This window comes from Paraburkholderia sp. RL17-337-BIB-A (assembly GCF_046025895.1).
GTDB classification, from domain to species: Bacteria; Pseudomonadota; Gammaproteobacteria; order Burkholderiales; family Burkholderiaceae; genus Paraburkholderia; species Paraburkholderia fungorum_C.
On the sequence record NZ_JARESY010000004.1, the window covers coordinates 518,490 to 749,175 of the forward strand.

At 60.2% G+C, this 230,686-nt stretch carries 181 protein-coding genes, 2 tRNA genes, 3 rRNA genes, 14 pseudogenes and 1 riboswitch (2 of these 201 only partly in view); of the genes and pseudogenes, 119 read left to right on the forward strand and 81 right to left on the reverse strand.

The features are described from left to right. The 13 genes from P0D84_RS47425 to P0D84_RS47485 form a co-directional block, all read left to right on the forward strand. Positions 1-1,271, forward strand: the 3' portion of a protein-coding gene (locus tag P0D84_RS47425; protein ID WP_408351117.1) for an NADP-dependent malic enzyme. The gene continues 1,027 nt to the left of window position 1, outside the view; the window shows 1,271 of its 2,298 coding nt (coding positions 1,028-2,298); its start codon lies off the left edge, out of view; it ends in the stop codon at positions 1,269-1,271. A 706-nt stretch (positions 1,272-1,977) separates the two neighbouring features. Further along, a complete protein-coding gene (locus P0D84_RS47430) occupies positions 1,978-3,309 on the forward strand; it encodes an extracellular solute-binding protein (RefSeq protein ID WP_408351120.1) in 1,332 nt (443 codons plus the stop codon). Positions 3,310-3,316: 7 nt separating this feature from the next. Beyond that, positions 3,317-4,234, forward strand: a complete 918-nt coding sequence (locus P0D84_RS47435; protein ID WP_408351123.1) for a carbohydrate ABC transporter permease — start codon at positions 3,317-3,319, stop codon at positions 4,232-4,234. A 3-nt stretch (positions 4,235-4,237) separates the two neighbouring features. After that, positions 4,238-5,125, forward strand: a complete 888-nt coding sequence (locus tag P0D84_RS47440) for a carbohydrate ABC transporter permease (RefSeq protein ID WP_169486585.1) — start codon at positions 4,238-4,240, stop codon at positions 5,123-5,125. Between the two features lie 12 nt (positions 5,126-5,137). Continuing rightward, positions 5,138-6,241 carry an ABC transporter ATP-binding protein gene (locus P0D84_RS47445; RefSeq protein WP_408351127.1) on the forward strand — a complete coding sequence of 368 codons (1,104 nt, stop codon included), beginning with the start codon at positions 5,138-5,140 and terminating at the stop codon, positions 6,239-6,241. Beyond that, complete coding sequence (locus tag P0D84_RS47450) at positions 6,238-7,113, forward strand: FAD binding domain-containing protein (protein WP_408351130.1); 876 nt, start codon at positions 6,238-6,240, stop codon at positions 7,111-7,113. The genes P0D84_RS47445 and P0D84_RS47450 overlap by 4 nt, the downstream gene beginning before the upstream one ends. Before the next feature lie 3 nt (positions 7,114-7,116). Further along, the gene (locus P0D84_RS47455) at positions 7,117-7,605 is read left to right on the forward strand and encodes a (2Fe-2S)-binding protein (RefSeq protein WP_408351133.1); all 489 of its coding nucleotides are present in this window, start codon (positions 7,117-7,119) and stop codon (positions 7,603-7,605) included. Continuing rightward, positions 7,598-9,952, forward strand: a complete 2,355-nt coding sequence (locus tag P0D84_RS47460; protein ID WP_408351136.1) for a xanthine dehydrogenase family protein molybdopterin-binding subunit — start codon at positions 7,598-7,600, stop codon at positions 9,950-9,952. Before P0D84_RS47455 ends, P0D84_RS47460 begins: the two co-directional genes overlap by 8 nt. 15 nt (positions 9,953-9,967) lie before the next feature. Continuing rightward, positions 9,968-10,849, forward strand: a complete 882-nt coding sequence (locus tag P0D84_RS47465) for an NAD(P)-dependent oxidoreductase (RefSeq protein ID WP_408351139.1) — start codon at positions 9,968-9,970, stop codon at positions 10,847-10,849. Between the two features lie 9 nt (positions 10,850-10,858). Next, complete coding sequence (locus P0D84_RS47470) at positions 10,859-11,524, forward strand: SRPBCC family protein (RefSeq protein WP_408351142.1); 666 nt, start codon at positions 10,859-10,861, stop codon at positions 11,522-11,524. Between the two features lie 209 nt (positions 11,525-11,733). Beyond that, positions 11,734-12,849 carry a porin gene (locus P0D84_RS47475; protein WP_408351145.1) on the forward strand — a complete coding sequence of 372 codons (1,116 nt, stop codon included), beginning with the start codon at positions 11,734-11,736 and terminating at the stop codon, positions 12,847-12,849. A gap of 91 nt (positions 12,850-12,940) precedes the next feature. Then, on the forward strand, positions 12,941-13,252 hold the full coding sequence (locus tag P0D84_RS47480; protein ID WP_408351148.1) for an NIPSNAP family protein: 312 nt from the start codon (positions 12,941-12,943) through the stop codon (positions 13,250-13,252). A gap of 81 nt (positions 13,253-13,333) precedes the next feature. Beyond that, positions 13,334-14,491, forward strand: a complete 1,158-nt coding sequence (locus tag P0D84_RS47485) for a M20 aminoacylase family protein (RefSeq protein WP_408351151.1) — start codon at positions 13,334-13,336, stop codon at positions 14,489-14,491. A 67-nt stretch (positions 14,492-14,558) separates the two neighbouring features. Here the strand turns inward: P0D84_RS47485 and P0D84_RS47490 are convergent, their stop codons facing one another. Further along, a complete protein-coding gene (locus tag P0D84_RS47490) occupies positions 14,559-15,359 on the reverse strand; it encodes a DeoR/GlpR family DNA-binding transcription regulator (protein ID WP_408351154.1) in 801 nt (266 codons plus the stop codon). Positions 15,360-15,700: 341 nt separating this feature from the next. On the opposite strand from P0D84_RS47490, the gene P0D84_RS47495 reads away from it, so the two are divergent. The 6 genes from P0D84_RS47495 to P0D84_RS47520 all read left to right on the forward strand — a co-directional run bounded on the left by P0D84_RS47495 (position 15,701) and on the right by P0D84_RS47520 (position 21,920). Then, positions 15,701-16,696 (forward strand): 2-keto-3-deoxygluconate permease, encoded by a 996-nt coding sequence (locus tag P0D84_RS47495; protein ID WP_408351157.1) that lies wholly within the window; start codon positions 15,701-15,703, stop codon positions 16,694-16,696. Then, complete coding sequence (locus P0D84_RS47500) at positions 16,693-18,036, forward strand: four-carbon acid sugar kinase family protein (RefSeq protein ID WP_408351160.1); 1,344 nt, start codon at positions 16,693-16,695, stop codon at positions 18,034-18,036. Before P0D84_RS47495 ends, P0D84_RS47500 begins: the two co-directional genes overlap by 4 nt. Continuing rightward, entirely contained in the window at positions 18,033-19,034 is a 1,002-nt protein-coding gene (gene pdxA / locus P0D84_RS47505) for a 4-hydroxythreonine-4-phosphate dehydrogenase PdxA (RefSeq protein WP_408351163.1), read from the forward strand. Before P0D84_RS47500 ends, pdxA begins: the two co-directional genes overlap by 4 nt. 85 nt (positions 19,035-19,119) lie before the next feature. Next, complete coding sequence (locus P0D84_RS47510) at positions 19,120-19,722, forward strand: TetR/AcrR family transcriptional regulator (RefSeq protein WP_408351166.1); 603 nt, start codon at positions 19,120-19,122, stop codon at positions 19,720-19,722. A 98-nt stretch (positions 19,723-19,820) separates the two neighbouring features. Next, positions 19,821-20,975, forward strand: a complete 1,155-nt coding sequence (gene yqhD / locus P0D84_RS47515) for an alcohol dehydrogenase (protein ID WP_408351169.1) — start codon at positions 19,821-19,823, stop codon at positions 20,973-20,975. 42 nt (positions 20,976-21,017) lie between these two features. Further along, positions 21,018-21,920, forward strand: coding sequence for an NAD(P)-dependent oxidoreductase (locus tag P0D84_RS47520; RefSeq protein ID WP_408351172.1), 903 nt, complete (start codon positions 21,018-21,020; stop codon positions 21,918-21,920). 116 nt (positions 21,921-22,036) lie between these two features. Here the strand turns inward: P0D84_RS47520 and P0D84_RS47525 are convergent, their stop codons facing one another. Together P0D84_RS47525 and P0D84_RS47530 are read right to left on the reverse strand one after the other, a co-directional pair. Continuing rightward, the gene (locus tag P0D84_RS47525) at positions 22,037-23,332 is read right to left on the reverse strand and encodes an MFS transporter (protein ID WP_408351175.1); all 1,296 of its coding nucleotides are present in this window, start codon (positions 23,330-23,332) and stop codon (positions 22,037-22,039) included. Between the two features lie 227 nt (positions 23,333-23,559). Continuing rightward, on the reverse strand, positions 23,560-24,381 hold the full coding sequence (locus tag P0D84_RS47530) for an N-acyl homoserine lactonase family protein (RefSeq protein WP_408351178.1): 822 nt from the start codon (positions 24,379-24,381) through the stop codon (positions 23,560-23,562). 219 nt (positions 24,382-24,600) lie between these two features. Here P0D84_RS47530 and P0D84_RS47535 point away from each other — a divergent pair, with 219 nt between their 5' ends. From P0D84_RS47535 to bamA, 4 genes and pseudogenes are all read left to right on the forward strand, one after another. Continuing rightward, positions 24,601-25,476 carry a LysR substrate-binding domain-containing protein gene (locus tag P0D84_RS47535; RefSeq protein WP_408351181.1) on the forward strand — a complete coding sequence of 292 codons (876 nt, stop codon included), beginning with the start codon at positions 24,601-24,603 and terminating at the stop codon, positions 25,474-25,476. Positions 25,477-25,681: 205 nt separating this feature from the next. After that, positions 25,682-26,143, forward strand: coding sequence for a hypothetical protein (locus tag P0D84_RS47540; protein ID WP_408351184.1), 462 nt, complete (start codon positions 25,682-25,684; stop codon positions 26,141-26,143). A 330-nt stretch (positions 26,144-26,473) separates the two neighbouring features. Next, positions 26,474-26,872, forward strand: a complete 399-nt coding sequence (locus P0D84_RS47545; protein ID WP_179742196.1) for a hypothetical protein — start codon at positions 26,474-26,476, stop codon at positions 26,870-26,872. A 170-nt stretch (positions 26,873-27,042) separates the two neighbouring features. Then, positions 27,043-29,280 (forward strand): annotated as a pseudogene (bamA, locus tag P0D84_RS47550) (outer membrane protein assembly factor BamA); the annotation flags it as partial. A 35-nt stretch (positions 29,281-29,315) separates the two neighbouring features. On the opposite strand, the gene P0D84_RS47555 reads toward bamA, so the two are convergent. After that, positions 29,316-30,305, reverse strand: coding sequence for a LysR family transcriptional regulator (locus P0D84_RS47555; protein ID WP_408351188.1), 990 nt, complete (start codon positions 30,303-30,305; stop codon positions 29,316-29,318). 158 nt (positions 30,306-30,463) lie between these two features. On the opposite strand from P0D84_RS47555, the gene P0D84_RS47560 reads away from it, so the two are divergent. From P0D84_RS47560 to P0D84_RS47575, 4 genes are all read left to right on the forward strand, one after another. Continuing rightward, entirely contained in the window at positions 30,464-31,672 is a 1,209-nt protein-coding gene (locus tag P0D84_RS47560; protein WP_408351191.1) for a fumarylacetoacetate hydrolase family protein, read from the forward strand. 75 nt (positions 31,673-31,747) lie between these two features. Further along, positions 31,748-33,085 carry an MFS transporter gene (locus P0D84_RS47565; RefSeq protein ID WP_408351194.1) on the forward strand — a complete coding sequence of 446 codons (1,338 nt, stop codon included), beginning with the start codon at positions 31,748-31,750 and terminating at the stop codon, positions 33,083-33,085. 42 nt (positions 33,086-33,127) lie between these two features. Further along, positions 33,128-33,259, forward strand: coding sequence for a hypothetical protein (locus P0D84_RS47570; RefSeq protein ID WP_408351197.1), 132 nt, complete (start codon positions 33,128-33,130; stop codon positions 33,257-33,259). Then, positions 33,256-34,821, forward strand: coding sequence for a UxaA family hydrolase (locus P0D84_RS47575; protein ID WP_408351200.1), 1,566 nt, complete (start codon positions 33,256-33,258; stop codon positions 34,819-34,821). Before P0D84_RS47570 ends, P0D84_RS47575 begins: the two co-directional genes overlap by 4 nt. Before the next feature lie 393 nt (positions 34,822-35,214). On the opposite strand, the gene P0D84_RS47580 is transcribed toward P0D84_RS47575, so the two are convergent. The 3 genes from P0D84_RS47580 to P0D84_RS47590 form a co-directional block, all read right to left on the reverse strand. Further along, positions 35,215-36,561 (reverse strand): MFS transporter, encoded by a 1,347-nt coding sequence (locus tag P0D84_RS47580; protein WP_408351203.1) that lies wholly within the window; start codon positions 36,559-36,561, stop codon positions 35,215-35,217. An 80-nt stretch (positions 36,562-36,641) separates the two neighbouring features. Next, a complete protein-coding gene (locus P0D84_RS47585) occupies positions 36,642-37,721 on the reverse strand; it encodes a Gfo/Idh/MocA family protein (RefSeq protein WP_408351206.1) in 1,080 nt (359 codons plus the stop codon). A 284-nt stretch (positions 37,722-38,005) separates the two neighbouring features. After that, positions 38,006-39,061 (reverse strand): aldo/keto reductase, encoded by a 1,056-nt coding sequence (locus P0D84_RS47590; RefSeq protein ID WP_408351209.1) that lies wholly within the window; start codon positions 39,059-39,061, stop codon positions 38,006-38,008. A 203-nt stretch (positions 39,062-39,264) separates the two neighbouring features. On the opposite strand from P0D84_RS47590, the gene P0D84_RS47595 reads away from it, so the two are divergent. The 3 genes from P0D84_RS47595 (at position 39,265) to P0D84_RS47605 (ending at position 42,158) form a co-directional block, all read left to right on the forward strand. After that, on the forward strand, positions 39,265-40,179 hold the full coding sequence (locus tag P0D84_RS47595; RefSeq protein ID WP_408351212.1) for a LysR family transcriptional regulator: 915 nt from the start codon (positions 39,265-39,267) through the stop codon (positions 40,177-40,179). Between the two features lie 172 nt (positions 40,180-40,351). Beyond that, positions 40,352-41,206, forward strand: a complete 855-nt coding sequence (locus tag P0D84_RS47600; RefSeq protein ID WP_408351215.1) for an SDR family NAD(P)-dependent oxidoreductase — start codon at positions 40,352-40,354, stop codon at positions 41,204-41,206. Positions 41,207-41,222: 16 nt separating this feature from the next. Continuing rightward, complete coding sequence (locus P0D84_RS47605) at positions 41,223-42,158, forward strand: SMP-30/gluconolactonase/LRE family protein (RefSeq protein ID WP_408351218.1); 936 nt, start codon at positions 41,223-41,225, stop codon at positions 42,156-42,158. Between the two features lie 81 nt (positions 42,159-42,239). Here the strand turns inward: P0D84_RS47605 and P0D84_RS47610 are convergent, their stop codons facing one another. Continuing rightward, positions 42,240-42,437 carry a tautomerase family protein gene (locus tag P0D84_RS47610; RefSeq protein ID WP_184068834.1) on the reverse strand — a complete coding sequence of 66 codons (198 nt, stop codon included), beginning with the start codon at positions 42,435-42,437 and terminating at the stop codon, positions 42,240-42,242. A gap of 182 nt (positions 42,438-42,619) precedes the next feature. Beyond that, positions 42,620-43,042 (reverse strand): hypothetical protein, encoded by a 423-nt coding sequence (locus P0D84_RS47615; protein WP_408351955.1) that lies wholly within the window; start codon positions 43,040-43,042, stop codon positions 42,620-42,622. A gap of 819 nt (positions 43,043-43,861) precedes the next feature. Between P0D84_RS47615 and P0D84_RS47620 the strand changes: the two genes are divergently transcribed. Then, positions 43,862-45,412, forward strand: coding sequence for a methyl-accepting chemotaxis protein (locus P0D84_RS47620; RefSeq protein ID WP_408351223.1), 1,551 nt, complete (start codon positions 43,862-43,864; stop codon positions 45,410-45,412). A gap of 78 nt (positions 45,413-45,490) precedes the next feature. Here the strand turns inward: P0D84_RS47620 and P0D84_RS47625 are convergent, their stop codons facing one another. The 6 genes from P0D84_RS47625 to P0D84_RS47650 all read right to left on the reverse strand — a co-directional run bounded on the left by P0D84_RS47625 (position 45,491) and on the right by P0D84_RS47650 (position 52,528). After that, positions 45,491-46,888: an amidase gene (locus P0D84_RS47625; RefSeq protein ID WP_408351226.1), complete on the reverse strand. Its 1,398-nt coding sequence runs from the start codon at positions 46,886-46,888 to the stop codon at positions 45,491-45,493. A gap of 77 nt (positions 46,889-46,965) precedes the next feature. Further along, positions 46,966-48,534 (reverse strand): ABC transporter substrate-binding protein, encoded by a 1,569-nt coding sequence (locus P0D84_RS47630; protein WP_408351229.1) that lies wholly within the window; start codon positions 48,532-48,534, stop codon positions 46,966-46,968. 89 nt (positions 48,535-48,623) lie between these two features. Then, positions 48,624-49,526 carry an ABC transporter permease gene (locus P0D84_RS47635; RefSeq protein WP_408351232.1) on the reverse strand — a complete coding sequence of 301 codons (903 nt, stop codon included), beginning with the start codon at positions 49,524-49,526 and terminating at the stop codon, positions 48,624-48,626. Beyond that, positions 49,523-50,476 (reverse strand): ABC transporter permease, encoded by a 954-nt coding sequence (locus P0D84_RS47640; RefSeq protein WP_408351235.1) that lies wholly within the window; start codon positions 50,474-50,476, stop codon positions 49,523-49,525. Before P0D84_RS47640 ends, P0D84_RS47635 begins: the two co-directional genes overlap by 4 nt. A gap of 27 nt (positions 50,477-50,503) precedes the next feature. Beyond that, the gene (locus tag P0D84_RS47645; protein WP_408351238.1) at positions 50,504-51,457 is read right to left on the reverse strand and encodes an ABC transporter ATP-binding protein; all 954 of its coding nucleotides are present in this window, start codon (positions 51,455-51,457) and stop codon (positions 50,504-50,506) included. A gap of 27 nt (positions 51,458-51,484) precedes the next feature. After that, a complete protein-coding gene (locus P0D84_RS47650; RefSeq protein WP_408351241.1) occupies positions 51,485-52,528 on the reverse strand; it encodes an ABC transporter ATP-binding protein in 1,044 nt (347 codons plus the stop codon). Positions 52,529-52,888: 360 nt separating this feature from the next. Here P0D84_RS47650 and ggt point away from each other — a divergent pair, with 360 nt between their 5' ends. Both ggt and P0D84_RS47660 read left to right on the forward strand, forming a co-directional pair. Further along, the gene (gene ggt / locus P0D84_RS47655; RefSeq protein ID WP_408351244.1) at positions 52,889-54,496 is read left to right on the forward strand and encodes a gamma-glutamyltransferase; all 1,608 of its coding nucleotides are present in this window, start codon (positions 52,889-52,891) and stop codon (positions 54,494-54,496) included. A gap of 86 nt (positions 54,497-54,582) precedes the next feature. Next, positions 54,583-55,638 (forward strand): threonine aldolase family protein, encoded by a 1,056-nt coding sequence (locus tag P0D84_RS47660; RefSeq protein ID WP_408351247.1) that lies wholly within the window; start codon positions 54,583-54,585, stop codon positions 55,636-55,638. Positions 55,639-55,681: 43 nt separating this feature from the next. Here the strand turns inward: P0D84_RS47660 and P0D84_RS47665 are convergent, their stop codons facing one another. Beyond that, positions 55,682-56,677, reverse strand: a complete 996-nt coding sequence (locus tag P0D84_RS47665) for an oxidoreductase (RefSeq protein ID WP_408351250.1) — start codon at positions 56,675-56,677, stop codon at positions 55,682-55,684. A gap of 514 nt (positions 56,678-57,191) precedes the next feature. Between P0D84_RS47665 and P0D84_RS47670 the strand changes: the two genes are divergently transcribed. From P0D84_RS47670 to P0D84_RS47685, 4 genes are all read left to right on the forward strand, one after another. Then, positions 57,192-58,499: an MFS transporter gene (locus P0D84_RS47670; protein WP_408351253.1), complete on the forward strand. Its 1,308-nt coding sequence runs from the start codon at positions 57,192-57,194 to the stop codon at positions 58,497-58,499. A 1-nt stretch (position 58,500) separates the two neighbouring features. Continuing rightward, the gene (locus P0D84_RS47675) at positions 58,501-59,556 is read left to right on the forward strand and encodes an amidohydrolase family protein (protein WP_408351256.1); all 1,056 of its coding nucleotides are present in this window, start codon (positions 58,501-58,503) and stop codon (positions 59,554-59,556) included. A gap of 449 nt (positions 59,557-60,005) precedes the next feature. Beyond that, positions 60,006-61,472, forward strand: a complete 1,467-nt coding sequence (locus P0D84_RS47680; RefSeq protein WP_408351259.1) for an ABC transporter substrate-binding protein — start codon at positions 60,006-60,008, stop codon at positions 61,470-61,472. Between the two features lie 315 nt (positions 61,473-61,787). Beyond that, positions 61,788-62,972, forward strand: a complete 1,185-nt coding sequence (locus P0D84_RS47685; RefSeq protein ID WP_408351262.1) for a porin — start codon at positions 61,788-61,790, stop codon at positions 62,970-62,972. A 31-nt stretch (positions 62,973-63,003) separates the two neighbouring features. Here P0D84_RS47685 and P0D84_RS47690 read toward each other — a convergent pair whose 3' ends face one another. Both P0D84_RS47690 and P0D84_RS47695 read right to left on the reverse strand, forming a co-directional pair. Then, positions 63,004-63,963: a LysR substrate-binding domain-containing protein gene (locus tag P0D84_RS47690; protein ID WP_408351270.1), complete on the reverse strand. Its 960-nt coding sequence runs from the start codon at positions 63,961-63,963 to the stop codon at positions 63,004-63,006. A gap of 318 nt (positions 63,964-64,281) precedes the next feature. Further along, positions 64,282-65,394 carry a M20/M25/M40 family metallo-hydrolase gene (locus P0D84_RS47695; protein ID WP_408351273.1) on the reverse strand — a complete coding sequence of 371 codons (1,113 nt, stop codon included), beginning with the start codon at positions 65,392-65,394 and terminating at the stop codon, positions 64,282-64,284. Positions 65,395-65,993: 599 nt separating this feature from the next. On the opposite strand from P0D84_RS47695, the gene P0D84_RS47700 reads away from it, so the two are divergent. From P0D84_RS47700 to P0D84_RS47710, 3 genes are all read left to right on the forward strand, one after another. Further along, the gene (locus P0D84_RS47700; RefSeq protein WP_408351276.1) at positions 65,994-66,902 is read left to right on the forward strand and encodes a LysR family transcriptional regulator; all 909 of its coding nucleotides are present in this window, start codon (positions 65,994-65,996) and stop codon (positions 66,900-66,902) included. Between the two features lie 332 nt (positions 66,903-67,234). After that, a complete protein-coding gene (locus P0D84_RS47705) occupies positions 67,235-67,864 on the forward strand; it encodes a helix-turn-helix transcriptional regulator (RefSeq protein WP_408351279.1) in 630 nt (209 codons plus the stop codon). Further along, positions 67,854-68,825, forward strand: coding sequence for an ornithine cyclodeaminase family protein (locus tag P0D84_RS47710; protein ID WP_408351282.1), 972 nt, complete (start codon positions 67,854-67,856; stop codon positions 68,823-68,825). The genes P0D84_RS47705 and P0D84_RS47710 overlap by 11 nt, the downstream gene beginning before the upstream one ends. A 148-nt stretch (positions 68,826-68,973) precedes the next feature. On the opposite strand, the gene P0D84_RS47715 is transcribed toward P0D84_RS47710, so the two are convergent. After that, positions 68,974-69,873, reverse strand: coding sequence for a LysR family transcriptional regulator (locus P0D84_RS47715; RefSeq protein ID WP_408351285.1), 900 nt, complete (start codon positions 69,871-69,873; stop codon positions 68,974-68,976). A gap of 213 nt (positions 69,874-70,086) precedes the next feature. Here P0D84_RS47715 and P0D84_RS47720 point away from each other — a divergent pair, with 213 nt between their 5' ends. The 5 genes from P0D84_RS47720 (at position 70,087) to P0D84_RS47740 (ending at position 77,411) form a co-directional block, all read left to right on the forward strand. Continuing rightward, positions 70,087-71,640 (forward strand): M81 family metallopeptidase, encoded by a 1,554-nt coding sequence (locus P0D84_RS47720; protein ID WP_408351288.1) that lies wholly within the window; start codon positions 70,087-70,089, stop codon positions 71,638-71,640. Next, positions 71,640-72,809 (forward strand): DSD1 family PLP-dependent enzyme, encoded by a 1,170-nt coding sequence (locus P0D84_RS47725; RefSeq protein WP_408351291.1) that lies wholly within the window; start codon positions 71,640-71,642, stop codon positions 72,807-72,809. The genes P0D84_RS47720 and P0D84_RS47725 overlap by 1 nt, the downstream gene beginning before the upstream one ends. 469 nt (positions 72,810-73,278) lie before the next feature. Further along, the gene (locus tag P0D84_RS47730; protein WP_408351294.1) at positions 73,279-74,241 is read left to right on the forward strand and encodes a threo-3-hydroxy-L-aspartate ammonia-lyase; all 963 of its coding nucleotides are present in this window, start codon (positions 73,279-73,281) and stop codon (positions 74,239-74,241) included. 219 nt (positions 74,242-74,460) lie between these two features. Next, on the forward strand, positions 74,461-75,735 hold the full coding sequence (locus P0D84_RS47735; RefSeq protein ID WP_408351297.1) for an MFS transporter: 1,275 nt from the start codon (positions 74,461-74,463) through the stop codon (positions 75,733-75,735). Positions 75,736-76,226: 491 nt separating this feature from the next. After that, entirely contained in the window at positions 76,227-77,411 is a 1,185-nt protein-coding gene (locus tag P0D84_RS47740) for a porin (RefSeq protein ID WP_408351300.1), read from the forward strand. A 95-nt stretch (positions 77,412-77,506) separates the two neighbouring features. On the opposite strand, the gene P0D84_RS47745 is transcribed toward P0D84_RS47740, so the two are convergent. Genes P0D84_RS47745 through P0D84_RS47755 form a run of 3 tightly spaced genes read right to left on the reverse strand, consistent with a single transcriptional unit; the run spans position 77,507 to position 81,462 of the window. Further along, entirely contained in the window at positions 77,507-79,747 is a 2,241-nt protein-coding gene (locus P0D84_RS47745; protein WP_408351303.1) for a xanthine dehydrogenase family protein molybdopterin-binding subunit, read from the reverse strand. Between the two features lie 25 nt (positions 79,748-79,772). Beyond that, positions 79,773-80,780: an FAD binding domain-containing protein gene (locus tag P0D84_RS47750; protein ID WP_408351306.1), complete on the reverse strand. Its 1,008-nt coding sequence runs from the start codon at positions 80,778-80,780 to the stop codon at positions 79,773-79,775. A 13-nt stretch (positions 80,781-80,793) separates the two neighbouring features. After that, positions 80,794-81,462 carry a (2Fe-2S)-binding protein gene (locus tag P0D84_RS47755; RefSeq protein WP_408351309.1) on the reverse strand — a complete coding sequence of 223 codons (669 nt, stop codon included), beginning with the start codon at positions 81,460-81,462 and terminating at the stop codon, positions 80,794-80,796. 407 nt (positions 81,463-81,869) lie between these two features. On the opposite strand from P0D84_RS47755, the gene P0D84_RS47760 reads away from it, so the two are divergent. Both P0D84_RS47760 and P0D84_RS47765 read left to right on the forward strand, forming a co-directional pair. Beyond that, complete coding sequence (locus P0D84_RS47760; protein ID WP_408351312.1) at positions 81,870-82,583, forward strand: FadR/GntR family transcriptional regulator; 714 nt, start codon at positions 81,870-81,872, stop codon at positions 82,581-82,583. Beyond that, positions 82,580-83,944: a CynX/NimT family MFS transporter gene (locus P0D84_RS47765; RefSeq protein WP_408351315.1), complete on the forward strand. Its 1,365-nt coding sequence runs from the start codon at positions 82,580-82,582 to the stop codon at positions 83,942-83,944. The genes P0D84_RS47760 and P0D84_RS47765 overlap by 4 nt, the downstream gene beginning before the upstream one ends. Positions 83,945-83,976: 32 nt before the next feature. On the opposite strand, the gene P0D84_RS47770 is transcribed toward P0D84_RS47765, so the two are convergent. Both P0D84_RS47770 and P0D84_RS47775 read right to left on the reverse strand, forming a co-directional pair. Continuing rightward, positions 83,977-85,287, reverse strand: coding sequence for an MFS transporter (locus P0D84_RS47770; RefSeq protein WP_408351319.1), 1,311 nt, complete (start codon positions 85,285-85,287; stop codon positions 83,977-83,979). Between the two features lie 357 nt (positions 85,288-85,644). Beyond that, complete coding sequence (locus P0D84_RS47775; RefSeq protein WP_408351322.1) at positions 85,645-86,421, reverse strand: IclR family transcriptional regulator; 777 nt, start codon at positions 86,419-86,421, stop codon at positions 85,645-85,647. Between the two features lie 353 nt (positions 86,422-86,774). On the opposite strand from P0D84_RS47775, the gene P0D84_RS47780 reads away from it, so the two are divergent. Beyond that, complete coding sequence (locus P0D84_RS47780; protein WP_408351325.1) at positions 86,775-87,590, forward strand: HpcH/HpaI aldolase family protein; 816 nt, start codon at positions 86,775-86,777, stop codon at positions 87,588-87,590. A 68-nt stretch (positions 87,591-87,658) separates the two neighbouring features. Further along, complete coding sequence (locus tag P0D84_RS47785) at positions 87,659-87,835, forward strand: hypothetical protein (protein ID WP_408351328.1); 177 nt, start codon at positions 87,659-87,661, stop codon at positions 87,833-87,835. Between the two features lie 133 nt (positions 87,836-87,968). Here the strand turns inward: P0D84_RS47785 and P0D84_RS47790 are convergent, their stop codons facing one another. The 9 genes from P0D84_RS47790 to P0D84_RS47830 form a co-directional block, all read right to left on the reverse strand. Beyond that, positions 87,969-88,511, reverse strand: coding sequence for an MOSC domain-containing protein (locus P0D84_RS47790; RefSeq protein ID WP_408351331.1), 543 nt, complete (start codon positions 88,509-88,511; stop codon positions 87,969-87,971). Between the two features lie 211 nt (positions 88,512-88,722). Then, positions 88,723-90,162, reverse strand: coding sequence for a dihydropyrimidinase (hydA, locus tag P0D84_RS47795; protein ID WP_408351334.1), 1,440 nt, complete (start codon positions 90,160-90,162; stop codon positions 88,723-88,725). 1 nt (position 90,163) lies between these two features. Further along, entirely contained in the window at positions 90,164-90,889 is a 726-nt protein-coding gene (locus P0D84_RS47800; RefSeq protein WP_408351337.1) for a maleate cis-trans isomerase family protein, read from the reverse strand. After that, complete coding sequence (locus P0D84_RS47805) at positions 90,886-92,268, reverse strand: amidohydrolase family protein (protein WP_408351340.1); 1,383 nt, start codon at positions 92,266-92,268, stop codon at positions 90,886-90,888. Before P0D84_RS47805 ends, P0D84_RS47800 begins: the two co-directional genes overlap by 4 nt. Continuing rightward, complete coding sequence (locus P0D84_RS47810) at positions 92,265-93,068, reverse strand: SDR family NAD(P)-dependent oxidoreductase (protein WP_408351345.1); 804 nt, start codon at positions 93,066-93,068, stop codon at positions 92,265-92,267. The genes P0D84_RS47805 and P0D84_RS47810 overlap by 4 nt, the downstream gene beginning before the upstream one ends. A gap of 31 nt (positions 93,069-93,099) precedes the next feature. Continuing rightward, positions 93,100-94,077 carry an NAD-dependent epimerase/dehydratase family protein gene (locus tag P0D84_RS47815; protein ID WP_408351348.1) on the reverse strand — a complete coding sequence of 326 codons (978 nt, stop codon included), beginning with the start codon at positions 94,075-94,077 and terminating at the stop codon, positions 93,100-93,102. A 1-nt stretch (position 94,078) separates the two neighbouring features. Continuing rightward, a complete protein-coding gene (locus P0D84_RS47820; protein WP_408351351.1) occupies positions 94,079-94,849 on the reverse strand; it encodes an ABC transporter ATP-binding protein in 771 nt (256 codons plus the stop codon). A 4-nt stretch (positions 94,850-94,853) separates the two neighbouring features. Then, positions 94,854-95,675, reverse strand: a complete 822-nt coding sequence (locus P0D84_RS47825) for an ABC transporter permease (RefSeq protein ID WP_408259846.1) — start codon at positions 95,673-95,675, stop codon at positions 94,854-94,856. Between the two features lie 13 nt (positions 95,676-95,688). Then, positions 95,689-96,729 carry an ABC transporter substrate-binding protein gene (locus tag P0D84_RS47830; protein ID WP_408259843.1) on the reverse strand — a complete coding sequence of 347 codons (1,041 nt, stop codon included), beginning with the start codon at positions 96,727-96,729 and terminating at the stop codon, positions 95,689-95,691. Positions 96,730-97,101: 372 nt separating this feature from the next. On the opposite strand from P0D84_RS47830, the gene P0D84_RS47835 reads away from it, so the two are divergent. Continuing rightward, positions 97,102-97,830: a GntR family transcriptional regulator gene (locus tag P0D84_RS47835; RefSeq protein WP_408351354.1), complete on the forward strand. Its 729-nt coding sequence runs from the start codon at positions 97,102-97,104 to the stop codon at positions 97,828-97,830. A gap of 61 nt (positions 97,831-97,891) precedes the next feature. Next, a complete protein-coding gene (locus tag P0D84_RS47840; RefSeq protein ID WP_408351357.1) occupies positions 97,892-98,635 on the forward strand; it encodes an aspartate/glutamate racemase family protein in 744 nt (247 codons plus the stop codon). A gap of 174 nt (positions 98,636-98,809) precedes the next feature. On the opposite strand, the gene P0D84_RS47845 is transcribed toward P0D84_RS47840, so the two are convergent. The 3 genes from P0D84_RS47845 to P0D84_RS47855 form a co-directional block, all read right to left on the reverse strand. Next, positions 98,810-99,643, reverse strand: a complete 834-nt coding sequence (locus P0D84_RS47845; protein WP_408351360.1) for an alpha/beta fold hydrolase — start codon at positions 99,641-99,643, stop codon at positions 98,810-98,812. A gap of 202 nt (positions 99,644-99,845) precedes the next feature. After that, positions 99,846-100,844 carry an ABC transporter substrate-binding protein gene (locus P0D84_RS47850; protein ID WP_408351363.1) on the reverse strand — a complete coding sequence of 333 codons (999 nt, stop codon included), beginning with the start codon at positions 100,842-100,844 and terminating at the stop codon, positions 99,846-99,848. Between the two features lie 61 nt (positions 100,845-100,905). Beyond that, positions 100,906-101,142 (reverse strand): hypothetical protein, encoded by a 237-nt coding sequence (locus tag P0D84_RS47855; protein WP_408351366.1) that lies wholly within the window; start codon positions 101,140-101,142, stop codon positions 100,906-100,908. Positions 101,143-101,287: 145 nt separating this feature from the next. Between P0D84_RS47855 and P0D84_RS47860 the strand changes: the two genes are divergently transcribed. Beyond that, positions 101,288-102,217 carry a LysR family transcriptional regulator gene (locus P0D84_RS47860; RefSeq protein WP_408351958.1) on the forward strand — a complete coding sequence of 310 codons (930 nt, stop codon included), beginning with the start codon at positions 101,288-101,290 and terminating at the stop codon, positions 102,215-102,217. Positions 102,218-102,570: 353 nt separating this feature from the next. On the opposite strand, the gene P0D84_RS47865 is transcribed toward P0D84_RS47860, so the two are convergent. The 3 genes from P0D84_RS47865 to P0D84_RS47875 are packed head-to-tail and all read right to left on the reverse strand — an operon-like array spanning position 102,571 to position 104,713. Beyond that, entirely contained in the window at positions 102,571-103,428 is an 858-nt protein-coding gene (locus tag P0D84_RS47865) for a YsnF/AvaK domain-containing protein (protein ID WP_408351369.1), read from the reverse strand. A 57-nt stretch (positions 103,429-103,485) separates the two neighbouring features. Next, entirely contained in the window at positions 103,486-103,962 is a 477-nt protein-coding gene (locus tag P0D84_RS47870; RefSeq protein WP_408351372.1) for a DUF2382 domain-containing protein, read from the reverse strand. 34 nt (positions 103,963-103,996) lie between these two features. Then, the gene (locus P0D84_RS47875; RefSeq protein WP_408351375.1) at positions 103,997-104,713 is read right to left on the reverse strand and encodes a YrzE family protein; all 717 of its coding nucleotides are present in this window, start codon (positions 104,711-104,713) and stop codon (positions 103,997-103,999) included. Between the two features lie 639 nt (positions 104,714-105,352). Here P0D84_RS47875 and P0D84_RS47880 point away from each other — a divergent pair. Next, complete coding sequence (locus tag P0D84_RS47880; protein ID WP_408351378.1) at positions 105,353-106,225, forward strand: manganese catalase family protein; 873 nt, start codon at positions 105,353-105,355, stop codon at positions 106,223-106,225. Positions 106,226-106,442: 217 nt separating this feature from the next. Here the strand turns inward: P0D84_RS47880 and P0D84_RS47885 are convergent, their stop codons facing one another. After that, on the reverse strand, positions 106,443-107,252 hold the full coding sequence (locus P0D84_RS47885; RefSeq protein ID WP_408351961.1) for a transglutaminase-like domain-containing protein: 810 nt from the start codon (positions 107,250-107,252) through the stop codon (positions 106,443-106,445). A 1,014-nt stretch (positions 107,253-108,266) separates the two neighbouring features. On the opposite strand from P0D84_RS47885, the gene P0D84_RS47890 reads away from it, so the two are divergent. The 7 genes from P0D84_RS47890 to P0D84_RS47920 all read left to right on the forward strand — a co-directional run bounded on the left by P0D84_RS47890 (position 108,267) and on the right by P0D84_RS47920 (position 118,394). Then, positions 108,267-108,770: a polyhydroxyalkanoate granule-associated phasin gene (locus P0D84_RS47890; protein WP_408351381.1), complete on the forward strand. Its 504-nt coding sequence runs from the start codon at positions 108,267-108,269 to the stop codon at positions 108,768-108,770. A 107-nt stretch (positions 108,771-108,877) separates the two neighbouring features. Next, positions 108,878-109,672 (forward strand): class I SAM-dependent methyltransferase, encoded by a 795-nt coding sequence (locus P0D84_RS47895; protein WP_408351384.1) that lies wholly within the window; start codon positions 108,878-108,880, stop codon positions 109,670-109,672. 104 nt (positions 109,673-109,776) lie between these two features. Then, positions 109,777-111,762 (forward strand): acyl CoA:acetate/3-ketoacid CoA transferase, encoded by a 1,986-nt coding sequence (locus tag P0D84_RS47900; protein WP_408351387.1) that lies wholly within the window; start codon positions 109,777-109,779, stop codon positions 111,760-111,762. 39 nt (positions 111,763-111,801) lie between these two features. Continuing rightward, positions 111,802-113,466 carry an acetolactate synthase large subunit gene (locus P0D84_RS47905; protein WP_408351389.1) on the forward strand — a complete coding sequence of 555 codons (1,665 nt, stop codon included), beginning with the start codon at positions 111,802-111,804 and terminating at the stop codon, positions 113,464-113,466. After that, positions 113,463-114,590 carry a zinc-dependent alcohol dehydrogenase family protein gene (locus P0D84_RS47910; protein WP_408351392.1) on the forward strand — a complete coding sequence of 376 codons (1,128 nt, stop codon included), beginning with the start codon at positions 113,463-113,465 and terminating at the stop codon, positions 114,588-114,590. The genes P0D84_RS47905 and P0D84_RS47910 overlap by 4 nt, the downstream gene beginning before the upstream one ends. Positions 114,591-115,082: 492 nt before the next feature. Next, the gene (locus P0D84_RS47915; RefSeq protein ID WP_408351395.1) at positions 115,083-116,009 is read left to right on the forward strand and encodes an NAD(P)/FAD-dependent oxidoreductase; all 927 of its coding nucleotides are present in this window, start codon (positions 115,083-115,085) and stop codon (positions 116,007-116,009) included. A 1,113-nt stretch (positions 116,010-117,122) separates the two neighbouring features. Beyond that, the gene (locus tag P0D84_RS47920; protein WP_408351398.1) at positions 117,123-118,394 is read left to right on the forward strand and encodes an MBL fold metallo-hydrolase; all 1,272 of its coding nucleotides are present in this window, start codon (positions 117,123-117,125) and stop codon (positions 118,392-118,394) included. A gap of 120 nt (positions 118,395-118,514) precedes the next feature. On the opposite strand, the pseudogene P0D84_RS47925 reads toward P0D84_RS47920, so the two are convergent. The 5 genes and pseudogenes from P0D84_RS47925 to P0D84_RS47945 all read right to left on the reverse strand — a co-directional run bounded on the left by P0D84_RS47925 (position 118,515) and on the right by P0D84_RS47945 (position 122,711). Next, positions 118,515-118,947 (reverse strand): annotated as a pseudogene (locus P0D84_RS47925) (RidA family protein). 85 nt (positions 118,948-119,032) lie between these two features. Further along, a complete protein-coding gene (gene benD, locus P0D84_RS47930; RefSeq protein ID WP_408351401.1) occupies positions 119,033-119,809 on the reverse strand; it encodes a benzoate diol dehydrogenase BenD in 777 nt (258 codons plus the stop codon). Beyond that, positions 119,806-120,828 carry a benzoate 1,2-dioxygenase electron transfer component BenC gene (gene benC / locus P0D84_RS47935; RefSeq protein WP_408351404.1) on the reverse strand — a complete coding sequence of 341 codons (1,023 nt, stop codon included), beginning with the start codon at positions 120,826-120,828 and terminating at the stop codon, positions 119,806-119,808. Before benC ends, benD begins: the two co-directional genes overlap by 4 nt. A gap of 39 nt (positions 120,829-120,867) precedes the next feature. Then, positions 120,868-121,356: a benzoate 1,2-dioxygenase small subunit gene (benB, locus tag P0D84_RS47940; protein WP_408351407.1), complete on the reverse strand. Its 489-nt coding sequence runs from the start codon at positions 121,354-121,356 to the stop codon at positions 120,868-120,870. Beyond that, positions 121,353-122,711, reverse strand: a complete 1,359-nt coding sequence (locus P0D84_RS47945) for a Rieske 2Fe-2S domain-containing protein (protein ID WP_408351410.1) — start codon at positions 122,709-122,711, stop codon at positions 121,353-121,355. The genes benB and P0D84_RS47945 overlap by 4 nt, the downstream gene beginning before the upstream one ends. A gap of 454 nt (positions 122,712-123,165) precedes the next feature. On the opposite strand from P0D84_RS47945, the gene P0D84_RS47950 reads away from it, so the two are divergent. After that, positions 123,166-124,080, forward strand: coding sequence for a LysR family transcriptional regulator (locus tag P0D84_RS47950; protein WP_408351413.1), 915 nt, complete (start codon positions 123,166-123,168; stop codon positions 124,078-124,080). A 119-nt stretch (positions 124,081-124,199) separates the two neighbouring features. Here the strand turns inward: P0D84_RS47950 and cynR are convergent, their stop codons facing one another. Continuing rightward, on the reverse strand, positions 124,200-125,114 hold the full coding sequence (cynR, locus tag P0D84_RS47955; protein WP_408351416.1) for a transcriptional regulator CynR: 915 nt from the start codon (positions 125,112-125,114) through the stop codon (positions 124,200-124,202). Positions 125,115-125,236: 122 nt separating this feature from the next. Between cynR and P0D84_RS47960 the strand changes: the two genes are divergently transcribed. The 4 genes from P0D84_RS47960 to P0D84_RS47975 all read left to right on the forward strand — a co-directional run bounded on the left by P0D84_RS47960 (position 125,237) and on the right by P0D84_RS47975 (position 130,468). Next, entirely contained in the window at positions 125,237-125,896 is a 660-nt protein-coding gene (locus tag P0D84_RS47960; protein ID WP_408351419.1) for a carbonic anhydrase, read from the forward strand. Positions 125,897-125,938: 42 nt separating this feature from the next. Continuing rightward, the gene (gene cynS / locus P0D84_RS47965) at positions 125,939-126,409 is read left to right on the forward strand and encodes a cyanase (protein ID WP_408351422.1); all 471 of its coding nucleotides are present in this window, start codon (positions 125,939-125,941) and stop codon (positions 126,407-126,409) included. Positions 126,410-126,525: 116 nt separating this feature from the next. Further along, the gene (locus P0D84_RS47970; RefSeq protein ID WP_408351425.1) at positions 126,526-127,821 is read left to right on the forward strand and encodes an MFS transporter; all 1,296 of its coding nucleotides are present in this window, start codon (positions 126,526-126,528) and stop codon (positions 127,819-127,821) included. Positions 127,822-128,605: 784 nt separating this feature from the next. Further along, positions 128,606-130,468 carry a beta-galactosidase gene (locus tag P0D84_RS47975; protein WP_408351964.1) on the forward strand — a complete coding sequence of 621 codons (1,863 nt, stop codon included), beginning with the start codon at positions 128,606-128,608 and terminating at the stop codon, positions 130,466-130,468. A gap of 44 nt (positions 130,469-130,512) precedes the next feature. Here P0D84_RS47975 and P0D84_RS47980 read toward each other — a convergent pair whose 3' ends face one another. The 6 genes from P0D84_RS47980 to P0D84_RS48005 all read right to left on the reverse strand — a co-directional run bounded on the left by P0D84_RS47980 (position 130,513) and on the right by P0D84_RS48005 (position 140,459). Beyond that, positions 130,513-132,474, reverse strand: a complete 1,962-nt coding sequence (locus P0D84_RS47980; RefSeq protein ID WP_408351428.1) for an alpha-galactosidase — start codon at positions 132,472-132,474, stop codon at positions 130,513-130,515. Positions 132,475-132,764: 290 nt separating this feature from the next. Beyond that, positions 132,765-133,943: a tyrosine-type recombinase/integrase gene (locus P0D84_RS47985; protein WP_408351431.1), complete on the reverse strand. Its 1,179-nt coding sequence runs from the start codon at positions 133,941-133,943 to the stop codon at positions 132,765-132,767. Between the two features lie 608 nt (positions 133,944-134,551). Further along, entirely contained in the window at positions 134,552-135,637 is a 1,086-nt protein-coding gene (locus P0D84_RS47990; protein ID WP_408351433.1) for a porin, read from the reverse strand. 681 nt (positions 135,638-136,318) lie between these two features. Further along, on the reverse strand, positions 136,319-137,536 hold the full coding sequence (locus P0D84_RS47995) for a porin (protein ID WP_408351436.1): 1,218 nt from the start codon (positions 137,534-137,536) through the stop codon (positions 136,319-136,321). Positions 137,537-137,658: 122 nt separating this feature from the next. Further along, the gene (locus P0D84_RS48000; protein WP_408351439.1) at positions 137,659-138,834 is read right to left on the reverse strand and encodes a CaiB/BaiF CoA transferase family protein; all 1,176 of its coding nucleotides are present in this window, start codon (positions 138,832-138,834) and stop codon (positions 137,659-137,661) included. After that, positions 138,831-140,459 carry a class I adenylate-forming enzyme family protein gene (locus tag P0D84_RS48005; protein ID WP_408351442.1) on the reverse strand — a complete coding sequence of 543 codons (1,629 nt, stop codon included), beginning with the start codon at positions 140,457-140,459 and terminating at the stop codon, positions 138,831-138,833. Before P0D84_RS48005 ends, P0D84_RS48000 begins: the two co-directional genes overlap by 4 nt. 153 nt (positions 140,460-140,612) lie before the next feature. Between P0D84_RS48005 and P0D84_RS48010 the strand changes: the two genes are divergently transcribed. The 7 genes from P0D84_RS48010 to P0D84_RS48040 all read left to right on the forward strand — a co-directional run bounded on the left by P0D84_RS48010 (position 140,613) and on the right by P0D84_RS48040 (position 148,412). Next, positions 140,613-141,569: a LysR family transcriptional regulator gene (locus tag P0D84_RS48010; RefSeq protein WP_408351445.1), complete on the forward strand. Its 957-nt coding sequence runs from the start codon at positions 140,613-140,615 to the stop codon at positions 141,567-141,569. Positions 141,570-141,777: 208 nt separating this feature from the next. Further along, entirely contained in the window at positions 141,778-142,863 is a 1,086-nt protein-coding gene (locus P0D84_RS48015; RefSeq protein ID WP_408351448.1) for an ABC transporter substrate-binding protein, read from the forward strand. Positions 142,864-142,865: 2 nt separating this feature from the next. Next, the gene (locus P0D84_RS48020; protein ID WP_408351452.1) at positions 142,866-143,708 is read left to right on the forward strand and encodes an ABC transporter permease; all 843 of its coding nucleotides are present in this window, start codon (positions 142,866-142,868) and stop codon (positions 143,706-143,708) included. A gap of 2 nt (positions 143,709-143,710) precedes the next feature. Then, a complete protein-coding gene (locus P0D84_RS48025) occupies positions 143,711-144,778 on the forward strand; it encodes a 2-hydroxyacid dehydrogenase (protein ID WP_408351455.1) in 1,068 nt (355 codons plus the stop codon). Positions 144,779-144,798: 20 nt separating this feature from the next. Continuing rightward, entirely contained in the window at positions 144,799-146,169 is a 1,371-nt protein-coding gene (locus P0D84_RS48030; RefSeq protein ID WP_408351458.1) for an MmgE/PrpD family protein, read from the forward strand. 16 nt (positions 146,170-146,185) lie between these two features. Further along, positions 146,186-146,974 (forward strand): ABC transporter ATP-binding protein, encoded by a 789-nt coding sequence (locus tag P0D84_RS48035; RefSeq protein WP_408351461.1) that lies wholly within the window; start codon positions 146,186-146,188, stop codon positions 146,972-146,974. Then, positions 146,955-148,412 (forward strand): MmgE/PrpD family protein, encoded by a 1,458-nt coding sequence (locus tag P0D84_RS48040; protein WP_408351464.1) that lies wholly within the window; start codon positions 146,955-146,957, stop codon positions 148,410-148,412. The genes P0D84_RS48035 and P0D84_RS48040 overlap by 20 nt, the downstream gene beginning before the upstream one ends. Here the strand turns inward: P0D84_RS48040 and P0D84_RS48045 are convergent. Next, complete coding sequence (locus P0D84_RS48045; protein ID WP_408351467.1) at positions 148,390-149,262, reverse strand: cyclase family protein; 873 nt, start codon at positions 149,260-149,262, stop codon at positions 148,390-148,392. The two genes, P0D84_RS48040 and P0D84_RS48045, sit on opposite strands and share 23 nt — an antisense overlap. Positions 149,263-149,532: 270 nt before the next feature. Between P0D84_RS48045 and P0D84_RS48050 the strand changes: the two genes are divergently transcribed. The 13 genes and pseudogenes from P0D84_RS48050 to P0D84_RS48110 all read left to right on the forward strand — a co-directional run bounded on the left by P0D84_RS48050 (position 149,533) and on the right by P0D84_RS48110 (position 162,700). Further along, on the forward strand, positions 149,533-150,678 hold the full coding sequence (locus P0D84_RS48050; protein WP_408351470.1) for a thiolase C-terminal domain-containing protein: 1,146 nt from the start codon (positions 149,533-149,535) through the stop codon (positions 150,676-150,678). Continuing rightward, complete coding sequence (locus P0D84_RS48055; protein ID WP_408351473.1) at positions 150,675-151,853, forward strand: thiolase family protein; 1,179 nt, start codon at positions 150,675-150,677, stop codon at positions 151,851-151,853. Before P0D84_RS48050 ends, P0D84_RS48055 begins: the two co-directional genes overlap by 4 nt. A 23-nt stretch (positions 151,854-151,876) precedes the next feature. Next, complete coding sequence (locus P0D84_RS48060; protein ID WP_408351476.1) at positions 151,877-152,338, forward strand: Zn-ribbon domain-containing OB-fold protein; 462 nt, start codon at positions 151,877-151,879, stop codon at positions 152,336-152,338. Positions 152,339-152,450: 112 nt separating this feature from the next. Beyond that, on the forward strand, positions 152,451-153,239 hold the full coding sequence (locus P0D84_RS48065; RefSeq protein ID WP_408351479.1) for a DinB family protein: 789 nt from the start codon (positions 152,451-152,453) through the stop codon (positions 153,237-153,239). Positions 153,240-153,312: 73 nt separating this feature from the next. After that, positions 153,313-154,383 carry an ABC transporter substrate-binding protein gene (locus P0D84_RS48070; RefSeq protein ID WP_408351482.1) on the forward strand — a complete coding sequence of 357 codons (1,071 nt, stop codon included), beginning with the start codon at positions 153,313-153,315 and terminating at the stop codon, positions 154,381-154,383. Between the two features lie 47 nt (positions 154,384-154,430). Beyond that, a pseudogene (locus P0D84_RS48075) lies at positions 154,431-154,639 on the forward strand (endopolygalacturonase); the annotation flags it as partial. Positions 154,640-154,857: 218 nt separating this feature from the next. Beyond that, on the forward strand, positions 154,858-156,078 hold the full coding sequence (locus tag P0D84_RS48080; RefSeq protein ID WP_408351485.1) for a diguanylate cyclase domain-containing protein: 1,221 nt from the start codon (positions 154,858-154,860) through the stop codon (positions 156,076-156,078). Between the two features lie 620 nt (positions 156,079-156,698). After that, entirely contained in the window at positions 156,699-157,181 is a 483-nt protein-coding gene (locus P0D84_RS48085) for a DUF4440 domain-containing protein (protein WP_408351488.1), read from the forward strand. 379 nt (positions 157,182-157,560) lie between these two features. After that, a complete protein-coding gene (locus P0D84_RS48090) occupies positions 157,561-158,397 on the forward strand; it encodes a c-type cytochrome (RefSeq protein ID WP_408351491.1) in 837 nt (278 codons plus the stop codon). Between the two features lie 123 nt (positions 158,398-158,520). After that, positions 158,521-159,276, forward strand: coding sequence for a hypothetical protein (locus P0D84_RS48095; protein ID WP_408351494.1), 756 nt, complete (start codon positions 158,521-158,523; stop codon positions 159,274-159,276). Positions 159,277-159,417: 141 nt separating this feature from the next. Beyond that, positions 159,418-160,326, forward strand: coding sequence for a LysR family transcriptional regulator (locus P0D84_RS48100; protein WP_408351497.1), 909 nt, complete (start codon positions 159,418-159,420; stop codon positions 160,324-160,326). 115 nt (positions 160,327-160,441) lie between these two features. Beyond that, positions 160,442-161,311 (forward strand): class II aldolase/adducin family protein, encoded by an 870-nt coding sequence (locus P0D84_RS48105; protein WP_408351500.1) that lies wholly within the window; start codon positions 160,442-160,444, stop codon positions 161,309-161,311. An 84-nt stretch (positions 161,312-161,395) separates the two neighbouring features. After that, entirely contained in the window at positions 161,396-162,700 is a 1,305-nt protein-coding gene (locus P0D84_RS48110) for an MFS transporter (protein WP_408351502.1), read from the forward strand. Between the two features lie 96 nt (positions 162,701-162,796). On the opposite strand, the gene P0D84_RS48115 is transcribed toward P0D84_RS48110, so the two are convergent. Next, positions 162,797-165,538: an MGH1-like glycoside hydrolase domain-containing protein gene (locus tag P0D84_RS48115; protein WP_408351505.1), complete on the reverse strand. Its 2,742-nt coding sequence runs from the start codon at positions 165,536-165,538 to the stop codon at positions 162,797-162,799. Between the two features lie 91 nt (positions 165,539-165,629). Between P0D84_RS48115 and P0D84_RS49215 the strand changes: the two genes are divergently transcribed. From P0D84_RS49215 to phnF, 5 genes are all read left to right on the forward strand, one after another. Further along, complete coding sequence (locus P0D84_RS49215; RefSeq protein WP_494478251.1) at positions 165,630-166,247, forward strand: hypothetical protein; 618 nt, start codon at positions 165,630-165,632, stop codon at positions 166,245-166,247. Positions 166,248-166,692: 445 nt separating this feature from the next. Next, positions 166,693-167,826, forward strand: a complete 1,134-nt coding sequence (locus P0D84_RS48125; RefSeq protein WP_408351508.1) for an alpha-D-ribose 1-methylphosphonate 5-triphosphate diphosphatase — start codon at positions 166,693-166,695, stop codon at positions 167,824-167,826. A gap of 142 nt (positions 167,827-167,968) precedes the next feature. After that, positions 167,969-168,625, forward strand: coding sequence for an LbetaH domain-containing protein (locus P0D84_RS48130; RefSeq protein ID WP_408351511.1), 657 nt, complete (start codon positions 167,969-167,971; stop codon positions 168,623-168,625). Between the two features lie 243 nt (positions 168,626-168,868). Beyond that, positions 168,869-169,894 (forward strand): aldo/keto reductase, encoded by a 1,026-nt coding sequence (locus tag P0D84_RS48135; RefSeq protein WP_408351514.1) that lies wholly within the window; start codon positions 168,869-168,871, stop codon positions 169,892-169,894. A 354-nt stretch (positions 169,895-170,248) separates the two neighbouring features. Further along, positions 170,249-171,007, forward strand: a complete 759-nt coding sequence (phnF, locus tag P0D84_RS48140) for a phosphonate metabolism transcriptional regulator PhnF (RefSeq protein WP_408351517.1) — start codon at positions 170,249-170,251, stop codon at positions 171,005-171,007. Between the two features lie 144 nt (positions 171,008-171,151). Here the strand turns inward: phnF and phnE are convergent, their stop codons facing one another. The 3 genes from phnE to phnC are packed head-to-tail and all read right to left on the reverse strand — an operon-like array spanning position 171,152 to position 173,849. Further along, on the reverse strand, positions 171,152-171,976 hold the full coding sequence (gene phnE, locus P0D84_RS48145) for a phosphonate ABC transporter, permease protein PhnE (protein WP_408351520.1): 825 nt from the start codon (positions 171,974-171,976) through the stop codon (positions 171,152-171,154). After that, the gene (phnD, locus tag P0D84_RS48150; RefSeq protein ID WP_408351523.1) at positions 171,973-172,938 is read right to left on the reverse strand and encodes a phosphonate ABC transporter substrate-binding protein; all 966 of its coding nucleotides are present in this window, start codon (positions 172,936-172,938) and stop codon (positions 171,973-171,975) included. The genes phnE and phnD overlap by 4 nt, the downstream gene beginning before the upstream one ends. A 50-nt stretch (positions 172,939-172,988) precedes the next feature. Then, positions 172,989-173,849 carry a phosphonate ABC transporter ATP-binding protein gene (gene phnC, locus P0D84_RS48155; protein ID WP_408351526.1) on the reverse strand — a complete coding sequence of 287 codons (861 nt, stop codon included), beginning with the start codon at positions 173,847-173,849 and terminating at the stop codon, positions 172,989-172,991. 312 nt (positions 173,850-174,161) lie between these two features. Here phnC and P0D84_RS48160 point away from each other — a divergent pair, with 312 nt between their 5' ends. Further along, complete coding sequence (locus tag P0D84_RS48160; RefSeq protein WP_408351529.1) at positions 174,162-175,088, forward strand: HAD-IIA family hydrolase; 927 nt, start codon at positions 174,162-174,164, stop codon at positions 175,086-175,088. 82 nt (positions 175,089-175,170) lie between these two features. Here P0D84_RS48160 and P0D84_RS48165 read toward each other — a convergent pair whose 3' ends face one another. Then, the gene (locus P0D84_RS48165; RefSeq protein ID WP_408351532.1) at positions 175,171-175,680 is read right to left on the reverse strand and encodes a CoA transferase; all 510 of its coding nucleotides are present in this window, start codon (positions 175,678-175,680) and stop codon (positions 175,171-175,173) included. Next, positions 175,583-175,840: a CoA transferase gene (locus P0D84_RS48170; protein WP_408351535.1), complete on the reverse strand. Its 258-nt coding sequence runs from the start codon at positions 175,838-175,840 to the stop codon at positions 175,583-175,585. Before P0D84_RS48170 ends, P0D84_RS48165 begins: the two co-directional genes overlap by 98 nt. Here P0D84_RS48170 and P0D84_RS48175 point away from each other — a divergent pair. From P0D84_RS48175 to P0D84_RS48205, 7 genes and pseudogenes are all read left to right on the forward strand, one after another. Then, entirely contained in the window at positions 175,762-176,325 is a 564-nt protein-coding gene (locus P0D84_RS48175; protein ID WP_408351537.1) for an AMP-binding protein, read from the forward strand. The two genes, P0D84_RS48170 and P0D84_RS48175, sit on opposite strands and share 79 nt — an antisense overlap. After that, positions 176,315-177,133 (forward strand): enoyl-CoA hydratase/isomerase family protein, encoded by an 819-nt coding sequence (locus P0D84_RS48180; RefSeq protein ID WP_408351540.1) that lies wholly within the window; start codon positions 176,315-176,317, stop codon positions 177,131-177,133. The genes P0D84_RS48175 and P0D84_RS48180 overlap by 11 nt, the downstream gene beginning before the upstream one ends. A 93-nt stretch (positions 177,134-177,226) precedes the next feature. After that, positions 177,227-178,552, forward strand: a complete 1,326-nt coding sequence (locus tag P0D84_RS48185) for an epoxide hydrolase family protein (RefSeq protein ID WP_408351543.1) — start codon at positions 177,227-177,229, stop codon at positions 178,550-178,552. 204 nt (positions 178,553-178,756) lie between these two features. Continuing rightward, positions 178,757-179,881 carry an IS630 family transposase gene (locus P0D84_RS48190; RefSeq protein ID WP_408351546.1) on the forward strand — a complete coding sequence of 375 codons (1,125 nt, stop codon included), beginning with the start codon at positions 178,757-178,759 and terminating at the stop codon, positions 179,879-179,881. Then, a pseudogene (locus P0D84_RS48195) lies at positions 179,878-180,627 on the forward strand (PDDEXK nuclease domain-containing protein); the annotation flags it as partial. The gene P0D84_RS48190 and the pseudogene P0D84_RS48195, both read left to right, overlap by 4 nt. 48 nt (positions 180,628-180,675) lie before the next feature. Continuing rightward, a complete protein-coding gene (locus P0D84_RS48200; RefSeq protein WP_408351549.1) occupies positions 180,676-180,825 on the forward strand; it encodes a hypothetical protein in 150 nt (49 codons plus the stop codon). 263 nt (positions 180,826-181,088) lie between these two features. Continuing rightward, complete coding sequence (locus tag P0D84_RS48205; protein WP_408351552.1) at positions 181,089-182,132, forward strand: PDDEXK nuclease domain-containing protein; 1,044 nt, start codon at positions 181,089-181,091, stop codon at positions 182,130-182,132. Positions 182,133-182,796: 664 nt separating this feature from the next. Here P0D84_RS48205 and P0D84_RS48210 read toward each other — a convergent pair. Then, positions 182,797-184,509, reverse strand: coding sequence for a site-specific integrase (locus tag P0D84_RS48210; RefSeq protein ID WP_408351967.1), 1,713 nt, complete (start codon positions 184,507-184,509; stop codon positions 182,797-182,799). A 299-nt stretch (positions 184,510-184,808) separates the two neighbouring features. Here P0D84_RS48210 and P0D84_RS48215 point away from each other — a divergent pair, with 299 nt between their 5' ends. Continuing rightward, positions 184,809-185,057, forward strand: coding sequence for a YlcI/YnfO family protein (locus P0D84_RS48215; protein WP_408351555.1), 249 nt, complete (start codon positions 184,809-184,811; stop codon positions 185,055-185,057). Positions 185,058-185,902: 845 nt separating this feature from the next. Next, positions 185,903-186,541, forward strand: coding sequence for an alkyl hydroperoxide reductase subunit F family protein (locus P0D84_RS48220; RefSeq protein WP_408351558.1), 639 nt, complete (start codon positions 185,903-185,905; stop codon positions 186,539-186,541). A 136-nt stretch (positions 186,542-186,677) separates the two neighbouring features. Here P0D84_RS48220 and P0D84_RS48225 read toward each other — a convergent pair whose 3' ends face one another. The 5 genes and pseudogenes from P0D84_RS48225 to P0D84_RS48245 all read right to left on the reverse strand — a co-directional run bounded on the left by P0D84_RS48225 (position 186,678) and on the right by P0D84_RS48245 (position 192,604). Continuing rightward, entirely contained in the window at positions 186,678-187,895 is a 1,218-nt protein-coding gene (locus tag P0D84_RS48225; protein WP_408351561.1) for an NAD(P)/FAD-dependent oxidoreductase, read from the reverse strand. 228 nt (positions 187,896-188,123) lie between these two features. Continuing rightward, positions 188,124-188,897 (reverse strand): annotated as a pseudogene (locus P0D84_RS48230) (AMP-binding enzyme); the annotation flags it as partial. Between the two features lie 367 nt (positions 188,898-189,264). After that, positions 189,265-189,465: an alpha/beta fold hydrolase gene (locus P0D84_RS48235; RefSeq protein ID WP_408351970.1), complete on the reverse strand. Its 201-nt coding sequence runs from the start codon at positions 189,463-189,465 to the stop codon at positions 189,265-189,267. Then, positions 189,411-189,908: pseudogene (locus tag P0D84_RS48240) on the reverse strand (alpha/beta fold hydrolase); the annotation flags it as partial. The gene P0D84_RS48235 and the pseudogene P0D84_RS48240, both read right to left, overlap by 55 nt. Before the next feature lie 851 nt (positions 189,909-190,759). Beyond that, positions 190,760-192,604, reverse strand: coding sequence for a peroxidase family protein (locus tag P0D84_RS48245; RefSeq protein ID WP_408351564.1), 1,845 nt, complete (start codon positions 192,602-192,604; stop codon positions 190,760-190,762). Between the two features lie 669 nt (positions 192,605-193,273). On the opposite strand from P0D84_RS48245, the gene P0D84_RS48250 reads away from it, so the two are divergent. Then, on the forward strand, positions 193,274-194,242 hold the full coding sequence (locus P0D84_RS48250; RefSeq protein WP_408351567.1) for a histone deacetylase family protein: 969 nt from the start codon (positions 193,274-193,276) through the stop codon (positions 194,240-194,242). 212 nt (positions 194,243-194,454) lie between these two features. Here P0D84_RS48250 and P0D84_RS48255 read toward each other — a convergent pair whose 3' ends face one another. Beyond that, positions 194,455-195,672 carry an FAD-dependent monooxygenase gene (locus P0D84_RS48255; protein ID WP_408351570.1) on the reverse strand — a complete coding sequence of 406 codons (1,218 nt, stop codon included), beginning with the start codon at positions 195,670-195,672 and terminating at the stop codon, positions 194,455-194,457. A gap of 171 nt (positions 195,673-195,843) precedes the next feature. Here P0D84_RS48255 and P0D84_RS48260 point away from each other — a divergent pair, with 171 nt between their 5' ends. Then, positions 195,844-196,791, forward strand: coding sequence for a LysR family transcriptional regulator (locus P0D84_RS48260; protein WP_408351573.1), 948 nt, complete (start codon positions 195,844-195,846; stop codon positions 196,789-196,791). A gap of 975 nt (positions 196,792-197,766) precedes the next feature. Here P0D84_RS48260 and P0D84_RS48265 read toward each other — a convergent pair. The 3 genes from P0D84_RS48265 to P0D84_RS48275 all read right to left on the reverse strand — a co-directional run bounded on the left by P0D84_RS48265 (position 197,767) and on the right by P0D84_RS48275 (position 200,901). Beyond that, complete coding sequence (locus P0D84_RS48265) at positions 197,767-199,023, reverse strand: transglutaminase domain-containing protein (RefSeq protein ID WP_408351576.1); 1,257 nt, start codon at positions 199,021-199,023, stop codon at positions 197,767-197,769. 1,299 nt (positions 199,024-200,322) lie between these two features. Continuing rightward, on the reverse strand, positions 200,323-200,526 hold the full coding sequence (locus tag P0D84_RS48270) for a hypothetical protein (protein WP_408351579.1): 204 nt from the start codon (positions 200,524-200,526) through the stop codon (positions 200,323-200,325). 138 nt (positions 200,527-200,664) lie between these two features. Beyond that, positions 200,665-200,901, reverse strand: coding sequence for a hypothetical protein (locus tag P0D84_RS48275; protein ID WP_408351582.1), 237 nt, complete (start codon positions 200,899-200,901; stop codon positions 200,665-200,667). 425 nt (positions 200,902-201,326) lie between these two features. Here P0D84_RS48275 and P0D84_RS48280 point away from each other — a divergent pair. Further along, positions 201,327-202,757, forward strand: a pseudogene (locus P0D84_RS48280) (IS1182 family transposase). A gap of 643 nt (positions 202,758-203,400) precedes the next feature. Then, a complete protein-coding gene (locus P0D84_RS48285; RefSeq protein WP_408351584.1) occupies positions 203,401-205,605 on the forward strand; it encodes an OsmC domain/YcaO domain-containing protein in 2,205 nt (734 codons plus the stop codon). 74 nt (positions 205,606-205,679) lie between these two features. Here P0D84_RS48285 and P0D84_RS48290 read toward each other — a convergent pair. After that, a pseudogene (locus tag P0D84_RS48290) lies at positions 205,680-205,945 on the reverse strand (transposase family protein); the annotation flags it as partial. Between the two features lie 120 nt (positions 205,946-206,065). Between P0D84_RS48290 and P0D84_RS48295 the strand changes: the two are divergent. From P0D84_RS48295 to rrf, 6 genes are all read left to right on the forward strand, one after another. Further along, entirely contained in the window at positions 206,066-206,311 is a 246-nt protein-coding gene (locus P0D84_RS48295; protein ID WP_408351587.1) for a hypothetical protein, read from the forward strand. A gap of 380 nt (positions 206,312-206,691) precedes the next feature. Then, a 16S ribosomal RNA gene (locus tag P0D84_RS48300) occupies positions 206,692-208,222 on the forward strand. A 64-nt stretch (positions 208,223-208,286) separates the two neighbouring features. Continuing rightward, positions 208,287-208,363 (forward strand) — tRNA-Ile (locus P0D84_RS48305). A 75-nt stretch (positions 208,364-208,438) separates the two neighbouring features. Then, positions 208,439-208,514 (forward strand) — tRNA-Ala (locus P0D84_RS48310). Positions 208,515-208,851: 337 nt separating this feature from the next. Continuing rightward, positions 208,852-211,730: ribosomal RNA gene (locus P0D84_RS48315) — 23S ribosomal RNA — on the forward strand. Between the two features lie 153 nt (positions 211,731-211,883). Further along, positions 211,884-211,996: ribosomal RNA gene (rrf, locus tag P0D84_RS48320) — 5S ribosomal RNA — on the forward strand. The 16S, 23S and 5S rRNA genes sit together here with 2 tRNA genes alongside, the layout of an rRNA operon. A gap of 209 nt (positions 211,997-212,205) precedes the next feature. Here the strand turns inward: rrf and P0D84_RS48325 are convergent. Beyond that, a pseudogene (locus P0D84_RS48325) lies at positions 212,206-212,361 on the reverse strand (ATP-binding protein); the annotation flags it as partial. Between the two features lie 211 nt (positions 212,362-212,572). On the opposite strand from P0D84_RS48325, the gene P0D84_RS48330 reads away from it, so the two are divergent. Next, positions 212,573-213,082, forward strand: coding sequence for a DUF4142 domain-containing protein (locus P0D84_RS48330; RefSeq protein ID WP_408351590.1), 510 nt, complete (start codon positions 212,573-212,575; stop codon positions 213,080-213,082). 1,271 nt (positions 213,083-214,353) lie between these two features. Here P0D84_RS48330 and P0D84_RS48335 read toward each other — a convergent pair. Next, the gene (locus P0D84_RS48335) at positions 214,354-214,917 is read right to left on the reverse strand and encodes a TIGR00645 family protein (RefSeq protein ID WP_408351593.1); all 564 of its coding nucleotides are present in this window, start codon (positions 214,915-214,917) and stop codon (positions 214,354-214,356) included. 77 nt (positions 214,918-214,994) lie between these two features. Beyond that, positions 214,995-215,561, reverse strand: coding sequence for a manganese efflux pump MntP (gene mntP / locus P0D84_RS48340; RefSeq protein ID WP_408351596.1), 567 nt, complete (start codon positions 215,559-215,561; stop codon positions 214,995-214,997). A gap of 11 nt (positions 215,562-215,572) precedes the next feature. Further along, positions 215,573-215,738, reverse strand: a riboswitch (yybP-ykoY riboswitch). Between the two features lie 304 nt (positions 215,739-216,042). Here mntP and P0D84_RS48345 point away from each other — a divergent pair. Further along, positions 216,043-216,391, forward strand: a pseudogene (locus P0D84_RS48345) (transposase); the annotation flags it as partial. A 557-nt stretch (positions 216,392-216,948) separates the two neighbouring features. On the opposite strand, the gene P0D84_RS48350 reads toward P0D84_RS48345, so the two are convergent. After that, on the reverse strand, positions 216,949-217,983 hold the full coding sequence (locus P0D84_RS48350) for a hypothetical protein (protein ID WP_408351599.1): 1,035 nt from the start codon (positions 217,981-217,983) through the stop codon (positions 216,949-216,951). A gap of 395 nt (positions 217,984-218,378) precedes the next feature. Here P0D84_RS48350 and P0D84_RS48355 point away from each other — a divergent pair. The 3 genes and pseudogenes from P0D84_RS48355 to P0D84_RS48365 form a co-directional block, all read left to right on the forward strand. Further along, positions 218,379-218,592 (forward strand): annotated as a pseudogene (locus tag P0D84_RS48355) (hypothetical protein). A gap of 223 nt (positions 218,593-218,815) precedes the next feature. After that, positions 218,816-219,520, forward strand: coding sequence for a hypothetical protein (locus P0D84_RS48360; protein WP_408351602.1), 705 nt, complete (start codon positions 218,816-218,818; stop codon positions 219,518-219,520). Positions 219,521-220,443: 923 nt separating this feature from the next. Next, a pseudogene (locus P0D84_RS48365) lies at positions 220,444-221,199 on the forward strand (ISNCY family transposase); the annotation flags it as partial. 41 nt (positions 221,200-221,240) lie between these two features. On the opposite strand, the gene P0D84_RS48370 reads toward P0D84_RS48365, so the two are convergent. The 4 genes from P0D84_RS48370 to P0D84_RS48385 form a co-directional block, all read right to left on the reverse strand. Continuing rightward, on the reverse strand, positions 221,241-223,295 hold the full coding sequence (locus tag P0D84_RS48370) for a recombinase family protein (protein WP_408346520.1): 2,055 nt from the start codon (positions 223,293-223,295) through the stop codon (positions 221,241-221,243). Continuing rightward, positions 223,292-223,525 (reverse strand): hypothetical protein, encoded by a 234-nt coding sequence (locus P0D84_RS48375; protein ID WP_408335305.1) that lies wholly within the window; start codon positions 223,523-223,525, stop codon positions 223,292-223,294. Before P0D84_RS48375 ends, P0D84_RS48370 begins: the two co-directional genes overlap by 4 nt. A 53-nt stretch (positions 223,526-223,578) precedes the next feature. Continuing rightward, complete coding sequence (locus P0D84_RS48380; protein WP_408346517.1) at positions 223,579-224,046, reverse strand: helix-turn-helix domain-containing protein; 468 nt, start codon at positions 224,044-224,046, stop codon at positions 223,579-223,581. A 170-nt stretch (positions 224,047-224,216) separates the two neighbouring features. Continuing rightward, positions 224,217-224,516: a DUF5372 family protein gene (locus tag P0D84_RS48385; RefSeq protein ID WP_408335302.1), complete on the reverse strand. Its 300-nt coding sequence runs from the start codon at positions 224,514-224,516 to the stop codon at positions 224,217-224,219. Between the two features lie 44 nt (positions 224,517-224,560). On the opposite strand from P0D84_RS48385, the pseudogene P0D84_RS48390 reads away from it, so the two are divergent. Both P0D84_RS48390 and P0D84_RS48395 read left to right on the forward strand, forming a co-directional pair. Then, positions 224,561-224,740, forward strand: a pseudogene (locus P0D84_RS48390) (ISNCY family transposase); the annotation flags it as partial. Positions 224,741-225,089: 349 nt separating this feature from the next. Next, positions 225,090-225,841 (forward strand): annotated as a pseudogene (locus tag P0D84_RS48395) (IS6 family transposase). 123 nt (positions 225,842-225,964) lie between these two features. Here P0D84_RS48395 and P0D84_RS48400 read toward each other — a convergent pair. The 3 genes from P0D84_RS48400 to P0D84_RS48410 form a co-directional block, all read right to left on the reverse strand. Further along, positions 225,965-227,242, reverse strand: a complete 1,278-nt coding sequence (locus tag P0D84_RS48400; protein WP_408351605.1) for an MFS transporter — start codon at positions 227,240-227,242, stop codon at positions 225,965-225,967. 29 nt (positions 227,243-227,271) lie between these two features. Then, positions 227,272-228,366 (reverse strand): mandelate racemase/muconate lactonizing enzyme family protein, encoded by a 1,095-nt coding sequence (locus tag P0D84_RS48405; RefSeq protein ID WP_408351608.1) that lies wholly within the window; start codon positions 228,364-228,366, stop codon positions 227,272-227,274. Positions 228,367-228,541: 175 nt separating this feature from the next. Next, the gene (locus P0D84_RS48410; protein WP_408351611.1) at positions 228,542-228,838 is read right to left on the reverse strand and encodes a YciI family protein; all 297 of its coding nucleotides are present in this window, start codon (positions 228,836-228,838) and stop codon (positions 228,542-228,544) included. A 298-nt stretch (positions 228,839-229,136) separates the two neighbouring features. On the opposite strand from P0D84_RS48410, the gene P0D84_RS48415 reads away from it, so the two are divergent. Then, positions 229,137-229,886 (forward strand): IclR family transcriptional regulator, encoded by a 750-nt coding sequence (locus tag P0D84_RS48415; RefSeq protein ID WP_408351613.1) that lies wholly within the window; start codon positions 229,137-229,139, stop codon positions 229,884-229,886. 163 nt (positions 229,887-230,049) lie between these two features. Beyond that, positions 230,050-230,686, forward strand: the 5' portion of a protein-coding gene (locus P0D84_RS48420) for a fumarylacetoacetate hydrolase family protein (RefSeq protein ID WP_408351616.1). It continues 551 nt past the right edge of the window; the window shows 637 of its 1,188 coding nt (coding positions 1-637); it begins with the start codon at positions 230,050-230,052; its stop codon lies beyond the right edge, outside the window.

Here is a 230,686-nt window from a genome sequence, read left to right on the forward strand (position 1 = left end):
TGACGCGGGAAATGGAAATCGCGGCGGTCAACGCGATCGCCGAACTGGCGCGCCAGGAGCAGAGCGATATCGTCGCGACCGCGTATGGCATCCAGGATCTGTCGTTTGGTCCGGAGTATCTGATTCCGAAGCCGTTCGATCCGCGCCTGATCGTCAAGGTCGCACCGGCGGTGGCGAAGGCCGCGATGGATTCGGGTGTCGCCGAGCGTCCGATCGAGGACATGGACGCTTACGAACAGCATCTGCAGCAGTTCGTCTATCACAGCGGCACGACGATGAAGCCGATCTTCCAGCTGGCGCGTGGCGTCGAGCCGGAGAAGAAGCGCATCGTGTTCGCTGAAGGCGAGGAAGAGCGCGTGCTGCGCGCCATGCAGATCATCGTCGACGAAAAGCTGGCGAAGCCGATCCTGATCGGCCGCCCGGCGGTGATCGAGCAGCGCATTGCGCGCTACGGCCTGCGCCTGGTCGCGGGTCAGGACTACACGGTCGTGAACACCGATCACGACGAGCGCTATCGTGACTTCTGGCAGGAATATCACAGGATGATGTCCCGCAAGGGCATCACCGCGCAGATGGCGAAGCTCGAAATGCGCCGCCGCACCACGCTGATCGGCGCGATGCTGGTGGAAAAGGGCGAGGCGGACGGCATGATCTGCGGCACGGTGTCCACCACGCATCGCCACCTGCACTTCATCGATCAGGTGATCGGCAAGAAGCAGGGCGCGAAGGTCTATGCGGCGATGAACGCGCTGGTGTTGCCGAACCGGCAGATTTTCCTGGTCGACACGCACGTGAACGTCGATCCGACGCCGGAGCAGCTGGCCGAGATCACGATCATGGCGGCTGAAGAAGTGCGCCGCTTCGGTATCGAACCGAAGGTCGCGCTGGTGTCGCATTCGAACTTCGGTTCGAGCAATGCGCCGAGCGCGCAGAAAATGCGCGACACGCTGGCGATCCTGCGCGAGCGCGCGCCGGAGCTGCAGGTGGACGGGGAAATGCACGGCGACCTGGCGCTGGACGCGAATCTGCGCCGCGAAATCCTGCCCGACTCGACGCTCGAAGGCGACGCGAACCTGCTGGTGCTGCCGAACATCGACGCGGCCAACATCTCGTACAACCTGCTGAAGACCGCTGCGGGCAACAACATCGCGATTGGCCCGATGCTGCTGGGCGCGGCCAGGCCGGTGCATGTGCTGACGGCTTCGGCCACGGTGCGCCGGATCGTCAACATGACGGCGCTGCTGGTGGCGGATGTGATCGCGTCCCGCTGATTCCTGATCCGGGACTAAAAGCGTGGCGTGGCCTTTGGCAGGCGCCATGCAAAAAAAGGCGTGCCCGCAATGGGCACGCGGCGACGCAGCGCAGCAAGCGCGCGTTGCACGATGCCCACGAGAACACACTCGATTCGGCAACGCGAGCCACATCGACTCGAACGACAATACCGTGCCTTCCGGCGCGGTGATTGCGATGCACGCCCGCGCCTTTCGGCGCAGCATGTCTTCACTGCTGTCGGCGCCGGAAAGCGCCTGAGCGCTGCGCGCCGCGCAATCTGCCGGTTCGGTGGATTCGCCAGGCCAGCGCATATCACTTTCTAACCACCTCCGTCGCGCCTCCGTCGCGTGCGTCCGTCCCGGGCGGCCCTCCGTGCGTGCCCGATCTCTGCAGAATTCCCGCCGCATTGCTCTCGTATAGCGTCTCCTGCCGTCAAAATTATTTCTTGTCAATCGTCGATCGACGACCACGATTGCCGCAATCGAACCGACAAATTCATCGGATGATATAGCGGAAACGCCCGATAAATAAGGGGGAACGCGGTCAGTAGCTCAATGGCGCCTGCAGGCCAAAAAAATTTTTCAAAAACTGTATGTCGTCAGTTGACGATTTATTTTCTCGAAGATATCGTCGCATCCCAAGAGGTAGCCGAATCAGCGGCTACACCACGTGTGAACAGCGCCGCGCAGGCGGTCGGAGCGAACCATGAGTAACGTCGTGAATAGATTCGGGAACGGTCGTCGTCGATTTCTACAGCTGTCGGCGGGCGCGGGGCTCGCTGCTTCCGGTTTGATGGGTGGGATGTCACGGGCCTTCGCTGCCGACAGCGTGAATCTCCATACCTGGTCGGCCGGTGTCGATACGGTGAAGCGCCTGCTCGTGCCGTTTGAGAAGGAATCGGGGCTGAACGTCAACTACAACAACCTCCCGTTCGCACAGTATCGCGAGGCGATGGTGACGAAGTTCGTCGGCCAGGCGCCGATCGACGTGCTGTGGGTGTCCGACGGCTGGCTGCCCGAGTGGGCCGACGCGGGCTGGCTCGCGCCGCTCGACGGCTATCCGCAACTGCTCAAGTACAACGGCGAGGTGCAGGACTTCTGTACCCAATCGATGCGCTACAAGGGTCGTCAGTACGGTCTCACGTACTACACCGACTACATGGCGTTTCTGTATGACGCCGACAAGCTCGCCAAGGCGGGCATCGCGGCGCCTCCTGCAACGTGGGACGAACTGGTCGCGCAATCGCTGAAGATCAAGAATGCGGGTCTCTCGCAATACCCGCTGATGCTCTCGATGGCACGCGAGAGCTGGCTGATCGAGTTCATGTCGTCGCTGGTGTTTTCCAACGGCGGCCGCTTTGTCGACGACAGCGGCAACGCGGTGATGGAGGATCCGAAGCACGGCGCGGTGAGTTCGCTGCAATGGGTCGCCGATGCGGTCAACAAGCACCACATCGTTTCGCCGGCCTGCGTCGAGCTGGGAGAATTGAACGGCTTCAAGGCCGTGGCGTCAGGCAATCACGCGTTCGCGTTGTTGCCGCGCTACCGGATTCAGGCGCTTAACGATCCGCGCCAGTCGCGTGTCGCGGGCCATATCAAACAGGCGTTGATGCCGGCCGGCCCGAACGGTTCGCACGCCACGGTTGCGTGGATGCGCATGCACGCGATGAGCGCCGCGGCCGGCGCCAACAAGACGCGGGCCGCTGAGGCGACGCGTCTGATCGAAGCGTTCGGCGGACGCTTCGACGGCCAGTACGCGTTCCAGAAAGCGATGTTCCTGGATACCGGTACGGCATTCGGCGTGAAGCCGCTCTTTAACGACCCGCAAGTCCGCGCTGCATATGAAAAGTACGGCGATTTCTCGATGTTTCAGAAGCAGCAGGATCTGGCCCGCAAGAAGGACGTGATCACGCGCTGGTTCGGCGAATGGGACGAGACCAACGGTACGGCATGGCAAGCGGCGATCCTCGGTCAGTCGAGCGTAGCCGACGCATTGAAGCGGTCCGCGCAGAAGTGGACCGCGTTGAGCAAAGCCTGAGGTCGATATGAGCGTTCAAGCCTTGGGCCGCCGCTGGCTTGCCAAGCATTCCGTGGCGCCGTCCGATCAGCGCAGCGCAATGCTGCTGCTGACGCCGATGATGCTGGTGCTGCTCGCAGTCGCCGTGTTTCCGGTGCTTTACTCGTTCTGGACGAGCCTGTTCGACATTCATTTGACGCGCATGAACAGCGTGTCGTTCGTCGGCCTGGGCAACTACGTCCAGACCTTCCGCGATCCGATGTTCTGGGCGGCGGTCGAGCGCACCGCGTGGTTTACCGTCGTGTCGGTCCTCGCGATCATGGTCATCGCGACGCTGATGGCACTGTTGCTGAATCAGGAGTTTCGCGGCCGGCGCATCCTGTCGACCGCCTTGCTGATTCCATGGGCCATTCCGTATGTGGTCGACGGTCTGATGTGGAAATGGATCTACGACTCGGGCTACGGCGCGCTCAACGGACTGCTGCTGCAACTGGGCGTGATCGGCCAGTACCTCGTGTGGCTGGGTGACACGCACAAGACACTGGCGCTGATCAGCAACGCATTCGTCTGGAAGGAAGTGCCGCTCGCGACCATCCTGCTGCTGGTGACGATGAAGTCCATTCCGTCGGACCTGTACGGGGCGGCGCGCGTAGACGGCGCCAACCTATGGAACCGATTCGTGCACGTGACGCTGCCGGCGCTGAAACCCGGTTTCATGCTCGTGATGATCTACGAAGCAATGATGGCGGTGCGTCACTTCGACCTCTTCTTCATTCTGACAGAGGGCGGTCCGGCCGACGCATCTCACGTGCTCTCCTGGCACATCTATGTCGAGACATTCCGCAACCTGTCGTTCGGCACCGGCGCGGCGGTCGCGTATGTGCTCGCGCTTGCCACGTTTGCGATGTCGTACGCCATCATCCGTCTACTCGGCAAGAGGCTTTAAGCGATGTCATCTTCTCTCTTTCTGAAGCGCCTCGCGCTGCTGGCCGGTTCAATCGTGATGTTGCTGTATGTGCTGGCGCCGGTTGCGTGGTTGCTGTCGTCTTCGCTGCAGCGCGAAGCGGATATCACCTCGATTCCGCCGCACTGGATTCCCCATCCGCCGACGCTGTCCAGCTTCAAGGCGATCGTCGCGGCGAGCACCGGAACGACCTCCGACGACGGCAACGCTGCCTTCGTTCCGTCTACCGCGCAGTACCTGTTGCCGGCGTTGCGCAATAGTCTCGAGGTTGCCGCGGCGGTGGTGTTGCTGAATCTGCTCGTCAGCGTACCCGCCGCTTATGCGATGGCGAAGATCCGTTATATCGGCCGCGATCTGTCGGTGTATTTCATGCTGGCAACCCGCGTGATTCCCGATATCGCGCTCGTCGTGCCGTTCTTTCTGTTCGTGCGCAAGCTCGGTCTGCTCGACAGCGTCGGGTCGCTGATCATCACCTATCTGGCGATCACGGTGCCGTTCAGCGTCTTCATGTTGCTCAGCTATTTCGAATCACTGCCGGATGAGCTCGACAAGGCGGCTCGGGTCGACGGCTGCTCGCGGATTCAGGTGTTGCTGAAGGTGTTTTTGCCGCTCGCGGTGCCGTCGCTCGTCGCCGTCATCATGTTCACATTCCTGAGCAGCTGGAACGAGTTCCTGTTCGCCTTGATGTTCACGCAAACCGCCGCGTCGCAGACCGTCCCAATCATCGTCGCGTCATTCACGTCGGATTTCACGACGAGCTTCTCATTCATCAACGCAGCCGGCGTGGTCGCAATCGTGCCGCCCGTGATCATCGCCGTGGTGTTCGAGCGTTACATCGTGTCGGGTCTGACTGCCGGCGCAGTAAAGGGATAAAAGGGAAAGGTCATGGCTCAAATCGAATTTCAGCAGGTGGGCAAGAAGTATGCGAACGGGCATGTCGCATTGGACAACCTGAATCTGAAGATCAGGGACAAGGAGTTTCTCGTTCTGCTCGGACCGTCCGGCTGCGGCAAGTCGACGACGCTCAACATGATCGCCGGACTGGAAGAGGTCACGCAAGGCAGCTTGCGTTTCGATGATGTCGAAGTGAACGGCTTGCCGGCGCACCAGCGCGATGTGGCGATGGTGTTTCAAAGCTACGCGCTGTATCCGCACAAGAACGTGTACGACAACATCGCCTTCGGCTTGCGGATGCGCAAATATCCGCAACAGGAGATCGATACGCGAGTGCGCGCGGCTGCAAAGTCGCTTGAAATCGAGCATCTGCTGGACCGGCGGCCTGGGCAGCTATCGGGCGGGCAGCGCCAGCGTGTCGCGCTCGGCCGCGCGATGGTGCGCCAGCCCGCGGTCTTTCTGATGGATGAACCGCTGTCGAACCTCGACGCGGCGCTGCGCGTGTCGATGCGCGCGAGCATCAAGGCATTGCATCAGTCGATGCAGACGACCTTCGTGTACGTGACGCACGATCAGGCCGAAGCGCTGACGCTCGCCGACCGCATCGTCGTGATGCGCCAGGGGGTGGTGCAGCAGATCGGCTCGCCCGACGACATCTATGAGCGGCCAGCCAATAAATTCGTCGCCAATTTCCTCGGCAGCCCGCCGATCAACTTTATCGACGGCGTGCTGAAGCAAAGCGACCACGGTTTGCATTTTCACAGCGGCGATGTTTCGCTCGCGCTCGACGAAGAGACCCAGCGCCTGCTCGCGGGATGCAACGGCCGGGCAGTGTCGGCCGGCATTCGCGCCGAGGACATCGACGAGCATGGCGACTCGACCGATTGTTCACTGACAGGCGACATCGCCTCGCTGCTGCCGGTCGGTTCCGATCAGTTTATCGGGCTGCAATGTTTGGGGCAGTCCATGTTTTTCCGTGTCGGCAAGGAGCGTTCATGCAAGGTCGGTGAACGCGTGACCCTGTCGATCAACCGCCGCCGTCTGCACCTTTTCGATCAGACGAGCGGCGTGAACCTGAAGGCGCAGAACGCATGAAACCCGCGGTATTTTCGTATCACCGGCCTCACACGCTTGAAGATGCGCTGGCGCTGCTCGCGCAGCACGGCTTCGACGCCAAAGTCATCGCGGGCGGGCAAAGCCTCGCCCCGATGATGAACATGCGCTTTGCGCAGCCGGCACATCTGATCGACCTCAACGCATTGGCGCAACTCAGCGGCGTGACGCTTGCGGGTGAGTCGCTCTGCGTTGGCGCGATGACGCGCCATCACGAAGTGGCCACCAGCAGCACGGTGCGCGCCGCTTGCCCCCTGCTCGCGGATGCGGCCGCGACGATTGGACACTACGCGATCCGCCAGCGTGGCACGCTTGGCGGCAGTCTTGCGCATGCGGATCCTGCTGCGCAAATGCCGCTCATCGCCAGCACGCTAGGTGCGCGCATCGAGGTTATCGGACCGGACGGCAGCCGTGAGGTGCCGGCCGCGGAGTTCCTGATTGCGGTGATGACAACCGATCTCGCTGCTGAAGAAATCATTCGCGCCGTGCATTTCCCGGTTGCGCGCCCGGGCGAGCGGCACGCATTCGAAATCTTTAGCAGACGGCACGGCGACTTCGCGATTGCGTCTTGCGCACTCACCGCCGTGCTCGACGGCAACCGATTCTCCAGCCTGCGCATCGGCCTTGGCGGCGTGGCGGACGCCCCGCTCGTACTGGACGAAGTCGCCGCGGCCTTTGCCGGCGCTCCGGTCGATGCACCGACCCTTGCTGCAATCGCCGACGCGGCGGCTGCCGCTATCGATCCGTACGATCAACCGGACATCAGCGCCGCTTACCGGCGCGATCTTGTCAAGGCGCTCACGGCGCGCGCGTTGCAACGCGCGACGCAGTCGGCCCGCACGACCTCGAATTGAGTCATGGAAAAGCAAACAATTTATCTCAGTGTGAACGGCACCCGTCACGAAGTGCATTGCGAGCCTCGCAAGCTCCTGTCCGATGTGCTTCGTGAAGATTGCCGTCTGACCGGCACGCACGTCGGCTGCGAGCACGGCGTGTGCGGCGCATGCACTGTGCAGATCGACGGCCGTCCGGCGCGCTCGTGCCTCGCCTACGCCGTTCAGATGGACGAAGCGCGGATCACCACGATCGAATCCGTCGCACAGGAGGGCCGCCTCTCTCCACTGCAGCAGGCGATGCATGAGTGCCATGGCCTGCAGTGCGGCTTTTGCACGCCGGGCATCGTGATGACCTTCGAGGCATATCTGCGCGAGCACCCAAGCCCATCCGAGGCCGAGGTGCGCGAGGCGCTTTCCGGCAACCTGTGCCGCTGCACCGGGTACCAGAACATCGTGCAGGCGATCCTGCTTGCGGCTGAGCGGATGCGCGGGGAGACCGTCGATGTCTGAGCAGACGTTTCGCTACCTCAACAAGGCTGTCCCGCGCACCGAAGACTATCGGCTGCTGACGGGCTATGGCCGGTATCTCGACGATATCGAAATCGCGGGCGCTCTGCATGTGAGCTTCGTGCGCTCGCCGCATGCGCATGCGCGAATCGTGTCGGTGGATACCACGGCGGCTGCCGGCATGCCTGGTGTCGTGACCGTCGTCACCGGCCGGGAACTGGCGCAGTGGACCACGCCGATGCGCGTTGCCCCGCCGATCGAGGGCTTGTTGCCGGTCGAGTTCGCGACGATGCCGACCGACGTCGTGCGCTTTCAGGGCGATCTGGTGGCGTGTGTGGTTGCGACCGACCGGTATCTCGCGGAAGACGCGGCGGAACAGGTCATGGTCGAGTTCGAGCCGCTGCCTGTGGTGACCGATATGTGGCAAGCGCTCGAAGCCGATGCCGCGCAGGTCGACCCCGGCGTGCCCGGCAACCTGGTGTCGCACCAGACGTACTCGAACGGCGATCCGCAGAGCGCGAGCCAGCAAGCGTATCGCGTGGTCGAGGCGACCTTCCAGCAGCAGCGGCAGACCCATGTGCCCATCGAAACGCGCGGTTGCGCGGCAGTCTGGGATGCCGGGCGCGACCACCTGACGTTCCACATCGGGACCCAGGTGCCGCATCCTTTGCGCACGCAGCTCGCGCAACGGCTCAGACTCAGCGAGTCGCAGGTGACGGTGATTTCGCCTGACGTCGGCGGTTCGTTCGGGCAAAAAATCGCCTTGTACCGCGAAGAGCTGACCGTGGCTGCACTCGCGCGTCATCTGAAGCGGCCGGTGCGCTGGCGCGAAGATCGCCTCGAAAATCTGACCGCGGCGGCCAATTCGCGCGAAGACTTCTGCCGTACGCGCGCCGCGGTGGATGAGCACGGCACGTTGCTCTCGCTCGAGCTGGAGATGCGCGAAGACTTCGGCGCCTATTGCTTCTTTCCGGCGAATTACCTCGCGCGCGTCGTCGCGATGGTGTTGAGCGGACCGTACCGGCTGCAGAACTACGCGTTCGACGTGAAGGTCGTGCTCAGTCACAAATGCGGCAATGCACCCATGCGCGCGCCGATGTCCATCACCAGCTGGGTGATAGAAGGCACGATGGAAGCGATTGCCCGCGAACTGAAGCTGGATCCGGTCGAGGTGCGCCGCCGCAACCTGTTGACGCCGGAAGAACTGCCGTACAGCACGGCCACCGGCGAAGTGCTGGCCGACATCACGCCGTCGCAGACCTTTGAGGCGGTGCTGGAGGCCTTCGATTACGACGCGTTTCGCGCCCGCCAGCAGGTGGCGCGGGCGGCCGGCCGCTATCTTGGGCTGGGCCTGTGCAATGTGGTCGAGCCGACCACGTACGGCTCGCGCTTTTATAAAGCCGCCGGCATTCCGGGCTCAGGCCACGAGGCAAGCTGGATCCGTATCGAGCCGAGCGGTGTCGTGAACGCGTCGGTGGGTCTCGGCCCCAGCGGACAGGGTTATGAAAGCGCAATGGCCAATGCGGTGGCCGAAGGCCTGGGTGTGCATCCGTCGAGTGTGCGTATTCATCTGGGTCACACGGATATCGCGCCATACGGGATGGGCAGCCGCGGCGCCCGCAGCGGCACGGCGGGCGGCGGCGCGCTTTATTTGTGCGCGCTCGATGCGCGCCGCAAGGTGCTCGAGATTGCCGCCGGTTGTCTCGAACTGCCTGATAGCGACTCGCTTCGCCTTGTCGATGCGCGCGTTGAGCGCCGTAGTGGCGACGCGTGGGTCGACGCGGGGCTAACGCTCGCCGACGTGGCGCGGCGTGCCTATATGGACCCGACTTCGCTGCCGCAGGGCCTCACGCCTGGCCTCGAGTTTCACCTGACCTACGATCCGCCGCCGATGACCTACTCGAATTCGACGCACGGCTGCGAGATCGAACTGGACGTGGCCACCGGTGCGATCCATTTTGCGCGTTACGTGATCGCCGAAGACTGCGGCACGCTGCTCAATCCCACCGTGGTGAAAGGGCAGCAACATGGCGCCGTGGCGATGGGATTGTCCGGCGCGTTGTTCGAGCATACGCGCTACGACGAAACGGGACAGAACGTGACCGGCTCGCTTGCCGACTACATGGTCGCCACTTCGACCGAGTTACCCAATTTCGAAATCATCCCAATGCATACGCCTAACCGCGCGACGGCGGCGGGCATCAAAGGGATGGCTGAAGGCGGCGTGATGGGCGCGCTCGGTGCCTTGACTAACGCCGTGAACGACGCGCTAGCGCCATTCGGCGTGGTGGTGGACCGTCATCCTTTGACCCCCATGCTGTTGCGCGACCTGCTGCGCGACAAACTCTGACTGGATCAAACAATCATGAATCAATCTGCAAGCAAACCCGCTGTCGGCTTTATCGGCCTCGGCATCATGGGCGCCTCGATGGCGGCGCGGCTCGCTGCAGCCGGCTATCCGCTGCATGTCTATAACCGTACCCGTGCGAAGGCCGAGTCGCTCATCGAGGCGGGCGCGTCCTGGCATGACACCCCGAAGGCGCTCGCTGAAGCATCCGACGTGGTCATCACGATCGTCGGCATGCCCGACGACGTGCGCGCGGTGTACCTCGGCGACGACGGTCTGATCGCGAACGCGCGACCCGATGCCGTGCTGATCGACATGACGACTTCGAGCCCGCAACTGGCCGAAGAGCTAGCCGCGCAGGCTGCGGCGCGCGGCGTGCACATGCTGGACGCCCCGGTTTCGGGCGGCGATATCGGCGCGCGCGAAGGACGGCTGTCCATCATGGTGGGCGGCGCGGCCGCCGCGCTCGCGCGCGTCGAGCCGATGCTGCGCTGCCTCGGCACGAACATCGTGCTGCAAGGCGGCCCGGGCGCGGGTCAGCACACCAAGCTGTGCAATCAGATCGTGATCGCATCGACGATGCTGGGCGTGTGCGAAGGCCTGGCCTATGCGCACAGCGCCGGACTGGATCCGCAGACCGTATTGAGCGCGATCGGCGGCGGCGCGGCTGGCGGCTTCCAGCTGAATAACCTGGGGCCGCGCATCGCGAAAGGCGATTTCGCGCCGGGCTTCTTTATCGAGCATTTCATGAAGGACATGCGGATTGCGCATGAGGAAGCTGCTCACATGGGACGTGAGTTGCCGGGTCTGGACCTGGTACGCAGTCTTTATCAGAAGCTCGCTGACCAGGGCTTCACGCGCAACGGCACCCAGGCGCTGTTCAAACTCTACGAGCGCTGAGGAGTGACGATGAAGCTAGCTGATCAATGCATTCTCCCCGCGCGACCCGAAGCCGTGTGGCGTGCGCTGAACGATCCTGCCGTGCTGGAGGCGTGTCTGCCCGGGTGTAAATCGCTCGCGATGCTGGACGACCGGCATTTCGAGTCGACCGTGCAGATTCGCGTCGGTCCGGTGGCGGCGACGTTCAAAAGCAATGTGGAGTTGTCGGATCTCGATCCACCCAGGGGTTACACGATTGTCGGCTCGGGTAACGCGGGCGCGGTTGGCTTTGCCAAGGTGACTGCGCGCGTGCAACTCGAACCGGAAGGCGAGACGACCGTGCTCGCGTACGACGCGGATGTCGAAATCGGCGGAAAGCTGATGAGCGTGGGGTCGCGCCTGATTCAGTCCGCGGCGGGCAAGAATCTCGACGCTTTCTTTGGCGCGCTGAAGGCGCACATCGAAAAGGAGGCGGCCCCCGCGGAAGCTATCCAGGACATCGAGCCGGCGCCGCAAACACAGCCGGACAACGCGCCACTGACCGGCGGCGTGCAACGTCAGGTGCATAGAGAGACGAAGCCGTCCACCGTCACGCCCAAAGCCGCCCCGGCCTCGGGTCTGCGGGTCTGGCTGGTCGGTGCAGGCTCGGGGCTGCTCGGCTTGCTGGTTGGGTTTTTGATTGGGCACGCGGGCTGACGGTCCGCGTTGCGATGGCGGTGCCCGGTCAACGGCAGACCGGGCACCGTTCTGAAAGTAAGCAGGCTCAGCGCCGCAATGCGTGAGTGCGTTACGCGTGGGTCACAAGCCGTTCCAGTAGCAACTTTGTTCGTTCTGTAGTTCAGCGTTTGATCAGATCCATTTTTCATTCGACAGGAAGCCTTGTGATCAAAAAAATAGTTATCCTAATGGCGTTGACCTGCCTTGCAGAGGCAGCTCAGGCGCAAAGCAGCGTGACCCTCTACGGCGTCGCCGACGATGGCATTACCTACACCAACAATCAGGGCGGACATGCCAATTACCAGACCTTCAGCGGCGGTCTGGGCGGAAGCAAGTTCGGCCTGCTGGGCAGCGAGGATCTGGGCGGCGGCACGAGCGCAATCTTCCAGCTCGAGAGCGGCTATGACCTGAACAGCGGCAAGCTCGGCTATAACGGCCGGCTGTTCGGCCGTCAGGCCTATGTGGGCTTGTCCGGCAACTACGGCAGCGTGCGCCTTGGGCGGCAGTACGACTTCATGGTGACCAATCTGCAGCCGTTGACTTCTTCGCTGGCGTTCGGCGGCTCGCTGTCGTCGCATGCGGGCGACGTGGACGGCATCTGGGGCACGTATCCCGTCAACAACACGGTCAAGTACGTGAGCCCGACGTATCGCGGCCTCACGGCGGGCGCGCTATATAGCTTTGGCGGCGTGGCGGGTTCGGTCGGCGACTCGCGGCAGTACGGCTTCGGCCTGAGCTATGCGAACGGTCCGCTGAAGCTCGCGGCCGCTTATCTCTATGTGAACAACCCGGCAGTGACGCGATTTGACGGTGCCACGGGGGCGACAGCCGGTGGGGCGTTTACGAATCCCGTACTGAACCCGATTTATAGCGGCTACGCCACTGCGCACAGCATGCAGACGCTCGGAGTAGGCGGCAACTATCAGTTCGGCGCCACGACGCTGGGCGCGCTTTACACCGACACGCGCTTCAGCAACGCAGTAGCGACCAACACCACCACGTTCCAGGGTTCCGCGTCACTCGGCTCGTACGAGGCATTCGTCAGCCATCGCTTTACGCCGGCAGTCATGGCCGGTATTACGTACGACTACACGTCGTCGCCGCACGCGCATTACAACCAGGTGGCAGCGGGTTCTGAGTACACGTTTTCCAAACGTACTTTTACCTATTTGATCGTCGCCTGGCAACGTGCCAGCGGCGTCGATTCGACCGGACACGCTGCGGTAGCCGATCTGACGTATCTGTCACCTTCGTCGACGCCGACTCAGGTAGCGGTGCGCGTGGGTATCAGACACAGCTTTTAATTTGTAGTGGAGTACAGGTCTGCCGGGCCGCGTGACAGTGTGCCCGGCAGGCGTCGTTTTGTGAGCGGTTGATTTGCAACAGGAGGCAATCATGCTGGTGGAAATGCGTACGTATCAGATTACGGCAGGAAAGGTGGGCGAGTTTCTGCAAATCTACGAGCGCGAGGGGCTCGAGATCATCAGTCAGTACGCACGGCTCAAGGGCTGCTGGACGAAAGACTCGGGCACGCTGAATTCGATCGTGTTCTGCTGGGGCTATGACGACTACGCGCATCGCGCCGCGCAGCGCGCGAAGCTCGCCGCCGATCCGCGCTGGCAAGCTTTCACGCCTCGCATCCTGCCGTATCTGGTGCATCAGGAATCCGTATTCCTCGCGCCTGTACCGTTTTGCCCGGCGGACTGAAGCAGCAGAAGTGGTGAATCTTTCTGACCGCCGGCCGTGCAACGTTGCTTGCCGCGCCGCGGTCTGCTTGTGAGGTAATCAATGATTGAAGCTGAATTGCTCGACAACATGGTGACGTGGCGTCGTGCACTGCATGCACGCCCCGAGACCGCGTTCGAAGAAGTCGCGACGGCACGGCTGGTGGCATCGGTGCTGCGCGACTACGGTTTTGAAGTGACCGAGGGCGTCGGCAAAACCGGTGTGGTCGGAACGCTGCGAAGGGGGAATGGCCCTGCGCTCGGACTGCGTGCGGATATGGATGCGCTGCCGATGGTGGAGCACAACGAATTCGAGCACTGTTCGCAACACCGCGGAAAAATGCACGCGTGTGGTCACGACGGCCACACCGCGATGCTGCTGGGCGCCGCTGCTTCGTTAAGCCGCGATACCGGTTGGAACGGTACGGTGCACGTGATCTTCCAGCCGGCCGAAGAGGTGGCGGGCGGCGGGCGCGTCATGGTCGAAGACGGGCTGTTCGAGCGTTTCCCGTGTGACGCGGTATTCGGTCTGCACAACTGGCCTGGCTTGCCGCTTGGCCATTTCGCGATCAACCGCGGCCCGATGATGGCCTCGTTCGATACCTTCGAGATTGTGGTGGACGGCAAAGGCTCGCACGCCGCGATGCCGGAAGAGGGGGTCGACGCGCTGGTCTGCGCGAGCCATGTCGTGATCGCGTTGCAGACTATTGTGAGCCGGCGCATCTCGCCGAAGGAAGCATGCGTGGTGAGCGTCACGCAGATTCATGGCGGCGAGGCGTGGAATGTGTTGCCCGATCGCGCCGTGATTCGCGGCACCGTACGCTGCTTCGATGCCAACGTGCAGGAACGCGTACGGAGCTTGCTGGATGAAATCGGCACGCTGACCGCGCAGGCGCATGGCGCGCAAGCGACACTGTCTTATCGCTACGGCTATCCGGCAACGGTCAATGCGCCCGCCGAAGCCGACGTCGCGCTCGATGCGGCGCGCGCGACCGTCGGCGCGGCGATGGTGACGTTGGGCTGTAAGCCGTCGATGGCCTCGGAAGACTTCGCGTTCCTGGCGCAGGCGAAGCCGGGTGCGTATGTCTGGATGGGCGTGGACGGGCCCACGCCGAGCGCTCCGCTTCACAACCCGCACTACGACTTCAACGACGACGCATTGGCTACCGGTGCGGCGTATTGGGTGAATGTCGTGAAGGCGTTTGGCGCTGCGCGTGGGTGAAGCTTCGCGGCTGTCCGGTGGGACCGCGTGGTCTGTAAGGGCCGCGCGGAGCCACCTCCTCAAGGCCCTATGACTTCCCGTTGGGCAGAGGCTGGCGCGCCTGCTGCGAGGCGGTTTCGATCGTCACTTCGCTGTGCAGCAGGAACGTTGCCAATTCCGGCGCGCCCGGCTGAGCATCCGTCACCAGGGTCCAGTCGCGCTCGAGGGGTGTCCAGTGCTGCTGGCTCGCGCGATCCAGTTTGTGCGACGTCACCAGCACGAAGACGTTGGCCGCCTGCCTGATGATGCATTCCTTCAGATAGGCCTGCTCGGCGGTCGCCTCGCAGAGCCCGCGGCCGGCGACTACACCGTCCGCGCCAAGAAAGGCCTTGTTGACGGACAGGCGGTTCAACGCGAGCTGCGCGAGCGGCCCGAGCGTGCTCATGCTCGAGGGCCGCAGGTCGCCGCCGATCAGCGTGACCGGCACCTCGCTCACTGCGAGCAGGCCAATTGCCAGCAGGTTGTTGGTGACCACGCGAATGTCGCGGCGCCCGGCCAGCAGCCGGGCCATCGCAGCAGTGGTGGTGCCGCCGTCGAGAAAGATGGTGTCGCCATCCTGAACGTGGCTCACCGCCGCCTGTGCGATCGCATCCTTTTGCTCGCGGAAGCTTTCGCGCCGCAGATCGAGCGACTCCTCGGGTTCGTGAATCCCGACCGAGGCGGCCGCGCCTCCATACGTGCGCACAATGAGCCGGTCGTCGGCGAGCGCGCGCAGGTCGCGACGCACGGTTGCTTCGGACATGCCGAAATGCTCGCACAGGGCGCCGACGTCGTTCATGCCGGACAGGACGGCCTTCAGCATTGCCTCACGGCGGTTCGTAACTTTCATGGTGGTAGAGGGTAGCGGGTCGTCCGAATGGTGCGCGCAATAGACAGGAAAACGCCAACGGGCGTAAGTGTAATCAAACCGCCTGCTGGAGCAACGCTCGCAGCGCGGGGCGTACCGCGCCCACGGCGGCGTCGCGGCAAGCGAGCGTTGTGCGCATTTTGATCGATTCGATCAATCTCGGCTCGCGTCCCGCCTGGAACGGCTTATTGCAGTGAATTTATCAGCTCCCACGACTTGTGAATGAGCGGATTGCGCATAGTCGTTTCGTCAAGTACACTCTGAATGATCGAATCAGTCAATTTATATGATTGCATCGGTCACTTTTAAACAGGAGACAATGAATGGCCCAACTTCCTATCAAGCGCGCGATCGAACGCGTTCCAGGCGGGATGATGATCGTCCCGCTGCTGTTCGGCGCAATCATCGCCACCTTCTTGCCGGACACGCCGAAGTTCTTCGGCTCGTTCACGAATGCGCTGTTTACCGGCGCGCTGCCGATTCTCGCCGTGTTCTATGTGTGCATGGGCGCATCGATCGACGTAAAGGCGACGCCTTATCTGCTCAAGAAGGGCGGGGCGCTGTTCGCGGCGAAGGTTGGGTCGGCGATCGTGGTGGGTGTCGTATTGGGCCACTTTCTGGGTGAGCAGCCGATTTCGTCCGGACTGTTCGCGGGAATGTCGACGCTGGCGGTGGTCGCCGCGATGAACGACACGAACGGTGGCCTGTACATGGCGTTAATGGGTCAATATGGCAGGTCTGAAGACGTCGGTGCTTACACGATCATGTCGCTCGAATCCGGCCCGTTCCTGACGATGGTCACGCTCGGCGTGGCCGGGCTGTCGGCGTTTCCGTGGCAGACGCTGGTCGGCAGCATTCTGCCGCTCGCGGCCGGCATGCTGCTCGGCAATCTGGACCGTGAGATGCGCAGCTTCCTCAGCCGCGCTGTGCCCGTGATGATTCCGTTCTTCGCCCTGGCGCTGGGCGCGAGCCTCGACCTGCACAAAGTATGGCAAGCCGGCTTGCTCGGCATCGGCCTCGGCATCGCGGTGGTGATCCTGACGGGCATCCCCCTGTATTTGACCGATCGGCTGACCGGCGGCACGGGTGTCGCAGGCGTGGCGGCAGCCAACACGGCAGGTAACGGAGCGGCCGTGCCGGCGCTGATTGCAGCGGCCAACCCGGTCTATGCCGAGGCCGCGAAGAGCGCGACCTTGCTGGTCGCCTCGTGCGTCGTCGTGACGGCGATCGTATCGCCGATCCTTACTGCAGCCGTCGCCAAACGGGTCGGCAAGCGTGCCGACGCCAGCCGCGCTGCTGCATTGGAGGCGACGCGGTGAGCTGCACGAGCATTCTGATCATCGCCGACGACCTGTCCGGCGCCGCCGACTGCGCGATTGCGTTTGCGGGTGCGGGGCGCAGTACGGCGGTGACGCTGAACGCGTCACGCGCGATGGGCGCGGCGGAGGTGATCGCGGTGGATACCGATACCCGCCGCATGCCGCCGGCCGAAGCTGCGCACTGCACCGGCGCCGCGTGGCTGGCGCAGCGCGGGCCGGGTCGGCGTCTGTACAAGAAAATCGATTCAACCTTGCGTGGTAACTGGGCCGCGGAAGTCGCCGCGTTGCAGCCGCTCGCGGGCCTCGCCATCGTCGCGACGGCCTTTCCTGCCACCGGCCGCACCGTGCGTGGGGGCCGCGTATTCGTGCGCGGCGTGCCGCTCGAAAACACGGAAACGTGGAAGCTCGAACACGCCGCGCATTCCGCCGACCTCAACGCCATGGTCGAGGCGGTCGGCTTGCGCACCGCGCCTCTGGGTGTCGAAGCGCTGCGCGGCGATCCCACGGCATTGCGCGACGCCATTGCCACGGTGGCGAGCAGCGGCGCGCAGGCGCTCATCGTCGACGCGGAAACGGATGCGGATTTGAGGGCACTCGCGCAGGTGACGGCGTCGATGGACGAAGCCCTGTTCTGGGTCGGCTCAGGCGGTCTGGCTCGCGAACTGGCGTCGTTGAGCGACCTGTTCGATGTCGCCACGCAAGCAGCGCAAGACGCGCCGCTGGAACCGGAGCAGGAGAGACGCGCGATCCTGATTCTGGTGGGCAGCCTGTCGGCCGTCTCGGAACAGCAATGCGCGATGCTGCGCGAGCGTGCGCGCGTGGGCGAGCTGATCGTGCCGCCGGTCGTGCTGCGTGCAGGCGAGCTTCATCTGGAGTGGGCCGGCTGGCAAGCGCGCGTCGGCGCGCATCTGAGCGCGCACACCGATCTGCTGGTGCGAATTGGTCGCGACGATCTGTTCGATCCCGCCGAAGGCGCCCACTTGTCGGCGGCGCTCGCATCGCTCGTCGCACCGTTTTTCACGCATCTGAGCGGCTTGATCGCCACCGGCGGCGAAACCGCGCGCGCGATGCTCGGCACAGCCGGCATCGACAGTCTGCAATTGCTTTCGGAAATCGAGCCGGGCGTGGCGGTGGGCCGCCCGCACGGCAATCCGCGCCTCACCGTCGTCACCAAAGCCGGCGCCTTCGGCAGCGAGCACGCGCTGTATGGCGCCTACCTTCATCTGCGGGGCACACCGGAGTTCGCTCCTGGCGAGCCCGGATCGGCTCACCCGAGCGGCACATCGGCATCGTCGCCGGCTCACGAAACGAACCAACGTCATTCAGGCAAAACATCATGAGCAACTATCTTCCAGTCATCGGCATCACGATGGGCGACGCAGCGGGCGTGGGTCCGGAAATCGTCGTCAAGAGCTTGACGCACGAGTCCGTCTTTCAGCAGTGCCGCCCGCTCGTCATCGGCGATGCGGCGCGCCTTGAGCAGGCCAACCGGATTGTCGGCGGCAGCACGAAAGTGCGCCGCATCGCGAAGCCGGCGGATGCGCTATATGAACGGGGCACCATCGACTGCATCGACCTCGCGTTGATTCCTGCCGACTTGCCTTTCGGCGCACTGTCGGCGCTCGCGGGCGACGCCGCGTATCAGTACATCGCGCGCGCCGTCGAACTCGCGAAGACCGACGAGATCGACGCGATCTGCACGGCGCCGCTGAATAAGGAAGCGTTGCATGCCGGCGGCCACAAGTATCCCGGCCACACTGAAATGCTCGCGCACCTCACGGGCATCGAGGAGGTGTCGATGATGCTGGTCGCGCCGCAACTGCGCGTGATTCACGTGACCACACACATCGGCATCATCGATGCGATCCGCAAGATCGAACCGGGCCTCGTGCAGCGCACGCTCGAGCGGGGCCATGCAACGCTGGTGAAGGCGGGCATTGCCAATCCGCGCATCGCCGTGTGCGGCATCAACCCGCATGCCGGCGAAAACGGCCTGTTCGGTTATGGCGAGGAAGAGGAAAAGATCGTTCCGGCCGTGCAAGTCTTGCGTGAACGCGGCTGGAACATCGAAGGCCCGCTCCCGGCCGACACGCTGTTCTTCCGTGCGGGACGCGGCGACTTCGATCTGGTGGTGGCGATGTACCACGATCAGGGCCATGGTCCGGTCAAGGTGCTCGGCCTCGAAGCCGGCGTCAACGTGACGGTCGGCCTCGATGTGATCCGCACCTCGGTCGATCACGGCACGGCGTTCGATATCGCGGGCAAAGGCATCGCTGACGAACGCAGCCTGCTCGAAGCACTGCGTCAAGGCGCCGAACTCGCGACGCGCCGCGCCTGATGCGGCTTGAAATCGATGGACGCGCGCGGTGCCGTCCGCCCGCGCGGCGCGACACCGTGCCTTTAGGGCTGTAGTTGTAATGGTTATGCACACACGACGCACTGAAGACTTTCGCGCAAGGCTGCTCGAAGCGGGTGTCGCGCTGTTCGCCGAAACGGGTTATCACGGCACCGGCGTCAAAGACATCGTCGAGCGTGCCGGCGTGCCGAAGGGCTCGTTCTACAACTACTTCGAGAGCAAAGAGGCATTCGGCGCGGCGATCCTGGATCACTACGCGCAGGAGCAGGCCGCTGAATGGAAGCAGTATTCCCTCGAAGCGGCGTCATCTGATCCGCTGCTCGCGCTGCGCGACATCTACACGCGCATCGTTGCCGACTACGAAGACTGTGACGACCGCTACGGTTGTCTGGTCGGCAACTTTGCAGGCGAGATCGCGCAGTCGAGCGATCTGTGCCGGCTCGCCGCGCGCAGGTCGGTCAATGAATGGCGTGTCGGCTGCGCCGATTATCTGCAGCGCGGCCAGGAATACGGTTCCGTGCGGCGCGATCTTTCAGCGGAAGCAATGGCTGACCTGTTCTGGAATGCGTGGGAAGGCAGCCTGTTGCGCATGAAGCTGGATGACTCGGTCGAACCGCTGAAGGCTTGCGTGCATTCAATGTTCGAACTGTTTTTCAAATCCCCGCAGTAACGGTCGCAGCTGATTTGAACGGCGTCTGGTTTCGATCCGGGCAGCCGCTTATTTCGCTTTGAGACGACCGGTCATATCAATGTAAGGAAAGAGATTCAATGCAGAATTTTACGTTTCACAATCCCACACGAATCATTTTCGGCGAAGGCCAGATTGCCGCACTCGATGCGCAGATCCCGCCTAACGCGCGGGTGCTGATTACCTGTGGCGGCGGCAGCATCAAGAGCAACGGTGTGCTCGCGCAAGTGCAGGCGGCGCTCGGCGAACGCGCGTGGCACGTGTTCAGCGGTATCGAGCCGAATCCCACTTACGAAACGCTGATGGAAGCGGTCGCGCTCGCCCGGGAGAAGAACATTGATTTTCTGCTGGCGGTGGGCGGCGGCTCGGTGATCGACGGCACCAAGTTCATTGCTGCCGCAGTGAAGTTCGACGGCGAGCCGTGGGACATTCTGGCCAAGCAGGCCCCTGTGCGCGACGCGATGCCGTTCGGCAGTGTGCTGACGCTACCCGCCACCGGTTCGGAAATGAACAATGGCAGCGTCATCAGCTACCGCGCGAAGGGCGACAAGCTGTTTTTCACGAGCGACGCGACCTATCCGCTCTTCTCGATCCTCGATCCGACCACGACTTATTCGTTGCCGCCGCGGCAGATTGCCAACGGTGTCGTCGATGCGTTCGTTCATATCGTCGAGCAGTATCTGACCTATCCGGTGGACGCCAGGGTACAGGACCGTTTCGCCGAAGGCCTGCTGCTCACGCTGACTGAAGTCGGCCCGCAAGCGCTTGCCGAGCCGCACAACTATGCGGTGCGGGCCAACCTGATGTGGACGGCAACGCTGGCACTGAACGGCCTGATCGGCGCCGGCGTGCCGCAGGACTGGGCGACCCACATGCTCGGCCACGAGATCACGGCGCTGCACGGACTCGATCACGCACAGACGCTCGCCATCGTGCTGCCGGCCATGCTGAGCGTGCGCCGCGAGTCGAAGCGCGCGAAGTTGCTGCAGTACGGCGAACGCGTCTGGAATATCACCGAGGGCAGCGAGGACGAGCGTATCAGTGCGGCCATCACGGCGACCCGCGTGTTCTTCGAACGCATGTCGGTGGGAACCCGCTTGCGCGACTACCAGATTGGCGGCCAGTCAATCGGCACGCTGATCGCGAAGCTCGAAGAGCACGGCATGACGGCATTGGGCGAAAACGGCGACGTGACGCTCGACGTGAGCCGTCAGGTCTATCAATTCGCAGTCTGAAGCAGGCCCGCGTTCGCGCGGCTGATCATTTGGAATGTCATTATGAAAATTGGATTTGTAGGACTTGGCGCGATGGGCGCCGCGATCGCGAAGAACCTGGTCGAGGCGGGGCATGACGTGCAGGTTTTCAACCGGAGTCCGGCCCGCGCCGAACCGTTGCGCGAAGCGGGGGCGAGCGTCGCGTCGAGTCCCGCGCAGGCGGCGCTTGGAGCCGACGTGGTGTTCACGATGGTGGCCGACGATGCCGCGCACGCAGAGGTCACGTTCGGCGAGGCGGGTATCGCCACCACGCTGAAACCGGGTGCGCTGCACATCTCGATGAGCACGATCAGTGTCGCCACCGCGCAGGATCACGCAGCGAAGTACCGTGAAGCGGGTCTTGCCTTCGTGTCCGCGCCGGTATTCGGCCGGCCTGATGCCGCGGCGGCGCGCAAGCTGTTCATCATGGCGGCCGGCGCGGACGAGCACCTCAGGGTTGCCGTGCCGCTGCTCGAAACGCTGGGGCAGTCGGTCGGCATTGTCGGCGAGGATCCTTCGCAGGCCAATCTGGTGAAGCTGATTGGCAATTTCATGCTGTCCGTGATCATCGAAACGCTGGGCGAAGCTTGTGCCGTCGCGGGCAAGGCCGGCATCGATCCGATGCGTCTGGTCGAACTGCTGACGAGCGCAAACTTCAATGCGCCGCCCTACAAGATCTACGGTCCGCTGATCGCGGCGCAGAAATTCCAGCCGCCTGGCTTCTCTTTGCCGCTCGGCCAGAAGGACAACCGTCTGATGCTGGCAGCCGCTGAGGCACTTGGCGTTCCGCTGCCGCTAGCGAGTCTCGTCCACGACCGGTTCCTGACGTTGCGCTCGCAAGGGCTCGGCGCTGATCATGACTGGTCGGCGGTGGCGCTGTGTGCGTTGTCCGATGCAGGCTTGAGTAACGCGCTTCACCGCAGCTGAACGCAATGGGCACGATGCCGCTCGCTATGAGCGGCATCCGACGCGTCGAACAGCGGGCGAGCGGGAATGTCGTGCAGTAGCTGTAGCTGTAGCTGAGCCAGGGTGCATGTCCGGGCTCAGCTACGACCCATATTCGGCGCCGCCGTCGTATCGCGCTGACGTCCTGGTCTCGCGGTTTCCTTGATCAACATCACGAACGCGCTGGTGCCAATCAGACAGAGGCCCATGACCAATAGTCCGGCGGAAAACGAGTTGGTCAACGAGCGCGCGAAGCCGACGAAGTAAGGGCCGCCAAATGCCCCGATCATGCCAATCCCGTTGATCATGCCGCTGATTCGGGCCGTCACTTCGGGGGGCACGAGGTCGGTGGCGATCGACCAGAGGACAGGCTGCGATCCGTAAAGTGTCGCGCCGGCGATCACGAGCAGCGCCATGTTCACCACGAACGGACTGGATTCGAAGATCTCGCCGCCAACCAGCAGGGCCAGGCCGGAAATGGCCAGTGGTATCGCGGAAAAGAGCCGCCGGTCCAGTTTGCGGTCGGACCAGTAAGTCAGGATCGGCATGAGCACGATCGCGAACGCGTAGGGAATCGATGAGAGCCAGCCGATATCTATCGGCGAAAGCCCCGGCTGTTGATGGATCACGCTGGGCAGCCAGATCACAAAGCCGAGGAAGCCGGTGTTCCAAAGCAGGATCGCCGTTGCGAAGAGCCACACCGCCGGACGCCGCAACTGCGAGCTGAATGACACGCCTGTCGGCGACGGCGCTTGCGACGCGTGCCGCTTGTTTTCCGAGTCGAGGTGTTCGAGCAGTTGCGCGCGATCGGCGGCTTTCAGCCACTTCGCGTTGCGGGGCGTATCGGCCACGCCCCACAGCCACACAAATACCCATACGAGCGGGAACACGCCCTCGACGATGAACAACGTGCGCCAGTCGCCGAGCTTCAGGATGTAGCCGGCGATAGGACCGCTCGCCATCGCGGCGAACGGGTAACAAAGTTGCCAGATGCCATTCGCGCGAGCGCGCTCGGACGGCGCGAACCAGTTCCTTACGAACAGCAGGAAAGTCGGGAATATGCCACCTTCGAATACGCCGATCGCGAAGCGAACCGCGACCAGCTGCTGCGCATTGTGGACAAAACCCTGCGCCATTTCGATCGTTCCCCACAGCACCATCAGCACGGCGATCAGCACCTTGCCGTAGCCCTTGTCGGCGATCCAGCCGCCCAGAACCTGCGAAGCGCCGTAGCCGAGAAACAGCACGCCTGACGCGAATCCGAGAATCGAGGAGGTCAGCGCGAGCTCCTTGCCCATCGACGGAATCGCGAAGCCGATGTTGGTGCGGTCCATGAATGCGATGATAAGGGTCACCATCATTACGGGCAGTAAGCGAAACCATCTTTGCTTCATCGTCTGTCTCCATGTTTCGGGTGCATGGCGACGAGGCGGCAACTAGCCCTGCGCCACAGCACACGTATATCTTTGTATCGCTACGTGTTGCAAACTATCCCGGCATTGCATCGCGACGGTCTGAGCCGCCTCAGCATGCGAGCCACCGCACGAAAATCTGCTTTAAGCAACGCAGGAATTAAATCCGGTCTGGCGCCGCCCTGCGCATCGGCGCCAGACCTTCCGACTCACGTATATCGATGCGGCGCCGGTTGCCATTTCTTCCAGAAGTCGGGATCGTGGCAGATCACCAGTTCACCGCCGAAGAACTCGCACAGCAGGCGCAGCCGCGCGATCGACGCGATCGCCTGTTCGGTCGTGTGCGCATTGCCGGGCGGCGAGTCGGGTTCGAGGTTGGCCGGGCAGAACACGGCGTCGCCGGTCATGAGCATGAGCGAGCCCGACGGCAGACGCACCATCAGCGATTGATGTCCCGGCGTGTGGCCCGGTGTCGCGAGCACGGCTACGCCGGGCTTGACCACCTGATCGCCGCGCAACAGTTCATAGTCGAGGTCGCAATCAAAGTAGGCGCGCTCGTACGGCCGCGCGGCAAAGCTGTCCGGCTGATACGCAAAGCGGTATTCCGAACCCTGTACCAGGAAGCGCGCGTGCGGGAATAACCGGTTGCCGCCCGAGTGATCCCAGTGGAAGTGGCTATTGATGACGATCTTGACGTCCTCTGGCGTGTGACCGAGGTCGGCCAGCCGGGCGCGAATGTCGTCCTGCCGGTCATAGCGCGCGATCATTTCGGAAAACCGCTTCATCGACAGGCAGGGATCGGCGCCATCGTCGCGTTCGCAGTTATGCGGCAGAAGACCGGTATCGAACAAAATATGTTCACCGTCCGACATCTCGATGAATGCGCCGGTCACGGGAACCTCGACCCGCTTGCCCATTCCGCGCCGCAGTGTCAACGACGACTGGTCGTTGATCAGCGTGCCCAGATTGAATAGCGCAACGCTTTTGACAAGCGTTCCGGTTGCGCCGGAAAGGCTGGCTGGCACAGTCATCGTCTCCTTCCTTTGTGAATCGCCAAGCGCCGGGTCGAATCTTTCCCGGTCCATCAGCCATGCCAGGCGATTGCACTCGCGGAACAGCCCGATGATCGATGTTGCAGCCCGAGTCGACTAGCCACAGACGCACCGGGGGAATGTTTGCGACGAGTATGCTGGTCATCGCCCCTCAGAAGAAGTAGTCTTTACTTTCTTCAAAACATAAAATTTCTTTCGATGGACTCCCGCTATCTTCAGAGCTTTGTCTACGTGGTCGAATTTGGTTCGATCGCGGAAGCCGCCCGCCGGCTCGACCTGACGCCGGCCGCGGTGGCACAGCGCGTGAAGATGCTTGAAACGGAGCTGGGCGGTCAGCTCGTGCGCCGCTGCGGACGCACCGTCGGTACGACGGAAGCCGGCGAGCGCATCCTCGAACGCGCTCACAAGGTGCTGCACGAGATCCGCGACCTGAAGTCGGATCTGGAGAATCCGTCGACGTTGGGCGGACAACTGCGCCTCGGCGGCATGGGCACGATGATGACGAGTCTGATCCCCGTCATGCTGGCCGAATTGCTGGCGCGCCACCCCGGAATCGACTTTTATCTCGAGCCTGGCACCTCGCACGACCTCTATCGGAAAGTAGTCAGTGGTGATCTGGATGCCGCTATCGTTGCACGGCCGCCGTTCAATCTGCCGAAAAGTTGCGACTGGCACACGTTCAGGGAAGAGCCGCTCGTGCTGCTGACGCCTGCCGCGATGAAGGTGACCGATCCGCACCGCACCTTGCAGACGGAACCGTTTCTCCGTTACGACCGCAATGTGGTCGGCGGGCAGCTCGCCGAGAGCTATCTTCGGCAACATGGCATTACGCCCCATCAACGTTGCGAGCTGGACGGGCTCGGCGCGATTGCCGCGCTGGTGGACCGCGGCCTCGGCGTTTCACTCGTACCCGACTGGACGAGCAAACCCCTCGCCGATCTATCGCTTGCCAAATGGCCGCTGCCGCATCCCTTTCAGAAGCGCGTGGTCGGGTTGATATGGGGACGCTCCTCTGTCCGTATCCGATTGATCCAGGCCTTTCTGCAGGTGGCCTCGGAGGTCCCATGCGGCTAGGCGGCACCGCGCCGTCGTAATTTGGTTGTCAATACGGCCTCGGCGATATCGCTATAGAATTGACGCGCCCCAACCGTGAATGTCGATTATTCGCGTATCAGCGGGGCCGTTTCGCAACTCTCTATTCGATACATTCTCAATGTCCCATAGTACTCGCCGGCCCACGGGCCGCGCTTCTTCTGGTCGGCGTCACCTGAGCAAGCAGATGCTGCTCCCAATGACGAGCCAGGCTGCCTCTGATATCTCGCTCGCGAATCACCTTGCGCTAGCGGTCTGTCGCAAAGGACAAGGAAACGCTCATCTGATCAATGAGCTGAACAGAGTCGTATGTCTGACGTACTATTTACAAGAAGCCGGATTCGGTGACGCACCTGTTGATTTGTACCAGCGTGCGGAGGCTGCATTGGATCAGGCTGCCGGCAGGGCGCAGTGTGACGGAGTGTGCCAGATCAGCGCCGAGGTCGCCGGTATGCTCGAAGAAATCCTGGCCATTCACGATCAGCAACTGACAGTGGCTGCGACCAGGCACGTGATCGAGGCCAAAGCGCGGTTTTCCAGGTTCATCCAAAGCGACCTTCGTTCGCCGTTTTCAAAAGACGCGCAGACGACTGATCGCGGCGACGAGGCCGAGCTCAACGTTTCCGCGACCGCCAACAGGTTGCAATAGTCCGGACAGGGGACGCGCTCCGAAGTAGTCGAAATACGGGGCATGCCGTTCCCGCGTCATCAGCGGCGCTCAATTCGCGCTGCGTTCCTTTGCTGTCGCAACGAGTGCCGTATGAACGTCACCGTAAACGCGAACGCTTTCAATCTCCTGCCACCTTCCTTTCTCTTTCGAAATGTCTGGAGTCGATGTTGCTCGCCGGACATATAAGCTTGCTGGATTAAATATTCAGTAACGGATAGCGGCCGAAGGAAAGTTTAATTAATCGTCGCGTAACTCAAGACATGGAAGCGCGTCCTACACTTCGGTCCTTGCTTGATTCTGGAGTGTTCCATGGCACCGCGACCCTCCCTTGCGATCGACTCCGTGCGCGGTTTCGAATTGACGGGCGACGGCCAGTATTTGATGTTGAAGGCCAATCAGACTTCCAGCATTGCGTTGCATTGCTCAGTCATGCACGAGTTGCTGGCGGCATTGTCGAACGCTATCGGCGTCTCGGAGCGAATCCGCAGCAAGAAAAAGAGCGTGAAATTCGCAATGCCGTGTGAGGCATGGGAGGTTGGCAAGGACGCAGGTGCGGCAGCCCATCTGATCCTTACATTTCGTCTGCCCGGAGGCGCGGAACTCTCGTTTCGCATGCAACGCACTGAGGCGGCGCACATGACGGAAGTCCTCGCGCTTGTGAGCGGCATCGCAAAGGTCGGAGATCTGTCCGCCATCACGGTGCAATAGAGCTCGCGTCTCAATCCCCCGCGCCCTCGATCGATATGCGACACAGCGTATTGCGGTCGGGTCTACACGTTGTGTCTCTATCATTTGGCTTCCCTTGCATGTTTGTTCAAACTTCAACTGCACGCCGTAGCAGGGTGGTGACTCTGGTCGGCCTAAGTGTGGCGGCGATGTCGGCCCACGCTAGCGACTCGTTCGTGATTCACGATATCCGGCTCGAAGGATTGCAACGCATCGAAGCCGGTACCGTGTTCGCGTACCTGCCCATCAAGCAAGGCGACACCTTCAGCGACGACAAGGCATCGGACGCCATTCGCGCGCTGTACGCCACGGGCTTTTTTAACGACGTCAAGATCTCGACTGAAGGCAATGTCGTCATCGTGCAATTGCTGGAACGTCCGGCCGTCGGTACGATCGACTTCGCGGGCATTCACGAATTCGACAAGGACAACCTGACCAAGGCGCTGCACGCGGTCGGTTTGTCGCAAGGCCAGTACTACGACAAGGCACTCGTCGACAAGGCCGAGCAGGAACTGAAGCGCCAGTACCTCACGCGTGGCTACTACGCCGCCGAAGTCACCACCACGATCACGCCGATCGACCGCAACCGCGTGGCGGTGCTGTTCTCGGTGGCGGAAGGTCCGAGCGCGAAGATCCGCCAGGTCAACTTCATCGGCAACCGCGCATTCAGCACCGACACGTTGCGCGACGAAATGCAGCTGTCCACGCCGAACTGGTTCTCGTGGTACACGAAGAACGACCTGTACGCGAAAGACAAGCTTACCGGCGACCTCGAAAACGTCCGCTCGTATTACCTGAATCGCGGCTACCTCGAGTTCAACATCGACTCGACCCAGGTGTCGATCTCGCCGGACAAGAAGGACATGTATCTGACGGTCACGCTGCACGAAGGCGAGCCGTACACGATCAACAGCATCAAGCTGGCCGGCAACCTGCTCGACCGCGAGCCGGAGCTGGCCAGGCTCATCAAGATCAAACCGGGTGACCGCTTCTCGGCGGAAAAGCTGCAAGCCACCACCAAGGCGATTGTCGACAAGCTCGGCGAATACGGCTACGCGTTCGCAACCGTCAACGCGCAGCCGCAGATCGATCAGGAACACCACAAGGTCGACCTGACGCTGCAAGTGGACCCGAGCCGCCGCGTGTACGTGCGCCACATCAACGTGGTCGGCAACACGCGTACGCGCGACGAAGTGGTGCGCCGTGAAATGCGTCAGATGGAGAGCTCGTGGTTCGATTCGAACCGTCTCGCGCTGTCGAAAGACCGGATCAACCGTCTCGGCTACTTTACCAATGTCGACGTGACCACCGTGCCAGTGGAAGGCACGCCGGATCAGGTCGATATCGACGTCAAGGTGACGGAAAAGCCCACAGGCACGATTTCGCTGGGCGTGGGCTATGGCTCGGGCGAGGGGCCCATTATCTCCGCGGGCGTATCGCAGGACAACGTGTTCGGCTCGGGCACGAGCCTCGCACTGAATGTGAATACCTCGACTACCAACCGTACGTTGACGGTCACGCAGGTCGATCCGTACTTCACGATTGACGGCATCAAACGCATCACCGATGTCTATTACCGCACGACGGAGCCCTTGTATTATTCGACCGACTCGAGCTTCCGGATCATCACGGCAGGAGCGGACCTCAAATTCGGCGTGCCTTTCTCCGAGTCCGACATGGTGTACTTCGGCCTGGGGTTCGAGCAGAACCGCCTGGAGATCGACTCCACGACGCCGCAGAGCTACATCGACTACGTGAACGAATTCGGCCGTGTGTCGAACAATGTGCCGGTGACGGTGGGATGGTCGCGTGACAACCGTGATAGCGCGCTTGTCCCAAGCCGGGGCTACTATACGCAAGCCAACGCCGAATATGGCACGCCGCTCGGTGATACGCCGTACTACAAGGCAGACCTCCAGGCGCAATACTATTATTCATTCGCGCGTGGCTTCGTGCTTGGCCTGAATTTTCAGGGCGGCTATGGTAATGGATTGGACGGCAAACCCTATCCGATCTTCAAGAACTACTACGCGGGCGGTATTGGTTCAGTGCGTGGGTATGAGCCAAGTTCGCTCGGGCCGCGCGACGCGACCACCAACGACCCCATCGGCGGCTCGAAGATGATCGTCGGCAATATCGAGCTGACCGTTCCATTGCCGGGATCCGGTTATGACCGCACGTTGCGCGTCTTTACCTTCCTCGACGGCGGCAATGTATGGGGCAGCGAAGGCAATAGCATCGGCGCGAACGGATTGCGCTACGGCTATGGGGTGGGTCTCGCCTGGATCTCGCCGATCGGTCCGCTCAAGCTGAGCTTCGGCTTACCGGTCGTCAAGCACACCGGCGATCAGTACCAGAAATTCCAGTTCCAGATAGGCACATCGTTCTGAGGCGATCGTCAGTACGCTTTCGTCGATCCGTATCGTCACGTTGGCTCATACGAGCCGTCCCGCGCTGGAAGCGCCTGATCGCCGACACGTCCGGCAACCGAACGCAAAATGGTGATGAACTCCTGCATGGGCTGCGACGGCAGCTCATACTTGCGCGTGACGATACCGTAGCTCGTCATGGTCCGGTTGATGGGAACGGGCAGGTGCCCGAGCAGACCCTTGCTCACATATTTTTCGACGGCGGCACGCGGCTGCAGCGAGATCATGTCGGTCGCCTGCAACAGTTCCAGTGTCGAAAAGATTGAAGGCGTTTCCACCATGCCCACTGGCGCAGGAATGCCCGCGCCGGCGAACGTTTCATCGAACAGCTGCCTGATAGCCGTGGCTTGCGGATAGAGAATCCATGGCCACGCGCCAAGATCGGCCAACTCCAGCCGCCGCCGCTGGAGCAGCGGATGATGCTGCCCGACGACCACCCAGACCGGTTCTCCGGACAACACCTCGAAGTCGAACAGGACTTGATGGCGCGGCTCCGTCAGACGGCCGACCATCACGTCCAGCTTCCTTTCTTCAAGCCAGACCGCCAGTTGGTCGCTGCTTTGCTCGACCAGTTTGATGACCAGCTGCGGCCGCTGCTGGCGGATCTCCCTGATGCCCGTAATCACCATCTGAGCAGCCGAAGCCGAGATGGCGCCCACGGTGAGATGACCGTAGCCACCCTCACTCAAGGTGCTGAACTCGCTCACGAACTTGCCGAGATCCGCGACCGCCGTGGTTGCGTAGCGCACGGACAACACGCCGAGATCGGTTGGACGCATCTCGCGTGGCAACCGTTCGAACAACTGGGCGCCGAACATCGATTCGATGTCACTCAGGATTTTTGTCGCCGCGGGCTGGGTGATGAGCATCTGTTCGGCTGCGATGCGCAAGTTGTGCGTGCGTCCAAGCGCATCGAGCAGTTGAAGATGTCTGAAGCGCAGCCTTGCCAGGACACTCGACGTACGCACCGTAAATTGTCTGGACATGGGGTAAACACGCAAGAACTCATAACCGGATGGAATCGATTGTACTGAATAAGAGATTGGATGTTTATCGCGTGGCTGCCTAAAGTGGCGGTTGAGCGAATCAACGCGCGAACTGGCAGCAAGCCGCGAGCGCCAGACAAACATCCGTGGAGACAGACATGACATCCCCGCTTTCACTCAGCGTAACGGACACGCTTCCGTCGGACGGGTTGTCCGGCACGCTAGTCGGCCGTGCCTGGGTTCCTGCCACGCCATCAACGCCCGCGGGCCCCGCCGTCGTCGTCTTGCGCGCCGACGGCGTGTTCGACATTTCCGACGCAGCACCGACCATCAGCAGCCTGGTGGAGCAGGAAGATCCGGTCGCGACAGTGCGAGCCGCGAGTGGCCGCTGGATTGGCACGCTGGACACGATCATCGCCAATACGGCCGGCGTGGCGCGCAACCCGGCGCATGCCCATCTGCTCGCGCCTTGCGATCTGCAGGTCATCAAGGCAGCCGGGGTGACCTTTGCGGCGAGCTTGCTTGAACGAGTGATCGAGGAGCAGGCAAAGGGCGATCCGCAAGGCGCGGTGCGCGTGCGAGAGCAGATCAGGGCTCTCGTCGGCGATAGCCTCACCAGTATCCGGCCGGACTCGGCCGAGGCGCGCGAATTGAAGGCGCTGCTGATCGAGCAGGGGCTATGGTCCCAGTACCTGGAAGTCGGCATCGGCCCTGACGCGGAAGTCTTCACCAAAGCGCCGGTGCTGGCGGCGTTGGGCACGGGCACGGAGATCGGGCTTCATCCGAATTCGGTCTGGAACAACCCGGAGCCGGAAATCGTGCTGTCGATCGACAGTCGCGGCCGCGTGCTCGGCGCGACCCTGGGCAACGACGTCAATCTGCGTGACTTTGAAGGACGCAGTGCGCTCCTGCTTGGCAAGGCGAAGGACAACAATGGCTCGTGTGCGATTGGCCCTTTCCTGCGGCTTTTCGACGAGACTTTCTCGATCGATGATGTGCGCCGCGCGACGGTCGATTTGCGTGTGGAGGGCAGCGACGGTTATGTCTTGCGAGGCACGAGTTCGATGGACCAGATCACGCGCGACCCGCTCGATCTCGTTTCGCAGACGCTCAGTTCGACCCACCAGTACCCCGATGGCGCGCTGCTGTTCCTCGGGACGCTGTTTGCACCAATCGAAGACCGCGACGCCGCTGGTGCGGGCTTCACACACAAGCTGGGCGATATCGTGAAGATTTCGAGCCGGCATCTCGGCACGCTGGTCAACCGGGTCAACCACAGCGACCGCATCGAGCCGTGGACCTTCGGCGTGCGCGCGCTGATGGCGAACCTTGCTGCGCGAGGACTGCTCGGCACAACTTCGCTCTGATCACGTATGAACCCGCTCTAACCCGCCCTAACAGACACAGACCGGCATACCCGGCTTCCCAAGGAGACAGACGAGATGCAGACTCAACACGTTACGCAAGACCCGTTGGAAAGCGCGGTGCGCAAGGCGCGCCTGCGGCTCGCGCCCTTCCTCGCGCTGATGTTCGCGCTATCGATGCTTGACCGTTCGAATGTCGGGTTTGTCAAACAGGCTCTTCAGGTCGATTCGAACATCGGCAACGCGGCGTTTGCGCTCGGAGCCGGGATCTTTTTCATCGGCTATGCGGTGTTCGAGATCCCGAGCAATCTGATGCTGCATCGGGTGGGTGCAAAGCTCTGGTTGAGCCGGATCATGGTCACCTGGGGGCTTGCGTCGGCGGCCATGATGTTTGTGCATAACGAGACTTCGTTCTATGTGCTGCGGTTCATTCTGGGCGTGGCCGAAGCGGGCTTTTCGCCCGGTGTCATCCTCTATTCCACGTACTGGTTCCCCGCGCGTGAACGCGGCAAGGCACTAGGCATCTACTACTTCGGTTTGCCGGTGGCGCTCGTGCTGGGCAGCCCGCTGTCAGGGTATTTGATGGAAGTCATGGGTGGCCGCCTCGGGCTGCACAACTGGCAATGGATGTTCCTTATCGAAGGTCTCGCGGCGTCAATGGTCGGCATCGTCGCGTTCTTCTATCTGGTTAGCAAACCGCGCCACGCGAAGTGGCTGACGTCGGCCGAAAAGGACGCCCTGGAAAACGCCATTGCAGCGGAAGACCGGGACAAGGTTGCGCACGGGCCGGCTAGTGCGCTGACCGCGCTGCGCAACTGGAACGTGCTGCGCTTCGTAGCGATCTATTTCGCCATTCAGGTCAGCGTATACGGCGTTATCTTCTACCTGCCGACGCGGATTTCGGAGCTGACCGGTACCGCCATCGGCTCGAAGGTCGGTTTACTGACCGCTATTCCCTGGTTGTGCGCACTCATCGCGCTGCGCTTTATCACCGGCTACGCGGACGCGAAAGGGAAGCATCGGCAGCTTGCCGTCGTCATGCTGGCGATGGCCGCAGCAGGGATAGCACTGTCGACCCTCGGCAGTCATCTCGCACCCGTGCTGGTCGCATTCTGTATCGCGACGGTCGGCTTCGTTGTCGTTCAGCCGCTCTTCTGGACCTTGCCGACGGCCTACCTGAGCGGTACCGCGGCAGCGAGCGGCATTGCAATGATCGGCGCGCTCGGCAATCTCGGCGGCTTCATCGCGCCGACTTTAAAGACGGCAGTGGAAACACTCTTCCAAAGCCCACGTGCAGGCATGTTCATGCTGGCATTGGCAGGTGTCGTCGGCGTGCTTCTGCTTCTGAGCATCGGCTTGCATTCACGCCGCGTAACCGAAGCGCCAATAGGCTCGCCCAAAGCGACGCTTCGCTAGACACATGCAGGCACGCTGCACACGATTTAACCGGAAATTCACATGAGCATTCTCGGACATCATTACATCGGCGGACGACGCCGCGCTTGCGCACCGAATAGTGCGCTCTTCAGCCTTGACGCCGTAACGGGCGAGGCAGTGCGCGCAGCGCAGATCGAGGAGGCTACGTCATGATATTCGACGCGGAAAACGCAACGGCCGATTCTTCGGCAACCGTAGAGCCAATCGTGCAACTGCATCCAGATGACGATGTCGTCATCGCGCGGCACCAGCTTATCGCGGGCATGCGCATTCGCAGTAGTCTTGCCGTACGTGGGTTGATCCCGGCGGGTCATAAGCTTGCCGTCCGTGGTATCGAAGCGGGCGCGCCGGTGCGGCGCTATGGGCAGATCATCGGCTTTGCGACACGTGTCATCGAAGCCGGGGAGCACGTCCACACGCACAACCTTGCGATGGGCGACTTCGATCGGGACTACGCTTTCGGCGCGGATGCGAAGCCCGCGTCGACGGTCGCAGCGGCGGCACGGTTCATGGGCATCGTACGCGCTGACGGACGTGTCGCGACGCGCAACTACATCGGCATTCTGACATCGGTCAATTGCTCCGCAACGGCGGCGCGCGCCATCGCGGATTACTTTCGTCGCGATATACATCCGCAAGCGCTTGCGGACTATCCAAACGTTGATGGCGTGATCGCGCTGACGCACGGTCAAGGCTGCGCAATCGATTCCGAAGGCGAAGCGCTGGAAATGATCCGGCGCACCCTCGGTGGTTATGCACGGCATCCTAATTTCGCTGGTGTACTGATCGTCGGGCTGGGCTGCGAAACCAATCAGATCGACGGGCTGGTGAAAAGCCAGGGCCTTACGCCCGGCGCGGCGCTGAAGACGATGACCATTCAGGCAACCGGCGGCACGGCGCGCACGGTGGCGGCGGGCATCGAACAGGTCAAGGCGATGCTCGTGGAAGCGAACAACGTACGGCGCGAGCCCGTCGATGCAAAGCATCTGGTGATCGGCTTGCAATGCGGCGGCTCAGATGGCTACTCCGGCATTACCGCAAATCCGGCACTCGGTGCGGCGGTCGATCGTCTGGTCTTGCATGGTGGAACGGCGATTCTCTCCGAAACCCCCGAGGTTTACGGCGCCGAACATCTATTGACGCGCCGCGCCGTGTCACGTGAAGTCGGCGACAAGCTCATCGAACGGATTCACTGGTGGGAAGCTTACTGCGCGCGCATGAATGCCGATCTGAACAACAATCCATCGGCCGGGAACAAGGCCGGTGGGCTGACAACGATCCTCGAAAAGTCGCTTGGCGCCGTAGCGAAAGGCGGCACGACCAATCTCGTCGACGTGTACCGGTACGCGGAACTGGTCAGCGCACACGGTCTCGTTTTCATGGATACGCCGGGCTACGATCCGGTTTCGGCGACCGGGCAGGTCGCGGGTGGGGCAAACCTGATCTGCTTTACAACCGGTCGCGGCTCCGCCTATGGTTGTGCGCCGTCGCCATCGTTGAAGCTGGGAACCAATACCGCTTTGTGGCAACGTCAGGAAGAGGACATCGACTTGAATTGCGGGTCGATTCTCGACGGCGAACGAACGGTCGACGAACTCGGTGAAGAGATCTTCCAGCTCATGCTTGCGACCGCGTCGGGCCAGGCATCGAAAAGCGAGATTCACGGGTACGGCCAGAATGAATTCGTGCCATGGCAGATTGGCGCCGTCACTTAAGGTGGCGTGTGCGTTTCCTTTGGTTGAGCATCATGCGGGCTCAGCGGCCTGACTACCGGGGCTAAAGAGCGTCCGTTCCTTTCCCGGAACTGGACGCTCGCACGTTGCATCCGAACGGCGGCGACGGGTCGAGAGCGTGCTAAAACGCCCCGATCGCCTGAAATTCCGGGGAGATCGTCTGGATTTCCCCATCCCAAATGCGCACTCTCTCTCTTGCGCTTCGAATCGAGCCGGCAGTATTTCGCGCTCAATCATTCCTGTAAAAAGCTCGCCCCGGAGGCGTGATGCTTGACTTCTTCAACGCAACTAACGGTCAAGCCCCGCTCCTGTCGCCCTCAAACGTCAGAAGCAGTTCAGCAGCCGCTCGGCGAGCGTAAGTCCTCCTACATGAGCCTAGTTCGACTGCATGACCCGATACGCGTCCCGCTCGCGCTTCTTCGGCGGCACAATCATTTCGATTTTGCCGACGAGGAAGATATACGAAAGGATGCCCAGAACGGCGACGATCGAGACGTACCACATCGCATAGTGAAAGTTATGCGTGCGCTGCAGGATCATGCCGAAAACGATGGGCGTGGTAATGCCGGACAGATTACCGAACAGATTCAGGAAGCCGCCCATCGTACCGATGAAATTGCGAGGAATAACGTCCGTAAATACCACCCAGCCGAGATTCGCGACGTTGTTTCCAAAAAAGGCCAGCGAAAGGATTCCAATCGCGACGACGGGCTGGTTCTCGAAAAAATTGACAATGACGATCATGGCCGTCAACACGAGGCCAACGATCACCGGCAGCTTGCGCGCGAACGTGACCGATTTACCCCTTTTCAGAAGGCTGTCACTGAGGAAGCCGCCCGCCAGCATGCCGACCATGGCCATGAGATAGGGAATGGATGCGCCAAGTCCCGCTTTGGAAAGCGAGAGATTCAATGCCTTTTCGAGGTAGACGATGAACCATGTCATGAAGAAGATCAGCGTCGAGTTATAGGCGAACTGCGTGATGAACAGGCCCCAGACAGTCTTGTTCTTGAGGAAGTACAGGATGTCGTCTTTGTCGACCACGGTGCTGACCGTGGATTGATCCTGAGATCCGTAGCCACCGCCGGCCTTGATAAGGTCGAGTTCTGCCTGAGCGGTTTTCCTGCTGTCCTTGGGGTCACGATAAACGATCAGCCAGTAAATCCCAAACACGATCCCCACGCCACCCGTTGCATAGAACACCGCTTGCCAGCCATAACGGGTTGTCAAAAAAGTCAGGACGGGCGTGAACAATGCGAGACCGATGTATTGCGAACTGATATAGGTCGCCGTTGCCCGTGCGCGTTCGTTCTTCGGAAACCAGTTCGCGACGATTTTCGTATTCGAGAGGTACGACGGTGCTTCAGCGAGGCCAATCAGGGCGCGGCAGACCAGCAGCACCGCAAATGAGACGCCCAGGGTCGCGAAAAAATGATGTGAAGCAAAGCCCATCGCGAATGTACACGTGCTCCAGATGACGATGGCACTGCCGTATAGAACCCTCGATCCGATTCGATCGAGGAGATACCCGACGGGAAGCTGGGCGGCCGCATACGTCCATGTGAACATCGAAAAGAGCAGGCCGAGCTGGGTCGGCGAAAGGCTGAATTCCCCCTGGATCCTGCTGCCCGCGATCGAGAGGTTCGCCCGATCCATGTAGTTGATGGCCGTGACTACAAACAGTAAAAAGACAATGAAATATCGGGTTTTTGTTGTTTTCATGATTTTGCATTCAATTAGCCGTCTGGATGACCGTCCAAACATGCATTGGCCGCCGGAACACCGGCGACTCGTCGTCCTGCTCAGAGTGGGAGTTTTACAACCGCATTGCTCTCGGTGCTGCGATAGATGGCTGTGAACAGCTCTACGGTCTTCCGGCCGTCGAGTCCGTCGATCAATGGCTTCGTGCCGTTGCTGACGGCAGTCAGGAAATCATCTATTTGCTGCTCATGATAGAAGTACAGCGAATCCTCGGAATTGAAATATTCCGCGTCCGCCTTTTTCCACTCGGCGAGCATTTCTTCTTCGCCTTTGATCGTCCAGATATCGTTGTAAGGCGGTTCGGTGATGGTCGACACGCCGGCGATGAACATCGCGCCGCCGTCCGTCTGCACGCCGACCGACGCGCCGTTATCTCCGTGAATATGGACCTTCCCGTACAAAGCAGGATTCTGCGAGTTGCTGACCAGAATGTTGGCAATCGCGCCGCTTTTGAACTTGATGATGGCCGCCGCGGTGTCTTCAACCTCGATGTAGTCGTGGTTGACGTTCTTCCACACGCCGTAGACCTCATCGATATCGCCCAGATACCAGAGCAGCAGATCGAGCTGATGAGGTGCCTGGTTCACGAGCACGCCGCCTCCTTCGCCAGCCCACGAGCCGCGCCAGGGATCGCTTTCGTAGTACTGGCGGTCGCGCCATCCGAGCATGACGACGTTGCCGATGGCAGGGCGGCCGATCTTGCCCGCATCGATGGCCCGCTTGATGCGCATCGCGGACGGATAAAAGCGCCGCTGGCACACAACGCCGACCGTACGCCGGTGTTCTTCGGCACAAGAAAGGATGGCATCGCAGTCTTCGAGCGAAGAAGCGAGGGGCTTCTCGATGAGAACGTGACAGCCGCTTTTCAAGGCGGCGATCGCAACGGGAGCGTGCTGAGGATGCGGAGTGCAGATGCATACGACGTCGACCTGCGCGGCTTCCACCATCTCTTCGACGTTATCGAACGCCTGCACGCCGTATTGATTGCCGAAGGCCTTTGCTCGATCGAGAGAGGTGCTGCATACCGCGACGAAGTCCGAGTCCTCGAGCTTCGAGAGCGCCCGGGCATGGAAATGACCGACCTTTCCGCAGCCGACGATGGCCGTTCTGAGTTTTTTCATGGTGATTCGGTGTTACGTCGTTAATTTGAAGGCGAGCGAGACGCTGCCACCGCTTCGGTGGCGGCGCACGATGTCGATCGCGGATTGCGTGACGCCAGGCGTGAAGGGGCATCTATCGACTTCATCGCGCAGCAGGCACATGACGGCGCGCCACGCTCAAGTGAAGTCGCGGCGAGCGCAAGCGACTTCACGATGGAACGACTGCGATCCGCACAAGATGGACATCTGCGGATGACGGGCAAGCTTGCAAGGCGGCCGGCAGTCGATGTCGGCCGCATCACACCCTACGCCTTGAGATGGGGTCCCAGCAGCGACAGGTCCGCAACTGAAAGACGATCATGCGCGGTCCGCGCCTGATGCCAGTACGGGTATAGCAGGGGCGGCGCGCTCACCTTGTCGAGCCGCTCGCGCTGTTCGGCGCTCAGCCTGAGATTCGCCGCGCCGAGGTTGTCGAGCAGCTGCTTCTCGTTGCGCCCGCCGATGATGACCGACGTGACGGCGGGGCGCCCGAGCGTCCATGCAAGCGCGACCTGAGCGGCCGAGACATTCAGCTCGCTGGCGATCTCGACAAGCGTGTCGACAATCGACCACAGCCGTTCGGCGTCGCGGATCGGCGGCTCCGTCCAGCCGGCGAGCTGACGCGTGCCCTCGGGTGTCGCGTCGCGGCGGTGCTTACCCGACAGCAGGCCGCCTGCGAGCGGGCTCCAGACGAGAATGCCGAGGCCTTGATCGAGCGCGATCGGCGCGAGTTCGTATTCCGCTTCGCGTGCTTCGAGCGTGTAATGGATCTGTTGGCTCACGAAACGCGGCAGGCGATCGCGTTCGCTCACATGCAACGCCTTCATCAGGTGCCAGCCCGAGTAGTTCGAGCAGCCGACATACCGGACCTTGCCATGCCGGACAAGCAGGTCGAGCGCTTCAAACGTTTCTTCGAGCGGCGTGAGTCCGTCCCATTCGTGCACCTGGTAGAGGTCGATCACATCGGTCTTGAGACGGCGCAGGCTCGCCTCGCAGGCTTCTATCAAATGATGTCGCGACAGACCCCGGTCGTTCGGGCCCTCACCCATGGGAAAGCGCGCTTTCGTCGCGATCAGCACGCCGCCTTTGCGCTTGCCGCCGAGCGCCTGGCCGACGATCTCCTCCGACGCACCGTTCGAATAGACGTCCGCCGTATCGATCAGGTTGACGCCCGCGTCGATGCACATGTCGATCTGCCGGCGCGCCTCGTCGAGACCCACCTCGCCGACGCTCGCGAATTTGCCTTTGCCGCCCATCGTCATCGTGCCTAGCGTGACGGTCGACACCTTGAGACCCGAACGGCCCAGTTGACGGTAGTCCATGATGAAGCAATCTCCATATATGTTGCGAGGATTCACAACTGCGTGTGGTCGCTAAAGCCCATTGCGCCCGCATTTCGTGCCCGGCGTTCTTGACGTCCTCAGACGTCGGACGATAGCGGAGATTGAATTACCATTCCAATAGAAAGATGTGATCCAATTGTGCGGTTTTCGTGATTAATCGTCTCTGCAGAAAGAGTGCCAACGTGGATTTGAAGCAACTGGAACATTTCGTGGCGGTCGCGGAAGAGCGGCATTTCACGCGCGCGGCGCGGCGCCTCAACCTCGTGCAGTCCGGCTTGTCTGCGTCGATCCGCTCGCTGGAAGAAGACCTGGGCGGACCGTTGTTCAATCGCAGCACAAGGCGAGTCGCCTTGACGCCTGCCGGCGAAGTGCTGTTCGCAGAGGCGCAGCGGGTCCTGGCTGCCGCTCGCGACGCGCGGCATGCCGTGACGCAGGTTCACGGGCTCGCACGCGGCCGGCTGAGTATCGGTGCGATTCACGGTCTCGCGCCTTTCGTCGACCTGCCCGCTTCTTTAGGACAATTTCGGGCCGCGTTCGGCGGGATCGACATCGAATTGACACTGGACGGCTCGCGCGCGTTGATTGACGAGGTGAGGGAAGGGCGCCTCGACCTCGCGTTTACACAGCCGCCGGATACGCCGCTCGACGATCTCGGATCGCACATGTTCGCATGCGAAGGAATGGTCGTCGTCTGCGCGACACATCATCGGCTTGCGGGCGCCAGCGGGCTGGCGCTGGCCGATCTCGTCGACGAAACATTCGCCGACCTGCGCCCGGAGTGGAGCGTGCGGCGGCTCGTCGATCGAAGTTTTGCGGCGGCTGGACTGCAGCGCCAGACCAGCTTCGAGGTCAACGACATGCCGATGTTGCTTGAACTGGCCGCACACGGGCTTGCGATCAGCATGGTGCCCGAATCGGTGGCCGCCGCAAGGGGGAGCAACACGCGCGGGGCGCCGGTCGCAACGGCGAGCCTGCGCGAAGCCGATGAGCCCTGCTGGGAACTCGCGGCGGTTTTTAGGGGAAGCGCCGGAGAACCGCTCATACCCGTCGCCCGTGCTTTCCTGGACTTGCTCAAATTGCCCGAGATGGCGAACTGACGCTTGACTGGCACCGCGCGGTACCGCGCATGCTTCGGACCACTCATCAGCGGGAGCGCTGTCGGTCACGCAAGAAAAGTCATGCTAGGATCGCCGCCTCACTGTTCCAACTGATCGGGATCGCAGTCGCTGGTTGGCGTCGCGATTCCGGCACGCATCAACGAGGATTCTGATGACTCATTCTGCCCTGACCCCCGGCGCCGTCGCCGTGATCACCGGCGGCGCCGCCGGCATCGGCCTGGCTGCTGCCAAACGCTTTGCGCAGCTTGGGCTGCGCATCTGCATTGCCGACCTCGGCGCCGACCGCCTCGCGCGGGCGGAAGAGGAAATCGCCGCGCTGAGCGCAAACGGCGCGCAAGACGTCTTCACGGTTGAGACCGACGTCAGTGTCGCCGAAGAGGTTCGCCACCTGCACGCAACCGTCGTCGAACGCTTCGGCGGAACAGATGTATTGATGAACAATGCCGGCATTCAGCCCGGCAGCGGCATGTTCGGTCCAACCGCGAACTGGGAGCGCGTGCTGGGTGTCAACCTGTGGGGCGTGATCCACGGCACGCAGGTCTTCGTGCCGGACATGATCAAGCGCGGCCGTCCGGGGCTCGTGATCAATACCGGTTCAAAGCAAGGCATCACGACGCCGCCGGGCGACCCCGCATACAACGTTGCGAAGGCCGGTCTGAAAGCGTTCACCGAAGCGCTGCAGCACGAACTGCGCAATACCGCCGACGGCCGGCTCAGCGCTCATCTGCTGATTCCCGGCTTCGTGTTCACGGAACTCACACGGAACGGCCGCGTGGAAAAGCCCGCCGCCGCATGGACGCCCGAGCAGACCGTCGATTTCATGTTCGAGCGTCTCGACGCCGGCGACTTCTACATACTGTGTCCCGACAACGACGTGCCGCGTTCGCTCGACGAACGGCGCATTCTATGGGCGGCGGGCGATGTCGTCGAGAACCGGCCCGCGTTGTCGCGCTGGCATCCGGACTACGCCACGGCATTCGAAGCGTTCATCAAGCAGCCCCGCTGACTCAAGGGCCGGCACTATGTGGCAGCAAAGCGAAACCTATCCCGATCCCGCAGTGGAAGTGCTCGATCCGCGCTTCCTGAAATACCGGATCACGAGCGCGGCGGTCGAGCGGCTTGCGACTGGCATGCGCTTCGGCGAAGGACCGGTGTGGTTCGGCGACGGCCGCTTCCTGCTGTGGAGCGACATTCCGAACAACCGCATCATGCGGTGGGACGAGGAATCCGGCGCGACGTCGGTATTTCGCAAGCCGTCGGGGTACGCGAACGGCAATACACGGGACCGCCAGGGGCGGCTCATCACCTGCGAGCACGGCAACCGGCGCGTGACGCGCACCGAGTACAACGGCACGCTGACCGTGTTGCTCGACCGCTTCGACGGCAAGCGGCTGAACTCGCCGAACGACGTGGTCGTGAAGAGCGACGACAGCATCTGGTTTACCGATCCGCCGTTCGGCATCTCTAACAACTATGAGGGTGTCAAGGCTGAGCCCGAGCTGCCGACCAACGTCTACCGCCTCGACCCGGCCACCGGCCGGGCGGAGGTGGTCGCCGACGACATCGTCAATCCGAACGGTATCTGCTTCTCGCCCGACGAACGCCGCCTCTACATCGTCGAATCGGGCTCGAAGCCAAGGCGCATCCGTGTGTACGATGTCGAGGACGGTCGGCGCCTCGTGCACGGACGCGTATTCGTCGATGCGGGCGAGAACGGCGCGCCAGACGGTTTTCGTTGCGACACGGACGGTAACCTGTGGGCCGGTTGGGGCACCGGCCCGGGACTGAACGGTGTGATGGTATTCGCGCCGGACGGCAGCGCGATTGGCCGCATCGCCCTGCCCGAACGCTGCGCGAACGTCTGCTTCGGCGGCGCAGCGCACAACCGGCTGTTCATGGCGGCCGGGCAGTCACTGTACGCGCTATACGTCGATACGACTGCGGCGGTCGCAACCTGAGCGCACCGGCGCGGATTACGTCCGCGCCCGGTCGGCGGCGCCGCCGCGCACCGGGCGGTCATGATGCGGATTCGTGCGGGTTCAGGACGTGCGCTGGCGCTCGCTGAACGGAATGCCGCCTCTTGACTTGGAGTCTGCTGGAGATTCCACGATCTGCACGACAACCTGTTCAGCGAGGACGCCGAGGCTGTCGACCACAGCTTTGGTAATCCCCGTCATCAGCGCTTTCTTTTGCTCGGGTGAGCGCCCTGCTACTGCGTAAACAACGACTTCCGGCATGACGTACTCCAGTGGATTGGCAAGGAACTGCAGGCGCAATCATAGCGTCACTGGGCGGCGTGTGCTCAAGCCTGTTTATAGAAACGCTGCATGAATACTAGCGGTTTTCTTTCACGAAATTTCTTCGTGCAGGTGGCGTTGGTTCCACTTGCTCCGGCCAACCGCATCAGCATGGCAGGCTCTCATGCGGCGTTCGTAAGTCGGTCGGCGTTGAGGCCGAATTGGCGGGCGATCGATTGCAGCCTGTCGCCCGATTCCCAGGCGCCGAAGACGTCATGCACGTTTTGCAGGCAGCTCAGCAGGCTGACCGTCTGCGGGTCGTAGACGTTGATCTTCGAACGCAGTAGCGCTCTTTTCAGCGCGGCAACGCCCACGTCCATATAGGCGGGCACTTCGTTCTTTTGCTTGCTGACAAAGTGAACGGGAACCCCTTCCATTGCTGTCAGGTAGTCGCGAGGCTTGATGAAGTTGCCGATTGGACAGCCGCCGCAGTAACCGCGATATGCGCCGCCGCCGCGCGGGAAGAGCGCTGCCTCGCGCTGCTGAAAAAGATGCTGGACCGCCAGGTCGAAAATGACTTGATGGCTAAAAAATTCGAGGGTCATGCCGTTCTCCTGCCGCACCCGAGTTTCCGTGTAGTCGGTTCTTGCTCCGTGCCGACAGGCGGTCCGTCGTAGCGATGGGTGCTGGGTTGGATGCGGGAAGCGTGATTACCACGGCCTTTGACGATCGCGAGCCGAAGACAACCCGCTCGCTGGTTCTGTCTGAGTGAGAGAAGAGTAGGGTTTGCCGAAGCGCGAATCTACTCTACGGTGGGATATGCCAGTGCCGCGTTAGCGTAACCTGCTTATACGAAGGTATAAGCGCGGTGGCCAGCGCCACGAAAACCCGCGATCCAGGACCGCTCATTGATAAATAAGAATTAAGACAAGGTTAAATTCATCTGAACTATATATGTGCAATTGCAGATAGACTTCGAACCCAGTTTTCCAGGTTGTCGGGACGTTCGTTTTGAAGGCCCAGGCGAAAATGGGTGGTGGGTCGATAATTTTAATAGGCAGGATGCCTTATCGAGGCACACGCAATACGATCTCGCGATCAAAATGCCGCCCATCGAACAACCCATCCACACTCTTCTTGCGCATTACCACCCATCAGTCCATTTGCCCCCGCAACTTCTGAGCGGTTCACCTTCGCTATTTACACCAGAGCCGCCCGTGACAACGTGAAGCGCCGTTTCAGCCCGGTGCGTTGCCTGCAACGTTTCACTGCAGTTCGCGACCAGGTAGCCAATCTCTTTTCCACAAGTTAGCACTCGGGAAATTATGCAGACGATTTCAATCGTCTCTAAACCTATTTAAGTACTTGCCGTAAGCAAGCATGAACGGCTGTGATCTACACAGCGGCGTCTTTGGGGAAGAAAAATGAAAACGGGGAAAGCAGTGATTTCGCTGCAGGTGCGTATTGGCTTGACGATGGGGTTTCTTGCTGTCTTGATGGTGGCGATCGGTGTTCTGGGTTTGCTCGGCACCAGCCGGGCCAATCGCGCGAACCAGGATACTTACGAGAACAAGCTGACCGCGGCGACGAACATCGGCAACGCGGAAATTTATATTGCGCGTACGCGCCTCGTGCTGGACCGCGTCGCCTTGCATCCGGATGATCCGAAGGATGCCGGGCTGATCGACCGTGCCAACGGCTATTTCAATGAGTCGGAGCAGTGGTGGCAGAAGTTCGTCGCGCAGCCGCACGAAGCTGACGAGGTGAGCCTGATCGGTGATGCGAGCGCGCGCCGCAAAGCCATGCGAGGCGGTATTTCCGCATTCATCGATGCGATCCAGGCGAATGATCACGTCCTGGCCGACAAGATCACGATGACGCAATTGGGCGATCTCTTCAACGACATGAACATTGCGAACCAGAAGCTCAAGCTGACGCTGTACACCAATGCCAAGAGGAATTACGAGGCGGCGGAGTCGAGCTTTCACACGTTCATTACGCTGTCGATTCTGATGATCGTGGTCGGCGTCGTGGCCGCCGGTCTGAGTTGGGTCGCACTGCGCCACGCGATCATGAGTCCGCTGAACCAGGCGCTCGAACATTTCGATGCAATCGCAGAAGGCGATTTGAACCGTCGCGTCGAAATCGCCAAAGAAGATGAAATGGGCACGCTGCTGCGCGGCGTGGAGAAGATGCAGACAAGTCTCGCCAGGACCGTGCGAGCCGTGCGCGGCAGTAGCGAATCGATTGCGAGCGCAACGGCGCAAATCGCTTCTGGCACGATGGACTTGTCTTCACGCACCGAAGAGCAGGCGGCATCGCTCGAGGAAACCGCAGCCAGCATGAGCGAATTGACGGCCACGGTGAAGCAGAACGCAGACAGCGCGCGCACGGCGAGTTCGCTCGCCGATAGCGCCTCGCTGGTCGCCACACGCGGTAGTGAAGTGGTCGAGCGTGTGGTCGGCACCATGGGCAGCATCGACGCGAGCTCGCGCAAGATCGCCGACATCACGGGGATTATCGAAGGCATCGCCTTTCAGACCAATATTCTTGCGCTGAACGCGGCCGTTGAAGCCGCGCGCGCGGGCGAGCAGGGACGCGGTTTCGCGGTGGTCGCCTCGGAAGTGCGTAGTCTCGCGCAACGCTCTTCGTCGGCGGCCAAGGAGATCAAGTATCTGATCGCCGAATCGGTACAGACCGTGACGGTCGGCACCGAACTCGTGGCGGACGCGGGCAAGACGATGCAGGAAGTCCTGCATGCCGTGCGTCAGGTCACCGACATTGTCAATGAGATCGCAGCCGCGGCGGAAGAGCAACGTTCCGGCATCGAACAGGTTGATACCGCCGTCAGCCAGATGGATTCCATCACGCAGCAAAACGCCGCGCTCGTCGAGCAGGCGACTGCGGCCGCTCAGGCGCTCAACGAGCAATCCCGTCACCTGCACGGTTTTGTCGAGGTGTTCAGGCTTGCCTGATTTTTGTCGCTCCCCGCGATTTCAAATGCGAGGTGCGACAAGCCCCGGTGACCCAATGCCTGAACTAGCGCTCGCTGCTCATTGCTCGACAGCGGGCGGCATCCGCTCATGCCAGTCCGTTGCCTGTTGATAGGCCTCGCCGATACGCAGCGCCAGCGATTCTTCATATTCACGGCAAACGATTTGCAGCGAGCTCGGCAAACGCTCGGCAGTGAAGCCGTTCGGCAGGGAAAGCGCGCACATATCGAGAAGATTGACGAAGCGCGTGAGGCGGGTCGGTTGCCCGCTTTGATCCACCTCGTCGAGCGGTATGGCCGCCGTCTCCGCTGTCGGGGTCAAGAACGCGTCCACCCCTGCCATCGCGGTTTTCATCGCCTGCTTCATCTGGTCACGGCGCTGCAGCGTTGCCAGATAATCCTGAGCCGAGATGCGGGATGCAGCAAGGATGCGAGCGCGGACCACTTCGTCGAGCGGCTGGCGCGGATCCTCGACGACATGACTGTGGGTGAAATAAGCCTCCGCCATCGTGATGCTGGTCATTGAAATGAATTCAACGAGACTAAACGGCAGCGCGATATCGACGATCTCCGCGCCGAGCCCGCTCAGTACCGCAAGTGAGCGGTCGTAAGCGTCCAGCACATCGGCCGCCACACCTGCCCTTTCCTCGGACGGCAGGCGCGCGAGCCGCAGACCGCGGACGCCATGCTCCAGCGTCGAGAGGGGATCGGGCGGCAGATGGCCGCGCGTGCGAGGATCGAGCGGGTCGGGGCCCTGCAGAAGATCGAAAAGCAGTGCCACGTCCCGCACCGTACGGGCCATCGGACCGGGCGTATCAAGGGTGGGGCTGAGCGGCAGGATGCCATTTGTGCTGATTCGGCCCATCGACGTTTTCAGCCCGGTAATGCCGCACCACGCAGCGGGCTGGCGGATCGAACATCCGGTATCGGTGCCCAGTGCCCAAGGCGCGAGGCGTGCCGCGACGGCGACGCCAGAGCCGCTGCTCGAGCCTCCCGGCGTGCGCGGCACTTCAGCGTCCCACGGATTCCACGGTGTGCCGCGATGCTGGTTCATCCCCCACGCGCCACAAGCGAATTCCACCGTGTGCGTTTTGCCGAGCACGATCATTCCTTGGCTCACCAGGCGACGCACGACCGTTGCGGTCGCCGTCGCGCGATGATCGAGCCGGCTCGCGGAGCCGCCTGTCGTGATCCGTCCTTCGATGTCGATGATGTCTTTGATGCCCACCGGGATACCGTGCCAAGGGCCCACGGCATGGCCCGAACGGATCGCCTTATCCGCTGCTTCGGCGGCGAGTCTCGCCTCTGGCGCGTAGACCTCCACGAAAGCGTGCAGCTTCGGGTTGTGCGTTGCGATACGCGCGAGCAGGGCATCCATCAGGTCTACAGGCGACAGACGCCGTGCCGCGATTTCGCGCGACAGGACATACGCGGGTGCGAGAGCAATATTGTCAGTCAAGTCAGAATCTCCACTTCGTGCCGAGTACAGGCCCTCGACAGGTTGGTATGGACAGCGCGGAACGCCGCATTTCGGTCTTATTGCATATTGACCAGAGTCAGATCGGTGAACCAGGACTGCGCGGAGACGAAGCCGTGCACTCTTTTGCTGAACGCGCGCGGGTTCAGATCGCGCACGATGTACAGCCAGGGCGGGTCGTCCACGAGGCGTTCATTCGCTGCGCGGTAGGAAGCCTGAATAATTGCCGGGTCCGTTGCTTTAGACAGGGTATCCAGTGCCGTTTCGAACCTGGCGTCATTCCATTGCTCGAAATTATTGCCCGTCGGCGAGTCATTGGCCGCGGCGAAGAAGCGCGCCATCATGGCGATGTCGGTCGTAGGCGAACTGACATTGAGTGCCATTGCGCCATGCAACCCTGAATTGTCCGGTGTCAGGCGACCGGCGTTCATCAGCACGTTCCACTCCACGACATCGAACGTCACGTCGACGCCGCAAGCCTGCTTCAGGTTTTGTTGCAGCAGTTCGTTCATGGGCAGCGGCACCATCTGGCCGGAACCGGCGGGGGAGATCATGACCTTGAACGAGAGCGGCTTTTGCGCGGTATAACCGGCCTGAGCCAGCAACGCCTTGCCCTTAGCCGGATCAAAGCCGTACCGGTTGACCGGATTGCCGAACGCCGGATCCTTCTGCTCCAGCCAGCCGACCGCGGGCTCAGCCGTGCCGTTGAGCATCGACACCAGCGCATTGCGGTCGATGCAATAGTTCAGCGCCTGCCGCACGCGCACATCCTTGAACGGGCTGTTGCTGGCGCCCATGTTGTAAAACCACGGCCAGACATGCGGGTAGGAATTGGTCGAGATGGTGAAGCCGGCGGCCTTCAAGGACGGAATTCCGTCCGGTGGCGGCACCTCGATCCAGTCCACCTGACCCGAGCGCAGCGCCGCCAGCCGGGTAGTGGCCTCCGGCACCGGCAGCAGCAGCACGGAATCGAGCTTCGCCTTGTGCGCCGCATCCCAGTAGCCGTCCCAGCGGGCCAGCGTGACGGATTGGTGCGGCACCACCCGGGCGATGCGAAACGGCCCCGTGCCGGCGGCCGGCAGCGTGGCGACACGGCCCCAGTCATGTCCCGCCTTCTCGAACGAGGCCGGCGAGGTGAACAGAATGTAGACCACCATCGAAGGGAAATACGAGGCCGGCGTGGTCGTGGTGAGCGCGACCGTGCTGTCGTCGATTTTCCTGTAGCTGGCCAGCAGCGGCACGCGCGAGCGCGTGATGCCGGCGCCTCCCGCCTCGAACTGCGGGCTGTCGCTCTTGAAGTAGCGGTCCAGATTCCAGATCACCGCATCGGCGTTGAAGTCGGTCCCGTCCTGAAACTTCACGCCGTGCCGCAGATGGAAGATCCAGGTCTTCTTGTCCGGTGACTGTTCCCAGCTTGTGGCCAGGCCGGGACGCAAGCTGGCCGGCCTGTCCGCATGCGACAGGTCCCACAGGATCAGCCCTTCAAAGACCGGATAGCCGAGGAAGCGCATGCCCTCCCAGCCGTTATTGGGCATACCGGTCGTGGTTGGGATATCGGCGGCCGTCATCGCGATGCGCAATGTTCCCGCAGCCCAGGCTTGCGACTGCGACAGCAGCGCGCCGACCAACGCTACAACCAAAGCAAAAATAGAACGACGAAAGATCATCACGGACTCTCAGATAGTCATGGTGTTAAAGCGACACTCGCGGGTCGAACCTAGGCGCGCACATCCATGGCCGCGCGCAACCCGTCGCTGACCATGTTGAAGCAGATACTGGTGAGGAAGATGCAGAAGCCCGGCAGCATGGTGACCAGCGGCTGGGTGTAGATCGCATCACGCAGCGTGTTGAGCATCAAGCCCCATTCAGGCTCTGGCGGCTTGGTGCCGAGGCCGAGAAAGGAAAGCCCTGCGGCAAGAATCATCGAGACACTGATAAGACTCGTCGTGTAGACGAAAATCGGCCCTAGTACATTGGGCAGCACGTGCATGCGGACAATAGTGAGGCTGCCGGCACCGCTCGCGCGCGCCGCCTCGATGTAGTCGAGTTCCCGAACGCTGGTCGTGACCGACTCCGCCACGCGGATGATCGGCGGTATGAAGACGAGGGCGAGTGACAGAATGGCGTTCGAGATTCCACCCCCAAGCGTGCCGCTGATGGCGACCGCGAGCAACACAGAGGGGAAGGCAAAAAACACGTCGGTCACACGCATGATCGTCATGTTCACCCAGCCGCCAGCGAAGCCGGCGACGACGCCAAGCAGGCCGCCGATCATGAAAGCGATGACAACGGGGGTGATGCCAAGCGCCCACGAGAGGCGGCCGCCATAGAGCAGGCGGGTGAGCATGTCGCGTCCGAGTTCGTCGGTGCCAAGCGGGTAGTGCTCGAAACCAACCGGCTTCAGTCGTAGCAACATACTGGCCTGATAAGGGTCGTGCGGTGCCAGCAGCGGTGCGAATACCATTGCCGCGAACATCAGCAGTAGAACCGCGCCGAACACGATCGTCGTCTTGTCACGCGCGAGCCGGCGGGCGACAGTTTGCCAGTAGCCCTGGCTGTGCGACGCTGCCTGCCGGGCTAGAACGGCGAGATCCGTTTTGGTAGCCGAGATGCCTGTCATGAGCGCTTGATCCGTGGGTCGAGGACTGCTTGCAGCAGATCCACTATCAGATTGAGCGCGACGAAGAACAGAGCCAGAACAAGGATCGTGCCTTGCAGCACAGGAATGTCACGCTGAAAGATGGCGTTGTCGAGCAGGAACCCGGTGCCTGGCCAGGCGAACACTGTTTCGACGAGAATCGAGCCGCCCATCAGATAGCCGAGCTGCAAGCCCATTACCGCGGAGACACCTGGCGCTGCGTTCTTGGCAATGTGGCGCAACAGGGTGCGCGAGCGCATGCCTTTGCCGCGCAGCGTCGTGACAAAGTCCTGACTGAGTAGCTCGATGACGATGCTGCGCACCGTTCGGGTAATGATGCCCATCGGGATGGCGGCCAGCGTGACTGCCGGCAGCACGAGATACTGCAGATGTACCCAGTCCCATGCCCAGTCAGAGGAGCCGCCGGGTCCCGCACCCATCGCCGGCAGCGCATTCAGCATGACGCCGAACACCACGACCAGCACCATGCCAAGCCAGTAGTGCGGCAGCGACACGCCGGCCACCGCGACGCCGACCACGCTACGGTCGATCCATGTCCCCCGGTACATAGCGGCGATGCCGCCGAGCACAGAACCCAGCAGGAATCCGAGTAGCGCCGCGACGGCCGCCAGCCGGAAAGTGTTCACGACCGCGACTGAGAGTTCGTCCGAGACGGGTTGGCCGGTGGCGAGCGAGCGCCCCAGATCCCCGTGTACGACATGCACGAGCCATATGCCGAACTGTACTGGCAACGGCTTGTCGAGCCCATATTCATGCTTGACCTGCAACACCACATCCTCTGGCGCGTCGGGCGGCACGATCGCGTTGATCGGATCGCCCGGCGCAAGATGAACCAGCATGAAGCAGAGCACGCTGACAGCCAGTGCGATCGGGACGGCATAAAGCACCCGGCGCAAGAAGTAAATGATCATGGGATATTTTTCTGGTATTCGGTACGGTTAATCGTTAGTCGACACACGCACGCAGCGAGCGGATCGATCAGGAGAAGGGCGGCGAGGGGCCGGCACCTCGATCAGGCAGGTGGAATCGGCTTGGGCGCAGCGTGGCGCGAAGGCGCAGCCCTGCGGCAACTGTTCGAGATTGGGCGGCGCACCGGAGATCGTCGCGAGGCGTTGACCGCGCAGGCCGCTATGCACGGTGGCTCCGAGCAGACCCTGCGTGTAGGGGTGCAGCGGCCCGCGCATCAGCGCAGCGGTTGGCCCTTCTTCAATGAAGCGGCCGGCATACATGACGGCAATCCGGTCCGCAATTTCGCAGGCGACGCCGAGGTCGTGGGTGACGAAGATGACGCCCATGCCCAACTCCTGCTGCAGACGGCGCAGGAGCAGCAGGATCTGGATCTGTACGGTGGCGTCCAGAGCGGTGGTCGGCTCGTCGGCCAGCAGCAGCTTCGGGCGGCAGGCGAGCGCGATAGCGATCATTGCGCGCTGGCGCAGTCCGCCCGACAGCTCAAAGGGATAAGCGGCAAGGCGCTGTTTGGCGGAAGGGATCTGCACCAGATCGAGCAGTTCGAGCGCGCGACGATCGGCTTCCGCGCGGCTCGTGCCCTCATGACGAACGATGGTCTCGGCAATCTGGCTGCCGATTTTGAACACCGGATCCAGCGCTGTCATCGGTTCCTGGAAGATCATCGATACGACACGACCGCGCAAGTTGGTGAGTTGCCGTTCGGAGGCAGTCATCATGTCATGACTGTCGATCCGCATCGTGCCAGACATCGCGGTTCGGCGCGGCGGATGCAGGCGCATCAGCGAGCGCAACATGACCGACTTGCCGGAGCCGCTTTCGCCCAGGACGCAAAGTGTCTCGCGTGGCGCCAAATCGAAATCGACGCCGTTGACGGCGTGCACCGTTGCTTGCCTGGACACAAAACGGACGTGCAGGTCGCGCACCTGTACCAGTGATTCCATGGTGCCCCCTCAGGCCGTGACGCGTGGTGCGCGACTGTGGCCGCTGCCGCGCTCGGCCATCAGACAGGCCGCCATGTGATCGCCGCCGACGGTGGCCAGAACCGGCGGCGCGTCGCCACAAACCGCCTCGGCATGCGCGCAGCGGGTGCGGAAGCGACAGCCGGACGGTGGGTTGACAGGGTTGGGTAGGTCGCCGATCAATGGCGGCTCCGTGCAGCGGCGATCTGGATCCATCGATGGCCGGCTGGCAAGCAGTGCAGTTGTATAGGGATGTGCCGCTCGAGCGTAAATTGCGTCCACCGGGCCGATTTCCGCCACGCGGCCGAGATACATCACCAGCACGCGATCCGCCATATGCTGGACGACATTGAGATCGTGGCTGATAAACAGATACGTCAGTCCATATTGGGCTTTCAAGTCGACGAGCAGATTGAGCACCTGGGCCTGGACCGATTTGTCGAGCGCAGAAACGGGTTCATCGAGGATGACGAGCCGCGGCCGGAGCGCCAGCGCGCGCGCGATGTTGACGCGCTGACGCTGGCCGCCCGAGAGTTCGTGCGGGTAGCGGCGGGCGAAGTGGGCAGGTTCGAGGCCGACGGCCGTGAGCAACTCATGCGCTAACGCACGCGCCCCGCGCTTGTCCATCCCATGCACGCGCGGGGCAAACGCAATCGCCTCCTCGGCGCTAAGGCGTGGATTCAGTGATGAGTAGCTATCCTGAAAGACCATCTGCACCTGGCGTCGGTATTCGCGCATCGTCAGCCCGTGGAGTCCGACGGGCTGTCCATCAAACAGTACTTCCCCCGCGGTAGGTTGCAAAAGGGCCATGATCAAGCGGGACGTGGTCGACTTGCCGCACCCCGATTCGCCCACGATGCCGAGCGTCTCCCCTTTGCGCAACTCGAAGCTCACTCCAGTAACCGCCTGGACACTGTCCGTGCTGCGTCTGAGCAGACCTCCTTTCAGCGCATAGTGCTTGCTCAAACCACGCACGCTGAGCAAGGGCTGCGCCGGCCCTCCGAGATCGGGCATCTGTTCCAGAATGTTGGACATTAAGTGGTCAGCAGTCGTCATATTGGATTTTGCATGCAATCAATATGCCAAGGACGCCCAATTGGGGCGGAATCGTGTGAGGGCAGTACGACATAGGACGAATGGGTTGCGCGCCAGGCAACGTCCACCTCTCCAAGGACGTGGGCCAAGTCTGCGCAAGGGCGCACATGCACGAGATTGCAGCGTGTCGCACCGGCGAGGTGCGTTATGGATGCATGACCGCCCAGTTGCCGGACGTCAGCGCTTTGGCGCATAATTTGCTGGTTGAATGCAAAATGCAACTAAACATCAGGTCGTGATGCAGCGTGCTGCACCGGGACCTGACCGGCACACCACACTCGCTACTTGTCTCGAGAGAATATGCAATCGGATCAAAGCGCTTTTTGGACCTTCCCGTACACCTCACAGCGCTTTCCGCTGCTCGCCGAAAACGTCGTCGCCACGTCCCAGCCGCTTGCCGCATCGGCCGGCTTGCAGATGCTGGTACGCGGCGGCAATGCAGTCGATGCGGCGCTGGCGACGGCAATCGCCCTCACCGTGGTTGAGCCGTGCAATAACGGCATCGGCGGCGACGCGTTCGCCTTGATCTGGGACGGAAAAAAGCTTCACGGCTTGAACGCTTCGGGCCGCGCGCCGGCCGCATGGACCCGCGAGTACTTCTCGAAATACAAGGAGATGCCGAAACGGGGCTGGGACTCGGTGACCGTGCCGGGTACTGTTTCAGCGTGGCGCGCCGCGTGGGAGCGCTTTGGCAGCCTTCCGTTCGAAGTCCTGTTCGAGCCGGCGCTACGCTATGCGCGAGAGGGTTTCTTCGTTTCGCACACGGTACATCGCCAATGGAAAAAACAGATTCCGGAACTGATCGACCAGCCGGGCTTCCGCGATGCATTTGCTCCCGGCGGCCGTGCGCCGGCCCAGGGAGAGCGCTTCATTTGCCCTGGGCAGGCCAATACGCTCGAGCGAATCGCGCGAACCAAGGGCGACGATTTTTACCACGGCGAACTCGCCAGCGCGATTGCTCAGTACGCGCGTAGCACGGGCGGCGCGCTGACCGAAGCTGACCTCGCCGCGCACCAGGCGGATTGGGTCGAGCCCATCAGCATCCGCTATAGAGACGTTGAACTGCATGAGATCGGACCGAATGGTCAAGGCATTGCGGCGCTGATGGCGCTAGGCATGCTTGAACATTTCGATTTGAAGAGTATGGACCCTGACTCCGCGCTAGCGATGCATTTGAAGATCGAAGCGATGAAGCTGGCGTTTGCTGATCTGCATGAATATCTTGGCGACGCAGAAAGCATGACGGAAGTCACTACCACTGATCTGCTCAACCCCGCCTATCTGGCAAAACGCGCCAAGCTGATCGACCTCGATCGCGCAGCGCCGGCTCTCGCCGGCAAACCGCATAGTGGCGGTACGGTCTTCCTCACCACGGCGGACAGTAACGGCATGATGGTTTCGTTCATTCAGTCGAACTTCAAGGGATTCGGTTCGGGTGTCGTCGTGCCGGATACCGGCATCGCCTTGCAAAATCGGGGCTGGGGCTTCAATTTACGTCCGGGCCATCCGAACGAAGTGGCGCCTCGCAAGCGCCCATTTCACACCATCATCCCTGGCTTCGTGACGCGCAATGGCCAACCGCTAATGAGCTTTGGACTGATGGGCGGATCGATGCAGGCCCAGGGCCATATGCAGATGGTCACCCGTATTGTCGACCAGGGGCTGAATCCGCAGGCAGCGAGTGACGCGCCACGCTTTCGGGTGCTCGACGACAACCACGGCGTTGCCGTCGAATGGAACATGCCGCAGTCTACGATCGAGGGACTGGCCTCACGCGGGCATCCGGTCTCCGTCTCGCCGCGCTTCGATGTCGAGTTTGGCTGCGCGCAGGCAGCACAGCGTCTTGACAACGGCGCCTATGTGGCCGCGTCCGATCATCGCAAGGACGGCTATCCGGTTGGATTCTGACGCAACACCAGCAGATCCCCTGACTCTTCGTCCCCCGGCACCGAACTTGTCCCTCCGCTACGCGGCTACGAGCTGAACTGACTCAATTGAAACCTCATTGCATTGATCTTTACAGTGATACCCAGACCCGGCCCACGGCCGGCATGCGTGTGGCCATGGCGCAGGCAGTGGTCGGCGACGAGCAATCCGACGACGACCCGACCACACTGCAACTGTGCGAGAAGGTAGCGGACCTGCTGGGCAAAGAGGCCGGCGTGTTCATGCCGTCGGGCACCATGTGCAATCTGGTGGCCATTCTTACCCACACCCGGCCAGGTGACGAACTGATTTGCGATCATCAATCGCACATCTATGGCACCGAAGCGGCGGGGGCGGCTGCGCTCGCCGGCGTGTCGATCTGTGCGTTGCCGTCGCCGCATGGCATCTTCGACGCACAGCAGGTCGTCAATGCAATCCGGCCGCGTACCCGGACGGCACCGCGCTCGACCCTGCTCTCCGCCGAGCAGACGACGAACTTTTCTGGCGGCGCTGTCTGGCCCTTGGAGCAACTGCAGGCGGTGCGCGATGCTGCCGCCTCAAACGGACTGAAGTGTCATCTCGACGGCGCCCGGCTGCTGAACGCGACCGCGGCCACGGGCATCGCCGCTGCGGATTACGCCGCCGGTTGGGATAGTGCCTGGATCGACCTCAGCAAAGGGCTCGGCTGTCCCGTGGGCGCTGTCTTGTGTGGCAGCGCCGACTTTGTGCGTGATGCCTGGCAGTGGAAATATCGTCTGGGCGGCGCAATGCGGCAATCCGGCGTGCTCGCAGCCGCGGGGCTTTATGCATTGGAGCACCACATCGAGCAACTCGTGGCCGACCATGCGCACGCGCAATCGATCTGGCGCACGCTGTCGGCCTGCGATCTGTTCCGCTTCGACCCGGCGCAACCGGGTTCGAACATCCTGCGCTTTTCCTTCGACCCGGAAGCCATCAACGCCGATAAATTCGCCGAACTCTGCCGGTCCGAAGGCGTGCGTGTGCGTGCAATCGGAGGCAACTTCATTCGCGTCACCACGCATCTGGACGTGACCGCCCAGCAAGCCGCAATGGCGTCGCAAATCATGTTGTCCGTTGCGCGGGCGATTGCCACTCGCGCTTGAGCCCGTCTCACCCAGGAGCCGATCCGATATCAAAACACCCGCACTACGGGCGCAAGCCTACCCGAGTAAGCTCCTCGCACACCTGCCATAAGCGGCCGGCAGTCGAAGCGTCCGTTGCCTGCCTGGCGACGCTCGCCTCGCCAATCCTGCTTCCGCGTGCTTCCAGAAAGCCTTGTGGACCATAGTAGCCACCGTCACTGACGTCACGCGAAGTAGCGGCGTAAAGGGTCGGCAGTGCGCCTGCGTAATCGGTGTTCAGCACGGCGCCGATGAAATGGCTAAGAAGCTCGCGAGCAGCGCCTGAAATCGCGGAGCGATCCCCGCCCCGAAACAGATTGGTGTTGGCGATGCCAGGGTGAGCGGCAACCGACATGATGGGCGAATTCGCCGCGCGCAAACGCCGGTCGAGCTCGAACGCAAACATCAGATTCGCGAGCTTCGACTGCCGATAGGACTGCATTGGCGAATATGTCTTTTTGGATTGGAGGTCGTCTAAATTTATCTGTCCGCGCTTGTGCGCGATGGATGCGATCGTGACGATGCGCGGTCGGTCAGGCGAATCAGTCGCAGCGAGTTTGAGCGCGGGCATAAGGAGCGCAGTCAACGCGAAATGGCCGAGTACGTTGGTACCAAACTGCAGCTCGAAGCCGTCGGCAGTCTCGAGCCGTTTTGGCGGCGCCATGACGCCAGCGTTGTTGACCAGAATGTGAATGGGGCGTTGCCCGGTTAGCTCCCTCTGCGCGAACTGGTGTACGGACTCGAGGGATGCGAGATCGAGAATCGCGAGTTCGGCGCGGGCGTCGGGTATGGCGGCGTTCAGACGGGCTAAGGCCTCTTCCCCGCGTTGTTCATCGCGGCACGCAAGTATGACTTGCGCGCCTTTGCGCGCCAGCGTCAATGCGGCATGGTAGCCAATGCCGCTGTTCGCTCCAGTGATGAGTACCCGCTTGCCGATCTGAGGCGGAATATCGGTTATGGTCCACTGCTTGTTCATATTGCTCCGGCTCGGCACGGTGATGGTCGGCTTCGAGCCTACCATTAGTGAGTCAGGGACGTCGCTATCGGCCAAGCGGCAGTTTCGGTGAGGCTGGTCATCGTGGCCTGTTCAACGCAACAGAATCGATCGGCCTGCGACCAGGCAGCAGGGAATATTTCGGGCTTATTTATACGATGACCGCATTGACAGAGAGGCGGCCATCGACTTATAGTCGAGTAAGCGCTTACAATTTAGCCTCAATCATTTGGATTGCTTTCGATTGAACGGGTTGGCGAATCGCGCTGCAAGGTCTCTGTAACGGGATCTAATCCGGTCACGCTTCATCCATTGCTCGCATTCATTCCCGGCTGGGCGCCCGGCGATTGCCGGCTTTCTTCACGCATAGTGAGGGGACGTTTTAACCGGACTGTGAGGCATTGCCATCGAGTAGGCCAGAGTCGGCATCATCTGTTGTTAATACATAGTAAAACTAAGCGATTATTTGGCTATCCAGATGTCGAAAGCACGTTCGTCAACGATCGTGCTGCCAGGGAAAGCCAATCACATTGGAGGAGACATGAGTTGGAAGGCCCGGTACTGGGTGTACCTGATGTTGTTTTTGCTGGCGATGATCAATTACCTGGATCGGGTTGCGCTTTCCGTAGGCGCCGGACAAATGTCGGCTGAGTTATCGATCAGCAAGGTCCAGTTGGGATATCTGTTCTCATCGTTCTTGTGGGGCTACACGCTGTTCCTGCTGCCGGTCGGCCTTCTGATCGACCGGTTCGGGTCCCGGTACGTCATCGCGGTAAGCATGACGGTCTGGTCTCTCGCGACCATGCTCACGGGAGCTGCGGGCAGTGTGGGCTCCGTGCTTGCCGCGAGAATGGTGATGGGCGTTGGCGAATCCAGTTGTTATCCGTCGGCGGCCCGGATCGTTCGCGAATGGGCGCCAGCCCGTGAACGCGCCACGGCCATGACCATCTTCAATTCGGGAGCCTATTTCGGTCCGGCGGTGGGCGCGTTTGTGCTGTCGTGGCTCGTGTCGTTCTCGGGATGGCGCTGGTCGTTCGCGATTTGCGGCGGGGTCGGCTTCATCTGGGTCGCGGTATGGCTCATCTTCTTTCGACAGCCCGAAAACACGGGATGGTTGAGCGCCCACGAGCGGCAGACGATTGAACGCGAGCGTGAAACCACGGTGCAGGCGCGCGCCGATGTCGCGCCAGTCGGGCTGCGCAGACTGGTGCGTTCGCGAACCATGCTGGGACTGATGCTCACGCAAGGATGCAACGTCTATGCCCAATACCTGTTTCTGACATGGCTGCCGAACTACTTGCAGACTGAACGCGGCATGACGCTGCTCGGCAGCGGAACAGCAATGGCGGTGCCGTACCTCGGATCGATCGTGCTTGCGATGGCGCTGGGAATCCTGAGCGATCGCGTGCTGACTGAAAAGGCTGTGGAGAGCGGGCAGCGGAGAAGGCTCGTTGGCGCGGTGATGGTCGCGGGAGCGGTGATCGTATTCGTGCCGGTGGTTTCAAATGTCTGGATCGTTCTCGGCCTGATCACGATCGCGCTAGCCAGCGCATCGTCGGCCGTTGCCTTGAACATCGCCCTGCTGGGCGATCTGCTGCAGTCCCGCGGGGACCTCGGACGCGCCGTGGGCCTCTTGCTGATCGGCGGAAACGTATTCGGCTTTCTCGCGCCCATCGTGACGGGATACATCGTCCAGGCAACAGGACACTTCGCCGCCGCCATCGCCACGGCAGGCGCTTTATTCATAGCCGGCGCGCTGTCGTCATGGTGCCTCACGCATCGCGCCATCGGTGCGGGCGTTGCATCCACGACCAGCGGCGCCATCTCATCGCAACACGCAGGGAGCTGAAATGAGTCTGGAGAACGGCGGGCATCGACTCGCGGATACCCAACCCCCACACATACCGGTACGGCCCGATTGGCTTGCGTTGCATTCGGAAGCGGCGCTCGAGCCTGAGCGGCCGATCATCGATGCGCATCATCATCTGTGGCATTTTCCCGAGAAGAGCTACCTGAACGCCGACCTGCTCGACGACATCGGCTCAGGGCAAAACGTTCGCGCGACTGTGTTCATCGAGTGCAAAACGGGGTACAGAACGGAGGGGCCGGTCGAATCGTCGCCCGTTGGCGAAATAGAGTTCGTGCTGCGAGAGATCCGCGCGGTCGAGGAGCGTGGTGCGCGAACGAAAGTCGGGGCGGCGATAGTAGCCTTCGCCGACCTGTCCCTCGGCGCGAAGGTGGGTCCGGTGCTCGACGAACTGATATCCGTGTCCGGTGGACGGGTGAGGGGGATCAGGAATATCGGCGTCTGGCATGCCGACCCGTCCGTTCGGGCGTCGGCGGCAACACCGCCGCCGCATCTGCTGATGGATCCGCGCTTCAGAGAGGGCTTCGGTCAACTGGCGCCGCGTGGCTTAAGTTTCGACGCCTGGGTGATCCATACGCAAATCGATGAACTGTGTTCCCTGGCGCAAGCCTTTGCGCAAACACGGATCGTTTTGAATCACGTCGGTGGACCGCTTGGAATTGGACCTTATCGCGGCCGGCGCAGTGAAGTTTTTGATCACTGGCACAAGGCGATGAAAACGCTCGCCGGTTTCCCCAATGTATCGATCAAGCTTGGGGGATTCGGCATGACCCTGTTCGGGTTCGACTTCCATGAAAAAGCTCGCCCGCCGGGATCCGACGTTGTCGCCGAGGCGATTCGGCCTTACGTGGAAACATGCATCGAATTGTTTGGAACGAGCCGATGCATGTTCGAAAGCAATTTCCCGGTCGACAAGGGCAATTTCGCATACGGCGTGCTGTGGAACGCGTTCAAGCGCATAACAAGCGGCGCTTCCGATGCAGAGAAGGCAAACCTGTTCCACGATACGGCCGCCGATTTTTATCGGATCAGCGTGTGACAGGAAGTCTGTCACGCGAGTTCAGCCGCTATTTTTAGCGGTTCACCGGACGGTCGCCAATGAACCAGGCTTGCGATATGCGAGCCTGGTTCGTGCTGTCGCTGGCGGGCCATGAGGCGGCCCTCTGTAATACGGTATCCAACCTCGGATATCAGTGTGATCCACCATCACGCTATTGCTGCGGCACCGTCCTGGTTCCGTAAAGAAAACCTTTATCCCCATGGAAATAAATTTTGGTCATTGAGAGAAAAATGGCGTTTCATACTGCGTTTCCAATTCATCATGAAGTGAATCTCGATGCAATTTGACTGGGTAGATCAATTGGGAACCTCACCTGATCGGTGACGCATGCACGGTCCCGAGGTATCAGGCCGGACGGCAGATCGCCAATCAATGTAAAGCGAATAGAGGATAGGATCATGCGGAAGGTAGCAGTTGCAGGAATCTTAATGCTGGGAGCTGGTACGGCGATGGCGCAAACTCTGCGCATCGGGCTCGAGGACGATATCGGCACGATCGATCCGCATCGCAGTCTGCAAATGGTGGACCGGATGGTATTCGCATCGATGTGCGATTCGCTGATTTCCATCACGCCGGACCTGAAGTTGACGCCTAAGCTGGCCACTTCATGGACGGTCAGTCCAGACGGAAAAACCGTTACGCTGAAGTTGCGCAAGAATGTTTCATTCCAGGACGGAGAGCCTTTTAACGCCGCCGCAGTGAAGGCCAATTTCGACCGCGAATTGACGTCCCCTGTCAGTGCCCGCAAACTGGAACTGGCATCGGTAGACCACGTGAGCGTGATTGACGAGTCTACGGTTCAGCTCTCTCTGAACCATCCCGACGCTGCGCTGCTAAGTATGCTGTCGGACCGGGCGGGAATGATGCTCGCGCCGAAAATCCTGTCCAACGACGACGAGATCTCGCGACACCCGATTTGTGTCGGCCCTTATCAGTTTTCTCAACGAGTACAGAACTACCGCATCGTACTCAACAAGTCGCCTACCTACTGGGATGCCGCGGCGTATCCGATCCAGCAGGTGATCTACATGCCGGTTCCGGACGGAACGGTACGGCTTGCCGACCTGCGCTCGGGTTCGATCGATATTGCCGAACGCATCGGCACATCCGACGTCGATTCCGTGAAGCGCGATGCGAGCCTGCGCTTCGTCATGTCGAACGGTCTCGGCTTCATGGGCATGACCTACAACCTTAATAATGGACCGTCAGCAGCCGGCCCATGGCGCGATGCCCGCGTGCGTGAGGCGCTCAGCCTCTCTCTGGATCGCGGCGTGATCAACCAGGTGGTCGGTGCCGGCATGTTCGCACCGGCTGTGCAGGCTATCCCGCCGACAAACCCCTATTACGACAAGGCGCTGGCAATTCCGCAACGCGATGTCGCGCGAGCACGCGCTCTGTTGACTGCGGCCGGCTACCCGAACGGTGTCGATATCCAGTTGTTACTGGGCAATAGCACCTCGACCATGCAACTTGCCCAGGTGATTCAGGCGATGGCGGCCGAAGCCAACATACGCCTGAAACTGATGCCCGCCGATTTCTCAGCGGCTCAAGCGGCCGCGATCGGTGGCAAGTTCCAGGTGATTTTGCGGCCGTGGTCGGGACGCATCGACCCTGACGGCAATCTGCTGCCGTTCGTGTCGTGCAAAGGTGCCATGAACTATGGCCACTTCTGCGACCCACAGGTCGACTCCTTGCTAGTGCAGGCGCGCAGCGCTTCGGGTCCCGCGGAGCGCAAATCGCTTTACGACCAGGTGTTCCAGCTCATCGCCAAAGAACAGCCGATCACCTACCTGTATTTCCCGCCTTTGCCGTTCGCCTTAAGCAACAAGGTCGGGGGGTTTGTCGCCTATCCGGATGGGTTGATTCGTCTGCGTGGCATGACGCTCAAATCGTAACTGCCGATGCACTAAAACCTGGGAGCAGGCGCGGGCCGATAAGCATCCGATCAAGAAGGTGCGCGCTCCTCTGCGGGGCGCCGGCGAGCGCTAATCGAACCGTGCTGGCGCAGCATCATAAGACGAGCGCTTTAGCGCCTCAATAAGGGCGGCGCCCGACAAGAGCGGCCAGAGCCTACTGTGTCATCCGCTGACGCAATGTATCCATACATTGCGCAGGGATAGCGCTCGTCCATTCGAATAATTTAGGACTATTTATTTGTACATCGGCATTAGCAAGCGCAATGCAGGAAAATCTCAACCGGAGAAAACGTAATGAAAAAGAGGATGTGGATGGCCGCCCTTTCGGCCGCGGGGGCAGTCTCGGCAGTACCGGGGCTCGCGCATGCTCAAAGTACTGTAACGTTGTACGGCATCATCGACACCGGCATCAACTATGTCTCGAACGCCGGGGGACAGCACCAGTACGCAATGAGTAGTGGTTACAACAGCGGCAGCCGCTTCGGCTTTCGCGGTACCGAAGACCTCGGTGGTGGTCTCAAGACCGTGTTCGACCTTGAAAACGGCTTCGACAACACGACCGGCAAGGCATCGCAGGGGGGCTTGCTGTTCGGCCGGCAAGCGTATGTTGGCTTGTCATCGCGCACCGCGGGTACCGTGACGCTCGGGCGACAGTACGACCTCGTGGTGGACGAGGTGGGACGCTTCGCCTTTGCCTCGCTAGGTGGCGGCAGCTCATCCGCGCATTCGGGCGACATTGACAATCTGCACAACACGTACCGGATCAATAACGCCGTCAAGTACGTGACGCCGACCATCGGCGGTTTCCGTTTCGGTGCACTGTATGGGCTTGGCGGAGTCAGCGGCGATGCGTCGCGCGACCAGGTTATATCGGCCGGCATGCACTATGTGTACGGGGCGTTTGCGGCCGGGGCCGGCTACGTGAACGCCCGGAACCCCAATATCAGCTTCTTCGGAACGAGCTCGCAAACCACGTTGACCGCCGCGACGACCAACGCGACCTCGCCGGCCTTCAGTGGCTTCCTGTCGGCGCATACGTATCAGGACATTGCGGCGGGTGCCAGCTATCGCTTCGGTAAAGCGACAATCGCCGGTACGTATTCGAATATCGCGTTCAAAGGGGTTGGGGATACGACCTCGGGGCCGAATCCGTCCCACTATTCCGGTACAGCCGTGTTCAACGATGCCGAGGTCAGCGTTCAATACGACATAGGGCACGCCGTCAGGGTCGGGATGGCGTACGACTACCTGAAAGGCAACGGCATCGATTCAAACCCGGGCGCCATCTACAACCAGGTGGCGGCGAATGTCGCCTATTATTTCTCGAAACGCACGTCGGTGTACCTGGTCGGCGTCTATCAGCACGCATCGGGCACCGACTCGCGCGGTAAGGCCGCGGTCGCGGCCATGAACCAGCAAACGGCGTCCACGTCCGCTAGCCAGTCTCTGGTGCGAATAGGATTACGAACGGTGTTCTAATGCCACCTGTACGGCACGGCCCGTCGTCCTGTTAAGGAGGGCACCGTGTCGGCTGTGTGTCGAAGGCGTCCACGGCGCGGACGGCACTGCTCCTTACGACGGGCATGGTCAGGCGCTCGCGGAGCGCCTGCATGAGATAGGGGCGCATCACGTCGGTGCGCGCGAGGATGCCCACCTCGCGCGGGGTGCTCGGGACAGGCAGCGGAATGATGCGCAGCAGGGGATCGTTTTGCCACGTCGCATTGCGCAGCAGTGGCACGATGGCTACGCCGATATCCTGCCGCACCAGTTCGATGATGGTCTCGAGTGAATCCAACTCCACGAGCTCGTTGACGGCAATGCCCTGGCGCTGCACCGCCAGCTCTATCAACATGCCTGTGCGCTGGCTGCGATCGAAGGACAGGAACGGACGATCGCGCAACAGCCCGGCCGCACTGCCCGCCCGGGCTGTAAGTGTTTCGCGGTGAGCTACCAGCACAAGCGGTTCTTCATACAAGGTGCGCCAATCGAACGGCTTTGGCAGGCTTTCCTGCAACCGCACGATAACGGCCGCGTTGATCTCGCGCGCATTGAGACGCGCGCGCAACTCCAGCGATTTGCCAGTCACCAGACGCAGGTCCAGGCGCGGGTGCGCCGTCTTCAATTCGGTAATCTGCGTGGCGAGCGACGCCATCGCCGAAACCACCGAACCGAGCGTCACCGATCCGACGAGCATCTCGTCTTCCTCCCAGGCGTCGCTCAGACCATCGTAAAGGGCGACGATCTGTTCGATGCGCGGCAGCAGAGCCAGCGCATTGCGGCTAAGTGTGGCAGTACGCCCCTGACGGTCGAACAGCGGGATGTTGAGCTGCTGCTCGAGGGATCGCATTTGCATGCCGACAGCTGCCTGAGTGACTGACACGTGTTCAGCCGCGGCAGCAAACGAGCCGTACTGCGCGATCGCAATAAACGTCTTGAGAAATCGGATGGAGCTCATCGGGAGAAAGCCCATGCGCGGCGCCAATCGACGCCGCAGATTTGAATCCGGCGCCGCGAAAGCCGCCAGGAATAAAGATAAGCTTTGAATACACCGAAAGTAATTCGATACATTTAACCGATTATTTTTCGTCAATATTCCCTTGTCAATAGCGGACTTATGCGAATGAAGACTTTGCGCGCGCGTGAATACCCGGCATTCGTCGCTCCGTGAACGCGCTCAATGCCGCTCGACGGAGCAACTATTGCCGACGGAAATGGATGACTATTTTTCCATTTCCGTCGGCAGACGTGCCTGGGACAAGCAGCCTGGAAGTTAATGACGCACTGGAAATTAAACCAGATGAAGTGCGAGATTTCTAAACGTTTCGATCGAGTTATAAAACTGTTCTTCTTCGATATATTCTGTCGGCATGTGAGCACATGAGATATGGCCTGGGCCATAAATCAGGCAGGGCGCAAGCTTGGAATATTCCGAAGCCTCGGTGCCCAGCCCGGAGACGGATGCACAACACCCCAGGATCCGTTCGGCGGCCTTCACAAGGTAATGCCCTTCATCGAGTTCGGGAGGAGGCGCCTCCATCTTGATCGTCAACTCGACGCCATGCGCGGTTGCCGAGTCGCGAATTTCCTTCATTACAAATTCCGGATCGAAAGATTTCGAGTATCGAAATTTAACGAGGCAGGTAGCCAAGCCGACCGTGGTATTGGGAAATGCACCGTAGTTATCGATCACGAAATTCAAATCGCAAAATGGAGGATCATACTGATTGTCATGCAGCGTGACATCCTGACGGAGACGCAAATGCAGTTCCCTCAGATCGCTCAAGAACGGAACAAGAGAGATATTTGCGTTTTTGCCCTTCCCCGTCGACGAGTGAGCCTGGATTCCCTTTGCGTGCGCTATGAATTGAATATCCACGCGATGACCGCGTACCAGCCCGAGGTCCGTTGGCTCTGCTACCACGAAGCACTTCGGTGGCCTGCGGCGATTGAGTATCTCACTTCGTGCGACGACCTCGCGGACGCCTTGCTTACCGGCCTCCTCGTCGGCGGTAAAGATCAAAATAGGCTGTGCTACCGGATCGAGACTCTTCACCGCGGTGATGAAGGCCGCGATGGGACCTTTCATGTCAGTCGTGCCCAAACCGTAGATGCGTCCACCTTCCGTAACGAGTTCAAAAGGATTTCGAGTCCACCCAGTATCTGGAACGGTATCCAGATGACCGGCAAACGCAACGGTGGATTGGCTGGCCGGATTATAGGCGACAATATTTCTCTTTTTTACTCCGCGATTATCTGAATAGTCTATGAATTCTAATTCCCAATCTGCTAGTTCATTTGCAATTAAATCTGCTATTTCAACGTTTGAAACGAAACTTCTGGAGTCGATTGACACCATATCTTTCAACAATTTCAAGGCTGAATCAAATTGCGATGTCTGCATGACGGCGTTCGGATAAAAATGGCAGGAAGCGCCAATATGTTTTTAAAAAAAGAACGGGTCAAGGCGAATTATTGGATGCGACTGTTCTAATTTTTGAGCGCTATCGCGTCAGCCAAGGATCGGATGGGGCGCGTGTGGCTGGTTTCTCGGGCGGAGGGCTTTTGAGCACCGGGCTTGCCCGGGCGCCGGCGGCGCATTCCGTCTGCTCAGAGTCGGTTGGTTGTGTCGCAACTATTTCTGTCAGATTTGGCGGTGCATCATGGCCCTGATAGCGGGCGCTTCGACCTCAGGCGACGCATGACAGGTACTGTGCATCCGTCGATGAAGCAGCGGCGGCATCTGACCTTGAACAAGGAACCGCACCGTGATGCTCGGAGGACGCGCAATCCTCCTCCATGCTGCGTCGAGAAGATGGTCTCCGCAGGTTCTTGCTCCATCGGTGCTATCGTTGCGTCTGACCCTTGCCGCGCTCTGGAAAGGTATGTATCCAGAGCCATCTCGTGTCCCAATCGAATACATCGCCGCGAGTCTCGGGGTGCCGTACGCCCGAGGCGCTCCCCTCACAATCGTGAAACCCAGGCTAGCTGATTACGCCAATCATGTTGAATTCTGCTTATCGGTATTTTTACGCGGTCGCTCTGGAAGGTTCAATTCGGCGAGCCGCGGAACGTGTCCACATTTCCGCTTCAGCGCTTAGCCGCCAGGTCAGATTGCTAGAAAGCGAGTTTGGACAGGCCCTGATAGAGCACCACGGCCGACGCATAGTGCTAACAGGCGCGGGAAACATATTGCGTGAGCATATTCGTCAGCTCATGCTGCAAGACGCCGCGGTAAAGGATGCCATTCGCACTTCGAACGGCTTGCAATTCGGGCATGTGAAAGTGGCATCAGGAAATGGATATGTTTCAGATCTAGCCGATGTTGTAATACCGGAATTTTTAGAACGTCATCCGCAAATGACGTACGGCATCGACATAGGCAACGGTGATGCCGTATTGAGGATGGTAATTGATGAAGCTGTGGATATTGGAATAACCATGAATCCACCGCAGCATCACCTTATCAAGGTTGTTCATTCCGCTCCAGCGCCGCTGCTGGTCGTTCTTCCGCTAGGACATGCCTTGTCGGAAGCCGAGTCGGTGAGCCTGGACGATCTTCAGCAATTTGCGATTGGCCTTCTGCCATCTCAACATCGTATTCGACAGAGTATAAAAGTAGTCGAGGATGCGGTCGGGATCAAGTTGCAGCCGGTGATTGAAAGTAACTCTTATGAAATATTGAAATCACTTGTAAAAAACAAGCTGGCAATAACCATCTTGCCTGAATTTGCAATTAAAACCAGTGGCTGGGAATCCATATTTAAGTTAATTCCATTGCAGCATGAGCGATTGGCGCAGACGACATCGGGCATCATCGCCCGGCAGGGACGAGCAATTCCAGAATCGGTCATGGAGTTTGTAAACTTTGTCATCGCTCGTCATAACGCGTTTTCAGGCAGCCTGTCATAGGGCATCCGGTTCTACGGAAGTACGACTTGCGAAGCGTGATGGTGCGAAGCGGAGGTTGCTGGACGTTGGGGATAAGGGCTTGTAAGCCGGCGCGAACTGGCGCTTGCTCCCGGAATTTTGAGTGCGCATGGGATGGGCAACGAGTCGGGTACTGACCGGCCACGCGAACATCGCGACCGCGTGGATCCACAGCCGGCGCAGGAGCTGTCCGGAGGACGCGCCGACCGCCAAGGTCGCATACTGACGGCTGGTTCAGAACAAGCAAAAACCGCCGAAGTGCGCGCCGAGGCTCGCGTGTTGACGACATGTCTAATGTTGGATATATTGTTCAAATGTCAAATCAAACGAAAGAACAGCAAGTGCTGGTCGCACAACTGAAGCAAGTCGCGCTGGGCTTGGGTGAGACGTTTGCGCCGTTTTGCGAAGTAGTTGTGCATGACCTGCTGGACGCCGAGCACGCCATTGCGGCGATTCACAACAATTTGTCGGGTCGTGAGGTAGGAGATCCTGCCACGGAACTTGGATTGGCGCGCATCGGTGATGCGGAGTATCCGCAAGTGATCGCCAATTACGCCAATCGCTTCGCCGACGGCCGGCAGGCAAAGAGCACGTCAATCGGCATCAAGGACTCGAAAGGGCAGTACGTTGCCGCTCTGTGCATCAATATCGATCTAACGCTTTTTGGTGCTTTGCAGAGCGTGCTGGGGCAGTTCGCCCGCACGGACGATTCTGCCGGTACGAATGAAAAGCTCGACCCCCCTGGGGCGGAAGGAATAAGAATGCGGATAGACAAATTCGCCGCGCGGCTCGCGACGACACCCAGAGCATTGAAGACAGAGGAAAGGCGGATTTTGATGAAAGAGCTCCGGGAGTCAGGCAGCATGGACGTTCGTCGATCGATGGAGGTCGTTGCGCAACATTTGGGCGTATCGCGAGCTACGGTGTACAACGATGCCAAGTGACGCTCAATTGTTGCTCCTCGACAAGAATGAAGTCGAGTCATTGCTGTTGCCCGATGATGTGATGCAAGCGGTGCGCGAGGCGTTTGTTCTGCATAGCCAGCGCGAGGGCCGTGTTTTTCCCGTGGTCAGGGAACCGTTGGTCACGGGCGGCATCTTCGGTATCAAATCAGGCGATGTTCAGGTGCAAGGGCTGCTGGGTTTCAAGGCAGCGGGATTCTGGCCCACCAATCGTGCACTGAATGGTGAACCTCACCAGGCAACCATCATGTTGATCGATCCGGCTACGGGTCGGCCTCTCTGCATGATCGACGGCAATGCGGTGACCACCATGCGCACGGGTGCGGCTGGCGGACTTGGCCTACTGCACCTTGCACGCGCGGACAGCACTCGAGTGTGTGTCTTCGGTTCGGGCGTACAAGCGCGCGTGCAACTGACCTTCGCTCTGCGGCTCATGCCATCGCTGGTTCGTGTTCGCTACCTGACTGCGAATGGCCAGCGTGACCCAGCGTTCGAAGCTCACTTCGCAGAGCGCTGCGACATCTCGCACGCGAATGACGGTGATCGCGCAGTTAGTGAAAGCGACATCGTAATCACGGCTACCCCAGGTGCTGGAGCGCTGTTCGATTTGCAGTCGGTTCAACCCGGCACGCACCTTAATTGCGTAGGCGCCGACACCAAAGGAAAGCGTGAACTTCCCGAGGGCCTGTTGGGGCGCGTTCGTCTATTCGTCGACGATCAAGTCCAGGCGCGCCAGATCGGTGAAACGCAATGGGCAGCCGACCACCCGTGCACGGAACTGGGCGATCTACTGACAGGAAAGGCACAGGCGAACCGCCGCGAAGACGACATTACGGTGTTCGACATGACGGGCCTGGCACTTCAGGACCTGACCGTGGCGCGCATGCTGTGTGAGCGTGCCCGTGAAACCGGCGTGGGAACCTCGCTAGCCTGGCCTTGGTAGTCGGTTGGGTCAGCCTGCCACCCGATACTTTTCCTGGAGTACGAGACATCCGGCGCGGCGCTCCTTCAAGCGGCGCGGTTGCCTCGTACCCGGGGAGTCGCGGAATATTGTGATCGGCCGCGGCCGATTCGGCGACCACGGATGGCAGCTAACGCAGTTGCGATAACGACGAGTGCAGATGGTCGAGAAAGCGCGTAGCGCGCAATGAGCGTCCATGTCGCGAGCTAATCAGCGCGACGATATCGGCATCCGGCAATTGCCACCCATCGAGCAGTGGGACAAGTCGACCCGCACGGACATGTTCGGCGACGTCCCACTCGGAACGCACAATGATCCCGAGTCCGGCAAGTGCCCAATCGCGCACGGTGCCGCCGTCGTTGCTCGTCAGGAACGGCTCGATCCTGACATTCGCCGGTGTGCCGTGGTGCTTCGGCATAAAGCGCCACATCGTCACGTCTTCATCGTTTTCGCGTAGCGCGATGCAGTCGTGCACCCGCAGATCGTCCGGGTGCCGTGGTTCGCCGCGCTGCGCGAGATAGCGCGGTGCCGCGCACAGGATGCGCCGGTTCGGCACAAGCCGCCGGCTAACCAGCGTCGAATCGCGTAGCTCGCCGATATGGACCATCAGGTCCCACATGTCGTCCGAAATGTGCGCGGGTCGATCGGACAGCATCAAGCTTGCGGTCACTTCCGGATAGAGGCAGCGGAATTGCGCGACGGCGGGGGCGACATATCGCTGCCCGAAGCCGAGCGGCGCGATCACCCGAAGATGTCCCGCGACCGTCCCACGTCGCGACGCCAGCGTGTCCGATAGATTGCCGATGTCATCGCAGATCCTGCGCGCGTGGAGCGCAAACAGTTCGCCCTCATCGGTCAGTACCAGGTGCCGCCCCGAGCGGTCGATCAAACGCATTCCCAGGCGCTTTTCCAGAGAACGCAGTCGTTGTGTGACAGCGGGCGGCGTCACATCGAGCTTGCGCGCGGCGTCCGCGAGCGAGGCGGACGCCGTGACCGTGATGAAAAAATGCAGGTCTTCGGTCGAGATCATTAAATTACAGGTTAACGAAGCAATAAGGTGATGTTAACCCGCACAACTATTTGATGGCCAATACTCTTTGCAACGCGCGCGCGAACTCAAGTGCCGATGTTCGTGTACACCAACGCCACGCCGCCATGCTGTCGATGGTAACTTAGCTTTAATGACCCGCCGAGACGTCAGCGCCCGATGCCGGCCGAAGACGCCGGCCGATAGGAGTGTTTAATGAAAAGCCCGCGCATTGCCATTCTTGGCTTCGCGATCGAGTCGAACCGGTTTGCGCCGGTTTCCACACGCGCCGATTTCGTATCGCGTGCGTATCTGCAAGACGCCGCGCTTCTAGCTGATGCGAAAAGCGCGGCACCCGTGATGACGCCGGAAATCCCGGCGTTCGTCCGAACAATGGATGCGATCCGCCCATGGACGCCGGTCCCGATCCTCTTTGCTAACGCGGAGTCTGGCGGACCGGTCGAGCACGGATTCTTCGCCGATACGCTGCGTGAATTCGAGCAGCGGTTGCGGGCGGCGTTGCCGCTTGACGCCGTCTACATCTGTGAGCACGGCGCAGCCATCACGACAGAAGAAGACGATCCCGACGGCGTGGTTTTCACGCTCGTACGCAGCATTGTCGGGCCGGCGGTGCCGATCGTCGCCACCGTCGACCTGCATGCGAACATTTCGGACCGAATGGTCGACGCAGTCGATGCGCTCGTATCGTACCGTCGCAATCCTCACACCGATATGGCCGAGCGAGGTGCCGACGCGGCGCGGATCATGATCGAACTCCTGGACGGTATGCGCACGTCCGTCGCGCATGTGCGAATGCCCGTCTGTTCACCGCCGACGCAGTTGCTGACAGCGCCCGGCACAGGGCCCTATGCAGAAATGATCCGACGCGCTGAAGCGCTCGATGATCCGCGCATCGTGAACATCTCGATTGCAGGCGGCTTCGCATTTGCGGATACGCCGAAGAACGGTCTAACGGTACTTGTCACCACGCGCGGCGATGCGCAGCTCGCGGCCCAGGTTGCGCACGACCTTGCGTCATACGCGTGGCAAGAGCGTGCCGCGTTTACGCCGCAGCTGACGTCCCTCGACGAGGCGGTCCGCGTCGCGAAAGCAACAGGTGACGATGCGTCGCGAACCCCGGTGCTGCTTGCCGACGTAGCCGACAATCCTGGCGGCGGCGGACGCGGCAACACGCCGTTCATTCTCAAGGCACTCCACGAACAGGATGTGCGTGGTGCGATCCTCGGTGTCATCACAGATCCGGATCTCGTGGCGGACGCCTATGTGGCCGGCATCGGGGAAACGTTCCACGCGCGCTTCAACCGCAGCGAAACTACCGTCTATTCAGAGCAGTTCGACGTGCCGGCGCGCGTGGTGCGGCTGCATGACGGCAAAGGTGTCGGCCGGCGCGGACAGTTGGCCGGCTGCAGCTTTGACCTCGGACCGTCGGTTGCGCTGCAGATCGGCGGTGTAACGGTCATCGTCATCAGCAAACGGCACCAGTGCCACGAGCCGATGTTCTTCGAAATGTTTGGCATCGATATCGCCAGCGCCCGCGTTGTAGCGTTGAAGTCGCGCGGCCATTTCAGGGCTGCATTCGATGAATTCTTTTCTGGCGAACAAATCTTGAGCGTCGATGCGCCGGGCCTGACTTCGCCCATTCTCGCGCGTTTCGACTTCAAGAAATTACCGAGGCCCGTCGTACCCATGGACGACATCGCAAATTGGAGCCCGACAGTCCGTGCTGTTCAGCCCCGGAGCGACGCGTGATGAGTGAAATTCGCAATGAAAGCGCCGGCCGCCAGTCGATCGACGAACTCGAAACACCGTGTCTGTTGCTGGATGAAGCACGGATGACGCGCAACATCGAGCGGCTGCGCACACACCTCGGAACGTTGGGCGTGCAGCTTCGGCCGCATCTGAAGACGCCGAAATCGATCGAGGTCGCGCAACGCACGATGGACAGCGCAGCGGGTCCCGCGGCAGTCTCGACGCTTAAGGAGGCCGAGCAGTTCGCCGATGCGGGTGTACGCGACATTCTGTACGCTGTCGGCATCGCGCCGAACAAGCTCGACCGCGTCGCCGCGCTTAGGCGCCGCGGCGTCGACTTGTCGATCGTCGTGGATAACGTCGAGGCCGCGCAGGCGGTGGCGGCAAAGGCGCGCGAGACCGGCGACAAGATTCCGACGCTAATCGAAATAGATAGTGATGGCCACCGCGCTGGCATACCGCCGCAACGTCCCGACGATCTCGTCGCAATCGGCCGCGTGTTGCACGAGGGCGGTGCTGAGTTGCGGGGCGTCCTCACGCATGCGGGCGAGTCCTACAGTTGCAAAAGCCTCGACGAAATAGTGGCGATGGCTGAACGCGAACGCGCGGCGGCGGTAACGTGTGCGCAGACTTTGCGTGCTGCGGGGCTGCCGGCTCCGGTCGTCAGCGTCGGCTCGACGCCGACCGCACACTTTGCGCGCGACCTGACCGGCGTGACGGAAGTACGCGCAGGCGTATTCGTGTTCTTCGATCTCGTCATGGCCGGCCTCGGCGTATGCACGACCGACGACCTCGCGCTCAGCGTGCTTGCGACCGTTATCGGTCATCAGCGCGACAAGGGCTGGATACTCGTTGACGCGGGCTGGATGGCAATGTCGCGCGATCGAGGTACCGCCCGGCAGCGCATCGACCAAGGGTACGGCATTGTCTGCGATGTCGATTCCCGCATATATCCGGATCTGATCATGGTCGAAGCCAACCAGGAGCAGGGAATTCTTGCGCTACGGCCGGGCAGCGGAGCCGTGCTGCCTGATCTGCCGGTCGGCGCTCAGGTGCGGATATTGCCGAATCACGCGTGCGCAACCGGCGCGCAACATGGGGCATATCAGGTCGTACGCCCCGGTTCGCGCGACGTGCTTGCGCGCTGGCAACGATTCAGCGGGTGGTAGACGGAAAGGACCGGTACCGAACGGGGCATGGAACGTGCCGCGTTCACTCCGTGTGCGCAGTCCACACCGAATTCGTCGCACCAGCACCGGACTGTTTCATCCTCGAAGGGGCGCTCCCTTCGGGGCACAGCTGACCGGTTGCTGTGCTCGAACCGCAACTCTTCGATGTCGCGTGCATTTGATAAATGCACCCAGAAAGCGATGGGATGACGAAGCGGTTCGAGTGTTCCATTGCATCACTTAGATGACGGCCCGAGCGAAGGCGCTGTCAAAGAAAGTTTATTGACAGATTGACGAAAAAAATAATAATAGATAATCTGTCTAAATGTTGAAATGTGGATGTAGCAGTAGCCGCGGGTGCGATCTGTTCGTGTCTGTTGACTCGCTGTGTGAACGTCCACCAGGATTTGCACGGTCCCCCCTGCCCCAAGTGTGTTGTTAAGCTATAAAGCGTATGAATAGGAATACTATGTTTCAGCTTCCCACTTATACAGATGTCGCTGCGGCCGCCGAGCGCATCAAGGGGCGAGTGCACAGGACCGCAGTTGTGACCTCGCGCATCGTAGACGAAGAAATAGGCGCGAAGGTCTTCTTCAAGTGCGAATGTCTTCAACGCACGGGTGCCTTCAAATTCCGAGGCGCCTTCAACGCGCTGTCGAAGCTGGACGAGCGCCAACGACGCAATGGGGTGGTCGCTTTTTCATCCGGCAACCATGCGCAAGCCATCGCGCTATCGAGTTTCGTGCTGGGCATTCCCGCCACGCTCGTCATGCCGCACGATGCCCCAGCCGCAAAGCTTGCCGCGACGGAAGCTTATGGCGGCAAGGTGATCTTGTACGACAGATACACGGAAGACCGGGAAGCGATCGGGCGGGCACTCGCCGAAGAGCATGGGCTGACGCTGATCCCATCGTACGATCATCCAGACGTGATCGCCGGTCAAGGAACCGCAGCAATGGAGTTGTTCGAGGAGGTGGGCGATCTCGACGCCTTGTTCGTGCCTCTTGGCGGCGGCGGTTTGCTGGCAGGCTCTGCGCTCTCCGCGGCTGCCCTGGCTCCGAATTGCAAGGTCTACGGTGTTGAGCCAGAGGCTGGCAACGACGGGCAGCAATCGCTCGAGGCCGGTTCCATTGTGCATATCGACACCCCCAAAACCATTGCCGATGGCGCTCAGACTCAGCACCTCGGGGCCTACACGTTCGAGATTATCCGCCGCCACGTCGAAAGCATACACACGGCAACGGACGCGCAATTGATCGCGTGCATGCGCTTTTTTGCAACTCGCATGAAGATGGTGGTCGAGCCAACTGGCTGCCTTGGTTTCGCCGCTCTGCGCGATATGCGGTCGAAGTTGCAAGGGAAGCGTGTCGGCGTACTCGTCAGTGGCGGCAACGTCGATGTGGAGCGCTACTGCGCTTTATTGACGGCTTAGCCAGACACGAAGGAGCTGATATTGAGGCGATGCCCGGGCGCGCAGGGCGGACGAATGCTGCGCTCGGTCAAGTCATCGCTCAACCGTTTTAAGTTGTGCACCACAAGTGCCCGCGTTGCCCCTCGACATCCGGTCGATAACCACCGCTGAAGGCAGTGGGCCCGTCACCCACAGTTAACGGCCAGACCGGCGCTGTTCTTATGACTCTTCGACACTGACATGAAAAATACTCGTGTATTTCCAACAGCCTCAATTCCCTCGACCGGCGAGGTTGAGTCCAGCCACGGACAAATGAGAACCGGGTACTCACCCTCGCGCAAAATCTTCATCCTCGCGAGCCTGCTTTTCTCGTGGATATTGGCGAACGCGGACCGCATTGCGATGACGATCGCGATCATTCCGATCTCAAAGGAGTTCGGTCTGGATTCGAAATCGGCGGGGTATGTGCTCAGTGCATTCTATGTCAGCTACGCTTTGGTGCAACTGGTGGCGGGGTGGCTCTCGGATAGATTCGGATCGAAAGGGGTGCTGATTGGCTGCGTGGCGACATGGTCAATTTTCACGGGTTTGACAGGTATGGTAAGTTCCCTTGGCGCGTTGCTCGTCATCCGCTTTCTCTTCGGACTTGGCGAGGGTGGATTTTCCCCGGCAAGCACGGTGACGATCGCCGAGGTATTTCCAAAGCAGGAGAGAGCGCGGGCGAAGTCCCTGGTCATTGGCGCGATCTTCATCGGCGGAGCTGCGGGGACGGGTTCCATTGCAGCCCTGATCAACGCCCACGGATGGCGCTTTGCCTACCATGTGCTCGGACTGGTTGGTCTGGTGATGGCGCTGATTCTCTGGTATGCGATCAAAGACGTACGGCCTCGCTCGGCCGCCAAACCCGGCGAAAAGAGTGCTCCCAAGTTTCGCTCGCTGGCACGCATGTCGATCATGCGTAAAACGACGATGATCTTTTTCTTCAGTAACATCGTGTTGATTGGGCTGATGTCCTGGATGCCGACGTTCCTGGTGAAGACGAAAAATATCGACATCATCCATGTCGGCGTTGCTTCCGCTATCCCGTATGTCGTGGCATTTATTTCACTGAACATCGTGGGTTGGCTGCTGGATAAGGTCGGTCACGGTCGGGAACGACTGTTCATGGCGACTGGCGGTTTCTGCATCGTGCTATTTCTAGGCTTGATGACGATGAGCGATTCGCTCACCGTGCTTCTCATTTTCTGGACGCTGAGCATGGTTGGCTACACCATGGTGTACGGGACCATCTACGCTATACCGCTCAAGCATCTGCCCGACGAAATGGTCGGCACAGCCGCTGGCGTCATCAATTTCGGCGGACAATGCGCGGCCGCTGTCGCACCCGCGACAATCGGGTTGCTCGTCGGGCATTCGCACGGGTCCTTTACTAGCGCGTTTCTCTTTCTCCTCTGCTCGGGAGTCGGGGTATTCCTTGTCGCGTTGACATGGCGCGTGGAACGATCAGACCGATAACAAAAGAGCCTGGATTTTATTCGCCTCATCCGCTCGGCAGTCCAGAAGCCGGCGGTGCATTCAAGTGCTGCTAACCCTTGCGAATGCGGGGCCGCGCCGGATTGACCTGGTAGCGGATCTGCCCGTTATTCTCAAGTTGGCAGCACGCTTGCTGGAGGTGCTCGACGCTGTTGGATTCGAAAGCAGTCTTCCTGGCTGCTTAACAGAAATCCTTCGCGGGATCATGCAGTCTGCGGACCATTGAATCCTCGCGTATCGCGCTGCGTCGGCCGCCCAGAAAATGCGCCCGGGCTGGACTCTCGGGGCATACAGGTGCTGGGCGGTAACGGAATACTTTCGCAAGGCTGTTTGGCCACGGCGCGCCCGATGATCGTGTGCGCACAGTTGCCGATCCTGAACGCCGGCGAAGCGGAAGCTCGTTAATAAAGGCGATATTCGAGCTTCGTCTAAATAGAAAATCATCAACACGTTTCATTCGACAGGAGCTGGAAATGAAGAAGGTTGTAGTAGCAGCATGTGCAATGTCCGTAATTAGTATTCCTGCATTTTCGCAAAGCTCGGTGACGCTATATGGATTAGTGGACACGTCGCTCAGTTATACAAACAACGTGAACGGGGGCGCTGCATTCCAGGAGACCTCAGGTAAAACCAGTGGTAGCCGATTTGGCTTGCGCGGATCCGAAGATCTTGGCGGAGGGATGCGCGCGATATTCACCCTGGAAAACGGCTTTACAGGAACGAATGGTTTGGCCGGGCAGGGAAATCGCCTCTTCGGTCGGCAGGCGTTCGTTGGTCTCTCCAGCGATAGCATCGGTACCTTCACGTTTGGCCGACAATACAGTCCGATCAGCGACGAGCTCTGCAACTACTTTGCAGCCTGTTTCTTTTCGCCGGCGATGCATATCGGCGACAACGACAACATGAATCAAACGATTCGCATCAACAACTCCGTCAAGTTTCAGTCGAATAATTACGCCGGCTTTACCTTCAACGGACTCTATGGCTTTAGCAATCAGGCTGCGGGGCCGTCCTCACAAGGCTTCGGCAATAACCGCGCCTGGAGCGTCGCGGGAAATTACACGCGCAACGCGTTTTCGGCCGGCGTCGGATATCTTGAGTTCAATCATCCGAACGCCACCAGCAATACGAGCGGCGCTGTCGGGGGAGCATCACCCTCTTCGGGCGACGAGTACAGCAGCAACTTCTTTTACGGTATCGACGGTGGCGTGGCACGGCAACGCATCGGTGCTGCGGGAGCCAGCTATCAATATGGAAAGGCTACCGCCGATTTGGGTTTTACGCGGGTCTGGCTCGACTATAACGACGGCGCGGCGCGAAAGCTGAATAACTACACTGCAACGCTCCGGTATCAGCTGACCGCGCCATTGACATTGCTGGCTGACTACACCTTTACGAGCGGTAGTGCGACGGGGTTGCCTGGTACGGGCGGTGCCGATCTGAAGCCGAAGTGGCATCAGGTGACACTCAGTGCTGACTACTTCCTGAGTAAGCGCACCGATCTTTATGTGGCAATGGAGTATCAGCAGGCGGCGGGTGACGCGTCGACGCTTGTAGGGGGCAAATACGAGCGCATTGCGCAGATCAAGAGCGTTGGCTCGAGCTCTTCGACGGATAAGCAACTGAGCGCTACGGTCGGCATTCGTCACCGGTTCTGACGAACGAAAATGCGCATATAGCCGGCGAAGGCGGTCACTTACGCGTACGCCGGCTGTGCAGGTTGAACGACGGTCCAGGTTGTTGGGCGTCCCGGTTACACGGCGGCCTGAGTGGCTAGCAGGTCCTCGATCCGAACCGGAAGATTGCGCACCCGTACGCCTGTTGCGTGATACACGGCATTGGTAATGGCAGGGGCAATCCCCGCCATACCAATTTCGCCGACGCCGCGCGCACCGAGCGAATTTAACGCAAGGTCCGGATAGTCGAGGAAAGTCACGTCGATCTTCGGCGCATCCGCATGCGTGGTCATGACATAGTCGGCGAGGTTGCGGTTGATCGGGGCCCCCGTGCGTTGGTCGTAGTGCGTTTGTTCAAACAGCGCCATGCCGACGCCCATCACTACCGCCCCTTCGATCTGGTTCAGGGCCGTGCGTGCGTTGATGATCTTACCGCCGTCAATCAGGCTCACTACGCGGTTGACTCGCAATCGTGCTGTCTGCGGCTGCCAGGTCACCTCGATGAAATGCGCGCAGTACGAGTGGATCGACACTTTGGCTGCGTCGGGATCGTCGGCGCTTGCACCGGACCGGCCCCTTCCGGCCACCATATTGATCTGTGCCGGTGCGAGGATCCGCTCGAACGGTACGCCCGCGCCCGGCGAGGTCCCTTTGCGATAGACCATGCCGCGGTCGAACGCGAGCTCAGTGGTCGGCTGGCCCTTGAACGGCGAATTGTCCGCCTGGGCCGCGGCGACCAGAAGTTGTTGAACCGCTGCTTGCGCCGCCTGCGTCGCGGCGGGAACCAGCGATGCGGTCGCCATTGAGCCGCCGGACATCGGTCCGGGTGGCAAACGCGTGTCACCGAGCACCACGGAAACCCGCTCGAGCGGGATGCCCGTCACATTGGCCACCATCTGAGCCAGCACCGTGTAGGTTCCCGTGCCGATATCCTGGCAAGCTGTTGACACGCGCGCAGTCGCATCGGCGTGAAGCTCGACGATGATTTCTGTTGCGAGGCGCCTCGCGGCCCACGACCCCGCTGCAACGCCCCAGCCCACCACCATGCCGTCGCGACGCATGGAGCCGACGGCCGCCGTGCGCTGCGCCCAGCCGAATTTCTCGGCGCCGAGTGTGAGGCACTCCTTGAGATGCCGCGAAGAGAACGGCACGTTCAAACCTTCGTCAATGGCGGGCTCGTTGATCAGACGCAAGCGCACAGGATCGATATTGAGCTTGATGGCGAGTTCGTCGACAGCGGACTCAATGGCGAACAGACCGGGAACGGCGCCAGGGCCTCGCATCGACGTACTGGGTGCGATATCGCGGCGTGCATAGGCCGCAGTCGCGCGCAGGTTAGGTGAGCTGTACAGATAGCCCGTTGTCTCGCCACAGTTCTCCTTACGCATTTCCTTGCGTGAGGTCTGGTAGACGTAGTCTTGCTGAAGCGATGTCAAACGTCCCTCGGGCGTCGCCGACAGGCGCATGCGTTGTTGCGTGTTGGTACGGTGACCAACGTTGTGGAACATCATCGCACGGGTCACCACCAGCTTGACCGGTCGCATCAGATTGCGGGCCGCAGCGGCAGCGAGCAAAGAGTGTGACCACGGAAACAGCTTGCCGCCAAATCCGGACCCCAGGTATTTCATGATCACGCGCACCTGGTCCTGCGACACGCCGAGCATCTGCGCCATGACCAGGCGCTGGTTGACGATCGACTGGGACGTTTCGTAGAAGGTGTAGCTCGTACCATCGAACACGGCCACCGTCGCATGCAATTCGATAGGGTTGTGCGTTTCGATTGGCGTCGTGTAGGTCTGGTCCAGCTTCTGCCCAGCGGGGGCAGCCGCGAACGCGGTATCCACGTCGCCTCGCTGCGTGTCGACGCTCGGTGTCTGCTCTGCCGACATTTCGATGCGGACATCGGGTCGGCTCGACGAATACGCCACCTTCACCGCTCGCGACGCTGCGGTTGCCTGTTCGAACGTATCGGCTACCACCAGGCCGATGTATTGGCCATAGTAGTAGATGTTGTCATCGTCGAACGGCGGGCGCTTTTCGTCGATCTTCATGTCGGGAGCAAAACCGACGCGATAGAACTTGCCGATGTTCTCGCGTGTGAAGACGGCCCGGACCCCCGGCATGCCCGTGGCCGCGGCGGTGTCCAGATGGGTGATGCGCCCCTTGGCGATCGTCGCGCAAACGGGAACGGCGTAAAGCGTCCCGGGCAAGTTGACATCCGACGTATAGGTTGCCGTGCCACTGACTTTAAGCGGTCCGTCAATTCGAGTAAAGTCGCCGCCAATTATCGGTTGCGTTTTATTGCTAGCTAATTGCATATTCTCTCCGCGTCACGACCGCTCATCAGGCAGTTTGTGTGGCAAGTGTGAGTGCGTGCTGGATGCAGCGCTTTGCGAGTTCGACCTTAAAGCCGTTTTGGCTCTGTACGTGCGCCGACTGCAGCGCTGCTTCGGCCGCCGCACCGAAAGCCGTGGCGTCTGGGGTCCGTCCGAGCAATTGGGCTTCTGCCTCTTTTGAGCGCCACGGCCTGACGCCGACGCCGCCCAGTGCGATCCGGATGTGATCGATCTTGCCCGATGAGACCCTCATGACGACCGCTGCGGAGGCCAATGCGAATTCATACGACGCGCGGTCGCGTAACTTGAGATAGACGCTGCGATTGCCGGGCACCGCAGCGGGAAGCGTCACGTGGGTAATGAGCTCGCCGGGGTTGAGCGTGGTTTCGCGTTCGGGCGTGTTCCCGGGCAACAGGAAGAAGTCGTCAATGGCGATGCCCCGCTTGCCCTGCGCGCTTTCGACGTGAATCGTGGCCTCGAGTGCGGTCATCGCGACGCTCATGTCCGACGGGTTGGTCGCGATGCAGTGCTCGCTAGTTCCCAGGATGGCCAGGTTTCGGTTGTACCCGTCAATCGCGGAACAGCCGGTGCCAGGTTCGCGTTTGTTGCATGGCATGACCGTGTCGCGGAAGTAGACACAGCGCGTACGCTGCAAGAGATTGCCCCCGGTCGTCGCCATATTGCGCAGTTGGGCCGATGCGCCGGATAGCAACGCTTGCGACAGGACCGGGTAGTGCATCTTGATCAACGGGTGATTCGCGAGGTCGGCATTGCGGACCGTTGCGCCTATTGTGACGCCACCGCCGTCGATTGCCTCGACCTGATCGAGCGGCAGGCGATGAATGTCGATCACCTGAGTGGGACGCTCGACGTCAAGCTTCATGAGATCGAGCAGCGTCGTCCCTCCCGCGAGGAAGCGGGTCGACGCGCCATCTGGTTGGCTGCTAGCGGCAGTCTGTGCCAGTCCGATCGCCTGGCCAACATTGGCGACGCGTTTTAGCTGAAAGGGTTGCATGCGTGCGCTCCGTTTAGACTTTACGACGAACTTGCTGGATCGCGGACACGATGTTCGAATAGGCACCACAGCGGCAGATATTCCCGCTCATGGCTTCCTTGACATCGTCGTCGTTGTGACCGTAGGGCTCTTTGAGAAGCGCGACGGCGGACATGATCTGCCCTGACGTGCAGTACCCGCACTGGAAGCCGTCATGTTCGACGAAGGCTGCCTGCATCGGATGGAGCGCGCCGGGTTTGCCGATGCCTTCAATGGTTGTGATCGCTTCGCCCTCATGGGTGGCGGCAAGACTCAGGCACGAGTTCACGCGCCTGCCATCGACATGAACCGTACACGCACCGCACTGACCGTGATCGCAACCCTTCTTGGTGCCGGTCAGATGCAGATGTTCGCGCACGCAGTCAAGCAGGGTGGTGCGCGGATCGATATTCAAGTTGTAGTTCGTACCGTTGACATTCAATCGGACCTGCACATTGGCACCGTCCGCGGATGCGTTCGTCGTTACCGGTGCTTTCTGGCTGGTGTCGTCCGAGTCCGCGAATGCAACTGAGTGAAGTTGCCCGGCGCCGATTGCTACCCCGGCAGCACCCACGCGGCCCAGGAACGATCGACGTGTTGGACGTTCAAGCGCAGACGCGGGACTGTCTTCGCTAGCGTCCGGCTGTTGAGACTCTTTGCTCATGAATCTGATTCTCCGCTGAACCATGGATCGATGGAATGCGGATGCCGTTTGCTGTCGGCACTCGCTATGTTGATCATACAAAGCTAGAGTGGCGCCAAGATGGCCGCGAACTGACAGCTAGATGAAACATCGCGATTGTGGGCAACGTATGGGGTTTTTTTCGACCACTCGCGTCGCTTTGACGCAGTCCGACTCGATCTCGTCGGCGTGATTGTGTTGAGCGGGCGCCCTGTACCTTTCGATGACGTCCTTCGCGCATTTAGATTGGTTTGTCTGCAGACGATTGTCGTTGGTTTGCGCAAGAGTGCCTTAACGAAATCGGAAGTTAAATTTCCGTTAGTCAAGCGGTTATCCCGTGAATGTCGTCACGGATCCGGTTACAATTCATTCAATGAATCGATCAATACATGAATGTCATGTCTCCAGTTAGCGATTTGACCAGGCCTGCTGCGCGCATATCACTCGTCGATTCGGCCGCCGACATCCTGCGTGAGCGTATCCGTAGCGGTGTCTGGAAGATAGGCGACAAGCTGCCAATTGAACCTGAACTGGCAATACTCCTTCAGGTCAGTCGTGGCACAGTGCGTGCGGCTGTGCGAAGCCTTGTCGTCGAGGGATTACTGGACGTGCGACAGGGGGCGGGTACCTTCGTGGCATCCGCCACGGAGCGTTCAGCTGAAGTAAAGCGGCTGCGGCGTATGGGCCTGCGGAGTCAGTTCGAGGTACGCCGCGCACTTGAAGTGGAGGCCATGCGCCTGGCGGCGGTGCGGGCAACGGTGCGCGATCTCAAGCAATTGCGCTCATTGCTTAAGAAGCGCAGTCACTGGCTTGGCGTCGATAGTGACAAGGCGAGATTTGTTGCCGACGACTATCTGTTCCACCTGGCTATCTTAAAGGCGGCGCACAATCCCGCACTTCTTGAAACTTACGAATTCCTATCGATCGCGGTGAATGAAACCATCGCATCGACTCTTGAAGTCGACATTCCTGAGCCCGATTACGAGGCGCATCGCTCGTTGATCGACGCCATCGAGTCGCGCTCTCCCGATATAGCGGAAAAGGCAGTCCGCGATTTCATGGATTTCATCCTTGTCGCGCTGCCCGAGGTGTCCCGCTCATGAGCCTGGAAATTTCCGATTCGTCATTGCTTTCCGGTCAGAAGCACACCGGCTCCAGAGAATTGCAGCCTGCCGTGGACATGACGCTTGCAGACGAGCAGTTGATCGACGCGCAGGTTGATTCCGTGCCGCCGCCCAAGGCTGAAGCACTCACCCGTGTTCGCGGGAAGGTATTGCTTGGAGCCAGTCTTGTGCTGGTCGCGCTCAATCTCCGTCCGCTGTTTTCGAGCCTCGGTTCGTTGCTGCCTGAAGTGGCCCGCGCGAATGGCCTTGCGCCCGCGATGGCGAGCGCGCTCACGACCTTGCCGGTCCTGTGCCTTGGCATCTTTGCGCCGGCCAGTCCTGCGCTCGCACGCCGGTTTGGCGCCGAACGGATCATTTTCTGGCTGATGCTGCTGCTTGCGGTTGGTACCGCGTTGAGGGTGACCGGTCCGATCGTCGCGCTGTTCGCGGGCACGATCCTCGCTGGCGCCTCGATCGCGGTCATTAACGTGCTGCTGCCCGGCCTGATCAAACGGGACTTCGCCGAACGTACTGGTCTGATGGCGGGACTGTACACGATGGCGTTATGCGCGGGTGCCGCCATGGCGGCCGGATTGACCGTGCCACTCGAGCGGCGGTTCCACGGTGCATGGGCGCCCGCGCTCGCCTTCTGGGCATTACCGGCTCTCGTCGCAGCACTCTGCTGGCGTCCTCATTTGAGCTCGCCGCAAGTGGTCAGTCATCAAGGGCGGATCGTGTCGCGTGGCCTGTGGAAGTGCCCACTTGCATGGCAGGTCACGATCTTCATGGTGCTTCAGTCGATGCTGTCATTCACCGTCTTTGGATGGCTGGCTCCGATCCTGCGCGATCGCGGTGTGCCGGCCGACCACGCAGGTCTGGTGGTGTCGGTCTCGGTGATCCTGCAGACATTGGCGTGCCTGGTAGCGCCTGCTATGGCAGCGAAGCTTCCAAACCAGCGTGTGCTCAATGCCGTCGTGGTTGTACTGGCTGTCAGTGGCTTCCTTGGCTGTCTGTTTGCTCCACTTTCAACGCTGTGGTTCTGGGCGGTTGTGCAAGGGCTCGGTCAGGGCGCGCTCACCTCGGTAGCGTTGACGCTGATTGTGCTGCGCTCGAAAAACGCACACATCGCCGCCGAACTTTCGGGGATGGTGCAGGGGGTTGGCTATGGCGTCGGAGCGGCGGGCCCGCTGTTGGTTGGTGTGTTGCATGGATGGACGGGAAATTTCGATAGCGTGGGATGGATGTTCGCCGCGGTTGGGGTCACTGCTATCGTCTTTGGGTTCCTTGCAGGGCGCGCACGTCACGTGAAGGGCGTGTTGTACGAAATCCGCACGATCGAGCGGATAGTCACTGAAGTGTGACCCGGGTACAGCGATGCGCTCGCACGATGTAATCAGGGAGAGGAGGGAATCAAATCTCGCGGCCGCCCACCAGGCGCCGCTGAACTGTCTTCGTGCGGTCTGGTCTCTGGCATCCACACCGCGAAGAATACGAGTGCGAGCGCACTGATAGCGGCCAATGTCAGAAATCCTGTCGTAAAGCCGAACTTCTCGACAACATATCCCCCTGTTACGTTACTCATCGCCGCGCCAATGCCGACAGCCAGCGCCACGAGTCCCTGTGCAAGGTTGAAACGGCCGGTGCCGCGCATCAGGTCAGATGCGATCACTACAGCCATTACGCCGAAGATGCCGGCGGCCACTCCGTCAAGCAGTTGAATGGCGACCACAGCATAGGGGCTGCTGGTCACCGAAAACAGAACCCCTCGCACGGGCAGCACGGCCATCGCAACCAGGAAGATCTTCTTTCGTCCGATACCTTTGCGCATTGCGTGGCCGACCGTGGCGGCGACGGCGACCATCACGAGTTGTGCGGCGATGATGCATGCGCTGAGTGCGATGACATCCATTCCGGGATGAAGCTTTGCGATGACCTGGCCCGCGAGCGGCAACATCGCGGCATTGCCGAAGTGAAAGAGAATGACCGAGATGATGAACACCTTGAGATCCCGCCTTTTCCACAGTTCCTTGAACGCAATAGGTCTGCGGTGATCCTCGGTGTTCGAGGCGCTTTCCGCGCCCCGAGCGAGCGCGTGGTCGATCTCCTTCGGCTTGATAAGCAGAACCACGAGCGCGCTCGCGACCGCGAATCCACATATCAGATAGAACAGCCAGATGACCCCCACATACTGCCCCAAGCCGCCCGCCAGAACCGCGGCCGCAAAGTTGCCTGCATGATTAAACCCTTCATTGCGGCTGATCCGGGCGGGCAGCAAACGATGGCCCACAACGCCAAGGCTCAGTGCCGCAAGGCAAGGGGGAATGATCGCGGAGGCGGCGCCGAGGGTAATTTGCGCTGCAAGGACGGCCGGCAGCTTGGGGAAAAACGCAATCAGAAGGCATGCGGTGCCCACCAGCAAGCCGGAAGTCGCAACCAGCAGCCGCTTGACACGAACTGCATCGACAAGCAGGCCTGCCGGAATCTGGCAGATGGCCGCTGCGATGCCGCTCGCGGCCATGACAAGGCCGATGTTGCCCGCCCCCCAATGTTGCGTGCCTTTGAGGTACACGGACAGGAACGGGCCAAGTCCATCCCGCACGTCAGCCATCAGAAAATTTAGCCCGTCCAGACCCCGAAGGCTCCGTGACGACGGCGACTTCGGGGCCTCGTCATTGACTGGCGTCTGTTCTGAGTGCGGGCTCATCACTTTCTCCCATCACGATCTGGCCGGACGTGCCAGAGGTCAGCTGCGAGTCCATATGGCGTGGGAAGTAGACATTGAGGACATGATGCTCTCCGTTGCACGACACGGAGACACCCGCAAGCGCTATGCCATGCGACTAACCTTCCCGGACGGAGCCTTGGGCCGATATCTGCCGGATGACCATTTCCGCTCAAGCAGGGTCAGGATGATTTGCCACGGATGCCTTCCCGCGGAAGCTTTGCGGGGCGGCGACCTGCGCTGCGGCGTGCAGTGATTTGCGCTTGAGCGGGCACGCCTGCGTAGCCAGCCGGAGAGCGTATATTTTTTACTTCACGCTGCTGCGCCACAGCCATTCGTTCATAGCGCGCGTGCCGCCAACACATCGCTGATATGCGGCTCCGCCAGGGCCCGGGTAACAGTCTGGCTGGCAGCGACGACCTCGGGCGCCAAGGCGGCAAACGCGGGCTCATCAAGGTCTAGCGTGGACGCCGCCAGAACGAGGCTGCCTACCACGTCGCGCTGTCGGTTAAAAAGAGGCGCGCCGATCGCGGCGATCCCGGTATGAAACTCACTCACGGTGCGCACATAGCCCATTGCGCGGATGTCCCGCAGTGTGTTGCGAAAACTCTCCCAATCGTCTCCGAGGGCAGCCCGCTGAATGACTTCGCGGTGCTTGGCGAACAGACTTTTCAATTGATGCGTTGGCAGCCACGCCAAAATGGCTTTGGCGGCCGCACCGGTAAACAGAGGCCGACTCTGGCCGCGATCAAACAAATTCTCAAGGTTTTCGCTATTCAACTGGCGTTGAACGCATACCACGGAATCGCCGAACAATTCGCATAACAAAGTACTAAAGCCGGTCTTGTGCGCGAGGCGTCGAATCGCCGGCGTGCCGGCGACATAAATCGGATCCGAAACGCGATGCGTGCGATCCAGATCGAGGATGCGCGGGCCGAGCGCATAGGAGCCGTTGGCCACCCGGGTCAGGAAACCCGCCTCGTGCAGCGCCTTGATATACCGGTAGCCCGTCGACGCAGGGCAGGCCATGTGCTCAATCAAGGCATCCGATGGCCACACTGGCATGTCGGGTGTGAAAAGATCCAGCAAGGAAAGAAGACGGGCGAGGCCACTCATGGGCGAATACAGTCGGTAATGAAGAGTCGGGGAATGGGAGGTTCCGATAAACCTTCATTATGAACGACTCGCGCCACATCCCCTGCGGGCGTCTGGCATTTTCGCTTAGGCCGCGCTACATCATGGCCAGCGTATCGACCACGTGCCAGCCCAAGAAGGGCGTCAGGGCCAAGACAGGGTGCCCGGTGGCATCGCGAACTCGTCAAGTGAATTTGGGGCGTGCAATGAATGCGTCCTACGGCTTGCACGGACTTGCACTCTCCCGCGAAGATTGATAAAGTTTCCCACATTTAGAGAATCTTTGTGGTTCGTATTTTCACCTTATCTGAGTGTGACGCTTATCGGGAGGCGCTGTGTCAAACGAACTCAATGCAATCGTGCGCAACAACTTGAAGGAGAAAATGCGCGGGGGAGGTGTCGCGTCGTCGATGATGGTCCGGTTGGTACGCACCGTCGAAATAGCCAGAATTGCGAAGACCGCCGGCTTTGATTCGTTCTATGTCGACCTGGAGCACAGCAGCATCACGCTGGACGCATGCGCGCAAATGTGCATGACGGCTCTCGAAATCGGCATCGCGCCGCTCGTTCGGGTACCGGCCAAAACGCCGGAATACATCTCGCGGGTATTGGATGGCGGGGCGCAAGGCATCATCGCGCCGCACATTCTCTCGGCTGAGGATGCACGACGGGTGGTGTCATATGCCAAGTTCGCGCCGTTGGGCGAGCGTTCGGCCAACTCCGGACTGCCCCATCTGCAGTACCGCAATTTCCCCACTGCCGCGGCCAATGCCGCTTTGAACGACGCCACCATGGTCGTGGTGCAGATAGAAACGGTGAGCGCGCTCGATCAGGTTGACGCGATCGCCGCAGTGGACGGGGTCGACCTGATCCTCGTTGGCACCAACGATCTGATCGCGGATATGGGGATCCCCGGCGAGTACGAGCACAAGAATGTGCGCGACGCCTATGAGCGTGTCATCGCCGCATGCAACAGGCACGGCAAGTTCGCCGGCGTGGGCGGACTCGCATCGCGTCCGCAGCTGATCGCCGATTTTGTCGGCATGGGCGCGCGCTATGTCTCGACCGGCACCGACCTGTCGTTTCTGGTCGCGGCATGCACACAGCGCGCCAAAATGGTCGATGACCTCGCCATTCCCAAACCGCTTTGACGGCATCCCATTCCGGTGGCGCGGCCTCCGTGTCTTTCAAAACATCGAATCGAGGTTAACGTCTGGGCATGACCATTACCGAGAAAATCCTGGCGCATGCGGCTGGCAAAGCTACCGTGAAGCCCGGCGATTTTCTCGATTGCAAGGTCGACCAGGTTTCGACCATGGATGTGCAGGGCAAATTGGTGCTCAACACGCTGAACAAGCTCGGCGTCACCATTGGGGCTACACGATATATACACTGATCGCCGCAGCAGTATTAGGGGTGCTTGCAACCCTGCTGATTCGTCCGTCCCAGAAAATCAGCTGAATAGAAAGCGACCCTATCGAAAAATAGCTTTTCCCGTTCAGTCTGAGTTGCATGGAAAGGGAAATGAGCTACACCATTTCAAGTTCTCGGTATGGCGGTGGCGGCATCTTGACGGTGATTTCGTCGCCCGAGGTTACCGGTCCCGCTGTGGTCACAACAGCCATCACGCCGGCCTTTCGCAAGAGCTTTCCTTCCGGCGAGCGACCAAGAACGGCTTTCATGAGCCCAGCCTGGAAATGATCTATTTGCGCGCACGGGTTTCTCAGGCCAGTGAGCGTGACGACCGAATGCTCGCCGATATGTAATTCAGTACCCACGGGCAACGAGAGAAGATCAAGCCCGTGCGTCGTGATGTTTTCGCCGAGATCACCAGGTCGGACGCTATACGCCTTTTCCGATAGCTCGTCGAATAATTCACCGTGGATGAGGTGCACCTGGCGTAGATTGGGTTGCGTGGGATCTCGAGCGACACGAGAGCGGTGTTTAACCGTGGCGCCACAGTGAGCATCGCCTTCAACACCCAGCCCTTTCAGCAACATGATCTGCCAAACGGATTGTTTGGAAAATGTGTGTGAGGCATTAACGTGAACCGCAATGACTTTTCCGTTCATTATCGAGTGAGCTTTAACGATTGGGCGTGGTGACAAGGGCATGCAGGGGTTAGTTCAGCCAGTCGCAGCGGTGGAGCATTCCCCAGCGCATGGTTGTAGATGCGAAACCGACAGGCCCAGATGACTCATTGCGGGTCCACGCTCGTCAAAATCCGAGCGTAATGCCCGCGCATCCGATTTGCACCTGAACCCTCACACACCCTCAACGAGACTACAGCGGCAGTTCGGTCTTCCGGCGGCGCGGCTTGGCCGGATCGGGCCGTGCGCACGGCAGGAATTCGCCGCGTCCGGCATCGCCGCACGGCTTTTCGCCGTCCCACACCACGTCGCCGCGCGACATCGTCAAGGCGGGCCACGCGCTCAGATGCATGCCTTCGTACGGCGTGTAATCGACGTTGTGATGCAGCTTCGCGTTTTCCAGATGGAACGTGCGGCTCTCGTCCCAGATGACGAGGTCGGCGTCCGCGCCAATCGCGATGCTGCCCTTGCGCGGATAGAGACCGTAGAGCTTCGCCGCGTTGGTCGAGGTCAGCGCAACGAAGCTTTGCGGTGTGATGCGGCCGGTGCGCACGCCTTCGGACCACAGCAAAGCCATGCGAGTCTCCACGCCGGGAATGCCGTTGGCGATCTGGTCGAACGAGACAGCTTCGCCATGCGCTTTCTTGCCGTCCGGACCGTCGTAGCGGAACGGCGCGTGATCGGACGAGAACACTTCGAACGCGCCGTTTTCAAGTCCGTCCCAGATCACCTGCTGGTTGGCCTTGTCGCGCGGCGGCGGGCTGCAGATGCACTTCGCGCCTTCGAAGCTGTCGTCACAGCCGAGCGAGTCTGCGGTCAGAAAGAGATACTGCGGGCAGGTTTCGCCGTACACCTTGAGACCGTGGCTTTGCGCCCAGCGGATCTGCTCGACCGCTTCACGGCCCGACACGTGCACGATCAGGATCGGCACGTCCACCAGTTCGGCGAACGCGATCGCCCGATGCGTCGCCTCGCGTTCCACCAGCATGGGCCGTGACGTCGCGTGATAGCGTGGCGCGGTATGACCGGCGGCGAGCAGCCGTTCGGTCAGCCACGCGATACAGTCTGCGTTCTCCGCATGGATCATCACCATCGCGCCCTCGCTGCGCGCGACCGAGAGCGTGTCGAGCATTTCGCGATCACTCAGCTTGAGCGCGTCGTAGGTCATGTAGATCTTGAACGACGTGTAGCCTTCGGCGATCAACGCGGGCAACTCGTCGCGCAGAATCTCCGGCGTCGGGTCGGTGACGATCAGGTGGAACGCATAGTCGATCACTGGCTTCCTGCCCGCGCGGCGATGGTAGTCATCGATCGCTTCGCGCAGCGTGTGGCCTTTCTGCTGGCACGCGAACGGAATCACGGTCGTGGTGCCGCCGCAGGCTGCGGACGTGGTGCCGGAGAGGAAGTCGTCGGCCATGATCGAGCCGTCGCCGGTGGGCTGATCGAAGTGAACGTGGCTGTCGACGCCGCCGGGCGTCACGTGCCGTCCAGCCGCGTCGATTTCGCGCGCGCCGGCTTCGAGATGCAGGCCGAGCGCGACGATGCGGCCATCGCGAATGCCGATGTCGCTGGTGAAGATGTCCGCGGCCGTGACCACGCGGGCGTTGCGAATGACGGTATCGAAGGTTTGCATGTCAAATTTCCTGAACGAGCCGGCCCCAGCCGGTGATGCGGCGTGTATCGACGCCGCAGCGGCGCAGCATGTCCCATACGACGGTGGTGACGGTGTCGAACACCGGCACGCCGTGTTGCGCTTCCCAGTGCGCAACGCGGTGCGCGGCGTAAAGATTGGTGCAGAAGGTCGTAACCGCTTGCGCGCCGCCGGCCACCACCTCGGCCACTTGACGGTCGAGCGTTGCTTCGTCGACCAGCGCGAAGGCGAAGTTTTCCTGCAGATCCAGATGGCTTTCGCGGCTCGCATCAATGCCGAGCGCGGCGTAGTTCGCGACAATCTTCTGCTGCACGTCCGCGAGATACGGCGAGACGAGGCCGAGCCGGCGAATGCCGAACGCCTCCAGCGCGCGATTGAGCGCGAGCACGGACGTGCTGGCGGGAATGCCCGTCGTCTCCGTGATCGCGGCGCACAGCGCTTCGTCCTGATCGAAGCCAAGCCAGCCGGCGGACGTGCCGCTCCAGCCAATCATGTCGACATGCGCATCGGCGAGCAGGCGCGCGGCATCGAGAATGCGTTCGCGCTGGAACTGGCCGAGCGCGTCGGGACTGAGCGCGATCTGCGTGACGGAAAAACGCGCGAAATGCACGCTGACTTCAGGCAGCCCGGCTACCAGCGCCTGCGTCAGCGGTTCGAGGGAAGTATTGGATGAGGGCGTCAGAATGCCCAGACGGATGCGTCGGCTCATGAACGGATAGTGGAAACAGGGGGATAAGGGCGAAGCGGATTCGGGCAGCGCCGCCAGACGGCATCGACGGCGCGTTGAGCGTCGGCGCGGATCTGGTGTTCGTCGACACATAGCGCGCGGCCTTGCTCGATCACGAGCCGGCCGTCGACGATGACACTTTCCACGTCCGCGCCGGTGGCATTGTGCACGAGATTGCCGAGCGGATCGATGCTCGGCGTGAGATGCAGTTGGCGAAAATCGAAGATTGCCAGATCGGCGAGCCGGCCGACCTCGAGTGTGCCGAGACGCGCGCCCCAGCCGAGCGCGGCGGCGCCATGGCGCGTGGCCATCGCGAACACGTTTGACGGTTGCCAGTCGTTGTCCACCGCGCCGGCTTGCAGACGGCCCATCGCGAGCGCCCAGCGCATCACGTCGATCATGTCGCCGTGCATGGTGTCGGTGGCGAGGCACAACGGCGCGCCGGCGTCGAGCAGGCGGCGCGTCGGTGCGATACGCCCTGACATCGCGTTGCCGAGCGGAATGTGCACCACGTGCGCGCCGCTTCGGCCCAGACGCGCGATGTCGGCGTCGTCGACGTGAATGCAGTGGCCTGCGAGCAGCCGGCCGTCGAGCAGGCCGATTTCGTCGAGCAATTCCACCGGCGAGCGACCATGCTGCTGACGGACCCAGTCGACTTCATCCGTGCTTTGCGCGAGGTGCGTGCTGATCGGCAGATCGTGACGGCGGGCTAGCGTGGCGATGTCTTCGAGCAGCGCGACTGAACAGGTGTCCGGCGCATGCGCGGTGAGGTGCGCCTGGATGCGGCCGTTCGCCTGACCGGCCCAACGCGCGACGAACGCGTCGGCACGTTCCAGCTGGCGCTCGCCGCGGGCGCGGTCAAAGCGCCGTTCGCCAGCCAGCACCGACGCGAAATCCACGTCCGCGAGCCGCTGGCTGGCGAACACCCGCACGCCGGTCTGCGCGATACCTTCGACGGTTGCCTCCGCATGCACGAAACTGTCCGCAAGCGTCGTGCAGCCGGCGCGCAGCGCTTCGAGCGCGCCGAGCCGCGACAGCGCGCGGGCTTCTTCAGCGTCGAGCCACGAGGCTTGCGGCAACCCCGGCGTATAGGACGGCGCGAAGCCGCAATCCGGCGCCACGCCACGCACAAAGTTCAGGCCCGCGTGATAGTGCGCGTTGACGAATCCCGGCGTCACAACGCGTCCCGGCAGCGACAGCGTGCGCGCCGCCGCGGGCCGCGCGTCGCCGATATAGGCGATGTGCGCGCCACGAATGCCGAGTTGCGCCGCGCGGGCCGAGCCGTCGGCGAAAATCAGCGTCGCATCCGCGATCAGCAGATCGAGCGGGCCGTTCGGGACGGGCGTGTCGTGCGTGCTCATGCCGCCATCCAGCCGCCGTCCACCATCAGCGTGGTGCCGGTCGTGAAAGTCGAGAGGTCGCTGCACAGAAACAGCACCGCGCGCGCGACGTCGTCCGGCTGTCCGAGACGCGGCCAGGGCGTGCGCCGGTTGGCGCGTTCGAGCACGGCCGGGTCGACCGCACGGCCGCCGGCGCCGGTCTGGATCTTGCCCGGCGCGACGGCGTTGCAGACGATGCCGTGCGGCGCGTAATCGGTGGCGATCTGGCGCGTCATATAGTCGATCGCGGCCTTGGTCGTGCCGTAGCCGAGGTCGCCTGGCGCGGCGATCATGCCGTGCTGTGACGACAGATTGACGATCCGCCCGCGCACGTCGTCTTCAGGCGCTTGCTGAATCATCTGCCGGACGGCCGCGCGGCAGCAGCGGAATACGCCTGTCAGATTGACGTCGAGAAGACGTTGCCAGTGTGCGTCTTCGAGTTCCAGCAGCGGCCGTGCGTGACGAACACAGGCGTTGTTGACCAGCACGTCGAGCCGCCCGAAGCGCTCGACCGCGTGCGCCACCAGCGCATCGACCTGTGCCGTGTCGGATACGTCGGTCGCGACGAAATGGGCGTGGCCGCCATCGCGCGCGATCAGTGCGGCGGTCGGCACGCCGCCTTCGATCACGTCCGTCGTGACGTCGGCGATCACGACCGTCGCGCCGTTGACGGCGAGCTGGCGCGCAGTCGCCCGGCCGATGCCCGACGCGGCGCCAGTGACGATGCATACCTTGCCGGCCATGTTCACGCTTGCGGCCGGGGAGGGCGAGGGTAGGGTCATGACGTTACTCGTACAATCGCGGGGCAGGCGTTCACGCGCCCAGCGTGGTTATCCAGTGATGGAAGTCGGCTTCCGCTTCGGCCAGATCGAACCGTGGCGCAAAGCCGGTATCGGCGACCAGCCGCGTGTTGTCCATCGACGCGCGGTCGTAATCGGCGAAGTAATCGATATTCGGCGCCTCCCCGTGCTGCGCAGTGCGCCACGTGAACGCGGGATAACGTCGCGCGAGCCGTTCGCACAGGTCGGCGACGCTCCACTCGAAACCCGCGGCGAGGTTGTAGACGGAGTGAGGCCAGTGCGGCGCTTCGAGCAAGGCAAGCAGCGCCGAAACCGCATCGCGCACGTAGAGCCAGTCGCGGCGGCCGGCGCGTGGCAGCACGGCGGTTTCGCCCCGGCGCGCTTTCGTGACCACCTGCAGCGGCGCGCTCAAAGTGTCGCGCACGCCCGAGTCGGTTTCCCACGGGCCGAAGCAGGTGCCGAGCCGTCCGATCACGAGCGGCACGCCGTGCAACGCGGAAAGACGCAATGCAGCGTCTTCGGCGGCGCGTTTGGAGATGCCGTAGAGGCCTTCGGGCAGTAGCGGCGTGATGTCTTCGACGAGCCGGTGCGGCGCGCGACCGCTCAGTCCGTACGCCGAGCCGGAACTGCCATGAAGAATGCGTTCGACACCCGCATCGGCGGCCGCGGCAATGGCGGCGAGCACCCCGCCGACGTTCACCTCGAAAATGGTCTGCGGCATTTGCCGTTCGCGCTGCGCATCCGCGGTGATCGCGGCGAGCGTGACGAGCCGCGACGGCCGATGTGTGCGCATTGCCTCGCGCAACGCGTCGCCATCGCGCACGTCGCCGGTCAACGCAACGAAACGGCCCGGCAGCGCGGCAAATGCCTGCAACGCTTGCGCGCGCGGCGCGCTACGGTCGAAGCCGATGACCGTCTCGCCGCCGGCGAGCAGGCGCTCGACAAGCGCGAGACCGACGAAACCGCTGCTGCCCGTGATGAACGTGGTCATCTCAGGCAGGCTCCATCACCGCCTCCGGCCGCAGCAGCGAGAGGATATGGCGCTTGTAGTCGTTGAATTCGGCGCTGGTCGGATCGCGCGGCCGGTCGAGTTCGATCGGCAACAGTTCGCGAATGCGGCCCGGACGCGCCGACATCACCGCGACATGCGTGCCGAGCGCAAGCGATTCGTCGATACCGTGCGTGACGAACACGATCGTGCTGCGACTCTCGCGCCAGATGCGGATCAGCTCGGCGTGCATGTCCATCTTGGTCTGCTCGTCGAGCGCGCCGAACGGCTCGTCCATCAGAATCACTTCCGGGTTCATCAACAGCGCGCGCGCAATGCCCACGCGCTGGTTCATACCGCCGGAGAGCTCGCTCGGGAAGTGATTTTCGAAGCCCTTGAGACCGACCATCTCGATGAAGCGCTGCGCGCGCTCGCGGCGTTCCGGTTTGGCGACGTTGCGCATCTTCAGATGAAACGCGACGTTCTCCCACACCGGCAGCCACGGCATCAGATTGGCCTGCTGGAACACCACGCCGCGGTCCGCGCCCGGCCCGGTGACGATCGAGCCGCCGACGCTCACCGTGCCCGAAGAAGGATTGTCGAAACCAGCGATCATGTTCAGCAGCGTGGACTTGCCGCAGCCGCTCGGGCCAAGCAGACAAAGAAAGTCGTTGCGCTGGACCTTGAGGCTCACGTTGTCGAGCGCGGTGACCACCTGTTTGCGCTTGCTGTCTTCGAACGTGCGCGAGACGCTATCGATTGTGATGAGGGTCATGCTGTCAACCTTCCCTTGCTTGCAGAGTAGAACCGCGTTGCCAGCGCAGAACGCGCCCGGCGATGTACTTGATCATGTAGTCGCTCAGGAAACCGAGCAGACCGATGCTCACCATCGACGCGATCACGATGTCGTAGCGCAGGAAATAATACGAATCCCACAGTACGTAGCCCACGCCGCTCTTCACCGCGACCATCTCGGCCGTTACCGTCAGCATCCATGCGGAGCCGATCGCGATGCGCAGCCCCGAGAAGATGCTCGGCAACGCAGCGGGAAATACGATGTGCCGCAGCAACATCGATGACGTGCCGCCCGTCATCGCGCCGGCGCGCAGCAGGTTGCGGTCGCAGGTCTTCACGCCGTGAATCGTGCTGAGCAGCACCGGGAAGAACGACCCCATGAAGACGAGAAAGATCGCCGGCTTGTTGGCGATGCCGAACCAGATGATCGCGAGCGGAATCCACGAAACGGGCGGCACCGGGCGCAGCGTCTGCAGAGTCGGTTCGAGCAGCGATTCGATCGAGCGCGACCAGCCGATCGCCATGCCAATGGCGACGCCCAGCACCGTGGCGATCGCAAAGCCCGCGAACACGCGGCCGGAACTGGCCGCGATATCGAAGAGCCAGTGGCCGGAGTAGGTCTGCGTGTTGCCGTCGGTGCTGAAAATCCAGTCGGCCCAGGCGAGCGCGACCTGCGACGGCGCCGGCAGCAACGCCGCCGGCAGGATGCCCGAGCGGGAGAATGCCTCCCAGCCGGCCAGCAGCAGCACCGGCACGATGCCGCGCTCGATCCGCTTGTAGAAGCGTGAGGAAAACAGGGTTGACATGGCGCGGTCCGGATCAGTAACCGAGTTCGGTCTTGGGTTTGCCGGTCACTTTCTCGAGGAAGCTGTAGTCGAGGTTCTTCTGCACGGCATCGCTGACGTCCGAATTCACGTACTTCAGGTCGCGCATCATTTTTGCAATCGACACAGCGGAGGCGCGATACATCTTGTAGTCCGGATAGAGGTTGTCGGCCGCGCCGGTGGCGATGGTCTTGTCGAGGCCCGTCACTTTCTGGATCGTATCGACGAAGAGCGGCTTGTTGGCGGCCATCATGTCGTCCACCTTGACGATCGCGCGGACGGTTTCCAGCACGCCTTGCGGATTGCTCTCGATCACATCCGGGCGCGTGACGATCAGGTTGGTCAGCTTGCCGGCCGCCTGGTCATACGGAAACGCGAAGAACTTGGCCGCCTTGACCTCGCGGATCTGCGTGGCGAACGGCTCGACCGAAGTGATCAGCTCGACTTCGCCGCGGCGCAACGCCTGTACGTGGTCCGCCGGATTCGGAATGTTGACGAACTGCACATCCTTGTTGATGTCGATGCCGTGCGTGAGGAACGCGCCGCGCATATGAATGTCCTGCGCGTTGCCGCGCGAGGCCGCCACGCGGAACGGCTTGCCGTCCTTCTTGTACTGCATGATGAGTTTCTTCAGGCCGTCCCAGTCGCCCGGCTGCACCGGCAAGTTGTTGGCGATCAGCACCTGCGAACCGCCGTTGATCTGGCCGGAGATGCCGACCACCTTGAAGCCCTTGTCGAGCGCAGTGGCATAGTGCAGATAGGTGACCTGCGCGACGTCGATGCTCTTCGAGAGCAACGCGGTCAGCACGTCGTTACCCGTGTTGAACGAGGTCGCCGTGAGTTTGACGCCGGTGGCGTACTGCGGCGTCAGCGACAATGGCGTGCAGTGCGCGCACTTGGCGTAGCCGAGGTTGATCGGATCGGCATCCTTGGCGTGGCCGACCGTCGGCATGAGCGCAGTGGCAACGACGAGGGGCGCGAGCAGCACGCGTGCGGCGCGCTGCAGGGCGGCGAGAGACGGGCGGATGAATCGCATCAGAGGAGCTCCGTTATTGTCACAAAATGAAATACATTTGTGACAAATAAAGCAATAGTCGTGCCAATCGATTGTCAGGCCGTCTCCAGCGACTTCGAGCGATATCCTTGTACATGGCTCAAGCCCGCGTGGCCGCGTGTGTCCGCGTGATAAGTACTGTGAGGCAAAACGACGCGATCCATATCGCCAGCCGGCCGACGAAACCGGTCTCCCGCTGCGCGCACAAACCTGGCACCGTTCGGGTGCCTTTGGGATACGTAAGCGGTGCCGGTGTGCGCTGATGGTGCAAATTCGAACAATTACAATTATTTTTGTCACAATATATAATTGTATTGACACAAAAACACCGTTGGTCAGTCGAGGAAAGCTAGCGTGTTAACCGACAAAGCATCCCTCCGCCCGCGTAAGGCGCGGCCGGCCGCCCAGATCCTGGATGTGGAAGACAACTCCGACACGATCTACGAGCGCATCCTGACCGCCGTGATGGAGCACCGGCTGATTCCGGGCACCCAACTCGTCGAGGAAAAGCTCGCCGCCGTGTTCAAGGTGAACCGCACGCGAATCCGCAAGGTGCTGGCGCGGCTCACGCACGAAGGCATCGTCACCACTATCCCGAATCGCGGGGCGTTTATCGCTAGCCCGTCGGTGCAGGACGCCCGCCATATCTTCCAGGCGCGGCGCATTCTCGAGCCGGCGCTAGTCCGCAGCCTGGTCGAACGTGGCAGCGCCGAAGGTTTCCGGCGACTCCATGCGCACGTCGCCAAGGAACGCGCCGCGCGCGAAAAGGGCGACAAGCATGCGGTGATCCGCCTCTCCGGTGAATTTCATCTGCTAATCGCCGAGATGGTGGGAAGCCCGCCGCTCACCAAACTGATGCGCGAACTCGCGTCGCTGACCTGCCTCATCATCTTGCTGTTCGATTCGCCGAACGTGCCGGCCTGCCCGAACCATGAGCACACGGAAATCGTCGGGCTGATGGAGAAGGGCGAACTGGAGGCGGCGATCGCGGCAGCGATTGGACACCTCGATCACATCGAGGCGACGCTTGATCTGTCGTTGCCTGAAGACACCGAGGTCGATCTGAACGCCATCTTCGGATGAACGCGCATCGCCTTCGCTCTAAAACATAGCAATTGCGCCATTGCACCTGACTGGAACCGTGATGAAACTACTGATCGTCAACCCGAACATCTCGTCGAGCGTCACCAATCTGATTGAAGCCGAAGCGCGCCGTGTCGCTTTAGCCGATACACAGATCGAGATGGCGACGGCGGCGAGCGGCGTCGCCTACATTGAAACCCGCTTCGAGGCGCTGCTGGGCGCGCACGCGGTGGCGAACATCGCCGGCGAGCGCAAGGGCGAATACGACGCGCTGCTGGTCGCGGCGTTCGGCGACCCAGGCCTGCTTGAGTTGCGCGAAGTGCTCGACGTGCCGGTTGTCGGTATGACCGAAGCGGCGCTGATGACCGCCGCCCAACTCGGTCAGCGGATCGGCATCATTGCGATTTCGCGACGCATCACGGCCTGGTATCGCGAATGCGTGGACCGTTATGGCATGCTCGGCCGGCTGGCGGGCATCCGTCATCTCGACCGTCCGCTTCGCGATCCCGGTACGGTTCAGGAAGATCATGGCGCGCACCTGATCGAACTGAGCCATCGCGCGGTGGAGGAAGATGGCGCCGACGTGCTGATTCTAGCCGGCGCGCCGCTAGCGGGATTGGCGCGCAGCGTGGCGGACCGGCTGCCGGTGCCGGTGGTCGATGGCGTATCGAGCGGAGTGTGTCAGGCGCAGGCGTTGACCCGGCTCGCCACCGCGCGCGCGCAGGCTGGCAGTTTCGCGAAGTTGCCGGCAAAGCCCAATGCCGGGCTATCAGGTGGCCTGGCCGCCTTGCTATTGCGTGAATGAGAGGCGCTGGGCCGCGAATTCCGGATATCCTCTTAGCCCGACTCTGGGTGTGGTGAGGCTTGACTTTGGACTTTAGTCCTACTGGCAATCGTCCATCATCACCCAGTGCAGGCGCTGCGGCCCTCCGGCCGAAAGAGAAACAGAACAGTGGTTGGCTGGGCCTACCGGTGGCGACTAATCCACGATGGCGCTGGGATGCACACCATGAACGAAATTGATGATCAGATCGGCAGTTTTTTGCGGTGCATCCTTGGCGATCATGTGGGTGACGCCCTGCACCACTTCACCGCGCAGGCGAGGGTTAATCATCCTCAAGGTGGCGAGTTCGCCGGCGCGGATGGTGTCGGCTTTTTCCGCGGCCAGCAGCAGGGTTGGGCAAGTCGCCGCCTTCACGTAAGCCTGGAACGGCTCCCGGACCATGGACCCATAAGATTCGATTAGCGCGTCCTTGCTTACGTTGCGGTACTCGTCCGCCCGCTCCTCGAGCTTCGCATCGCTGAACGTCGGCAGATAGCGGCGGAAGGCATCCATGCGGCCTTCGTCGACGGCCGCCTTCTGTTCAAGAAACTCCTCCAGCGAATGGGCGTAGATGGACCGCTGGCCAGGACCGTTGATAGGGGGGTCGATGAGTACCATGCCCGAGATGAGCGACGGCCAGCGGGCGGCAAAAGCCGCAGCAATCCGCGCGCCCATTGACTGTCCGACGAGAATGGGTGCAACCGGATTGTCGATCAAGGCATTGATCACGTTGAGCAGATCATCGACATAATCGTTGAGCAGATAACCGCGCTCGGGCCAGCTGGATTTGCCGCGGCCCCGCAGATCGAGTATCAGCGAGTACCAGTTCTTCGGCATGAGCTCGACCAACGGTGCCAGGGACCTGCTGTAAGTGACAATGCCCGGAAGAAAGATGACCGGTACACCGGTCTGGTCGCCGGTGGTCAACAGATGGAGGTTGACGTCCAAGCCGTTGACCTCGAGATGATCAAACACAACGTTCGCGTTCACGCTATAGCCTCGCAGTTAGTAAATCGTCGATCTTTCATTTTATGATTACCTTCTGTAAATAATTTCCAGATGGATTCGCGGGTATGGAGGCAGCGACGGCCGCGCCTCAACCGATACCATTTTTTCGTGGCTCTAGCAGGGTGCGGAAAAGGGTCGCCTGCATAGATGGAGAAGAGGTGGATAAGCGCATGAAGGTCGGGGTTCAGTAGCCCAATTCCGTCTTCGATTTGCCAGTGGCAACTTCGAGGAACTGATAGTCCATATGTGACTTGATGGACGAGGAGACATCGGAATTAATGTACTTCAGGTTGTGCATCATTTGCCCGATCGCCACCGCTGCGCCGCGATACATCTTGTCGTCCGGCGTGAGGTTCTCGACAGCACCCGCGGCAATCGTCTTGTCCAGCCCAGCGACCTTGCCGATGGTGTCGACCCAAAGGGTCTTGTTCGCGCCAACCATGTGATCTACCTTGATGATGGCGTTGACGGTGGCCTGAACCCCCTTCGGATCGGACGCGATGACATCGGACCGCGTCACGATCAGGTTCGCCAGATTGCCCGCCGCCTGGTCATACGGAAATGCAAAGAACTTTGCGGCGTGAAGTTGAAGGATCTGGGTGGCATAAGGCTCGACCGTGCTTATTAGTTGCACCTCTCCACGGCGCAGCGCCTGCGTATCATCCGCGGGATTCTGGATATTCACGAACTCGACGTCCTTGTTGACGTCGATGCCATGTGTGGCGAAGGAGCCGCGCATCTCCAGGTCCGAGGCATTGCCGCGCGATGCGCCGATTCGGAAGACCTTGCCCTGAGCCTTGTACTGCGCGATGAGCTTTTTCAGGCTGTCCCAGTCGTTGGCGGCCACGGGCACGTCATTGCCGATGAGCACCTGCTGCCCGCCGCTGATCTGGCCGGAGATCGCGACGACGTCGAAACCTCTATCCAGGGCCATGGCGTAGTGCAGGTAGGTCACCTGGGCGACGTCGATACTCTTGGAGACGAGGGCTGTCAGCACGTCGTTACCCGTGTTGAAGCCGATGGCATCGATCTTGACGCCGATCGCATTCTCCGGCGTGAGCGCGATAGGCGTGCACTGCGCGCATTTTGCATAACCAAGCTTGATGGGGCTTCCCTCGGCGTGGCCGACGAGTGGGGCCACGGCCACTGCGGCGAGCAGCAGTTTTGCGATGAACTTCAACATGTGGTGTCCTTCGGATGGAAATCAATGCACAAAAAATGCCCGCAAATCGGGGCCGTTATTTTTAAATGAATAGCGATAAACGGATGGGGTTGCAGCGAAGCAGCATGTCGAGACCGGTTGATCGAAATGCGCTTGCAGACGAGCCCGCAATAGGGGTGCAAGGCTTCCAGGCATTGATCTCAGGCTCGAAGTCCTCGATTGGGGACAGGCGGGAATCGAGCAGCTCGAGCGCGCCCAGCTCTTTTCGTCGGATCACGTCCGCCGCCCGGCAAGCGGTCAATTCGTGCAGATCGGGCATCGGCGCCTCTCAACTATGCAATGGCGTGGAGCGAGTTCGCTTTGATTCCCGCATTGGGACATTTTTGTTGGCCTATAAAGTGATGTCCAATTCATAATTTCGATATTGATATAAGGGAAAGGTTATGCGAATTAACTTGCGGCAAATGGAAATATTCCGCTTGCTCATGCACATACGAAACGTCACGGAGACTGCCCGGACCTTGCATATTTCCCAGCCGGCGGTCAGCTCGGCCATAAAAGAACTGGAAGCTCACCTTGGACTTCCGCTTTTTTTGCGTAGCAAGGGCGGGTTGCGACCCACGGCGGAAGCACATCAATTGCTGCCCGACGTGGAGCGGTTGCTGCTGCAGGCCGGCAATATCCACAACCGCGCCCGAGAATTCGCCGACGCCCAGGCGGGTAGCCTCAACATCACCGGTATTCCTAATCTGATGGGACAACTGCTGCCGCGCGCCGTAGCGCGCTTCAACGCAGAACACCCGCGCGTCAAAATTCAGCTCGTCGGGAATCCCACAACGGAAGTCACGACCCGGATCATGCAAGAGACGATGGATATCGGATTTGCGTTTCTACCCATCTATGAAACAGGAGTCGTGATCGAACCGATCCTTGAGACCCAGTTGGTCTGCTTGATGCACCCTGGCCACAGACTGGCTGATCGTGCCGCCCTGAGCAGGGAAGACCTGGTTGGTGAGGACTTGCTGGCCCAGGCGGCCTACACGCCGTCGGGTCTGGCGCTGCGCGAGAGCGAGCGCGGAAGCGCCGCGGCGGCTGACAGCATGATCGAGACCAACTTGTCGATCGCCATGGCAAGCCTGGTTCGCGAAAACCTCGGAATCGGCATCACTGACGCGCTCGTCGTCTGTTCTCCAATCGGCCGAGACCTCGTCGCGCGACCCTATTTGCCCGAAACAACGTTGACGCTTGCGGCGATCTACTCGCGGCACCGCCCTGTATCACGCACCGTGGTTCGCTTTGTGGCAGCCGTTCAGAAAGGTCTCGACGAAGTGGTAAGCGAACTTCGGGGTCGGGGAATTTATGCGGCGCGGCAGTTATGTCCAACGCTGGCATGAATCTCGCCGCTCGTCAAAACGTCTTCGCGTTACCGAATTGCCGTCCAAACCTCTACATACAACGGCGCAATCAGCTCTTCAACTTGCCGACGCCCGAATCAACGTCGCGCTTTCTTTTTCTTGGGTTTCGGCGGCGTCAGAGCCACAGTCCAGAAAGCTGTGGTCCCGCGTTTCGCCGCTGCAGTCGCACGACCTCGTGCAGAGCCTGCCACTGCGTTTGCCCCGCTCAACCACATACTGAGGAAGGGGTTCTTTTTGGTCCAAGGATTTTTCATGATGTACTCGATCGACGAAGCACTGGAGCGGCGCTCCCGTCCGCAGCGACATGCTGCCGACAGGGGCGTCAATAGCCATTACGGGCGCGTTACGGGAAGAGAAGCTGCCTGGTCGCCAGGCAAACCAGTCGGCGCACCTTCCACGCGCTCGACCTCGACTTCTGTGCCCTTCAGCGTCTCGTTGATTATCTCCGTGCGCTCTGAAGCCTCCTTGCCGACGATAACTTCCTCGACCACGTGAGCAGTCTTCGCCACGACCGCGTGTTCCGCCGTTTCCCGTACTTCGACTGATGCCGCCTTGAGGTCCTCAGCTGTCGCAATACGGTCCACAGGATGCCGTTCGATCGCGGCATGCTCTTCGCGCAAGGTGACTGCCTCGCTGACGGGTGTTTCAGTTGCGCGTGAATAGACGCGTACACCACCGGTCTGCACCTCACGCTTGCCCACCTCGAGCGACTCGCGCACAACGGCGAAGGATTGTCGCTCCACTGCCGTTTCGTCCGCGGAGTATTGCGCTGCACTCGGGTCGTATTCCTCGTATCCCGAGTTTTTCCATTGAGAAACGCGCTCTTCGATATCCACCGCGCCAGCCTCGTGCAGCGCTGAGCGCACGGCGATCATCTGAGCTTCGTCAACAACGGTCACAGTAAGAACGGCGCCTCCACGGCGCACAGCTTCCTGATAATGGCCGACCTCAGCAGGTTGCTCGCCGCCGCCAAAAAGCTTGCCAAAGAAATGCCCGATTTTGTACGACGCACTCTCTTCAGTATGCTCGCCCGGTTGCTCGATGCGGAGGTCTTCCTCCGGTACGGCGCTCGTTCGGTTTTGTGCGTGAACTTCCATATTGCTTCTGGCAATTCCGGTTCGCGTTAGCTGTTCCAGCGCCTGATCGGCCTGTTCAAATGAATCGAATACACCTACGAGGACCTGTGACATTTTTTGTACTCCAAAAGTGTGAGTGGCTTAACGTCAGCCAGACTGAGCTGCTGTTTTTCAAACCGCCGACTGCTCACCATCTTCGGAGGACGGTGCCGCGGGTTGCGCGATCCAGTCTCCATCAGTTCCGGTTCGCCGCTCCACCACGAGCTCCTGCCGCTGCACTTCGGCCTCGTGCACGCCCGCTTTTTCAGTTTCTTCAAGGCCGATCCGGATTTCTTCTTTCAGCATCAGCCTCATTTCGGTTACCGGAACATATTCGAAGACCGGGACTACCAGAACGTTTCCTTCCTGGAACGGCTCGAATTCGGTGTCGACCAACCGGTTCGCGGCCACGCGCTCAATCGTGACGACGCGACGTCTGAACACAACCGGTATCTCCTTCAGTTCTTTGTGGACAATTGTTCGAACCCGGACGATTGCGGTTTCCTGTTCCGCGACATCGACATGCAACCGCTCCTCGACTGCAGTGACGTTCATCGCCGCGGCAGGCGGTGTGGGTGACGGGTCGGGTGCTTCCTTGCGGTCGGCCATGGTGGCTCCTTCAACGGTTTGCCAACGACGCCGATCAGGACGCCGGCCGGCCGGGCATCGGCCGAGTCGGGTTGCGGCGCAGGGCAACGTCATCGGTCGATGCACCGCCGGCTTCTTCAAACGGTGGCTGATGCCGAAACCCTGCCTGGCCTGAAACGATGGAGATAATTGCGCCGACAACGAGTGCCGCAAACGAAAACCAGGAAGCGCGCGCGACCCCGCGTGCTGCGGTGTCGGCTGCCTGACGCGCGTCCGCTTCGGCTTGCGGACTCGACGCTTCTGCTGTCGCAGAGGCAATTGCGCCTTGTACCCGTTGCGTCAGTGAGCCCGCCACCGTGCTAGCGGCCCCCGCTGGATTCGCTGTAGCACCGACCGTTGCACCGGTCGACGCTACGCTTCCGGCGGCGCTCACCGCACTTCCGAGCAGCGATGTTGCTCCATAGACAACCATGAGAATCATGACGGCCCACGCAAGCAGGCCATGAAGCCATCCGAGTACGGGTGCGCAGCGACCCGCGAAGTAAGAGCCGATAAAAACTGCAATGACTGTCATCACGACCAGATAGGCACCGGACCCGAAGCCAAAACCCTGAAGCGGGTTGGGGCGTGACAGGGGAGAAAGAGCAGACATCCCTATTGCCGCACCGAGCACACTGAGGATGAGATAGACGGTCAGGGAGAGAATCACGCCGGCGATGACGGAGCCCCATGAGATGCGCGGTAGGCCGCCTTGGGTAGTGAGGAGTCGCATAGATAATCCTGCAAGGTTGGGGTTGCTTGGACCGACTGGAGCGAACGCTCCGGTTCATGGCGCAATTGGCGGCGCAACGGGTGTACCTGGCTGTCTGGGGACGTGGCCGCCGCCCGATTCAGGTAAGGAACTCAAGTCAGCAAATGCAAATGCGAAGATCCCACCTGAGCGACGGCGGCGCCCGCGCGGAATTTACTTTGTGGATCGCAGGGTGAACGCACTTGCGGGACGCATGTTTGACAACTGCGGATTCAAATCGACGCGTCTGCACGAGAAGCATTCGACCTTGTACACGTCAAGCCGGATGACGGGAGCCAAAAGTAGTCTGCGGCCCCTCGGGCGGCTCCCGTTTGATACCTTGACTCCTTCGGCTGATTTCAAGCTTTGCAATTCTCTCGCGGTGACAGGCACAAGTCATGCGGGACTTCGGGTGGCACTGTCTGCCATGCGCGGCAATATTGCCGTGCACATGCCAGAGCTTCTGCTCTGAGAGCCGGGCGCCCACGTATGGGTGCGATGCGATCCCCTGATTGCGTCGCTGTCCGGTTTGACCCACGGTCGCAAACGATCCTGTCTACGCAAATGGTGCCCCGGCCCGAACGTAGCGGATCGTATCGCGCCATGCACCGGAGATGCACCATGTTCATTCACAACAAGCGTTTGCAGTACACCGTCAGGGTCGCCGCACCCAATCCCGGTCTTGCCAATCTGTTGCTCGAACAGTTTGGCGGCCCCCAGGGCGAATTAGGCGCCGCCTGCCGCTACTTCACGCAGGCAGTTGGCGAAGATGATCCGGGTCGCAAGGATCTGCTTTTCGATATCGCGACGGAGGAGCTGAGCCACCTCGAAATTGTCGGTTCGATTGTCGCAATGCTCAACAAGAGTGCCAAGGGTCAACTAGCCGAGGCAGTGGAAGCGGAAGCAGAACTCTATCGGTCAATGACAGGCGGAGGCAACGACTCCCATACGACCGCGTTGCTCTACGGCGGCGGCCCGGCATTGACCAATTCAGCTGGCGTGCCCTGGTGTGCCGCCTACGTCGACACGATTGGCGACCCTACTGCGGACCTGCGGTCGAATATTGCCGCTGAAGCGCGCGCCAAGATTGTGTATGAGCGGTTGATCAACGTCACTGACGATCCGGGCATCAAGGAGACGCTCGGCTTTCTGATGACACGCGAAATCGCCCATCAGAAGTCTTTCGAGAAAGCGTTGCATTCGATCCAGCCGAACTTCCCGCAAGGCAAGCTTCCTGGCGTGCCGGAATACACGAGCGTGTATTACAACATGTCGCAAGGCGACGACGCGCCGCGCGGTCCGTGGAACGAGGGACCGGAATGGGAGTTCGTGGAGTCCCCACAACCCGCTGTAGATGGCGGCGATGGTCTGGCCACCGTCAATGTGTCGCAACGCGATGTGAAGGTCCTGCAGGCCATGGCCGCGCGCACGGCGTCAGACACGTCGTCCGATCCGGCGACAGGGGCTGAGCTCGGTTCGGGCCAGGTGGCGTAGGTAGGGGACGGGATGGTGCCGGTACAAGGCAGCGGCCCTCGCGCGAAACAATGGCCCCGGTCTTTTCAGACGGGGCCATCTCCCGGTGGCAACCCGTGCCGGTGACATGCTTCCCTTGAGGTTGCCACGACCCGCTTGCGATTATCCGAGGCGCCAAGCGAGCGGCGATATGCGTGCTGAGCGAGCTGCGCACATCGTACAACACTGTGCGGAAGCGTTAACCACCGGGCTCGCACACCACTTTGAACTTGACGAGTACGGCCGGCCCGAACGCATTGCTCAGCGCAACATCGGTTGCGTCGCGACCTCGCGCCATCAGCACACGGCCAGTCCTGGGCGCGTTGTTCCGGGGATCGAAAGTCTGCCAGCGATCACCTAGATATGCTTCAAACCATGCGCAAAAGTCCATCGGCGCGTAGGGCGGCGGCAGACCAACATCGCTGATATAGCCGCTACAGTAGCGCGCAGGAATATTCGTCGCGCGACACAACGCGACTGCCAGGTGTGCGTAGTCCCGGCACACACCGACTCTCTCCTGGTAGGCCTCATGAGCTGTTCTTGTCGGCCGGGCTTGCTGGTAGTCGAAGGCAATATGCCGGTGCACGTAGTCGCAAATCGCTTGCACGCGAGGGCGTCCCTGGGGCGTGCCGCCAAACAATGCCCATGCCGTGTTCGACAGCAGATCGGTTTCACAATACCTGCTTCCGAGCAGAAATTGCATGCACTCATCGGGTAGATGCTCCACCGGACTCTGGTAGTTCTCCGCCGCCGGCTCTTCAGGGCGGTCCGGTACGTTCAGCAACGCCTCGGTCGAAAGCGTGAGGTAGCCATAGGAAGGTGTAATCAGACGGCTGCAAAGATTGCCGAACGAGTCGTGATACTGGGTTAGGGGTATCGGTGGATCGATTTGCAGACGATCCGGTTCGATCACATCATCCACGTGCGAGGAATGCGTGTTCAGCATGAGTAGCATAGGGATGGGCTGGCTGCACGAAAAGACCAATTCAAATCCGACGCGAAGGTTCATGATCCCTCCGCTTTTACGAAGCAACAGCACTGCTTGCGGCGCAATGCGCGTCCACAATCATGTGCTCGGGTCCTAACGAGCGCCCACATACGGGGCACGCCGGCGTCGTCTCTGAGAAGAGTGCGTCGAGGCCGTCGTAAATTCCATTGTGGGACAACTCGCGTAGCGTCGCGAGATACCAGTGCGACCGGTCGTCGTCATACCTGCTTTCGACGATTGAGCCTTGATGTCCGCACGGGCAGACAACGTTTGTAATCGTACGGAATGCCATGATGCTCTCCAAAGACTGGGCGCCCAGCGCCGCTATCAGACTGCCAACGTCCGGTTGCCCGGGGCCAGGACTGAGTTTGGTTTTCTTCAGTTGTGTAGGTTTCAACGCCGCAGATCAGAAGCAGCGGTTCGACCCGGTTCATGTACGGACAGCGCAACAGATGTACCTGGCTATCTGGGCTTGTCGCCATTGAACGAATAAGGCGCGGACATCGCATCGCTGGAGATAAACGAGTAGATCCGATTGAGATAGCGCAACCGTTGCGAGGAAATCACTTTTCGACTCAAACGCCTGCGTCCTCGGTCAACATGGCTTTGACAAACTTGGGTTCCCCGGAAAAAGCCAGACTCAATTCGATGCCTTCCGATGCGCAACCGACGACAAATGGTGGGGTTCGCGGTCTGCGCAACACCTATGCCTGATCCGTCACACAAAACCAATACACCAACCGGCGCTGAAACAGGTGTTGCGGTGCAACATTTATCCGCTTATGCTGGGGTCATGGTTGGACTTCGGGAAGCAACGCGGACGTGTCGTCGGCGTGCTTTTGAGTATGAGGCGCGCCTTGAGCGTTGAGCCCCTTCATATTTGCCGACATTGCCGCGCTGGAACTGTGGGCCTGAGGGCCCGGACAGTCGCGCGTGCGTTTGCACCTTTTTATAAACATTAAAGGTCGTGCCGGTACATTCCTCGCTTGTGCGAGATTGAATATTTTTAGGTATCCAGAGCAAACGGATCTTTATATGGAAAACATAACCCCTGTTTCATCACGCTGTGCACCCGTCTTCGACGTTTCCTGCAACTGCTTCCGTCTCTTTTCCGAGGTGTGTGAACTGTTCAGTGCAACGGCGCAAGTGGTGCGCCTGCGCACTGCCCGCATGGCATTGGCGGGTCCGGTGCCCAATCAGCTTGATCGGGCTGAGTTCAGCATCATGGGCATTGAAAAATGCGAGGCCACATCCGAATCGATAGAGGCGATGAACTCCGGGCTTATCAAGCTAGCCTTCGAGTTCACTAGCGATACCTGCAATCTGATCTGCGCCATGTCAACGGCGCCTACCGGATTCGCTTCAAGACGCCCCGTTACGCAACGGTGTGAACATCAGCCCACCTTTTTGACGACCGTAATCCAGTCTCCCTCGAACCCCTTGTATCTGGTAAGTTCAATGACCTCCCTGGTCCGGGAAATGCTCGCACCGATTCATGGCCGTGCCACCGCAAATGCAAGACGCCTGGGCGCAGGATGACCGCCGGCACAGAGCGGGCGCGCGCGAAAGCTCGCCCTGCGTCACGTAAGCGAGGCGATCGGGAAATAGCCCGGATCCCCTCGGGACTGGAGGGTATATCGGAAACGATGCTGTGGACGCTCTACGACCGGGCCTGCGAATCGCGTCGCGCCGACGCCATTCTTGTCGATCCGGATAGCGTGCGCATCTGCAACGCCATTGACTATGATTTCGCGGGCCACTTCGGCCATCCCGTTGGCTCCTTTTCCGCGCGGGCCGCGGAAATCGATCGGCTCCTGAAAGACTGGCTCGCCCGGCATCCGAAAGGACTGGTCATATCGCTGGGGGAAGGGCTTGAAACACAGGCTCATCGTGTCGACAACGGCCACATGACCTGGCTCACGGTCGACCTGCCGCCGGCGATTGAGTTACGCGAGCGATTCCTGCCTTCTTCGCGGCGCTTTCGTTGTATCGCTGCAAGTGTTTTCGAGCCGGATTGGGCAAATGGGATCAAAGCCAGCGCTGATGTTTTTGTCGTTGCGCAAGGGCTGTTCATGTATCTCCAGCCAGATGCGGTGAGACGCCTGTTTATCCGGATCGCCGAGCGCTTTCCGGGTGCCGAGATTGCATTTGATGCGATCCCGCGCTGGTTTTCCGGGCTCACCCAATGGGGTGTCATGACAACGCCGCGTTACCGTTTGCCGGCAATGCCGTGGGGCATCAACGGCGATGAGATAGCGACGCATCTGCATGGCTGGTCGTCGGATATAGCAGCGCTGCGCACGTTCGAGTATCGCGCGCCACGCGGTTGGCCAAGGCTGGCGGCAGACCTTTGCCGCCTTCATCCGCTCGCGAAGAGTCATTTGCCGTTCCTGGTGCATGTGAAGTTGAAGGACCGCCGACCCGCCGGACGCGCGGGATGACGGGCCTCGATGTTGCAAGCGTCGTGTCAACGGAATGCGCGTCTGTTTCATCGGTGCGGCCTGGGCGACGTGCGCCGCGAACTCACCTCTTTCAGGCGAGCACTATGCAAGACAAGATTGTCACCGCTGACGACGCCATCGGACTGATCCGCGACGGCGACGCCGTCTGTTGTTCAGGCTTTGTCGGCATTGGTACGCCCGACGAGTTAATCACGGCTTTGGCCCGACGCTTCACGGAATCCGGCTTCCCACGCGATCTGACGTTGGTGTTCGCGGCCGCGCCGGGCGACGGCAAGGACCGCGGACTCAACCGGGTCGCGCTGCAGGGATTGGTCAAACGCGCCATTGGCGGGCATTGGTCGCTGGTGCCAAAGCTTGCTCGAATGGCGACCGACAATCTGATCGAGGCCTACAACCTGCCGCTTGGAACGATGTCGCATCTGTATCGCGACATCGCGGCCCACAGGGCAGGCACGCTCACTCAAGTGGGATTGGGCACCTTCGTCGATCCGCGTCAGGCGGGCGGGAAGATCAACGCGAGGACAACCGAGGATCTGGTCAGCACTATCGATCTCGACGGCAAGACCTGGCTTCTATACAAGGTGTTTCCGCTCAACGTCGCGCTGATTCGCGGCACAACGGCCGATCCCGAAGGCAATATCACGATGGAACGCGAAGCGTTGGTGCTCGATGCGCAGGCAGTAGCGATGGCAGTTCACAATTCAAACGGACTTGTGATCGCGCAGGTGGAGAGGATCGCGGCGAGCGGAACACTCGACCCCCGCGCAGTCGTGGTTCCGGGCATCTTCGTCGACCGTGTTGTGGTCGCATCACCCGAGGCGCAGCCGCAGACTTACGGGACGGTCTACAACCCGGCGTTTTCCAGCGAGATCAGAATTCCGACCGGAGCGAACGAATGCCCGCTGCTCGACGAGCGGAAGGTAATGGCTCGTCGATGCGCGTTCGAGCTTCCGCTTGATGGCGTGATCAATCTGGGTATTGGCGTCCCGGAGGTCGTTAGCGCAGTCGCCGCGGAGGAGGGTCTGCTGAGCCATCTGACCTTGACCGCCGAGCCTGGGATCATCGGCGGCGCGCCGCGGGGCGGCCTGGATTTTGGCGCAGCCGTCAACATGGATGCGCTGCTTCACCAGAATCAGCAGTTCGATTTCTACGATGGCGGCGGCCTGGACCTGGCGTGCCTGGGTATGGCGCAGATCGACCGAAGCGGAAACGTCAACGTAAGCCGTTTTGGTCCACGGCTAGCCGGTGCCGGCGGCTTCATCAATATCAGTCAGAACGCTTCGCGGGTGGTATTCGCCGGAACTTTCACGGCGGGTGGCCTTGAAATTGTGTTGGAGGCGGGGCGCCTTCGGATCGTCACGGAAGGCTCACAAAGGAAACTTGTCGAGTCGGTCGAGCAGATCACATTCAACGGACAACTCGCTGCCGAGCGCGGTCAGGCAGTGCTTTACGTAACGGAACGTTGTGTATTCCGGCTAACGCCAGAAGGGCTCGAGTTGACGGAAGTCGCACCGGGTATGGACGTTGATCGGGACATTCTTTCGCACATGGACTTCGCCCCGATCGTGCTAAGTCCACGACCCATGAATTCACGAATCTTCCTGCCGCAACTGATGAATCTGGCAACCGTGTTGCTTGATTCGAAATTCGCTCAGAGACTCAGCTACGACGCAGAGCAAATCACCCTGTTTGCAAATTTCGAAGGGATGGCGGTTCGCTCTAATAGCGACATTGAAAGCGTGCGCCGCGTGTTCGAGGCATTCTGCAAACCCATCGGCCAGAAAGTTTCGCTAATCGTCAACTATGACGGATTCAGACTGGACCACGCAGTAGCCGATCAGTACTTTGAAATGGCCGCGCGACTGCAATCGCAGTACTACAAGTCGGTGAGCCGCTTCACCAGCTGCGCGTTCATGCGCGCAAAGCTGCGCACGGCTTTCTGCGAGACCACTTCTGTATCCCATGTCGGTGAAACGCAGGCCGACGCCATGGCGTTTGTGACGGAGCAGCACGAGGCTGTCGGCGACGGCGTGCTCCGGTTCCCGCGACGTCGCCACCAGCCGTTCTGAAGTAGCCGGCAGCGTATTGAAGAATCAAGGAGTCTATTTGTGAAAGCATCCGACCTGTTCGTCAAGGCCCTGGAGAATGAAGGTGTCGAACGCATCTTTGCCGTGCCGGGCGAGGAAAACCTCGATGTCCTGGATTCGCTGCGGCACTCGGGTATCGAGCTCATCGTCACTCGCCATGAACAATCGGCGGCTTTCATGGCGGCTACTCATGGCCGTCTGACCGGAAAGCCCGGCGTTTGTATGGCAACGCTTGGCCCCGGCGCTTTGAATCTCGTGACAGGCGCGGCTTACGCTCACCTGGGTGCGATGCCGATGGTACTGATCACTGGTCAGAAGGCCATCATGACAGCGAGCCAGGCGCGCTTTCAGATTGTCGACATCGTTGCGACGATGAAACCGCTCACCAAGGCGTCGCGGCAGATTGTCAACGGCGCCAGCATTCCGACCGTGGTGCGCGAGGCGTTCCGCGTGGCAGCAGAAGAGCGGCCGGGTCCCGTGCATCTTGAGTTGCCGGAAGACGTGGCCGGCTCGGAGGTGAGCGGCGACATCCCGTTGATTTCATTGCATGCAGTCGACCTTCCCGTCGCCGGGCAGGCAGCAATCGAGCAGGCTGCTGCCTTGCTGAAGAGCGCGAGGCGTCCGCTGGTCATGTTCGGCGCGGCCAGCAATCGGCCCCGTCTCGCCGGGCAGTTGACCGACTTCATCCGGCGCACGGGCATGCCGTACTTCAATACGCAAATGGGTAAGGGGACCGTGTCCGCAATCGGTCGCGAAGAGGCTTCTGAACTCTGGATGGGAACGGCGGCGCTGAGCGAACGCGACTACCTGCACGAGGCGATCGATCGCGCCGACCTGATCCTCGCCATCGGCCACGACACGGTAGAGAAGCCGCCTTTTATCATGGGACCCGACGGGCCGATGGTTATTCACGTCGGATATACGCCGGCCAATGTCGAAGAGGTGTTCTTCCCGCACGCGGAAGTGGTCGGAGATCTCGGTTTGAGTCTTGGGCGCCTGGCCGATCTGCTGGAGGGAAAGCTGCCGCACGCGGCGGCGTTGGCGCCGCTGCGCGAAGATATCCTGACACGCACGCTCGGACGGGCAGAGGAATCGCGCTTTCCGTTGACCCCGCAACGCATCGTTCACGACGTGAGGAAGATCATGCCGGCCGACGGCATCGTTGCGCTTGACAATGGCATGTACAAGCTCTGGTTCGCGCGGTGCTACAGAACCCGTAGCGCGAATACGCTATTGCTCGACAATGCGTTGGCGACCATGGGGGCGGGCTTGCCCTCGGCGATGATGGCCGCGATTCTTTATCCGGATCGTCGTGTCATGGCTGTTTGTGGCGACGGCGGCTTCATGATGAACTCGCAGGAACTTGAAACCGCTGTGAGGCTGAGGCTCAATCTCGTTGTGCTGATTATTCAGGACAATGCGTACGGAATGATTCGCTGGAAGCAGGCCGTCGACAAGTTCGCGGACTGGGGACTGACTTTCGGCAACCCCGATTTTGTCAAATATGCCGATGCATATGGCGCCAAAGGCAGGCGCATTGAGACGGCCGAGGCTTTAGCTCCGGCACTGGAAATGGCATTTCGCGAAGGCGGTGTGCAACTGGTCATCGTCCCGGTTGACTACTCGGAGAACGTCCGCGTCTTTGTCGAGGAACTGGGCAATCGGGTCATGGAGGTCGCGCAATGAAGTTCAAGGCAGCAGTCCTGGACGCAATGGGCGCAGCGTATCCGTACGCTGTTTCCCGTCCGTTACGTATCGACGAGGTCGACCTTGCGCCGCCCGGCGCTGATGAAGTGTTGATCAAAATCGCGGCGGCGGGTCTGTGCCACTCTGACCTGTCGGTAATCAACGGCGATCGGCCGCGTCCCATGCCGATGGCACTCGGCCATGAGGCCGCTGGCGTCGTAGTGGAACTGGGGACGGGCGTAACCGATCTTCAGATTGGCGATCATGTGGTGGTGGTGTTCGTGCCGAGTTGCGGTCATTGCGCGCCGTGCGCCGAAGGCCGGCCGGCCTTGTGCGAGCCGGGCGCGGCGGCGAACGGAGCCGGCACGCTGCTCTCCGGCGGCCGTCGACTGACGCGTGATGGCGAGACATTGAATCACCACCTTGGATGTTCGGTGTTTGCGGAATACGCGACCGTATCGCGGCGCTCTGTGGTCAGGATCGATGTCAGTGTGCCGCTCGACGAAGCCGCGCTATTCGGATGTGCCGTGCTCACAGGCGTCGGCGCAGTGGTGAATACGGCGCAAGTCCGCGTTGGCGGTTCTGTCGCCGTGGTCGGTCTGGGGGGAGTGGGCCTCGCGGCCCTGATTGGCGCGCAAGCGGCCGGCGCTCGCCAGATCATCGCGGTCGATCTGTCCGATGCGAAACTGGAACAGGCGCGCGCCTTGGGCGCCACTCACACGGTCAACGCGGGCCGCGATGACGCCGTCGAGCAGATTCGGGCAATGAGCTCCGGTGGCGTCGAATTCGCCTTCGAGTTCGCTGGCGCCATTCGAGCGTTGGACCTCGCTTATCGTATTACCCGTCGCGGCGGAATGACCGTTACGGCTGGCCTGCCGCCGTCTGCTGCGCTTTGGCCACTGCCGGCAGTGAGTCTGGTTGCGGAAGAGCGCACACTCAAAGGCAGCTATATCGGCACGTGCGTGCCGGCGCGTGATATTCCCCATTACATCGACCTTTACATGCAGGGCAGACTGCCGGTGAACAAATTACTTACCGGCCGTCTGGCCCTGGATCAGATCAATCATGGCTTCGATCTGCTCCACGAAGGAAAAGCGATTCGTCAGGTTGTAGTGTTTGAATAGTCCCTGATGCGCACATGGCGTGCGGACGCCGCGCCTGCGCGAGAGTCGCGGCCCGTGGCGCGCCTGGCGGCGTCCAGCGCCGCCTTTGTCCGAGCCACCCGATTCCATCTACCACGAGATAGGTTGATTGGACTGCGACGCAATGGGTGCCGATGCACCAATCAACAGGCGCAAGCCCAATATCCTATTGGTTGCCCGCGCCATCGGAAATGGGTCGGTGCTCACCGTAGATCTGTTTGAATCCAGCTTTGCCAATCTCGCGTGGACGTTGGCATCAGATTGAAAATCTGACGCGTATGCGTTGCATGCCGCCTGTTGTCGTTCCATAGCAGGTCGGCGATCGGTCCCTACGGACGACACCGCTACCAGCGCGCGGTCGCGGCATGCTCGTTGCGAGCTGGAAGAAAGTTGGGAATCCGAACTCGCTGTCTGTAGCGAGCGTTGGCTGAAGAGGGTTGTGATACTCATTGTGCCTAAGATGGATACTTTCCGATGAATGGCTCGATCGACTGTGTAATCGTAGGCGGAGGGCCGGCCGGCTTGACCGCGGCACTCTATCTTGCGCGCTATCGCCGAACGACGAGAGTCTTTGACGCCGGCGAAAGTCGCGCGCGGCTTATCCCCGTTGCGCGCAATGTGCCGGGCTTTCCGTCGGGCATCACCGGTGAGGCGTGGCTGGCGAACCTGCGCGAGCAGCTTACGCCGTACGACGTGGCGCCCGAACATGCCCAGGTGGAGGCCATCGAGGCTGTCAGCGACGGTTTCCGGGTCGACTATCGTCCAATGCGAGACGGTGACGCGGAAGCAGTGCGCCCGGTGCACGCGAGGCGTGTTTTGCTCGCCGCGGGCATACGTGACGGACTGCCGTTAGTGCCCAACGCCGATGACCTGACTCGCTCCGGCCTGTTCCGCCTTTGTCCGATATGCGACGGTTACGAGACTGAAGGCAAGCGTATTGCGATGTTAGGCCCGGCGAAGTGTGCGCTATCGCATGCCATCTTTATGCGGACATTTTCACGCGACGTGTCCGTGGTCGCGTCCGACCTCGACGCGCTATCGGGCGCAGAAGTGGATTCGGCTGCCGCCGGTGGCGTCAGTTTGATAGCGTTGTTGAGACTCGAAGCACCTCGGGGTACTGACCAGGCGGTGCAGATCATCGGCCTGGGTGGAGCTATTCACCGTTTCGACTCGGTCTATCCCGTCATGGGTTGCCATCCTCGGGCTGACGTATTGGGACTCGAAGTGGAGCGCGACGAGGACGGAATGGTGAGAACAGACAAGCATCAGCGTACTAGCATTCAACACCTCTACGCGGCCGGCGACATCGTCAATACCCTCAATCAGATCAGCGTCGCCTCGGGAGAAGCGGCCATTGCCGCGACGGCGATTCATAAGAGCCTTCCACACAACCCACGTTAGAGCGCTTGCGCATCGCGCTGGCTGGCGCGCATCAGCGCCGCGGCTCCGCGTCCGTTATTTCCGCTGCGATGGAGCCGTGGTTGATGATCGCGACTAGCGAGATACCGCCGATCATGTTGCCGAGCAGCTAGCGGGGCATGTTCGGAGTCCTCGGAATGTCACGCGTCGTCCGGTATTGGAAATCCGGCGGACCTCCCTTTCCTTGCGCATGATCAATGACCGCGCTTAGGTTAGTCATCAGCGCCAGCACGCACGGTGAAAGGCGACGAATCCACGGGGCGAGGCACGCAGCTTGCGGCGCCTCATGCACATGAAAAGCAGGCGCTCGCCTGAATATCTTTGGGGGTAAACCATGAAAGCTATAACTAGGACGTCTGTCGCTCTGGCTCTTGTCGGGGCATTGTTGCTTGCAGCAAGCGCGCCAGCTGCCGATGCTGCTGCGGGAATCTCAACGTCCGGCGCGGGCGCCGGTTCCACGAAGGCCCTGAACCAGGAGGACTACGGTTCGCCGGGGGATACGCGTACCGACTCCGGGGCGGGGACCGGTGTTGGTTCCGGGTCTAACAGCAATGCGACCACCCGTTCCAACAGCGGGAAGACCAACGGGTTAAATATGGGTACAAATAGCGGCGCGAACAGCGACGTCAAAAGCGGACTTAGCCGTTCAAGACAAAACGGGCGCTAGTACCTTTCTTGATGGCGTGACGGCTGCTATTAAGCAGATCTTCTAAGGCGAAATCGCCAGCCGGTGAGCTGGACGATACCGTGGGCGCCCGTCCGGCTTACGCGAACCATAAACGAATCGCTTGTGAAATGAAGTTCGCTGAAGTTCACCGCGGCATGCATATAGAGTTTTACGGCCGGCGTCGCGCTTTGCGTGGCGCCGTTCTGTAAGCGGGCGCCCCGAAGTAATGGATGTGCCGCAGCTGCCTGGCGTCTCTCCAAAGTATTGGTATTTCCTATAGTCATGATAATAAGCCAGTCTTGGACACCTATAGCTGGCCCGGTGCATCCTCCCTCCGTCGGTTCTTGATTAGCCCCCTACGGTTCGACATTGAAAGTGCAGGTTCATGAGAAGCCTGACTTTCACTTTCGCATGCGATGGCGTCATTGTTGACGACCATTCCGATTCTATTCATGGGGCTGCTGGCACTGCCGAGCCCGTGGCTGGCGCGGCGTTTTGGAAGACACGGCGTATTGCTTGTGTTTCTCATGTTGCTGTTTGTCTCGATGTCGGCACGCACATTTGCACCGAACGTCTCAATGCCTCTGTTGACTACAGCAGGTGAAGGAGCCGGAATCGCGATGGCCGGAACGAGGCATTCTGCTTGCAACCTACACAACGGTACGCTCAACGGAGATGAAATAGTGAATGCGTTTATCAAGCTGCGGAAGCAATCAGGCGTATTGTCCAGCCTATTATTGGTATCGATCGCCATGACTGCCAGCTTTCCGCTGGCCTCGATGGCGACGTTCGCCGAGACCGTCAGTCAGCCTTCACCAGGCAAGGACGCTGTGCCAGATGACTACTTTCATACCGGCGCAGGGGCACGATATTTACGCCGTGCAGATGCTGATCTCGTTGTGGAGCCTCTGCGTGGCAATATCACCGTGCTGATGGGTTCCGGCGGAAACATTACCGTCCTGTCGGGCAAGGAGGGCAAGTTCCTGGTTGACGCGGGCATTATTAAATCGCAGGAAAAAGTGCAGGCGGCGCTCGACAAGATCAGTCCCGCACCGATGAAATACATGGTCAACACGCATTGGCATTGGGATCATACGGATGGCAATGCATGGATGCATGCGGCTGGCGCCACCATCGTCGCACAGAAGAATACCTTGAGGCATCTGACCGAAACCACTCATGTCAATGCCTGGAACTGGACCTTCGATCCAGTGCCGGCAGGTGCGCGTCCGACGCTGATTGTCGATAATAAAAAGACATTCATCTTCGATGGAACAAGAATCGAAGTCGAAAATTTTGGTCGTGGCCATACCGACGGCGATCTATGGATCTACTGCAAACAGGCAGACGTGCTGGCCCTGGGAGACACCTTCTGGAATGGCTTTTATCCCTATATCGATAACGAAGATGGCGGCGACATCAATGGGGCGATCGAATGGGCCAACAAGGCTGTAGCAGTCACGACAGATCACACTATCGTAATTCCCGGCCACGGCGCAGTTGGTACACGCGCGCAACTGATCGAATTTCGCGACATGTTGGTCGCGGTACGCAACAACGTCACAGCCTTGAAAAAACAAGGCAAATCATTGGACGAAATTATTGCCGCCAAGCCCACCGCTGCCTTCGACGCCAAATGGGGGAATTTTGTGTTCAACGGCAGCCAGTTCACAAAGATGGTCTATGACGGTCTGCAATAAGAAATTGTAGGGACGATGGTTATGCGAACGTCGTCCTAAGTTCTTTATCGCACCGACCGTGTGGCGTTGGAACGTCGTAATCTTGCAAAAACTTGCACCAGAGTCCGATTAGACTATTACTTATTTATCTGGAGATAGAAGAGGGCAGTCTATTTTTTTCAGAATTTCAGCCACAGCCTTGATTTCAATGATGTAGCCCGCCGCACCTCCAAGCATGTGTGCTCCCACTGCCGTCCAGGCTGGCAGCGGATGCGTATTGAAGTAGCGGTCGCGCACCTGCATGAATAGTGGCAGGTTGCGCATGTCGGTGTGAAACGTCGTCAAGTCGACCACGTCACTCAGCGATGCATTTGCAGCTGCCAGCACCAGCTTGAGATTTTCGAATGCCTGCACCATTTGAGCCTCGCGACCTTCGACCAGTTGCATGGTCATGTCACGACCAATCTGAGCCGGACGCATAAATCGTGTTGCCCACTTTGACCGCAGGCGCGTATCGAATCTTCTCGTACACTGGTTCCATTCCTGCCGGGATAATGGCCTTTCGTTCGTTCATGTAATGCGTTTCCTACGGAAGTTTGAGGGCGAAGGGCACGCCGATGCGCAGCGTGGCGAGACAATGGGCGCAAGGCATTCACGGGTCAACCAGTGTCACCACCGGCTACTGGCAATACAGAGCCGGTGATATAACTTGCCTCGTCTGAAGCGAGGAACAGAATCGGCGCAACCTGTTCGTCAATGCTTCCGTAACGCTTGAAAAAGCTTGATTCAGTGACCTGCTTTACCGCATCGCCCATCCAGATTTTTTCCTGCTCGCTGTCGCCGGCGCTGTTGCGAGGGATGCGTCGCGGAGGCGCGTCGGTCCCGCCCGGCGCAGTGGCGACGACACGGATGTTGTGTTCCGCGTATTCCATTGCAAGCGATTGTGTAATCGCGTTAACCCCGCCCTTGGCCGCCGAGTAGGGTACGCGGCGGATACCGCGCGTGGCATTCGAGGAAACGTTAACAATGGTGCCCCCGCCGCGCTCAAGCAGGTGCGGCAGAACTGCATGACAGGCGTACAACGTCGGCATGAGTGAGCGGCGAATTTCCGCGTCAATCTGCGTGGGCGTGAACTCGGCGAACGGACGCATGCGAATCGCCCCACCGACGCCGTTGACAAGAATGTCGATGCCGCCAAATTTGCGCACCGCAAAAGCCAACGCCGACGCCGCACCTTCGTAAGTTTCGAGGTCGGCGATGAACCCTGCCGTGTCCGCGTCGTTGGCTTCGGCGGCAACTTCAGAGACGAAGTCGGCGCGATCGACGAACAACACCTTGCCGCCTTCGGTGGCTGCGCGAAGCGCTACCGCGCGACCAATTCCCTGTGCGGCGCCGGTAACCACCATGACCTTGCCAGCAAAACGTTGCGTGCTCATGGGGTCCTCGACGTTGCGTTGGGGGTGAATTTTTCGTAGTGGAAGCTGTTAGGCTTCACGCCGTTGTCATCGAAATGCTTGCGCACGGCATCGACCATCGGTGGCGGCCCGCATAGGTAAACGTCGACGTCGCCGTCATTCAAGGCTTCTGGCGGCATATGCTGCGTCACCCAACCCTTGCGGGGGTGGTTCGAATCCGCTTCGGCCACGACAGTGGCATAGCTGAAATTCGGCAACCTCGCCATGTACGCTTCGATTGCCTCGACCTGCACGAGGTCGAGGTCTCTCGTCACCCCGTAAATCAGGTGGACCTTCTGTTGCGAATTAGTGCGCGCCAGAACTTCCAGCATCGACAGGAATGGTGCCAAGCCTGTGCCGCCGGCGAGGAGCAGCAAGGGCCGCTCCACCGCACGCAGATAGAAACTACCGAACGGCCCTGTCAGCTCCAGCTTGTTGTTCGGCTGAGTGGAATCGAGCCAGGTGCTCATCACCCCACCAGTGATCCTTTTAATGAGGAAACTGATTTTCGATTCGCCCGGTGCCGACGAGAAAGAATACGAACGGTGCTGACCGCTGCCAGGAACATCGATGTTGACATACTGACCCGGCAGGAATTGCGGTGCGGTCGCATCCACGTCCAGTTCGAGCACAATAGCCGCATCATTGTGCTGTTCGATCTTTGATACTGTCGCGGTGAACCGGCCTTGCTCAGTCTTGCATGCAACGGACGTTGCCGGCACCGCAATCACACAATCGCTTTCTGGCACCATCTGACATGTGAGTACGAGACCATTCTTCTTCTCATCCACGCTCAGTGCATCTTCTATGTAATCGTCACCCAGGTCGTAGAGTCCACTTTCGGCGCGGCACTTGCAGGTACCGCACACGCCATCGGAGCAATCCATCGGCAGGTTGATCTTTGCACGAAAGGCGGCATCGAGTACCTTCTCGCCCGCCTTACATGTGACCAGGCGAGTCACGCCGTCTTCGAAATTAAGTGCAATGTTGTAGCTGGCCATCTTGCCTCCTGTACTTCTAATTTCCTCCAATGCGCGACATCAAACGTGATAAACGTCGAGCACCTGGCGGATGTAGTCGTCCTTCAGCACGATTCGCTTGTGCGCAATCAACAGTTCATCGTTGAGTTGTCGCAGAGTCACGAACATCGTGCCGAAAAATTGGTCGGTGGTTTTGTAGCGGTGGCTGAGCGTGTTGAAGTTGTAGCGCACGTCCACTTCGTTGCCACGCTCGGCCAGCACTTCCACATTGGTAACGTTGTGACTGGTACGCGGTTCAGGCATCGAGGCACCGCTTCGTTCGGTCTTGACGCGAAACACACGGTCTTCCAGGCCGCCACGGTCGGCGTAATACATCAGCGAAATCTGACTATCGTGGTCATCGGTAAGCTGGTCGTCGTCATCCCATGCCGGCATCCAGTAGGTGACGTCCTCGGCATAGCAGGCAAGCCAGTCGTCCCACTGACGATCATCCAACAGGCGCGCTTCACGGTACAGGACGGCGCAGATTTTCTGGTAGTCGAAGCTCATGCTACCGCCTCCTCTTGTTCCTTCTTCACTGCCTCGCGCATCACCCGGACCCAGTACTCGTGCTGGCACACGAACAGGCCTTCGTCTTCACTGCGCTCACCGGAGATAAGCGGCTTTAGACCCATACTCTTCGCATTTGCGTCAGGACCTTCGACCCACAACGGCGCCCCGCGCGAAAGGTCGTTCCACAACGCAGTGGTGCCGGCATAGCCAGCCTGGCAGGCGCGAAACTCTTCAAGGTCATCCGCGGTACCCATGCCCGAGACGTTGAAGAAATCTTCATACTGGCGGATGCGGGTAGTTCGGTCGCTCGCGCTCTCGCCTTTCGGAGCGAAACAGAAGATGCTGACCTCGGTCTTGTCTACGCTGATTGGACGTACGACGCGAATCTGGGTACTGAACTGGTCCATCAGGAACACGTTCGGATACAGGCACAGATTCCGGGTCTGGTTAACGATGAAGTCCGCCTTTGCTTCGCCAACACGCTCCTTGATTTCGTCGCGGTATTGATAGACCGGCCGTACTTCCGGGTTCATCGTCTTCGTCCACAGCAGGATGTGGCCGTGGTTGAAGCCGTAGACTCCGGCTACCGACCTGCTCCAACTGTTCGCGTCCACAGCCTTGGTGCCATCGACCTTGCGGCGGTCCATCGTCGCGGCATAGTTCCAGTGGACGGTGCTGACGTGGTAGCCGTCGCAGCCGTTCTCCATCTGCATCTTCCAGTTGCCGTCGTAGATGTATGAGGAGTTGCCCCGCAACACTTCCAGCCCGTTTGCAGCCTGGTCGACAATCTGGTCGATGATGACTTTCGTCTCGCCGAGGTAGTCTTCCAACGGCATCACGTCCGCGTTGAGACTGCCAAACAGGAACCCACGGTAGCTCTGGAAACGGGCAACTTTCTTCAAATCGTGAGAGCCGTTGGTATTGAATTGCACCGGATATTCGGTGGTCTTCACATCCTTCACTTTCAGTAGCTTGCCGGTGTTGGCGAAGCTCCAGCCGTGGAACGGGCAGGTGAAGGTACCTTTGTTGCCATGCTTGCGTCGGCACAGCATCGCGCCTTTGTGCGCACAGGCGTTGATGACCGCATGCAGTTCGCCGCTCTTGTCGCGAGTGACAACCACAGGCTGACGGCCGATCCAGGTGGTGTAGTAATCGTTGTTGTTGGGAATCTGGCTTTCGTGCGCCAGGTACACCCAGTTGCGCTCGAAGATGTGTTTCATCTCGAGCTCAAACAGATCGGCATTGGTGAAGATATCGCGACGGCAGCGGAATACACCGCTTTGTTTGTCGTCCTGAACGGCGGCGTGCAGCAATTCATCCAGTGGCCTGGCTTTGTCGAAAATGACAGACATGTTTGCTCCCACCAATGCGCGCTCCAGGCGATGGAGCACGCGCATCGGTATAAAGAAAGTCTTGCGGTGAATCGAGCGGCAGCAGTGGTATGACGTAGCCGCCGGGCTGAACGGTTACGTCGTGCTAATGCACGCGAGCGATGGACGACCTGGTTTCCTTGCCCTGAACAGCACGGTCAGCTCCATGTCCTTGTACGTGTCGGCATTCATGCCACGCGGAGGGCCGCCAGTCTTTGGATCACATGCGGAATCAAATCCTCGTTGGATGTGCGGCATCGTCGGCTCCTAAATCTTTCTATTTTGTGCTGGGGTTAACCCTTGATTTGCCTTTGGTTCTAATATGCTCAGAAGGTATAATTGGCGGCTAAAACAGAGTGTAAATGCAGGATAATGGGCGCAATAACGCCCCGTCCAACACTGATTTAGTATGGGGCTATATCCTGGAGGTATTGAGATGGAGCTGCGGCATCTTCGCTATTTCGTAGCAGTGGCCGAGGAACGCAATTTCACGCGCGCGGCGCAGCGATTGCATATGGCTCAACCGCCTCTGAGCCGTCAGATACAGCAACTTGAAGAGACGCTTGAGGTACAGCTATTTCAGCGCAACTCACGTCCGTTGAACCTGACAGAGACGGGTAAGTTCTTCTATGCCCACGCCGTGCAACTGCTGGCTCAGACAGCCGAACTCGAATCAATGACGAGGCGCGTGGGCAACATCCAGCGCAGCCTCTCTGTCGGCTTCGTGGGTTCGACGTTGTACGGCATGCTGCCGAAAATCATCCGGCGTTTCCGCGACGAGAACGCCACAGTCGAACTCAGCCTCCACGAGATGTCGACAATGGACCAGATCAGAGCGCTGAAAGACGGTCGAATTGATGTCGGATTTGGCCGCATTCGCCACGAAGATGCGAGCATCCGCCGAGTGATTCTTCGCGAAGAGAAGATGATTGTTGCGCTTCCAGAAGGGCATCCACTTTCACTCGCCAAGCCCATCCTGGCCCTCAGCGATCTGGTCAATGAGACTCTGATCATTTTCCCGAAGGCGCCGCGTCCAAGTTATGCAGACCAGGTGCTTTCGGCATTTCAGGACCGCGCTCTCAAGCCTCGCCGAGTCTATGAAGTACGAGAGTTGCAGATTGCACTAGGTCTCGTAGCCGCGGGCGAGGGAATTTCCGTGGTGCCGAGCAGCGTGTACGGCCTGAAGCGAGACGATGTGAGCTACAAGGAACTGGACGACCCCACGCTGGTTTCCCCGATCATTATGAGCATGCGCATGCTCGATGAGTCGCGAGACATTCAGGAAATGCTTGAACTTATCTACCGGCTGTACGAGGAAGAAAGCGTCCCCCATGGGCCACGTACCGACTGAGGGCGGCAATGTTGTCTCGTTCCGACGTAGCCGCCACCTTGGTAGAAAGACTCGTCCCAGCGATAGTTGACTCGATTAACTCGACTAGCGCGCACGAGGCCGATCAGAGGCTTTGCGTTTTATATGGCAGGCTTTAATTGGCGGCCGGTTGTTTCAGCCGCACTCTCGTCGAGAGCGAGCTCTATGAACGCCCGTGTTGCCGCGTTTCGATAGGCATTTTTTCGCAATAGCAACGCGGCGGTACGCTGCGGCAGCGCCGGTTCCATTTGCACGAGACAGAGTTCGCTGTGCTCGCGTGCGATCGCGGCCGGAAGCACCGTTGTGAGCGTGCTGCGGCGCACTATCTCGATGACCGCGTTGATCGAGTTCACCTCAATCGAAATGCGCGGCGAAATACCATGCCGCCTGCAATATCGGTCGATATATTGACGGGTCGCGAACTCCTCATTGAGCAGAACAAGGGCCTCTCTCTCGAACTCGTTCACTTTCAACGGGGAGCGCCGCTTCGCGTGCGGATGGGATCTGCCGACCACCATCGCAAGGGCTTCGACGAATAGGGTCTGGGCCTCTATGTCAGGCGTGTGCGTCTCATCGAAAGCGATGCCGACGTCAAGCGCATCCTCGTTCAGGAGTGCCTCCATCCGGTCCTGCGGCATCTCGAGGATGTTCAGTGCGACGTTCGGATACTTGCGGTTGTATTTCTCCAGCAACGGACCCATCAGGTATGCGGTGAAGGTCGGCGTCATCGCCAGGCGCAGCGAACCGCGGCTTAGTTCCTGCACGTCGTGGATCGCCCGCTTGCCCGCCTCCAGCTCCTGGAGCGCCCGCTTCGCGTAGCGTACATAGGCCTCACCGGCGTCGGTCAACTGGATCGTGCGGCCGGACCGGTCGAGCAGTTGCGCTCCCAGCGTGTGCTCGATCTGTCTGATCTGTTGCGACAGCGTTGGCTGCGACACATGCAGCGCCTCGGCCGCGCGCGTGAAGTTGCGATGCTCCGCAACGGCCAGAAAATACCGGATATGCCGCAGCAGCATGGGCGCCCTCGAAACTATTGGTGTGGCCTATCGGGAGAATAATAAACCGGTCTTGGACACTATAGTCCGATCCGCGCATCCTTGGTCCATCTGTTCTCGACCAACCCCAGACGGAGCAAACCATGCAAGACATCATCGACGGCTTCCTGAAGTTCCAGCGCGACGCGTTTCCGCAGCGTTCCGAGCTTTTCAGGCAACTGGCCACCAGCCAGAACCCGCGTACCCTGTTCATTTCCTGCTCGGACAGCCGGCTCGTGCCGGAACTCGTCACGCAGCGCGAACCCGGTGACCTGTTCGTCATCCGCAACGCCGGCAACATCGTACCCTCGTATGGGCCGGAGCCCGGCGGCGTGACCGCCACGGTCGAATATGCAATCGCCGCGCTCGGCGTCACTGATGTGGTGATCTGCGGCCACTCCGATTGTGGCGCAATGACCGCCATCGCAACCTGCAAGTGCCTGGACCATATGCCAGCCGTGCGCAACTGGCTGCATTACGCGGATTCGGCGAAAGTCGTCAACGACGCGCGCGAGCACAGAAACCAGAGCGAGCGGGTCGACTCGATGGTCCGCGAAAACGTGATCGCCCAACTCGCGAACATCAAGACGCATCCTTCCGTGCGTCTCGCCCTCGAACAGGGACATCTGGCCCTGCACGGCTGGGTGTACGACATCGAAACCGGTTCAATCGATACGCTCGACGGCACGACAGACCAGTTCGTTTCTCTCGCTGAACATCCGCACACCTGTGCGACCCCGGTCCGACTCAACCTCGCTGCCTGACCAGCTGCTTTTCCACTTCATTTAATGACAAGGAGCATCACCATGACGCAATCCCAATACAGCCAGGCCCCCCGTCAAGCGCTGACCGACGCAATCATCGATGCAAAGGTTCGCAAGGACCTCACATTCGAGCAGATCAACGAAGGCACGGGCCTTGGTCTGGCCTTCGTCACCGCCGCGCTGCTCGGCCAGCACCCGCTGCCGGCCAGTGCCGCGAAAGTCGTGGGCGAGAAGCTCGAACTCGACGAAGACGCCATTCGTCTGCTGCAAACCATCCCCGTGCGCGGCAGCATTCCGGGCGGCGTGCCGACCGACCCGACGATCTACCGGTTTTACGAAATGGTGCAGATCTACGGTTCGACGCTCAAGGCGTTGGTCCACGAGAAGTTCGGCGACGGCATTATCAGCGCAATCAATTTCAGGCTCGACATCAAGAAGGTTGACGATCCGGAAGGCGGCTCGCGCGCCGTCATCACGCTCGACGGAAAATATTTGCCCACCAAGCCGTTCTGAGCAATCCGGGGAGTCGTTCCGCCAGGCACGACTCTCACAAAATTTATCGGAATTACGTCTTATGACGCGGTGAACCGTGTGCTCTCAAGATCTACCGGTTTCGAAGGAATATTTCAATGAACGATTCCGCAGCTCCACCAATAGGCCCCGGCCCTGGCTACGACGCCATGGTGTCGAATGGTTCTGTGACGGAGATTCGTGACGTCGAAAATATGCATGAAAAGTCGGCTGATGCGCGGGAGACAACATGGGTAGTTGCTGCGATGGTCGTCATAGCGATGGCGCTTCGACCTGGAATCGCTTCAATCGGCCCGGTATTGCCGCTCATCAGTCGAGAATTTTCACTTTCGCATGCGATGGCATCGTTGTTGACGACCATTCCGATCCTGCTGATGGGGGCGTTGGCGCTGCCGAGCCCGTGGCTGGCGCGGCGATTTGGCAGAAATGGCGTATTGCTTGCCTCTCTCGTCTTACTGTTCTTCTCGATGGCAGCGCGTACATTCGCGCCGAACGTTGCGGTGCTTCTTCTGACTACAGCGGGCGTAGGAGCCGGAATAGCGATAGCCGGAACGCTGTTCGCGGGGCTTATCAAGTCTAGATTCCCAACGAAAGTGGCCATGATGATGAGCATTTATGCGATCTCACTTGCGTTCAGTAGCACTGTCTCCGCTGCGGCGACTGGTCCGATTGCCGCGATCGCTGGCGCAAACGGTTGGCGATTTGGAACAGGTATCTGGACCCCTGTCGCGCTGATTGCGGTTTTAGCGGGGCTCGCGATCCTTGTACGGGAAAGGCGGGAACCTGCCGTTGTAATCAGCAAGACCGCGCGTGCCGCACGATTGCCACTGACCAACGGGACAGCGTGGCGAGTCGCACTGTTTTTCGCTTGCGACAATTTCTTGTTCTTCGCGTTGTTGGCCTGGGTCTCACCAATTTATTTGGAGCACGGAATGTCTGCGGCGTCAGCAGGAATTCTGCTTGCAACCTACACAGTGGCGTTTACGATTGCGATTTCCGTGTTTGGCTCATTAAGTCGAAGACATGACCGTCGTGGATGGCTCGCAGCATGTGCGGCCCTCGCGGGAGTAGGGACTCTGGGTTTGGCATTGGCGCCGTTACTCATGCCCCACGTTTGGATTGCCATTGCTGCGTTTGGTCTAGGCGGCGGCTTCACACTCGGGATGACCTTGCCACTCGATAGCGTACATGACGCAGACGAAGCCAATACCTGGAATGCATTCGTCCTGACGGTTGGTTATCTGATTGCGGCCGCGGGACCTTGGCTTGTCGGCTCGCTGCGAGACATGACTGGCGCTTTTCAAGCTCCAGTCTGGCTTCTGTTTGGCGTTGCACTAGGAATGCTCGCGTTGACACCGTTCCTCGCACCTCATAAGGCCGAGGCGGCATACTGATTAACTTTCCTCTGCCGATTGATACTGGCCGAGGCTGCCTGGAACTCGCTTTCCCGGAATGGGATAGCGCTCGTCAACTTCAAGAAGCGCTGGGCGTCCAGATCACGGCGTATCGGGCTGTGGTGTCCAGTTGCGCCATTTCCGCTAACACCTAAGCAAGCTCAACAAGCTGCGGGCTTGATCGTCAGTGTCATTCTTTCCTCGTCTTCGGTTGTTCGGGCTGCGGATCACGTCCGCGTTGCGTCGGCGCCCTCGTACACGCATCCGGAGGCGTCACATAGGTCACGTCGTTGCAGCAGCACGCATAGACCGGGAATCCGTACGCATTCGTGCGGATGATGGTTGTTGGCCCGTGCAATGGGCACACCGCGTTCATGTCGCCTCCTGAAACTCATGGTCGACCGGTTATATCGTACACGCGACTCGTCTGCGCGGCACGGCCAAATACCGGTTCGACCAGTCAGGACAATGGAAGCGTTATTGCGGACCCGGCGAGCCCGCTCGTAGCCGGGTGGCGGTGGCTCGCTCTTTGGTCGAATTAGCTCGAATTCATCGACATGACGGCGAACGGCGGCTAAGGTTGTTGCTGTCGCCAACAGGCCGTTGCAGGCCGCCAGTGCGCCGTCGTCGTCCGTGTATTCCGCTGCGCCACGTCTCGGTAGCATTGAGGGAGATGCAATCAATGGACACAAGAGAATCCTCGTTATTCGCCGCGCTCCTGCCAGTCAGGTCGGCACACGATGGCGGCAACGACCCGAATGACGGCCTGACTGGAACTGTTCCGGTGGACGTCCCAGCCACAACAGGCAAAGGCACACATACCTTTTCGTTCAGTCAGGATGGCGAAAGCTTCCTGCTCGACGGTGAGCCTTTCCAGATCCGCAGCGGGGAGATGCATCCCGCCCGCATCCCCGCCGAATACTGGCAGCATCGCATCCTGATGGCCAAGGCGATGGGGATGAACTGCATCGCCCTCTACGTCATGTGGAATTACCACGAAACGAGTCCGGGCCTTTTTGATTTCCGCACAGGGAACCGCGACGTCGAAGCATTCATTCGACTGTGCCAGCAGGAGGGAATGTGGGTGTTGCTGCGACCGGGTCCCTATATCTGCGGCGAATGGGATCTGGGCGGCATTCCGTCGTACCTGTTGCGTTATCCGGACATCCGGCTCAGGACCGACTCCGCTAACGATCCTCGCTACATGTCGGCGGTCGCTCGCTACATCAGGGAGCTGAGCCCGCGCATCGAACCACTGCTGGTGAGTAACGGTGGACCGATCCTGATGATTCAGATCGAGAATGAATTCGGCTCGTACGCGAGCAACCCGGCTTACCTTGAAGAGATATGGCAGCTCTGGCTTCGGGAAGGGATACAGGGGCCGTTTTATACCGAAGATGGCATCAGGCAGCTTGAACAGAATCGCACGAACGTCACCGGCGGCGCGATTGCATTGAGCAATGGCGATGCGGCGCAAATCGCGGCCGTCGGGCGGGAATTTCCGGCCATTCCGGTGATGGCCGGTGAAGTGTATCCAGGGTGGCTCACTCATTGGGGCGACGAGATTCTGCAAGGTACGGCCGTCGATATTTCCGGCACGCTAGAGGCGTTCATGCAGCTGAAGCTGTCGTTCAACCTTTACGTCATTCACGGCGGCACCAGCTTCGGCTTCTATGCTGGCGCAAACGTGGATGCCGAGTCAGGCGAATATCAACCCGACATTACCAGCTACGATTACGCGGCACCCATCAGCGAGCAAGGTGTGGCGACGGCGAAGTACATGAAGTACCGCGGCGTCATCGCCCGCTATCTCTCGACGCCGCTGCCCGATATACCCAAACCCGTTCCGACGATCAGCCGCAAAGGAGGCCAGGCCTTGATGCCGGCACTTTGCACGTCCATCTGGGACAACCTGCCTGTCGCGCTCCCGGCCGCGCAAACCGTCGACCCACAGCCGTTCGAGTTGTACGGTCAGGCGTTTGGTTTCGTGCTGTATCGCAAGACGCTGCGGGGCTATCGCGATGGTGTGCTGGATATCAAGCATGTTCACGATTACGCGACCGTTTTCGTCGGCGAGCAATACGTAGGCGGCGTGTCGAGAGCTTTCATGCCAGAACATTGCGCGCAGCCGCTGAATGTGACGCACCACGCGCCGCTCGCGGTTCCGCTTGTATCGTCGTCGCCGGACTGCGACGTATCATTGGATATCTTTGTCGAGGGCATGGGACGCGTGAACTATGGCCACGCAATGATCGACCGCAAAGGCATTCTCGAACCGGTCACGCTGCAGGATGAGGGAGGTTCGAGCGACACGCTTACCGGCTGGGAAGTCTTCCTGTTGCCGATGGATTCCGCGTTCATCGCGAACTTGCGCACCGTCTGTGCGAATCCTCGTAAGGCCGGACTGTTTTTCAAGGCGATTCTGCCGCTGGATACACTCGGCGATACCTATCTCGACATGCGTAACTGGACCAAAGGTGTGGTCTGGGTCAACGGGCACAATCTGGGTCGTTACTGGAATATCGGTCCGCAAAAGCGCCTGTATTGCCCTGCTCCGTGGATGAGGCAGGGTGACAACGAGATCATCATCTTCGATCTGCATCAGATTGAAGCGAGACCGGTTGCGTTGGCGCGCACGCTATCGTAAAGAAGGCACTGAGGCCAACACCGGGAAATTCGCGGCCAGCTCCATTACCCATCGCCGCCGGCCGGTAGCAGCTCCAAAGTGAGTACTTCGAAAGGCGCGAGCGGGATACTGTGCGGCCGGTGCTCATCCAGCACCGGCGGAATCTCCGAGGCATGGCCGCGCCACAAGCTGCGCGTCAGGAATCGTCCCGCCGCGCCGGCCGGCAACTCCAATTGCCTATGCAGATCGAGCACGAAGCTCTGCGCCCGGCTGTCGGCATTGCGCAGGGTGATGATCGCCTTGACCGGCGACCATGCAGCCCAGCCGTACACCTCGAGTCTATCCGGCGCACCGCCAATCCAGTGGCTGTCGCGCAGCACCTCGGCGTTTGCTCGGGCCCATCTGGCAGACTCGGCGAGAACGTCCCAGTCGCCGTCGCGCAGCAGCGACGGCGTGATGTACAGCTCCTGCAGTTGTGCGCCGCTGCCGAAGTACGAATGCACTTCATTTGCGAAGTCCTGGCCTTGAGCGGTATTCAACCGATCGTTGCACTGCGCGTAGATGATGCCGTGGAGCATCAGTGAGTTAAGCGGAAACAGCGGACTCCTGATTACGACGTTGCGGTAGGTCTGTGCGTCACGGTAGGTAATCCAGCGTTCGCGATTGCTGCCTACGCCGGCCAGGTCGTCATCCTTGCCGCCGCGCCAGATCGAATCAGCGTAGCGTAGCCAGAACGGCGATGGATAGGTGCCGACGGTGAGGTTGATGAAGGTATCGGGGTTGGCCTCGCGGATGTCCTCGATCAACTGGATCGCCGCGTCCCAGTCGCTGCTGAAGCGGCTGCCCGGGACCACTGTGTCAGCGCTGCCGGTGCCATCGAACTTGAACTGGTTGATGCCGTGTTGCGTGAGCAGTTCCATCACGGCTTCATGAAAGCGTCGATAGTATTTCGGCCCCGACAGCGCGAAGCGGTCATCGATGACCTCGTATCCTGCTGCGTGGCCCCGCTTCACGCGTTCCTGCCGCGTCGAGCCATAGCCACCCCACGGTGACAGCCACACGCCCGGCGCCGCGCTGTACCGCGCGGCGGCGTCGCGCAGCGGCACGAATCCTTGTGGAAAATCCTTGCCGAAATGCCAGCTGCCGCTGTAGTCATCCCAACCGTCATCGAACAGGAAGGAGTCGAGTTGTACGCCGCGCTTGTCGTGCAACTCGCGACCGATGTCGTCGATGCGTTCGAGCGCTTGCTCCTGCGTGTACGGCATGAGGTAACCGATGTCGTACCAGCTGTTGTAGTGCAGGAACGGGCGGTACGGATGGGCTCGTTCGCGTTCGAGATAGGCCGCGAAATCGCGGCGTAGCTGGCCGTCTCGAGTCACACCCGCCACCGCCGAGAAGACCCAGGTCTTGCCCTTTTCCAGCGGCAACGCCCGCGACAGGATGAACCTGATGGTGTCGCCGCAAATCTGGCTTTCCGACAACGGAAGCTCGAAACCGAGGTAGACGTTGCCCGCTATCACAGGTGTTCCCTTGAACTCACCGCCGGTTTGCGCACCGGACACCTGCGTCTCCAACAGCGAAACGGTGGCAATGTGCTCGTCCGTGCGGATCGCGGTAATTGCCACCTGCAAACGCAAATACTGTGAGCATTCGCGTTGCTCCACGCTCCACTCCACCCGCAGGCGACTCTGTTCGTCACCGAGGACGGCACGCACGCGTCTGCCGGCGATCCGTTCGGCCAGTCGAGACGCCGTGGGATTTGCCGTCAGCATTTCTTCGCGCAGTGGCGCAAGCTGCTTCAGGTCGGCAATGCCCAGTGTGCGACCGTCAGCCAGCGATAGAGCAAACGGCGCGGTGACCGGCAGCGTGCGCACGTGCACGCGGTCGGTCAGGGCGAAATCGCTCAGATGCTGGTGCCTGACGGTCCAGTTCAAGGCGATCGCCGCGTTACCGAAGGAATGTCGGTCACCGCTCGTGTGGATCACGGGCATGCCCGGATGCGGGGACGCAGTTTCGTTGGCGTGCATTTGTGGTACCTACCGTGCAGCATACGCCGCTGATCATTGCAGTAGTCGTGCTTTATAGGGCATGTTGGCAGCCACACCGAATTGGCTTCGCTGCCTGGCAGTTCATCATTGACGGTGAAAAAAGCATCAGAGGCTATGTCGCTATTGAACCTTTGGGTTGGGGGCTGCTTTCTGCGATTGTGTATCTGCAACGGGGCGATAGTGCCTGGGCGCTTTGCTCGAAAACGGTCATTGCGGAAAGACTGCGCCAGAGAGAGGGCGAACGTCCGCCCGAATTTCAGCCCTCTGGACTACCAGTCGATACGGTGTTTTTCATCAGTTTCACGATGACGACGATCATCGTCCACATGAAGATACTGACTGGTGGTCGTGAGCGAGGCATGCCCGAGATTGTCACGCACGAGCCGCAAGTCGACCTGCTGGTCCGCCATATGCGAGCCTGCGCTGTGCCGCAGCCAATGCGCCGATGCCTGCCCGAGCTGATCGGCTCGTGGTGCATGCGTTTCGCCGCGAGCGCGCAGCGCGTCGGCTGCCTCGCTGAAAACCTGTTTGACGATGCGATGCAGCGCGGCACGTGTCAGCGGCTTGAGCGACTGTCCAATCGGCAGTATCAGGGGCGTGTCTTCATCCGGCGAAGGGAGTGCCGGCAGTCCCCGTTCGCGACGGTACGCCCCGAGCTCCGCCATCATTTCCGCTGTAGCCGGTACCAGCCGCTCCTTGCCGCCTTTGCCCAGCACTTCGAGCCACCATAGATCCTCGCCGTTCGCGTCGCGCCGGCAGAAAAACCGGCCCATCGTGTTTTCGCCTACCTCAGTAATGCGCAGGCCACCCAGATAGAGCAGGGTGAAGAGCCAGCGCACGCGTGTGTAGTGCTCCCGCTCGCGGTCCGTTTTTTTTGGCATCGCCTGAATCGACGTCTTCACCTCGAGCCATAGCTCGGGCGACAGATAACGGGTGATGCGCGGCTTGGCGCGCCGTGCGCGTTGGCGCGAAAGCGAGAGCGGATTGCCGGCGAGGTAACCCGCCTGCACCAGCCACGCGAACATGACGTTGAGAATCACCATTGCCTGGCGTTGGCTGGTGGCGGAGAGCGGCCCGTAAAACGGCAGCCAGCGGGGATCGCCGCGTGGGTGCTTGCGACCGCCATTTGCAGTCCATCGCGCTGCCGGCTGCGGGTCGGCGAGAAAGTGCTGATAGACCAGCAGGTCCTCGTGGGTCAGCGACGACAGCGGCTTGCCCATCTGCAGCACGGACCACAACAGCAGCCGTTCGGCTTCCTTGCGGTAGTTGTCGAAAGTGGTCTTCGTATCGACGAAGCGGGCCAGCCATGCGCGGATCGCGTCGAGATCATTACGGGCGGCGATCTGCGCGGTGCCGTTTCTGGAGCGATTGTTGCCATCACTGCCATCCAGTTCAGACGGGATGGTCAGGTTTTCGATGGGCTGCGGAGGGAGCAGCAGGGCGGTCATGGGCGGCTTCAGGTGGCAGGTTGGTGTCGGCGCGTTTGGATGTGCATCGATTCCAATAATATCAACATTATAGGCCTAATGTCAAAATAGTAACGCACATTAACTAAATATATGACGGTTTACGTTATATTATTGTCGAAAGCCGCGGCGATATGAGGGGGCGCAGGGCGTCAGCAACGGCGGCAACGTGCGGCGGATCGTCGGCCTGCCAGCGTGATCTGCCCGTCGTTGGCCAACCGGGGAGAGAGAATGTGACTCAGATCGAAACGCTAGCCGGAGAAGGTTGCTGAGCGATACACAGCACTGGAGGACGCTGGTCGTCGGGGCACCGAAGCACTCCGCTTAACCGACCCGCCACTTCTTCACGAGGACCCATCGTCGTGGGATGCATGGTGTCCACCACCGTGTCGGATGTCCACGTCGCGAGCAACTCGAGGTTGCATTGAGGAAGCGGTGTTGTAAGCAGTGGTCGCGAGTCATTCGTCAACCTTGATAAAAGCCGCGGGCATCGACTTCAATGGTACCGGCCAACGAAAAAAAACCGCCCGGGCCTCACAGCGCGAGCGGTCTTGTCTTCAAACGTTGGCCCGGCAACGCGGCCCGCTTCCTTAGAAGATGTTGCGGATACCGACGGCGACACCCGTCTGGTTGTTACGGCCAGGATAGTCCGCGAGGAACGAGCCGGTGCCACGCGTGAAGTCGACCGTGCCGTAGACCTCGGTGCGCTTCGACAACGAGTACTCGGCCAGGACAGTCGCGGAATAGTTAACGCCGACGCCGAGCGAGCCATCGAGATTCGCCGCGTTACGCGCATGATCGTAGTATCCGGCAAACGTCAGCGCCAGCGGCGAGATGACCTGCCATGTCGAGCCGACATAGACACTGTCGTCGATGCGGTTCGGACTCACGTGCGCCAGCGTGGGGGCGCCGGACTGCTGCATATCGATGTCGGCCAGACCGGTGTTGTCCTGCGAATGCAACCAACCTGCTAGCAGCTTCAGCGTTGGCGTGACAGCGTATGCAGCGCTCACATTCACGATGTTGAACTTCTTGCCAGACACGTCATTCTGCTGGAAGCCGACGTCGGCCATCAGGTCGCCGAGCGCGTACTGCGCGGTAAAGCCGTACATGCTGTTCGCGCCAACGCTGCCTGCCACTCCGCCGAAGCCATACATGCCTTCTACGTGCAGGCCACCAAACTGGCCGGAGTACTTCGCGGAGTTGTTGGTGAACAGGAACGGTCCCACCGGGTTATAGACCCAACTATCCTGCCAGAAGTCACCCACCGTCATCGGATCGTAAGTATTACCCATCACGTCGAAGAACGGCGTTTGTTGGCGCCCGAAAGTCAGCGTGCCGTACTTGTCGTTCGAAAGACCTACATAGGCGTTGCGCTGGAACAGCGTGTTGTTACTGTTATCGAGCTTGCCTGACCAGAGCTGAAACTGGTTCTCGAGCTTGAAGACCGCCGACGTGCCGCCACCCAGATCTTCGCTTCCTTTCAAGCCGAAGCGGCTCGGCGTCTCAACGCCTTCACCCATGGCAACTTGACTGTCGTTATTTGAATTGGCGTTGGTCAGGTAGCGCACGCTCGTGTCGACCAGCCCGTAGAGGGTGACCGAGCTTTGCGCGAAAGCGGATTGAGCCGAAAGCGCGAGTAGGGCAACGCCAAGTGCCGCAGTAGTCTTCTTCATGTGGTTTGCGATTGTTATTTGGGCCGGTGATGCAGGAAAAGCTCACTGGCCGAGTTATGGAATTTCGACACGCCGATTGGGATCGGCTCTAATGGTCTGAATGATATTTCCTGAACAAGAAGCGCAGTAATAAACAGGGGGCTGTGTCGTCCGCTTGCAACAGCTCTTGATTGCGCGAGTGCCAGGCATTAGGCGATCGCGTAGTTCACTATGCACAAGCGGTCTGAAAGCTTCGCGCGCATCGGCGCATTTTTTCGAACACGCGATGAAAGCCAATTCGAAGACACCGATCAGAGATGAGCGCTTTTTTCTTCACGAAGACTGTTCAATGAAGATATAAGCGATGACCTTGAAACGCGTCCGCAGAGCAACCGTAGGGGAGGTATAGGTTCTTACACAGATCCGGAACGATGCGACCAGACATTCATGGCTGACAAGGGGTGAACGTCGGGAAAGTGACTGGTGGCCGCCCGACGGGCGTCGTTACCCGTTTGTCCGCTGAGGCCGGGAATTCGCCAACGATTTCATTTCGAGAGTGCCCGCTGTTCTCCGAGACGAGCCGCATGGTCGCAAGATAGTGACAGCCTGAAACGGGTCGGACAGCGCGGCGAGGGACTGAAGAGCCGTCGACGCTGATATTCACAGCGCCCGATAATATCTACTGACTTTCATCGCCCGTGCTCAGAACTTGAAACGCAACCCAGTGCGCGCGAGCACCGCGTGATTGCCGGATGCAGCCGTGACACTCGCGATACTGGCCACTGCGGCTTTGCCTGTCGAATCGACGCCACTCGCCTTCTGATAAACCGCAAGTACATAAACGTCGGTACGTTTCGACAGGTTGTAATCGACCCCCAGGGCGAACTGGTGATAGCGCGATCCCGAATTGTCGACGCCGGCCAGTCGGCTCGTCACGCTGCTGCCGTTCGTATAATCGTATGCGAAGCCTGCGAGGAACGATGGCGTGATCTGATATTTGACGTTTACCTCGGCGTTATTGAACGTGGCCGTTCCCGAGTAGCCGAGCGGGTTCGGTCCGGAGGCCGTCGTATCTCCCATATTCATGAATTTCGTGTTCGAGTAATTCGCGCCAAACGTGGCCGCGCCGAACGTATAGGCGCCGCCCGCCGCGATGACCTGGTAAGTACGCGCGGAAGCATAACCGGAGAACACAGGATTGGTCGATGCAGCGATGTTGTTGGTGGTCGGTCCCGCGCCGTTCGGGTTGTCGCCGAAAAATGAAGTGTTCGGGTTGCGCGCGTTGAGATAGGCGGCACCGAGCACGAGCGGGCCATTTGCGTAACCCGCACCCAGCGAGAACACCTGATTGCGGCCGACCGAGCCGGCCTGTCCACCGAAGCTATAGACTCCGCCGAAAGTCAGGCCGCCGTAATTCGCGCCGGTGAACTTCACCGCGTTGTTGGTGCGCACCGAGTTGTTTTCATTGTCGAGGTCTCCCGGGTGCGCGGCGCGATGGCTCGCCCATTGGTCGGCCGCGCCCAACGGACCGACATAGTCCACCACACTGTCATATTGACGACCCAACGTGACAGTGCCGAATTGCGTGCTGCCGATACCGACGAAAGCCTGCCTTCCGAATAGGGCGCCGCCCTGTCCGAGCTTGCCGCTATTCACATCGAAACCGTTCTCCAGGACGAAGAGCGCCTTGAGTCCATTACCCAGATCTTCGCTGCCTCGCAAGCCCCAACGCGAACCCTGAAGACCGCTCACCGAATCGAGTTGAAAGAGCGACTTGCCAGCCCCCGACGCGGTTTTGACATTGCTCACGTACTCGAGACCTTCATCAATAACGCCGTATAACGTCACGCTGCTTTGCGCATGCACGATGCTGGCGAACGCCATTGCCGTCGCCGCCGCGCAGACGGTTTTTTTACTCATGATTGTCTCCGTTGTTCGTGATATTTTTTACTCGGATTCAATCATATTGATTTGGATGCCAAACTAATAGCGCGATATTCTTATCGAAATACATCGCGGGAAGATTCCAATGCATAACGTGATCAAACAATCTTCGCTGCGTGTAATGCCGTGATATCCGCTTCGGAACGTCCGAGCTCGCGCAACACCTCGTCCGTATGCTGACCTAGAGTGGGCGGCGCGCGTCGCATGGTGGCCGGCGTATCGGAGAACTTGACGGGAAATCCGAGCTGGGGAACGCTGCCTTCCACCGGGTGGTCGATATGCTGCAACAATTCCCGAGCCCGAAAATGCGGGTCGTCGAACGCTTCTCGCATCGAGTGGATGGGGCTTGCTGGAACGTCCGCACGTTCCAGCAGTTCGAGCCAACCGTCGCGCGGCCGGTCTTTGAAGATCGCGCGCAGGGCATCGATTTGCGCATAGGCGGCGTCACCTTGCGGCCATTGATTGGCGAGCCAGTCGTCGCGATCGATCAATCGGCAAAACGACTCCCAGAACTTCGGCTCGATGATGCCGAGCGCGAGCCAGCGGCCGTCCGCGCATTCATATGTGTTGTAGCACGCGTTGCCGCCGGTATTGCGATAAGCGCCGCCGCGCGGCTCGTTGCCGGCAAACAACGCCTCGGCTGCGTGATAGGCAAGGAACGTCGCCGTGCCGTCGAACATCGATACGTCGAGCCATTGCCCCTTGCCCGTCGTATGACGCGCGAGCAAGGCGGCGAGGATCGCGTAGAGCGCCATCATCGAGCCACCGCCAATATCCGATATCAACAGGCCAGGCACGAGCGGTCCGGTGTCGGGACGGCCGAACAGAGGCAGCGTGCCGAGCAGCGCCATATAGTTCAGGTCGTGGCCGGGCGCGAGCCGGTAGGGTCCGGTCTGACCGAAGCCTGACAACGAGCAGTAGATGAGCCGGGGATTGATTGCGGCAAGCGTCTCGAAGCCGAGACCCAGCCGCTCCATGACGCCCGGTCGAAACCCTTCGACAAGCACGTCGGCATCGGCGGCCAACTCGAGCAGCAGCGCTTTGCCCTGCGAGGTTTTAAGATCGAGGGTCATGCTGCGCTTATTGCGGTTGCAAAGCAGGAAGGTACCGGAGTCAGCTACGCCCATCGGCTCGAATTCGCGCTGGTAGTCGCCGCGTACCGGCTCTTCGATCTTGAGCACGTCCGCGCCGAGGTCGCCTAGCAGTTGCGTGCACAAAGCCGCCGGCAGCAGGCGGCTCACATCGAGGACACTGAGATCCTGCAGTGCATTCATGAGCGGCGCGGCGGATTGCCTGCGGCCGCCGTATCGAACAGATGTTTCAACTCGCTTTTCTTGACTTTGCCGGTGGTGGTCAGCGGTAGGTCGGCCTCGGCGAGAATACGGATAATGCGAGGGACTTTATAGGCCGAGAGCGTCTCCCGGCAGAATACCTGGAGCGTTTCTTCGCTGACTGTCAGATCCGTGCGCGCGATCACGATGGCGCCTAGTACCTCATCCTGAATCGCGTCAGGCAGCGCGACGACGAAGGCACACTCCACTGCCGGATGCTGCGCTAGTGTCTCCTCGACTTCGGCCGGCGCCACATTGATGCCGCCCGTCTTGATCATTTCCGTGACGCGTCCGCGGTACACGATTCGCCCGGCATCATCGAGCAAACCTAGATCACCGGAACAGAAAAAACCTTCGGCATCGAAGCACGCGGCGGTGCGCGCGGGGTCGCGATAGTAGCCTGCGAACAGGCGCCCACGAATGCGGATCTCGCCGACCTGGCCTGCGGGCAGCACGGCGCCACTGGTGAGATCGACGATTCGCACGGTAAAACCTGGAAGCGGCGTGCCCATTGTGGTTGAACGAATCTCAAGAGGCTCAGAAGCATCGGTGACCGCGCAATTGCCGTAGGTTTCGGTCAACCCGTACACATTGCAGATTGCCGTCGCGCCGAGAGCCGCGAGCCGTTTGATCTGTTCGGGCGTACCGATAGTCGCGCCGGTGCGCAGCGAGACGAGACGCCGGTCGTCCGGCGTACTCGCATCGGAGATGGCCCGCACCATGTTCGGCGTGCCGTAAAAAACGCTGCATGACTCGGCGTCGATCAGTCTCAGCGCTTCGGCCGCATTGAACGACTCCTGCAATACGATCGTGCCACGATGCGTAAGCAGGTTCATCACCGCGTTCGCACTTCCGAGGCTCCAGAACAGCGATACGGCAAGCCATAGCCGGTCTTCATGCACGACATGCTGGCGTTCGCCGATATACCAGCCGTTTTCGATCAAACCGTCGTGCCGCAGCAGAATGCCTTTGGGCGCCGCCGTCGATCCCGAACTGTAGACGAGCAAAGCGGGATCCGACGGTTCGACGGCAGTGCCGAGCGCCTCGATTGTCGCCGCGGGCACCCCTTCTCCGAGTTGCCGGAACTGTGCGTACGAAAGATGTAAGGTAGATTGCGAGGGCGACGTCGGCTTGTCGCCGATCCAGACAGCCTGCTGCATCCTCGGCAGGCACTCGGCGAGCGGCTCGAGCGACTGGAGTATGACGCGGAAGTCCTGCCGCAGAAAGGTTGCTGCCGCAACCAGTAGCGAGGCCTCCGAATGCCGTAGCGCATATTCCAGTTCGCGCGCGGTTGCCCAGGTATTCAAGCCCACCGCGATCGCGCCGAGATATTGCGCGGCATACGCGAGAACGAGCCACTCGGGCCGATTGCCCATCAAAATCGCAACGCGATCACCACGGCCGATGCCGAGTGCGTGCAGCGCCGCGGCAGTCTGTTTCACCTGAGTAAGCAGTTCCTCATACGTAAGCCGCACGGCGCCGCCGACAATCGCTTCGTGCTCCGGATCGATCGCCGCCTGTTCCTCCAGCAGCAAAGGCAGGGTCCTGCTAACGGGCATCGTCGCCATACGTTTGTCTCCAACGGATGCGAACGTGATATCCGCATTCACCAGGGGCCATCGCAACCGTGGCCTGTTAGGGAAAACACAGGGTGGTACTTTAGCGAGCGGAACACATAATAAATAGAGATATCTTCACATCGGAATCGATCGGCAACTACGATGAAACGACTCAATCTGGTCAATCTCGAGACGGTGTGCTGGATATCGCGCCTCGGCACTTTCCATCTCGCAGCCGAACGGCTGAACACAACGCAGTCGGCCGTCTCAGGGCGCGTGCGCGAACTCGAAAACTCCACGGGTCTTACGTTGTTCCAGCGGCATGGGCGCCGGATGGAACTGACGGTGCATGGGCGCGAGCTGGTGCGGCGGCTGGAGCCGCTGCTGCATCAGATCGAGGACGTGGTGGTGTCGCTCGACAATCCGGGCGCGGCCACCGGGATCGTGCGGATCGGCGTGGGTGAGGCCGTAGCGTTGAGCTGGTTCGGCGAGTTTCTGTCGAAAGTGAAGCGGCTCATGCCGAAAGTCGTTTTCGAAGTCGAAATCAATCTGAACATCATCGCGCGGCAGAAGCTCGAGACCGGCAAGCTCGACGTGGCGATCGTCGCGGGACCTTTCGACGAGCACCGCATCACCAAGCTCTCGGTGGGCTACGCGCGCTTCATCTGGGTGATGTCGCCGAGTCTCGCGGCGGCCTGTCCGCGCGAGGCGGGCGTGCTTGAACTGTTCGAACGCTTCCCGGTATGGTCGTTGCCGCGCCCCGCGACGATGTTCCCCGCAACGCAGGCCGCGCTGCGCGAAATCGGCGTGAAAGCGGTGGATGTCAACACCTGCGACTACCTGAGTGCGCTCAGCCACGTGATCGTCGCGGGGGGCGGCCTGGCGTTGTTGCCCGAGGATCTGGTGGCCGGCGATCTGGCGAGCGGCCGGCTGGTCCGTATGGCACCCGAGTTGCATCCAGAAGACATTGAGTTTTTTGCCGCGTGGCACAGCGATCAGGAGCACTCGGTGCTGCGGCATGTGATCGACGCGGCGGTGGCCAACAGCACTTTCCGGCGCCGTCCGGCCGCGGCGAACACGGTAACGCAAGTGGAGCAACTGGCCGGCATGCAGTCATAACGGTGGGCGGCCTGCGGTTTTTCTGATCCATTGTGCCGTGCAAACATCGTGTTTGCAGATCATTCCGTATCGGAAATTGTAAGTAGTTCGCGGCAAGTGCCTGGTATAGAGTTTGTGTCAATCGCTTCTGACGCGATGCACATCCAAGCCTTGCGGCGGGGTGGCGTTACGCGGGAAACGACACAAAACGATGTACCAGGAGGAGACAATGGCACAGTCGTATCGCACGGCTTCGCACGCTGCCGCGCGCCGCAAACGCAGGACCGGTTCCCGCCTGCGTGCGTTGGCGGCGTTCGCGCTCGGCGCTGCCGCCTGTCTCGCGACGTTCGCGGCGCCGGCTGCCGAGTCGGTCAAGATCTCCGCGTTCGACGGCTCCTTCATCAATTTCCCGCTCTACGTCGCGGCCGACCTGCATCTGTTCGAGAAGCATGGCGTCAACGCCGAGCTGATCTACGGCACGGGCATCCAGACGACCAACATGGTGGTCAGCGGCGCGACCGAGTTCGGCGGTTTCGCTGTCGAGCATGGCGTACAGGTGATCGGCAAAGGGCAGAAGCTGAAGCTGCTCGTACTCAATGAGACCAATCCGCCGTTCGATCTGATCGTGCGTAAAGACCTTCCGCTCGCCAACCTCGCGAAGGGCTATCCGCACAGTATCGGCGACCTGAAGGGCCTGAAGCTCGGCGTCAGCACCCCTGGTGCAAGCGCCGATACGAGTTTGCGTTTGTTGCTGAAACAGGCTGGGCTCGATCCGGATCGCGACGTCCATCTGGTGCCGATCGGGGATCCGACCACGCAACTTGCGGCGCTGCGCAATCACACGGTAGACGGCGCGATGGCGTTCGAACCGATCCAGACCCAGGCGGTGCTCGGCGAGAAAACCGCGAAATCGGTCGTCAACCTGGAAAAGGGCGACGCGGGTCCGGATATCTATCGAAGCTACGCGTTCAACGGCGTATTTGCGCGCCAGGATTACATCGACAAGCATCCCGCGATCGTCAAGTCGGTGGTGGATGCTGTGGTCGAAGCGGAGCAACTCATCAACGACCCGGCGCATATCGATGAAGTCGTGAAGGTCGCCGCGAACCGCATGCATGGCATCTCGCCGGATCTGCTCAAGCAATACATTGAAACGTACCGGGGCATCTTCGTACCAACCGCGACGCCAGCGGCGATCGCCAACGTGAACCGCTTCCTGCAGTTCCAGCAGCAGATCACGACGCCAGTGCCCTATGAGCAGGTGGTGGCGACGGCGTATATGCCGAAGTCGTTCACCCCGACTGCAGGGAAATGACCATGATGAGCCGCAAAGCCGCCCACCGGAGCATGCTTGCCACCTCGCACCCTGACGCGCCGGCACGGCGCCGTAGCCGCACCGCGGTCAAGGTGGTGATCGCGAGAACCTTGCTGATCGTCGCTGTGCTGGCGATCTGGCAGGGCGTCGTGAGCGCGGGGCTCGTCGATCCTTTCTGGATCAGCAGCCCGGTGCTGGTGGCGAAAGAGTTCTGGACCCAGGCAGTAAGCGGCACCCTCTTATCGGATATCGGCATTACCGTGTTCGAAGCATTGGTCGCCTTCGTGATTTCGTCGATACTCGGCATTGCCAGCGGATTACTGCTGGCGCGTTCGCCGTTCTGGGACATGGTGTTCGCCCCGTTGATCGTGGTACTCAACAGCATGCCGCGCGTGGCGATTGCTCCGCTGATCATTCTCTGGTTCGGGATCGGCCTCGCCGCAAAAGTGATTACCGCGTTCACGCTGGTGTACTTCATTTTGCTGGTGAATACACTGAGCGGCGCGAAAAACGTCGACAACGATATCCGTACGATCGCGCTGCTAATGGGCGCCTCCCGTCGCGACATGCTGTTCAAGGTGACCTTGCCATCCGCGTTGCCATGGATTTTCGCGGGGCTCAATCTAGGACTCACGTACTCGCTGCTGGGCGTGATCGTTGCCGAAATTCTCTCTTCGAATCAGGGGCTCGGCTTCGTGATCGCGCATAACGCCGGCAGCTTCAATACCGCTGGCGTATTCGCCGGATTGATCGCGCTCTCGCTGGTTGCGTGGCTATTCGCGATTGTGATGCGCACGATCGAATCGCGTCTGCTGGCGTGGAAACCTTCGACGACGAGCGCCTGATCATGACTGCCCGAACCATTCTCTTTCTTGATGACGATCCGGTTGTACGGATCGCTCGCAGTGTCCTGTGCAATGAACCCGATGCCGGCTGGCTGAAAGACTACTTCGCGCCGGAAGCGCCGGATCTTGCGCCGCTTGTCGACGCCGCGCGAGGCATTACGCGTGAGGACGGCGTGCACATCCAGCTCGCCGACGGCACGGACCCACGAGAATTCGACCCAGCGGTGATCGTATTTCGGCGCGGTGTGGTGTCGGCGGAATGCATCGCGGGTTGCGTGCAGTTGAAGCTGATCCAGCGCCTCGGTGAGCGTCCTGACGGCATCGATCTGGACGCTGCGCGCAGCGCGGGTGTCGCCGTGTCGTGCCTGCCGCGCCGCACACTCGACTTCACGGCGGAACATGCGTTGCTGCTGATGCTCGCGCTCGGCAAGAAGCTCACCGTCAGCGATCGTCTCGTGAGAGCGAGCGACGCGCCGGCGGCAGCGGGCGTCAACGGTGTCGCCTACAACTGGCCGGGCATCGGCGGCTTGACCGGGCTCCACGGGAAAACGCTGGGCGTGGTCGGCCTCGGCGAGGTGGGTACGCTCGTCGTCAAACTGGCGCGCGCGTTCGGAATGAACGTGATCTACACCAAGCGCAAACCGTTGTCCGAGGCCGAGGAAAACACGCTCGGTGCGAGTTTCGACACACTGCCGGGTCTGCTCGAGCGCGCCGATTTCGTTTCGCTGCATGCCGCCAATCTGCCGGAAAACCGCGGGATGATGGGGCGCGCGGAATTTGCCGCAATGCGCGCGCAAGCGTTCTTCGTCAATACGAGTCGCGGCGCGTTGGTGGATGAGGACGCATTGTTCGACGCGCTGCGCTCGGGCGCGATTGCAGGCGCGGGGCTCGATGTGCATGGCGTCGAACCCCGCTCGGCAAATGACCGTTTTTGTTCGCTCGACAACGTCGTTTTGACGCCGCATGTGGCCGGCGGTTCGCGTGCTGGCTTGCTGCCGGAATTGCGCACGCTGATCGAGAACTGCCGCGCCGCGTTCAACGGCGCGGCGTTCGTGCATCGCATCGCATGATGCAGATAGGCGCGCCGAACATGACCGCACTTGAACAGATCGCGCACTGGGTCCAGTCTCCAGACATCGAACGTCTGCCCGATGCCGGGCTTGCGACGGCGCGGCTCGCCTTCCTCGACACGCTCGCCGTTACGCTGATCGGCTCGCGCCGCGCTGCACCGCGTATCGTCGCGAGCCTCGAACCGGTGAACTTGCCACATTCCACGGCATCGCTCGTCGGCATGTGTAGCAGGACATCTGTTGCACGTGCCGCGTTGATCAACGGGACCGCGGCGCACGCGGATCTGTTCGACGACAACAGTGCGCCGATGATTGCGCATCCGAGTGCGTCGCTAGTGTCGGCGTTGTTGCCGCTTGCCCAGTCTATCGGCGCAAGCGGGCACGACCTGCTGCTTGCGTACTGCGTGGGTTTCGAAGTCGGCGTGAAGCTGGGCCGCGCCGTGAATCCGGCGCTGTACGAGCAGGGCTGGCATGTGACCCGCGTACTCGGCGTGCTGGGTGCGACCGCGGCGTGTTGCCGGCTGGCGCGCGTGAGCGTCGAGCAGACCATTCACGCGCTCGGGATCGCCACCTCGGCGGCAGGCGGTTTGCGGCAACACTTCGGCACCATGACGATGGCGCTGCATGCCGGTTGGACGGCCCGCGACGCGATCGAATCGATGCAACTTGCCGCGCGCGGCTTCGATGCCGATCCGGCGGGGCTCGACGGTCGCTATGGACTGGCGCGTGTCTTTGCGCAGAGCGAAGTCCGATTGCCGAACCTCGGCGAATCGTTCGAACTGATCGAATCGGGGATCATTTTCAAGCCCTATCCGTGCGGTGCGCCAACGCATGCCGCTATCGACGCCGCGCTTTCGTTGAGCGCGAACCAGCGGATCGATCCGGCGCAAATCGAATGGGTCGTGTGCCACGTGCATCCGTGGAACGCGATGACGTTGCGCGATGAACGGCCGTCAACCGCCAATCAGGCACGCGTCAATCTGCGCTTTTGCGTGGCTGCGGCACTGCGCTTCGGCCGGGTGACACCTGACGAGTTTTCCTCTGACGCATTACGTGATCCGCTCGTTCAACGTCTGATGAGCGCGACCGATATCAGAGTCGATGCCAGCCTTCCCGACAACGGTGAATTTCCAGCCGCAGTCACGTTACAACTGCGCGACGGGCGCACAGTGACAGAGCGCCGCGATGTGCCACCGGGTGGAACCGGCCGTCGTCTCGATGCGGCCCAGATTCAGGCGAAGTTCCGTCAATGCGCCGCGGGCGTATTGACCGACCAGACTTGCGGGCGGGCGATCACCGCGCTGACACGTCTCGACGCTTTGGCCGATGTTGACGCGCTCGCGCGCGCACTGGAAGGCGATGGCCCGCAAGCTGCAGCGCCAGCAGCCTAGATCAACGGAGAATTCGATGAGCACCGTAGCCAGCGAAGCGCAGATCCAGATCCGCAACGTCGACATCCGCTTTGCGCCGGAGGGACGCGAGGTCGTGACGGCTGCGCAAGGCGTCACCCTCGATGTGCCTCATGGGTCGATCGTGACGATCGTGGGGCCGTCGGGATGCGGCAAGTCGACGATGCTCAATGCGGTATCGGGCCTGCTCGAACCCTCGAGCGGTGTCGTCAGCGTCGGTGGCAAGCCAGTGTCGGGTATTCGTCATGACGTCGGCTACATGTTCGCTCGCGACGGCATGATGCCGTGGCGCACCGCGCTCGAGAACGTTGGCTTCGGCCTCGAAGTGCGCCGCGTGCCCAATCATCGGGAAATCGCACGCGAGTGGTTGCGGCGCGTCGGACTAGCGCAGTTCGAGAACCACTATCGGCACGAACTCTCGCACGGCATGCGTCAGCGTGTTGCAGTGGCGCGCACCTTTGCGACCGATCCGGACATTCTGCTGATGGACGAACCGTTCGGTGCGCTCGACAGCCAGACGCGGCTCAAGCTGCAGGAACTGTTTCTCTCGGTGTGGGAAAGCTCACGCAAAACCGTGCTGTTCGTCACCCACGATTTGCACGAAGCCATTTTTCTGTCCGACATCGTGGTGGTCTTTACGAACCGTCCGGGACGGGTGAAGTCGATCATTCCCGTCGATCTGCCCAGACCGCGCCTGCCGCCGGCGGAACTTGCCGCCGCGCCCGAGTATCAGGACATCCACTCACGCATCTGGGGCAGTCTCAAAGATGAAGTCAACCATTTCTGACTTGCCTGCCGTGGCGCCATCGAGAGCGGAGGCCGCGCGCAGCGTGAGCGAGCGATGCGCGAGTTGGGCGGTCGGACTCCAGTTCGACGACTGTCCAGATGCGTTGCGCGAAGCGGCGCGTTGGCGCCTGCTCGACACGCTCGGCGTCGGCCTCGCGGCGACGTCATTGCCGGTGGCCGAAGCGATGCTCGGCGCGGCGGGCGATCTCTCCGACGGCGCGGATGCGGACGTGATCGGCAACGGCGGCCGGCGTGTCTCGGTGCCGTGGGCTGCGCTGGCGAACGGCACGCTGTTTCATAGCCTGATATTTGACGACACGCACAGCGAAACCATCGTGCATCCCAGCAGCGTCGTCGTGGCGGCGGCACTGGCCGCCGCGCAAGCGAATCACGCAAGCGGGCGCGACTTCCTGACCGCCATGATGGCCGGCAGTGAGATCACCTGCAGAATAGGGCTCGCTGCGGCCCGCCGGTTTCATGCCGCAGGGTTCCAGCCGACCGCCGTGGTCGGGCCGCTCGGGGCGACGGTCGCCGCGGGCAAACTCTACGGGCTCGACTCACGCCAATTGGCTCACGCACTCGGGATTGCGGGGAGCTTCGTCTCCGGCATTATCGAAAGCTGGACGGATGGCGCCTGGGCGCAATTGCTGCACGCGGGATGGGCCGCGCATAGCGGCATCGTGGCGGCTACGTTGGGACGACGTGGCTTCTCTGGGCCGAGCACGGTGATCGAAGGCAAAGCCGGCGTGCTGTGCACGCATACTCGGCCCAATGGCATACCGTTTGCGTTCGAACGCATCACGGATGCGCTGGGCGAGCGCTGGGAGAGTGCGCAAATCGCGTTCAAGCCGTTCCCATGCGGCCACGTGATCCATCCATTTCTGGACGCACTGCTGGCATTGCATCGGGAAGGGCTCGAGGCGGATCAGGTGAAGCGCATTGTCTGCCCGATCGCCGATTACATGATTCCGGTGGTGTGCTCGCCAGTCGAGCAGAAACGGCGCCCGCGCACCGACGCGCAGGCACGTACGAGCCTTCAGTATTCGCTCGCCGAAGCGCTGCATCACGGCCGTCTCGACGCGCGCAGCTACCAGCCGGAGAGCCTGAACGATCCGCGCATTCTCGCGCTTGCCGACCGTGTCGAAGTGAAAGTGGACGATAGCGCGCCGGATAGCCGCATCTTCAAAGGCTGGGTCATCGTGCACACGGTTGAGGGCCGGGTGTTGGAGAAGATCGTGCCGTCCACGCGCGGCAGCGTCGACAATCCGATGAGCGAAACCGAACTGCGAGACAAGTTTTTCGCCAATGCGGCCCTGCGCTTGTCACGTGAACAGGCTCAGCGCGTGTTCGATCTCGTGTTCCGGATCGATACGCTTGCAAGCGTCGATGAAATGATGCGCGCGTGCAACGGCGATCCTAGAGAATCGCCATCGGACTGAGCGGGCTCGCCGTACCGCCGACGATAGGTAGCGCCGCCGCCGCGAAAAAAAAGGTTTTTGCGCCTGTGGCGGCGAGTTCGTCGAGCACGAGTCCTTCCAGCAACAGCACGCCGTAGTCGCGGATCACGCGTTGATGCACCGGAAAAACCGTGCCGTTCGGAAACGGGATTGTTTCGATTGCGTAGTTGTCGGCGCCAATGACCGCGACGCCGGATGTGGCAAGCCATAACGCGGCATCGAGCGCGAGGCCGGGCTCGCCGTCGAAATAGTCAGCCTGTGAAGCGTGCGTTTCGAACCAGCCGGTGCGGATCAACGCGACGTCGCCCGGTTCCGGCGCAAAGTCCGCGGCGCCGGCGATCGCCTGCAACTCGTCGCGACCGATGAATTCGCCTGCCGCGAGCGGCGCGCCACGTTGCTGCATGACGTCGAACAGCAAGCCACGTGTGGCGATCGGCGGCAATTTGTCGACACCGCAGCGGCTCGCTCCGAACGTGCTGCGAATCGAATTCTGGGAGAAGCCATTGTAAAGCTCGTCGTCGTACCAGACGTGGCATAACGCGTCGAGGTGCGTGCCGAGATGTGCGGGCATCACGAGCGTATCTTCGGCGAACTGGAACCCGCCTGGCCGTTTGCCGCCCGCCGCGTAGTCACCGCCGTCGCGATTCATGAAATGCATCACGCTGCTGCGGCCATGCGGGACCGGTGTGCGATCGGATATAGGCTGAGCGAGGCTGACGACGCGGCCGCTCGATATCAGTTGCGCCGCACTCCGTACTTTTTCCGGTTCGATCGAACGCAATGCGCCGGCTTCATTCTCATGTCCCCAACGGTGCCACGCTTCCTTTGCCATGCATCTCTCCCTGTTTCATCACAGAGTAAAGCAAAGCCGCGCGGAAATGGCGTTGAAATTCCAATGAATTCCGATCGGTTCGAGATCGTCGAACGATTCGCTTCGCAGATCGAATCTCATAACTTTATATCGCTATACGTTATCAATCGATGTCTTTAACTTCGATGCTGCGCGCTCGTCGAGCGGCGTATCGCTCGCAACCGCAACGCCGCGCGTCGCCCGACGCACCGCGAACGGTTCGAAGAAGGACGAAGAAGGAGACAGGTACAGATGAACACATCGAAGTATGGCGGCGTGATTGGCTGCGCGTTTTACGCACCCGGCGGCGAACCGCATGAATCTCTCGAAGAAATACTTTATGGCCTCACGCGCCGCGCGCTTGCCGATGCGCGCCTGACGATCAACGATATCGACGGTATCGTGTGCGCCTCGTGCGATCAACTCGACGGACGCGCCATCGCCATCATGGCCGCCTCGGGTTCAGTGGGCGGTGTGGGCAGGGACATTCTGTCGACGCCGTCTTCCGCCGAGCACGCGTTCGTACTCGGCGCGCTGCGGGTCGGGTCGGGGCAGTACCGCACGCAACTGGTGATCTCATGGAGTCCGCTCGAGGCGCAGTCGGTGCCGCAAGTTCAGCAACTCGGCAACGATCCGTATTTTCATCGCGGTCTGCCGCTCGATGATCTCGCGTCGCACGCGTTGCAGGCAGTCGCGATGGACCCGACCAATAGCCTGCACGATCGCGCAGTAGCGCTGGTCGAAAAAAATCGTCAGCAGGGCAATCGTGCGTATCCGGAGCGGCCGTGCGGGCCACGCGAGAAAGTGTGGATCGACGATGGCGAGATCGTCGCCTGGCCGCTCTCGCGAGAGATGGTCGCGCCTCCTTCTATCGGCGCAGTAGCGCTCGTACTCGCCGACGCGGAGTTCATCGCCGCGCGTGGCGACGCTGAGGTCGCGTGGATCAAAGGCCTGGGGTGGGCCGCGGAGCCGGCCTTTCTCGGCGACCGTGACCTCGCGGCGCTACCCTCGCTGGACGCCGCGGTTGCGCGAGCCTATGGCGAAGCCGGCGTGACGAATCCGGAGACGCAAATCGACCTCGCTGAAGTGGCCGATGCGACACCGTATCAGCAGATATTGGCGGGTGAACGGCTCGGGTTGTACGAACAGCGGTCCGCGCAAGGCAGTGCGCGCAAACCTGTGCCAATCAATCTGTCGGGCGGCGCGGCATCGTTCAATCCCGTCTTCTGTTGCGGTCTGATGCGTATTGCCGAAGCTGCGCAGCAATTGCGCGCTCGGGCCGGCGCGCATCAACTCGACGGCGTGCGGCGAGCCGTCGCGCACGGCGCGAGCGGCTTCGCGATGCAATACAACACGGTGGTGGTGATGGAGTCCAATCAGGCAGGAGGTGCGCAATGAGCGGCCGGCGAGTGGGGATCATCGGTATCGGACAATCCGCCTTCAAACCGGCACGCAAGGATGCGAGCTATCCGGAGTTGGTGCGAGAAGCGGTGGTGCTTGCGATGGCGGATGCGAAGCTGGAATTCGACGCGCTCGACGGGGTCGTGTATTCGCTTGCACCCGATGCGTTGCTCGGCATCGGCAATGCGGAGCGACTCGGGGTCGACGCCGTGGGCGGACGCAACAAACCCTTCATGCGGGTCAACACGGGCGGTTCGACGGGCCTGTCGTGCGTGGCCGCTGCCCAGCAGCATATCGCGGCTGGGGCCTGTGACGTCGTGCTGACTGCGGGCGCCGATAAAGTCGGCGAATGCGGCGATTCGCAAACCGTGCTGAACAAGATCTGGGACCCGAGTTACGAGCGGCCATTGCCGCTTGGGACGATCACCATGCTCGCGATGTCGGCCGTGCGGTACATGCATCTATATGGCGCGACTGAAGAAGACTTCGCGCACGTGACCGTGAAGAATCGCGCGCATGCGGCGCTCAATCCGAATGCGCATTTGCGTGCGCCGACGACGGTCGAGGAGGTGATGGCGTCGCGCTATATATCGTGGCCGATCAAACTGTTCGACGCCTGCCCGCAGTCGAGCGGCGGCTGCGCGATGGTGCTGGCCTCGGAAGACTACATCAAGGCGAACGGACTCGACGCGGTGTGGATCACGGGGCTTGGCAACTGCTCGGAAAGCTATTACATCGGTGACCGGATGGGGCGCAATCAGATAGCGGATCATGCCGACGCGCACGCGCTCGCAGAATCGTTCGCAAGAGCTTACCGGATGGCGGGAATCAGGAATCCGGCCAACGAAGTGCAGGTGGCCGAACTTTATGCGCCGTTCAGCAATACCGAACTGCACGCTATCGAGGCCGCGGGGCTCGCGCCGCTCGGCCGGTCGGTCGCGCCGTTGCGAGAGGGCGCATTTTCTTTGGGCGGGGCGGTGCCGGTTAATCCGTCGGGCGGTACGTTATGTACCAACGCGATTGCGGTGACGGCGATGGTGCGGGTTGCGGAAGCCGCATTGCAGGTGTGGGGCCGCGCCGGCGCCCATCAGGTCAGCGGCGCGCGGATTGGCATTGCTAGTGGTAACGGCGGCGACCATCAGTTCTTCGGCTCGATGGTCGTCGAAGCGTAAAGCGAAATCAGGGGAAAAGGAACATGGAACTGCTGACTCGAACAGAACACTGGAACATCACTTATCGGCATGCACTGGGCGAAACCGCCAGCTGGTTTTACGTGCAGTTGCGCGAGCACGGCAAGCTGTACGGACGGCGTTGTCCGCAATCGGGCCGGGTGCTCGTTCCTCCCCGCGCGTTTTCCGACCAGACGCTCGAGCCTACGTCGGAATGGGTTGAAGTCGGCCCGCGCGGCGTGATCGAAACTTTCACGATCGTCTACGAGCCGTTCAACCACTTGCCGGATCCACCGTATGCGTTCGGCTATGTTCTGCTGGAAAACGCGGATACAGCGATCGGTGGCTATTTCAAAGGCGTCGATCTGAGCGACCCGAAAAAGGCGGCAGCCCGCCTCGCGGTCGGCACGCCGGTTATCACGCGCTTTGCCGAAGAACGCAAAGGCGATATGTCCGATATGTGGTTCGAAGTCGATACGGAACGTTGAGGCTTGTTCCATCGACGAATCCGATCGCTTTCGTTCGAAATTGCTGACTGTATTTGTCGCAGTAGCCAGTCGACAATGAAAGCGGACCGGACCTCATGCCAAGGAGACGAACATGGAAGCCCCAGACACGGGTCAGCCTGTGACGGTTTATTGGGCGCCCGGCTGCAGCAGTTGTTTGCGAGTAAAAGAATATCTGGGTTCGCACGGTATCGCCTACCGGTCTCGCAACATCCAGTCTGATCCGACAGCGGTCGCCGATCTGGCCGCGCTCGGGATCCGGCGCGTGCCGATCGTCACTAAAGGCGAGGGCTGGGCGGACGGTCAGGCGTTGGCCGACGTCGCCAGATTATGCGGAATCGAATTCAAGGCGCAGGCCGAACTCTTGGTGCAAGCGCTTGCGCAACGTCTGGTGCTGATCCTGAAGGAAGGCGAGCGCGCTATTTCGCAATTTGAACCCGCTGTATTGCGCGAAGCGATTCCCGACGGCAATCGCACCTATGCCGATCTGTCGTATCACGTGTTCAGCGTGGCGGACGTGTTTCTCGAACATGCCGAAGGGGAACCGGTGACGTTTGAGTCCTATGCGCGGGTTCCGGCCCCGGGTAAGGCCACGCGAGAGGATCTGCTTGCGTTCGGCGCGGATGTGCATGCGCGCGTGGCGAAGTGGTTTGATGAACGGCTCGCAGATTATCCGTGGAATAGGCGAGCCGATGTCTACTACGGAGAGCAGACCAACCGGCAATTTCTCGAACGTACCGCGTGGCACGCCGGGCAGCACCTACGCCAGTTGTTGTGGCGACTGGACCTTGAACAGGGCAGTACCCGGCAACACAACGCAAAGCCGCTATTCGACGGCTTACCTATGCCCAATGCGGTATGGCATGCCGACGCGGTGGGATGACGCTGCAGCGCATTTGCCAGTGCAAGACCGTATAGCGCATCGCGTTAGCGGATAACAACGAAGGAGACATGTGATGAGCCCAACCGCATGCGGGCGTGGGTGCCGTATCGGCATGCGCGTCGGCTTCAACAAAATGTGGCGCGGGCTCGCGGGTCTCGCGGGGTTGTTCGCGGCGGCGCTTCTCGGCGCGAACGCGCTCGCTGACAGCACGCTGAAGATCGCCGCATTCGATGGCGCTTTCGTCAATTTTCCGCTTTACGTCGCGACCGACCTGCATCTATTCGACAAGCACGGCGTGCGCGCCGAACTGGTCTACGGACTCGGCTCGCAGGCGCCGACAATGGTAATGAGCGGCGCGACCGAGTTCGGCGGCTTTGCCGTCGAGCATGGGCTGTTGCTGATGGGTAAGGGCCAGCAACTCAAGCTGCTGGTGCTATGCCAGAGCAATCCGCCGTTCGATCTGATCGTTCGCAAAGACATTGCGCTGCCGAACCTCCGTGCCGGTTTTCCGAAGAGTGTGGCCGATCTCAAGGGGTTGCGACTCGGTATCAGTGCGCCGGGCGCCAGCGCGGATACAGGCTTGCGTCTGCTACTCAGGCAGGCGGGGCTCGATCCTGAGCGCGACGTCAAGATCGTCTCAATCGGCGACGCCATGACACAACTTACCGCTTTGCAGAACCGGACGGTCGACGGCACGATGGCGTTCGAACCGATTCAGACCCAGGCGGTGCTCGGCTCGCACGCGTATCAATCCGTTATCAACCTCGAGAAGGGCGATGCCGGGCCGGAGATTTATCGCGAGTATGCGTTTAACGGACTTTTTGCACGCAAGGACTATATCGACGCACATCCGGTTCAGGTCAAAGCGGTCGTCGCCGCGATCGTCGAAGCGGAGCAGATAATCAATGATCCCGCCCGCATCGAAGACGTGACGCGTGTGGCCGCCGCGCATATGCACGGCATTCCGCACGATCTGCTCAAGGAATATGTGGCGACCTATCGCGGCGTGTTTGAACCGGTGGCGTCGCCACTCGCAATTGCCAACGTGAATCGCTTTGTGATGTATCAGAACCAGGTGAGCGTGCCGATTCCGTATGAGAGCGTTGTCGATACGCGTTATATGCCGCGGACGCGACCCTGGTGAGGCGCCCCGGCATGCGCTTCCATGTGAATCGACAGGGACCTGAGAGTGGGGTCGGCTCACAGTCGCACTTCCGCTTGATGGTCTTCAAATACGCAAAGAACCTGACGCTCTTCGGCATCACGTTGAATAACCGCGCCAGCTTCCACGTCGTTCTTCGCGGCGTCGATGGACTCACGGTCTGGAACGCCAAAGTTCAGATACCGTACTGTCGGCTTCGGCGAACCCGGCGGCCAATGGCAATCCGAATTACCTGGGTATGCTTGCCGTTCTGTGACCCTCGCTCGGTAGCCGCGAGGCCTCCGTCGTCCGGGCACAAAGCCTCCATTCACACTGTCGGGTCGGGACAGCGGGGCACACCGGTTGCGCGTTGGAGTTGTCCTGCGCCACGAAGGATTTTCGACCCACAGTCGAGATGAACCGCGAACGGGTTACCATAGTCGGCGTTTTTGACCAGCCGCTGCAACGGAGAACCCTTTGCCTTCGCGCCTATCCCACTCAGCGAAAGCCGACCGTAATCGCTTTATCGCACTTTACGCGGCGATAGCTCTCGGCCTGCTGGTCGCAGCCGGGATGTTTATCTATGAAGCCCGCGTCATCGTGGACGACGGTTTGCGCGACGAAGAGGCGTTTGCCGTCCTCGGCGCGGCGAACAGGGTATTGCACAACCTCGAAGATGCGGAAACCGGACAGCGAGGGTATCTGCTGACCGGCGATGAAAGCTACTTGTTGCCCTATCGCCAGGGGGTGCAGGACCTGGACGATACCGTCCTGCATCTGCAACAGGTGGTGAGCAATGATGAAAAGTCCCTCGAACTGGTCCGGCGTATTGAACATGCGAAGACGGCCAAAGTGACGGAACTGGCTCGCAGTGTCGAACTGGCCCGCTCGGGCAATCGCGCTGCGGCCATCGCACTCGTGCAGACCAGTGAAGGCAAGCGGTACATGGATGGCCTTCGCCGCGACCTCGGCCAGTTGCTGAATGACTGGCGAGAAAAGCGCCGGGTCGCGACTCGCGATGCGCACGTACGGCTGGTGTACGGCACAGCTGCGCTGGCAGTTGTTGCCGTTCTGGTGTGCTGTCTGCTGGTCTACACACTCTTCATCCAGCGACGCGCGTTTGCGAAAATTCATTCCTATTCCGCAGCGCTCGACCGGGAGGCCGCGCACGACCCGCTGACTGACCTTCCGAATCGCCGCCGGTTGCTTGCTGCCATTGACGCGCTGGCAACTCCCTCTGCGGATGATTTAGGGCGAACCGGCCTGCTGTACCTCGACATTGACGGCTTCAAAAGCGTCAACGATGCACTCGGTCATAGCGCTGGCGACGTGTTGTTGCGCGAACTCGGCGAAGCGCTGCGCGCGGCGACGCGACAGCAGGACATGCTCGCCCGCGTCGGTGGTGACGAATTCGTATTGCTCACGACCGATTGCGGTGACGACGAACAGTTGCGCCAGCTTGCGGGTCGCATGATTGCCCGCGTTCGCGAGGTCGGTGACAAGAGATATGCGGGGCGATTCCAGATTGGCGTTAGCATCGGCATCGCGACGTATCCCGACCGGACCGATACTGTCGAGCAGTTGCTCGACGTCGCCGATGCGGCGATGTATGAAGCCAAAAAGGGTGGTCGGTCGACATACCGCTTTGGAGCGTCCCCAGGGCACGGCCCGTCCAACGTCGTGAGAATGACGCGGTAGGGAGAGAGCCTGAAGGAGACACCCTCAACGCTGACGCGTGCCATTCACTCCGCGATGATCGTAATCCAGAAAAGGGCACATAAACTGGCGCTACTGTCATGCCCAAGACTCCACCCAGCCGCGAGGCTGGGCGAGACACTTTCCTCAAAGTGGCTGTCGTACGGATTTGAATGAGCGACGACAAGTCCGCAGCGCCACGATAGCTCGGTTTGGTCGGCCCGCCGACGCGGGCCGATGAGCAGCGCACGCATGTCAACATGCAAACGGCCGCTATGTTAATGATGCTGTTGAAAAAGTCGCTGCTCTGATTTTTCAAATCACCGGTGAAAAAATCGACCTCTCAGATCGGCCTATAAACCGCTCGGGAGCGCCGGCTAAGGCGAAGAAGACCCCTGAGAACCTTGTGGAAGAGACGCTCAGCGACTTTTTCAACAACATCTTAAAGAAAAGAGACATGGCGGCGCTCGAGTATCGGTCGGCCGGTCAGGGTCGCGTGCCGCCGGTCGCCGTCAGGCAGTGACCGGGTAGGAACCGTCACTCAAATGTGGCTAACCCGCAAGGGACGGACCATACTTCAAGCGTTATGCCTTCCTCTCAACGCTGACAGGAGAAGTGCCGCCATGAAGCTATTTACCATTGCTGTCCTGGCGGTCGTGCTCGCCGGATGCGCCGCGAACCAAGGCATGTCAAGCAATGCGCCGGCGGGGCGCACGGAAAGCTGTAAGGTCACGTCAGATCAGGAGATTGCGGCGTTGTTCGATCGATGGAATCAGTCGCTGCAAACCGGTGATCCGCACACGGTGGTCGCCAACTATGCGGAGCGGTCCATTCTTCTTCCAACGGTATCCAACAAGCCGCGCTTAACGGTGGCGGACAAAGAGGACTATTTCCGTTCTTTTCTACAGGATCGTCCATCCGGAAAGATTGACTTCCGCTACATTGAACTGGGGTGCAATTCTGCCGTGGATGCCGGGCTTTACACATTCACCTTCGCAAGAACTGGAGTGGTTGTTAAGGCCCGTTACACCTACACCTATCACTGGAATGGGGCGCAATGGCTAATCACAAGTCATCACTCATCGGCCATGCCGGAGAAGCAGTAACAGGGGTAAAACTTCGGTTCCCGCGGTTAGCCTGCGGCATATGCCGACCCCATTGATATCCCTTCATTTCGTATGACCATATATATCGGGTCGTCAGCGGAAGTCGTTGCGCTGGGGAAGTGGGCGCTCGACAGGGTTGCTTCGGCGCAGTATCCAACGACCGCAATGACCGACGAGTTGCCGGTCCACGCGAAAGGATGAATGGCCGCTGTAGCCCGAGCGGCCTGTGGGGCGAGGCTCACCGGAACGGCAGTTGCGGGTCGGGTGCGGCCCGCGAAAGTGAAGCGACTGCGGCTGTTGTGATGTCGGCTTTTCTTTCGTGGCGGCTTCGGCGATTTTGCCGCCGACGGCGCAGGCAACAACAATGCACGGAGAACAAATGTCCAAACGCGTGTTGTTTGCGGTTTTACTGCTGACGCTTGGCGTCATCGGGCATTGTGCGGCCGCGCAGCCCAAGATCGAACTTACGATAGGCGGCAAAACCCGGTCGTTTAGCCAGGGGGCGTTGCTGGCGCGTCCGGATGCCGCCGAGATTCACGTTCCGCGAGATGTCGCCTACGGTACGTCGACAACCTACCGTGCAGTGCCGTTGGCCGACCTGCTCGACGGTGCGGCGTTACCTCCGGACAGCGTGCTCGAGGCACGCGCGACTGACGGTTTCGCCGCGCAACTGCCGATGGACCTCGTGCGCAGCCGTGATCCTGCGACAGCCGTCGCATGGCTCGCGGTCGAGGACCCGGCGCAGCCGTGGCCGAAGCTGCCGGGCAAGCCGGTGAGCGCGGGGCCGTTCTACCTGGTCTGGGTCGGCAGGGAAGCGGCATCCGTGCGCAGCGAGCAATGGCCTTACCAGATCGCGCAACTTGCTACGCAACCATCTCCGTCCGCGCGTTGGCCGGTGCTCGCCGTCGATCCGGCGTTGCCGGCAACCGATCCGATCCGCGCGGGCCAAAGCCTGTTCATCACTCAGTGTCTTGCCTGTCATCGGCTCAACCACGCGGGCAGCGCGGACACCGGCCCCGACCTCAACGTGCCGATGAATCCAGTCGAGTACTTCCAGCCCGCTGCATTGCGCCGCTACATTCGCAATCCGGCATCGGTTCGAGACTGGCCCGGACGGACCATGCCCGCTTTCCCGCAGGACCAATTGAGCGATCGCGAGATTGATCTGATCGTCGCTTATCTTGCGTACATGGCGCAGCGGAAGGTTGGACGGTAGCGCATACGAGTTAAGGTTTGGATGGCGCGGAATAGTCTTTCCAAACTGCGACCCTGAAAACGTAGCGCCGGTCTTCTGCGTGGAACCGATTGTCCGATCCCGATCTATCAACGGCAGGCAACCATGAACACTCACTATGCGTGTTTCGTTCGCCCCGCAGTGGCTGCAATTTGCGTGGCTTCGCTTGCAACGCTCGTCGCGTGCGGCGGAAGTACCTGCATCAGCCTCGACGGCTGCGTCGGCGGAAATAGAATGCCGGACGTCACTCTATCCGGCACGGCCGCCACGGGTATTGCGCTTGCCAGCGCGATGGTCAGCGTCAGTTGTGTGCAGGGTTCGGGCTCCACCCTGTCGGACGGCGGTGGGCACTACACCCTCACGTTCAACGCCACGCTTCCCTGCATCCTTACCGTGACCTCTGGCGGCACGAGCCTGCATTCGCTGGCATTTGCCGGCGGCACCTTCAATACGACACCGGAGACCGAGCTGATGCTGGTCTATCTCGCTTCTCAACTTGGCACCGCCGAGACCAGTCTGATTGCGGGCTTCCCGAGTAACGCGCAGTTCCAGCAAGTGCTGGCGAACCAGACCGATGTGCTTGCTGCGCAATCGGCCGTCGTGACCAGTCTGCAACAGCGCTACGCTGTCACGCTGACGGCATCGGCGTTTCTGACGACGCCGTTTATTGTTGGGCAAGCAGGCGTCGATACCGATCTCGACGCACTGGCGGCAGCGGGTGCTATCGACGCCAATGGCATGCCCGATCAGGCCGCCGTCTCGCTCCTGTCAGCGGCGGGTCTCGCCCATCCGCTCAGAGCGACGTCCACACGTTCGTCCGGCGCAGGCAGCACAAGTAGCGCTGCCGGCGGCATGATGTGACGTTTGGCGAAGCCGCAGGCCATGGAATCAGCCCCAGTAAGGGCCATGTTTTATTCCACGAGCCGTAGATAGCGGGCAGGGAAGGTATCGAAGCCAAATCGGGTAAATTGTGCAGCCCATTGCTGTACATGGATTCGACAGATGAAAGATGAAAGATTGCTCGAGATGCGCGTCTTCAAGACGGTCGTGGAGGCCGGCGGCTTCACGGCGGCGGCGAATCTTCTGGGGGTCAGCCAGCCCTTTGTCAGCCAAAGCGTCAACAGTCTCGAGCGCAGGCTCGGCGTGCAATTGCTGCATCGTTCGACGCGCACACAGCGGCTGACCAATGAGGGCGAGCGCTTTCTTTCGTCCTGCAACGACATTCTCGATAGCCTGGAGGAAGCGGAAGCGCAGGTGCGCTCCAGTGAGCCGACCGGCAACTTGCGCATCAGCGTGCCCCAGGCGTTTGGCATGGATCAACTGGTGCCCGCGTTGCCCGGTTTCCTGTCGTCCTACCCGAAGTTGTGCGTGCATTTTTCGCTATCGGATTCGAACGTCAACCTGATCGAGGACAACTTCGATGTCGCAGTCCGCATGGGCCGGCTGCAGGATTCCTCTTTGCGCAGTCGAAAGCTCTGCGACCTGCAACGAATCGTCGTCGCTTCTCCGGGCTATCTTGCGGCACACGGCACACCCGTGACGCCGCTCGGCCTGTCCAGGCACGCCTGCCTGACCTGGGAGTCGCCGCGCGAGCATCTGAACCAGTGGCCGTTCATGATCAACGGCCGGCTTGAACGCGTCGCGGTGCAGGGTAGTTTCCGCAGCACCGACGGCACAACCCTGTTTCAGTTGTGCGTGGCCGGCGTGGGCATCATGCGTCTCGCCGCCCATCTTGCCTTGCCCGCGATCCGCAGAGGCGATCTGGTGCCGCTTCTCTCGGAGTACCAGGCCAAGGACGACACCGCGATCCATGTCGTCTATCTCCCCGAGCGCCAACTGGTGCCGCGCATCCGCGCCTTTATCGACTACTTCGTCGAAGTCTTCCGCGAGCCGCCCTGGCAGAAACCCTAGGCGCCGGGGACTTATATATCGGCGTAATAAATCCTATTGCCCGGCGCGCCTAGATCGGCGACGCGTGTTTCCTTATCGTTACCGGCATGCGATCACCGTTAACCCAGGAGACACCATGAGCACCGGCACCGGAAAAATCGATAGCAGCGCGCAGCAGGCCGAACTGCGCCGCACGATTTCGCATCCTTCGAACAATTCCATCTATCGGCCGAAGCAGGCAGGGCTGAAGTTCCCCGAGTTGCCCGACTTTTCGTCCTTCGCGCAGGAGCGCCAGCACCGTAAGGAACGCCTCGTCGCCGCATGTCGCGCCTTCGCGCTGCACAATCTCGATTACGGTTTCGCCGGCCACCTCACCGTGCGTGATCCTGAGTTCCCGGAACTGTACTGGACCAATCCGATGGCCGTGCATTTCTCCCAGGTGAAGCTCTCCAACCTGATCCTGGCCGACCATACCGGCAAGGTCGTCGAAGGCAAGTACGCGCTCAACCGCGCCGGCTTCGTGCTGCATGCCGCAGTGCATGAAGCCAATCCCGACATCGTTGCGATGTGCCATGCGCACACGGTCTACGGCACCGCGTTCGCGGCGCTCGGACGGCCGCTGGAGCCGATCACCCAGGATGCCGCGGCCTTCTATGAAGACCATATCGTGATCAAGGACGAGGCAGGCGCAGTCGCGGTCGAGGAAGAGGCCGGGCTGTCGGTTGCCGACTACTTCAAAAACGTCAAGGCGGCCATTCACCAGAATCACGGCCTGCTAACGGTGAGCCGCCACAGCATCGAAGCCGCCGCGTTCTGGTTCATCGCGCTGGAGCGCTGCTGCCAGCAGCAGTTGCTGGTCGAGGCCACCGGCATCAAACCCGTCATGGTGCCGGAGCACAGTTCGCGCTACAGCCGTGAACACGTCGGGAGCGAATACATCGGCTGGCTGCATTTCCAGCCTATCTATGACCAGCTCGTGCAGACCAGCCCGGACATGTTCGACTGAACGGCCAGCATAGGCCGTCGCATACACAACAAGCCGCGCTGGCGCGACAACAAAGCGCGCCGGCGGCGATTCAAGGAGACAACAATGTTGAAGTCCGCTTACGGCGATGTCGTCACGCCAGCCTACGCCGAGGACCGCACTTACGCCAAAGTGACATGGCGGCTGGTTCCCTTCCTCTTTCTCTGCTACGTCTTCGCTTACCTGGACCGGGTCAACGTAGGCTTTGCCAAGCTGCAGATGCTGACCGACCTCAAGTTCAGCGAGACCATCTACGGCTTGGGCGCGGGGATTTTCTTTATCGGCTATTTCATCTTTGAAGTGCCGAGCAACATCGCGCTGCATCGTTTCGGCGCGCGGAAATGGATCGCCCGCATCATGCTCAGCTGGGGTCTGCTTTCCGGCGCGATGATTTTCGTAAAGACGCCCACCGCCTTCTACGTGCTGCGCTTCCTGCTCGGCGTTGCTGAGGCTGGAATCTTTCCGGGCATCATTCTCTACCTGACGTACTGGTTTCCGTCCTCTCGCCGCGGCAAGATCACCGCAATGTTCATGACGGGGATTCCAATCGCCGGCGTGATTGGCGGTCCGCTTTCGGGCTGGATACTGAACAGCTTCAGCGGCGTGCACGGCATGGCGGGCTGGCGGTGGCTGTTCCTGCTCGAAGCGCTGCCTTCCATCATCGGCGGCATCGCGGTGCTGCTATATCTCGACGACAGGATCAGCGCGGCGAGATGGCTGAGCGCTGAAGAAAAGTCGCAACTCGAGAAGGGACTGGCAAACGAGTCAGGGCACATCGAGGTGCATAGTGCAAGCGGCGCGTTCACCAACAGGCGCGTGTGGGTGCTGTGCCTGTGCTACTTCGGCATCATCATGGGCCTGTACGGCATCAGCTTCTGGCTGCCCACGCTCATCAAGGCCTCGGGTGTAAACGACGCTTTCAATGTCGGCCTGCTGACGATGATCCCCTACGGCGCCGCGGCCATCGCGATGGTGCTGCTGGGACGCAGTTCGGACCGGAGCAAGGAGCGGCGCTGGCATGTGGCACTGCCGGCGGTGGTCGGCGCAGTCGGTCTTGTGGCGAGCACGCTGGTGCCTCACAACGTCGCGTTGGCTGTCGTGTCCCTTACCTTCGCCACGATCGGCATCCTTGGAGCACTGTGCCAGTTCTGGTCGATCCCGCCTGCATTCCTGGGTGGTGTGGCGGCGGCCGCGGGCATTGCACTGATCAATTCGGTCGGCAACCTGGCGGGCTTTGTCAGTCCCTATCTGGTCGGCTGGATCAAGGATATGACGCACAGCACCGACATGGGCCTGTATTGCGTGGCAGCCTCGTTGCTCGTGGCGGCGGCCGTTGTGCTGACGATGCCGAGGAGCGTGGTCAACCGTTAAGGATTGCCGCGGCGGCAATGCCCGAGATGCCGAATGCAGCGGTTGCCACCAGCTTTCCTTCCGGCTGGTGGCTGCCGGATTCCAGCGGCCGAAACGCTACCGGGCCATGGCCGGTGCGGTGTCTTCTGCCACTGGCACACCCACCGACGCAACATCAGCCGCAACATGCGACAGCTTCATCATGCGCGGCTGCAGCAGCAGCGCGACGAGCCCGCTCCAGCCGGTCTGATGCGAAGCGCCGACGCCGCGCCCGTTGTCGCCGTGAAAGTACTCATGGAACAGGACGAGATCCTGCGACTGCGGGTCGGCTTGCAGTATCGGATAGGCCGCCATCACCGGCCGCACGCCTCGTGCATCTTTGAGAAAGAGCGTGGTGACGCGCCGTGCGAGGTCGTCGGCAATCTCGCTCAGCGAAAAACGCTTACCCGATCCCGTCGGATACTCGACGCGAAACTCGTTGCCGTAGTAGCGATGGAACTCATATAGCGATTCGATCAGCAGGTAGTTGACCGGTATCCAGACCGGCCCGCGCCAGTTCGAATTGCCGCCGAATACGCGCGAGTCCGATTCGGCCGGCTGGTATTGAATGCAGACATTCACGCCGTCATGGTCGAAGACATAGGGTGCATCGCGGTGCACGCGGGACAGCGCCCGCACGCCGTGCCCGGAGAGAAACTCGGCTTCATCGAGTGCGCGGCGCAGCAGCGCAGTCATCCGCTGTCCGCGCAACAACGACAGCAGCGTGGTGTTACCCGTGCCGGGTTCGGTCCAGCGCGACACCAGCCTGGCGAGATTCGGCCGATGATCGAGAAACCACGCCAGTCGTTCGCGCAATCCCGGCAGATGGCCGTACACGCGATCTTCGAGTACGTGAACGGCGAACAGCGGAATCAGTCCGACGATCGAACGAATGCGCATCGGCACACGGGTACCGTTCGGAAGGTGAAGTACGTCGTAGAAGAATTCGTCTTGTCCGTCCCATAACCCTGTTCTGCACCCTTCGCTGCAACTGACCGCTTCCGCGATGTACAGAAAGTGCTCGAAGAACTTCACCGCGATTTCGACGTACGCGCTGTTCGTCATCGCCAGTTCGAGGCCGATCTGCATCAGGTCGAGCGCGTAGGAGGCCATCCATGCCGTGCCGTCGGCCTGATCGATGCGGCCGCCGGTGGGCAGCGGCGAAGACCGGTCGAAAATGCCCACGTTGTCGAGCCCGAGAAAGCCGCCCTGAAAGATGTTGTGGTCCTCAGCGTCCTTGCGGTTGACCCACCACGAGAAGTTGAGCAGCAGCTTGTGGAACATGACTTCGAGAAATTCGTGATCGCCAACGCCCGTCACCTCGCGGTCGAGTTCGTACACACGCCATGTGGCCCACGCATGAACCGGCGGATTCGCATCGCCGAACGCCCACTCGTAAGCGGGCAATTGCCCGTTCGGATGCATATAGCGTTCCTTCACGAGCAGCAGCAATTGCTTCTTCGCGAAGTCGGGATCGATCACGGCGAACGCGACCGCATGAAATGCAAGATCCCACGAGGCGTACCACGGGTACTCCCACTTGTCGGGCATCGACACGATGTCGCCATTGCACATGTGCCGCCAGTCCGCGTTGCGGCCGTGCCTGCGTGCTCCCGGTGGCTTGGGTTGCCCGGGGTCGCCGTCGTGCCAGCGCGTCACGTCGAACTGGTAGTACTGCTTCGTCCACAGCATGCCGGCGAGCGCCTGACGCTGCACGAGCCGCGCATCTGCGTCGGGGATGTCGTGCTGAAGCGCAGCATAGAATTCGTCGGCTTCCGCTTGCCGGCGCGTGAAGAGCGCCTCCATGTCGAGAGGCACGGCGTCCGTTGCCGGTTCGGGACGCCAGCGCAGGTACAGGACCGAGCGCGTATGAGGCGCGAACTGCAGGCACACATGCGCGGCGGCGCGGGTGCCCTTATCGCGCCGGATTGCCTGCTCGTCGCCGTCAACGAGGTAATCATTAAAGCCGTCCTTGAACGGCCCCGCACCTTCGAAGCCGAAGATGCGGCGCACATTTGTTTCGTTTTCGCAGAATATCCACTCGACCGGTTGTTGTGCCGACGCCGTCACGATCATCGTTCCGAGCGCGGGACTGTGCGCGACGACGCACGCGCCTTCCTCGGTATTCGACCTAAGCGTGAGCGACGGCTTGCTGTGTTTTCCCGACCACGCCCATCTGTTGCGCGCCCAGAATTGCGGCAACACATGAAGCGCCGCGCACTGATCGGCGCGGTTTTCGACGCTGACGCGCATCACGATATCGTCGGGTGTGTGCTTCGCATACTCGACGCAGACGTCGAAGTAGCGGTTATCGTCGAACACGCCCGTATCGAGAATTTCATATTCGGGCTGATCGGCACCGCGCCGCATGTTTTCGTCGATCAGATCCTGGTACGGGTACGCATCGTGAGGATACTTGTACAGCATCTTCATGTATGAATGCGTCGGTGTGCCGTCGAGATAGAAGTAAAGCTCCTTTACGTCCTCGCCGTGATTGCCTTGCTCATTCGTCAACCCGAAGAGCCGTTCCTTGATAATCGGATCGTGCCCGTTCCAGAGCGCGAGCGATACGCACCAGTCGAGCGGGTCGTTGCCGAATCCGGCAATGCCGTCCTCACCCCAGCGGTACATGCGGCTGCGCGCATGATCGTGCGGAAAGTAGTCCCAGGCGGTGCCGTATTCGCTGTAGTCTTCGCGAACAGTGCCCCATTGCCGCTCGCTCAGATAAGGCCCCCAGCGGCGCCAGCGGTCGAGCTCCGGGCCATGGAGCCGGGCACCTTCGGTCGACTGAAGAAGATTGATTGCGCGTAGCGGTGGCATGGAACCTCCCGACCCGACATCGACCGTCCAACGTTTCAGTAGATGAAAGTCTGTCCTTTTTCATCAGCAACGGCGGCCAGACTGTACCGTAATGATAAACGCCATCGCGCTGCAACGCCTCGATGGTCGCGGAAAACAACCCAAAAGACCTGTTACTTTCCTCGGCGAGTTCTGGATACGCTTGATGCGCCACAATGCGAGGCCCGATCATCAGACTGAACAGCCCATTATGGCGCTGGGCGAACTCAACATACACCCGCATCATCCGGTACGCTTTGGCAAGCGCCGTATCCTCACTGTCACGGATCGCAACGCGCAGCGCAGCGAGGTCACGGTAACCGCTTGCCGCGATCGTGGCCAGCAGTTCGTCGATACCCGCAAAATGTCGCGAGGGCGCGGCTTGGCGATACCTGTACCGGCGGTGATCTCCGACGAGGACGCCGCACAGGCTCTCATCAACCCGATGACGGCATGGGCAATGACGACGAGCGAGCACCAACTCGGACGCGGCGACTGGCTTGTCCAGAGTGCGGCCGGCTCGACGGTCGGTCGCCTCGTGCTGCAGATCGCGAAAGTGCAGGGGTTTCGCACCATCAACCTCGTACGCCGTGAAGAGCAGATCGCTGAGATCCAGGATCTTGGTGGTGACGTCGTGCTTCCCGACCGGCACGCCCGCGCCGATGCTGGAGCGGCTCGCCGATTAAATTAGGCATACTTATATATTGGGTGTTCGAGTGCGTGCCGTTCGATAACTTGACAGTACCCCCGAGCGGGGTATGTGGCTGCTTTATTTGTCGATGTCATCGTGTTGTCATTCCCGCCGGTTCAAATAATTAAAGCTGTCGCGTGTTGTAGTGGGCAGACCGTGATGGAAATACGAAGTGCACCGCTCGCGTCACGGGTAACTTGACATTGCCCAATACATCTAGACGTTTAGATGACAGAACGTGGCATGACGGTTCTCTGAACGAGCAGGAACCCCGGTGAGCGCCGCGCTAGCGTTGACTTCTTCCCCCTCGCGTCGCGCGTGGATGGTGGTCTTCACGCGATGCTGCGCTCGCAATAGTCGCGACGCGCCGGCTCGACTTACAACCACTACCGCTTCGGCTTTCAGCAACACTACGCTGAGGCCTGTACACATACGGAGCACATTGATGCTGATCAGGAACGCTCGCGTCGTCACGCGAGATGAAGAATTTACAGGCACCTTGCGTATCGAAGACGGCTTCATTCGCGATCTGGAGCGTGGCGCCACGTCCGTACGCGAGGCCGTTGACTGGGAAGGCGACTATCTGTTGCCCGGATTGATCGAACTGCACACTGACAATCTCGAGAAACATCTCATGCCGCGTCCGGGCGTGCGGTGGAACATCGACGCGGCGTTCGTGATTCACGATGCGCAGGTGGCCGCGGCCGGCATCACGACCGTCTTCGATTCGCTCAGAATCGGCGCGCGTTCCGACGTGGACATGCACAACCGCGATCTGCAGACGCAATGCACGCAAGCACTCGCACGTTTGTCCGGGAGCGAGTTGCTGCGTGCCGAACATTTCCTGCATCTGCGCTGCGAAATCGCCGCGCCTGATGTGGTGGACGTGTTCGATTCGCTCTACACGCATCCGCTGCTGCGCCTCGCTTCGGTGATGGATCACACGCCGGGCCAGCGGCAATGGCACGACCGCAACCAGTGGCGTCGCTGGCAGGAACGGCACGGCAAGCTGACTGACGAACATTTCGCCGCGGTAGTAGCCGAGCTTTCGGATGGACAGGAGCGCTACGCCGACCAGCACCGCCGCGAGATCGTTGCACGCTGCGTGGCGCTTGGCGTGCCGGTGGCGAGCCACGACGATACCGTAGTCGAGCATGTCGAACAGGCGGCGGCCGAAGGCATCGTACTGGCCGAATTCCCGACCACCCACATCGCCGCACAAGCCGCGCGCGAACACGGTATCGCGACGATCATGGGCGCGCCCAACATCGTGAGGGGCGGGTCGCACTCGGGCAACGTTTCGGCACTCGAACTCGCGAAGGCCGGGTTGCTCGACATCCTGTCGTCCGACTATGTGCCATCGAGTCTTTTGGCCGCGGCGTTCGAACTCGTCGACAAGGCTGGCTGGACGCTGCCGCGCGCAATCGCAACGGTATCTGCCGAACCGGCTCGCAGGGTGGGGCTGTCCGACCGCGGCGCCATCGCCGCCGGTTTGCGGGCCGACTTTGTGCGCGTCAAGATGCACGATGGGCTGCCCGTACCCCGTGCGACCTGGCGGGCAGGCGAGCGCGTCGTCTGACACCTGCCACGCTGCGATCGGGCACACGGATAGGGTCGGGCTGGCAGCGATCAAACGTTTTCGCCTATCTGCGCGCAGCCTCGTCATGTGAGGGCGAGGCGAGCGCGGCCGCTGTCACCTCAACATTGAATTTCGAACTCTTATGCTGATTAATCATGGTGTCGCGGCCGATCCGTGGACGCTTGGCCGCGTCTTGTCGGAAGATCCGGAGATCCATCCGACGGCACTGGTTCGCGCCAGCGACTTTGGCCGCTACACGTATCTTGGCCCGCGCAGCCATGTTGCCGAATCGGTCCTCGGCGACTATGGCTATGCGATGGGCGACAATCAGATCGCCCACGCGCACATCGGCAAGTTCGCCAACATCGCCACCGGCGTGCGCATCAACCCGCCCAACCACCCGTCGTGGCGAGCGACCCATCACCACTTTACCTATCGCTCACGCTCGTATGGGCTCTCCCTCGACGACGACGCCGGCATCTTCCAATGGCGCGAGAAGGACCGTGTCGAGATCGGTCACGATGTGTGGCTCGGCCATGACGCCATCGTCATGCCCGGCGTCACCATCGGCACGGGTGCAGCGGTCGGTTCGGGTGCAGTTGTGACCAAGGACGTGCCGCCGTTCGCTATCGTTGTCGGAGTGCCGGCGCGCGTGCTGCGCTTTCGCGTCGACGCGCGAACTTCGGAACGGCTGCAGCAGATCGCCTGGTGGGACTGGAGCCCGCAACAAATCGACACGGCCCTGGCCGATTTTCGCGCGCTCACTGCGGTCGAGTTCGCCGAGAAGTACGGCGGTTAATGCGGCGGTAACGTGTCGGTTAGCTTCGCGCTGCAAGTGGCGAAAAAAGGTCTGATCGGCGATTTTCGCCCGTTGGCGAGTGGAAATCTCGCATTCCTTTCCGATCTCGCGTAGTGAGCGTGAACACAGCAACTCTCCTTGCCCCGATGAAATTCATCTAGATGTCCAGATATTAAATAGACATGTCACATGAGATTTTCCAGACGGGCTGAGATCCTTTCAAATTAGTGGAACAAGGTTCATATGGAATTCCGGCAACTCGGCCTCAGCGGCCTCAAGGTTTCGACGCTGACGCTCGGTACGATGACGTTCGGCAGTCCGACCGATGAGGCGAGCGCGGCACGCATCGTCGACATGGCACATGAACAGGGCGTCAACTCGATCGATACCGCCGATGTTTACTCCGGCGGTGAGTCTGAGCGTGTCGTCGGGCGTTGCATCGCTGCCCAGCGCGATCGCTGGGTGCTGGCGACCAAAATCGCCAGTCCTCTGGTTGAGGGCGACGTCAACGCGCGCGGGGCATCGCGCAAACATATGATTCGGGCCGTCGAGGCCAGCCTGAAGCGTCTGAATACCGACTACATCGATCTGCTCTATCTTCACGCGGAAGATCATCACACGCCGGTCGATGAAACGGTGCGTGCGTTGAATGATCTGATCCGCGCCGGCAAGATACGGTACTACGGTTTGTCGAATCATCGCGGCTGGAAGATCGCTGAATTCGCTCATACAGCACAAGCCCTGGGGCTGGATGCTCCCGTGGCCAGCCAGCCGCTGTATAACATCGCAAACCGGCAGGCCGAGGCGGAACAACTCACTGCCGCGCACCGCTATGGGCTTGGCGTTATTTCGTATAGCCCCCTCGCGCGCGGCGTGCTGACCGGAAAGTACGAACTGGGCGTGACGCCCGCCTCCGATACGCGGGCAGGGCGCGGTGACCGCCGCTTGCAGCAGGCCGAATGGCGGCCCGAGTCTCTGGAACTGGCACGGCGCGTTCGCGAGCATGCGCAGGCGCGGGGCTTGAGCGCGGGGCAATTCGCGCTCGCATGGGTGCTGAACAGCCGATATATCAGCTCGACCATCGCCGGGCCGCGTACCGAAGCGCAATGGGACGATTACCAACCGGCCTTGAGTTATCGTCTGGACGTGGAAGACGAAGCCTTCGTTGACTCGCTCGTCACAACCGGCCATCCTTCGACGCCCGGGTTCAACGATCCCAAGCATCCTTTCTTTGGCCGGATTCCGCGTCATGGTTCGCAGGAGGGATAACGGGATTCCGCGGACGGTCTGCCGATATCAGACCGGGCAGCAGATAGTCGCCGTCCCAGTCTTCGGCTGCGCGCGCGGAAGTCGTGCCGCGTTCCACGTCGCGGATCTTGCAGTCTTCTACGCGCACCATGATGTCGATCTCGCCGATTTCGACCGCTTCACCGGAAGAGGCACTCATCGGGGTTCCTGTTGATCCAGCGAGCCGTCATTTGACCGTCTGTTCATCTAAACATATAGACGTTTGAAGATAATGTAGTTGTGCTTGCAACGACCGTGGTTTCATATTTCCATCACGGGTCGCGCACTACAATGCATGTGACAACGAATATTTGAACTGAGGGGAATGACGGCACCATGACATCGAACGATACCGCCGCGCCGGGCGCGCAGCTCGAACGTGGCGCGGGGGTTGCCGTATGGAGGCAGATCGAGCAGATCCTCGCTGCCGAGATAGTGGCCAGCGGTTTCGGCGAAGACGGGCGCCTGCCGAGCGAAGGCGAACTGGCCCGGCGCTTCGACGTCAACCGCCATACCGTGCGCCGCGCGATGCTGGGGCTTGCCGCACACGGGCTCGTCCACGTCGAGCAGGGGCGCGGCACCTTCGTGCAGCCCGGCGCGATCGACTATACGATCGGCCGCCGCACGCGTTTCACCGAGAATCTGCGTCAGCAGCATCATGCGGCGGGCGGCGCGATGCTGTCGGCGGCGCGGGTGAAAGCTGAGCCAAGTGTGGCGAAGGCGCTGGGTTTGCGTGCCGGCGTACAGCTCTACCGGATCGAATCGTTGCATGAATCCGACGGCGTGCCGCTCACCTTCGCGCGCAACTGGTACCCGGTTGCGCGTTTCGCGGACCTGCCGGAGGTGCTGGAGCGCACCGGCGGCATGACCAGGGCGCTGGTGGAGTTCGGTGTGGCCGACTATCTGCGCAAGTGGAGCCGCATCGGCAGCGTGCTGCCCGAGCCGGAAGTGGCGCGACGGCTGAACATCAACCGGCAGCAGCCGGTGTTGCGGGTGGAGAACGTCGATGTCGATCTGCAGGGCACGCCTATCAAATACGGCGTGACGCACTTCGCCGCCGATCGCGTGCAACTGATGGTGGAACACGACGTATGAGTATGGCCGCGTGGGTGCGCTGCCGGCGCGACGCCGGTGCAAGACCGCTCCCGGGACCGCGAGCAAGCCAGCCGGCCCAGAAGGCGTAGCCGCTACGCGGACGGGCCGGCGAGGGGCCGCCGGCCGCCTGTCCGCGCTCATCCGTCAGATGACCTTTGCGCGCAGCCACGCGGAGGCCAGATCGATTGCCGTGACGACGACGATCACCATGATCAGCACCGCAGCGGTGGATGCGTAATCGAACGAGCGAATTGCTTCATACAGCACCACGCCGATCCCGCCCGCGCCGACCATGCCCACCACCATTGCCGAGCGCACGTTCGATTCGAAGCGGTACAGCGCGTACGAGATCCACAACGGCAGTACCTGCGGCAGCACCGCGTAGATGATCTCGTCAAGATTGGTCGCGCCGGTCGCGCGCACGCCTTCGGCGGGACGCGGATCGATTGCCTCGACTGCTTCGGCGAACAGCTTCGCCAGAATGCCGGTGGTATGCACCCACAACGCCAGCACGCCGGCGAACGGACCGAGTCCCACCGCGACGATGAACAGCATCGCGAAGACCATTTCATTGATCGCGCGGCACGCGTCCATCAGGCGGCGCACCGGTTGCACGACCCACTGCGGCGCCATGTTGTGCGCACACATCAGGCCGCAAGGTACAGCGCACACAAGCGAGAGCACCGTGCCCCACACCGCGACCGACAACGTCACAACCATTTCGTGCACATAGTTGCGCCACTCGGTGAAGTCCGGCGGGAAGAAGTCCTTGGCGAACTGGCCCATGTTGCCGGAGTCAGTCAGCAGATCGAGCGGCCGCATATCCGCGCTGTGCCAGCTTCCCCCCAGCACGGCGATCACGCCGACCCAGCCTAGCAGAGACAGCCAGCTGCGCTTGCCCACAGTAGCGCCCGCCAGCGTGCCGACCGGGTGCGTCGGGCGGGCGGTAGTCAGGTCGGACGCGCTCATTGCTTCGATAAAGCCGCGTTCAGCGCGCTCAGCCTGGCGTCGAGCGCGGCAAGCTGGGTCTTGCGGTCGTCGTCGGACAGATGCGTGTCGCTCTGAATCTTCTGCTTCTGCTGAAACAGCGAGACCTGGCGGGTCGGCAGCAGTTGCGCATCGGACGACGCCGAGAAGCCGCTATAGCCGGTAATCGCGGCCATCACCGCCTTTTCGTGCGGGTCGGTCTTGCCGTAGTTCAGGAAGAAGGCGCGGATCTTGTCCTTGGTGGCCTGCGACAGATCCTTGCGCCAGACCAGCGGGTCCGATGCGATCAGCGGCGAGGTCCACAGTACGCGCACCTGGGCGAACTTGTCCGGATGATCCTTTTTCAGCGTGTCGAGCATCTCGGTGTTGTTGGTCGCAATGTCGATCTTGTTGTTCACGACAGCCAGCAGATTGGCTTCATGGTTAGACGGTAGCACCGCCTTGAACGAGGTATTCACCGGCGCATTGTGCTGGGCGAACAGGTAGTAGCCGGGAACCAGCGTACCCGACGTGGAATTCGGGTCGCCGAAGCCGAGCGTCACATCCTTGGTATTCCTGAAGACGTCGTCGAGCGTCTTGAAGCGGCTGTTCACGTTGGTGATCAGCACGGACTTGTAGCCGGAGTCGCCGTTCGCATAGGTGATCTTGGCAAACACCTCGCCGCCGGCGCGATCCACAGCTTCCATCGCCGAGGCGTTGCCGAAGTAGCCGACCTGCACCTTGTTAAAGCGCATGCCCTCGATGATGCCGGCGTAGTCGGTGGCGAAGAACGCCTTCACGTGCAAACCGGTCTGCTTACTCATGTCGTCGACCAGCGGCTGCCAGCGCTGCGACAGCACCGCGGACGAATCGGTCGAGATGATGCCAAGATTGATGTCTTCGGCGTGGGCGGCGACGCACGCAAAAGCGGCGGCGCCGGCGATCAGTGAGCGCAGGAATTTCATCAGGTTTAATCCAGTTGGCAGAACAGAAGGAATGGGAGCGACGCTGTATTTCAGGCAGAGTGCGCAGGATCGAGTGCAAAGGAGTAACGCTGCGACTGGGGTGCATCGGCATGCGGTTGCGCGGCGCCGTGATGAATTTCTTCGAGCAGCTCGCGAGCGTCGTCGCCGTAAAGCTGCTGCAACAAAGCCGGCGTGAGCGCGGAAGATGCTCCGTCGTAGACGATCTTGCCGCGGCGCAGGGCGACGGTACGCGGGCAGTACTGCATCGCGATGTCGACCTGATGCAGCGACACCAGCACGGTCAACCCGTGATCGCGGTTCAGCGTACGCAGCATGTCCATCACGCGGCGCGACGATTCAGGATCGAGCGACGCAATCGGTTCGTCCGCGAGGACGATGCGGGCCCGCTGCACCAGCGCACGTGCGAGCGCCGCGCGTTGCTGCTGGCCGCCGGAGAGGTTCGCCGCGCGTTCCTGCGCGTGTTCGGCAATCCCAACCTCGCCGAGCGCGGCAGACGACAGCGCCCGTTCGCTGCTTGGGAAACGGCCCGTCACGCGGCGCCACCACGGCAGCCGCGCAAGCGCACCGATAAGCACGTTGGACTCGACCGACAGCCGGTTGACAAGATTGAACTGCTGGAACACGAAGCCGATATCGCGGCGAATCCGCCGCACTTCACGCACGAGGCGGCCGTTTTGCTGGATTGGGCGGCCGAGAATCGAAATCTGCGACGGCTGTGCGTCGGAGACGGTGAAACCCGCGATGTGCCGCAGCAGCGTCGATTTGCCCGAGCCCGAGGCACCGATCAGCGCCACCATTTCGCCCGGGGCGACGCGCAGATCGATTTCATCGAGAGCCTTGCGGCCGTTTCTGAATGTCTTGCTCAGCCGTTCGACGCGAATTGCTTCCATGCTTACCCCGTCAATGCATCCGGCAAGTGCCGGAACGTGTGCCACATTCTAGGAAGCCACCGTGACAGTTAAGTGAAGCTATCTCAACGTCTAGAAGACTATGTCTTTCAATACGTATCAGTGCCGCAACGCGTGGCCTCGGATGGGGGAGCGTGCAAAAGTTGGGGAGGCTCCCAAGCCGCTGCATGGCGGCGCAAGCATAGTCCTCCCAAGTGTCAACGGAATGACTATTTCTCAATGCATAAAAGAATTGCATTGATATAAATTCAATATTAGGCTTGCGAGCTTTTCTTTCGGTTCAAAGGGATCCGCATGATGAGTTTTCCGTCCATGCCGTCCGCCGACGACTCAGTGCGCCTCGGCGCCGCTCCGGTCCTTGCCTCACCAGGCGGCGGTGCGGCCGCGCGTGCCGCGCAGGCGATCGAGCGGCTGGCGCAGGCACGCGGTTTCATCGTCGATCTGGACGGCACGCTGGTCGCGAGCGGGCAGGCGCTACCGGGCGCGGCGCGGTTGCTCGCCTATGCCGGCGAGCGCTGCGTGATCGTATCGAACAATTCGCGCGACACCGCGCGCAGTCTGTCGCGCAAGCTCGAGCGGATCGGCCTGCGGATAACACCGGAGCACATCGTACTGGCGGGCGAGCAGGCGGTGCTGATGGTCGCCCGGCGGTATCCGGGCGCGCGGATTCGACTCGCCGCGAGCGCGACGCTCGCAGCCTTCGCAAGGCGTCAAGGGTGCGTCCTGGTCGAGCATGCCCCGGACGTCGTCATTCTCGGCCGCGACGTGCATTTCAACTATGCGAAACTCGCGGCGATCGTCAACGACGTGCGCGGCGGCGCGCGCCTGATTGTGACCAACCCTGACCTGAGCCATCCGACGAACGACGGCGGCCTGGTGCCCGAGACTGGCAGCCTGATGCACGCGGTGATCGCCTGCGCCGGCGTGGCACCTGAGCAGATCGTCGGTAAGCCCGAACAGCCACTGTTTATCGAGGCGCTGCAGCGGCTCGGTACGCCAGCGGCCAGTACGCTGGTAATCGGCGACAACCCGGCAACCGACGCGGCCGGCGCGGCCCGGCTCGGTATGCCGCTGGTGCTGGTCGGCGCCAGCGAGTGCGCGGATGTCGCATCGCTGGCGGCGCTGTTCCCGTCCGAAGGCGGGGAGCAGGCGCAATGCAGGCGCTCTTCAATGGCGCTTCAAGAACAGGGCGTCAAATGTATCGAGGACCGTTGCGTTTAATCTCTCGTAGCGGGATGCGCAACACACAAAGCGCAAGAATCGACGATCGATTCTTGATCGAACTCCCTGTATCGGGCGTGCGTCAAACGACGCCTTTTTTCCTCAGCTCACCGAGTTCATCCCCATCGATCCCACACAGCGATACCAGCACATCGTCGGTATGCTGCCCGAGCGTCGGCGGCGCACTTCGATACTGGATCGGCGACGCTGACATCCGGATCGGATTCGCCACGCTGGGCGCGCTGCCCGAGAGCGGATGAGGTAAATCGACCCGCATGCCGCGGTGTTGGACCTGTGGGTGTGCGAACGTCTGCGCGATGTCGTTGATCGGTCCGCAAGGTATGCGCGCGGCCGCGAGCGGCGTCACCCACTGCTCGATCGTGCGCGTGACCAGGATTTCCTGAATCATCGGGCCGAGCATGTCACGGTTCATCACGCGTGCCGCATTCGTCGCGAAACGCGGATCGGTTGCCAGATGTGTGCAATCCGCAAGCTCAGAATTTGCGGAACTGTCCGTCGTTGCCGACTGCCAGCACCATTTGCCCATCTTTGGCCTTGAACACCTGGTAAGGCACGATGTTCGCATGCGCATTGCCCTCACGCTTCGGCGTCCTTCCCGATACCAGGTAGTTGAGGTTCATGTTCGCCATTGCCGCGACCTGTACATCGAGCAATGCCATGTCGATGTATTGGCCTTCGCCCGTCCCGGTGCGATGCGCCAGTGCGGCCAGGATGCCGACGGTTGCATACATGCCCGTCCTTCCTTATATGGGATCTCTTCGACGGCCAAGGTCGTACGTACAGCTATGCGGATCTTCTTGACCATGTGCAGCGTCTCGCGGGCGGTATGGCTGCCCGTGGAGTGCGGGCAGGTGACCGCGTCGTTGTCCATATGGAGAACTGCCCCGAAGCTGTGTTGGTCCGCTTTGCGTGCGCCTGGCTTGGCGCCGTGTGCGTCGCAACGAATGCATTAGCAGCGGGACCCGAACTCGCCTATCTGGTCGCCGCTGCGTGCGCTGTTTGTGCCGTGACCCAGTCTCATCTTGCCCCACTTCTCGCAGAGCACTGCTCCCAACTTGCCTGGATTGCTGTAGTGAATGCTGAGGTCGAAGACGGTGAGCGTGCGGTAGCGGCTCAGAGGGTGTTTGACTTCTCCAGACTGTATGTCAGGCGCTCGGCCTTACGTTTCCTCGCCTGGTACCGGCCTTGTCCATCAGGAACCAGCCATGACGTTTGAAACGCTCAAAGTGGATCGCGACGGAGCAGTTCTGTTCGTGAAAATTTCCGCCCCGCCCATGAACCTGCTTGGCCCCGAGCTCGTGCGAGACCTGGTCACGCTGATCCGGGACGCTGAAGCCGACGACGGCACAAATGTGCTCGTATTCAGTAGTGCCGACCCCGACTATTTCATCTCCCACGTGGATGTGACGAAGGTAAAGGAATATCGCGAGGAAGCCGCAAAGCTGACCGGCGAGCCCTCGATCGCGCGGCTGTTCCGCCATTTGAGTGCCAGTCGGCTTGTCTCGATCACGCAGATCGAAGGGCGTGTGCGCGGCGCGGGCAGCGAATTCGTGCTGGCCTGCGATATGCGTTTTGCCGCGCGGGAATCGGCGGTGTTTAGTCAGATGGAACCCGCCTTCGGATTGATTCCCGGCGGCGGCGCTGCCCAGTTCCTCACCCGCCTGATGGGCCGCGGCCGTGCGCTTGAAGTAATGCTGAGCGCGTTGGACTATGACGCGGACATCGCGGAACGGTATGGATGGATCAACCGGGCGTTGCCCGCCGAATCGCTCGGCGAATTCGTCGCATCGCTTGCGCGGCGCATCTCGCGTTTTCCGGCGGCCGGACACGCGATGGTCAAGGAGCGCGTCAATGCCATCGCGCTGGCTCCCGTCGACGAGTTTCGCCGCGATTCGAATCTCTTCGGGACAAACGTGCAGTCTGTGCCCGCACAACGCCGGATGGAAGCCGCCATGGCCCACGGGTTCCAGACACGCCAAGCGGAACTGGACCTAGGCCGGCTGCTGGGCGAACTCGACGATTGATAGCCGGAGTGCATTCATGCATCAGCGCGGCTGCCCCGCATCGCCCTGTCGTTTTATCTGTATCATTAAGATCGCTAAGTTTTAGGAGTTTGTGTGTCAGACATTCACGATCCCCATGCGCCATCGCGCCGTCGTTTTATTGGTGTGGCGGCGGCGTCCGTTGCTGCGGCTTCATTGAGCCAGCTCGCGTTCGCGGAAACGACGCAGTCCATTACTGAAGTTGCGCCGCCGGCGGATAGCGACAAAGCCCCTATCCGTCCACTTCGTGTGCATGTGCCTGAATCGCAACTTGTCGATTTGCGCAGACGCATCAAGTCGACGCGTTGGCCGGAGCGCGAAACCGTCACGGATGCGTCGCAGGGCGTGCAGCTTGCGACGATGCAAAAGCTCGCGCGGTATTGGTCGACAGATTACAACTGGCGCAAGATCGAGGCGAAACTGAATGCGTTGCCGCAATTCGTCACTGAGATCGATGGGCTCGACATCCATTTCATCCACGTTCGTTCGAAGCATCAGAATGCGTTACCCGTCATCGTCACGCACGGATGGCCTGGATCGATCATCGAACAGTTGAAGATCATCAATCCGCTGACCAATCCGACCGCCCACGGCGGGAATGCATCGGACGCTTTCGACATTGTGATTCCTTCGTTGCCGGGCTACGGTTTCTCAGGCAAGCCGACTACAACTGGCTGGGATCCTGCACGTATCGCGCGCGCATGGATCGTGTTGATGAAGCGTCTTGGGTACACGCGTTACGTGGCGCAAGGAGGCGACTGGGGCAATGCGGTTACGGAACAGATGGCGCTCATCGCGCCGCCGGAACTGCTCGGCATTCATACCAACATGCCGGCCACCGTGCCGGACGACATTGCCAATGCACTGAAATATGGAAACCCGCCGCCGGCCGGACTCTCGCCCGATGAGAAGCACGCGTTCGATCAGCTCGACTATTTCTACAAGCACGGTCTCGGCTACGCGCAAGAGATGGCGAACCGTCCGCAGACGTTGTATGCGATCGAAGATTCGCCTATCGGACTCGCTGCATGGATGCTCGATCACGACGCCGCCAGTCAGGCAATGATCGCGCGCGTCTTTGACGGTCAGACCGAGGGACTGACGCGAGACGACGTGCTCGACAATGTCACGCTCTATTGGCTGACGAATACGGGCGTTTCGTCGGCTCGGCTGTATTGGGAAAACAAGCTCAACTTCTTTGCACCGAAACACGTTGCAATCCCTGTTGCCGTGAGCGTGTTTCCGGATGAGATCTACGCGGCCCCGCAGAGCTGGACAGAGAAGGCGTATCCGAAGCTGATCCACTACAACCGCCTTCCGAAAGGCGGGCATTTCGCGGCATGGGAGCAGCCGCAAGCGTTCGTGGAGGAAGTTCGCACGAGCTTCCGGACGCTGCGCTGACTTCAAAGATGCGAATGATGCCGCTATGGCGTCAATCGCATCCTTCGATGATTCTCGGCGGCCCTATTAACTCTTCCGCATAGCAGCTAACAGGCCTTCGTCGCATCCATGAAGACCTGCCAGGATGTCATTCATCGCGCGTCTGCTTCACACGGTTGCATCTAGTGTTCCGTTCTGTTGTTAACTAATCTATGTTCACGTAGCATGCTTGTATCGACGGAACGGGAGATACCAGCATGCCCATGGGGACGACCGAAGGCCGAACTGGTGTTGAGTGAAGATGAGCGCTCGCAACTGACTTCGATAGCGCGTTCGCGCTCGATTTCGGCGGCGCTGGTGACGCGTGCGCGCATCGTGCTGGCTGCTGCTGCCGGGGAGCCCAACAGCGCAATTGCCCTGCGTCTTCAGCTCACGCGTGCCACGGTGGGCAAGTGGCGTATCCGGTTCCTGGAGCATCGCATCAACGGGCTGTATGACGAAGTACGTCCTGGCAAGCCGCGCACGATTGACGATGAGCGGCTGGCTCAACTGATTCACAAGACCCTGCACACCAAGCCAGCGGATGGCTCCACGCACTGGAGCGTGCGCACGATGGCCGCCGAAACGGCTATCTCGCCGACGAGTGTGCATCGCTACTTCAAGCTGCTGGGCCTGCAGCCGCATCGCAGCGAAAGCTTCAAGCTCTCGACCGATCAATTCTTCATCGAGAAACTGCGCGACGTGGTCGGCCTGTATCTGAGCCCACCGGAGAACGCCCTGGTACTGTGCGTGGACGAGAAGAGCCAATGCCAGGCGCTCGAACGCACGCAGCCCATGCTGCCGATGGGCTTCGGCTATGTCGAAGGCGTCACGCACGACTACGTTCGCCACGGCACCACCACGCTGTTCGCCGCCCTGAACGTCCTCAATGGCGCGGTGCTCGCCACCTGCAAGCCGCGTCATCGGCATCAGGAGTTCCTGTCGTTTCTGCGCGAAATCGACAAGGCCGTACCGGCTGAACTCGACGTGCACTGCATCGTGGACAACTATGGCAGTCACAAGCATCCCAAGGTCAAGGCGTGGCTGGCAACAAAGCCCCGCTGGCACATGCATTTCATTCCTACCTACAGTTCGTGGCTTAACCAGGTCGAACGCTTCTTTGCGCTGATCACCGACAAGGCCATCCGCAGAGGCTCGTTTGGCTCGGTCAAACAACTGATCACGCGTATCGATCAGTTCGTTTCCCACTACAACGAAAACTGCAAACCATTCATGTGGACCGCATCCGCTGATTCCATCCTCGAAAAGCTACACAGACTTTGTTCGCGAATCAGCGGAACGGAACACTAGCCACCCGTTTTACGTTGCCGTGGTCCGCCTACGTGCGCCTGCTTTCAGTGAAGACGGCGATCGCGCGCGCTTTCTATGAAACAGCGGCGTTGCGCGAAGGCTGGTCGGTGCGCCAGCTCGACCGCCAGCTCGACCGTCAGATCAGTAGCCAGCTTTACGAGCGGCTGGCGCTGTCGCGCAACAAGGCGGCCCTGCTCAGGAAAGCCGCTGATGTCCAGCCGGGTGATCTCCTCACGCCGGAGGAGGCGATTCGCGACCCGTTCGTCCTCGAGTTTCTCGACATCAAGGACGAGTACTCGGAGCCGGATCTTGAGGAGGCATTGATCCAGCATCTGGCGGATTTCCTGCTGGAGCTCGGCGACGACTTCGCTTTCGTCGGCCGACAGCGCCGCCCGAGAATCGACGATACGTGGTTCAGGGTCGATCTGGTGTTTTTCCATCGACGTCTGAAATGCCTGGTCATCATCGATCTCAAGGTCGGTCGTTTCAGCTACGCTGACGCCGGGCAGATGCATCTCTATCTGAACTATGCGCGCGATCACTGGATGAAGCCTGGCGAGAATCCACCTGTCGGTCTGATCCTTTGTGCAGAAAAAGGCGCGGCCGAAGCACACTACGCGCTGGACAACCTGCCGAACAAGATTCTCGCGGCGGAGTACCAGACGGTGTTGCCAGATGAGGCGATGATCGTGCAGGAGCTGGAGCGCACGACAGCGGAACTGGAACGGCGTACCGGGGCCAGGTAATCCGGTCCCGATGCCCGACCGATCCTGCGCGAAACGTGGGAACGCGGGGTGGAAGAGGCAATCCTCAACGATCGTGACTTGGAAAAACTGAACGAAGAAACTGATCGCCGTCGCGTGAGCTTCTCGAACGACCAGTGGCTTTTAAGCAAGCTTGACCGCAAAGCCGGCACTACGGGGATGGCGGATGAGGCGGAGTAATAGACCAGGCGGTTGGGATACAGATGGGCGAGTGGAGCGGGAACAAAATTCTGCAAAGAATGCGAACAAGCCTATGCAAACCGACGGCGTCTCCGGACTTTGCGCATGCAAGCTTTTAATTTGACATAACATAATTTGGCCCTTTTATCGCGTCGCTCTTAAACGTTCATGTCCGTTAAATCTGTAAACCCTCAATGCCGAGATTGCCCGCGCTTGTCGATGCCCGGATAATGAGCGTTGATTAACGGCAAACATAGACTTGCATGACGGATAACCTGCCCAACGATTCATGGGGTGAAGACTACAGGCACTGGCTCGCTGAGCTCAAACAGAGGGTCGAGCGAGCCCGACTTCGCGCAGTCACCAGCGCGAACCGCGAACTCGTGACGCTGTACTGGCAGATTGGCCGCGAAATCCTGGATCGTCAGCAGCGGCAGGGGTGGGGCACTGGGGTTGTCGACCAGCTTGCCCGGGACCTGAAAGCTGCGTTTCCCGACATGCGCGGCTTTTCCCCGCGCAACCTGAAATATATGCGCTCGCTGGCGCAAGCTTGGCCAGACGCGGAATTTGTGCAGCAGCCTGCTGCACAATTGCCCTGGTTCCATCTCTGTACCTTGCTGGACAAGGTCAAGGACCCAGAGCAACGAAGCTGGTATGCCGGCAAGACGCTTGAACACGGCTGGTCGCGGCAAGTGCTGACGATGCAGATTGAGACAGCGGCCTACACGCGATCGGGCAGCGCCGTGACGAATTTCAGGGAAACCTTACTCCCGCCACAGTCCGATCTCGCTCGGGATGCGCTGAAGGACCCATACATCTTCGACTTTCTCAGCCTCACTGAGGATGCACAGGAGCGCGATATCGAGCAGGCGCTCACCCAGCATATCACCCGGTTCCTTCTTGAGTTGGGAGCGGGATTCGCGTTTGTCGGACGGCAATACCGGCTGGACGTCGGAGGCGATGAATTTTTTATTGATCTCCTGTTCTATCATCTGAAGTTGCGCTGCTATGTGGTCGTCGAACTGAAAACGACGCCGTTCCGTCCAGAATATGCCGGCCAGCTTAACTTCTACCTCTCTGCGATTGACGCGCAGGTGAAAGCGCCGGAGGATCAACCCACGATCGGCTTGCTCCTGTGCAAGGAAAAGAACCGGCTCGTCGCGGAATATGCGCTGCGAGGCGTGACGAAGCCAATGGGCGTGGCCGAATATCAGTTGCTTCGACAGGTGCCCGAATCACTGGAAACAGAGCTGCCGTCGATCGATCAGATTGAAGCGGAGCTTCGGCCAGATCTGCCCGGCCACTAACACAGGCGTACGCGCAGGTGCGCACGAATACACAAATACCTGCACCTCATAAGATTAAATCGACTGCAGTCACAATCACGCAATCGCATCTGAGCTGATTGAACAGGTGCTGTTGCTGCTATTCGAAGGGGATCGGCCAGAGAGCGACTTTCGTCCGACACGCCACATGGACCATCAGGCGGCAGTTCCATTCAGCAAGTGATCGTCGATCGGCGAACCCGGGCACCGCGTCATGTTGACTTTTTGCCCCACGCGTCGTCGCGCGTCCCGAGCTTGCAGACATGGGCAGGCGTCGAACAACCCTCGAGACCACTTGCCACGCAGCTTGAGGAACTAGATGACCTTTGAACCTCGGACGCGGCTACTACGAAGTGACCGGTATAAGCGAACGAAAGGGCTCATCGAGCTTCACGCGCCCCACAGCGAAGCCATCCTTACTCGACGATCGCCCCAAATGGATAGATGACCTTCTTGTTCGAGCCGGTGCGCAGTCTGGAGTCGTGAAGCAGAAGACAGAGTGCTGGAGAACGTCCCCATGCGATTGCGCGACCGCGAATCCCGGACCGCTCATATGTGCCGATCCATGTTACGGCTATCTCTCCACGCGTTGACGCACGGCGTCGTGCTTCCGGCTCCCGAAAATACTCACCGTTAGCGCGCTCCCTCATGGTCGTTCGGATGAGCGCCAGCCGAATGCCGCATCGAGCTGGCGTGCACGTTTTACTTCGTCACCCTGCAGATAGATTGAGGTCGTCGAGATCGAGGCGTGCCGCAGGTTGTCGCGAACGGTCGTCAGCTCGGCGCCGTGCGCAAGCGCGTGCGTGGCATGCGTGTGACGCATCCAGTGCGGACTCGCACGCCGCAGCTTCTCCGCGAGCGGCGGGTGATCAGCTTCAATCAGGTCTGCAGCCTGGCAGAAGAAGCGTCGCATCACGTGCCATAGTCGCGCAGGCGAGATGCCAGATGCGCTGTCCGCCTCGCCGACTAGACTGGGGAGCACCGGGACGTTTGGTTGCCAGCGTGCGGCCGTCACCGGCAAGCCGCGCTGCAGCAGTGACTGTTCGAGCGCGCGTCGCGCGAGTGGCGGCAGCACGGCCTTGCCAGGCCGGCTGCCTTTGCCGATCAGTCGCAGCCAGTGATCACCATTCGCATCGGCCAGAACGTCGCCCAGCGTTGCGTTGACCAGTTCGCCCGCGCGTAGCCCGGTCGCGTACGCGAAATCGAGCACGAAGCGCAGACGCTGCGCGGCGGCGGCCTCCCAGCCATACGACCATTCGAGACCATCGGCGAGCGAACGCACGATCTGCCATTCGCCGTCGGTAAAGCCGCGGGATGTGTCGAGCGGGGCCACCCGGGTGCGTCCACGAACCTTGACGCCTGCAAAGGGATTAGCAAGCACGTAACGCTGCTCGATCAGCCAGCGGAACAGTGCGCCGAGTACCGATAGCGCATAGGCAGCCGAACGCGACGAGAGGCCGCGGGCAAATGGGCGCCAGTCAGGTGCGTGACGCGGCCTCGCTGGTCCTACCCAGCGACCGCGCGGCGACGGGGCCAGGATAAAGGCACGATAGGCAATCGCATCTTCGGTAGTGAGCGACGACAGCGCGCGGCTGCGTTCGACGATCGCCCAGAGAATCAGCCGCTCCGCCTCCTTGCGATAGGCGCGCTGTGTCGTCGGCGCGTCATGCAGCGAGAGCCACGCGTGCACGGCCTCGTAGTCGTTGTCCGCATCGAGTGTGCAGGCGCTGCGCGGCGCGCGGAAGGTCCCGTCGGTGCCGTCGACACCGGGTGGCACGTGAATACGCTCCCACGGCGCGAGGGCCGCGCTGTCTCGCACATGCACGGCGGTCGGGTGGCCGGCGACCAGCGCATGGGCCCGCTCCGTGAGATTGGGATAGGAGGCAAAGAACGCCTCGATCTGCTTTGCGGTTGCCGCACCGAGCCCCTCGACGGCATGCCACCATTGACGGCGACGCGGCACGCGCACGGTAAGGTCTGCGAGCGTCACGATGCCGTGGGCGCGCAGTACACGCACGGCGCGCGGACGCAGCCACTGACCAATGTCGTCGGCAATTTGCGGTTCCGCATCGGCGAGACCGGGCAGCAGGGTGATCGCGTGCAGCACGGCGGCGCCCCGTTCGGCACGTTCACTGGCCGGGTGGCTGAACAGTGCGACGAGGTCGGGCCGGTGACGCTCATGCGCGAAGGCGGCGAGTTGCCGGCGGATCCGGCCAAGGATGCCACGTGCGCTCGCGCCAGCGGTGAGCAGCGCGTGCGGCAGGTAGCGTTCGACCGCGTCGCGCGAGGACAGGCCCGCGTACCAGCCGCGCAATGCAGCGAGCGCATCGGCGTCGGGCAATGACGATGTGGGTGCGATGTTTCTGGAGGAGGGCGCTCGGCGCTCCGGGGTGTGACGCGTTTTTCGCAAGCGCAGTTTCCGGAGTAGCGCGCGGCGCCGTATGCGGGAAAGGGATTTCGCGTTGACACAACGTCGTCAACCCTGCGGACCGCGCCCAGCAACCGGCTGGAAACCGCAGCATGGATTACGTTCGCCCATCGACGCGGTGCCTTTGTCGGGCAGCCAATTGCGATGCCCGGCGCCGCTCCGTCCGGTTGTGGTAAAACAGCGCGCCAATGCGCCGGCGTGCGGCGCACAGATGCAATCAGGAGCACAGGTTGAGAAGGAAGTCAGAGAACAGGTCGCAGGTCATCGCGGTACGCGTCGAGCCGGCAATCGAACAGCGATTGAGATTGCTGGCGGAAGTCACAGGGCGTAGTCAGTCGTTTTTTCTCAAACAGTTGATCGAGAAGGGCATCAGCGCGATGGAAGACGCGTGGCTGCCGCAGGATGTGGCTGCCCAAGTCCGCAGCGGGGCTTTGCCGGCGCAGCAGCGTGGCAGGACCTTGGATCTGTTCGGGGATTAGATGTGGGAGCAGTGCGCAGGGTCGCACAGCGTATTCGCAAGTATTGTCGCTTTGACGGGCGCTGAGAGGGCGCAGACCGCTGACTTCGTTCACATGAATCAAACTGTAGCGCCAGTCCTGAAATGAAGGGGCAGATAGTTGCAGCTATCCGAGCCTTCGTTTGCGGTCGATTGTTCCATGGGGCACCACGAACACACAGGGTGGGGAAATTTACTTCGACACTTCGGGGAAGTACGTCCGACGCTGACACAGCCGGCGAGTGATTTCTGGTCGCACCTGACTCCCGATGACATGATGTCTATCAATGCGTTCATTGACAAGGCTGGGCGAAAATTTCTTTCCTGCAAACTTCTTCAGAAGGAGGAGTCCGGCAAGTGCCTCAGACAAAGCTTCGAATCCAGAGTATTCGGAGCCAGCTGCACGCTGTTCTGTTCTTCGCCATCCTATATTGGATGCTTCCAAACCTTTGCAATTCACTCCGTCCGACTCTCGTCAGCGACGGACTTCGTAATGAAATTTTTGCGGTCGCATGCCACGCGTAAGAGATCTCCGATTGGGAGACCTCTCGCACATTGCAGCTTTTAGTCTTGGTGCAGACTTTTGTCTTGGATGCACGCCAACAAAGGCTCGAGCTTGCCGTTGAGACACGAGTGCACCCATATCAGACGATTCGCGAACATCTTGAATATGTGCGATAGCGCACCAAAACGCACCGACGTTCGGGGGAGCATTGCCTGGCACCGTCCTGCTTCCGATGGCAGATCGGCGCTACACCTTCTGTTCAGATTTCTTTCAGCTCCTGGCACTTCTTGACATAAACTTGTAAGTCGTTACGGGATCGAAATATGTTAAACGTCAGCCTCAGGTCACAACTGCAGACGTATCTGCGAAACATTCGCAGACCTGTCGAATTGATCGTGTCGCAGGGCGGCAGTCAAAAATCGCACGAGATGCTGACGATGTTGAACGAAATCGCGTCGTTGACAGATCTGGTGACGGTAATCGAGGAGCAGCAGGACAACCCACGCAAGCCGTCATTTTCAATCAGGCAGGCGGGAGGAAGACCCGGTATCCAGTTTGCCGCCACTCCAACAGGGCCTGAGTTTTCGTCCCTTGTCCTGGCAATACTCCAGGTTGGAGGACATCCCGTAATAGCCGACCGTACGACCATTGAACAGATTCGAGCGCTAGAACGTGACTACTATTTCGAGACCTATATTTCGCTATCTTGCAAAAGCTGTGTGGACGTTGTGCAAGGGCTGAACATGATGACAGTGATCAATCCACGGATTCACAACATTACGATCGACGGAGAAATTTTTCAAAGTGAGGTGTCGGCGCGTGATATTAGCGTTGTGCCGACGATCTACATGAACGGCGAGGTATTCGGTGAGGGGCGCAGCAGCTTTGTGGAGCTCGGCGCGAAACTTTACGACATAGAACTGAGCATGAGAGCAGCACTGCACGCGGCGGGCAAGCAGTAGCACTGACCTGCAGGTCATATCATCGCGGACCTTTCGTGCGCAACTCACGCGTCGACGCCTGCCGTGGCCATCCGGCTCGACCTGAGACAATCACTCGCCTCCGAAACGGCCGCTGGGGAATGACGTCGATGACGGGTTATCTCGCGCCGTAGAAATGACGGTACTGCCACGATGCCTGCTTTTTCAACTCATCGTCTGCCCATGGCCCGGTGCCGAATCTGCTGACCGAAAGAGGCGTCAGGTCGATTGGAGGTGCGCCGTCGATAATCCACGTGGCAAGAGCTTCGCCCAGTGCCGGGGCAATGGACAGGCCCGCGACATTGCAGCCGCTCGCGAAGTAGAATCCACGAATTGCCGACGCTGGGCCGACAATGTGCTGCCCATCTGCAGTCATCGTTGGCAGCCCCCCGCGATGCTCACGCACCGCTGCCTTGAGAAGGACGGGAAGTTGAGCCTCGACGTCTCGACCGTAGTGCCAGAGCACCCCCGCATCAAGTGACAGATCCTTGATGTCGAAGTTGGTGTCGAAGTCATTCATGTCGAAGAATGTCGGGTTGTCCTCGTAGACCCCCCAGAGAAATCCGCCCTCACAGGGCCGCATATAGACGGCAGCGTCCATGATCCGGACCATCGGCAATTCTGCGCGGGCACCCGCCACCGGCTCGGTGACGAACAGTTGCTGCGCTGTCGGGATAAGGGGAACACGAATTCCGCTGGCTTCGGCCACTTGTCGAGTCCAGGCGCCGGCTGAATCGACGACAACCGGGGCGCGAATGCGACCGCGCGTGGTGTCGACACCCGTGACCTCGCCATCCTCGATCAGGACGCGCGTGACCGGAGTCTTCGGCAGTACCTCCACACCGTGCGCCTGCGCCGCACGAGCGAAGCCGACGGCCAGTTGGGCGGGATTGAAATACATGTCGTCGCCGATACGCATCACCGCCGCTACTCCGATCGTTTCAAGAAACGGGTTGAGCCGGTGGGCCGCGTTCAGGGAAAGCTCCTCCACGTCCAGGCCGTTGCGCCGGCCGCGCAGGATGTCTTCCTGAATGACCTCGGCATCTTGCGGGCGCCGCGCAACCTTGAGGCTACCCGACTGCACCCAATCCAAAGGCTGGCCGGTGTCCGCAGAGAACTGCCTGATTTTGTTTGCCGCCAACGTGATCAAGTTGATCATCAGGTCATTCTTGCGCAAGCAACTGACCATGCCAGCCGCTCGCGGAGAAGTCTGTGAGCCGATTTCGTGCCGCTCGAGAAGCACGATGCGATGGGTGCCCCGTTTAGCCAGGTAATACGCTGTAGCCGCTCCAAGTCCACCGGAGCCAATCACGACCACGTCCGCGGATTCGGCCATCGCTGCTTCTCCTGCTGGTCGCGCCAGTCGACCTGTCGGTCGGGGGCGTTTCAGCCATGATATGCGTCAGGAGCGGGACTGGGGACGGCCGCGAACCCACGGATGACGCTTAGACATCGAAAGCTGCCCTTCATCCCATGTAACGTTCAACGGCAGAAGTGGGGTCGGCTGCGGCCGGTTGCACCAAATGGCGGTGCGGTGGCGGTCCCTTTGACAACCTCCTTCCGACTATTCCGCCGCAGGTTTCGACCCGGCGCCTCGCGTTGCGCGTTCGTCGGCAAGCGGACCGTTCTCAACTTCGAGCGCCGACGGCAACAGGTGATCGCAGAACTGCTCGCGCAGCTTCAGTTTGTGCAGCTTGCCAACCGCCGTATGCGGCAATTCGTTGACGAAGACAACGTCATCTGGCATCCACCACTTCGCGACCTTGCCCTCGTAGAACGCGAGCAGTTCGTCGCGCGTGACCTCCGCGTCCTTGCGTTTGACGACGAGCAGCGGCCGCTGCGCCCACTTCGGATGGGCGCAGGCGATGCAGGCCGCCTCGGCGACGGCCGGATGCGCGATCGCGATGTTCTCGATTTCGATCGAACTGATCCACTCGCCTCCCGACTTGATCACATCCTTGCTGCGGTCGGTGATGCGCATGAAACCGTCCCGGTCAATCGTGGCCACGTCGCCGGTCGGAAACCAGCCGTCGACGAGCGGCGAGTCATCCTTCTGGAAATACCGCTTGATCACCCACGGACCGCGCGTGTGCAGTTCGCCGAACGCGACGCCGTCCCACGGCAGATCGCGCCCATCGTCGCCGACGATCTTCATGTCCACGCCGTAGATCGCGTGCCCCTGCTTTTCGCGCAGCCTGCGCTGCTCTTCCGGCGGCCGCTGTGATTGTTCCCAGTTGAGTGTTGCGAGCGTGCCGAGCGGTGACATCTCGGTCATGCCCCATCCGTGAATGGCTTCGACGCCGTATTCCTCGAAGGAGCGCAGCATGGCCGGCGGGCACGTCTGTGATCGAGAAAGTTGAGCGACCGCATATACAGGGTCGACTTCGGACGGTCACAATAGGGGGAATTCGGCCGCGACCTGTCACTGAAGCGTAGAGAACCAGTCCTGCTGTCGTGTTGCAGTGCGCTTGTCACCGGGACGGCAGCCCGGCTGCAGCACCGGACTCGGCCGTTCCACAGCGCTTTTGATGGAGCAGAGTCGCCGGTTTGTCGCTAACCCGGGCATGCTGCATACTGAAATGGATCGCGCGCGACAGGAAAAGCGCCACGGTGGCGCTGACTGCAATATGGCCGTCGCATCTGGGTCGAGCGCGGTGCGTCACTTGCTGACACCTTTTTGCGATAAATGGCGAGTTCGCAACGATTCAGCGTGGACCCAACTGCCTTCGCAGGAACGGCACGATCGTTTGAGCAACGGCGTCAGGATTGTCGATGAAAGGCCAGTGTCCACTGTCCGACAGGATCAGCACCTCGGCACGGGGAAAGACCTCGCGCTGTCGCTCGGCGAAGTTCACGGAAATATAGGGATCGTGGGCACCCCATACAACCTGCGCGGGCAGATCCAGCGGGCGCGTGAATTGGCAATGCCCTGCATGGCGCCGTTCGTTTCGCGGGTGTTGCGGTAGAGCCGTAGCACGGCGCGTCGGGTGCCGCCATCGAAGCTTTTAAACGCCTGATCGACGTATTCCGACGGCAAGCCACGCGGATTTCCGTGCCGAAGCAGCAGCCGCATCCCGGCTCGCGTTGTCGTGGCCATGAACAGTTCACCCCGCCAGCGCGCCTGCCAGATGCGCGCCAGATAGTGCCAGCGATAGTCAAGCAGAACGCCTGTGTCGATCAACGTTACGCTCGCAATGGCGTGAGGGTTTGTAGCGGCCCACGCAAGCCCCCAAGGGCCGCCAAAGTCGTGCATGACCAAGTGAGCACGCCGGACATTGCACTCGGCTAGCAGTCGGCCAAGGTGGCGCGCGTAGCCAGGCACGCTATAGTCGAAATGTTCCGGTTTGTCTGCAGCGCCGAACCGGGCATGTCCATGGCGACGGTGCGGCCAAACTCACCGACATCGGCCACGAGTCGCGTCCAGTCAGCCGTCGATCCTGGATTGCCATGCACGAAGACGACAGCTTCAGTGGCTTCCGGTATACCAGACTCCAGTATCGGGGAACGGATTCCGTCGACGCGAACTGATGTCGCTCTCATGACACCTTCCGTATGGGAAGTACGAACCAACGCGAACCTACGTTCAGACCGGCGCTTCGGGTACGGGAAACGAATCTGCCGGAACTGCTGACCCGGCTTGAACTGGCATTGACGGGGATACCCGCGCACAAGTCTGTCTGCAGAGCGCTGTTGGAGGTCAACAAACGTCTCGGCTCGGCCGGGGGAAAAGCCATCGTATCCACAAATCGCTCCGCGTCACCGCGGCGGCGTCAAAGTGCGACTGAATCCTTGCCACTCTTTTCTTGAACGCTGTCACAAGCACACGTTGTTGAAGGCGTTTCCCGCGACGCAGGTGAATCGCCGCCGGAAGCTTTCGCGCCGCTTCGCATCCGTCAAGATTCGGCCATGACCAGTCAATCGCGCCATGCTTCGGAATGACTCGTCAGGGGCGGTCATCGGACATTTGATCCGGATTCCTTCGGAGACGCTAGATGTTCTAAACGACGAAATCGACGAATGTTTTTGCGCGCCAAGAGAGAAAGCGTGTCTGAGGGTACGCAAGATTTACTGTTGGAGCGATCGAATAGTATCCCGGCTGCGGTGGTTTAACTTTTACGCGTTCAATGGCTTGATAGTCACGGAAGACACGCCCGAGAATGTCCCGGCTGGGGTCATTCTCGTAAAACTGACCGTCGCGGCTCAACGCGCCGGATTGATAGCGGACGCAGCATCGGGCCTCATCCCACGAGGAACGGGTGTCTGACTCTTGTGATGCGAGGGCGGTGTAGCCGGCGAGCCTTGAATGAAGACATGCTGCTGCAATGTGGTTGTGTCCGTGTTACGCAGGATGATGTCGGCAAGCGTCGTGTTCGTAATCATACTGGTGGTTGCAGGATCGAAACCCTGGTTGAGCCAGAAGAAACGATCTCCTGCGCGCAACGCGGAAAACTGGTCGCCGATGATTCGCTGAAACGTTGGCCCGACAACCGCGTTGGGCGCATGCGCTTCCGCGAGTCCGCCAATGAAAAGGTCTACTTGGTCGATGGTGCCGTAGACGGTTTTTAAACGGGTTTGCAGCGCAGGATCGCTGGTCAATGCATCGAACGAGCGATAAGGCGCGAGGCCTAACGCGATGCGGATCTGGTTCAGGCTGCCAACGCCGAGATCGCGTTCACGCTGGATGTCGATTGCGATCAGATCGATCAGGTCGACGCCGCCGCCCACGAGGCTGGCAGCCAGCAGATTGCGTAACGTCGCGACCACGTACACATCCGTTGCCTGCGCGAAATCCAGACTCAGCGTGCGCAGGAGGGGATCGGTCCCGTTCGCAATGTCGAGTTGAGGTGAATTGAAGAACGCCTGGCTGAGCCCTTCACTGAAGGTGGTGACGCCATTGTTGTCCACGCCCTCCTGGGTATCCGAAATCTGCGAATGACCGACGCGGAACGCAGCAGCCGAGAATTCCTGCGAGATCTGCGCGTTCTGGGAAGAGTCGTACCCCTTGTACGGGCCCAGCACTGAGCCGATCAGTACCGGTAAATATTCGGAATACACGATGTTCTCGTACTCGGCGGTGGTGATGGCTCGCGCCATGTTGTACAGCTGATCGTCTGACCATGCCGGTTGCTGGGCCTTCAGCTGACCTACCCAATAATTGTGCTCGCGCATGAAAAGCGTCGTGGTCGCTGTGAGTTCGGGATTCTCCATCACCCGCGGATCGCCACTTTCAAAGACACCCGCGACAATCGGAAGAAACTGGCCATTGGGCGTCGCTTTCAAGGTGCCGTCTCCATTGCGCAAGCTATCGGCCATCGTCTGAGTCGAGCCGTAGAGTTGCGACAGATCGAGATATCCGGCAACCGTGTTGATGATCGTATCGGTCGCCGGACTGCGCACCGCGCGGGTCATTGAGATGACGGTGCCGGCGGTCACGTCGGGATCATTTGCGGGAATGGTGATGTTGATCGCGTCGGTTGTGAGCGGTGCAGCTTCTAGACCCAGATCGTGATCGACGAATTGTCCCCACACATAGAGCCATGCAGAGGCAACGGGATCAGTGGTCTGGCCGTTTTGTCCCTGAGCGCCCGTGCCGCCCGAAATAACGTTCGAGATGGTCCGGGGATTCGGGCCGCTTATCAGGCCGTTGGCCGTGCCAGGCGCGAAGTTCAACGGGGCCAGTTTCAATTCCGGACTGCCCGGTGTGGCGTTGAAGTTGGGATTGGCGAAATTATTATCAGCGCCGCCGATTGGGCGAAATGACTGTAGCAGTGTAATTGGATGAGCTGTGGAGGGAGCGCCGTGATTGTCGGCGAAAACCCTTGCTGGAAGTGCAGCGGCGGCGATTATAAGTGCCGAACACCCCACCCGCATATATCGATGAATGCGCAATTTAATTCTCCTCGTTGTCTTTAATCGATCGACGTGACTGATCCGCCCGCGCTTTCTGAAGGCGCGGCATGGGTCGATCGTCGTTGACGCCTTGCGGATGGAGGGCGCAAAGGCGTAAGGCACGATGCAACGAAGAAGAGGGAAATTCAATAACAAATAATATTACGATCGACGCGCTTGATTTGGTTTGACTATGCGAACTGAATACAGCGATTTGTATGATTTGACTACCGCATGTTTCTATCAGGATCAGCGCGCGTGAAGGCGGAATAAACTTACTTGGTTGCAACCCATTTGTTTTAACTTACCGATCGCTGATTTCCGATAGGAATATCATAAAATATATTTTTTCGGGTGGAAATCAGGTCATCTTTTCCGATGATCGATAGCAATGGAAACTCGAAACCCAAAAGACCCATGACTCGAATGACCTTATTGACAATGGAACGGACGATCGAGCGTTTAAGCGAATGGCGCTTGTGGGTCGAGTGCGGAAATCGCTGCAGGCCGACGACCGCGGAGCCCGGCCAGATCAGCACTTGCGACCTCGGCCATTAACGCCCGTTGCTCTGCTTCAGAGTAGGTCGCGGCCTGGAAAAACCGATTGCGCTCGGGCACGGGGTGATCCATAAGCGAACGTCTATGATGTTGCAAGCAATGTCTAATTATCGTGAAAGTACGTGCGGCCCTATGCTTGCTTAGTGCAGTCGGAAGGTTTGGGGCGGGGTTGATGAGGTGCGCCACTACCGCGTTATGCACTCTGGCAGCGCTGCGAGTGCACTGGCAATAAGGAGACGACGCGGTCTGCGCCGCGTATCAATGTAAATGACGACCACCATTATTTTTTCCCATGCTGCGTGTCTGGATCATCGCCCGGGCCTTGACCATCCGGAATCGCCGGAACGTCTGAAGGTCGTGTTGCGCGCGTTGCAGTCGCCGGAATTTGCGGCGCTGGAATGGCGCGATGCGCCGATGGGCACACTCGATCAGGTGCAATTGATCCACGACCAGGCCTTCGTCGATGAGGTCGCGGAGATCGCCCCGCAGCGGGGTTATGTGCCGCTTGATGCGGGCGACACGGTGATGTCGCCGGGCTCGTGGGAAGCCGTGATGCGCTGCGTCGGCGCGGCTTGTGCCGCCGTCGATGCGGTGATGAACGCGCAGGCGCGCAACGCGTTTTGCGCCACGCGTCCGTGTGGTCATCACGCCGAGCCAGCGAGGGCAATGGGTTTTTGCATTTTCAATCAGGCTGCAATCGCTGCGGCTTACGCTCATGAAGTACACAAGCTCGAACGCGTCGCGGTCGTCGACTTCGACGTCCATCACGGCAACGGCACCCAGGCAGCATTTTTCAACCGCCCGGAGCTGTTTTACGCCTCCAGCCACCAGTCGCCTTTGTATCCCGGTACGGGCGCCGCATCCGAGACCGGCGTGAACCACAACATTGTCAATGTCCCGTTGCCCCGTGGATGTGATTCGGCACTCTTCCGTGCACGGATCGAGTCCGACATGTTGCCGGCGGTACGCCAGTTCAGCCCCCAACTTATCGTCATTTCGGCAGGCTTCGACGCGCATCGCCTGGACCCGCTCGCAAGCCTGAACCTCGAGGACAGCGATTTTCGTTGGATTACCAGTGAGTTGATGCGTATTGCCGATGCGACGTGCGAGGGGCGCATCGTTTCGATTCTGGAAGGGGGTTATAGCCTGGAGGCCCTGGCCACTGGCACGATGGCGCATGTCCGTGCCTTAATGAATGTTCGATCAGGCTCACAGGTTACCGGGCCTACGCAGTGACTTCCGGCCGTGACCGGCCATGAAGGGTCATTCGTCCGTCGTGTCACCCGGACATTCGGATGGCGGCTCCGGCCCATCAAACGGCCAATCGACTGCCGGAGGTGAAGGTTGCTTCATAGAGCACCACTCCGGTCAGCGGAGCCTGCCAACAATTGGCCGATCCTGAACCGGTCCAGGAAAAATCGAACAGGCGTCGACGAAAGGAACGCAGCTCAAAGCCAGGTGCCGCCCTGGCGTTCGGTCGGCTCTTGTGCAAGGGCGTCGAAATCGTGAATCCAGTCCAGATGATGCAGCAGGCTGTCGCGTGCGCGAAGGCGGGCGTTGCGCGCCTGCGCCTCGGGTCCGTCCGGCAGATGCAACACGTCAGCCGTCGATATCGAGGCGTATTGCACCTTGCGCGTACGGCCCCGCCGCAACCGCTCGTAGGCCTCCTGGGCCTCGCGCCAGCGACCCGGCCCCGCCTTGGCCAGCTGCGCGGCCAGCACCACGGCATCTTCGATCGACTGATTGGCGCCCTGGCCATGGTGCGGCACGAGTGCATGCGCGGCATCGCCGATGAGCGTCACGCGGCCCTTGCTCCAGCGCCCGAGCGGGGGACGATGGAACAGGCCCCAGCGCTGGCTGATCGGCATCGCCGTGATCATCTGTACCACCGCCGGATGCCAGTCCTTGAACAGGCGCAGCTGCTCACCCTCGCTCGCTGGCGTGACCCAGTCGCGCGACGGCCACGGCGAGGGATGGCGCTCGACGAGCAGAAAGTTCTGGTCGCCTTTGTCGCCGATCGGATAGTGAAGCAGATGGCCCTGTGGTCCGACCCAGAACTGAATAGCCTCGGGATCGGGTAGCAGATCCATACGCCCGGCCGGCACCACGCCACGAAAACCTGAGCAGCCCGAATACAGGGCGTCGTCGTAGCCGAGCATCCAGCGCCGCGTGATCGAGCGCGCCCCGTCCGCGCCGATCACCAGATCGGCGTCGATGTGACGACCGTTGGCGAAACTCAGACTCACACGATCCGGATGCTGCACGAGATCGGTCAGCCGATGGCTGAGATTGATGCGCTCGAGGCCGATCGCGTTCGACAGCACGGCCTGCAGGTCCGCGCGGTGTATGCCCCAATAGGATCCCCCGAACTGCTGGCGATAGCTCGGTTCGCCACGATGCTGTCCAATCACTTCGCCGCTGCGCCCGTCCCGATAGATCAGCGCGGGTATTTCAGCGCACACCGCGTCGAAGGCTGCACGCAGTCCCATGCGCTCGTAAAACCGCGTCGCGTTCGCCGACAGCGCGACTGCCGCTCCGACCTCGCGAAGCTCGTCGGTCTGTTCGTAGAGCTGCGCGTCGATGCCATGTTCTCGCAGTGCGAGCGCGAGCGTGAGGCCGCCGATGCCAGCACCGATTATTGCGATCTTCAGATCCAGCTGTTCCATGGGGTGTCTCCAGTATTCAGACTGTGTGTTTGAGTCGGCACGGCACGCATACCGTGCTGAAGTCGGATGCGTGCGCCGTGTCTGAATTCTCGGCGCTGGTCGTCCATTTCACAATAAAATGGGGTGAATCTGCATCATCACTGAAATCAATGAAGCCGGGATACCCGCGTCATGAATCTGAGTGAAGTTGATCTCAATTTGCTGCTGCTTTTCCAACGGTTGATGCAGGAGCGGCGAGTATCGACCGTAGCCGAGCAGATGAACATGAGTCAGCCCGGCGTTAGCAACGCCCTCGCCAAACTGCGTCGACGGCTCGGTGACCCGCTGTTCGTGCGCGGGCCGGGCGGAGTAGTGCCCACGCCGTTCGCGTTGCGCCTCGCAGAGCCGGTTTCTCAGGCGCTCGCGATCCTGCACGCCGCACTCAATCCCGAGACCGGTTTCGATCCGCTGCGTGCCAGGCGCACGATAACGATCGGCATGACCGATATCGGTGAGGTCGTCTTTCTGCCTGCGCTTGTCGAACGACTGTCGCGCGAGGCGCCGGGCATCGCGCTCAATACCGTTCGCGACACGAGCGTCAATCTGAGCAACGAGATGGCCAAGGGCCGGGTCGATCTCGCCATCGGCCTGCTGCCGCAGCTCAAGGGCGGCTTCTATCAGCGCCGCCTGTTCGATCAGCGATATGTCTGCCTGTTCAGGCGCGGCCATGCGCTCGAAGATGCGCCGCTCACGCTCGCTGCCTGGCGTGAAGCCGAGCATCTGGTGGTGGTGTCCGCCGGCACCGGACACGGTCAGGTGGACGACTGGCTGAAACGGCGAGGCGTGCAGCGCCGGGTGCGATTGACGGTGCCGCACTTCATGAGCGTCGGCTACATCCTGCAACGCACCGATCTGATTGCCACGGTGCCGGAGCGACTGGCCTTGCAGCTGGCAGCGCCGTTCTCACTGAGCCTACGCGCGTTGCCTTCGACGTTGCCCGCCGCGCCGATCCATTTGCTCTGGCACGCGCGAGTCCAGCAGGACGAAGGCAATCGTTGGCTGCGCGGGGTGGTGATCGACCTGTTCGCGGATTCGGCGATGCAAACACGCAGAACGAAGTCCGTGCAAAAAAGCTCGTAGTTCGAAACAAGACATCGGGTCGAGCGGGCTGATCGAGGCGGTCGAGCGAGCAACTGGATCTGGCGCCATAAACTGCCGCTCACAGACGTCGTCGGTCGGACATTTCGGAGTCGGTTCCGCCCCGCAAGCGACCGTTGGCGGCGCGCCGACCCGACCGTCAGTTGCGGGCCGATGCTGTTGAAAAAGTCGCTGACGTCTCTCTCACAAGGTTTTCAGGGGTCTTACCCTTAACCGGCGTTCGCCAGCGGTTTGTAGGCCGGTCTGAGAGGTCGATTTTCTCACCGGTGATTTGAAAAAGCAGAGCAGCGACTTTTTCAACAGCATCGGTCGATGGCGGTCATCCGACAAAAGCGCGACCTAGCCGTTAGGTTACTGATCAGACGTGCCAATTCAAGTTGGAGCGCGCAATGCCTGCCGTCAGTTATGCCAAACTTTTTTTGTCGCAAGCCTCATGCTGAGGCGCTATACAACTTTATTTTCTCCACTATACGACTTTATTTTTACTCAACAGAAACGTTCTCATGGACGGTCGACGGGGTTAGCCGACGCGTCGAATGGGTGCGGCGTTTTCTCGATAGTCAACGCTAATTGCGTTCGGCATACATGCGGACAAAATAATGAAGAAGCGGGCACTCGCGATTGCACTGACTGAGCTGATGGGTGGACGTGTGACTGGCCAAAAGATGGGCGACATTCATGAGGGCATATCCAAACATGAGGTCGAATCAACGTTAGGAAAGCCGGACGGGTATCAACGGAGCGGGGAATACGAGGCGTTGCGCTACACGGATCGTCTAATCAGTGGATGGTCGTGGAACCGCACAGACTACACGGTGGTGCCGCAAAATGGTGGGGTGATCGAGTACGGCCCCGGTCAGGTGCGGCAGGAAGGGCCCATGACGCCGAGGCCCAGAAAAGCATCGCTGTCGCCGCGTTTTCGGCCGCGCGATGCGGGTGGAGGGGAATGGCGTGAGGTTAACCGGCTGTGCTGCTGCGCGCGTCGATCTGGCGCAGGTCCGGTTTGAGTGCGTCCGACAGCGGCGCGGCGCCGCCCGCACGGGTCAACTGCCACTTCGGAAAGACGCCCGATGAATCTACGCTCCACGATTGGCCTGCGCCGTCCGCGACGATCGCGCGCGCGCCGCGCAGTTTGGAGGCGGGCAGCCGGTGTGTGCCGACAGGCGCTTCGCGCTCGAATGACAGGCTGCCTTGCTCATTGAAGACGACGGCAAGCGGGCGTTCAGCCTGCCCGGACGCGCCGAGTGTCACGACCGCGGGCCCGGAAGGCGCGCGCAGTACCGCGTCGGCGGGCTTGCGGCCGGCGAGGATCGCTGCAAGCAGCGCAGACGGGCCGGCCGGACCGGCTTGCGGATCGGACTTGCTGGCGGTATCGGCGGCGTTGACCGTGTCGGCGGGCACTGCGTCGTCGGACGCCTCGCCGATGCGCTTGCGCACGAGAGGCGCCGGCGAGTCGAGTGCGACCGGTGCGGCCATGCCATCGGCCTGCACGACGAGCATCACATGCCAGTCGTCGGGCGTATTGTTGTAGCGCGGCGCGAGCGAGACGAGGCGCAATTGCGACGCGTCGAAGCCCGCTTCGCGCAGCAGCAGGTACTTGGCGACCGCAAAGTCCTTGCAGACGCCGCTCTCGGCGAAGAAGCGCGCGGGCGGATAGTAGCTGCCGTCGGTGCCGTCGCGATAGCGGATTTCATTGATCAAGGCGTTGGCCAGCATCAGCGCGGTGTAATCGCCCGCCTTTGCGCGCGCGTCGCGTACCTGCGTCACGAGCCGGTTCCAGCCTGCGGGCTTGAGTTGCCGATGCGCACGCATCGCGTCGCGCAGACGCTGCACGCGCGACGCGCCTTCGGCGGACGGTCGCGTTTCGCCTTCGAACAACGTCGCAACGAACATCAGGTCGCCGACCTGCGCAAGCTGAGGCCGCAGCTTCCGGTTCGCCTCCCACCACGTCGCGCTGCGCAGCCGTTCGATGCCGGGATCGAACGCGTCCTGCGCCGCTTCGGAGGCGTTTTCCCGGCCGGGTTCGGGTTGCGCGGCAGCCGGAATGACCGCTGCCGCGGGCGGTGTGGACTCGACGGCCGCTACGACGGGACGAACGATCGCGCCGCCCTGAATCGTCAGCGAAGACGGCTCACTGCGCGAAGGGCAGACGCTGTCGATCACCGCGATCGCAACCACGAGCGCAACGATGCTGCACAGTAATCGACGATGCAATCGCCCGCACATACGATCCCCACAATTCGGGCGAGTACGGAACGTGCCGACCCGCTTCAAGGTTGCCCGGGCTGCTCATACGGCCACCGCCGGGTGTCGCCCGGAACACTGCACATGACGTGCCAATCGTTAGTGTGAACGTGCAGGAACCGGACGGACAGGCGGTGCGCGGCGCGCACGCCGATTGTGCAGAGTTATATGTGGACCGTCAGGGTGCTGGATGGTGGCTCAAGGCCAACAGGTTGCAGCGTAATGTCGTTTGGGACGCGGCATGTGTTCGGCGGCGTACGGTGAGAAACGATCGGGGGAGGAGGGCGTTGCGAGGGAGCGCGAATTCGCCGGTTTCATGCTGGCGTGAGCGGTCTTGAAAGGGGCTGGATTGCTTTCGCGATCCAGCGGATGTGGCTGTCGTATTGTCATGCCGGGGCGGGGTGCTGGACTGACAGAGCGCTTTGGACTGGGAGCCAGAAGGCCTTGCCTATCGGCTTAAAGCGTGTGGCTTCGACTATATTGTCACGTCGTTCTGGCCGCTATCGCCTGCTGCGGCGAAAACTTTCGTATCCGCGTTTGTTGCCCGTGTTGGCGAAAGCCCTATACCCGATGCGTTCGTCGCCGCGTATCGACATGTCCTCGACGACTTGGGTGAGACGCGGACCTACCTTGAGGCGGGATGCGTCCAGCTCATGGGGTAGTTGCCAGTTGTTAGAGACTCGGCTTGCGCCTCAATCCGCAGTCTCTCAGTGTCGTCAGATCGATAGCGGCCTGGTTTCCAGCATCCTACCAAGATGGCGTCCTCGACATCAGCTTGAGTTTCAAGCCCGCATAGTCGAGTCCTTTACAAAGGGGGCGGGAATACACAGTCCGCTGAATCAGAGATCGGCCGCTTTTGCCGACACGGATTTTCCATTCCCGCTGACCGTCTGTTTTGGCCGACTATTTGCCGGACGACGCGAGCCTTAACCTTAACGACCGTTGTACCTTGGATGCTGTTGAAAAAAGTCGGCGACGGTCTACATAGCGAGGTTTTCATGGGTCGCTTTACCCTTAACCGAGGCCTACGAACGGCTTATAGGCCGATCTGAGAGGTCGATTTTTTGGCCGGCGGTGGGCTAACAAACTGCCGCGACTTTTCAACAGCATCCCTTTGAGAGCTGCCGTTGAGGCCGCGATGGATTGAAAGGCGGGAGTGGCTCCCCGGTTTGCGACGCTCGCCTGTGATGTGCCCGGCGGGCTATAGGACAAGGATACCGGGCATTGTCGACGGGGCGCGCCACAGAGCGCGCGCCTCACCTGGCCATATCAAACGTGGTAATAGCCGTCGCCCGCAGAATTCTGCAGCACGCCGTCGACGTAAACGCCCACGGGATCCCCGTCGGCCGACGTTAATATTGTGCCGTTGGCATGTTGGCCGATGAGCTTCATGCGGCCTCCGTGAATTTCGGCCATCGCCACGCGGTCCAGGTCAATGGACGTGGAAATGTCCATGATCGTCAGTGCTTTCATGATGCGCTCCTTAGGTGGGTAGAGGATGAGGACTGGACGAGCGGCCGGACGCTTGCCGGAACCAATGCATATGTTGTGCCATCGCGCTGGTTCACGCTGGCTTGTCCATCCAACGGCATCGGAGTGAGGCGTGGTCGGCTAACGGCCGCCACCTGAGATGATTTCAGTTGCCCGCACGCCAACACTACAGTAGCGAACGGAGCCGAAACGTCGCGTGCGAGCGTTGCCGCCGACGGACGTGCCGCCCACAGCGTCCGACGTCATCGCGGCGTTGCTGTCGGATGCCGTACTGGATGTATCAGTGTTGCCACCCGCATAGGCGAGCGTGGCGCACAACGCCAATGCGGCAATAGGGATCAAGGTCAGAGTCTTCATCGTATTCTCCAGCATGGGCGTGGATACAACCCCAGCGCTGACCGAAGTAACGCAGCATGCGCGGGGATTTCGTGCCGTTTCAAGAAAGGCATAAAGCCTCGTTGCGAGAACGCGGCACGTTCCTGCAACACCTGGGCGGAATTTCCGGTTATTCCCGAGCTACCGCTTTTTTGCGGGGAGGCACCACGACCGCTCCATAGAGGAATCGCTCGTTTCCAGTATCCAACTCGCGAAAAGAGGTGCATATGCGTGGTCGTCCCGACCGGTCGTGCATATGCCAGGCGCGACCATCTTCCGCTCAGGCTACAGGTGGCCGGTGTGGGTCGATCAGGGATGACCACCATCCGGCAGGACCCGGCCCAGATCGTGTCAAAACACTTTTTGGAGTGCCAAAATTTTCCATCCGATAGCGAGGGATGAGCAAGATGAAGCGGTTCGTTCAAGGCGACAATCGTACGCAAAGCTTTCTCCTGCCAGAAGCGCTTGCTGACTACGTGACGGACACAAATCCCGTGCGCGTAGTTGATGTCTTTGTCGATGAGCTTGATCTTCATAAGCTTGGGTTTGAAGGCGTCGAACCAGCTTTGACTGGTCGGCCGTCGTATCACCCCGAGGTGATGCTTAAGATTTATATCTACGGTTACCTGAACCGTATTCAGTCGAGCCGCCGCCTTGAACGCGAGGCCTGGCGCAACGTCGAACTGATGTGGCTCACGGGCCGCCTGGCACCGGACTTCAAGACCATTGCGCGGTTCAGTAAAGACAACGGCAAAGCGATCCGTATCGTCTGCCGTCAGTTCGTCGTGTCGTGCCAGCGTCTGGACCTCTTCGCCGAAGCGATCGTTGCGATTGACGGCAGCAAGTTCAAGGCGGTGAACCATCGCGACCGCAACTTCACCAGTGCCAAGCTCGAACGACGCATGCGCGACATCGAGTCAAGTATCGCTCGCTATCTCGCGGCGATGGACACAGCGGATCGTCAGGAGCCTGCAATCGCGAAGGTCAGGACGGAGCGGCTGCAAGACAAGATTGCGGCCTTGAAGGAGCAGATGCGAGGCCTCAAGGAGATCGAGGTCCAACTCGACGCAGCACCCGACAAACAGGTATCGCTCACGGATCCAGATGCTCGTTCGATGAAGACACAAGGAACGGGGGTTGTCGGGTATAACGTGCAGACCGCGGCTGACACAAAGCATCACCTGATCGTCGCGCACATCGTTACCAATGATGGCATCGATCGTGATCAGTTGGCGTCGATGGCGAAGCTTGCCCGTACAGAGATGGCCGTCGACAAACTCACTGCAGTTGCGAATCGGGGCTACTACAAAGAGCGAGGAGATACTCGCATGCCATAGGCCGGAATAAGCGTGTTCGTTCCGAAGACGGTGACATCAAGCGCAACGGCTAATGGCCGCTTCGGTAAGGATGACTTCATTTATAAGGCACAGACGAACGAATATCGGTGCCCGGCGGGCCAGCGGCTAATCTGGCGATTCTCAACTGTTGAGCGCGGTCTGAAGATCAGTAAATATTGGAGTTCGAATTGCCAGCTATGTCCGCTAAAAGGGAAGTGCACGCCAGGCCCTCAACATCGCGTGACACGCTGGGAACACGAAGCTGTTCTTGATGAGATGCAGGCGCGACTTGATCATGCGCCCGAGATGATGCGCATCCGGCGACAGACTGTCGAGCACCCGTTCGGCACGATCAAGGCATGGATGGGAGTCACTCATTTCCTGACACGGAGCATCGGGCGGGTGAGCACAGAAATGAGTTTGCACGCGCTGGTGTACAACATGAAGCGGGTGATCAAACTACTCGGTTCAGAAGCGGTTATGAAGGCGATGCGGGCGTGACGCCCGTATTGGCTTGTTGAGCCTTCGTGATGTGTGCGGCTGTGATTTGACGTTCGGCTTGCCGCAATCGACATGCGGCGATCCGCGCCGAGACAGGGCTTCGTCAATTCCCAGTGGCTACGCGTTTTGACACGCTCACGGGCCATGAGCGGGCGGTCGACGTCACCGCGGAGATCGTTGACAATGCCGTGTCGGTGTGTCGAAAGCCGGGAGCAAACATAAGGAAAAAGTGCAACTCCGCAGAAATCGTGCTCAAATGCCCAGTGTTTATGATCGTTCAGCGAAAACGCAAATTGATTCTCCGACGCAGTTATGTCGAAGGCTGATGCTGGCGATTGGGTTTTGCGGTATGCGTGACGGTATCATCGATACACACGCTGGCAGCAACCCCGTTCCCGCAAGGGCGCAGCCACTGAATTGACAATCGATTGGGAGCAGAATTTTCGTCGGGAAACATTATTTGCTAGTTGATTGACTATTAAATCCCTGTTTTTACAGGACTTTATATTTTGGATTGTCGCTTGGAAGTTCTCGCATTCTGAGAATGTGGGAGGAACTCGTGGCGTTCCGGTTTGGTGCAACTGCACCTGGCGACGGATAATAGCGGCTACATTATTTTGAACGCTATTTTTAGGATTCCCCCATGGAAATTAAAGTCAACTTTCTCGATAAGCTACGTCTTGAAGCCAGGTTCGATGACTTCACGGTAGTGGCCGACCAGCCTATCCGTTACAAGGGCGATGGCTCGGCGCCTGGTCCCTTCGATTATTTTCTGGCCTCTTCGGCCTTGTGTGCAGCTTACTTTGTGAAGTTGTACTGCGTAACTCGCAATATTCCTACCGAAAATATCCGCCTGTCGCAGAATAATATTGTTGATCCGGAAAACCGGTACCAACAGATTTTCAAGATTCAGGTTGAGTTGCCGGCGGACATCTCCGACAAAGACCGCCAGGGCATTTTGCGTTCCATCGACCGTTGTACGGTCAAAAAAGTGGTGCAAGCAGGACCCGAGTTTGTAATTGAAGAGGTGGAGAGCCTGGATGCCGATGCTCAGTCCTTGCTGACGTTGAAGCCGGCTTCTGACGCCAGCACCTATATTGCGGGCAAGGATCTGCCGTTGGAGCAAACCATCGCCAATATGTCGAGCAGTTTGGCGGGCTTGGGCATGAAGATTGAAATCGCTTCGTGGCGCAATATCGTTCCCAATGTGTGGTCGCTGCATATCCGCGATGCGCACTCACCGATGTGTTTTACCAATGGCAAGGGAGCAACCAAAGAAAGCGCCTTGGCGTCGGCGTTGGGGGAGTTTATCGAGCGCCTGAATTGCAACCATTTCTATGGCGGCGCATTTTGGGGCGAAGACATCGCCAATGCGGCGTTTGTACATTACCCGAACGAGCGCTGGTTCAAGCCTGGCCCTGAGGATGCGCTGCCGGCTGAAATTCTGGATGCGTACTGCCTGCAAATTTATAATCCCGATGGCGAGTTGTATGGCTCGCATCTGTACGACACCAACTCCGGCAATGTGCAGCGCGGTATCTGTTCGCTGCCGTATGTGCGGCAGTCGGACGGCGAAGTGGTGTATTTTCCGTCCAACCTGATCGAAAACCTATTCGTCAGCAATGGCATGAGTGCCGGTAATACGCTGGCCGAAGCGCAGGTGCAATGTCTGTCCGAAATTTTCGAACGGGCGGTAAAGCGTGAAATTCTGGAAGGTGAAATCGCATTGCCTGATGTGCCGCACGAAGTGCTGGCGAAATACCCTGGCATTCTGGCTGGGATTCAGGGGTTGGAAGAGCAGGGCTTTCCGGTGCTGGTAAAGGATGCGTCGCTGGGTGGGACCTACCCGGTGATGTGCGTCACATTGATGAACCCGCGGACAGGCGGTGTCTTTGCCTCGTTCGGCGCACATCCAAGCTTCGAGGTGGCGCTGGAACGGAGTCTAACGGAATTGCTGCAGGGGCGTAGTTTTGAAGGCCTGAACGATTTACCTCAGCCGACCTTTGTCAGTAACGCCGTAACTGAATCAAATAACTTTGTTGAGCACTTCATTGATTCCAGCGGTGTGGTGTCGTGGCGCTTTTTCAGCGCCAAAGCGAATTTCGAGTTTGTTGAGTGGGATTTTTCTGGCCTGGGTGAAAATTCCAATGCCGAGGAAGCAGCAACCTTGTTCGGCATTCTCGAAGACATGGGCAAAGAGGTGTACATGGCGGTGTATGACCAGCTGGGTGCCGTAGCCTGTCGGATTCTGGTGCCCGATTATTCGGAAGTTTATCCAGTAGAGGATTTGATCTGGGATAACACAAACAAGGCGCTGTTGTTCCGCGCCGATATTTTGAACTTGCATCGCCTGGACGATGCCGGCCTGGCGGCACTGCTTGAGCGGTTGGAGAACAGTGAGCTGGATGAGTACTCCGATATTGCCACTTTGATCGGCATCGAATTTGACGAGAATACGGGCTGGGGGCAGCTAACCGTTCTCGAGTTAAAGCTGCTGATTCATCTCGCCTTGCAGCAATTTGAGGCGGCGCAAGAGCTGGTGGGAGCTTTCCTGCAGTACAACGACAACACGGTCGAGCGCGGATTGTTTTACCAGGCCTTGAATGTGGTGCTGGAGGTGCTGCTCGATGACGACCTGGAACTGGACGACTACACGGTTAACTTCCGTCGGATGTTTGGCAACGCTCGGATGGACGCGGTAATGGGGTCAGTAGACGGCAGCGTGCGGTTCTATGGTTTAACGCCAACGAGTATGAAACTGGAGGGTCTCGATAGGCACGACCGCTTGATCGACAGTTACAAAAAATTGCATAAGGCGCGGGCGAATGTGGCGGCTACAGCGCATTAGGATTTCGAGTCATGGCTGGATGCGATGATGCCGTTCATCCCCAGCACAAACGCATGTTGGATACCCGAGCGACCATCACCGCGCAGCGTCACAAAGATCTCGTTGAGATGCCCGGTGCTCGCTGTCTTGTGTCGGGCCGCTTTCACGCGGTGAGCAAAGCCTGCACCGAATTTGTTGCCCAGCAACGGACCGTCTCGTACGTCACGACCACGCCGCGCTCGAAAAGTAACTCCTCAATGTCGCGCAGGCTCAACTGGAAGCGAATATGCCAACGCACGGCGCAACTGATAACACCAGCGGGGAAACGGTGGCCGTGATACAGCGATTTTGATTTCGTCATCGCGGAATCTTACGCGACGACCCCAACAACCTGACAACGCCGCCGGGAGGTCCACGACCTCCATTTATATCGCATTGCTAATTAATATGGCCTTGACAGGCGGGACGACGACGCTCGTCCTTGACACCCAAATTCGGCCGATTCCTGAACCACGCCGGCCTGCGCCGTGCCGATCTGGCCCGACATGTGGACATGAGCGCCCCGGCGATGTGCCGACAGCTGTCGCGACTGCGCACACTCGGTTTGATCAAGAAGGTGGCCCATACCTACCGCTACTACCTCACGTGTCTGGGCCGTGCCGCCATCGCTGCCGCCTGCTCGCTCGCCCGTTTCAACATCGTTCCCGTTCTGGCCGCAGCACACTGAAGTCTTCTCACAAATCGCGAAGACTTAACTCCTTAGTGACTAAATTCAACTCAGTAGCCCCAAAAAAAGAAATTTTCAAATATGCTTGACGGAGTGGTGGTGGATCCTCATAATTCGCCTCCCGTCTGATGACGGACGCAAGAAAGCAGAGCTTCTAAGCGAGTGATCTTTAAAAATTAACAGCCGATAAGTGTGGGCGCTTGATGCGCGACGCGCAGTGAACTCTTCGGGGTTTGCTGGAAGCGAAAGTATCAAGTCTCACACAGTAATGAAAGGAAGGTTTTTCTGCTGGGGTGGAAACGCGCTGGCAGGAGGATCATTCGTCAGTACGTTGAGTGAGCGACCGGTTCGTAACAGAACCGAAAAACAGTAACAGGTTTGAACTGAAGAGTTTGATCCTGGCTCAGATTGAACGCTGGCGGCATGCCTTACACATGCAAGTCGAACGGCAGCACGGGGGCAACCCTGGTGGCGAGTGGCGAACGGGTGAGTAATACATCGGAACGTGTCCTGTAGTGGGGGATAGCCCGGCGAAAGCCGGATTAATACCGCATACGCTCTACGGAGGAAAGGGGGGGATCGCAAGACCTCCCGCTACAGGGGCGGCCGATGGCAGATTAGCTAGTTGGTGGGGTAAAGGCCTACCAAGGCGACGATCTGTAGCTGGTCTGAGAGGACGACCAGCCACACTGGGACTGAGACACGGCCCAGACTCCTACGGGAGGCAGCAGTGGGGAATTTTGGACAATGGGCGCAAGCCTGATCCAGCAATGCCGCGTGTGTGAAGAAGGCCTTCGGGTTGTAAAGCACTTTTGTCCGGAAAGAAAACCTCTGGGTTAATACCCCGGGGGGATGACGGTACCGGAAGAATAAGCACCGGCTAACTACGTGCCAGCAGCCGCGGTAATACGTAGGGTGCAAGCGTTAATCGGAATTACTGGGCGTAAAGCGTGCGCAGGCGGTCCGCTAAGACAGATGTGAAATCCCCGGGCTTAACCTGGGAACTGCATTTGTGACTGGCGGGCTAGAGTATGGCAGAGGGGGGTAGAATTCCACGTGTAGCAGTGAAATGCGTAGAGATGTGGAGGAATACCGATGGCGAAGGCAGCCCCCTGGGCCAATACTGACGCTCATGCACGAAAGCGTGGGGAGCAAACAGGATTAGATACCCTGGTAGTCCACGCCCTAAACGATGTCAACTAGTTGTCGGGTCTTCATTGACTTGGTAACGTAGCTAACGCGTGAAGTTGACCGCCTGGGGAGTACGGTCGCAAGATTAAAACTCAAAGGAATTGACGGGGACCCGCACAAGCGGTGGATGATGTGGATTAATTCGATGCAACGCGAAAAACCTTACCTACCCTTGACATGTATGGAATCCTGCTGAGAGGTGGGAGTGCCCGAAAGGGAGCCATAACACAGGTGCTGCATGGCTGTCGTCAGCTCGTGTCGTGAGATGTTGGGTTAAGTCCCGCAACGAGCGCAACCCTTGTCCCTAGTTGCTACGCAAGAGCACTCTAGGGAGACTGCCGGTGACAAACCGGAGGAAGGTGGGGATGACGTCAAGTCCTCATGGCCCTTATGGGTAGGGCTTCACACGTCATACAATGGTCGGAACAGAGGGTCGCCAACCCGCGAGGGGGAGCCAATCCCAGAAAACCGATCGTAGTCCGGATCGCACTCTGCAACTCGAGTGCGTGAAGCTGGAATCGCTAGTAATCGCGGATCAGCATGCCGCGGTGAATACGTTCCCGGGTCTTGTACACACCGCCCGTCACACCATGGGAGTGGGTTTTACCAGAAGTGGCTAGTCTAACCGCAAGGAGGACGGTCACCACGGTAGGATTCATGACTGGGGTGAAGTCGTAACAAGGTAGCCGTATCGGAAGGTGCGGCTGGATCACCTCCTTTCTCGAGCTAACGTGTCAATGCGTTGAGCGCTCACGCTTATCGGCTGTGAAAAAGACAGACTCAGGGGTCTGTAGCTCAGTTGGTTAGAGCACCGTCTTGATAAGGCGGGGGTCGATGGTTCGAATCCATCCAGACCCACCACTGTTTCTGCGGTGGCTGCGCTAATGACTGAAACCCCTGGGGCATCAATACAGATAGCAATATCTGTGTGTGACTGGGGGATTAGCTCAGCTGGGAGAGCACCTGCTTTGCAAGCAGGGGGTCGTCGGTTCGATCCCGTCATCCTCCACCAATCTTCAATGCCGGTTTTACTGCGGCGGACCTTGCAAGAGGTTTGCGGTGTAGTGAAACAGGCATTGGCGATTGAGCCAGTCAGAGTGATAGGTGGTCATAGCGACCATCATATCGGCTGTCGTTCTTTAACAATCAGGAAGAAGTAGTAAAGAGATTCACGAAAGATCACTTAGAGATGGGTGGTTGAGTAGGTGAATCAGGGTTGTGATTGTATCAATGTATGAAAAGGTAATCGAAAGATTGCCTTGGAATACGGCGCAACACGAATACTCAACCTGTAGCGATTGTGGCGAGGCATGGATCTTCGGATCGGTGTTGAGACACACCCGTTATAGGGTCAAGCGAACAAGTGCATGTGGTGGATGCCTTGGCGATCACAGGCGATGAAGGACGCGGTAGCCTGCGAAAAGCGACGGGGAGCTGGCAAACGAGCTTTGATCCGTCGATGTCCGAATGGGGAAACCCACCTCTTTTGAGGTATCCGTGACTGAATACATAGGTCACGAGAAGCGAACGCGGTGAACTGAAACATCTAAGTAACCGCAGGAAAAGAAATCAACCGAGATTCCCAGAGTAGTGGCGAGCGAAATGGGATCAGCCTGTACTCTTTATCTTCATTGTTAGTCGAAGGCTCTGGAAAGTGCCGCCATAGCAGGTGATAGCCCTGTAGACGAAAACAGCGAGGAAGAACTGGGTGTACGACAAGTAGGGCGGGACACGTGAAATCCTGTCTGAAGATGGGGGGACCATCCTCCAAGGCTAAATACTCGTGATCGACCGATAGTGAACCAGTACCGTGAGGGAAAGGCGAAAAGAACCCCGGGAGGGGAGTGAAATAGATCCTGAAACCGCATGCATACAAACAGTCGGAGCCTCGTAAGGGGTGACGGCGTACCTTTTGTATAATGGGTCAGCGACTTACATTCAGTGGCAAGCTTAACCGATTAGGGCAGGCGTAGCGAAAGCGAGTCCGAACAGGGCGTTCAGTCGCTGGGTGTAGACCCGAAACCAGGTGATCTATCCATGGCCAGGATGAAGGTGCGGTAACACGTACTGGAGGTCCGAACCCACTAACGTTGAAAAGTTAGGGGATGAGCTGTGGATAGGGGTGAAAGGCTAAACAAACCTGGAAATAGCTGGTTCTCTCCGAAAACTATTTAGGTAGTGCCTCGTGTATCACCTTCGGGGGTAGAGCACTGTCATGGTTGTGGGGTCCATTGCGGATTACTACGCCATAGCAAACTCCGAATACCGAAGAGTGCAATCACGGGAGACAGACATCGGGTGCTAACGTCCGGTGTCAAGAGGGAAACAACCCAGACCGCCAGCTAAGGTCCCCAAATATTGCTAAGTGGGAAACGAAGTGGGAAGGCTAAAACAGTCAGGAGGTTGGCTTAGAAGCAGCCATCCTTTAAAGAAAGCGTAATAGCTCACTGATCGAGTCGTCCTGCGCGGAAGATGTAACGGGGCTAAGCAATATACCGAAGCTGCGGATGCACATTTATGTGCATGGTAGGAGAGCGTTCCGTAAGCCTGCGAAGGTGCATTGAAAAGTGCGCTGGAGGTATCGGAAGTGCGAATGCTGACATGAGTAGCGATAAAGGGGGTGAAAGGCCCCCTCGCCGTAAGCCCAAGGTTTCCTACGCAACGTTCATCGGCGTAGGGTGAGTCGGCCCCTAAGGCGAGGCAGAAATGCGTAGCTGATGGGAAGCAGGTTAATATTCCTGCACCATTGTTAAATGCGATGGGGGGACGGATCGCGGAAGGTTGTCCGGGTGTTGGAAGTCCCGGTCGCTGCGTTGGAGAAGGCACTCAGGCAAATCCGGGTGCGTAATTCAAGGGCGTGGCGCCATTCACTTAGGTGAAGAAGCAATCGGAAGTGGTTCCAAGAAAAGCCTCTAAGCTTCAGTTTAACAAGACCGTACCGCAAACCGACACAGGTGGGCGAGATGAGTATTCTAAGGCGCTTGAGAGAACTCGGGAGAAGGAACTCGGCAAATTGGTACCGTAACTTCGGGATAAGGTACGCCCCTGTAGCCTGACGCGCCTGCGCGCTTAGGGTGAAGGGGTTGCAATAAACTGGTGGCTGCGACTGTTTAATAAAAACACAGCACTCTGCAAACACGAAAGTGGACGTATAGGGTGTGACGCCTGCCCGGTGCCGGAAGATTAAATGATGGGGTGCAAGCTCTTGATTGAAGTCCCGGTAAACGGCGGCCGTAACTATAACGGTCCTAAGGTAGCGAAATTCCTTGTCGGGTAAGTTCCGACCTGCACGAATGGCGTAACGATGGCCACACTGTCTCCTCCCGAGACTCAGCGAAGTTGAAGTGTTTGTGATGATGCAATCTCCCCGCGGCTAGACGGAAAGACCCCATGAACCTTTACTGTAGCTTTGCATTGGACTTTGAACCGGTCTGTGTAGGATAGGTGGGAGGCTTTGAAGCGTGGACGCCAGTCTGCGTGGAGCCGCCCTTGAAATACCACCCTGGTTTGTTTGAGGTTCTAACCTTGGTCCGTGATCCGGATCGGGGACAGTGCATGGTAGGCAGTTTGACTGGGGCGGTCTCCTCCCAAAGTGTAACGGAGGAGTACGAAGGTACGCTAGGTACGGTCGGAAATCGTGCTGATAGTGCAATGGCATAAGCGTGCTTAACTGCGAGACCGACAAGTCGAGCAGGTGCGAAAGCAGGTCATAGTGATCCGGTGGTTCTGTATGGAAGGGCCATCGCTCAACGGATAAAAGGTACTCTGGGGATAACAGGCTGATACCGCCCAAGAGTTCATATCGACGGCGGTGTTTGGCACCTCGATGTCGGCTCATCTCATCCTGGGGCTGTAGCCGGTCCCAAGGGTATGGCTGTTCGCCATTTAAAGAGGTACGTGAGCTGGGTTTAAAACGTCGTGAGACAGTTTGGTCCCTATCTGCCGTGGGCGCTGGATATTTGAAGGGGGCTGCTCCTAGTACGAGAGGACCGGAGTGGACGAACCTCTGGTGTACCGGTTGTCACGCCAGTGGCATCGCCGGGTAGCTATGTTCGGAAGAGATAACCGCTGAAAGCATCTAAGCGGGAAACTCGCCTTAAGATGAGATATCCCCGGGGCTTCGAGCCCCTTGAAGGGTCGTTCAAGACCAGGACGTTGATAGGTCAGGTGTGGAAGCGCAGTAATGCGTTAAGCTAACTGATACTAATTGCCCGTAAGGCTTGATCCTATAACCGGTGTGTTTTACTACGCCACGGTTGAGATCACGTGTTGTGCCAGAAACAACACAACCCCAACAGCTTTACCCCTGGTGAGCATCACCAGAAACTACTTCTTCCAGATTGGTTGTACTGCTCCACGAGCAGTGCGACAACAAGTCATGCCTGATGACCATAGCGAGTCGGTCCCACCCCTTCCCATCCCGAACAGGACCGTGAAACGACTCCACGCCGATGATAGTGCGGATTCCCGTGTGAAAGTAGGTAATCGTCAGGCTCCCCTGCAGTAACAGAAACCCCACCCCCAAAAGGTGGGGTTTCTGCGTTTATGCACAAAAAATTTGTAGTCCTAGGAATAAGAAGCCGGATTTTGATATTTGCAGAGCCGACCAGTCGATACTGGGGCACCGCTTGTTGATTTGCGCTGAATCTTGACCCAGGATTTGCATCGAATACTGACCCACCCTTTGATCCAGTTTTGGGGTTTCAGGTTGGGTGTTTCGGGGTTCGTTTTCTCTCCTTTTCAGGTTGTGTCATGCTGTTCCTGAAACGATAGCTATCGTTGCCGGTTTCTACAATGTGACAGTGGTGCGTGAGCCGGTCGAGCAGCGCCGTGGTCATCTTCGCGTCGCCGAGGACGTTACCATCAAGAAGTCTGCATCTGCTGCTGGCACCTCAACTCGATGAATTCGGCCGGATGCGTGACCTCGACGGGCATCGTCAAGCGTATGTAGCCATCGAGGAAGCGTAGTATGTATACTGTGTTGTAGACGCGCTCAGTGAACGGTGAGTCAAGGACCGGAACGCGAATCGGGGGGGAGCAATGAACGTTAAACGTACCGCTGGAGCGCTGTTGCTGTTCCTCGCATCGACGATTTGCGCATTTGGCCAGGAGGCGCGTCTGACCGACGCACAAATCGTCGGCATCATCCTTGTGGCGAATCAGGCGGAAATCGCGGCCGGCCAAACAGCCTTGCGCAGAACGCAGTCGAGAAGCGTACAAATCTTCGCGAGTCGGATGGTTGACGAGCATGGACTGGTCAACCAGGAAACCGCCGGATTGATGCAGAGACTCGCGGCGACTCCACAACGAAGCGGGATTAGCGATGCGCTGACGCAGCAGAGCTACGACGACCTTGTGAGGCTCAACGCAGTCGAAGCTCACGAGTTCGATCAGGCGTACCTTGATCGCGAAGTGATCTCCCTGCAACAACTGGTCAAATCGGTAAACACCTTCATTCGGTCCACGACGAACGCGGAGTTAAAGGCGCTGCTCGTCCGGTCTCGCCCGTCTTTTATTTTCCATCTCGACCAAGCTCACCGCTTGCAGTTGGCGCTGGAACACCCGCGGTTCCGACGATGATTTGCGCGGGCGGGATCAGCGTGAGGGCGATCCGATCTGGAGCCGGCGTCCGACGCTCTCGCTCGCTTATTAAATTTCCGTAAGGGTCGCCCGCGTTGGATACGTACGACCGTAGCCGGCAAAGAACAACCGTTCGACGTCGACGCCCCCGATCGTTGACAATTACCGTACCGGTTTTGTCGGTGGGGCGGACGTGGACGTGAGGAAAAAGGTGGACTTAGACCGATGAAGTATTTCGCGCGGAGAAGGCGACGCGCGTTTGGGAGTCGCTCCGTTTTGCACTACAAAGTGCCCGACAGCGCCGCAATGCTGTGGCGGCTTCGCCGGGGGCGCATTCGATATGCAGGGGGGGCGAACTCGGAGTAAATTGTGTTTTCGCCTGATATCGCCGTTGCCGTACTCGTCGCAGTGATGGCCGAGTAGCGTTCGCTTTGTTCTATGACGCGACCGCCAAAGTTCGCTAACCTGTCACCTCGACTCTGGAGAACCTCATGACAGATATCGCACTTGCACGCAAAGATGCCTGCCTCGCAGTGGTCCATGCGGTATTGACGGACTTGATTGACGACAGCAATCTAATCGACGCGGCTCTACGTGTTGCGGATTAGCTAGCAGATGATCTTGAAGGCAAGATCACCGAGAACGACGCCGTACTACTTGCTGTCGCCGCACAAAGTCAATCGCGCGATTCGCGAGTGGTACGACGTGGACGGCAACTCGATGGACGCGATGAGAGTCGCAGACTTTGTCATCGATGAACAAATGGACGGGTACGACTGCGCAACCAGTCCACATGAAACGACTTCGTCCGCGAAGAATCCAGGCGCGAGCGGCGCAGTGATTCGGCCAATCGGATCACCGGTGCGGCCCGTTCATCACTGAGGCGCGAGCCTTGCCGATGCGGGCAGGAGTTTCCGCGGCGGGAAACCGAAAGCGGATGCGTCCAATGCTTGACGGTCGACGACGCGGTTCGTCTTCGATCGTCAAGATCTGCGGCATTTCCCAAAATTTACTTCCGTTTTCGTGTCCCATTTGGCGCCTTCCGCCGGGAGGACCGTGCGCCTGCGGCCTTGTGGGAAATTTAGTTCCCGCTGCACGGGAGTGTCTCTCATTGAATGGCAGGACTCAGGCCGTACGGCGGCCGTTCGCAGATCACGCGGGGCGTTCCGATGGAATCGCGCGAAGCACAGCACGAGCAAATTGGCCAATTTTCGACATTGGCTATTGCGGCCGTCACGGGGCGAGCGACATGCCCGTCCCGTCCAGCAGAGCTAGGACGTCCGGGAGTGCTTCCGCGCCCGCGCCATCAGCAAATCCATCAACGCTAGCAGGACAGCAGAGACGACGAACGTCATGTGGATACCGATTCCCCAGGCGAGTTCACGATTGCTCACGCTACCTATCTTCATAAAAGCCTTCAAGACCTCAATTGCCGAGATGGCTACGATTGACGCCATCAGCTTGAGCTTCAGATCACTGAAGCCCACATGCCCGATCCATTCGGGAGTGTCTTCGTGGCCACCAAGTTCGAGTTTGGACACAAAGTTCTGGTAACCGCCGAACATGATCATGAGCAGCAGGTTGCCCATAAGCGAAAGATCAATGAGCGACAGAATGCCGAGAATGGTGTCGTCAGCGCTAATGAACAGAGCATGTCGGGCCATCTCCCAGCTTTCCTGGCCGAACTTGATCAGGATGAGAATAAGGCTCAGAGCAAGCCCGACATAGACTGGCGCAAGCAGCCAGCGGCTCTGAAAGATGCCTTGCTCAAGGATGTGTTCGGCGATGTTGCTTGGACGGCCGCTTGTTTTATCTGTGGGACGGGTTTGTGTCATGAAACAGGAGGTAACGGGTTGGGAATGAAAGCTCGCCTGGGCGAGTTGATATGCACTCGATTGAAGGGGGAGGATCTTCAGAACAGCTGCAGGTGCTCGACCAGAATCGCGCAACCAATGCCGATGAGCACGACACCGCCCGCCAGTTCTGCGCGCCTGCCTACGACGTGACCAATGACACGGCCAAGTAGGACACCGATCGTGACCATGAGCGTTGTGGCAAGGCCGATTGCAGCAGCAGTGGAATAGATGTTGACGTTCACAAAGGCAAGGCCAGCGCCAACCGCCATCGCATCAATGCTTGTGGCAAAGCCGGTCAGCGCGAGCAACCAGAACGAATGAGCGGCCGGTTTCGTCTCCTCGGCTTCCTTGACGGAAAAGCTGTTGAAGACCATGCGGGCCCCGAGAACAAAAAGCAGTGTGAACGCGATCCAGTGATCCCAGGCGGAGACATATTGGGCCGCGGCTCGCCCGAGGAACCAGCCAACCAAAGGCGTCAACGCTTCGATGACACCGAAGATGATGCCGGTCCGCAGAGCTTCGCGCCAGTGAGGGCGATGAAGAGTGGCCCCTTTGCCAATTGCTGCTGCAAAGGCATCGGTCGACATTGCAAAAGCGAGGAAAAGCGTTGCGACGGGATTCATAAGAGAAGTGAGTCGTGGTCGGGCGGAAAACCGCGACACACCGCCGCGCCCGACCGGTCGCGAGGTGTGTCGATGGTCTTGCCAACCAAAGGGCTACCTGCACCACGGTCTGTGCGACCGAGGATGTTGGCGCAGGCGCTTCTGGGTAGAAGCCGGCTACTCCCCAAAGACAGGCCTCAGCGTACCATCAAAGAAAGGTTTAGGTAATGAAACTCGCATGACATAGCCGGTTTTGCTCCAAGACCTCAAGGTGTCTGACGAGCTCGTCGAGTCGATTGAGCGCGGCGATCTGCTCCAGCAGCCTCGGTTCGAAGACGTCGTGCTTCAGCGAGCTTGAAGAGGTGTATGCCGATTGCATGAGACAGGACTCGGCCAGGAACAGCCACTAGCATTGCGCCGCTGGATGACCGGACCCGGTCGAGGCTGTGTGAAAACGCATTGATCGCCTAAACTGAATCAACGCACTGAGATCGGTTGTCTCATGGAGCGATTCGTTGAAGGCGATGACCGCAAGCAGGTCGCACTACTTCCCGAATGCGTCGACGACTATATCGGACAGGACGATCCAGTCCGGGTCATAGATGCCTTCGTCGATGAACTGGACCTTGCGGAACTCGGTTTCAACGGTATCACTCCCGCAGTCACCGGCCGCCCGTCCTACCACCCAGGCGTGATGCTCAAGATCTACGTCTATGGGTATTTGAACCGCGTGCCGTCTAGCAGACTTTCGCCGCGACAACGGCTCGGCCATTCGCAACGTATGCCGTCGTTTCATCGAGCTGTGTCGCGGACTGAAGCTGCTATCCAGCGACACGGTGGCCATCGACGGGCTCTTTACCAAGTGGGACTTCGTCTACGTCGCAAGGAACGACGAGTATCGATGCCCCGCCGGCGAGCGCGCAATCCGTCGATTCACGACCATTGAAAACGGGATGACGCTGCAGGTGTACTGGCCCAGCGCCTGTCCGCGTTGCCCACTCAAGGAGCGATGCTCACCCAACGATTACCGCCGTATCCGACGATGGGAACACGAACACATACTCGACGCCTTGCAGCGTCGGCAATAAAGGCGATGAAGATGAATGGAACCTAAGGCCCGGAGGGGCCTTTTACGCTCGAAACGTTACGTTAGCGCGGGCCGGAATTACCAAACTTGCTTGGTCGGGCTGGCGAGATGAGTTTCAGTGAAAAGAAAACAGTTTCCACACGGCCTCGGTCAGTTGCGGACGGTCGATTCCACGATTGTTGCACCGCTCGAATCTGGCACCCTGTCGGGAAACATCTACGGCATACCCATCATCCGGCAGCTATTCCGGTACCTATTACTTTCATGTGACGGGTCAGCAGTAACAGGCATTCTCGCGGGGCGACTTCGAGTTATTGGTTCCTAAGCCAATCTTGCACCGAGGAGAGCAAGCGCCTTTTCGTTTATCTTCCGCGAGGCATCCGCGACGAACTTTGCTGCGGTGCGCCGAGGAATTCCCATAGTGCGGGCAAAATAAGTTCTCAAACGGGCTGGGTCGTCTGGCAATTTGCCATCCACAAGTTGTCGAAACGCTGCACGAAACCCGCTTTTCTTTTCGGCAGGCAAATGCCAGATGTCAATTTCGAGATCCTTCTTCTCGATGTTGTTGACCTTGAATGTTGTCCACATCCGCTTTATAAACGGATTTGCAGTGAAGTTTTTGTATCCGCGAGCCGCGTATAAGATGCTGAGGAAATGAGCCTCCTCAAGAAACCCAATTATGTTTGGTTGTCCAGATTGCCACTGCCACAGGCTGTCGATCATGGAAGCAAGAATCTTGCATTCGGAGTGCGTAGCAGCGAACAGTTCGCCACCGTTATATTCAACACGCTCATCCTCGCCCGGCTTGATTTTTATGTTTTGCCAGTCATTAAGGGCCGCCCTCATCTGCTGCCGCGTAATACCATTTATGGCCGAATTTATTTCGTGCACTTCATTGCCAAGCGTATAGGTAATGCATCCAAATTCATCGATAGTGTCGCTTAGCTTTTCTACGTTTGAATTCCAAACGCAATCGCTGTCAAGAATGATGAATTTTTCCGTGGACGCGTTTCCGGCAATGTGTTTAATAACGTCCAGAATGTAAAACTGATTTCCCCAAAATTTAGCTTTATCTCGCGGGAGCCTGTAGGTGACAGGAAGCTGGATAACTTCCACACCAAGTCGATCAAACAGAGCCTGCATGTCAAAACCATCGACACTTCTAATATGGGTGTTTGTATAGAAGACGTGCCTTGCGCGCGGATTATTTGCAACACTCGTGACGTAAAAACACGCAACGCAGCGCCAGTAGACGTCCTGAAAAGCGAGCGTTGAGGAGCGCTCTCCAACTTGCGGGAATGCGGTTTCGTTTTCTTTCGAGTCAGCTACGAACCATGTTCCGATTGAGATGCCCATTGTGCGCCCCAGTTAAAAATAGAAGTGCTGCGACACGCTGCGCCGATTGCGGGCAGTACTCAAGTCACGAAAATATGACCGCCTTCGGTGGTCTTTTCACAATAGACCCTCCAGCGATAGTTTCATCCTCGGCATACCTGCATCCGCCAAAAGATCGAAGGACTCGGACGATTTGACGCTCGAATCCGCGTTTGCCACACCGGCGTGGCAAAAGACGTTCGCGATGTGAGATCGAAGGTCTCTTGTGGGGTCGAACAGAGACTTTCGGGGAGCGAAGCCGGGGCACGGCTGCGGGCCTCGCGCGAACATTCGCGGCGCGCTTCGCTGACCTACGCTGCGAATGGCGAGGCGGGAACAACGCTTGCTTGTCGAAAGGCAAACCGAAGGAGCGTGACATGGCCGAACAGCACAGACCCGGCGAGAAGGTTCAGGCGTCTGGGATCTACAAGGTGGTGAAAGAAGGCGGCGCCGGTGCCGGCTTCGAAGTGACGTGTGTCGAAGGCGAGCATTTACCCCCCAACGCGCAGCGGCAAGGGTGCGCACTACGAGTTGGTTCACGGCGCGACGCACTCGCACAAGCACAGCGAGCTCGGCAGCGGCGACAAGTAGGTATCAGTCGGCAGCAAGACGGCATCGTCACTCGAAGGACGAAACGACTTGACGACGAGACGCCGGGCGCGGCGGCATGTCACCGGGCGCGGCGGCATGTCACCGGGCGGGTTGCCGCCATCGTAGGGAAGGATACGTCCTATGAGAAGGGCGCCTGGAACACGGTCAATACTTCCCGCTCTGGTGCTTTTGCTCGCCGGCTGTGCCGCTGGCGGCAGGCCGTATGCCGGGCCTGCGAGAAGCAGCAGCCAGCGCGGTAGCCCACGATGACCTGGGCTCTCGCTACAGAACTAACAGGCACGCCCGGACCTCCGTTACCGCGAACTCGTTTAGTGTCGAAAGCGCAGCGAACTGCCTGATTGGAACCCTTGAAGTTAGCCAAAAGCTGAAGGACGAGATCGACAAGCTGCCGCTTCTCGCAAAAATGGATTTATACGCCCACATGACAGTAGGTAAATCCCTCAGTCCCCACGATTCGCGATTTAGCAAGATGATTGAACTTACGCGAGCACGAAACGCCTTCGTCTATCCGCGTTCGAAGAAGACCGGATTTGGCGTCGAAGGCATACAGGAGACAGTGGCCGATTATGTCGCTGGTGTAAGCATTGAGGCGGAAACTTACGCGTCGCTCAATATCCCAAAGTGGCCGATGTTTTGGCCACACCATAGTGCAGAGAGTGTTCTAGTCGCATCCTGTGACTTCCTGGCATGGTACTTCAAGGACATTCTGGCCTATAGCGCGAAGCATGTTTCTAAGTTGCTCTCGTCGAGAATGATTTTTGGCGGCCACGTCCGCATCGCCGTATTTGAGGGGATCTACGACGAGATACGAGCCATTGGCTCGCAATTTGATTTCTTGTACCTGAATATCCCTGATGCCAGCGAGCCAGATCGAAGAAAAATGTTGTATCAGGAAGTGCCATCGTGAGACATCGGAAAGGAGACTGCGAGCGTCATCGCGAAGAGGACAGAAAAAATCACCGAAGGCCCCATTGAGATTGCAGCCGATCAAGCGAAAGGGATGAGGTCCACCAACGGCTCGCCATACTGGATGCCTATGTATAAGCGTTGGGGCGCCTATCCGGCGCAAGTCGGTCACAGGCCGTCACTCGACCGCCTTGATTAAACTGCCGACAACGAATACGTGTGCTAAGCCCGCTCCTATCTCGACGACCTGGGCTATACATGGCTGCAAGACGCAAAAAATCCCAACTGATCAGCGAACTTGATCACTCCATCCAGCAATACGTGCGCATGGCTTAGCCTAACCTAAGCGACGACCGACTGCATAAGGGTATGCCGGTCTCATCAAGTGGTCGCCGGCCAACAAGCGACGTTCATTCGGTAGCCTCACTTATGCAAACCAAGGGAAGCCGTTAGTTTGCAGAATTTTGTTCCTGCTCGCGTCCAGTCGAGTCGGAGCTTGGAGAAGCATCGGAACAAGTTCGCCTCAAGAAGCTTTGCAGAAAATTGTTCCCTCGGTGGACCTTTGAGGCAATCTTGGAAATTTGCCGACGCCGGCCGCAAGTGGTCGATCTGAATTCCGACGAAAGCGCTCTCGGTTGAGGGTGCTCCGTGCAGTGTCAGTGCGGCTGGGCCCGCGGCATCACTCGGCTTGTGTCACGTCTCACGGCTAGGAACAAATTTCTGCAAGAAGCGAGAACAGTTTTATGAAAACCGACGGCGGCCGTCGACCGTTCTCATCCTCAATTTTAATTTGACATAATGAAAGTTATCAACAAACCGCCTGTCAGAGCTTTTTGATAATGTCCGCTTATAGCCAAGTTCAAATGTCCGCTTTCGTGGCGCGTAAGCTGACCAGCGGCCGGTACTCCGGCGCTGGAGGCTGTGATGGCTGCGACCGAACGGATAACGATGACGATGCGTGAGCTCGACAGGTTCAAGGTCATTCAGGACGTCGCCGACGGCAGGCTCAAGCCGTGGCGGGCGGCGGACCGGCTTGGTCTGAGCACGAGGCAGATCCGGCGGCTGGTGGCGCGACTGCGCGACCAGGGTCCGGCGGGTCTGGTGTCGCGGCGGCGCTCAAAGCCCAGCAACAACCGGCTGGATCCGGTGAAGGCCGATCGGGCGCTGTCGATCATCCGTGAGCGCTATGCCGATTTTGGGCCGACGCTGGCCTGCGAGAAGCTGGTCGAATGTCATGGCATCCGGCTTGCCAGGGAGACGGTTAGAAGCCTGATGACGGATGCGGGTCTGTGGATTCCACGCCGGCAGCGGCCACCGAAGCTCTACCAGCCACGGGCGCGGCGATCGTGTCTGGGCGAACTGATCCAGATCGATGGCAGCGATCACCGCTGGTTTGAGGACCGGGCGCCGGCCTGCACGCTGCTGGTGTACGTCGACGATGCCACCAGCCGGCTGATGGCGCTGCACTTCACGGCAAGCGAGTCGACCTTCAGCTACTTCGAGGCGACGCGCGCGTATATCGAGCACCATGGCAAACCCGCGGCGTTCTACAGCGACAAGGCCAGCGTATTCCGGCCGACGCACACGCAGACCGGCGACCGGGGTGTCACGCACTTCGGCCGCGCGATGTACGGGCTGAACATCGACACGTGGTGCGCGAACAGCAACTCGGCCAAGGGCTACGCTGCATAGTGCACCTCATATGTCGGTTGCGTTGGTGTTTATGCGGCCGAGCGTCGGCCACGGGTCTTTCCCTGATGCTGGAACTTTACTGGTGCGTCGGCGCCCGGAGGTTCGAAGAGATATCCGCCCTTGTCGTCGTAACGGTGCGCTACAAGCAGGCCCGCACGACGCCAGCTCTTGACGGTCGTCGGCGCCACGTCCAACCGCTCTGCGATCTCGTCTTGTGTAAGCATTCCACGTGCGCGCAGCCTGTCATGATGACTCGGTAGCCCGTGGGACAGCCGAATCCGCGTGATCATTCTGGAATTAAACCGCTTACCCCAGCCGGAGATGAGCTGCTGACGATTCAGCTGCTCCGCCGTTTCACCCTCGGTGTACTCGTCGAGAAGCCGGTCCATTTCGGCAACGACTGCGCGTGGGGTCTGCCGTAATATCCACGCTGGCATGGATAGCGGCACATGTAGCGTATGCGTGGCGCCGCCGTTAAAGCGTATCTGAACGCAGATGTCTGCACCCTTGAGCAAAGTCACGTCAGCGATGAGCAGTCGCGCCATGCGCTTTCGCTCGCGATCAGGTGTGCGCGGATCGTTCCACAGACGAGGGAAGTCTCTGGCTAGTGCCATGATGCGCGCACGCTGTTTGTCGTCAAGTCCGGCATGATCAGCCTCACGCTTCTTTTCGTAGCAATCCTGATCTTCGGCGAGAGCGCGAAGCGCATGGTTCCATTCCGCTTCAAGCGAGTCCGCAACCAATCGATTCGCTGGATCCACCTGCATATAGCGGCGACGCGCCAGATCGGCCTCGTAGCGTGCCCGCTCGAACTCCTGGCGGTGCAGTCGGTCGCGCTCTTCAGAACGGCTGTCAAGTTCTTCCTGTACCGCCAGCGCGACCTCAAGCGTGACCGGCGTGACTGTCTCCACGAGCAACCTGCCAACAGCATCGTCAAGCTCGCCACCGTGAACATGCTGGCATACCGGCCGCCCATGTTCGATGCCGTGACGCTGGCACATGTAGTCCGGCACCCTGCGGGTGCCCTGGACGTGATAGCGCACCGTCATTCGCTCACCGCATCTGGCGCATATCGCCAGGCCCTGCAGCAGCGCCGGCCCCTCACGTGGCGCCCCCCTTTCCCGGTCGATGCCCAGTGCGTGGGCATTCTCGCGCAACACCTGAACATTCTGTTCGAACTCTTCCCAGCTCACATAGGCCTCGTGGGCGTCAGGGATCAGCGACACCCATTGCGCAGAGGGCAGCCGGACGGAGACCGTCTGACCATCGGGATGCTTTCGATAGCGCGTGCGCCCGAAGCAGTATGCACCTGCGTAACGCGGGTGATGCAGGACCCACAGCACACGTGAGTGATCCAGTTCGCCCCACTGCACATCGCCCTTTCGTGCCCCGCGGTAAATCCGGTGGGGGAACAGAAGACCCTGCACGCGAAATGCCTTGACCGTTGCCGTGGCCGAACCGGTGCGCCGGAACGTGCGGAAGAGCTGCCGGATACTTTCCTGGATACGTGCGTCGGGATCCAGACGCACGCGTGCCTCGGTGTCATACACAAAGCCGATGGGCAGCCGCATCTCCAGCTCTCCGCGACGTGCCTTGTTGAGAATTCCGCCGCGCAGTCGTGCCCGCATGACATGCAACTCAGCCTCGCTCATCGTGCCCTTCAGGCCGAGCAGCAACCGATCATTGAAGTGCGCGGGATCGTAGACGCCATCCTCGTCAAGGATCAGGCAGTCGGCCAGTGCGCAAATCTCCAGTAGCCGATGCCAGTCGGTGGAATTGCGCGCCAGGCGCGACACCTCGAGGCCCATCACAATCCCGGCGCGGCCCAGACTCACCTCGGCGACAAGACGCTGGAACCCCAGGCGATCAACCGCAGACGCGCCGGACAGGCCGAGGTCCGAGTCGATTACAACCACCTGATCAATGCGCCATCCAAGAGCGACCGCGCGCTGTCGCAGGTTGTACTGGCGCTCAGTGCTCTCGGTATTCTCGAACAGCTGTCGCAACGTGGACTGGCGGACATACAGGTAGGCGCTTCTTTTCAGATGCCGGGCCTGAACTTTCGCGTGCGTCTGATCGGTCATGCCATCACCTCCGCTGTCGCAATTGCCATCGCCGCCACAATGACGATCAGGTTCTGTTCGAGACCGACAGGCAGATTCAGCCCGCTCGGGCGCGTGACCGGTAATGGACTAAACGGAAACGCTTCGGTCACCGACTTCATCCAGACCGCCATGCCCTTGAACATGAACAGCGCCCGGCCTCGCATCAGCGTGGGACCACCTCCGCCTGTATCGAGAACCTCCTGGCGCAAGACCTCGTAGCATCGGCTCAGGGACTGGGCATCGCGCGCCGTTACGGGGGGATTTACCGTCGTTTTTTTTTCAAACGCGCCAGGGCGCGCTCCACGGTGCGTCGATGCACCGCCAGGCCAAACCGCCCCGCAATCCGATCGACCAGCTCCTGCACTTCCAGCCCAACGTGAGTCGCGCGCGCTTCTTCGATGAAGCGCGTCACCTCATCGGTGATCTTATGAGGTCCGTGCGGGCCGCGCTTGACCGGCAGCAACCCAGCCAGGCCGTCGCGCTCGAAGTCGGCCTGCGCCTTGTAGAAGGTCGGCCGACTGACTCCGAAGTGTGCGGCGGCATCCGCGATGGTTTGCCCTTCCACGCGTACGCGTCGCAGCATTTCGTAACGGACCTGAACCAGATCCCGGGGATCGAAGAAGTCGCTGTCGCTGAAGGCAGGATCATCGATGTCCTGCGGGCGCGGATTCACAGTGCCACTATCTTCGAGAGCGGCGAGTTTGGGATCGGGTTTTCGGGTACGAGCCATATGTAATATAAATTATGACCATTTACAGTCGATGTCAAGGTCTTTTTCAAGACTGTCACCCGGCGCGCCTCATATCTTCAAACAAAGGCTCTCATCTGCTTCATCAGCTAATCATTTGCGGAAGTATTGCAGGCGCATCGAATGGCATAATTACATTTACACAGATGGCATTATTTCCTTGACAGCTTGCGCTTGCCTGTGTGCCCTTTTGAATGTCCGTTTGTTTCTCTGTACCGGGCGATTAGCATGGTCAATTGCAACAGATCTTCGATGCGGAAATGCGATCGTCCCGCCGAAACTGTCTCGAATGCATTTGGCGGCGCTGCGCTCGTCCAGCCTGCCGGCATACGTTTCAGATTCCCCATGTCGTCATGGAAGTAGACGCGATCCTCTCCCCACGCCTTGCGCCGGTCCACTAGCATGAACTCTCGCCCGTACAGCGGATGGAAGGGATGGGTGACCCGGAACAACTGCGTCGCATCGGTCAGATCGCGTGCAGTTGACTGCTTTGAGGAAGGGGCGCGTCGAGCGTGCGCACCTGACGCTGCAGGACCGGCTCGTGAAGGAACTGCGGCTGCGCGGCATCAGTACCATTGACGCCGCGAACGCGTACGTGCCCGCCTTCATCGCGTCGTATAACGCGCGCTTCGCGAAGCCGCCGAAGAGTGCGTTCGATGCACACCGGCCACTGCGGGCTGACGAGAATCTCGATTTCTGGTTGAGCAACACCGGTTGTTTAGCCGTGGGATCGGCTACGTCGATGCGTCGTTGCTCGCATCCGCAAAGCTCCAGCCTGGCGTGACGATCTGGACGCGGGACAAGCGGTTGAAGAAAATCGCCGATGAGCTTGCGCTGAGCGCGGTTCTCGAGCACTAGAAAGCGAAAACGGAAAAGTGATGGACGCGTCCGCGATCGGCGACATTCTCGCGATCGCGGAAGAGATCCCCGGCTACAGCTATCGGCAGACGATCATGAAGCAGGCCCGTGAAGGGTACTGTCATGTTGTTGGCAAGCCGACAGGAGATGCGGCGACAATAGCCGGCATGAAACGAACTGCCCAATCGCACCGCCCGCCCGCCAGCCCCGCTATTTCGTATGCGGGTTACCGCTTTCCGCCCGATGTGATCAGCTACGCGGTGTGGCTGTACTACCGCTTCCGTTGAGCCTGCGCATGGTCGAGGAACTGCTGGCCGCCCGTGGCATCGATCTGACCTACGAGACGGTGCGACGCTGGTCGGTAAAGTTCGGGTTGGGCCTTGCCCGGCGTATCCGGTCCACCGCCCTTGCGCGAGGCGACAAGTGGCACCTCGATGAAGTGGTCGTAACGATCAGCGGCAGGAAGCACTGGCTGTGGCGCGCGGTAGACCAGCACGGCGCGGTGCTGGACGTGCTGGTGCAAAGCCGGCGCGACCGGCACGCGGCCCGGCGCCTGATGCGCAAGCTGCTCAGGAAACACGGTCGCGCTCCGCGCGTGTTGATCACCGATAAGCTCAAAAGCTATGCGGCGGCGAACAGGGATCTGGGGATCAACGTCGAACACCGCCAGCACAAGGGGCCGAACAACCGGGCGGAAAACTCGCACCAGCCAGCGCGGGTGTGCGAGAAAGTGATGCGCCGCTTCAAGTCGGCGCGTCACCTGCAACGGTTCGCTTCGGTCCACGACCAGGTCGCCAATCTCTTCATGCATTGCCGATACCACACCGACGCAAGGCAAAAGCGGGCGTTGCGCACCCAGGCCTTCGAGGCATGGGAAAGCGTGACGGGCGCTCCAATGCCGGAGCGCCTTGCAGCATAAATTAGGTATCCTTCCGTACGGTGTCATCGGTCGCACGCCGGTCAACAAGTTGACAATACCCCCCTCACGCGTATTTCGGCAAAGACAAGATCCGTGCGCGCATGCCTGCCCAAGTCGAGAACCCTAGCCCTGCTCGACGGGCCGGAGCGTAGCCGTTCGAGGACTCCGCACGAAGAAGCAGACCACCAGCGCCGCCACGGCGGCGACCATGCTCGCCATCACGAACGATGCGCCGTAGCCGCCGCCATACTGGATGATGTAGCCCGTCGCCGCCGGTCCGATAATCCCGGACAGATTGGACAGGAAATGCACGTACCCGCCGACCGCGCCCACGCGCCTGGACGGCACCAGTTCCTGAACCAGGGCCCAGCATGCGAGCGGAGTAGTGGCGTTGAGAAAGGTAATCGCCGCAATCAACGTCACCGCCGCGCCAGTGGTCGTAACCTGCGTGGACAACGCCAGCAGCACCGCCCCGATCAGGAGCCCGCCCACCACGATGATTTTACGCGCGAACATCGGATTGCCGGTGCGCGTCAACAACCGGTCGGAGAAAACGCCGCCTAACGCGCACCCAGGCAGGCCCATCATCCACGGAATGGATCCGATGATGCTCATCGAGCGAATGTCGAGATGCCGGACGTCGACGAGATAGCTGGGGAGCCACGAAAGAAAGAAGTAGAGGATGTAGTTCGAAGCGAAGAATGCGAACGCGATGCCGAGAACCAAAGGCGAACGCAGGTAGTAACCAAGCGGCATGACTTCACGCGTGTCGGCAGTCGCCTCTCCGCGCTCGGCTTCGATATATTGGCGCTCCGCTTCGCCGACCCGCCGGCTGAGCGCCGGGCGGTCCTTCATCAGCCACAGCCACGCCGACAGCCAGATGAGTCCGAGCAGCATGATGACAATAAAGGCCATCCGCCAGCCGAACGCAATCGCCAGCGCGGCAACGAGCGGGCTAGCGAATGCAGCACCCACCATGTTTCCGCCCGTCGGGCTCAGACCCATCACAATGCCCGTTTCACGCGGCGGGAACCAGTTGCGCGCGGTCTTGTTGGTCACGGCCCCCATCGGCCCTTCGCCGACACCAAAAAAAATCCGGAGAATCAGTAATGTCGTAAAACTCGACGCCGTCGCGGTCAATCCGCAGAAGACCGACCATACGAGCATCGATACCGCATAAGTGCGCTTTGGCCCGAATCGATCGGACGCCCAGCCCCCGACGAAGCAGAACAGGGCATATCCGCCGAAGAATGCGCTGAAAATCGTGCCCATTTGAGCCGGACTCAAATGCAGGTCCGCACGAACAAAAGGCGCCGCGACAGAGAGTGCCGCCCTGTCGATGAAAGCGATGATGCTCGCGGCAAAGAGAAGCGCCGCAATGACCCAACGATATTTACCCACGATGTCTCCCGGTTATTCTCGTTAAATGTTCAGCATCCGTTGCTGGAATAACGCGCGATCAACTCCGGATCCGGATCGCAACCGAGTCCGGGTCCCTGCGGCACCCGTGCGCGCCCGCCCGTTATCTGATCGAACGGCGCAAACAGGGGCTCGGGTTGCTGAATAAAATAAAGCTCGAACGATGTGTTTCCGAACAACGCGCAAAGATGTAGCGTCGCTAGATAACCGGAGCCGAAATAGGCGCAGTGCGGCTGCAACTCGACGCCGTATTGCTTTGCAAGAGCCGCCACGGCGAGCATTCCGCTCACCCCACCGACTTTCGATACGCTGGGCAACGCGATGTCGATCGCGCTCGCCTCGAACATGGCGCGAAAGCCGTGCACGCTGCCGACGTTTTCCCCTGCCGCTATCGGCACCGTGCATTCGCGACGCAACAGCGCCAGCGTATGCGCGTCCTCGGGAGGGAAAATCGGCTCTTCAAGCCACGCGATCCCGAAATCGCGCATGGCGCGCTCCTTATCGCGGGCCTCTTCGAGCGTCCACGGACAATTGACGTCGACCATCATCCTGACGTCCGCACCAAGCGCATCCCGCGCCACCTTCACGAGCGCGGGCTCTACCTCGTGCAGCTTGACCTGCTGGAAGCCCAGCGAGAGCGCGGCTGCACAACTGGATTCCAGCAGATCGCGAGTTCCGCAACGCAGCAGGCTCGCGTAGGTCGGCACGCTCTCGCAAGGCTCTGCGCCCAGCAGTCGATAGAGCGGCAGATCCGCGCGCTTGCCCGCCAAATCCCACAGCGCGATATCGACGCCGGAAATGGCGAACGTGATGACGCCATTGCGACCGTAAAGATGCAGCGCCGTATGCAGTTCGCGCAGGATCGAGTCGATGTCGGTCGCGTCGCGACCGATCAACAACGGCGCGATCAGATGATCGAAAGCCTGCTGCGTTATCGGAGCAACGGCATGGCCAAATGCCTCCCCCCAACCGACCAGACCGTCCTCGGTCTCGATACGAATTTGCAGTACATTGATGAGCTTCTCCGAACGCCCCGCGATGATGTCTGGGCCGGAAGAGCCGAAGGGCAAACGCACCAGTACACTGGTCGCAGAGATGATTTTCATCTTTTGAAAGCGCGCGCTAGCGCGGTCTCCGTTATCGTTATATAAGCAGACAGGACGCTGCGAAGCGCAACCATGGACGACTCCGTGCGTGATCGCACATCCGCTACTTGCCCGGTCGTGGAAGACGGCCAGGCAAGTTCGGGCCAGTCCGGGTAGCTAGTTGCGCACTACGCGTTCAGCTTCCGCCGAAAGCTGACTCCACACCCGCACCGAATCGGCTCGGGTTGAATTCGATAATCTGATAGGTCGCGACCTGCTCGCGACGAAAGGAATCTTCGGCAAGCAGACGCTCCAGTTCATCGAGGCTCAAGCTGCTCTTGACGAGCATCACCCCGCCTTCTCTCGGCACCTGTGGGCCGGACGCGATGAAGTGACCCGCCACATATTGGCGATCGAGAAACGCCCAATGCTCTTCCAAATGAGGCTCGATCGCCTCCCATGGTTTTACGTAACGCAAGATGACAATGAACATAGAACCTTCACGTTTCCTGATGAACTGCCGCCACATTGAAACCAACGTTCGCTCACGGACCAGCGTGACGAGCCATGAACCCCCGAACACAGCGTGCGGCGCTTGCCGACTCTCCTCTAGGCATGTGCGTTTCCGATACAACACGGGCTCGATTCTAGTAGCCTGATTTGCCGAATGTCTATGGTATTGAATCAATGTCCACTTAGCTGGACAATGCACTCACCATCCGGCTTGCGGTGCGACGCACCGTTCCGGCGCTGCAGCAACATTCCGCCCTCCCCTCCACCCCTTACAATTCATGACAACATCTCGCGAAGTCCCCGCACTTGCACGCGCAAGCGATTTGCTCGAAGCGCTCGCCAGCGCGCGGCAACCGATGCGCGCCTCGGCGCTTGCCGAGCGCACCGGGTTATCCCGAAGCACGCTCTACATGCTGCTCAATTCACTTGAGGCACGACAGTGGATCGAGAAACGCCAGGGCGGCTTCATCATCGGCGTCAAACTGTTCGAACTCGGCTGCGCCTACGTCCACCATGACGGGCTCCAGGCCGCCTTTCGAAGGGAGGCGAGCGCATTCGTGGCCGACCATAACGAAGTGGTACAGCTTGCCGTGCTGGACGGCGCCGAGGTGATCTACATTGCGCGGGAAGACGCGCAGCGGCCGGTACGACTGGTGTCCGATCTCGGGTCGCGTTTGCCCGCGCATTGCAGCGCCCTTGGCAAGGCGCTGCTTGCAAGTCTCCCCGACTCCGAACTCAACCGGGTTCTGCCTAAAAAACTGATCGCACTAACCGCTCATAGTTCTACGCAACGGGACACTCTGTTGAGCGAACTTTCCAAGGTGCGAACTCGCGGGTTCGCCTCCGAGCGGGAAGAGGTCAGCCTTGGTCTTGCCTGTTTCGCCTGCTATGTCGGCATGACGCCTCTCGGCAAGCGTGTTGCGGTCAGCACCAGCATCCCGCTCGAACGACTGACCAGAAGACGCGAGAGCACCATTGCCACGTCGCTCGTGCGCCTCGCCAGCAAGATCGGACAAGCACTGCATTAGAAATGCGGACGGCTGGGTCGCACCGCGAACAGCGATCGCCGGACCGGGATATGGCGGCCAAAATGATCCAGCCAGTTGGAAATAGGACCACGATGCTGGACAACCGGCTGAGCGACTCCTACGATGAGGCTCTTTTCTCATCCCATCGAGCCTAAGTCCCTACATGGCCAACCTTTCCGCTTCCGCCTGTCTGCCCATTGATGTCGACGACGCACTGCTCGCAGGCCGCGTGTGGCGCCGCGACGGCACGCATGAGGGTCCGAGCGTCGTCGCCGTGCGCGGCGGTCACGCCTTCGACATCACCCGCACGGTGCCAACCATCTCCGACCTGTTCGATCGCAACGACGCGATCGAGATCGTGCGCGGCGCGCCGGGCGAAGCGCTCGGTCCCATCGAAGCGCTCGTCGCCGCGAGCCTGCCCGACGCCCCCGAAGCTGCGATCCAGCTGCTCGCGCCGTGCGACGTGCAGGCGATCAAGGCATGCGGCGTGACGTTCGCGGTAAGCCTGATCGAGCGCGTCATCGAGGAACAGGCGGGCGGCGATCCCGCAAAGGCGCGCGAGGTGCGCGAGACGATCACCGGGGCGATCGGCGCGGACCTGTCGAAGATCGAACCGGGCTCCGAGGCGGCGATGCGTCTGAAGGAGGAGCTACAGCGTCGCGGAGCGTGGTCACAATACCTGGAAGTGGGGATCGGCCCGGACGCCGAGGTGTTTTCGAAGTCGCAGCCGATGTCGTCGGTGGGTTTCGGCGCGGACATCGGCCTGCTGCCCGCGTCGGTCTGGAACAACCCGGAGCCGG

Coding starts and splice junctions, on each gene's coding strand:
- P0D84_RS47430 (WP_408351120.1), top strand. CDS start 1,978: ATGAGTAACGTCGTGAATAGATTCGGGAACGGTCGTCGTCGATTTCTA.
- P0D84_RS47435 (WP_408351123.1), top strand. CDS start 3,317: ATGAGCGTTCAAGCCTTGGGCCGCCGCTGGCTTGCCAAGCATTCCGTG.
- P0D84_RS47440 (WP_169486585.1), top strand. CDS start 4,238: ATGTCATCTTCTCTCTTTCTGAAGCGCCTCGCGCTGCTGGCCGGTTCA.
- P0D84_RS47445 (WP_408351127.1), top strand. CDS start 5,138: ATGGCTCAAATCGAATTTCAGCAGGTGGGCAAGAAGTATGCGAACGGG.
- P0D84_RS47450 (WP_408351130.1), top strand. CDS start 6,238: ATGAAACCCGCGGTATTTTCGTATCACCGGCCTCACACGCTTGAAGAT.
- P0D84_RS47455 (WP_408351133.1), top strand. CDS start 7,117: ATGGAAAAGCAAACAATTTATCTCAGTGTGAACGGCACCCGTCACGAA.
- P0D84_RS47460 (WP_408351136.1), top strand. CDS start 7,598: ATGTCTGAGCAGACGTTTCGCTACCTCAACAAGGCTGTCCCGCGCACC.
- P0D84_RS47465 (WP_408351139.1), top strand. CDS start 9,968: ATGAATCAATCTGCAAGCAAACCCGCTGTCGGCTTTATCGGCCTCGGC.
- P0D84_RS47470 (WP_408351142.1), top strand. CDS start 10,859: ATGAAGCTAGCTGATCAATGCATTCTCCCCGCGCGACCCGAAGCCGTG.
- P0D84_RS47475 (WP_408351145.1), top strand. CDS start 11,734: ATGGCGTTGACCTGCCTTGCAGAGGCAGCTCAGGCGCAAAGCAGCGTG.
- P0D84_RS47480 (WP_408351148.1), top strand. CDS start 12,941: ATGCTGGTGGAAATGCGTACGTATCAGATTACGGCAGGAAAGGTGGGC.
- P0D84_RS47485 (WP_408351151.1), top strand. CDS start 13,334: ATGATTGAAGCTGAATTGCTCGACAACATGGTGACGTGGCGTCGTGCA.
- P0D84_RS47490 (WP_408351154.1), bottom strand. CDS start 15,359: ATGAAAGTTACGAACCGCCGTGAGGCAATGCTGAAGGCCGTCCTGTCC.
- P0D84_RS47495 (WP_408351157.1), top strand. CDS start 15,701: ATGGCCCAACTTCCTATCAAGCGCGCGATCGAACGCGTTCCAGGCGGG.
- pdxA (WP_408351163.1), top strand. CDS start 18,033: ATGAGCAACTATCTTCCAGTCATCGGCATCACGATGGGCGACGCAGCG.
- P0D84_RS47510 (WP_408351166.1), top strand. CDS start 19,120: ATGCACACACGACGCACTGAAGACTTTCGCGCAAGGCTGCTCGAAGCG.
- yqhD (WP_408351169.1), top strand. CDS start 19,821: ATGCAGAATTTTACGTTTCACAATCCCACACGAATCATTTTCGGCGAA.
- P0D84_RS47520 (WP_408351172.1), top strand. CDS start 21,018: ATGAAAATTGGATTTGTAGGACTTGGCGCGATGGGCGCCGCGATCGCG.
- P0D84_RS47525 (WP_408351175.1), bottom strand. CDS start 23,332: ATGAAGCAAAGATGGTTTCGCTTACTGCCCGTAATGATGGTGACCCTT.
- P0D84_RS47530 (WP_408351178.1), bottom strand. CDS start 24,381: ATGACTGTGCCAGCCAGCCTTTCCGGCGCAACCGGAACGCTTGTCAAA.
- P0D84_RS47535 (WP_408351181.1), top strand. CDS start 24,601: ATGGACTCCCGCTATCTTCAGAGCTTTGTCTACGTGGTCGAATTTGGT.
- P0D84_RS47540 (WP_408351184.1), top strand. CDS start 25,682: ATGCTGCTCCCAATGACGAGCCAGGCTGCCTCTGATATCTCGCTCGCG.
- P0D84_RS47545 (WP_179742196.1), top strand. CDS start 26,474: ATGGCACCGCGACCCTCCCTTGCGATCGACTCCGTGCGCGGTTTCGAA.
- P0D84_RS47555 (WP_408351188.1), bottom strand. CDS start 30,305: ATGTCCAGACAATTTACGGTGCGTACGTCGAGTGTCCTGGCAAGGCTG.
- P0D84_RS47560 (WP_408351191.1), top strand. CDS start 30,464: ATGACATCCCCGCTTTCACTCAGCGTAACGGACACGCTTCCGTCGGAC.
- P0D84_RS47565 (WP_408351194.1), top strand. CDS start 31,748: ATGCAGACTCAACACGTTACGCAAGACCCGTTGGAAAGCGCGGTGCGC.
- P0D84_RS47570 (WP_408351197.1), top strand. CDS start 33,128: ATGAGCATTCTCGGACATCATTACATCGGCGGACGACGCCGCGCTTGC.
- P0D84_RS47575 (WP_408351200.1), top strand. CDS start 33,256: ATGATATTCGACGCGGAAAACGCAACGGCCGATTCTTCGGCAACCGTA.
- P0D84_RS47580 (WP_408351203.1), bottom strand. CDS start 36,561: ATGAAAACAACAAAAACCCGATATTTCATTGTCTTTTTACTGTTTGTA.
- P0D84_RS47585 (WP_408351206.1), bottom strand. CDS start 37,721: ATGAAAAAACTCAGAACGGCCATCGTCGGCTGCGGAAAGGTCGGTCAT.
- P0D84_RS47590 (WP_408351209.1), bottom strand. CDS start 39,061: ATGGACTACCGTCAACTGGGCCGTTCGGGTCTCAAGGTGTCGACCGTC.
- P0D84_RS47600 (WP_408351215.1), top strand. CDS start 40,352: ATGACTCATTCTGCCCTGACCCCCGGCGCCGTCGCCGTGATCACCGGC.
- P0D84_RS47605 (WP_408351218.1), top strand. CDS start 41,223: ATGTGGCAGCAAAGCGAAACCTATCCCGATCCCGCAGTGGAAGTGCTC.
- P0D84_RS47610 (WP_184068834.1), bottom strand. CDS start 42,437: ATGCCGGAAGTCGTTGTTTACGCAGTAGCAGGGCGCTCACCCGAGCAA.
- P0D84_RS47615 (WP_408351955.1), bottom strand. CDS start 43,042: ATGACCCTCGAATTTTTTAGCCATCAAGTCATTTTCGACCTGGCGGTC.
- P0D84_RS47620 (WP_408351223.1), top strand. CDS start 43,862: ATGAAAACGGGGAAAGCAGTGATTTCGCTGCAGGTGCGTATTGGCTTG.
- P0D84_RS47635 (WP_408351232.1), bottom strand. CDS start 49,526: ATGACAGGCATCTCGGCTACCAAAACGGATCTCGCCGTTCTAGCCCGG.
- P0D84_RS47640 (WP_408351235.1), bottom strand. CDS start 50,476: ATGATCATTTACTTCTTGCGCCGGGTGCTTTATGCCGTCCCGATCGCA.
- P0D84_RS47650 (WP_408351241.1), bottom strand. CDS start 52,528: ATGTCCAACATTCTGGAACAGATGCCCGATCTCGGAGGGCCGGCGCAG.
- ggt (WP_408351244.1), top strand. CDS start 52,889: ATGCAATCGGATCAAAGCGCTTTTTGGACCTTCCCGTACACCTCACAG.
- P0D84_RS47665 (WP_408351250.1), bottom strand. CDS start 56,677: ATGGTAGGCTCGAAGCCGACCATCACCGTGCCGAGCCGGAGCAATATG.
- P0D84_RS47670 (WP_408351253.1), top strand. CDS start 57,192: ATGAGTTGGAAGGCCCGGTACTGGGTGTACCTGATGTTGTTTTTGCTG.
- P0D84_RS47675 (WP_408351256.1), top strand. CDS start 58,501: ATGAGTCTGGAGAACGGCGGGCATCGACTCGCGGATACCCAACCCCCA.
- P0D84_RS47680 (WP_408351259.1), top strand. CDS start 60,006: ATGCTGGGAGCTGGTACGGCGATGGCGCAAACTCTGCGCATCGGGCTC.
- P0D84_RS47685 (WP_408351262.1), top strand. CDS start 61,788: ATGAAAAAGAGGATGTGGATGGCCGCCCTTTCGGCCGCGGGGGCAGTC.
- P0D84_RS47690 (WP_408351270.1), bottom strand. CDS start 63,963: ATGGGCTTTCTCCCGATGAGCTCCATCCGATTTCTCAAGACGTTTATT.
- P0D84_RS47695 (WP_408351273.1), bottom strand. CDS start 65,394: ATGCAGACATCGCAATTTGATTCAGCCTTGAAATTGTTGAAAGATATG.
- P0D84_RS47700 (WP_408351276.1), top strand. CDS start 65,994: ATGTTGAATTCTGCTTATCGGTATTTTTACGCGGTCGCTCTGGAAGGT.
- P0D84_RS47705 (WP_408351279.1), top strand. CDS start 67,235: ATGTCAAATCAAACGAAAGAACAGCAAGTGCTGGTCGCACAACTGAAG.
- P0D84_RS47710 (WP_408351282.1), top strand. CDS start 67,854: ATGCCAAGTGACGCTCAATTGTTGCTCCTCGACAAGAATGAAGTCGAG.
- P0D84_RS47715 (WP_408351285.1), bottom strand. CDS start 69,873: ATGATCTCGACCGAAGACCTGCATTTTTTCATCACGGTCACGGCGTCC.
- P0D84_RS47720 (WP_408351288.1), top strand. CDS start 70,087: ATGAAAAGCCCGCGCATTGCCATTCTTGGCTTCGCGATCGAGTCGAAC.
- P0D84_RS47725 (WP_408351291.1), top strand. CDS start 71,640: ATGAGTGAAATTCGCAATGAAAGCGCCGGCCGCCAGTCGATCGACGAA.
- P0D84_RS47730 (WP_408351294.1), top strand. CDS start 73,279: ATGTTTCAGCTTCCCACTTATACAGATGTCGCTGCGGCCGCCGAGCGC.
- P0D84_RS47735 (WP_408351297.1), top strand. CDS start 74,461: ATGAAAAATACTCGTGTATTTCCAACAGCCTCAATTCCCTCGACCGGC.
- P0D84_RS47740 (WP_408351300.1), top strand. CDS start 76,227: ATGAAGAAGGTTGTAGTAGCAGCATGTGCAATGTCCGTAATTAGTATT.
- P0D84_RS47745 (WP_408351303.1), bottom strand. CDS start 79,747: ATGCAATTAGCTAGCAATAAAACGCAACCGATAATTGGCGGCGACTTT.
- P0D84_RS47750 (WP_408351306.1), bottom strand. CDS start 80,780: ATGCAACCCTTTCAGCTAAAACGCGTCGCCAATGTTGGCCAGGCGATC.
- P0D84_RS47755 (WP_408351309.1), bottom strand. CDS start 81,462: ATGAGCAAAGAGTCTCAACAGCCGGACGCTAGCGAAGACAGTCCCGCG.
- P0D84_RS47760 (WP_408351312.1), top strand. CDS start 81,870: ATGAATGTCATGTCTCCAGTTAGCGATTTGACCAGGCCTGCTGCGCGC.
- P0D84_RS47765 (WP_408351315.1), top strand. CDS start 82,580: ATGAGCCTGGAAATTTCCGATTCGTCATTGCTTTCCGGTCAGAAGCAC.
- P0D84_RS47770 (WP_408351319.1), bottom strand. CDS start 85,287: ATGAGCCCGCACTCAGAACAGACGCCAGTCAATGACGAGGCCCCGAAG.
- P0D84_RS47775 (WP_408351322.1), bottom strand. CDS start 86,421: ATGAGTGGCCTCGCCCGTCTTCTTTCCTTGCTGGATCTTTTCACACCC.
- P0D84_RS47785 (WP_408351328.1), top strand. CDS start 87,659: ATGACCATTACCGAGAAAATCCTGGCGCATGCGGCTGGCAAAGCTACC.
- P0D84_RS47790 (WP_408351331.1), bottom strand. CDS start 88,511: ATGAACGGAAAAGTCATTGCGGTTCACGTTAATGCCTCACACACATTT.
- hydA (WP_408351334.1), bottom strand. CDS start 90,162: ATGCAAACCTTCGATACCGTCATTCGCAACGCCCGCGTGGTCACGGCC.
- P0D84_RS47800 (WP_408351337.1), bottom strand. CDS start 90,889: ATGAGCCGACGCATCCGTCTGGGCATTCTGACGCCCTCATCCAATACT.
- P0D84_RS47805 (WP_408351340.1), bottom strand. CDS start 92,268: ATGAGCACGCACGACACGCCCGTCCCGAACGGCCCGCTCGATCTGCTG.
- P0D84_RS47810 (WP_408351345.1), bottom strand. CDS start 93,068: ATGACCCTACCCTCGCCCTCCCCGGCCGCAAGCGTGAACATGGCCGGC.
- P0D84_RS47815 (WP_408351348.1), bottom strand. CDS start 94,077: ATGACCACGTTCATCACGGGCAGCAGCGGTTTCGTCGGTCTCGCGCTT.
- P0D84_RS47820 (WP_408351351.1), bottom strand. CDS start 94,849: ATGACCCTCATCACAATCGATAGCGTCTCGCGCACGTTCGAAGACAGC.
- P0D84_RS47825 (WP_408259846.1), bottom strand. CDS start 95,675: ATGTCAACCCTGTTTTCCTCACGCTTCTACAAGCGGATCGAGCGCGGC.
- P0D84_RS47830 (WP_408259843.1), bottom strand. CDS start 96,729: ATGCGATTCATCCGCCCGTCTCTCGCCGCCCTGCAGCGCGCCGCACGC.
- P0D84_RS47840 (WP_408351357.1), top strand. CDS start 97,892: ATGAAACTACTGATCGTCAACCCGAACATCTCGTCGAGCGTCACCAAT.
- P0D84_RS47850 (WP_408351363.1), bottom strand. CDS start 100,844: ATGTTGAAGTTCATCGCAAAACTGCTGCTCGCCGCAGTGGCCGTGGCC.
- P0D84_RS47855 (WP_408351366.1), bottom strand. CDS start 101,142: ATGCCCGATCTGCACGAATTGACCGCTTGCCGGGCGGCGGACGTGATC.
- P0D84_RS47860 (WP_408351958.1), top strand. CDS start 101,288: ATGGAAATATTCCGCTTGCTCATGCACATACGAAACGTCACGGAGACT.
- P0D84_RS47865 (WP_408351369.1), bottom strand. CDS start 103,428: ATGTCACAGGTCCTCGTAGGTGTATTCGATTCATTTGAACAGGCCGAT.
- P0D84_RS47870 (WP_408351372.1), bottom strand. CDS start 103,962: ATGGCCGACCGCAAGGAAGCACCCGACCCGTCACCCACACCGCCTGCC.
- P0D84_RS47875 (WP_408351375.1), bottom strand. CDS start 104,713: ATGCGACTCCTCACTACCCAAGGCGGCCTACCGCGCATCTCATGGGGC.
- P0D84_RS47880 (WP_408351378.1), top strand. CDS start 105,353: ATGTTCATTCACAACAAGCGTTTGCAGTACACCGTCAGGGTCGCCGCA.
- P0D84_RS47885 (WP_408351961.1), bottom strand. CDS start 107,252: ATGAACCTTCGCGTCGGATTTGAATTGGTCTTTTCGTGCAGCCAGCCC.
- P0D84_RS47890 (WP_408351381.1), top strand. CDS start 108,267: ATGGAAAACATAACCCCTGTTTCATCACGCTGTGCACCCGTCTTCGAC.
- P0D84_RS47895 (WP_408351384.1), top strand. CDS start 108,878: ATGCTGTGGACGCTCTACGACCGGGCCTGCGAATCGCGTCGCGCCGAC.
- P0D84_RS47900 (WP_408351387.1), top strand. CDS start 109,777: ATGCAAGACAAGATTGTCACCGCTGACGACGCCATCGGACTGATCCGC.
- P0D84_RS47910 (WP_408351392.1), top strand. CDS start 113,463: ATGAAGTTCAAGGCAGCAGTCCTGGACGCAATGGGCGCAGCGTATCCG.
- P0D84_RS47915 (WP_408351395.1), top strand. CDS start 115,083: ATGAATGGCTCGATCGACTGTGTAATCGTAGGCGGAGGGCCGGCCGGC.
- benD (WP_408351401.1), bottom strand. CDS start 119,809: ATGAGCACGCAACGTTTTGCTGGCAAGGTCATGGTGGTTACCGGCGCC.
- benC (WP_408351404.1), bottom strand. CDS start 120,828: ATGGCCAGCTACAACATTGCACTTAATTTCGAAGACGGCGTGACTCGC.
- benB (WP_408351407.1), bottom strand. CDS start 121,356: ATGAGCTTCGACTACCAGAAAATCTGCGCCGTCCTGTACCGTGAAGCG.
- P0D84_RS47945 (WP_408351410.1), bottom strand. CDS start 122,711: ATGTCTGTCATTTTCGACAAAGCCAGGCCACTGGATGAATTGCTGCAC.
- P0D84_RS47950 (WP_408351413.1), top strand. CDS start 123,166: ATGGAGCTGCGGCATCTTCGCTATTTCGTAGCAGTGGCCGAGGAACGC.
- cynR (WP_408351416.1), bottom strand. CDS start 125,114: ATGCTGCTGCGGCATATCCGGTATTTTCTGGCCGTTGCGGAGCATCGC.
- P0D84_RS47960 (WP_408351419.1), top strand. CDS start 125,237: ATGCAAGACATCATCGACGGCTTCCTGAAGTTCCAGCGCGACGCGTTT.
- cynS (WP_408351422.1), top strand. CDS start 125,939: ATGACGCAATCCCAATACAGCCAGGCCCCCCGTCAAGCGCTGACCGAC.
- P0D84_RS47970 (WP_408351425.1), top strand. CDS start 126,526: ATGAACGATTCCGCAGCTCCACCAATAGGCCCCGGCCCTGGCTACGAC.
- P0D84_RS47980 (WP_408351428.1), bottom strand. CDS start 132,474: ATGCACGCCAACGAAACTGCGTCCCCGCATCCGGGCATGCCCGTGATC.
- P0D84_RS47985 (WP_408351431.1), bottom strand. CDS start 133,943: ATGACCGCCCTGCTGCTCCCTCCGCAGCCCATCGAAAACCTGACCATC.
- P0D84_RS47990 (WP_408351433.1), bottom strand. CDS start 135,637: ATGAAGAAGACTACTGCGGCACTTGGCGTTGCCCTACTCGCGCTTTCG.
- P0D84_RS47995 (WP_408351436.1), bottom strand. CDS start 137,536: ATGAGTAAAAAAACCGTCTGCGCGGCGGCGACGGCAATGGCGTTCGCC.
- P0D84_RS48000 (WP_408351439.1), bottom strand. CDS start 138,834: ATGAATGCACTGCAGGATCTCAGTGTCCTCGATGTGAGCCGCCTGCTG.
- P0D84_RS48005 (WP_408351442.1), bottom strand. CDS start 140,459: ATGGCGACGATGCCCGTTAGCAGGACCCTGCCTTTGCTGCTGGAGGAA.
- P0D84_RS48010 (WP_408351445.1), top strand. CDS start 140,613: ATGAAACGACTCAATCTGGTCAATCTCGAGACGGTGTGCTGGATATCG.
- P0D84_RS48015 (WP_408351448.1), top strand. CDS start 141,778: ATGGCACAGTCGTATCGCACGGCTTCGCACGCTGCCGCGCGCCGCAAA.
- P0D84_RS48020 (WP_408351452.1), top strand. CDS start 142,866: ATGATGAGCCGCAAAGCCGCCCACCGGAGCATGCTTGCCACCTCGCAC.
- P0D84_RS48025 (WP_408351455.1), top strand. CDS start 143,711: ATGACTGCCCGAACCATTCTCTTTCTTGATGACGATCCGGTTGTACGG.
- P0D84_RS48030 (WP_408351458.1), top strand. CDS start 144,799: ATGACCGCACTTGAACAGATCGCGCACTGGGTCCAGTCTCCAGACATC.
- P0D84_RS48035 (WP_408351461.1), top strand. CDS start 146,186: ATGAGCACCGTAGCCAGCGAAGCGCAGATCCAGATCCGCAACGTCGAC.
- P0D84_RS48040 (WP_408351464.1), top strand. CDS start 146,955: ATGAAGTCAACCATTTCTGACTTGCCTGCCGTGGCGCCATCGAGAGCG.
- P0D84_RS48045 (WP_408351467.1), bottom strand. CDS start 149,262: ATGGCAAAGGAAGCGTGGCACCGTTGGGGACATGAGAATGAAGCCGGC.
- P0D84_RS48050 (WP_408351470.1), top strand. CDS start 149,533: ATGAACACATCGAAGTATGGCGGCGTGATTGGCTGCGCGTTTTACGCA.
- P0D84_RS48055 (WP_408351473.1), top strand. CDS start 150,675: ATGAGCGGCCGGCGAGTGGGGATCATCGGTATCGGACAATCCGCCTTC.
- P0D84_RS48060 (WP_408351476.1), top strand. CDS start 151,877: ATGGAACTGCTGACTCGAACAGAACACTGGAACATCACTTATCGGCAT.
- P0D84_RS48065 (WP_408351479.1), top strand. CDS start 152,451: ATGGAAGCCCCAGACACGGGTCAGCCTGTGACGGTTTATTGGGCGCCC.
- P0D84_RS48070 (WP_408351482.1), top strand. CDS start 153,313: ATGAGCCCAACCGCATGCGGGCGTGGGTGCCGTATCGGCATGCGCGTC.
- P0D84_RS48085 (WP_408351488.1), top strand. CDS start 156,699: ATGAAGCTATTTACCATTGCTGTCCTGGCGGTCGTGCTCGCCGGATGC.
- P0D84_RS48090 (WP_408351491.1), top strand. CDS start 157,561: ATGTCCAAACGCGTGTTGTTTGCGGTTTTACTGCTGACGCTTGGCGTC.
- P0D84_RS48095 (WP_408351494.1), top strand. CDS start 158,521: ATGAACACTCACTATGCGTGTTTCGTTCGCCCCGCAGTGGCTGCAATT.
- P0D84_RS48100 (WP_408351497.1), top strand. CDS start 159,418: ATGAAAGATGAAAGATTGCTCGAGATGCGCGTCTTCAAGACGGTCGTG.
- P0D84_RS48105 (WP_408351500.1), top strand. CDS start 160,442: ATGAGCACCGGCACCGGAAAAATCGATAGCAGCGCGCAGCAGGCCGAA.
- P0D84_RS48110 (WP_408351502.1), top strand. CDS start 161,396: ATGTTGAAGTCCGCTTACGGCGATGTCGTCACGCCAGCCTACGCCGAG.
- P0D84_RS48115 (WP_408351505.1), bottom strand. CDS start 165,538: ATGCCACCGCTACGCGCAATCAATCTTCTTCAGTCGACCGAAGGTGCC.
- P0D84_RS49215 (WP_494478251.1), top strand. CDS start 165,630: ATGATAAACGCCATCGCGCTGCAACGCCTCGATGGTCGCGGAAAACAA.
- P0D84_RS48125 (WP_408351508.1), top strand. CDS start 166,693: ATGCTGATCAGGAACGCTCGCGTCGTCACGCGAGATGAAGAATTTACA.
- P0D84_RS48130 (WP_408351511.1), top strand. CDS start 167,969: ATGCTGATTAATCATGGTGTCGCGGCCGATCCGTGGACGCTTGGCCGC.
- P0D84_RS48135 (WP_408351514.1), top strand. CDS start 168,869: ATGGAATTCCGGCAACTCGGCCTCAGCGGCCTCAAGGTTTCGACGCTG.
- phnF (WP_408351517.1), top strand. CDS start 170,249: ATGACATCGAACGATACCGCCGCGCCGGGCGCGCAGCTCGAACGTGGC.
- phnE (WP_408351520.1), bottom strand. CDS start 171,976: ATGAGCGCGTCCGACCTGACTACCGCCCGCCCGACGCACCCGGTCGGC.
- phnD (WP_408351523.1), bottom strand. CDS start 172,938: ATGAAATTCCTGCGCTCACTGATCGCCGGCGCCGCCGCTTTTGCGTGC.
- phnC (WP_408351526.1), bottom strand. CDS start 173,849: ATGGAAGCAATTCGCGTCGAACGGCTGAGCAAGACATTCAGAAACGGC.
- P0D84_RS48160 (WP_408351529.1), top strand. CDS start 174,162: ATGATGAGTTTTCCGTCCATGCCGTCCGCCGACGACTCAGTGCGCCTC.
- P0D84_RS48165 (WP_408351532.1), bottom strand. CDS start 175,680: ATGCGCATGCGAACATCGTGCCTTACCAGGTGTTCAAGGCCAAAGATG.
- P0D84_RS48175 (WP_408351537.1), top strand. CDS start 175,762: ATGCCATGTCGATGTATTGGCCTTCGCCCGTCCCGGTGCGATGCGCCA.
- P0D84_RS48170 (WP_408351535.1), bottom strand. CDS start 175,840: ATGTATGCAACCGTCGGCATCCTGGCCGCACTGGCGCATCGCACCGGG.
- P0D84_RS48180 (WP_408351540.1), top strand. CDS start 176,315: ATGACGTTTGAAACGCTCAAAGTGGATCGCGACGGAGCAGTTCTGTTC.
- P0D84_RS48190 (WP_408351546.1), top strand. CDS start 178,757: ATGCTTGTATCGACGGAACGGGAGATACCAGCATGCCCATGGGGACGA.
- P0D84_RS48205 (WP_408351552.1), top strand. CDS start 181,089: ATGACGGATAACCTGCCCAACGATTCATGGGGTGAAGACTACAGGCAC.
- P0D84_RS48220 (WP_408351558.1), top strand. CDS start 185,903: ATGTTAAACGTCAGCCTCAGGTCACAACTGCAGACGTATCTGCGAAAC.
- P0D84_RS48225 (WP_408351561.1), bottom strand. CDS start 187,895: ATGGCCGAATCCGCGGACGTGGTCGTGATTGGCTCCGGTGGACTTGGA.
- P0D84_RS48250 (WP_408351567.1), top strand. CDS start 193,274: ATGACGACCACCATTATTTTTTCCCATGCTGCGTGTCTGGATCATCGC.
- P0D84_RS48255 (WP_408351570.1), bottom strand. CDS start 195,672: ATGGAACAGCTGGATCTGAAGATCGCAATAATCGGTGCTGGCATCGGC.
- P0D84_RS48260 (WP_408351573.1), top strand. CDS start 195,844: ATGAATCTGAGTGAAGTTGATCTCAATTTGCTGCTGCTTTTCCAACGG.
- P0D84_RS48270 (WP_408351579.1), bottom strand. CDS start 200,526: ATGAAAGCACTGACGATCATGGACATTTCCACGTCCATTGACCTGGAC.
- P0D84_RS48275 (WP_408351582.1), bottom strand. CDS start 200,901: ATGAAGACTCTGACCTTGATCCCTATTGCCGCATTGGCGTTGTGCGCC.
- P0D84_RS48285 (WP_408351584.1), top strand. CDS start 203,401: ATGGAAATTAAAGTCAACTTTCTCGATAAGCTACGTCTTGAAGCCAGG.
- P0D84_RS48335 (WP_408351593.1), bottom strand. CDS start 214,917: ATGACACAAACCCGTCCCACAGATAAAACAAGCGGCCGTCCAAGCAAC.
- mntP (WP_408351596.1), bottom strand. CDS start 215,561: ATGAATCCCGTCGCAACGCTTTTCCTCGCTTTTGCAATGTCGACCGAT.
- P0D84_RS48350 (WP_408351599.1), bottom strand. CDS start 217,983: ATGGGCATCTCAATCGGAACATGGTTCGTAGCTGACTCGAAAGAAAAC.
- P0D84_RS48360 (WP_408351602.1), top strand. CDS start 218,816: ATGCCGGGCCTGCGAGAAGCAGCAGCCAGCGCGGTAGCCCACGATGAC.
- P0D84_RS48370 (WP_408346520.1), bottom strand. CDS start 223,295: ATGACCGATCAGACGCACGCGAAAGTTCAGGCCCGGCATCTGAAAAGA.
- P0D84_RS48380 (WP_408346517.1), bottom strand. CDS start 224,046: ATGGCTCGTACCCGAAAACCCGATCCCAAACTCGCCGCTCTCGAAGAT.
- P0D84_RS48405 (WP_408351608.1), bottom strand. CDS start 228,366: ATGAAAATCATCTCTGCGACCAGTGTACTGGTGCGTTTGCCCTTCGGC.
- P0D84_RS48410 (WP_408351611.1), bottom strand. CDS start 228,838: ATGTTCATTGTCATCTTGCGTTACGTAAAACCATGGGAGGCGATCGAG.
- P0D84_RS48415 (WP_408351613.1), top strand. CDS start 229,137: ATGACAACATCTCGCGAAGTCCCCGCACTTGCACGCGCAAGCGATTTG.